Source organism: Stappia albiluteola (assembly GCF_014050225.1).
Taxonomy (GTDB): domain Bacteria; phylum Pseudomonadota; class Alphaproteobacteria; order Rhizobiales; family Stappiaceae; genus Hongsoonwoonella; species Hongsoonwoonella albiluteola.
In genome coordinates this window covers 1-229338 of the sequence record NZ_JACFXV010000064.1, presented here as the reverse complement: position 1 = coordinate 229338, position 229338 = coordinate 1, and the positions used below count along the sequence as shown (strand labels likewise).

Sequence of the window (229338 nt, the reverse complement as noted above, 5' to 3'; positions counted from 1 at the left end):
GACCTCGTGCGCCGCCTTCGCCTTGTGACTTGGACTGCGCGCTCAAATCGGATGACCTGCCAGTAGCTTCGGCGTTTCGCCGGTCAGGCCCGCGGCCTGGCGGATGAAAAAGCGCTTCAGGCCGGGCAGGCGGTCCACTAGCCCCAGGCCGACGTCGCGCACAGCGCGAACCGCATCGATGTCATTGGAGAACAGCCGGTTCAGCACATCCGTCACAACGCCCATGCGGAACGTGTCGAAGCGTCGCCAGCGCTCGTAGCGTTCCAGCACGTCGAGCGCGCCGATATCCTGACCCAGGCGGCGCGCCTCGATCAGCACCTGCGCCAGTGCCGCCACGTCCTTGAAGCCGAGATTGAGGCCCTGGCCCGAGATCGGATGGATGCCGTGCGCCGCATCGCCGGCCAGCGCCACACGGGGGCGCACGAAGGAGCGGGCGAGCGTCAGGCCCAGCGGATAGGCATGGCGGGGACCGGCGAGCTCCAGGCGGCCGAGATGGCGGCCAAAGCGGCGCTCGAGTTCCAGTTCGAAGGTGAAATCGTCGCCGGCGACGAGCTTTTCCGCCTCCGTCCGGCTTTCGGACCACACGAGCGACGAACGGTTGCCGGTCAGCGGGAGGATGGCGAAAGGGCCGGAAGGCAGGAAATGCTCCTCGGCGCGGCCATGATGCGGCCGCTCATGCGCGACCGTGGTCACGATGCCCGCCTGATCGTAGTCCCACCTCACGGTCTGGATGCCGGCAAGCGACCGCAGGCGCGAGCGAACGCCATCGGCGGCGACCAGCAGCTTTGCCCGTCGTTTCGCACCCGACTCCATCCTGACGTCGACGCCCGTTCCGTCCACGTGGAAATCGGCGACCGCATCGGGTGCCAGAAGCTCGACGCCAAGCGCTTCCGCCCGCTTGAGCAGGTTCTCCACCATCACGCCGTTCGGAACCATGTGGGCGAAAGGTTCGCCCGGAGCGACCTCTCCCTCGAAGGTGAGAAACACCGGCCGAACCGCATCACGCAGGCGTGAATCCGTCACAACCATGGATGTGATCGGCTGGGCCTGCGGCACAATCGCATCCCAGACGCCGAGCCGATCGAGCATCCGGCTGGCGGCGGAAATGATGGCGGAGGCGCGCGGATCCTTTACCATAACCTCGCGCGGCCGCAGGTCGACCACCGCGACTTTCAGGGACGGATCGGCCTGCTTCAGCGCCACGGCGAGGCACAGGCCAACATAGCCGCCGCCTCCGATCGCCACATCGAGGCCTTCGTCTTCACCTGGTGTTGCGGCGCGCGCCATTGCGCCCTCCCGTCATCTCGCTGTTTCGCATCCGTTTATAGTGAGGTGGCGCCGTCAATGCCACGCCCTTGACAGGCGCGCGCTGCGCCGCACATCACTGTGGCCAACAAGAACGCAGAAACCGTTGCTCCGCGCCGGCGGGGCCAGAACGACGAAAGGCCCGCCATGTCGGCAGTGGACAGCCTGCTTGAGATCCTCGACCTTGAGGTTCTGGAACACAACCTCTTTCGCGGCATGAGCCCGCAGGTCGGCTGGCAGCGGGTCTTCGGCGGCCAGGTGATCGGTCAGGCGCTGGTGGCCGCCTCGCGCACGGTGGAGGACAGTCGGCCCGTCCATTCCCTGCACGGCTACTTCCTGCGACCCGGCGATCCGTCCGTGCCGATCGTCTACGAGGTGGACCGCATCCGCGACGGCGGCAGCTTCACCACGCGGCGCGTCGTGGCGATCCAGCACGGACAGGCGATCTTCTCCATGTCCGCCTCCTTCCACCAGCGCGAGGAAGGCCTCGATCACCAGATCGACATGGGTGAGGTGCCGATGCCCGAAGATCTGCCGAGCGAGGCGGAGCTGAAGGAGAAATTCCTTGCCGTGGCCCCCGAAAACGTCAAGCGCTACTGGCAGCGCGAACGGCCCGTGGAACTCAAGCCGGTCGATCTCACCCACTATTTCAGCCGGGAAAAGCTGGAGCCGCGGCAGGCCGTCTGGGTAAGGGCGAGCGCCCGGCTCCCCGACGAAGCGCGCATCCACTCCTGCGTGCTGGCCTATGCCTCCGACATGACGCTGCTAGATACCGCGCTTTTCGCTCACGGCACCAGCGTCTTCGATCCGCGCCTGCAGGTGGCGAGCCTAGACCACGCGCTCTGGTTCCACCGCCCCTTCCGCGCCGACGAATGGCTGCTTTATGCCGAGGACAGTCCCTCGGCCTCAGGCGGACGCGGCTTCACCCGCGGCTCGCTCTACACCCGCGAGGGCGTCCTTGTGGCCTCGGTGGCGCAGGAGGGCCTGATCCGGGTCAAGCGCCCGAAGAATGAGGGCTGAAGGCCGGACTCACCTTCATCCGAACTTGCCGGAAAAGCCCCCGATAGCCAGCGGGTTGTCCGTCATCGCCTTCTTGTCGGGCGTATCGGGTGCAAGCCCGCCGGTAAAGGCATCGAACATGCGCCGAACGAAGCCCTCCGGCATATCCCTGGTGATGAAGACGAGCCGCGTGCGGTGATCGTCGTCCGGCCAGGCCGGCAGGGTGGCGGGCGGGTGGAAGACATGCTGCACGCCGTGGATGACGACCGGGCGGTCGGGGTCCTCGGCGATCTGCACCACGCCCTTCACCCGGAGCAGTTTCGGCCCGTGCGCCGACCGGAGAAGATCGACGAACATTTCCAGCCCAGCCGCCGAGATCGGCCGCGAAGTGGCCAGCGTGAAGGCGCGGATGTGATCGTCGTGCCGATTGATGTCGTGGTGATGATGACCGTGATCGTGCCCGTGGTGATGGTGCCCTGAGTGGTGCCCTGAGCGGTGATCGTGGTGGCCGTGACCATGGGCCTCGGCGGTGCGATCGCGATAGGCCTCCTCGTTCAGCCAGCGGCGGACATCGGGGATCTTCGACGCCGGGTCGTAGAGCCCGCTGCCCATCAGCGATGTTGCCGTTGCCTCGCCGCGCGCCGCATCGAGTTTCAGGGCCCCGGGATTGAGCGAGGCGACGCGTTCCCTGAGCGCCGAAAAACCGGCCTCCATCTCGGGGCCGTCGATCAGGTCGGATTTGGTGAAGACGATGCGGTCGGCGACCGCCACCTGCTTTACAGCTTCCTCATGGGCGTCCAGCGTTGCCGCGCCATTGACCGCATCGACCAGCGTGATGACGCCGTCGAGCCTGTAGCGCAGCATCAGGTAGGGATGCAGCATCACCGTGTGGAGCACGGGTGCCGGATCGGCAAGGCCGGTCGTTTCGATGACCACGCGCTTCAACGCGGAAACCCTGCCATTGTCGAGACCGCGCAGCAAGTCTTCCAGCGTCGAGATCAGGTCGCCGCGGATCGTGCAGCACAGGCAGCCGGAGGAGAGTTCCACGATACCCTCGTCCGAGCGCTCCACCAGCAGGTGATCGATGCCGATTTCACCGAACTCGTTGATGATGACGGCGACATCCGCCATCTCGGGATCGCGCAGCAGGCGATTGAGCAGGGTCGTCTTGCCGGACCCCAGAAATCCCGTGAGGATCGTGACGGGGATCGGCGGTTTCGGGCCGCGCGGGGCGTCAGACATATTCGCTCCGGATACTTTGAGCGCCGCTATTGTTGCGGCTTCACGAGGGGGAAGGGCGTCTTCGGCGAGACCGTGCCCCTGAAAATGGAGCCCGGATTGGCTTCGGACTTGCCGGCGGACGAAATCCCCGGATTGGCGATGGCGCCCGGTGGCACAGCAGGCGCCGCGGCAGGAACCGGCGCCAAGACGGACGCGCCCGCCTGCGCCGGCTTCGGCTCGGGCCGGCCGACGTCGGAGCCTGAATCCCGGACGACCTCCTCCAGCTTCGGCAGGACGGGCGAGCCCAGCGCCACGGCGATCGGATCGGCGGCGTTCACGCGCGGGCCGACGATATCGTCCATGATCCTGCCCCAGTCGACCTTGTTGCCCTTCTTCGGCACGTCGATGTCCTCTTCGTCGCCGTCGGAAGTGGAAACATCGATGCCGGGAATGATGCGGCTGCCCTGGCGATCGTGGTTGCCGCCATAGGACAAAAGTCCCGCCAGCGACGGCTTCCTGGGCGCACCGCCGCCATAGCGGGCCACAAGCTCCTCGGCGTCGAGGCGGGGATTGCTCTTGCAATAGCCATCGGGCGGCGGACTGCCCTCGATCTCCGTCAGCGACGTGATCGAACGTCCGCCGCGCTTGCGGAAACCCTTGTCGATAAGTTCCCTGGAGGCGGCGAGCCTTTCGAGGCCCGATCCCGCGCCGAGGATGACCGCCATCACCGTGCGCCCGCCGCGCGTGGCGGAAACGGCGACATTGTAGCCGGAGTTGCAGATATAGCCGGTCTTCAGACCGTTGGCGCCGGGCACCCGCTGGAGATATTCCCGGTTCGCCGACCGCAGCAGCTTCTTGCCGAAGCGAAAGCCGACATGATTGTAATAGTCGCGATATTCGGGAAACTCGCGCCAAAGCGCCATGGAAATGATGCCGAGATCGCGCGCCGAGGAGAGCTGGCGATTGTCCGGCAGGCCGTGCGGATTGACGAAATGCGTCGCCCTCAGGCCCAGCCGCTGCGCCTCGGCGTTCATCTGGTCGATAAAGGCCTGCTCGGTGCCGCCAACGGATTCGGCGACCGCCACCGCGATATCGTTGGCCGACTTGATCAGCATCATCTTCAGCGCGCTTTCCAGCGTCAGCCGCGTGCCGACCTTGAAGCCCATCTTGCTCGGCGGTTCCGCATTGGCGTTCGCGGAGACGGTGACCGCCGAATTCAATGCCATCCGGCCCTCGCGGATCGCCTTGAAGGCGACATAGGCGGTCATCAGCTTGGTGATGGAAGCCGGATACCAGGGCCGGGTGGCATCCTTCTCGTCCAGCACGTCGCCGGTCTGGGCATCGAGAACGATCCAGGCACCGACATCGGCCCTCGATGGCGCTGACGAAACCGTAGCCGCCGTCAAGGCAAGAAATGCCGGTACAATGACGCTCGCGGATCGGCGCGAAAACTGAAACACCTTAAGAAATCGGAACGGCACGCTATCCTCATGGCCTGGACGAACGGCTGCGCACGGATACTGGCAAAAGCCGGCCGGGAGGCGGCACGGCAGAAGCGGGGCGCCCTCCACATTTACCCGATTGCGGGGGTGCGTTGCAAAACCTTCCGCGGCCCGTATCCTCCAATTGCGGTCCCGGGGGATGCCGCGGAACGTATCCGTTTGGCTAAACATACGAAAGAACAAGGCGGCGCATATGGACGCCACAAGGCAGCATTTGCATAATGCGCGGCCTGTGGAAGGGTTGGCGGAGAGGAGCGCCGGCCGCTTCGGACCGCGCCATTTCAGGAACACGTTGGGAGGAAGTGATGTCGGAAGCCGTATATCCAGTTCCGGCTGAAATCGCCGCAAGGGCGCATGTCGATGCCGCCAGGTATCAGGAGATGTACCAGCGTTCCGTGACAGACCCGGAGGGCTTCTGGGGCGAGCATGGCAAGCGCATCGACTGGATCAAGCCCTATGCCAGGGTCAAGAACACCAGCTACGACCCGCACAACGTGGCAATCAAGTGGTTCGAGGACGGCACGCTCAACGTGTCCGCCAATTGCGTCGACCGCCACCTGGCGACAAGGGGCGATCAGGCGGCCATCATCTGGGAAGGCGACGACCCCAACGAGCACAAGGTGATCACCTACAAGGAGCTGCATCGCGAGGTGAACAAGTTCGCCAACGTGCTGCACGCCTGCGGCGTCAAGAAGGGCGACCGGGTCACCATCTACCTGCCGATGATCCCCGAGGCCGCCTATGCCATGCTGGCCTGCGCCCGCGTCGGCGCGGTGCATTCCATCGTCTTCGGCGGCTTTTCTCCCGACAGCCTCGCCCAGCGCGTCGTTGACTGCGAGTCCAAGGTCATTGTCACCGCCGACGAAGGCCTGCGCGGCGGCCGTCGCGTGCCGCTGAAGGCCAATGTCGACAAGGCGATCGAGAAGATCGCCGTCGACAAGGTCATCGTGGTGCAGCGGACGGGCGGCGACGTCGCCATGTCGGACGGCCGCGACGTCTGGTACCACGAGGAAGCCGACCGCGTCTCCGACCATTGCGCTCCGGTGGAGATGAACGCGGAAGACCCGCTCTTCATCCTCTACACCTCGGGCTCGACCGGCAAACCGAAGGGCGTGCTGCACACCTCCGGCGGCTATCTGGTCTATGCCTCGATGACGCATGAATACGTCTTCGACTACCAGCAAGGCGACGTCTACTGGTGCACCGCGGACGTGGGCTGGGTGACCGGGCACTCCTATATCGTCTACGGTCCGCTAGCCAACGGCGCGACGACGCTGATGTTCGAGGGCATTCCGACCTATCCCTCGCCCGCCCGCTTCTGGGAGGTGATCGACAAGCACAAGGTCAACATCTTCTACACCGCGCCGACGGCGATCCGCTCGCTGATGGGTGCCGGCACCGAGCACGTGAAGAAGACCTCGCGCAAGTCGCTGCGGATCCTCGGCTCCGTCGGCGAGCCGATCAACCCGGAAGCCTGGACCTGGTACCACGAGAATGTCGGCGACGGCCGCTGCCCGATCGTCGATACCTGGTGGCAGACGGAGACCGGCGGCATCCTCATCACGCCGCTGCCGGGCGCGACGCCACTGAAGCCGGGCTCGGCAACCCGCCCCTTCTTCGGCGTGCAGCCGGCGCTGGTCGATGCCGAAGGCAAGCTGCTCGAAGGAGCCGCGGAAGGCAATCTGGTGCTGCTCGACAGCTGGCCGGGCCAGATGCGCACGGTCTATGGCGATCATGAGCGGTTCGTGCAGACCTATTTCTCCACCTATCACGGCATGTATTTCACCGGCGACGGCTGCCGGCGCGATGCCGATGGCTACTACTGGATCACCGGCCGCGTCGACGATGTGATCAACGTGTCTGGTCACCGCATGGGCACGGCTGAGGTGGAATCGGCCCTCGTCGCCCATCCCAAGGTCTCGGAAGCGGCCGTGGTCGGCTATCCGCACGATCTCAAGGGCCAGGGCATCTATGTCTATGTGACGCTGATGGCCGGCGAAGCCCCGACCGAGGACCTGAGGAAGGAATTGCGCGACTGGGTGCGCAAGGAAATCGGCCCGATCGCCTCGCCCGATCTCATCCAGTTCGCGCCCGGCCTGCCGAAGACGCGCTCCGGCAAGATCATGCGCCGCATCCTGCGCAAGATCGCCGAGGACAGCTTCGACAATCTCGGCGACACCTCGACGCTCGCGGACCCGGCCGTCATCGACGACCTCATCGAGAACCGCCAGAACAAGCACTGAGTTTTCCGGAGCAAAAAAGGGCGCGTGACCTATGTCACGCGTCCTTTCTTATTGATCGACCAGCGCCTACAGGGACTACAGGGACAGGAAGATCGACTGGATCTTGTTGGCGATGGTCGTGAAGGCGGCGATCAGCTGCGCGGTCGACTGTGCATCGAAGAAGTAGCCGATACCGGACGAACAATATTTCATCGTGTCCTTGGCCTTCTTGCCCGAGGTCGTTTCGTTGAGGTTGAACGCGATCGAGTAGATCTTGATACCCTTCGCTTTCATCCCGTCGCAGAGCGCCTTTGCCCTGGTCGGGCCCGCAATTGCGGAATCGTCGCTTTCGATCGCTTCCGCCCAACAGTCGTATTTCGGGTACGTATAATAACCAGCGGCACTGCCGTACTGATCGCAGGCATTCGTTTTCCAGGAATATGATGTGTTGAAGACACCATCCGTCATCAGGATGGCAAACTTCAGTGTATCGTCGTCTTCATAGCTTGCCGGAGCGCTGCTGCCGGAAAAAAGCGACGACCAATTCGGTGACAGTGTGAACCAGCCCCAATTGATGCCGGTATGGCCGGCCGTATAAGTGGCGACAGCCATGTTGCTCACGATCTGATCGAGCTTGGCGCGATCCTCGGTCAATGGCTGTAGCAAGGTCGATGGGCACTTGCTGCCGCTCTTGCTCTGCTGGGAGCCGCCGCCGAACTCGCCGACATCGTATTTGCCGTCATTGTCGGTCGAATAGTAGGCATCCGTGTATTTGTTCGGGCCATCCCGCTCAGTGACGCAGCCGGACGTGTTTACGTAGTTGTCCGTGATCTTGTTCGCATTTGTGGTGCTCAGACGAACACCCTGCGCGTAGGGCACCAGGGCGATGCGCACCTTGCTTTCGCTCGGTTCCTTGTCGGTGGGAAGCAGAATATTCAGCAGGGAGGTGACTGCGGTCTTCAGGTCGCCGACATAACTCCTCATCGAACCGGAGAGGTCGAGAACCATGGAGACTTCGACGTCAAAGGAAGAGTAAGTGGACTCCGCCAACGTCCCGACCGTCAGGGTTTGAATACCGGCAATGCGGATGAAATAGGTCGGCACATCCGCCGAACCATCGACGACAAGCTTGCCGTTTGCTGGATCGATCTGTACATGCAACTCGCTCAGTTCGACATCCGAGAACCCCAGGCTGGCTATATTCGCATCGAAGTAGTCGGAGACTTCCTTCTCCACCTGCGCCTGGGTCGCAAGGCTCGTCGAAAGCAGGCGGGCACCCGCGAGGGTCGAGGCGTCCAGAGCCCGGCCGATTGCCGATCGCACCGAAATGGCGCGGCCGAAATCGATGGCCGCCCCCGCCGCCATGAACAGAAGTATGATCGTCAATCCCGCAAGAATGGCGATACTGCCGTTTCGATCGCCAACAAGGCGCCTTAGCAGCGAAAGTAGCGTAGACCTGACTTTGGCAGACATGATTTTCAATCCCGAAGATTGATTTACTGTCCGCTATTGTCGCGTCAAAACGATTTTCAGAGAATTAAGTTTGTCACCTTTACTCTAATTCCTTATTTGATAGTTATCATTGTGTTAATTCAACAGTATAAAGTCGCGTATATCAGGGCTCCAGCTCGGTATCCCAATAGAGAAAATCTAGCCAGCTATCATGTAAATAGTTGGGCGGGAACAACCTGCCGTTGTTGTGCAGGTCCTGCACAGTCGGTGCGAAAGGCATCTGCATCGGCCACATGTTGATATCCCGGCAGGACTTGTTGGCCTTGCGCAGATTGCACGGCGAGCAGGCAGTGATGACGTTCTGCCAGGTGGTTTGTCCGCCTTTCGAGCGCGGGATCAGGTGATCGAAGGTCAGGTCGTCGCGTATGCCGCAATACTGGCACTGGAACCTGTCGCGCAGGAAGACGTTGAAACGCGTGAATGCCGGGTGTCTGGAGGGTTTGATGAAGCTTTTCAGGGAAACGACGCTTGGGAGGCGAAATTCAAAGCTGGGACTTCGGACGCAGACGTCATATTCGGCGACAATATTCACCCTGTCGAGGAAGACGGCCTTGACGGCGTCCTGCCACGACCAAAGCGACAGCGGATAGTAGCTCAGCGGCCTGTAATCCGCATTCAGTACCAGGGCAGGATGGGCGCCCGGGGAAACCGCTACGTTCAATGCCAAGCTCCTCATGCCGGTTCGAAGGCCCGATCATGGGATCCACCTTCATGAGTTGCGCGCATATTGTAGAGCGACCATGACAGTCTTGTGAAGCGGTAAGTCATGCGACAATGCATTTGCCGCATGGTTTCACTCCTGGCGAAACCATCAAGCAAGCTATTGTTAATGTTGAATTCTTGAGCTTACCAAGCGACAGGCCGCAAGGTTGCTGTCAAACTGCGTCAGCCTGACGCGCGCGGATCTACCGCGCCGACATGAGGCGACGCGAATCACCGGGCAACGAAAAAAGGGCCGGAACGACACGCGCTCCGGCCCCCTCCTTCCTGGCATGTTTCCGCGTTCAGGCTTTCGGCCACTCGCGAACGTCGACGAAGTGACCCGCGATCGCGGCGGCAGCCGCCATTGCCGGCGACACAAGGTGCGTGCGGCCCTTGAAGCCCTGGCGGCCCTCGAAATTGCGGTTCGAGGTCGATGCGCAGCGTTCGCCGGGCTTCAGCTTGTCGGCATTCATGGCAAGGCACATGGAGCAGCCCGGCTCCCGCCAGTCGAAGCCGGCCGCCCGGAAGATCTTGTCGAGGCCTTCGGCTTCCGCCTGTTCCTTTACAAGGCCGGAGCCCGGTACGACCATGGCGTCGACCCAGTCCGCAACTTTCCGACCCTCGACCATCTTCGCGGCTTCGCGCAGATCCTCGATGCGGCCGTTGGTGCACGAGCCGATGAAGACGCGGTCGAGGCGGATGTCGGTGATCCTGGTGCCCGGCGTCAGGCCCATGTAGTCGAGCGCGCGCCACTTCGAGGCACGCCGGTTTTCATCGCGAATGTCATCCGGGTTCGGCACGACGCCGGTGACAGAAATGACGTCCTCGGGCGACGATCCCCAAGTGACGATCGGCGGCAGGTTCGCCGCATCGAGCTTGATCACCTTGTCGAAATGGGCGCCCTCGTCGGTGTAGAGGCGGCTCCAATAGGCCTTGGCCTTCTCCCAGGCATCGCCTTTCGGCGCCTTCGGCCGCCCTTCGAGATAGGCGAAGGTCTTCTCATCCGGCGCGATCAGGCCGGCGCGCGCGCCGCCTTCGATGGACATGTTGCAGACCGTCATGCGGCCTTCCACGGACAGCGAACGGATCGCCTCGCCGGCATACTCGATCACGTGGCCGGTGCCGCCTGCCGTGCCGATTTCGCCGATGATGGCAAGGATGATGTCCTTGGCGGTCACGCCTTCGGGGAGCTGGCCGTCGACCTGGACCAGCATGTTCTTCGCTTTCTTCTGGATCAGCGTCTGGGTGGCGAGCACATGCTCCACTTCCGACGTGCCAATGCCATGCGCCAGCGCGCCGAATGCCCCGTGGGTCGACGTGTGGCTGTCGCCGCAGACGATCGTCATGCCCGGCAGGGTGAAGCCCTGTTCAGGCCCGACGATATGGACGATGCCCTGGCGGGGGTCGGTCTCGTTGTAATATTCGATACCGAATTCCGCGGCGTTCCTTGCGAGGGTGTCGACCTGCAGCGCACTTTCGGGATCGTCGATCCCGTGGCTGCGGTCGGTCGTCGGCACGTTATGGTCGACGACGGCCAGGGTCCGCGCCGGCTGACGGACGGGGCGGCCCGCGATCCGCAACCCCTCGAAAGCCTGGGGGCTCGTCACTTCATGGACGAGATGGCGGTCGATATAGAGAAGACAGGTACCGTCTTCCTGCGTATCGACGACGTGATCGTCCCAGATCTTGTCGTAAAGGGTCTTCTTCTGGCTCATTTCGGCCCTCCTCAGGCTTTGCCGACCATCTGCGGAAAACTGCGGGTCGGAAAGCCGATGTCTTCGTCAGATATGGAAACGGGCCTGTCGCATCCGCTGCGTGCCGCTTCCGGGAAACAGAGCAAGGCCGGCCTTGGGGGAGGCGCGCCGGCCATGGCGCCGAACCGTTCAACCCTGCAGCATGCCGGTCGCGACGCTCAGCCGGGCATGAAACCTCCAGGGCAGACGCTTGCGGTCCTGCAGCACGACAGGACAGACGCACCATGCGGCGTGAATGCCGGGCGCTATCCTTCCGATATCTGTGCCCTTCGCGGTCATTTGCCTGCCGAACCCGTTTTCAGTCGTCTTTCGCCCCAGCCGCGGGCGGGAGAGGATTCAATGGGCAAAACAGGGTTTCAGGTCAACCCCGCCGGTGTGGCCCGATAGACAAAAGCGGCCCCGGGAACCCGGAGCCGCTTTCAGGAATGACCGTATATGCCAGGCCTTGCGGGCTCGGCTTATTCCGCAGCGGTCTCGGCAGCGGCGGCCGCAGCGTCCTTGGCGGCCTGCTTTTCGGCCTCAGCGGCAGCCTTGGCAGCGGCCAGCTCGACCTTCACTTCCTCGTTCAGGCGGCGTGCGCGCATGTTGCTGGCCTCGACGATACGGGCCGACTTGCCGCGGCGATCGCGGAGGTAATAAAGCTTCGCGCGGCGAACCTTGCCGCGACGAACCACCTCGACGCTCTCAATCTGCGGCGAGAAGATCGGGAACACGCGCTCCACGCCTTCGCCATAGGAGATCTTGCGGACGGTGAAATTCTCGTTGAAGCCTGCGCCGGAGCGGGCAATGCAGACGCCTTCATAGGCCTGCGTACGCGTACGGTTGCCTTCCGTCACCTTGACGTTCACGCGAACCGTGTCGCCCGGCGAGAATTCCGGCATCTTGCGCAGCGATTCGACTTTAGCCATTTCGCCGGCGTTGATCTGATCGATGATGTTCATGGCACTTACCTTCTCGATTTTTCAATCGGTCAGAGCGTCCGCCCGCGATCGAGCCCCGGGGGACGAATTCACCGCTCGTTTATGGCTATTGCCGAATTCCAGGGGACAGGCGTGGGAGACGCACGCAAAAAGCGCACGCGGTCCTTGCCCGAACCCGTTTCGCCGGGCGTGATACATGAACGGCGCTGCTTTGTCATGCACTAATTGGCGAAAAAGTCAGCTTTCGCCTTTGCCCGGCCGGTGGCCGGCCTCATAGAGCGCATAGAGATCGGGGCGCCTTTTGCGCGTGATCCGCTCGGCTTCGGCTCTCCGCCAGGCTGCGACGCGGCCGTGATCGCCCGAGGTCAGTACCTCCGGGATGCCCCGACCCTCGAAATGCTGCGGGCGGGTATATTGCGGATGCTCCAGAAGCCCGGTCTCGAAACTCTCCGCCTCGCCGCTTTCCTGGTTGCCCATTACGCCCGGCAAAAGACGGACCACGGCATCAAGCAGCACCATCGCCCCCAGTTCGCCGCCCGACAGGATATAGTCGCCGATGGACACTTCCGTCAGGCCGCGCGCCTCGATCACCCGCTCGTCGACGCCCTCGAAACGGCCGCAGATGAGCACCGCGCCGGGTCCCTTCGCGAGATCGCGCACAAAAGCCTGCGTCATCGGGCGACCGCGCGGCGACAGAAGGATGCGCGGACGCGCATCGCCTTCACTCGCCGTGCTGTCGATCGCTTCCGCCAGGACGTCCGGGCGCAGCACCATGCCGGCTCCGCCGCCGGCGGGCGTGTCGTCGACCGAGCGATGACGATCATGCGCGAAATCGCGGATCTGCACGCGCTCCAGCGACCAGATGCCTTTTTCCAGCGCGCGGCCGGACAGGCTTGCCGCCAGCGGACCTGGGAACATTTCCGGATAGAGCGTCAAGACGGTCGCGGCAAAGGACATGGCTTCGATCCGGGGCAGGGGGCATGGCAGGCTCGCAATCGGCTGTCACTTTCTGCCGATTTGCATACAACTGATTAACAGATGGAACGCATATTGGATCCGATAAGGCATCGGCGTCCCGGCCGCAAGGCAGAGGTTCGCATCCATGAAACGCGAAGCTGGGCGCAAAATGATGACCGGAAACTTCGACCGCCCGCTGATCCGGCTGCTGCCCTTCTTGTCGCTCGCGATCTATGGCGCGGCATTCGGCCTCGTCTTCAATTCCGGCCTCGCGCACCCTTACGACAAGCTGCAGCACATCGCCTTCTACGGCTTGCTGACGCTGTCGATCCATTCCCTGTTGCGCTGCCGGCTCAGGCTGTCGGCTGCCCTTGCATTCGCCATCGGCGTTGCTGGAGAGGCCCTGCAGGCGCTCACCCCGCATCATCAGGCATCCGTCCTTGACATCGCGGCAAATTCGCTCGGCGTTCTTGTCGTCGCGGCAATGATTGCCCTGATGCGAAGCGAGGAAGAAATGGCAATCGAAGGGGATGGAGCGGACCTGATCGAATTGCCGGCCGCAGCTCAGCTTTCGGCCGTGCCGTCGTCCTCGTCGGCGTCGTCTTCCGCCAGATAGCCGGCGGGAATGACGACCGTCACCTTGCCGGCGTCGAAATCGATTTCGGGAACGAAATCGAGAGTGAATGGCAGGTAGAAGGACTTTGCCCCCTTCGGAGAGATCTCAAGCAGGTCGCTCGCGCCGAAATTCGGCACGGCGATGATCCTGCCGACCGAAGTTCCGTCCGCCTCGCAGGCTTCCATACCGATCAGATCGGTGTGGTAGAACTCGTCCTCGTCGTCCGTCTCGCCCAGCTGATCGCGCGAAATGTAGAGTTCGACGCCGTTCAGCTTCTCGGCTGCCGTCCGATCGGACACGCCCTTCAGGCGAGCAACGACCATGGATTTCTGCAGGCGGGCCGATACGATCTCGTAGCTTGCCGTGCCATCTGCGTTTTGTAGCGGACCGTAGTCGGCAATCGCGAGGGGATCCTCGCTATAGGCCTTGATGCGCACTTCGCCGCGAATGCCGTGCGCCGCGCCGATCCGGCCGATCGCAATCCGTTTGTTCTCTTCCGCCATGAGTCTTCCGGTCGGATCCTGATTGCCTGAACACAAGCGCCCGCCCGACGGAACAAAGCGTCGGACGGGCGCATGTCGATCGCGTGATCGCGCAGATTATTCCGCGCTGGCCTCGGCGGCAGCCGCGGCCGCATCTTCCGCGGCCTGGCGCTTCTCTTCCAGGCGCTGCTTGGCCTTGTCGCCCATCTCGGCCTTCTTCGGGTTGTTCCGCGGAGCGCGCTTCAGGACGCCGGCGGCGTCGAGGAAGCGGAGGACGCGGTCGGTCGGCTGGGCGCCGTTGCTGATCCAGTGCTGGATGCGCTCGACATCGAGCTGCACGCGATTTTCGCTGTCCTTCGGCAGCATCGGATCGTAGCTGCCCAGCTTCTCGATGAAGCGGCCGTCGCGCGGGGAGCGCTCGTCGGCCAGGACAATGCGGTAATAAGGCCGCTTCTTCGCGCCACCGCGAGCGAGACGGATCTTGAGTGCCATTTCGTAGTTCTCCTGTTTGATAGATTTCGCGCTGCCGAGCGATTTCCTTCCGGCCCGATGGTCCACCCGGCCGGAACACGCTTCAGCCGCGAATGGCTTCGTGATGCCGGATCACTTCCTTGACGATGAAATTCAGGAACTTCTCCGCGAAATCCGGATCGAGATTGGCGTCCTGGGCAAGCTTTCGCAGCCGCTCGATCTGCCGTTCCTCCCGTGCCGGATCAGCGGGAGGCAGGTTGTGCGTCGCCTTCAGGACGCCGACGCGCTGGGTGCATTTGAAGCGCTCGGCCAGCATGTGGACGAGGGCCGCGTCGATATTGTCGATCGAACCGCGCAGCTGGCGCAGTTCGACGAGCGCGGGGCTTTCCGAGCCGAGCCTGGTTTCCGCGTCCGTCGTCATTTCTTCTTGCCTTTCCCCATGCCGAGCAGCCCGGGAATATTCGGACCTCCGAGGCCGGGAATGCCCTTCGGCAAGCCGCCGCCGAGGCCTCCGGGCAATCCACCCAGCCCGCCGGGCAGGCCGCCGCCCGGGAGACCGCCGGGAAGCTGGCCGGACTTGGCCATCTGCTCCAGTTCCTCCGGCGAGACCTTCGGCATGCCGCCCATCAGCTTGCCGAACAGGCCCTTGCCCTGACCCATCTGCTTCATCATGTCCGCCATCTGGCGGTGCATCTTCAAAAGCCGGTTCACGGCGGCGACGTCGACGCCGGAGCCTGCTGCGATGCGCTTCTTGCGGCTTGCCTTGAGGATATCGGGCTTGCGCCGCTCCGCCGGCGTCATCGACTGGATGATCGCCACCTGCCGCTTGATGACGCGGTCATCGATGCCGGCGGCATCCATCTGCTTCTTCATCTTGCCGACGCCCGGCATCATTCCCATGATGCCCGACATGCCGCCGAGCTTTTCCATCTGCTTCAGCTGCTCGGCCAGATCCTCGAGATCGAAACTGCCCTTCTTGAGCTTGGCGGCCATCTTGGCCGCCTTTTCGGCGTCGATCTCGCGGGCGGCCTTTTCCACCAGCGAGACGATGTCGCCCATGCCGAGAATGCGGTCGGCGATACGCGACGGGTGGAAATCCTCCAGCGCATCCGCCTTCTCGCCCGTACCGATCAGCTTGATCGGCTTGCCGGTGACGGCGCGCATGGAAAGGGCGGCACCGCCGCGCCCGTCGCCATCCATGCGGGTCAGCACGATGCCGGTGATGCCGACGCGCTCGTCGAAGGCGGTCGCCAGGTTCACGGCGTCCTGACCGGTCAGGGCATCGGCCACCAGCAGGATTTCATGAGGATTGGCCGACTGGCGGATTTCCGCCATTTCCACCATGAGCGGCTCGTCGATATGAGTACGACCGGCCGTATCCAGCACCACCACGTCGAAACCGCCGAGGCGGGCCGCGGTCATAGCCCGGTTGGCGATCTGCACCGGCGACTGCCCAGCGATGATCGGCAGCGTCTCGATCTCGTTCTGCTCGCCGAGAACCTTGAGCTGCTCCTGGGCGGCCGGACGCCGCGTATCGAGCGAGGCCATCAGGACCTTCAGCTTGTCGCGGGTCGCAAGGCGCCGGGCGATCTTCGCGGTCGTCGTCGTCTTGCCCGAACCCTGCAGGCCGACCATCATGATGCAGACGGGGGCCGGCGCGTCGAGGTCGATGGGCTTGGCCTCGGACCCCAGCATCTCGACCAGCTGGTCGTGGACGATCTTGACGACCTGCTGGCCCGGGGTGATCGATTTCAGTACTTCGTGCCCGACGGCACGGTTGCGGACCTTGTCGGTGAAGGAACGCACCACGGGCAGGGCGACATCGGCCTCGATCAGCGCCCTGCGGACCTCGCGCATGGCCTCCGACACGTCAGCTTCCGACAAGGCACCGCGCTTGGTGAGCTTGTCGAGAATGCCGCTCAGGCGATCGGAAAGGCTTTCAAACATAAGGTTCCTTCCAGTTTCCGCTCGTCGGCCAGCCGGGCTGTCCGACCCTCCTCACAGGATACCGCACGGCTCTAAAAAGCCCTGCGCAACGCAGATCGACACCCGAGGGCGCAACGCGCTGTCGAGTGGTAACCTCCGGGCTCACTTTATACCTTCGCGGGGCCCGGTCGGCCGATCACATTCATTCATCCGGCAAGGATTGGGGCGGGTGATAGCCGCCCGATCCCGGAATGTCAAGGAAATGCGCCGATAGTTCAGGTCCGGGAGCCGAAGATCGCCGAACCGACGCGCACATGGGTGGCGCCGAAGCCGATCGCGGTCTCGAAATCGCCGGACATGCCCATGGAGAGGCCCTTCAGGCCGTTGCGCCCGGCGATCTTCTGAAGCAGGGCGAAATGCGGACCGGGCGCTTCGTCGAGCGGGGGGATAGCCATGAGGCCTTCGACCGGGAGACCGAGTTCGTCGCGGCAGAAGGAAATGAAGGCATCCGCTTCCTGCGGCGCGATGCCGGCCTTCTGCGGTTCCTCGCCCGTATTCACCTGGATGAAGAAGCGCAGGTTCCGGCCCTGCTTCTCCGTTTCGGCCTTCAGCGCGCGGGCGATCTTCTCCCGGTCCACCGTATGGATGATGTCGAAGAGTTCGACCGCTTCCTTCGCCTTGTTGGATTGCAGCGGACCGATCAGATGGAGCTCGACGTCTGGAAAGTCCTGGCGCAACTCGGGCCACTTGCGCTGCGCTTCCTGGACCCGGTTCTCGCCGAAGACCCGCTGGCCGGCTTCCAGCACCGGGCGGATATCCTCGCCGTCGAAGGTCTTGGAGACGGCGACAAGGGTGACCGAACCGGGCTCCCGTCCGGTCTCGGCTTCGGCTCCGGCGATCTGACGCCGAATGCGATCGAGACTGTCTGCAGCGCTGCTTTTCATGTCCTGTCTTGTCTCATTCTGTCCTGTTGCGCCCGCTTGCCGGCCGGCCGGACGCTGGAAGGCACGGTCCCCGGTCGAGGTGATGCGACGGCGGAGCCTGAAATGCAAGTCCCGCCGATTTCGGCCGCACGCCACGTTAGCCGCTGTTGTCGGTTGACCGGCGCGCTTATTTCTGGTGACAGTCCCGCCGAAGCTTTCCGCGCGAAAGCGCGATACAGGATCTCAAACGGCGATATCGATGGCGAGCGAACGTTACAATGCCCGCGAGGCGGAAGCCCGCTGGCAGGAAATCTGGGAAGACAAGGGCGTCTTTGTCACGCACAACGAGGACCCGCGCCCGAAATACTACGTGCTCGAGATGTTTCCCTATCCGTCGGGCCGCATTCACATGGGCCACGTGCGCAACTACGCCATGGGCGACGTGGTCGCCCGCTACAAGCGCGCGCAGGGCTTCAACGTGCTGCATCCGATGGGCTGGGACGCCTTCGGCATGCCGGCGGAAAACGCTGCGATGCAGAACAAGGTCCACCCCAAGGACTGGACCTACCAGAACATCGCGACGATGCGCGGCCAGCTCAAGATCATGGGCCTGTCGCTCGACTGGAGCCGGGAATTCGCGACCTGCGACGTCGACTACTATGCCCAGCAGCAGCGGCTGTTCCTGGACTTCCTGGCGGCCGGGCTCGCCTATCGCAAGAAGTCCAAGGTGAACTGGGACCCGGTCGACATGACCGTGCTGGCCAACGAACAGGTGATCGACGGGCGCGGCTGGCGCTCGGGCGCGCTGGTCGAACAGCGGGACCTGACCCAGTGGTTCTTCCGCATCAGCGACTTTTCCGAGGACCTGCTGGAGGCGATCGACACGCTCGACCGCTGGCCGGACAAGGTGCGCCTGATGCAGCGCAACTGGATCGGCCGCTCGGAAGGCCTCAAGGTCTCCTTCGAATTCATCGCGCCGCCGCCGTCCGGCGAAGCCGCGCTCGAGATCTTCACGACCCGGCCCGACACGCTGTTCGGCGCCTCCTTCATGGGCCTGTCGCCCGATCATCCGATCTCCCGGGCGCTCGGCGAGAAGGACCCGAAGCTTGCCGCCTTCATCGAGGAATGCCAGAAGATCGGCACCTCCGCGGAAGCCATCGAGACGGCGGAGAAGAAGGGTTACGACACGGGTCTGCGCGTCCGCCATCCGCTTGATCCGTCTATCGAGCTGCCGGTCTATGTCGCCAACTTCATCCTGATGGGCTACGGCACGGGTGCGATCTTCGCCTGTCCGGCGCATGACCAGCGCGACCTCGACTTCGCCCGCAAATACGGGCTGAAAGTCACGCCGGTCGTGCTGCCCCAGGGCGAGGACCCGGCGACCTTCAACGTCGGCGACGAGGCCTATACCGGCGACGGCACGATCTTCAATTCGGCCTTCATGGACGGCATGAGCGTCGCCGAGGCCAAGGACGCCGTGGCGTCCAGGCTCGAAGCGCAGTCGCTCGGCGGCAAGCCGCAGGCCGAGCGCCAGGTGAACTACCGCCTGCGCGACTGGGGCATCTCCCGCCAGCGCTACTGGGGCTGTCCGATCCCGGTCATCCACTGCCCGACCTGCGACGTGGTGCCGGTGCCGGCGGAAGACCTGCCGGTGCGCCTGCCGGACGATATCGATTTCGACAAGCCTGGCAATCCGCTCGACCGGCACGCGACCTGGAAGCACGTCGCCTGCCCCAAATGCGGCGGGAAGGCGGAGCGCGAAACCGATACGATGGACACCTTCGTCGACTCGTCCTGGTATTTCGCGCGCTTCACCGACCCGAAGAACGCCAATCCGACCGACCGCGAGGCCGCGGATGCCTGGCTGCCGGTCGACCAGTATATCGGCGGCATCGAGCATGCGATCCTGCATCTGCTCTATTCCCGCTTCTTCGCGCGAGCGATGAAGAAGACCGGGCATCTGGGCGTCATCGAGCCGTTCCAGGGCCTGTTCACACAAGGAATGGTGACGCACGAGACCTATCGCGCCGACGGCGGCTGGGTATCGCCGGCGGATGTACGCATCGAGGAGCGGGACGGCGTGCGCCATGCGGTGCTGGTCGCCGACGGATCGCCGGTCACCATCGGCTCCATCGAGAAGATGTCGAAGTCGAAAAAGAACACGGTCGACCCGACGGACATCATCGAGACCTACGGCGCCGATACCGCCCGCTGGTTCATGCTGTCCGACAGCCCGCCGGAGCGCGACGTCGAATGGACCGAGGATGGCGTGCAGGGCGCCTGGCGCTTCATGCAGCGCGTCTGGCGCCTCGTGGGCGAGATCGCCGAGCGCGTGAGCCGGGATGCCGCGCGGCCGAACGATCTCGGCGAGGCGGCGGTCGAGTTGCGCCGTGCCACGCACAAGACGCTGCATGCCCTGTCGAACGACATCGAGCAGCTTGCCTTCAACCGCGCGGTTGCCCGGCTTTACGAGCTTGTGAACACGCTGAGCAAGGCGCTGGCGGCGGGCGACAGGGCCGCAGGCATGGATTTCGCGATCCGCGAGGCGGCCGAATATCTGGTGCGCATGATGGCGCCGATGACGCCGCATCTGGCGGAAAGCTGCTGGTCGGTGCTTGGCCATGAGGACCTGCTCGCCACCGCCGCATGGCCGGCGCTGGAACAGGATCTGCTGGTCGAGGACACAATCACCCTGCCGGTACAGGTGAACGGCAAGAAGCGCGCCGACCTCACCGTGCCACGCGAGGCTTCCAAAGAAGATATCGAAGCGGCTACTCTGGCGCTCGACGCCGTGAGCCGCGCTCTCGACGGCAAGCCTCCGCGCAAGATCATCGTCGTCCCATCGAGGATCGTGAATGTCGTTGTCTGATCAATCGAACCGCAACGGGCCGACGCGCCGCCACGCACTTCTCGCACTTGCCGGCGCCGGGCTGTTGCTCGGCGGCTGCCAGGTGCGGCCGCTCTACGGCACCTGGGGCGCAACCTACAGCGATGCTCCCGTGCAGGGCGAGCTTGCGGCGATCGATATCGCGCTGATCGACACGGTGGACGATTCCGATCTGGAGCGGGTGGGCCAGTTGCTGCGCAACGAACTGCTGTTCGGCTTCCGCCGTGGCGGGGAGGGGGACGCGCCCCGCTACCGGCTGCGGGTGATCCTCGACCGCAAGCGGTCCGAAGTCGGCGTGGAGCGGCTTTCCGACGTGCCGGCCTCCTATACGTTGACGATGAACGCCTCCTTCGTGCTTTCCGACTATGCGACGGACAAGACCCTTCTGACGGGCCGGTCGTTCGCCTCGGCCAGCTACGACTTCTCCAGCCAGCGCTTCGCCAACCTGCGCGCCGAACGCGACGCGGAAGACCGCGCAGCGAAGGTCATCGCCGGCGACGTGCAGACCCGCATCGCCGGTTTCCTGGCGGAACAGCAGGGGTAGGCAAACCGGCGGACGGCCCATGGTTGCGATCAAGCCCGCGGAGATCGACCGCTTCCTGGCCCGCCCTGGCGAGACGTTCAATCTCATCCTGATCTACGGGCCCGACACCGGGCTCGTGTCCGAACGCGCGCAGGCCGTCGTCGCCAGCGTCAGCGAAGGCAACGCGGATCCCTTCTCGCTGGTCAAGCTTGATGCGGCCGACGTCGCCGCCGATCCGTCCCGACTGATCGACGAGGCGCTGACCATTCCGCTTTTCGGCGGGCGGCGGACGATCTGGGTCCGTGACAGCGGCGGCAAGAACCTGATGCCGGCGGTGACGCCGATCCTCAAGGAAGAAGGCGAAACCGGCCTCGTCGTGCTGGAGGCGGGCGACCTCAAGAAATCCAGCCCCTTGCGCAAGGGCGCCGAAACCGGCCGGCGGGCGGCCGCGATCCCCTGCTATACCGACGGCGCGCGTGAACTCGACCGGTTGATCGACGAGGAAGCCCGGCTGGCGGGGCTTGCCGTCAGCCGCGAAGCGCGGCAGGCGCTGCACGAACTCCTGGGCGCGGACCGCATGGCGAGCCGGGGCGAACTCCGCAAGCTCTGCCTCTACGCCCATGGCCGCGAGCGGATCGACACCAAGGACATCACCGCGATCATGGGCGACGCTTCGGCCTTCGCGCTCGACGAACTGATCGACGCGGTGGCCGTCGGGGACCTGAAGACCGTCGACCACGGGCTGGAGCGGCTTTCCGCCTCCGGCCAGCGGGCCGACATGATCGCGTCCATGGCATTGCGCCAGTTCCAGATGCTGCACCGGCTTCGGGCCGCGCATGAAAAGGGCGCACCGGCTTCCCAGGTGGTGGAGCGGGCCTCGCCGCCAATCTTCTTCCGCCGCAAGGAGATCGTCACCCGGCAGATCATGCTGTGGTCGATCGTCGATCTCGACAAGGCCCTCGACCTGATCGCCGACACGGTGCGCGAGGCGCGGCTCAACAACGCCCATCTCGGCGAGGCGATCGTCTCGGACTGCTTCCTGAAGCTTGCAAGGGTGGCGCGATCACGCGCGGAGCGGCGTTAGTTAGCCGGCTAATGAAAATGTCATTTGGGTAAACCTCGCCCGACGCACGGGTGTCATCCCCGCGCAGGCGGGGAACCAGTAAACACATGCACCTGCGGTCAAATCTCCAGCACCGGCGATTACTGGATGCCCGGTCGAGCCGGGCATGACAGGGCTCGTGGGTAGATTTGTGCAAGCATGACGGAGTAGACGGCTGCCCCTTTGCCCCACCCCCTCGGTTCGTCATACGCGGGCTCGACCCGCGTATCCAGCTAGCGCCAGCACATTTCGCTGCCCCCATTGGATCGCCGGATCCGGGCCCGGCGAAGACAAGGGGAAAGGTTGTTGGTCCACTCGGCTTCGCCTCGCTTGCGCCGGACAACGCCAGAAAATGGGGCTTACTGCTGGATGCCCAGAAGTTTGCAGAGCTGATCGAGCTGTTCCAGCGAGGCGTATTTGATCTTCAATTCGCCCGCGCCCTTGGCCGGCTTATGAGCGATCGCCACCTTGAGGCCGAGGCCGTCCGTCAGGCGCTTCTCCAGTGCCTTGGTGTCGGCGTCCTTTTCCGGCCTCAGCGTCTTCGCCTTGCCGCGCTGCTTTGCAAGCGCATCGGGGTCCTGCGCGAGCCGCTCCGCATCGCGGACGTTCAGTCCCTTCTCGACGATGATCTCGGCAAGCGCCGCCGGATCCTCGGCGGTGATCAGGGCTCGGGCATGGCCTGCGGTGAGCAGGCCTTCGGCGAGATAGTCCTTTACCGCATTCGGCAGCTTCAGCAGGCGAAGCGTGTTGGCGACATGGCTGCGGCTCTTGCCGATGACCTTGGCCAACTCGTTCTGGCTGTAGGAGAATTCCGCCACGAGCTGGTCGTAGCCGAGCGCCTCCTCGATCGGATTGAGATCGGCCCGCTGCACGTTCTCGATAATCGCGAGCTCGAGCGCTTCCTGATCCGTGACATCGCGCACGACGATCGGCACTTCGTGCAGGCCGGCCTTTTGCGCGGCGCGCCAGCGGCGTTCGCCGGCTATGATCTCATAGGCATCGCGGCGGCCGCTGACCGGGCGCACAAGAATCGGCTGGACGATGCCGCGCTCGCGGACGGAGTCGGTCAGGTCCGACAATTCGCGCTCGCGGAAGTTCTTGCGCGGATTGCGCGGATTGGCGGTGAGAAACTCGATAGGCACCTTGCGGGTATCGCGCGGCGTCTTCGGCTCGGACGGTGGTTCGGTGCCGACTTCGCCGATCAATGCGGCAAGCCCGCGTCCCAAACGTTTCCGGCCACCGCTTTCGTTTTCCGCCATCATGCTGTCCACTTCCCGAATGACCGAAGCCGCCCGAGCCTCAGGCCGCGACCGTGCGCAGGTTCCGTTCCCGCTGGATGATCTCCGACGCCAGGCGCAGGTAGGCCTGGCTGCCGGAGCATTTCAGATCGTAAAGCAGCGCCGGCTTGCCATAGGACGGCGCCTCCGACACACGCACATTGCGCGGGATCACCGTCTCGTAGACCGCGTCACCCATCGTTTCGCGCACATCCTCCACCACCTGGTTGGAGAGATTGTTTCGGCTGTCAAACATTGTCAGCACAATACCGTGGATGCTGAGTTCCGAGTTCAGCGACGCCTTGACCTGCTCCACTGTGCTCAGCAGCTGGCTGAGGCCTTCCAGCGCGAAGAACTCGCATTGCAGCGGCACGAGAATGGAATGGGCCGCCGACAGGGCATTGATCGTCAACAGGTTCAACGACGGCGGGCAGTCGACCAGCACATAGGTGTAGTCGGCCCGCTTGCTGCGCTCGGCGGCGCGCGCCAGCGCGGCAACCGCATTGCGCAACCGGAAGGCGCGATCCTGCCTGGAGGCGATCTCCAGTTCCAGGCCCAGCAGGTCCATGGTGGACGGCGCCACGGCAAGTCGCGGCACCGCCGTTTCCTGGATCGCCTCTTCCAGCGAGCAGTCGCCGCTCAGCACATCATAGGTGGAGAGATCGCGGTTGCGTCGGTCGATGCCGAGACCCGTGGAAGCGTTGCCCTGCGGATCGAGGTCGATGACCAGCACGCGCTCGCCGATCGCCGCCAGCGCGGTTCCCAGATTGATGGCCGTGGTCGTCTTGCCGACGCCGCCCTTCTGATTGGCCAGGGCCAGAACACGGGGAGAACGAGGAAGAATGCTCATGCAGTTCTAGCCTTTCCCTGTCGGACGACGCGCCTCGATACCGGTGATCACCAGCAGGCGGCTGTCAGGGTCGATCAGACTCTTTCTTTCTACCAGATTGAGCTGCCAATCGGCAGATGCGAGTTCAATCTCCTCGCGGAAATTTTTTCCTTTGTGGAAAATCGCCACAGCACCGGCCTGAACGAACCTGACCGAATAGCCGCAGAGATCCGCAAGCGGCGCCAGCGCCCGGGCCGACAGGGCATCCACCGGCCCCTGCCAGCGGGCGACGACATCCTCGATACGTCCGGCATGGACCTCCGCAGGACAACCCGTCTCGCGGATCACGGTGCGCAGGAAGGACACCTTGCGCTGATTGCTTTCAACGAGGTGCACGCGGCCGGAGCTATCCGCTTTTTCCATTAACAGGATCGCGGTGACAAGGCCGGGGAATCCGGCGCCGCTGCCGAAATCGAGCCAGATGCGGGCGTCCGGCAGGGCGAAATGCACCTGCGCGCTGTCTGCGACATGCCGGCGCCAGATCTCGGACAGTGTCGACGGCGCGACAAGGTTCTGCGCCGGTTGCCAGCGCTTCAACAAATCGACGTAAATCGATAGCCGGTCGATTGTTTCACGTGAAACCTGAAACACCGCATGAAGCGCCTCGGGACCATCCGTCGTATTCGCAAGCGGCTTTCTGGAAGGGGGCTGCTTTCCTTTCAACGGTGATCAGCCTTCCTGCGCGGCGAGGCGCGGACGGTCGCCCTCGCCTTGTTTCCGGCGCGCATGCGCAAGCAGCAGGGTCAGCGCCGCCGGCGTCATGCCCTCGATGCGTGACGCCTGCCCGACCGTTTCGGGACGGATTCGAGCGAGCTTCTCCCTCAACTCATTCGACAGGCCGCTGATCGCATCGAAATCGACAGAGGCCGGAAGCTGTAGTTCCTCGTCACGCTTCAACGCCTCGATATCGGCGGCCTGACGGCGAAGATAAACCACATAAAGGGCATCGATCGCCACCTGCTCGGCGATCTTCGGGTCGAGCGAGCCAATCTCCTGCGGCCAGATCGCCTTCAGTTTCTCCAGGTCGATATCCGGATAGGACAGGATGTCGAAAGCACTGCGCTTCACGCCGTCCTGGCTGAGGTTCAGCGCGGCTTCCCTTGCTTTGGCCGGTGTGACGATCAGGCCCTTGAGGCGATCAGTGGCCGCGGCAAGCTCCGCCTGCTTCGCCTCGAAGGCGTCCGCGCGCTGCGGACCGACGCAGCCGAGCGCAATCCCGATTGGCGTCAGGCGCTGGTCGGCATTGTCGGCGCGCAGCGACAGGCGGTATTCGGCGCGCGAGGTGAACATGCGATAGGGTTCGCTGACGCCCCGGGTCACCAGATCGTCCACCATGACGCCGATATAGGCCTCGGATCGGCTGAAGGTCACGCCCTCCTCGCCACCGGCGTGGCGGGCCGCGTTCAGGCCGGCAAGCAGGCCCTGGGCACCCGCCTCCTCGTAGCCCGTCGTGCCGTTGATCTGTCCAGCCAGGAACAGGCCCGAGACTTGCTTCGTCTCAAGCGTTGGCCGCAGGTCGCGCGGGTCGATATGGTCGTATTCGATCGCATAGCCGGGACGGAAGACGGCGACATTCTCCAGGCCCGGGATCGAACGCAGGAATGCTTCCTGCACCTCTTCCGGCAAGGAGGTCGAAATACCGTTCGGATAGACGGTGGGATCGTCGAGGCCCTCGGGCTCAAGAAAGATCTGATGGCCCTCGCGGTCGCCGAAGCGCACGACCTTGTCCTCGATGGACGGGCAATAACGCGGGCCACGTCCGACGATTTCGCCGGAATACATGGCCGAACGGTGAAGATTGTCGCGAATGATGCGATGGGTTTCGTCGGTGGTACGCGTGATGTGGCAGGCGACCTGCGGTACGGCCACCCGCTCGCTCAGCGTCGAGAACAATTCCGGCTCCGAATCGCCCGGCTGCTCTTCCAGAATATCCCAGTTGATGGTGCGGCCATCAAGGCGTGCCGGCGTGCCGGTCTTCAAGCGGCCGAGCCGGAAACCTGCGGAAAGCAACGACTCCGCCAGCGCAACCGCCGGCGGCTCATCCGCGCGCCCGGCCGGAATCTGCCTGTCGCCGAGGTGGATGACACCGCGCAGGAACGTACCGGTGGTCAGCGCGACCGCGCCGCAGGAAATGTCCGTGCCATCGGCGAGCGTTACGCCTGCGACTCGATTGTCTTGCATGCGCAGGCCCGCCGCTTCGCCCTCGACAACAGTGAGGTTCGCCGTCTCGCGGATCGCCGCCTGCATCGCATGGCGATAGAGCTTGCGGTCTATTTGTGCGCGGGGCCCACGCACGGCCGGGCCCTTGCGCCGATTGAGCAGGCGGAATTGGATGCCGGCCTGATCCGCCACCCGTCCCATCAACCCGTCAAGGGCATCGATCTCGCGGACCAGATGGCCTTTGCCGAGACCGCCGATAGCCGGATTGCAAGACATGGCACCGATCGTATCGGAGCGATGGGTGACAAGAGCCGTGCGCGCGCCAAGGCGTGCCGCGGCCGCCGCCGCCTCGCAGCCGGCATGCCCACCGCCAATCACCACCACATCGAAATGCATCTTCATCAAACGGACTGTCCATCGTTCGAGCCCGCCAAAATCGGGCGAATTCGTTGCTATCCCTATAGTTCGAAGCGCCCGAAACGGCAACAAATGTGCGGGCCGCTTTTCCTTGAATGGCCTTCAAGGAATCCCGAGTCGCGACAATTTCCAATCCGGAATTTGTTTCGAGTCAGAACCGATCTATGGAATCCGGCGTTTCACGTGAAACAGGTCGTTTATTTACCGATACAAAATTCGCCGAAAATCACGTCCAACAGATCTTCAACCCCGATCAACCCGGTGATCCGCCCCATATGATCGGCGGCGCGGCGCAGTTCTTCCGCCCGCATCTCCAACGGCGCTCCCTCCCCCTCCAATGCCTGGAGCAAGGCATGCCGGCACGCTTTCAGCCCCTGTCGATGGCGATCGCGGGTCGCGAGAACATCTTCTCCCGTCGGGACCATTTCGGCGACGAATCCAGCCAGGGCAATCAACAACCCGTCAATGGTTCGGGGGTCCTGCATCGATATGGAGATCTCATCCGCATCGAGTTGGTCTGCATCCGCCCCCAGATCCGACTTCGAACGCAGCTTCCACACCGGTGCGCCCGTGTCCGCAACAATCTGCTCGCGCCCTTTGGGATCGTCAGCCGCACGCAGCCACAGCACAAGATCAGCGGCCTCGACCCTCTGCCTGGCCCTGCGGATACCTTCCGCCTCCACGCGGCCGGCATCTTCCCGGATGCCGGCAGTATCGACCAGGGTGACCGGATAGCCACCGAGATCCAGATGCACCTCGATCACGTCGCGTGTCGTTCCCGCCTCCTCGGTGACGATCGCGACGTCGCGGCGCGACAGCGCATTCAACAAGCTGGATTTGCCTGCATTCGGCCGCCCCATCAACACGACCTGGACACCGTCCCGCAGCCGTTCCGCGGCCACGGATCGCTCGAGATGCCGCTCGATCTCGCCGGCAAGCCCGGCAACCTTCGCCCAGACCTGATCGGAAATCGATCCCGGAACATCCTCTTCGTCCGCAAAGTCGAGTTCCGCCTCGATCATCGCCCGTGCCCAGATGATATCCTTGCGCCAGCGTCCATAAAGCTCGCTCAAGGCGCCATCGGCCTGGCGGAGCGCCTGACGGCGCTGTGCCTCGGTTTCCGCGCCAATCAGATCCGCAAGGCCCTCCACCTCAACCAGATCCAGCCTGCCGTTCCGATACGCACGCCTGGTGAATTCGCCGGGCTCCGCCGGTCTCAGTCCGGGCATCGCGCCAAGGCAGTCAAGCACCGCCGCCACGACCGCTCGACCACCATGACAATGGAGTTCGGCGATATCCTCTCCCGTAAAACTGCCCGGACCCGGCAGCCAAAGCACGAGCGCATGGTCGAGAGGCTCACCGGTCTTAGGGTCTGCCAGCCGGCTGAAACTTGCATGCCTTTCCACAGGCAGGTGCCCGGCCATGCATTTCAGCACGTCCGATGCGCGCACGCCCGATATGCGGATGACCGCGATGCCTGCGGGAAGTTTGCCGCTGGACAAGGCATATATCGTATCGTCCGAATTCATGATCCCGCTGCTATCCCCAGTATTATTCAACGCAATCCAAGGCTTTCAAACAGTATGACTGCGGATTTCCGCACAGCTTGTCCACCGGCCGCTTCAGCCTGAATTGATCGTCGGCAAGCTGACGAAACTTGCTTGCAGGGGCTTATGCCTTATCTCCCCCGCTGTCGCGGATCAATCATCGAACGACAGGACACATGGTGAACGACAATCGTCTTTCCGAAAGCACAAGCCCCTATCTCCTCCAGCACAAGGACAATCCCGTCGACTGGCGGCCCTGGGGCCCGGAAGCGCTGGCCGAAGCGAAGGCCAGCGACAAGCCGATCCTGCTTTCGGTCGGATACGCCGCCTGTCACTGGTGCCACGTCATGGCCCATGAGAGTTTCGAGGACGAAGACGTGGCGGGCGTGATGAACCGCCTCTTCGTCAACATCAAGGTCGACCGGGAGGAAAGGCCCGATATCGACCAGATCTACATGACCGCCCTGCATGCCCTGGGAGAACAGGGAGGCTGGCCGCTGACGATGTTCCTCACCCCCGACGGCGAGCCCTTCTGGGGCGGCACCTATTTCCCGAAGCAGGCGCGATGGGGCCGGCCAAGCTTCATCGACGTGATGGAGGCCGTGTCAAAGGCCTATCGTTCGGATCGTGACCGAATCGACGTCAACCGGACCAGCCTGATGGCCGCCCTGCGCCAGCCTCAGGCCCGCGCCGGAGAGGCGAATGCCGACCTGGTCCGGCTCGCCGGCGAGAAACTGCTGAGCCTGACCGATCCCGTGAACGGCGGCATGCGCGGAGCGCCAAAGTTTCCGCAGGCCTCGGTCATGGAGCTGATTTGGCGGACCGGCCTGCGGACCGGCTCCGATTCATTTGCCGACGCCGCCCTGAAAGCCCTGACCGGTATGAGCCTCGGCGGCATCTACGATCATATCGGCGGCGGGCTTTGCCGCTATTCGGTCGACGATCGATGGCTCGTCCCGCATTTCGAAAAGATGCTCTACGACAATGCACAGTACCTTTCGCAGCTGACCCTGGCTTACGGGAAAACGAAAAACCCGTTGTTCCTGATCCGAATCGAAGAAACCGCCGACTGGCTGCTAAGGGAAATGCGGGCCGAGGGCAGCGCTTTCACCAGCAGTTTCGATGCCGATTCGGAGGGCGAAGAGGGTCTCTTCTACATCTGGACACCGCAGCAGATCGTTGCCGTCCTGGGCGAGGACGCCGGCAACAGGTTCAATCAACTGTACGACATAACCCCTGCCGGCAATTTCGAGGGGCGCAACATCCCCAATCTGCTTCAGCGCCAGGACGCGGCGGTCTCCATCATCGACGAGACGAAGCAGGCCCGCGCGGCTCTCTACGATGCCCGCTCAGCACGCGTTCCGCCGCAGCGCGACGACAAGGTACTGGCCGACTGGAATGGCCTGGCGATAGCAGCACTTGCTTCAGCGGCGGAGGCTGTTTCACGTGAATCGTGGCGCCGTGCTGCACTTGAAGCCTATCGCTTCATCATGACGACGATGGCCGACGAGCGTGGCCGGCTCGCCCATTCCTGTCGGGACGGTCGATATGTCCGCCCGGGCTTTGCCTCCGACTACGCCTGCATGATGCATGCGGCAGCGGCACTGGCGGAAACGAGCCGCGACGACGAACAGCGTGAGGGCTTCCTCAAGGATGCCGCACGACTGCTCTCGGTTCTTGAAGCGGACTACGCCAACCCCGCCGGCGGCTATTTCCTGACCTCGGAAGAGGCCGAGGATGTCATCGTGCGGCTGTGCAGCGCCGCCGACGAGTCCGTGCCCAACTACCACGGCGTTCTCGTGGGCGCGCTGTCGAAGCTCTGGCATATGACCGGGAATGACAGCTACCGCCAGAAAGCGGATGATGTCCTGAACGCCTTCGCGGAGACGATCCCACAGAACATCTTCGCGACCGCGAGCCTGCTCGGCGCCTTCGACACCCGACTGTCCGGTCAGCTCGCCGTCGTCATCGCGCCCGGCGGAACCGATCCCTCTCCCTTGCTGCAAGCCCTGGCGCAGCTGGCGGACCCCGCCATCGTCCGGTACGTGACACAAACGAATAACGCATTGCCCGCAAGCCATCCCGCCCATGGCAAGACGGCGATCGATGGCCGTCCGACCCTCTATCTCTGCCGGGAGGGCGCCTGCTCGCTGCCGATAACCGATCCTTCCGCAATCGGCGAAAGCTGAGCGGAGTTGATTCACGTGAAACAAAAAGGGCGCCGGCAGGAATGCCAGCGCCCTTTCAATGTCGATAGCCTGACCGGTCAGGTATTCATGGAATCGAAGAAGTCGTCGTTGCTCTTCGTCTGCCGCAGCTTGTCGAGCAGGAACTCGATCGCATCCACGGTTCCCATCGGATTGAGGATGCGGCGAAGCACGAAGGTCTTCTTGAGTCGATCCGGCGCGACCAGCAGTTCCTCCTTGCGCGTGCCGGAGCGCTGGATATCGATGGCCGGGAAGACGCGCTTGTCGGAAATCTTGCGGTCCAGGATGATTTCCGAGTTACCCGTGCCCTTGAATTCTTCAAAGATGACTTCGTCCATGCGGCTGCCGGTATCGATCAGGGCGGTGGCGATGATCGTCAGCGAGCCGCCCTCCTCGATGTTGCGGGCCGCACCGAAGAAGCGCTTCGGACGCTGCAGCGCATTGGCGTCGACGCCACCGGTCAGCACCTTGCCCGAAGACGGCACCACGGTGTTATAGGCGCGGCCGAGGCGCGTGATGGAGTCCAGCAGGATCACCACGTCGCGGCCATGCTCGACCAGGCGCTTCGCCTTCTCGATCACCATCTCGGCCACCTGCACGTGACGCGCGGCGGGCTCGTCGAAGGTGGAAGAGATCACCTCGCCGTTCACCGTACGCTGCATGTCGGTGACTTCCTCCGGCCGCTCGTCGATCAGAAGAACGATCAGATAGCATTCGGGATGGTTGGTGGTGATGGATTTGGCGATGTTCTGCAGGAACACCGTCTTGCCGGTGCGCGGCGGCGCGGTGATCAGGCCGCGCTGCCCCTTGCCGAGGGGCGCGACAAGATCGATCACCCGGGAGGAAAGGTCCTTGCCGTTCGGATTCTCGACTTCCATCTTGAAGCGCTCGTCGGGATAGAGCGGCGTCAGGTTGTCGAAATGCACCTTGTGGCGCGCCTTCTCCGGATCCTCGAAATTGATCGAGTTCACCTTGAGCAGGGCGAAATAACGCTCGCCCTCCTTGGGGCTGCGGATATGACCCTCGACCGTATCGCCAGTCCGCAAAGAAAAGCGGCGGATCTGCGAGGGTGAGACATAGATATCGTCCGGGCCGGGAAGGTAATTTGCATCGGGCGAACGCAAGAACCCGAAGCCGTCCTGAAGAACTTCCACCACACCTTCGCCGATGATATCTACATCCTGTGCGGCCAAACGCTTCAGGATGGCGAACATCAGCTCCTGCTTGCGCATGGTGCTGGCGTTTTCTACCTCGTTTTCTTCAGCGAATGCCAGAAGTTCGGTAGGTGTCTTGTCCTTAAGATCTGAGAGTTTCAGCTCTTTGATTGCCAAGGCGGTGTCTTCTTTTCTTGGTAGGGGATGCGCCATCTGGAAACGCCGGCGAGCGTTGGAAATGGCGGAGAGGAAGGCGGGAGAATTTGCGGATCTTCAATCTCCGGCGTTTACCGGCGATCTGGCTTTCCGGCAAGCCGGAATATACCATGTCCACATACTGAGAGAATTAGTCGCACACTAACTGCTTCGTCGCCGTTCAGCAAGTGCCTTCATAAATGGAAATGATCGACGGATATAAGCCTCCCACGAGTATAGCCTTTCGTTATCTTTCAAAAGGTTAAACGATCGCCCGGCTAAAACGGTTTTCCGATGACAAGTATGACAATTGCGATCATGAGGACTGTCGGCACTTCATTGATCACCCGGTAATATTTCGCGGTGCGGATGTTGGTGTCGCTTTCGAACGACCGCACGCAGCGCGCCAGATGGCCATGAAAGCCCGACAGAACGATGACGGCAAGCATCTTGGCGTGAAACCAGCCGGACGTCAGGAAGCCGCCGAGATAGGCGATCGCAAGCCCCAGGATCCAGGTCGCGATCATCGCCGGATTCATGATCGCCTTCAGCAGGCGGCGCTCCATGATCTTGAAGGTTTCGGACCGCTCCGAACCCGGGACGCTGTCGGCGTGATAGACGAAGAGACGCGGAAGGTAGAAGAGGCCGGCCATCCAGGCGATGATCGCCATGACGTGGAACGACTTCAGCCAGAGATAAAGATCCATCGTTTCCCCGTCATGCCCTGGCGCGTACGCGGTCGATCATCCGCTTCACGTTTTCCGGATCGACCTCGGGCGTCACCCCGTGGCCGAGATTGAAGATCAGCGGTCCGTCGCCGAGCGCGTCGAGCACCTGGTCGACGCCTTCGTCGAGTGCCGCACCGCCCGCAACAAGGCGCATCGGATCCAGATTGCCCTGCACCGGCACGATTTTCTGGATCTCGCGGGCAAGCCCGACAGGCACAGTCCAGTCGAGACCGACGGCATCGACGCCGGTTCCGGCGATATAGTCCTTCAGGCGGGCGGCGGAATTCTTCGGGAAGCCGATCACCTTCGCATCCGGCACCCGCGCCTTCACCCCGGCAACGATCCGCGCGGTCGGCTCGATCGACCAGCGGCGGAAGCCTTCCTCGTCCAGAACGCCGGCCCAGGTGTCGAAGATCTGCACCGCCTCGGCGCCGGCATCGAGCTGGCGGCAAAGATAATCGATGGACGCCGTCACCAGCGCATCGATGAATGCCTGCATCAATTCAGGATCGCGATAGGCGCCCACCCGCGCGGCAACCTGATCCGGGGTGGTGTGGCCGGCCACCGAGTAACAGGCGACCGTCCACGGGGCTCCGCAGAAGCCCAGGAGGGATGTTTCCTGCGGAAGCTCCTGGCGCAGACGGCGAAGCGTCTCGATGACGGGCGCCAGATGCTCCTTCGTCCTTGCCTGATCGAGCTTTGCAACGAGATCGTGTGTCAGGGGCTCGAGCACCGGACCTCGTCCCTCCTCGAAGCGAACGGGATATCCGAGCGCGTCCGGTACGACGAAGATATCTGAGAAGAGGATTGCCGCATCGAAGCCGTAGCGGCGGATCGGCTGAAGCGTGACTTCGACCGCAAGTTCCGTTTCGTAGCAAAACTGCAGGAAATCGGGCTTCAGCGCGCGTGTTGCGCGGTATTCGGGGAGATAGCGCCCTGCCTGCCGCATCATCCAGATCGGAGGCGGCCACAGTCTTTCGCCATTCAGGACGCGGGTGATCGAGCGGGTCTGGGTGGCAGACATGGAGAGCCTGTTCTCCCAATTAAAAAAGACAAGAATCCTTTTATAGGGATTTTTGTTTTTTATTGAGGGCGGATTGCCGGGATTATCGGTTGTCCTTCCCCGTCTACATGATCTTTCACATGTGAGAAAGAGCGCATGGCTGAGCAGCGACGTCGCAGGCGCTATTTGGGACGGTCATGGAATCCCATTTTGAATCAGTCGCTTCCCAATTCGTTAACCTTTCATTAACTTTTAAGTCCACCGGTGACAGTCTGGGGATATCGAATGACAAGGGCCATTCTCCACACAGACCGGATTCGTTTCGCCCGAGTCTCGCCGCAAACTCCGCCCTGTTGATCATTTTGGGCCTATGGGCATGAATATCCCGGACGCGGTGCGAATGGCCCGCTTTATCCAGTCGTGCCCACGCACGTCCACAGGGCCTGAGGACAACAATTTGGGAAAAGTGCGTAACTTCTTTCACTTACACATGGTTTCGGATTCGACCGGCGAAACCCTGATGACCGTCTCGCGTGCGGCAACCGCGCAATATGAGAATGTCCAGGCTATCGAGCATGTCTATCCGCTGGTGCGTTCGGTCAAGCAGCTGGACCGGGCGATCGCCGAAATCGAGGGGGCGCCAGGGATCGTGCTCTACACGCTGGTCGATCCGGAAATCGCCCATCGCCTGGAGCGGGCGTGCCGGGAACTGACCGTTCCCTGCGTGAACATCCTCGATCCGGTCTTCAAGGTGTTCCAGTCTTATCTGAACGTGACGCTGACGGGCCGGATCGGCGGACAACACGCGCTCGACGCCGATTATTTCAGTCGTATCGAAGCGCTGAACTTCACCATGCTGCATGACGATGGCCAGATACCGGGCGATCTCAACGAGGCGGATGTCGTGCTGATCGGCGTCAGCCGCACGTCGAAGACGCCGACATGCATCTATCTGGCGAACCGGGGTATCAAGGCGGCCAATATCCCGATGGTTCCAGGTATCGCCCTGCCCTTTCAGCTGGACGAGATCCGTCATCCGCTAGTGGTCGGGCTTGTCGCGTCAGCCGAACGCATTCAGCATATCCGGCAGAACCGGGTGCTTGGCATCAATCCGGTCGGCCGGTTGAACGAGGACTATATCGACCGCAAGATGATCGCCCAGGAAGTGGCGCTGACGCGGAAACTATGTGCCGAGCGCGGTTGGCCCTTGATCGACGTGACGCGCCGTTCCATTGAAGAGACGGCGGCCGAAATCATGGGGCTGCTGCGCGAACACAGGGCGGAAGCCATGTCCGGGCAAACGCTTTAGGGCCAAAATTCTGGGCATATCCTGCAACGAAAATCAGGACGAAAGACAATGACGGAGCTTGTGCTGGCGAGCGGCAGCCGTATCCGCGCGGACCTTCTTCGCAATGCGGGGCTGGATATCAGGGTCGTGCCGTCGACGCTGGATGAGCGGGCGGTCGAGGCCCCGTTGCTGGAAAGCGGCGCGGAGCCGGCCGATATCGCGACGATCCTGGCGGATGCCAAGGCGACGGATGTCAGCGGGAATAATCCGGGCGTGCTGGTGATCGGCGCGGACCAGGTGCTCGATATCGACGGCGAGCGCTTGACCAAGGCAGACGATATGGAAGGCGCGCGGCGGCAGTTGCTGAAGCTTGCTGGCAGGCAGCATGCGCTGCATTCGGCGGTCGCTCTTATTCGCGACGGCCAGACGGTCTGGAACACCGTTTCCACCGCCTATCTGACGATGCGGCCGTTCTCGCCGGAATTCGTCGGCCGCTATCTGGCGAAAATCGGCGATTCAGCACTTTCCAGCGTCGGCTGTTACCAGCTCGAGGGCGTTGGCGTGCAGCTGTTCGAGAAGATCGAGGGCGATTATTTCACCATCCTTGGACTGCCGCTCCTGCCGCTGCTTGGCGAGTTGCGCCGTCTGGGCGAGATCGACGCATGATGCGGAAAGTCGCGATCACCGGCTGGCCGGTTTCCCATTCGCGTTCGCCGATGATCCACGGATACTGGCTGAAATCGCTTGGCGTCGAGGGCGTCTACGACCGGCAGGCGGTTGCGCCCGAGGATGCGGATCTTTTCTACAGGGACTTCGCCTCCAGCGGCCTCGTCGGCTGTAATGTCACGGTGCCGCACAAGGAGACGGCGTTGCGGGCCTGTGAAACGCTGGACGATGCGGCCAGGGCTATCGGGGCGGTCAACACTCTTTGGCTCGACGGCGCCGGCAGACTGCACGGGGCGAATACGGATGCGGCCGGATTTCTCGGAAGCCTCGACCAGTCCGCCCCCGGTTGGGACGAGAAGCCCGGCGCCGCGGTCGTGCTCGGTGCCGGCGGTGCGGCGCGGGCGATTGTCTGGGGACTTCTCCAAAGAGGCTTCAAGCCTGTTCATATCGTTAATCGGACCTTTGAAAAGGCAGAGAAACTCGCCTCTTATTTCGGATCCGACTCGATTGCTCAAAAGTGGGAAGACCTTGGTGATTTACTGGGGAAAGCCGATATCCTCGTAAATACGACCTCGCTTGGCATGGAAGGTCAGCCGGCGCTGGACATCGACCTGTCGCCGCTTCCCGATACGGCCGTGGTAATGGATGCGGTTTATGTGCCGCTTGAAACCGGCCTGTTGAAGCAGGCAAGGGCGCGGGGCAACCGGACGGTCGACGGCCTTGGCATGTTGTTGCACCAGGCGGTGCCGGGCTTCGAGAAATGGTTCGGCGTGCGGCCGGACGTGACGCCCGAACTCAGGGCGCTCGTCGTCGCGGATCTCGAGAAGAAGTCATGATCGTCCTCGGCCTCACCGGTTCGATCGGCATGGGCAAATCGACCACGGCGCAGATGTTCGCGGAGGCCGGCGTGGCGACCTACGATGCCGACAGGGCGGTGCACCGGCTTTACAACGGCCGGGCCGCTCCGCTGATCGAGGCGGCCTTTCCAGGCACGACGGTGGACGGCAAGGTCGACAGGAAGCTTCTGGGCGATCGGGTGGTCGGTGATGCGAAAGCGATGACCCGCCTGGAGGAGATCGTCCATCCACTGGTGCGCGACGAAGAAAACCGCTTTCTCGACGCAGCGAAAGCTTCGGGTTGCCGCGTGGCCGTGCTCGATATCCCGCTTTTGTTCGAAACCGGCGGAGACGGGCGCGTGCGGGCTACTGTCGTCGTGACGGCCGATGCGGATATCCAGCGGCAGCGGGTGCTGGCGAGAGGCGGCATGACCGCCGGGCGGTTCGAGGCGATCCTGGCCAAGCAGATGGCGGATGCCGAAAAGCGCCGCCGCGCGCATTTCCTTGTCGACACCGGGCACGGCATGGAATCCGCGCGACGGAGCGTGGCGGCAATCCTGCGTGCCGTTCAGTCGATGGGATAAGGGCACTTGCCCAGATTTACGGGGAAATCCGCGGATTTCTGCGGTTTCGCCGACCGTATTGTCCTAAGATTGCGAAGGTTTGCGGCAATTCGGATGGTGGCATGCTGAGGGAAATCGCGTTCGATACGGAAACCACCGGGCTCGATCCGAAAAACGGCGACCGGCTGGTGGAGATCGGCGGTGTCGAGCTGATCAACCACGTGCCGAGCGGGCGCTCCTACCACGTCTATATCAATCCCGAACGCGACATGCCGATCGAGGCGTTCAACGTGCACGGGCTATCTGCGGAATTTCTGTCGGACAAGCCGAAATTCGCCGATATCGCCGGCGAGTTCCTGGATTTCGTCGCCGACGCCGTGCTGGTGATCCACAATGCCAGCTTCGACATGGGCTTTATTAACATGGAGCTCGGACGGGTGGGCATTCCGGCGATCCCGCCGACGCAGGTTCTGGATACGTTGGCGCTGGCGCGGCGCAAGCATCCGGGCGGGTCGGCGTCGCTGGATGCGTTGTGCTCGCGCTACGGGATCGACAATTCGCGGCGCACAAGGCACGGCGCTCTCCTCGATGCCGAACTGCTGGCAGAAGTCTATATCGAGCTCATCGGCGGCAAGCAGGCGGGCCTCGCGCTGATGCCGGAAGATATGGCGGCCGCCGCGGCGCAGACATTCGGCAGTGGCGAGAGACGGGCCGCGCGCGCTCGGCCGCAGGCTCTGCCGCCGCGCCTGAGCCAGACGGAAAGCTCGGCCCATGAAGCCTTCATCGGCGGGATGGGAGAGGCGTCGCTTTGGACCCGCTATCTCGAAAAATAGGTCGAGAAATATTCCTGCTGCTGATGCAGCCGGAGGAAGGCGCCTTCTTCCGCGAGCTTTTGCGCCCTCATGTGCCGGAAGCGGAATTCCGCCTGGCCGGCAGCGCCGCCGAGCTTTCCGCCGTCATGCGGGGCGGCCCCGCCTCCCGCCTGATTTCCTTCTGCAGCCCGGTGATCGTGCCGCCGTCGATCCTCAGGCAATTGCCGGGGCGCGCCTATAATTTCCATCCCGGCCCGCCGGAGCGGCGCGGCTATCGCCCGGCTGCCTTCGCGGCGCGCGAGAAGGCGAGGGATTTCGGCGTGACGCTGCATGAGATGGCGGCCGAGGTGGACAGCGGGCCGATCGTCGAGGCAAGCCGTTTCGAACTCGAAGACGATCTTCGGGAAGAGCAGATCAGCATCGAGGCCTACCGGCATCTCGTGACGCTGGCTCGTCGCCATGCGCCGCGGCTTGCCGATATTTCCCGGCCGTTGCAGCCTTCGGGCGATGCATGGAGCGGCCCGATTCGGCGGAAGCGGGATCTCGGCCGCTAGAGCATATCCCGCCAAATCTGAATCGGATTTGGCAACAAGGATATGCTCAAAGCATTGATCCTGGAGCGATTTCTTGTCACGAAAGCGATCCCGCTTTCGTGGAAAGCGCTCTAGCTCAGAGCATCGACGGCAGGACGCGATCCGGCGGACGGTGGCCGTCCATGAAGGTCTTGATGTTGATGATGACCTTCTCGCCCATGTCAATGCGGCCTTCGATCGTGGCCGAGCCCATATGCGGCAGCAGCACCACCCTGTCCGACTTGACCAGCTTGGGATTGACCGCGGGCTCATGCTCGAACACGTCGAGGCCGGCGCCGGCAAGCTCGCCGCTTTCCAGCTGGCGGATCAGGGCGTTCTCGTCGATGACCTCGCCGCGGGCGGTGTTGATGATATAGGCGGCCTGCTTCAGCAGCTTGAGGCGGCGGGCGGACAGAAGGTGATAGGTCGCCGGCGTGTGCGGGCAGTGGATCGACACCACGTCCATGCGGGCGAGCATCTGGTCGAGGCTCTCCCAGTAGGTCGCTTCGAGGCCGTCCTCGATCGAGGCCGGAAGGCGGCGGCGGTTGTGGTAGTGGATCGACATGCCGAAGGCCTTGGCGCGCCGGGCGACGGCCTGGCCGATGCGGCCCATGCCGACGATGCCGAGGCGTTTGCCCCAGATGCGGTGCCCGAGCATCCATGTCGGCGACCAGCCCTTCCAATCGCCGTGTTCCATCACCTTGATGCCCTCGGCCATGCGGCGGGCGACGCCGAGGATCAGGGCCATGGTCATGTCGGCGGTGTCTTCGGTCAGCACGCCCGGCGTGTTGGTGACCGTGATGCCGCGATTGTTGGCGGTGACGACGTCGATATTGTCGACGCCATTGCCGAAATTGGCGACCAGCTTGAGATTGGGGCCCGCCTGCGACAGTACCGCGGAATCGATCCGGTCCGTGACCGTGGGGACGATGACATCCGCCGTTTTGACCGCTTCGACCAGTTCCGCCTGGCTCATCGGCCGGTCGGCCTCGTTAAGCCGCGTCTCGAACAGCTCCCGCATCCGCGTTTCCACAACGACGGGAAGCTTGCGTGTCACGACGACGAGGGGCTTCTTTTTCGGCATGCTTGTCCGCCTTGCGCACGGGGTTGAGGGCCCATTAACCCTGACGGTTCACCATGGTCGCGGATCATGGTCGGTGATCCGGCCATCTCTTCCCTTCTCCTTAGCAGAAGAGCGGCTCATTACAAGGGATGGGATGTGAGGGACAGCATGCACCGTTGCCGCAGTTAAGTGAACTTGAGCCTTGGTCGAGGCCTGATTTCGTGCCAAATGCCAGATGGATGCGCAAAAGGAATGGAAATGTTGAAAGCGATGCGGCGGAATGAAAATTCGGGAGGGCCGGGCTTCAGGCCGGCCCGGGCGGTTGCAGCCGTGTTCCTTGCCCTCGCCGCTTTCTGCCTGCAGCCGGCGCTCGCCCAGACCACGCGCACCGGCTCCAGCGGCCTGCCGGTGCCGCGGTTCGTCAGCCTCAAGTCGGACCGCGTGAATGTGCGCAAGGGTCCGACCCAGGAACACGAGGTGGCCTGGACTTTCGTGCGGGCCGGCCTGCCGGTCGAGATCGTGCAGGAATTCGACACCTGGCGGCGCATTCGCGATTGGGAAGGTGGAGAAGGATGGGTGTTCCACTCCCTGCTGTCGGGCAAGAGAACGGGCCTCGTGACGCCCTGGGAGAGCGAAGCGCGGACTCCCTTGCGGGCCTCCGCGGATTCGGATGGCAGGATCGTCGCGGAACTTTCACCCAATGTGCTGGTCGACGTGGAAAAATGCGACGGCGGCTGGTGCCGGGTTTCTGGGCCGGGTTTCAACGGCTGGGTCGACCAGACGCGGCTCTTCGGCATCTATCCCGACGAGAAGATAGAATAGGAAACGCGCCCGGCGGGTTCGCGCGGGCGCGTTTGCGATCTGACGATCCGGACCGTTTCGGCTTAGTCGCCCGAAACGGCTTCCTGGCTTTTCAGCGCATCGAGGCGTGGCATCGAAACGATGCTGTAGCCGCTGTCGACGAAATGCACCTCGCCGGTTACGCCTGCCGACAGGTCCGACAGCAGATAGAGCGCCGAACCTCCCACTTCGTCGATTGTCACGGTGCGGCCGAGCGGCGAATGCTGCTGCTGGAACTTGAACATCAGCCGGGCATCGGAAACGCCCGAACCGGCAAGGGTACGCACCGGGCCGGCGGATATCGCGTTCACGCGGATGCCCTGCAGGCCATAGTCCATGGCGAGGTAGCGCACGGAGGATTCGAGCGCGGCCTTGGCAACGCCCATGACGTTGTAATTCGGCATGACGCGCGTCGAACCGCCATAGGTCAGCGTCAGGACCGAGCCGCCGTTCGGCATCATTTCGGCCGCCCGCTTCGTCACCTCGGTGAAGGAGAAACAGGAGATCACCATGGTGCGGGAGAAATTCTCCCGGCTGGTGTCGGCATAGCGGCCGCGCAGTTCGTTCTTGTCGGAAAAGCCGATGGCATGGACGAGGAAATCCATGCTGCCCCATTCCGCCTTGAGGGCGTCGAACACGGCGTCTACCGAGGCGATGTCCTCCACGTCGCAAGGAAGCATCAGCCTGCTCCCGACGCTTTCCGCCAGGGGCTTCACGCGCCGGGCGAAGGCGTCACCCTGATAGGTGAAAGCCAGTTCCGCACCCTGCCCGGCGAGCGCCTTGGCGATGCCCCATGCGATCGAATGATCGTTGGCAACGCCCATCACAAGACCACGCTTGCCTTCCATAAGCCCGGCCATAGGTTACTCCCGCTAGTAATCTGGAAAATCGAATGACCGGACGCTTACGCCTGATAGCGGCGGAAGACGAGCGAGGCGTTGGTCCCGCCGAAGCCGAAGCCGTTCGACAGGACGCAGTTGAGGCCGGCATTGTCGACGCGCTCGCGCACGATCGGCATGTCGGCAAAGGCGGGGTCGATTTCCTCGATATGGGCTGAAGGCGCGATGAAATCGCCCTGCATCATCAGGATCGAATAGATCGCCTCATGCACGCCGGCCGCGCCGAGCGAATGGCCGGACAGCGCCTTGGTGGCGGAGATGCTCGGCACGTTGTCGCCGAAGACCGCGCGGATCGCCTCGATCTCCCTGGCGTCGCCCACCGGCGTGGAGGTCGCGTGCGGATTGATGTAGTCGATCGGCTCGCGGACATTGGCGAGCGCGAGCCTCATGCAGCGCTCCGCCCCCTCGCCGGAAGGAGCGACCATGTCGTAGCCGTCCGACGTCGCGCCATAACCGATGATCTCGGCATAGATCCTGGCGCCGCGCGCCTTGGCGTGCTCCAGTTCCTCCAGCACCAGCACGCCGGCACCGCCGGCGATGACGAAGCCGTCGCGGTTCTTGTCATAGGGACGCGAGGCGGTGGCCGGCGTGTCGTTGTACTTGGACGACATCGCGCCCATCGCATCGAAGAGGTTGGAGAGCGTCCAGTCGAGTTCCTCGCCGCCGCCGGCGAAGACGATGTCCTGCTTGCCCCACTGGATCAGCTCGGCCGCGTTGCCGATGCAGATGTTGGTGGTCGCGCAGGCCGCCGAGATCGAATAGTTGACGCCGTGGATCTTGAAGGGCGTGGCAAGCGTCGCCGAATTGGTCGAGCTCATCGCCTTGGGCACGGCCGTCGGGCCGATGCGCTTCGGTCCCTTCTCGCGGGTGATGTCGGCGGCTTCCACGATGGCGCGTGTCGACGGGCCGCCGGACCCCATGATGATGCCCGTGCGCTCGTTGGTGATGTCGCCGTCCTCAAGGCCGGAATCGGAGATCGCCTGCTGCATGGCGATGTAGTTCCAGGCGGCGCCCGCCCCCATGAAACGGGTGGTGCGGCGGTCGAGAACCTCGAACGGGTCTACGGTCGGCGCGCCATGGACGCGGCATCGAAAGCCAAGGTTTTCGTAGTCGTTCGCCTTGACGATGCCGGATTTGCCTTCGCGAAGGCTCGCCATCACCTCCTGGGTCGTGCCGCCGATCGACGAAACGATGCCCATGCCGGTTACCACTACCCGCCTCATCGCGGTCTCCCATTCCTTGCCGGAGATGCCCTTCCGTGCGGGGCGCCTGCCGGTAACTGCTGAAAACGTAAGCTGAGATCCTTCAGCGCGATCAGGCGTCTTCCATGCGGAAGAGGCCGACCCTGAGGTCCTTCGCCTGATAGATAGTCTCGCCATCGGCCTTCAGCCAGCCGTCGGCGATGCCAAGCACGAGGCGGCCGGTCCGCACGCGCTTGATATCGACACCGTATTCCACCAGCTTGGTGGACGGCGTGACCATCTTGGAGAACTTGATCTCGCCCGTGGAAATGGCGCGGCCGCGGCCGCGTTCGCCGAGCCAGCCGAGGAAGAAGCCGGTCATCTGCCACAGCGCGTCGAGACCGAGACAGCCCGGCATGACGGGATCGCCCTGGAAATGACAGGGGAAGAACCAGAGGTCTTCCTTGATATCGAGCTCGGCGCGGACGAGACCCTTGTCGAATTCACCGCCCGTGTCGGAAATCTGGGTGATGCGGTCGAACATCAGCATGGGAGGAAGCGGCAATTGCGCATTGCCGGGCCCGAACAGTTCCCCGCGCCCGCATTTCAGCAGGTCTTCGTAATCGTAGCTCGATTGCCGCTCTAGCATCCCTGTCCCGCAGTTCGTGTTGTCCGGCTTCCGACGCAGACTGTTCGGCACAGGGTGTCCCGATCGTCCGCGCGCGAACCGTTTATCTCGTTCAAACCGGGACTTCCTAACACAGCGGTACTGTCTCCGAAAGCCCGTCAGCCACCCCATTTAGGGCATGTTCAGGCCAATTCAGCGGGCTTTTTCGCAACAGGGAGACGAAATCGGGCGTCGGCATCGCCAGATCGGATCGGCATGCGGATGCGGTGCCCGGCCAGGCATGGACAATCTGGCGCATCGACCGATGGCCGGCGAAACTTGCGCCGCGCCGCCGATCGTGGCAAAACGCTGGAAAACCGGCATTTCCTGTGCGGCAACGCTCAGTGGAATGCGAGAATGGCGGCGTCGAACGACGCTTGCTTGCGATTGATCTTGGTTCAGGAATGACTACCTGAACCGGAAGGCGTATCTTTCGACGGCGTGACGGCGCCGCTGCGACAGACGGATCGGAATGCGTATTTGGCGATGATGGCACACGAGCATCACACGGTCGAATTCACGGATATCGCCGGCATGCTGCGCGATGCGGGCCTGCGCCCGACGCGGCAGCGCATGGCCCTGGCCGAACTGCTGTTCTCCAGGGGCAACCGGCATATATCGGCCGAGCTGCTGCACGAGGAAGCGGTCGCCGTGAACGTACCGGTGTCCCTTGCGACCGTCTACAACACGCTGCACCAGTTCACCGAGGCCGGGCTGTTGCGCGAAGTCGCGGTGGAAGGCACCAAGACCTATTTCGATACCAATACCGACGACCATCACCACTTCTTCATCGAGGGTGAAAACCGCCTCGTCGATATTCCCGGCGAAGGCGTATCGCTTGCCGCCATGCCGAGAGCACCGGAAGGCATGGAAGTGGTCCGGGTGGAGGTTGTCGTCCGCGTCCGGCCAAAGACGTAGGCAACGCGAGCCTACTGCCGGTCCTCCGGAAACCTGATTTCGTAAATCCGCAGCGTCTCGGCGTTTTCGCCGAGCGTGACCGTGCCGTTCTGCCGGAATCCCAGGCCGAGGAGCAAACGGTGCGGGACGGCATTGTCCGGGTTGGTGATTGCGAGTACGCGCGGCAGGCGGAACCTGCTCCTGCCGATTTCGAGGACCGCCCTGGCCGCCTCCAGCGCATAGCCCTGGCCGCGATAGGCGGGCAGGAAGGCATAGCCGATATCGGGAGCGTCCAGCCCCTCGCGGCGAACGAGTCCGCTCACGCCGATTGTCGCGCCAGTCGCGTTTTCCTCGACAAGCCAGAGGCCGAAGCCGTGTTCGGCATATCCGGCACGGTAGCGCGTGGCGATATAGGAAGCGGCGTCCGCGATGCTGTGGATGTTGCGATCGCCGATGAAACGCAGGTAGTCGGGATCGTTCAGCAGGGCGAACATGAAGGCTGCGTCCGCGTCGGTCGCCTCGCGCAAAGAGAGGCGTTCGGTCTCCGCAACGACGCCGTTTCCGCTCATGATTTCGCCGCGACGCGGGCGGCGACCTGCAGGGCGACTTCCGGCACGGCGTCATAGGGAACGCGCTCGTCCGCCTTGCACAGGTCGTAGATGATGCAGCGGTGGCATTCCGGCTTGCGCGCCTTGCAGACATAGCGGCCGTGCAGGATCAGCCAGTGATGGGCGTGCAGGCGGAACTCGTCCGGCACGATGCGCTCCATCGCCTTTTCCACTTCCAGCGGCGTCTTGCCCGGCGCGATGCCGAGGCGGTTGCCGAGGCGGAAGAGGTGAGTGTCGACGGCGATCGTCGGTTCCCCGAACGCGATGTTGAGCACCACATTCGCCGTCTTGCGGCCGACGCCCGGCAATTTCTCCAGCGCTTCGCGGTCGCGCGGCACCTCGCCGCCATGCTCCTCGATCAATTGCTGTGACAGCGCGATGACGTTCTTCGCCTTGTTCTTGTAGAGCCCGATTGTGCGGATTTCCTCGCGCACCTTGTCCTCGCCGAGCGCCAGCATCTTTTCCGGCGTGTCCGCGATCTGGAACAGGTGGCGGGTCGCCTTGTTGACGCCGACATCAGTCGCCTGCGCCGACAGCACGACGGCGACCAGCAGGGTGAAGGCGTTGGTGTGGTCGAGCTCGCCCTTCGGCTCCGGATCCACCTCGTGGAAGCGGGCGAAGATCTCGTGGATCTCTTCCTTCGAATAGCGCGGCGCGGCCTTCCGTTTCGTCTTTTTCGCGGTCGGCGCCTTCGCCTTGGCCGGTTTGGCTTTTGCGGCACGTGGTGCTGGCGCGGTTTCCGCAGTCGCTTCGAGTTTACGTGTTTTCACGGATTTTCCGTTTCCCCTGAGCATCCCTCATCTATACTTAGGCCGTATGAGCGACGGCAATCCGAAAACAGATGGCGGCAATTCAAGCGCGTGCGAGGCGGAGTCCGAGCGCCCGTTCTTTTCTGCGCTGCTGACGCCATACCGATCGCTCGGCGCGCGCGGCTTCATGGTTCTGATGCTGGTGATCGGCGGCACCTGCTTCGTATCCGGCCTCGTCTTCATGGCGATCGGCGCCTGGCCCGTCGTCGGCTTCCTCGGCCTCGACGTGCTGCTGGTGTGGTTCGCCTTCCGCTGGAACTACCGCACGGGCCGGGCCTACGAGCAGGTCAGCGTTTCCCTGTCCGAGATTGTCATCCGCAAGGTCAGCCATTACGGCGAATTGCAGGAGTTCCGCTTCAATCCCGTCTGGGTCCGCCTTGCCATCGCCCGCGAAGAGGATGAAGGGGTTACCCGGATCACCCTCTTTTGCCGGGGCAAGGGCGTGCCGATCGGCGGCTTCCTCAATCCCGAGGACAGGACGAGCTTTGCCGGCGCGCTGCAGGCTGCCCTGGTGACGGCGAAATCCGGTCGCCTGCCCGCCGTCTAGCCTTCCCGTTTCATTGTGAGGCGTTGCTGCTTCAGCGCGTAAAGGGCGTCGAGCGCCTCGCGCGGCGTCATGTCGTCGGGATTGATCCCGTCGAGCGCTTCGCCTAGCAGGTCATCCAGGGGCGCGGCAGGCGCCGCGACCGGCGCGGCGGGGCGGGCGGCGAAGAGCGGCAGGTCGTCGATCAGCGACTGGGCCGGTGTCCTGCGGTCCTGCTCCTCAAGCTGGGTGAGAACCGCCCGCGCCCGTTCCACGACGGCCGCCGGCAGGCCGGCCAGCTTGGCGACCTGGATGCCATAGGAGCGGTCGGCCGCACCGTGTACGATCTCGTGCAGGAATATGACATCGCCCTGCCACTCCTTGACCTTTACTGTTGCATTGACCAACCGCGGAAGGCGCGCCGATAGCGCGGTCAGCTCGTGATAATGGGTGGCGAACAGGCCGCGCGAGCGATTGACCTGGTGCAGGTGTTCGATCGCCGCCCAGGCGATGGACAACCCGTCGAACGTGGCCGTGCCGCGACCGATCTCGTCCAGGATCACCAGCGAGCGCGGCCCGGCCTGGTTGAGGATCGCCGCCGTTTCCACCATCTCGACCATGAAGGTCGAGCGGCCGCGCGCCAGGTCGTCCGCCGCGCCGACGCGGGAGAACAGGCGGTCGACGACGCCGATATGGGCCGATCGGGCCGGCACGAACGAGCCGGCCTGCGCGAGCACGGCGATCAGGGCGTTCTGCCGCAGGAAGGTCGATTTGCCGGCCATGTTGGGACCGGTGATCAGCCAGATTCGGCCGGCCTGTTCGGCCTTTTCTCCCGCTTCCGGGCCGAGATCCGCATCGTTGGCGACGAATGGGTCGCCGCCCTGCCTGCGCAAGGCCTGCTCCACCACCGGGTGGCGACCGCCTTCGATGGAGAAGGCCAGGCTTTCGTCGACCTTCGGCCGGCTGTATCCCTCGGATTCGGCAAGCGTTGCCAGTGCATTGGCCACGTCGAGGGCGGCGAGCGCATCGGCGGCCTGCTTGATCGCGTCGCCCGCCGCGATGACCTCGCCGGCGAGACGGTCGAAGATCTCGAGTTCGAGCGCAAGCGCCCGTTCGCCCGCGCTGGCGATGCGCGCTTCGAGCTCGCCAAGCGCCGTGGTGGTGAAACGCATGGCGCCAGCCATGGTCTGGCGATGAATGAAGCGGCCGGGATCCTCGGTTAGGGCGGTCGCCTGCGCCGTCGGGGTCTCGATGAACCAGCCGAGCACGTTGTTGTGCTTGATCTTCAGCGAGCGCAGGCCGAGTTCCTCGGAGAGGTCCGACTGCATGCGCGCGATCACCCGGCGGCTGTCGTCGCGCAGCCGACGCAATTCGTCGAGTTCCTCAAGATAGCCCTCGGCGACAAAGCCGCCGTCGCGCTTCAGCAACGGCAGTTCCAGGTCAAGCGCGCGGGCCAGCTCCTGGCCAAGCGTATAGGGTGCGCGAAGCAGGCGTTCGCTGGCGTCCTCGATTTCGCCGGGAAGATTGTCGTGCTGACCCAGATGGCGGGCAATGGCGCGCGCCGTCGAAATTCCCTCCGACAAGGCGGCGAGATCGCGCGGGCCGCCGCGATTGAGCGCGAGGCGCGACAGGGCGCGGGCCATGTCGGGTGCCGCCTTCAGATATTCGCGCAGCCGTTCGCGCAGGAAGGTTTCGCCAAGGAAGAAGTCCACGGCGTCGAGCCGGCGCTGGATTTCCGGAACGTCGGTCAGCGGGCCGGCGAGGCGCGAGGCGAAAAGGCGGGAGCCGGCACCGGTCACCGTGCGGTCGATGGCGGAAAGCAAAGAGCCCGACCTGTCGCCGGACAGCGTGCGCATCAGTTCCAGATTGGCCCGTGTCGCGGGATCGATGAGCATGCGACTGGCGCCGCCCTCGCGCATGGGCGGGTCGAGCGGCGGGCGCTCGCCCATCTGCGTCTTTTCGACATAGGCAAGCGCGCCCGCGGCGGCCGACAGTTCGGCGCGCGAGAAAGTGCCGAAGCCGTCGAGCGTCTTCACACCGAAATAGCGGGACAGCCTGTCGCCGGCGGTCGACCCGTCGAACAGGGCGCGTGGCACCGGCGACAGAGAGGCGGGGAGTTCCTCGATCATCCGCCGGAACGCAGGATCGTCCAGCAGGTGATCGGCCACGACCAGCTCGCGCGGATCGATGCGGGCAAGGTCGGCGGCAAGCGTTGCCGCATCGCTCTCGCCGACACGAAAGGCGCCGGTCGAGATGTCGATCCAGGCAAGGCCATAGGCGGCCCCATCGTCTAGCGAGCCACCGCGGGCCCGCGTCAGCGCCAGCAGGAAGTTGGACTGGCCCGCTTCCAGCAGGCGTTCCTCGGTGAGCGTGCCGGGGGTGACGAGGCGGATGACATCGCGGCGGACGACGGATTTCGAGCCGCGCTTCTTGGCCTCGGCCGGATCCTCGACCTGTTCGCAGACCGCGACGCGATGGCCGAGACCAATCAGCTTCTGCAGGTAATCGTCGGCGGCGTGGACAGGCACGCCGCACATCGGGATATCCTCGCCCAGATGCTTGCCACGCTTGGTCAGCGTGATGCCAAGCGCGCGCGAGGCGATCTCCGCGTCCTCGAAGAAAAGCTCGTAGAAATCGCCCATGCGATAGAAGAGCAGGCTGCCCGGATTGGCGCCCTTGATCTCCAGAAACTGGGCCATCATCGGCGTCACGCGGGCGTCTGCCGGATCCGGACTGCTGCTTGCGGGCGAGGATGGGCTGCCGCCGGCCATGGCTGCGGGCTGATCCTGATCGAGATTGTGCATGGGATCGACCCTAGCAAAACCCTCTCGTTTTTTCATGAGTGCTTCGCCCTCAAGTCAGCTTGAGCGCTTTATTTTCCGGGGATAAGGTGCCTTCCCCCCTCCGGTTCCATGGAACGCGGAAGAAGGGCGAAGCATGACAGGGAGACAGGAATGCCGGCGACGGACAAGACGGGCAAGAGCGGGGTCAGCTTCACCGAGCAGGAAGCCTTGCAGTTTCACCAGCAGGGGCGGCCGGGCAAGCTGGAAATTTCCCCGACCAAGCCGATGGCCACGCAGCGCGACCTGTCGCTGGCCTATTCGCCGGGCGTCGCCGTTCCCGTGAAGGCGATCGCCGAGGACCCGAGCCGTGCCTTCGACTACACCACGCGCGGCAATCTCGTCGCGGTCATCTCCAATGGCACGGCAATCCTCGGTCTCGGCAATCTGGGCGCGCTCGCCTCCAAGCCGGTGATGGAAGGCAAGGCGGTGCTGTTCAAGCGTTTCGCCGACGTCGATTCCATCGATCTTGAGGTGGATACGCAGGACGTTGACGCCTTCATCAATTCCGTGCGCTATCTCGGCCCCTCCTTCGGCGGCATCAATCTGGAAGACATCAAGGCGCCAGACTGCTTCATCATCGAAAGCCGGTTGCGCGAGCTCATGGACATTCCCGTCTTCCATGACGACCAGCACGGCACAGCCATCATCGCCGCGGCGGGCATGATCAATGCGCTGCACCTGACGGGCCGTGACATGAAGACGACGAAGGTCGTCTGCAACGGCGCGGGCGCGGCCGGCATCGCCTGTATCGAGCTGGTCAAGGCGATGGGCATTCCGCATGAAAACGTCATCCTCTGCGACACCAAGGGCGTGATCTACAAAGGCCGCGAAGAGGGCATGAACCAGTGGAAATCCGCCCATGCGGTGGAGACCAGCGCCCGCTCGCTCTACGATGCGCTGAAGGGCGCGGACGTCTTCCTCGGGGTGTCGGTGAAGGGCGCGCTGACGGAGGACATGGTGCGCGCGATGGCGCCGAACCCGATCATCTTCGCCATGGCCAACCCGGACCCGGAGATCACGCCGGAGGAAGTGGCGGCGATCCGTGAGGACGCCATCGTGGCGACAGGGCGTTCGGACTATCCGAACCAGGTCAACAACGTGCTCGGTTTCCCCTATATCTTCCGCGGCGCGCTCGACGTTCACGCGACGACGATCAACGACGCGATGAAGGTGGCCTGCGCCCAGGCGCTGGCTCTGCTGGCGCGCGAGGAAGTGCCGGACGAGGTGGCTGCGGCCTATCGCGGCAACCGGCCGAAATTCGGCCCGGACTACATTATTCCCGTGCCGTTCGATCCACGCCTCATCCACACCGTGCCGCCGGCGGTGGCGCAGGCCGCCATGGAATCCGGCGTCGCGCGCAAGCCGATCGTCGACATGGCCACCTACAGGAACCAGCTTTCGGCGCGCCGCGATCCGGTGGCCGGCACGCTGCAGCGCATTTTTTCCAAAGTGCGCCAGCAGCCCAAGCGCGTGGTCTTCGCCGAAGGCGAGGAAGAGCCGATGATCCGTGCGGCGGCGAGCTACGTGTCGCAGGGCCTCGGCCAGGCGATCCTGATCGGTCGCGAGGACGAGATCCGCGAGGCCGCAGGTACCGCCGGCGTCGATCTCAACCGTCCGGGCATCAGCATCCTGAACGCCCGCCTGTCGACCAAGAACCAAGACTATGCCGAGTTCCTCTATGGCCGGCTGCAGCGGCGTGGCTATCTCTTCCGCGACTGCCAGCGGCTGGTGAACAATGACCGCAACTACTGGGGCGCGATCATGGTGGCGCGCGGCGATGCGGATGCCATGGTCACCGGCATCACCCGCAACTACTCGGTCGTGCTGGATACGGTGCACAACTGTATCGACACCAAGCCGGGCCATCGGGTGATCGGCGTGTCTCTGGCGCTGTCGCGCGGGCGTACGGTGCTTGTCGCCGACACGGCGGTGATCGACATGCCGACTTCGGAAGAACTGGCCGATATCGCGGAAGAAGCGGCGCATGTCGCCCGCCGCCTTGGCTACGAGCCGCGGGTGGCGATGCTGGCCTATTCCACCTTCGGGCATCCGTCGGGCGAGCGTTCGGAGCGGGTTCGCGAGGCGGTCAAGATCCTCGACCGCCGCCGCGTCGACTTCGAATATGACGGCGAGATGGGAGCCGATATCGCGCTCAACATGGACAAGATGGCCGCCTATCCCTTCTGCCGGCTCAGCGGACCGGCCAACGTGCTGGTCATGCCGGCGTTCCACTCGGCCTCGATTTCCACCAAGATGCTGCAGGAACTCGGCGGCTCGACGGTGATCGGCCCGCTGCTCGTCGGCCTCGACAAGCCGGTGCAGATCGTGCCGATGGGCGCGAAGGACAGCGACATCGTCAATATGGCGGCGATCGCCGCCTACAATGTGACGTGAGCATCGCGCGCTGTCTCAACGGTCGCCGGAGGACATCCGGCGACCCATATAGATCGCATCCCGGCAGTCGGGTGCTCCATGGAATGTCTTTCGGATCATGACCAGGCCACTTATCAAGATCTGCGGGCTGTCGACGCCGCAAACGCTCGACGCGGCGCTCGATGCCGGGGCGGCGATGATCGGCCTCGTCTTTTTCGCGAAAAGCCCGCGCAATGTGCCGCTGGACCAGGCGGCGCGGCTGGCGGACCGGGCACGGGGCAAGGCGGAGATCGCGGCGCTGACGGTGGATGCGGATGACGGGCTGATCGCCGATATCATGCGTGAGGTGCGCCCCGACTGGCTGCAGCTGCATGGTTCCGAGACCCCGGAACGCTGCGCCGAATTGAAGGCGCGGCATGGGGTGAAGGTCATGAAGGCGCTGGGCGTCTCGCAAGCTACCGACGTCGAGAAGGCGGCCGGGTACGCGGGTGTCGTGGACAAGCTTCTGTTCGACGCCAAGCCGCCGAAGGATGCGGTCCTGCCGGGCGGCAACGGCGTTGCCTTCGACTGGACTTTGCTGAGAGGCCTTGACCTCGGGGTTCCGGTCATGCTTTCGGGGGGGCTCAATCCGCAGACGGTGGCCGAGGCGCTCCGCATATCGGGCGTGAACGAGGTCGATGTCTCTTCCGGGGTGGAGCGGGAGCGCGGCGTCAAGGACGAAACGCTGATCCGCGCCTTCATCGCCGAGGCGGAGCGCGCCGGAGAGGAAACGAGATAATGACGATGAAGCCCAATACTTTCCGCGCCGGACCGGATGAGCGTGGCCACTTCGGCATCTTCGGCGGCCGCTATGTCGCCGAAACGCTGATGCCGCTGATCCTCGACCTCGAGCAGGCCTACAAGGACGCCAAGGCCGATCCGGCCTATCAGGCCGAGATCGACGACCTCAACGCCCATTATACCGGCCGTCCCTCGCCGCTCTATTTCGCCGAGCGACTGACGGCGGAGTTGGGCGGGGCGAAGATCTATTTCAAGCGCGACGAGCTGAACCACACCGGCAGCCACAAGATCAACAACTGCCTCGGCCAGATCCTGCTGGCCAAGCGCATGGGCAAGACGCGCATCATCGCCGAGACGGGCGCCGGCCAGCACGGCGTGGCGACGGCAACGGTCTGCGCGCGCTTCGGCCTTCCCTGCGTCGTCTACATGGGCAAGACGGACGTGGAGCGACAGAAGCCCAACGTCTTCCGCATGAAGCTTCTCGGCGCGGAGATCGTGCCGGTGACGGCGGGCGCCGGCACGCTGAAGGACGCGATGAACGAGGCGCTGCGCGACTGGGTGACCAATGTCGACAGCACCTACTACCTGATCGGCACGGCCGCCGGCCCGCACCCCTATCCGGAGATGGTGCGCGACTTCCAGGCGGTGATCGGCAAGGAAGTGAAAGAGCAGATGCTCGCCGCCGAAGGCCGTCTGCCCGACGCGCTGGTGGCGGCGGTCGGCGGCGGATCGAACGCGATCGGCCTGTTCCACCCCTTCCTCGACGATCCGTCGGTGAGGATCTACGGCGTGGAAGCCGGCGGGCGCGGCCTTGAAGGCAACGAACATTGCGCCTCGCTCAACGCCGGCAAGCCCGGCGTGCTGCATGGCAACCGCACCTACCTGCTGCAGGACGACGACGGCCAGATCCTGGAAGGTCATTCGATCTCGGCCGGTCTCGACTATCCCGGCATCGGACCCGAACATTCCTGGCTGAAGGAAACCGGCCGGGTTGACTACGTCCCGGCGACCGATGACGAGGCGCTTGCCGCTTTCCAGCTTCTGACCAAGGTGGAAGGCATCATTCCGGCGCTGGAGCCGGCGCATGCGCTCGCCCATGTCATCAAGCTGGCGCCGACAATGGACAAGGACCAGATCATCGTCATGAACCTGTGCGGCCGCGGCGACAAGGACGTCTTCACCGTCGGCAAGATGCTGGGCTTCGATCTCTGAAGCCGGCGGCATTCGACAGGTACGGGACCAAGTTCAAGAGGATTTCACCAGCATGCCGGATTCCAGGATCGATCGCCGCTTCGCGGCCGTGAAGGCGGCCGGGCGACCGGCACTCGTCACCTTCATCACCGCCGGCGATCCGGATCTCGAAACGTCGCAGGCAATCCTCGATGCGCTGCCGGGCGCGGGCGCCGACGTGATCGAGATCGGCATGCCGTTCTCCGATCCGATGGCGGAGGGCGTGCCGATCCAGCTGGCCACGCAGCGCGCCCTGAAGGGCGGCCAGACCATGGCGAAGACGCTTTCCATGGTACGCAGGTTCCGGGAAAGGGACGCCGATACGCCGATCGTGCTGATGGGCTACTACAACCCGATCTATGTGCGCGATCCCAAGGCTTTCGTGAAGGAGGCGAAGGATGCGGGCGTCGACGGCCTGATCGTGGTGGACATCCCGCCGGAGGCCGACGACGAGCTGTGCATTCCGGCGCTGGAGGGGGGGCTCAACTTCATTCGCCTTGCCACGCCGACCACCGACGACAAGCGGCTGCCGGCCGTTCTCGCCAATACATCGGGCTTCGTCTATTATGTGTCGATCACCGGGATCACCGGCTCGGCTTCGCCCGACGCGGGCAAGGTGTCCGCAGCCGTTTCGCGGATCAAGCGCCATACCGATCTGCCCGTGGCGGTGGGCTTCGGCGTGAAGACCGGAGACCAGGCGGCGGAAATCGGCAGGAGCGCCGATGGCGTGGTGGTGGGGTCCGTGCTGGTTGAGGCGATCAGGGCGAGCCTCGACGCGCACGGCAGGGCGACCGGCGGGACGGTCGGTGCGGTGACGGACCTGGTCAGGGAAATCGCTTCGGGTGTGGCTCGGGCGAAGCGGGGCTGACGAGCCCCCTTTGCATCTGCTAGAACGCTTCTGATTTCGAAATCAACGGACGGACCAAGCCTTGAACTGGATCAACAACGTCGTTCGGCCGAAGATCCGCAGCTTCCTCGTGAAGCGCGACACTCCGGACAATCTCTGGATCAAGTGCCCCGAGACGGGCGAGATGGTGTTCCATCGCGACCTGGAGGCCAACCAGTGGGTTGTCCCGAATTCCGGCCATCACATGCGCATGCCCTCGCGCAGGCGCCTGGAGCATTTCTTCGACGGCGGGACCTTCGATACGGTGCCGACGCCGGAAGTCGCGGTCGATCCGCTGAAATTCCGTGACGAAAAGCGCTATATCGACCGCCTGAAGGATGCCCGCAGCAAGACCAACCTGGAAGACGCCGTGCTTGTCGCGCGCGGCCGGCTGAAGGGTGCGCCGATCACCGTGGCGATCCAGGATTTCGCCTTCATGGGCGGGTCGCTGGGCATGGCGGCGGGCGAAGCCGTGCTGAAGGGCATGGAAACCGCCGTTGCCGACAAGACGCCGTTCGTGCTGTTTGCCGCCTCGGGCGGCGCCCGCATGCAGGAAGGCATCCTGTCGCTGATGCAGATGCCGCGCACGACGGTGGGCGTCCAGATGCTGCGCGAAGCGAAGCTGCCCTATATCGTGGTGCTGACCAACCCGACCACCGGCGGCGTCACCGCCTCCTACGCGATGCTGGGCGACGTGCACATCGCCGAGCCGGGAGCTCTGATCGGCTTCGCCGGACCGCGCGTCATCGAGCAGACCATCCGCGAGAAGCTTCCCGAGCGCTTCCAGACGGCCGAATACCTGCTGGAGCACGGCATGGTCGACATGGTCGTCCATCGTCATCAGCTTGGCGAAACCATCGCCCGCCTCTGCGGCATCCTGCTGAAGCGCAACGTCGATGTGCCGAGCGTGGAGGAAATGCAGCACGAGCCCGCGCCGCGCGTCGACGAAGACCTGATCGAGGCGCCCAAGGCGGCCGAATAACCGGCCCGCTCTCCCAGGATCGTAGCCGGCTGGAAACGCCATGGATCAGGTGACGGCAATCCTCGACCGGCTGCTTGCGCTGCATCCGCGCGAGATAGACCTGTCTCTCGGCCGTATCGAGCGGCTGCTGGCGGCGCTGGGCAATCCGGAACGCCGCCTGCCCCCGGTGATCCATGTCACCGGCACGAACGGCAAGGGATCGACCACGGCGACGATGCGCGCGATCCTCGAGGCCTCCGGCGCCCGCGTGCATGTCTATACGTCGCCGCATCTCGTCACCTTCAACGAGCGCATCCGTCTCGCAGGGCGTATCGTCGACGATGCACGGCTGATCGATGCGCTCGACCGGTGCGAGCGGGCGAACGGCGCGGAAGAAATCACCTTCTTCGAAATCACGACGGCCGCCGCCTTCCTGCTCTTCGCCGAGGAGCCCGCCGACTATCTGCTGCTTGAGGTAGGGCTCGGCGGCAGGCTCGACGCGACCAATGTGATCGACAAGCCCCTGGTCAGCGTCATCACACCGCTGTCGATGGATCACGAGCGCTATCTCGGCGCCTCGCTCGCCGAAATCGCGGAGGAAAAGGCGGGGATCATCAAGCGCGGCGTGCCGGTGGTCACGGCCGCCCAGGACGATGTCGCGTTCGACGTCATCATGCGCACCGCGGCCCGTCTGGGCGCGCCGCTGACGGTCTTCGGGCAGGACTTCACGGCCTATGAGGAGCACGGGCGGCTGGTCTTCCAGCATGAGACCGGCCTGCTTGACCTGCCAAGGCCTCATCTCGCCGGCCATCACCAGACTGTAAACGCAGGACTTGCCATCGCGGCACTGGCGGCGGCTTCATGCCTTCCCGCCATCGAAGCCGTCGAAAGAGGCCTTGCAACGGTCGACTGGCCGGCGCGGCTGCAGCTTCTCACGCACGGGCCGCTCGTTGACGACTGTCCTGTGGGCGCGGAAGTCTGGCTCGACGGCGGCCACAATCCCGGCGCGGGCGTTGCGATTGCCGCTTTCATGGGGGAGCAGGAAGAACGCAGCCCGCGCCCCCTCTATCTCGTCTGCGGCATGCTGAAGACGAAGGATCCGGTCGGTTTCTTCCGGCCGTTCCATGGCCTCGCGCGGCATGTGGCCTGCGTGCCGCTGACGACGAGCAATGCGGGACGCGATCCCTTCGATCTGGCGGATTGCGCGCGGGCGGCTTCGCTGGAAGCGACGCCTTTCGAGAGCCTCGATGGCGCGCTGGCCGATATCCGCGCCTGTTCGCAAAAGGATGGCGAGGCGCCGCGTATTCTCATCTGCGGTTCGCTCTATCTCGCCGGAGAGATCCTGGCGCGCAACGGCATGGCGCCGAAATAGATCGTCGAAACTGCTAGGGCCAATCGACATTCGGGATTTGGCGTGCGGTATGAGCAAAAATTGCACAGATTTAGGAGCGAAACCGCAGGAAGGAGCGGCCCCTTTCAAGGTTTCGCGACGCCAAGATGGGTGATTTTGCCATATCCCTTCGGGACGCGGCGGATTTCGGCCCTGAATGCGTTGAAGAGCCCTTGTGGTGGCCTGCACCACGGCGGCCTCTTCGCCTGTTCAGAGCCGAAATCCGGCACGCGCCGCACCCGAAACCTGAATGTCGATTGGCCCTAGAGCTTGCGCAGCGCCACTTCCTCGATGGCGTGACTTGCCCCCTTGGTCAGGATCAGGTCCGCGCGCGGGCGCGTCGGCAGGATATTGTCGTGCAGGTTGACCAGGTTGATGTGGGTCCACAGATCCTCGCCGATCCGCAGCGCTTCCCCATCCTCGATCAGCGAATAGCGATGGAAATAGGAGCCGGGATCGCGGAAGGCGGTCTCCCGCAACCGCATGAAGCGCGCCATGTACCAGTCGTGCAGCACCGCCTCGTCGGCATCGATATAGATCGAGAAGTCGAAGAAATCCGACACGAAGGGGACCGCCTTGGCATCCTTCGGCAGGTTGGAGGTCTGCAGCACGTTGAGCCCCTCCAGGATCAGGATATCGGGGCGATCGACTGTGACATGCTGGCCCGGCATCACGTCGTAGTAGAAATGCGAGTAGACGGGTGCCTTGACGTTCCGCTTGCCTGCCTTGATGTCGGACAGGAACTTGAGCAGGGCCGGCCGGTCGTAGCTTTCCGGAAAGCCCTTGCGGCGCATCAGGCCCTGCGTTTCCAGCACCGAATTGGGATGCAGGAAGCCGTCGGTCGTCACCAGGTCGACCTTGGGGCTCGCCGGCCAGCGGGCCAGCAACGCCTGCAGCAGACGCGCCGTGGTCGATTTTCCGACCGCGACCGAGCCGGCAATGCCGATGACGAAGGGATTCTTGCGGTCGTTCTTGCCCAGGAAGCGGCTGGTCGCCGCGTGCAGGCCGAGCGTTGCCTCCACATAGAAGGACAGCAGGCGCGACAGCGGCAGGTAGATCGATTCAACCTGTGCCAGCGAAACGGGATCGTTGAGGCTCTGCAACCTCTTCACGTCCGCCGCCGTCAGGGTCATCGGCGTGTCGGCGCGCAGGCGGCTCCATTCGGCCTCGCTGAAGGTGCGATAAGGCGACAGATCCAGCTCCGCGCTTGCGCCAAGCGTCTTGTCCATGCTGCCAAGGCTCCAGAAACGGCCTGCAGGCAAAGCCTATTGCGCTGGCCGTGATGCCTTCTCCTCCAGGCCCGTCCGGCCTGTCCGGCTTTCCAGTTCCGCCATGACCTCGCCGAGCGACAGGTCCGTGGCGCGCAGGAGCACGAGAAGGTGGTAGAGCAGGTCCGCCGCCTCGCCCTTCAACTCCTGCCTGTCGCCCTTGACCGCGGCGATGGCGGCTTCGACCGCCTCTTCGCCGACCTTCTGGGCAATCTTCGCGACGCCTTTGTCCATCAGCTTGCGCGTATAGGACATGGCGTCGTCGCTTGCCGCGCGCCGGGCGATAATGCGGTCGAGATCGGTAAGTGTGAACTCGGTCATTGGTCTGATATCCCCGGCTCGACCGTCGCTACGCGTCGAGCCGCATCGCGATGCCGGCGGCGGCCATGTGTTCTTTGGCCTCGTGGATCGTGTAGGTGCCGAAGTGGAAGATCGAGGCGGCGAGAACCGCCGTGGCATGTCCGTCGCGAATGCCTTCCACCATGTGCTCCAGCGCGCCGACGCCCCCCGAGGCGATAACCGGTACGGGCACGGCATCGGCGATCGCTCGCGTCAGGGCGATATTATAGCCTGCCTTGGTACCGTCGCGATCCATGGAGGTGACAAGCAGCTCGCCGGCGCCCAGCTCGACGACCTTCCTGGCGAATTCCACCGCGTCAATACCGGTGGCGTTGCGGCCGCCATGAGTGAATATCTCGAAGCGCTCCGGCTCGCCCGCCGCGTTAACCTGCTTGGCGTCGATGGAGACGACAATGCATTGCGAGCCGAATTTCTTGGCCGCGTGGCGGACGAAATCAGGCTCCTTCACCGCCGCGGTGTTGATGGAAACCTTGTCGGCGCCGGCGATCAGCAGTCGGCGGATATCCTCCACGCTGCGGACGCCGCCCCCCACGGTCAGCGGCATGAAGCAGGCCTCGGCCGTCCGTCGCACCACGTCGAAGATCGTGTCGCGTCCCTCGTGGCTTGCCGTGATGTCGAGGAAGCAGAGCTCGTCGGCGCCGGCCGCGTCATAGGCCTTGGCGGCCTCCACCGGGTCGCCGGCATCCACCAGGTCGACGAAGTTCACACCCTTCACCACCCGGCCGTCCTTGACGTCCAGACATGGAATGACGCGGGCCTTCAAGGTCACGGCTGTTCCTCTCGCTGATTGGCGGCAGCTTTAAACATTCGGCGTCTATTAGCAAAAAAGTTTTTGCCGTGCAGCGAATTCGGCCGAAGCGTCGACGGAATATCAGCTTTCGACTACCTCGATCTCCCTCGGACAGAAGATCGCATGGAGGCTTTCCAGCACGGCATGCGCCTCCGGCGAGGCGAGGCGATAATAGATTGTCTGGCCGTCGCGCCTTGTGGCGACAAGCCCTTTCGCCCGCAGTTTCGCCAGATGCTGGGAAAGCGCGGATTGGCTCAGGCCCACGCGCTCTGCGAGTTCGCCCACCGGAACTTCCCTGTCGAGCAGCTGGCAAAGGACGAGCAGACGCTTTGCATTGGCCATGCTCGTCAGCAACCCCGCAGCCATTTCCGCTTTATTTTCGAGTTCATGAATATTCATGTTTGATAAATTAGCACATTCGCATATATTGTCGAAAATGAATTTTGCGGATCCTGTCGTAAAATGCGGCGGGTCCCTACGGACGGAGGCTCCCATGACGGAGTTCACACCCCTTCTCTCCGCTCTTGGCGGAGTGATGATCGGCCTGGCGGCGGTGCTGCTGATGGCCTTCAACGGGCGCATTGCCGGCATCAGCGGCATCCTGGGCGGCCTGCTGCCGCCTTCGCCCGCATCCGATCGCGCCTGGCGCGTCGCCTTTCTGGCCGGAATGGTCGCGGCGCCACTGGCCTATGCGGTCTTCTCCGGCGGCATGCCGGAAATCCAGGTGCCGATGAGCATGCCGCTGCTCGCCGTCGGTGGCCTCATCGTCGGCTCCGGCCTTGCCTACAGCTCCGGCTGCACCTCCGGTCACGGCGTGTGCGGCATCGCCCGGCTGTCGCCGCGCTCCATCGTGGCCACGCTGACCTTCATGGCGACGACCGCCGTCACGGTCTTCATCGTGCGTCACGTCTTCGGCGCATAAGGAGGCAGGATCATGTTGCGCATTTTCACCGTTTTCGCGATCGGCCTGCTGTTCGGCCTCGGCATCATCGTATCGGGTATGGCAAATCCGGCGAAGGTGCTGAATTTCTTCGATGTAGCCGGCACGTGGGATCCCAGTCTCGCATTCGTGATGGGCGGCGCGCTGGCTGTGACGGCTATCGGCTACCGGTTCGTCTTCCGTATGCCGCATCCCTTCCAGGCTAATGCGTTCGCCTTGCCGGCGATCAAGGCGATCGACCTGCGTCTGGTCGGCGGAGCGGCGGTTTTCGGCGTCGGCTGGGGCCTTTCCGGCTTCTGTCCGGGTGGCGTGATCCCGGCGCTCGGCATCGGGCGGACGGAGCCCGCCATCTTCGTCGCGGCCCTTGTCGTGGGCATGATGGCGGCTAAGGCTTTCGATGCGTCACGCTCGGCGGCCCGCCATTCGGCACTTGAACGTCATGACGCCTTGCCGGAAAATTGAGCCGCAGGAGGACGCCATGTCCGCAACGACCTATCCCATCGACATGTCGAGGAAACCTGAAGTCACGGCTTTCTTCGACGCCCCGACCAACACGATCTCCTATGTCGTGAAGGATCCGGACTCCAATGCCTGCGCCGTCGTCGACAGCGTGATGGACATCGACTACGCCGCCGGCCGCATCAGCCATGAATCCGCCGACCGGGTCATCGATTTCATCCGCCAGCGGGGCCTGAAGCTGGAGTGGCTGATCGAGACCCACGTCCATGCCGATCATCTTTCGGGCGCGCCCTATATCCAGGACAAGCTTGGCGGCAGGCTCGGCATCGGCGACAAGATCACGGTGGTGCAGGAAACCTTCGGCAAGATCTTCAACGAAGGCACCGAGTTCCAGCGCGACGGATCGCAGTTCGACCGGCTGTTCAGGGACGGCGATACCTACACTATCGGCGGACTGACCTGCTTTGCCATGCACACGCCCGGCCATACCCCGGCCTGCATGACCCATGTGATCGGCGACGCGGCCTTTGTCGGCGATACGCTTTTCATGCCTGACGGCGGCACGGCGCGGGCGGATTTCCCGGGCGGCGACGCACGCGAGCTCTATCGCTCGATCAAGAAGGTGCTGGCGCTTCCAAGCGAAATGCGGCTCTTCATGTGCCATGACTACGGTCCGAACGGCCGCGATATTCGCTGGGAAACGACGGTTGCCGAAGAGCGGGACAACAACATCCACGTCCGCGACGGTGTGAGCGAGGACGAGTTCGTGCGCATGCGCACCGAGCGCGACGCGACGCTCGCCATGCCTCGCCTCATCATTCCCTCCATTCAAGTCAATATGCGCGCCGGCCACCTGCCGCCCAAGGACGACAGCGGCAAAACCTACCTGAAGGTTCCCGTCAACAGCCTCTGATTGCTATCGCGGCGCGCGTCGTGGAAAATGGCGGTGGCCGGCTCGACCGGCCACCGCAATGACCTTCCCCGGCCGCCGGTGCGAAAACCGGGCGGACGCCAAGCTCACGGATTGCCCCACATGGATATCAGACGCCTTACCGCCACCCTTTCCGTCGCGCCCCAGGTCCAGGCGGAAGATATGGCGGAACTCGCCGCGCTCGGCTTCAAGACGGTCATCTGCAACAGGCCGGACGGCGAGGACGCCGGGCAGCCTTCGGCCGATGCGGTCAGGGATGCGGCGCTGGCAGCGGGCCTTGCCTATCATCATCAGCCGGTGATTTCGGGCGGCGTGACCGAGGATGACGGCGTCGCTTTCGGTGAGCTGATGAGCCAGGTGGAAAAGCCCGTACTCGCCTATTGCCGGACAGGCACGCGCTGCACCGCGCTCTGGGCGATCTCTCAGGCCGAAAGCCAGCCGGCGCAGGACATTCTCGATACCGCCCTTGAGGCCGGATATCAGCTCGAGGGCCTGAGGCCTCTCCTCCAACGCAGGGCCGGGCGGTAAGTTCGCTCGAACATATCGATGTTGAAGCGTTACCTGCCGATCCTCGAGTGGGGTCGCGCCTATGATCGCGACGATGCCGTCAATGACCTGATGGCGGCGGTGATCGTCACGATCATGCTGATCCCGCAGTCGCTGGCCTACGCGCTGCTGGCCGGCCTGCCGCCGGAAATCGGTCTCTACGCTTCCATTCTTCCGCTTGCCGCCTATGCGCTTTTCGGCACCAGCCGGGCACTTGCCGTCGGTCCGGTGGCCGTCGTCTCGCTGATGACGGCCTCTGCCGTCGGCGAGCTTGCCGCGCAGGGCAGCGCCGAATATCTCGGCGCGGCGATAGCGCTGGCCTTTTTGTCCGGCCTCATGCTGGCCGTCATGGGGCTGCTCAGGCTGGGCTTTCTCGCCAACCTGCTCAGCCATCCGGTGATTTCCGGCTTCATCACAGCAAGCGGCATCATCATCGCGGCCAGCCAGCTCAAGCATATCCTCGGCGTGAAGTCGGGCGGCCACAATCTCCTGCAGATCCTTGGCGGTCTTCTGGAAAATGTCGCCAATATCAACTGGGTAACGATGGCGATCGGCGTTCCCGTCACCCTGTTCCTTTTCTGGGTGCGCAAGGGCCTGAAGCCTTTCCTGATCGCCCGGGGGGTGCGCCCGCGGCTGGCCGATATCGCCGCGAAGACCGGGCCCGTGGTCGCCGTCGCGGCAACAACGGCCCTTGCCGCCGGGCTGGCCTTGCAGGCCTATGGCGTGAAGCTCGTCGGCTCGATCCCGGGCGGATTGCCGGCGCCCACCCTGCCGCCCCTCGATCCCGAGCTCTGGACCAAGCTTGCGATCCCCGCACTGCTGATTTCCGTGGTCGGCTTCGTGGAATCCGTTTCCGTCGCCCAGACCCTCGCGGCCAAGAAGCGGCAGCGGATCGTGCCGGACCAGGAGCTGATCGGCCTCGGCGCCGCCAATATGGCCTCGGCGATTTCCGGCGGCTATCCGGTGACGGGCGGTTTCGCGCGCTCCGTCGTCAATTTCGATGCCGGCGCGGCGACGCCGGCTGCCGGCGCCTTCACTGCTATCGGCATCGCGCTCGCAACGCTGTTCCTGACGCCGTTCCTCGCCAGCCTGCCGGAGGCAACCCTTGCGGCGACGATCATCGTCGCCGTGCTGTCGCTGGTCGATCTCGGCGCCATCCGCCGGGTCTGGGCCTATTCGAAGAGCGATTTCGCGGCGATGGCCGCCACCATCCTGCTGACGCTCTCCCTTGGCGTGGAGGCTGGCATCGTCGCCGGCGTGGCCCTTTCGGTAGCGCTCTATCTCTACCGCACCTCGCGCCCGCACATGGCGGTGGTCGGCATCGTTCCGGGCACGGAGCATTTCCGCAATATCCATCGCCACCAGGTGGTTACCGGCCGCAAGGTGCTGACCATCCGGGTGGACGAAAGCCTCTTCTTCGCCAACAGCCGCTATCTGGAGGACCGGATCTACGAGATGGTCGCCGCGCGGCCCGAACTGAAGCATGTCGTCTTGATGTGCACGGCGGTCAACGAGATCGACGCCTCCGCCTTCGAGAGCCTGGAGGAGATCAATCGCAGGCTCGGCGATTCCGGCGTCTCGTTCCATCTTTCGGAAGTAAAGGGGCCGGTGATGGACCGGCTGGAGCGAACCGATTTCCTGCACCACCTGACCGGGCGCGTGTTCCTCACCCAGTATGACGCCTTTTGCGCGCTCGATCCCGATACGGCGCATATCTCCGAGGCGCGCACGCCGAAAAAGCGCGCAGCGGGCGGCTTCTGGCACGGGCCGGAAATCTGACTGTTATTGCACCGCAAAAAGAAAATCTTTGACAAAGTGCGCCTTCTCCCGCAAAAGGATCGCGCACGGTGCCCGACTCATTGCAGCGTGACTGGCCCTCTCTCCGGACGAATGTCCGCGACGGGCCGGGCTTTCCGGGCGCCATCCCATCAAAGTTTCATGCAGGTCCCCTTCACGCGGGATCTGGTTCGACCGGTGAGCGCCGCAATTCCCGTTGCGCGCGAGAACCCGGCAATAACCGTTTGCGGTCCGTAGCGGCCGCTTCCCTTGAAAGAGATATCTTGACCGATTTCACATCCCTCGGCCTTGCCAGGCCGATCCTCCTTGCGCTTTCCGAGGCCGACTACGGCGAACCGACGCCGATCCAGGCCCAGGCGATCCCGCTGGTGCTGGAAGGCCGCGACCTGCTCGGCATCGCCCAGACAGGTACCGGCAAGACGGCCGCCTTCTCCCTGCCGATGATCGACAGGCTGATCGCCAGCAACGTCCGTCCGAGCCCGCGTGGCGTGCGCGGCCTGGTATTGGCCCCAACGCGCGAACTGGCCGACCAGATCGCCAAGAACGTACGCAAATATTCCTCCAAGGCCCGCTTCAACGTGAATGTCGTGATCGGCGGCGTGCCGATCACCCGCCAGATGCGCATGCTCAGTCGTGGTCTCGATATCCTCGTCGCCACTCCGGGCCGTCTGCTCGATCTCTACGACCGGCAGGCCGTTCATTTCGACGATCTCGAATTCTTCGTGCTCGACGAAGCAGACCAGATGATGGATCTCGGCTTCATCCACGCGCTGAAGCGGATCGCCGCCCTGCTGCCGGAGGACCGGCAGTCGCTGTTCTTCTCCGCGACGATGCCGAAAACGATCGCCGAGCTTGCCGGCCAGTTCCTGAAGGATCCGGCCGAGGTTGCGGTGACGCCTGTCGCCTCCACCGTCGAGCGCGTGTCGCAGGCCGTCGCGCATGTGGCGCCGGGCCGCAAGCCGTCGGTCCTCGGCAAGATCCTCAACGCAGAGGACGTCACCCGGGCCATCGTCTTTACCCGCACCAAGCGTGGTGCGGACAAAGTGGCGCGCGGGCTTGAGGAAGCGGGCATCGGGGCCGCGGCCATTCACGGCAACAAGAGCCAGAGCCAGCGGCAGAAGACGCTGGCCGGCTTTTCGAACGGCCGCCTCAAGGTTCTGGTGGCGACCGATATCGCCGCACGTGGCATCGATGTCGGCGGCGTCAGCCATGTGGTGAATTACGAAATGCCGGATGTGGCGGAGACCTATGTCCACCGCATCGGGCGCACGGCGCGCGCCGGGGCCGACGGTATCGCCATTTCCCTCGTCAGCGCCGATGAGCGGCATCTGCTGCGCGCGGTCGAACGGCTGACGAAGCAGCAGGTGGCGATCCTGCCCGGCCATGAACCCCAACCGGGCGAGGAACGCGAGGAGCAGCGTCGTCCCGGCGGTCGTGGCGGTGCGGGCCAGCGCCAGCAAAAGGGTCCGGCCGGGCGCGGCGGTGCCGCTGCCGCACGTCCGCACAAGGGGAACGGCCAGAGGCCGCGCAAGCCCGATGGCGAGGGACGTTCCTTCGGCGAGCGCGCTGAAGGCGGCCAGGGCGGCCCGAAGCGCTTCTCGGCGGGCGCGAACGAGGGCAGGTCCCGCAAGAGTGCTTCGTCCGGCCAGTCCCAGAGGCATTCGCGCGGCGAAAACCGCTAACCGCCAGGCCCGGTCGCCATTCGGGGCCGGGCGGCAGGTATCCGGACGAACAAAAGCCCGGCGGAGAGGCAATCTCCGCCGGGCTTTCTTTTTTGAATAGTCTCGCGTGTCGGTCAGGCAGCTTCGTCGTAATGCGCCCGGATACTGCCGAGGAACTGGCTGACAGTCTGGCGAAGGCGCGCCGCATTGTTCTGCAACTGGCCAGCAGAGCTATCGACCGTCTCGGAAGCCGTATGCGTGTCCTGGGCGGCGGCCGAGACGATCGAGATATTTTCCGTCACGGCCTGCGTGCCGCGCGAGGCTTCGTTCACGTTGCGGGCGATCTCGCCTGTGGCCGCTCCCTGCTCTTCCACGGCTGCTGCGATGGCCGAGGCGATCTCGTTCATCTTAAGGATCGTGTCGGTGACCGAGGAGATTGCGCCGGCCGCATCCGTCGTCTGGTTCTGGATCTCGGCGATCTGCCCGGCGATCTCTTCCGTCGCCTTGGAGGTCTGGTTGGCGAGTTCCTTCACTTCGGCCGCCACGACTGCGAAGCCCTTGCCCGATTCACCGGCGCGGGCTGCCTCGATGGTGGCGTTCAGCGCCAGCAGATTGGTCTGCTCGGCAATAGCCTGGATCAGGGTCACCACTTCGCCAATGCGTCCGGCGGCCTCCGAAAGCCGCTTCATCCTGTCGTTGGTACGGCCCGCTTCGGCGGCGGCCTGCGAAGCGATCTCGCTCGACGACTGAACCTGGCGGCCGATTTCCGATACCGAGACGGAAAGCTCCTCGGCGGCCGCGGCGACGCTGCGGACGTTCTGCGAGGCTTCCTCGGCCGCGGCCGAACCGGCGACACTCTGCTCGGTCGTCTTTTCGGCGCCGGAGGTCAGATTGGACGCGGCGGACTTCAGTTCCGCGGCCGACTGGCCGACGATATCGACAAGCCCCGTCACTTCGCGGTCGAATGCGGCGCACAAGTCCTGAATGTCCTTTGCGCGCTGGGTGGTTGCTTCCTGTCGCTTGTGGTCGCGCGTCAGCAGATCCTTGTGCGCCTTCGCATTGGCGACGAACACGTTCAGGGCGTCGGCCATGCGGCCGATCTCGTCCTTGCGGTCCAGGGCGATGATCTCGACGTCGTCCTTGCCTTCGGCCAGTGCCAGCATGGAATCGGTCAGCCTGGTCAGCGGGCGGGTGATGCTGCGGATCGAGGCCAGGGCGATGATGCCGGCGACCAGCGCGCCGCCGAGGCCGACGAGCAGGATGCGCAGCGCCTCGCTCCAGAAAGCCGCGTCGATATCGTCCACGTAGGCGCCCGTGCCGATCATCCAGCCCCAGGGGTCGAAGCTGGCGCCCCAGCCGTATTTCGGCTGCGGGACGTCGCTGCCGGCCTTCGGCCACTGGAAATGGACCGAACCGCCGCCGGCCTTCGCCGCCGCGATCAGTTCGCGGATGAACATGACGCCATTCGGATCCTTGGCGTCCAGCATGTTCTTCCCGAAGAGCTGTGCCTTCTCGTGTATGACGTTCACGCCGTCATAAGTGAAGCCGAAGATATAGTCGTTGTTGCCGAAGCGGATGGCGTTGATGGCATCGCGCGCCGCCGTCTGGGCTGCCTCGCGCGTCATGGCGCCTTTCTGTTCGAGCTCGTTGAAGTGCCTGGCGATGCTGACGGCGGATTCGGCCACCGATTTGACGCCGAGAATGCGCTCCTCGAGCATGGCGTTCCTGAGTGAGCTCAGGGCCATCGCGCCGATGATGAGCGACAGGACGAAAAGTACGACCACCGGTATGGTGATCTTTGCGGAAAGGGGCAGACGGGACAGTGTCATGGAGGCCTTCCGTGGTCCAGAGGCAGCAAGAACCGCGACCAGCCCAATCCCTTGGGCTGGCTGGCGTCTCTCCTCGATCCTTGATCGAGGTTCGAAATCGGTTCGCGGAGAGGTCTCCCCAGTGATATTTCTTCGATTGTAAACTTAGCGTTATCAGAATTCGAATTGTTGAATGCGTTTTCACGAAATGGTGCGTTGCAGCGAAATCTGGCGCGACACAGGGCACAGCGAGGGAAGCTTCGGCGTCCAGGCTGTATTTTGCTACGCGATACCGGCTACCCGGGGGGCGAATTCGGCAGATCAATAGGCCCGGCACTTTTTCGGGTAGGTGCCCGGGCGATCCCAGGTGGCAAATTCCCCGCGCCCGGTCAGCGAATAGGAGCGCAGGCGATAAAAAAAGCTTGGTCCCGGACGAACCTGCCGGAGGCTGACAGGCCGCAGGCCGATCTCGCGCACGACCGCCAGGCCGCGGGCGTTGTCGAAAGTGACGTCGATTTCCGTGCCGCCCTCGCAGCCGTAGGTGACATCGATGAACGCTCTTTCGACGCCGTAATCCGGCTGCGTTTCCCAGGTCGGCGGAGCTGCGGGCGGCGCCTGCCGCGGGCTTCCGGTGATGGTAACGGTGCGCGACGACGAGCGCGGCAGATAGACGCCGAGGCATTCGCCCTGCGTCGTCGAAATCAGCCAGGGATGGTCCAGCACCGTCGGCTGGCGCAGTTCGCCGCCCGGCGGAATGTCCGTCTGGAATCGGCGATTGCCGTTATAGTCGATCCAGTTGACGATGACGGTGCCGCGATAATTGTTGCGGAACACCAGCGTCGCGGGGCGGTCGCTTGGTACGGAGCGGATATAGCCTTCGTCGGCGCAGCTCGGGCCGCCCGCGGGTTCGGAAGGAGCGAAGCCCGGCGTCGCCGGCGCTTCGACGATGCGCTGGGGCGGCTGGCAGAAGGCGAGGAAGCGGCGGACCGCCTGCGCGCTGCCTTTCAGCGACACAGCGTAGCGGGGCGAACCGGCAATGGAAACCGTCACGATCTCGCCCCGAATGAGGTCTTCCCAGATCGGATCCGTGATCGGCAGGCTGATCGTCGGATAGGACTTGCCGTCCGTATCCGGCTCCGATCCCTTTGCGCGATAGTCGCGGTCGGCATCGCGGGCATTCAGCGAAACGTCGATCGATGCACCTTCCCTGAGAGCGTCGACAGTCTCGACAAGCGTGATCGTCGCCTCGCTGCTGCCAATGCCGCAGCTTGCCGTGAAGCCGTCACTGCCATCCTGCGGCAGGGCATAGGTCAGGCTGGCGCGTTTGGCGGATGGATCGTCGCGAACAGTCCATGTGCCCCCTTCGATAAATTCCGGGGTGCCGGAGGGAGGCGTATCCGAAGCCGTAGCGTCGGGGCTTGCGTTATCTTCGGCATCGTCCGTTGCCGCAGAGACGGCCGGAGCGCCGCTTTCCTGCTGTCCAGGCCGGCGAGGCTGGCGGCGCGCCTCGGCGCCGATCGGCGGAGCGCTCGGCGTCGCCCCGGAAGGCACCGCCTGGCGAACGGCCGGCCGCTCCGGCGAGCCTGTGGCGGGCCTTGCGGCATCGACCGCGACATAGACCTTGTTGTCGCCGCAGATATCCTCGGACCGCTCGATGATGCGGCCGTCCTCCAGCACGAGCTTCATCTTGCGGCGGCAGGCGATTTCGCCGCCGGCGGACGGGTCGCCCTCCACTTCGATGAAGGTGGTGCCGGTTTCGCTGCGGGTGATCTTCTGCCGCTTGCCGTCGAGATGGACCTCGCGCACCTTCGAGCCGTCATCGATCTCGATCATGACGATCCTGCGCTGGATGCGGGTCGCCTCGCCGACGGCAACGTCGATCTGGTAGTTCGCCGCACAAAGGTCGAGGCTCCGCTTGATCTCCCGTCCGTCGGAGAGGCGGAAGGTCAGGTCCTGGCGGCAGACGAAGGCCTGATCGGCCTTGCCGATCTCGATGAAGACGCGGTCGCCGCTTCGTCCGGCCTCCTTCAGACGTATGCCGCCGGCGCTCACCGCCTCGATCTCGACTTCCGGCTTGTCGGTGCCGATCGAAAGCAGCCTCGTCTCGGCTTGCACCCCGTGACTGGCAAGGAAAAGCGCGAGGGCCGAAAAGGCGATCAGGCGAAGCATGCGCCGGGCCGTTCCGGTAAGCGATGAGGCGTTCATTCTGCGGTCCATGTCAGCGGCACGGGTGCCAATGCGATATCTTCCAGATGGTATCGTCGCAATTTCGGCTGGAATGTGAAAGGGCTCGCAAAACGGGTGGCGGGCGGTCGGGCGCGAGATTATTTTCAGATCCAATCGAGAAAACTGGTGAAACGGTCATGATCCCTGCAACGACCCTTGAAGTGGCCCGTAAGCACAGCAGGCTGCCGGCGGATATGGAAGATGCCTCGGGCGACTATGAAGTCGTACGCCGGACACTGCAATTCATCACCGAGACGTGGCGGGACCAGCCGGGCCTTGAGGAAATCGCGCGCCATTCCGGATTGCAGCCGATCCAGCTGCAGCGGGTGTTCTCGCGCTGGGCCGGCATTACGCCGAAGCAGTTCCTGCAGGCGCTCACCCTCGACCATGCGCGTGCGCTGCTGAAGGATGCGGCGAGCGTGCTGGATACGACCTACGAGGTCGGGCTTTCGGGGCCGGGCCGGCTGCACGATCTTTTTGTCACCCACGAGGCGATGACGCCCGGCGTCTACCGCGCGCGCGGCGACGGCGTGATGATGAAATACGGCTTTCATCCCTCGCCTTTCGGGCAGGTGCTGGTGATGGCGACCGAGCACGGGCTGGCGGGTCTGGCCTTCGCCGATCCGGGCGAGGAAGCGGCGGCGCTCGAGGACATGACCTCGCGCTGGCCGAAGGCGGTCTACGAGGAGGACCTGGCGTCAACCGGGCCTTATGTGCGCCGTATCTTCGACCGCAACGAATGGTCCTCCGACCAGCCGCTGAAGATCGTCTTCATCGGCACGGATTTCGAGATTCGGGTCTGGGAAACGCTGCTGCGCATCCCGATGGGCAAGGCGACCACCTATTCGGAAATCGCCGCCAGACTTGGCAAGCCCTCCGCCGCGCGCGCGGTCGGTACCGCCGTTGGCAAGAATCCGATCTCCTTCGTCGTGCCGTGCCATCGGGTGATCGGCCGCTCGGGCTCCTTGTGCGGCTATCATTGGGGGCTGACGCGCAAGCGCGCCATTCTCGGCTGGGAGGCGGGCGTGACGGGCGCGATCGCCGCGGAGTGAAGGTGAGTGGCTGAAACGCAGGCCGAAGGGCCATTGGCCATAGCCGCCGGGCGTTCCGGCCTGACGAGCCGTTACAGGGCCGCATCCGGCTCCGACGTGCTGGCCGTCGTCTATTCGCAGGCCCGCGTCCCGGACGGAAAATTCGGTCTGGAGCGGCTTTTTGCCATCACCCGCCATGCCTGCCTCTTCCTCAACGCGCCCGATGCGAGCTGGTATCGCGGTTTCGAGGCGGAAATCGACGAGCGCCTCGACAAGGCGGTTGCAGCGAGCCGGCCGGCGCGGATTATCCATTACGGTTCCTCGAAGGGGGCCTATGGTGCGCTTCTCACGGGGCTTCGGCGGGGCGACGGCGAGATCCTGGCCTTCGGGCCAGAATTCGAGCTCGGACTGCCGGGCAGCCGCAGCGCGGAAGCCGGTGTCGCGTCGGTCGGCGGAGTAGAGCTGCTTCACGGGATCGAAAGCTTCGACGGGCCGCTGCGGATTGTCTTCGGCGCCTTCGATCCTTTCGATGCTGCTGGTGCGGCGGCGATCATGCGCCTCGCCAACAGGCCGGCGGGATTGCGCGTCTCCCTGCTGTCGTCCTCGCATGCAAGCCACGATCATCTCTACAGCCTCAACATCATCCGCAAGGTGATCGCCCGTTTCGACCGCGATCTTGATGCAGAATGCCGCAAGCGCGGGCTGGCGGCGGCGTTCGATGTCGACGAGCTTGCGGCCTTCGCCGGAGCGGGACTGCGCCATTATCGCGGCGAGGCGGTCGATCCGGCCGCGCTTGAAGGGCTGGCGGAGAGGAATCCGGGCGCTGCGCTGCTGCTTGCCGACGTTCTTGCCGGGCGTGGCGAGATTTTGCGGGCGCTCGATCGCCTCGCACGGTTGCAGAAGAGGATCGACGGCGACCCGGCGCTCGCCCGCCTGCCGAAGCGTTGGCGGAAGACGGTCTGGTTCAAGCGGCTGGCGCTGACTTACCGCTCGGGACCCGACACGGCTGCCGAGGCACTGGCGAACGAGGCCGTCGATCGCTTCCCTGAGGACTTGCGCTGGCGGTCCCGGCAGGAGGTTGAAGCGGCGGCATTCGCATCGGGTGGCGGAGAGGAGCCTGCCTGAGCGACGTAGGTTGTGGCGCATGACCTCTCCTTTCGTCTTGCCGGGCTTTCATCCGACCTTGAAAATGCCGCTCAAGGCCCTGCGCGCGCTGCGAAAATGGCATTCTTGCAGCTCGAAATCGGGCAATTTTGTGCAAATCGAGCCAAAGCCCTCGCGGGAACGAAATTCTCCGGACGAGATTCTCTCAGTCTTTTCAGGCGCCTATTCCGGATTATCGAGGCTATTTCAACGCTTCACAGTGTCGCCTCTTTTGGCGAGATATTGCGAATTGGCTGAATTAACTTCTTGGGAGGGCGAGTAAATCCAGCCGGATGGTTCACCAAACCTGGATTTACATCGATGATTACCAGACTGACGATCGCCGGCCTCGCCCTCGTGCTGGCTTCCATCGCTCCGGCTTCCGCGAAGACCGAATGCGGCAAGGCCTCCTGGTATGCGCTCGGCGGACGCACCGCCAGCGGCGTGATCCACAATCCCGAAGCCATGACGGCGGCGCATCGCACCCTGCCCTTCGGCACGCAGGTAAAGGTGGAGAACCTCGCCAACGGCCGCGAGGTGGTGGTGAAGATCGTCGATCGCGGCCCCTTCGTGCGCGGCCGGGTGATCGACCTTTCGAGGGGCGCGGCCCGCGAGCTCGGCTTCATCAGCAAGGGCGTGACCAAGGTGCGCGTGACGCGCGTAGCCGACGCGTCCCCGACGGGCGGCAACAGCTGTCAGTAAGGCTTGGCGGCCTGTCATATCTTCAATTGCAGCGCCGCCTGTATTCGTAGCGGCCTGTCGCCGGATTGCGGACCGGCGCCAGCGTGCAATCCGTCTTGTTCTGCCGGTTCAGCTTGTCGAGGCGCTCCTTCACGGGATTGCGCGGCGGCCGGCGCGGATTGAACGTGTCTTCCCGATAGAGCGGATCCGGTCTCACCAGCGGATCCGGCCGCTTCGGCGGTGGTGGGGGTGTGATGACGTTTCGCGGCGGCTCCTGCGCCACCGTCAGGCAGGCTTCCGGAGGGCAGGTCGGTGCGGAAAGTCCCGGCTTATCGCAATAGGGCTGTGCCACGGACCCGACACAGCGGCAGCCGCAGCTTGCGGCAGGGGCCGTAGCCGGAACCAGGGCGCAGAAGCCGAACGCCAGCGCCGACGCAATCAGGGTGTCCCGGGCATGGCGGCAATTCATGGCTGCCTCGCGCTTCTTCCTGTTGCCCCGCCATTTCCGGCCTCCTCGGCCAGCCAGTCGCGAAAGGCGGCGACCACGGGGCGGATGGTCCGGTTTTCCGGATATACGAAATGATAGGCCGAAGGCAGGCTGAGGGAAGTGTCGAAGAGCTGCACCAGCCGGCCGCTCGCCAGCTCCTCGGCAACGAAGAAGCGCGGCACCAGCGCCACGCCGAGATTGTTGGCGGCTGCCTGCGAGATCATTCCGAACTGTTCGAAACGCGGGCCCTGGAAGGCGGTGTTGCTGTCGACGCCGGCAGCCTCGAACCATTGCTTCCAGGCGAGTGGCCGCGTCGACTGGTGCAGCCGGACGACCCCGTTCAGGTCGGCTGGCATGCGCAGTCCATGATGGTCGCGATAGGCCGGCGTCGCCACGGCGATCACCTCCTCGGCGAAGAGCGGCTCGCAGATGCCGCCCGCCCAGACCGGCTCGCCATAGTGGATCGCCGCGTCGAAGGGTTCCCGGGCAAAATCGAAGGGCCTGAGGCGCACCGCAAGGTTGAAGCTTGCCTGCGGATAACGGCGGTGGAAGGATGCAAGGCGCGGCGCTAGCCACTTCGTGCCGAATGTCGGCAATGTGGCGAGGTTCAGCACGTCCGCACTGCCGCCGAAGGACATGACCTGGCGGGTGGCGTCGGTCAGGTGCTCGATCGCCTCGCGTACGTCGTGCAGGTAGAGCCTGCCGGCGTCGGTCAGCACGATGCGCTGGCGCACCCGTTTGAAAAGCTCGACGCCGAGGCGCTCCTCGAGTTGGCGAACCTGCTTGGAAACGGCGCCTTGTGTCAGGTGAAGCTCTTCCGCCGCGCGGGTGAAGCTGCCGTGGCGGGCGGCGCATTCGAAGGCCAGCAGATTGTCAGCGTGGGGGACGAAACCGCGTCGCAAGTTTTATTCCATTCGTTCATGATCTCAAGAGAACATATCACTTTGCCCGACCATCGCCAGCGGGGACACTCCGCGGCGGAAAAATCAACCGGCCAGATGCCCGCCCATGCCGGACCATCTGACGCAGGAACGTCTCAGGAGAAACGCCATGAGCCAGCCGACCATTCCGAGCCTGATCGGCGAGACCGACCAGATCCTTGCCCGGCTCGGCGTCGAGAAAAAGCGCTACCAGAACGGCACGCTTGCCGCCCGCTCGCCGATCACCGGCGAGATGCTGGCTGAGGTCGTCGAGGCAAGTGCCGCCGATGCCGCGGACATGATCGGCCGCGCGCAGGCTGCATTCCAGCAGTGGCGCAGCCTGCCGGCGCCCCGCCGTGGCGAACTGGTGCGCCTCTTCGGCGAGGAGCTGCGGGCGCACAAGGACGATCTCGGCCGCCTCGTTTCCATCGAGGCCGGCAAGATCACCTCCGAGGGCCTCGGCGAAGTGCAGGAAATGATCGACATCTGCGATTTCGCCGTCGGCCTGTCGCGCCAGCTCTATGGCCTAACCATCGCTTCGGAGCGTCCCGGCCACCGGATGATGGAGACGTGGCATCCGCTCGGCGTCTGCGGCGTCATCTCCGCCTTCAATTTCCCCGTCGCGGTGTTTTCCTGGAACGCGGCCATTGCCCTCGTCTGCGGCGACAGCGTGGTGTGGAAGCCCTCGGAAAAGACGCCGCTGACCGCGCTGGGCGTCGAGGCGCTCTATCGTCGTGCGGCGGAGCGTTTCGGCAAGGACGCGCCGGCGGATCTCCTGATGGTGCTGCAGGGCGGACGCGAGCTTGGCGAGGTGCTGGTCGACGATCCGCGCGTGCCGGTGGTTTCCGCCACCGGCTCCACCCGCATGGGCCGCGCCGTCGGGCCGCGCCTTGCCAAGCGCTTCGCCCGGGCGATCCTGGAGCTTGGCGGCAACAACGCCGCGATCGTCTGCCCCTCGGCCAACCTGGACCTCACCTTGCGCGGCGTCGCTTTCGCGGCGATCGGCACGGCCGGCCAGCGCTGCACGACATTGCGCCGTCTCTTCGTGCATGACAGCGTCTACGATGCGCTGCTGCCGCGCCTGAAGGCCGCCTATCAGTCGGTAAAGGTCGGCAATCCGCTGGAGGACGGCACGCTGGTTGGTCCGCTGATCGACAAGGCAGCCTTCGACAACATGCAGCGGGCGCTGGAAGCGGCAATCGCCGAGGGCGGCAAGGTGACCGGCGGCAACCGCTTCACGGTGCCGGGCCGCGATGAGGCCTATTACGTCCATCCGGCGCTGGTCGAGATGCCGGCCCAGTGCGGCCCGGTGTCGGAAGAGACCTTCGCGCCGATCCTCTACGTGATGCGTTACAACGAGCTTTCGGAAGCGATTGCGCTGCAGAATGACGTCGGCGCGGGCCTGTCGTCCTCCATCTTCACCAACGATCTGGGCGAGGCGGAAACGTTCCTCTCCGTTGCCGGGTCCGACTGCGGTATCGCCAATGTCAATATCGGCCCGTCGGGCGCGGAAATCGGCGGCGCATTCGGCGGCGAGAAGGAGACGGGCGGCGGCCGCGAGGCGGGGTCCGATGCCTGGAAGGCCTATATGCGCCGCGCCACCAACACCATCAACTATTCCGGCGCGCTGCCGCTGGCGCAGGGCGTCAAGTTCGACGTCGCCTGAGGAGGAAGAGCATCATGAGCAAGACCCATGTCGATCCGACCGGCGGCGGAAGCTTTGCCTGGGAAGACCCGTTCCTGCTGCGCGAGCAGCTGAACGAGGACGAGATTCTCATCATGGAGACGGCGCGCGCCTATGCGCAGGAAAAGCTGCAACCGCGCATCCTGGAAGCCTATGCCCATGAAAAGACCGATCGCGAGATCTTCAACGAGATGGGCGAGCTTGGCCTGCTTGGCGTCACCATGCCGGAGGATTATGGCTGCGCGGGTGCCTCCTACGTGTCCTACGGCCTCGTGGCGCGCGAGATCGAGCGCGTCGATTCCGGCTACCGCTCGATGAATTCGGTGCAGTCTTCGCTGGTGATGTTCCCGATCTATGCCTACGGCTCGGAGGAGCAGCGGCGCAAGTACCTGCCGAAGCTTGCCTCCGGCGAACATGTCGGCTGTTTCGGCCTGACGGAGCCCGATGCCGGCTCCGACCCGGCCGGCATGCGCACCCGCGCGGAAAAGATCGACGGCGGCTACCGCCTCAAGGGCGCCAAGATGTGGATCTCGAACGCGCCGATCGCCGATGTCTTCGTCGTCTGGGCGAAGTCGGAGGCCCATGACGGGGCGATCCGAGGCTTCGTGCTGGAAAAGGGCATGAAGGGCCTGTCGGCGCCGAAGATCGGCGGCAAGCTCTCCCTTCGCGCGTCAGTGACGGGCGAGATCGTGATGGACAATGTGGAAGTGGGCGAGGACGCGCTGCTTCCCAACGTCGCCGGACTAAAGGGCCCGTTCGGCTGCCTCAACCGGGCACGCTACGGCATTTCCTGGGGCGCGCTGGGCGCGGCCGAGGATTGCTGGCACCGTGCCCGCAACTACGGTCTGGAGCGCAAGCAGTTCGGTCGCCCGCTGGCCCAGACCCAGCTTTTCCAGAAGAAGCTTGCTGACATGCAGACTGAGATCACGCTCGGCCTGCAGGCTTCGCTTCGTGTCGGGCGTCTGCTCGACGAGGGCAGGGCCGCGCCGGAGATGATCTCGATCGTCAAGCGCAACAATTGCGGCAAGGCGCTCGATATCGCGCGGCAGGCGCGCGACATGCATGGCGGCAACGGCATCCAGGAAGAATATCACGTCATGCGCCACGCGCAGAACCTGGAGACGGTCAACACCTACGAGGGCACGCACGACATCCATGCGCTGATCCTCGGCCGGGCGCAGACCGGCCTGCAGGCGTTTTTCTGATTGAAACGTCTGACGACCTTCCCGTGAGGCCTGCAAAGAGAGCGCGATGAGCATCGAAACGGTGGATGTGGCGATCGTCGGCGGCGCGGTGATGGGCTCGTCCATCGCCTGCCACCTTGCCATGGCGGAGGATTTCACGGGTTCCGTGCTGGTGATCGAGAAGGACCCATCCTACCAGCGCTGCGCCTCGGCGCTCTCGGCGGCCTCCATCCGCCAGCAGTTTAGCGACCCGACAAATATCGCCATCTCGCTCTACGGCATCGAGTTCCTCCGCGAGATCGGTGCGAGGCTCGCCGTCGGTGACGAGCGGCCGGCGATCGACCTGCACGAAGGCGGCTATCTCTTTCTCGCCACGCCCGACAGGCGGTCGATCCTGGAGGAAAACCACGCGCTGCAGACGCGGATGGGCGCCGATATCCTGTTCCTGGAGCCGAAGGAGCTCAAGGAACGGTTTCCCTGGCTCAATGTCGAGGATATCGCCGCCGGCTGCTTCGGGCGCACGGGCGAAGGCTGGTTCGACGGCTACGGGCTGATGCAGGCCTTTCGCCGCAAGGCGCGATCGCTCGGCGTGCCCTATCTCGCCGGCGAGGTGGCGAAGGCCGAGAGGGCGGGCGAGGGCTTCCTGCTGACGCTCGCCGATGGCTCGAAAATCTCCTGCGGCACCCTCGTCGACGCCGCCGGCGCCAGTGGCGCCACGCGGCTGGCCGCAAGTCTTGGCGTCGAGATCCCCGTCCGGTCGAGGAAGCGGATGATCTTCACCTTCGATTGCCGGGAAAGGGTCGACGGCTGCCCGCTGCTGATCGATCCGACCGGCGCCTATGTCCGCCCGGAGGGCAAGGGCTTCCTGTGCGGTTCCGCGCCCGATGCCGAACGCGATCCGGACGCGGAGGATTTCGAGGTCGAGCACGATTTCTTCCTCGAGATGGTCTGGCCGGTGCTGGCCGGACGCATTCCCGCCTTCGAGGCGATCAAGCCGGGTGCTGCCTGGGCAGGCCACTACGATATGAATCTCTTCGACCACAACGCTCTTTTGGGCGGCGTGGAGGGCGTGCCGGGCTTCCTGCTTTGCTGCGGCTTTTCCGGCCACGGCTTGCAGCAGTCTCCGGCGGTCGGCCGAGGCATCGCCGAACTGATCGCGCATGGACGCTACACGACGCTGGACCTTTCGGCGCTATCCTTCTCACGGATTGCCGAGGGTCGGGCGATGGTCGAGCGCAACGTCGTGTGATGTGACTTGCGGTCGGCTCCGCCAGGTCACACACTCCCCGCCGCTTTCGAAACTTCGCAGAGACAGATCATGACGCTCGCCAAAGGCCATGCCTTCCTGATGATCCCCGGCCCGACCAACGTGCCCGACGAGGTGCTGCGCGCCATGCACCGGCCGGCGGTCGATATCTATGACGGGCCGCTGCTCGACATCACGGCAAGCTGCCTTGCCGACCTGAAGAAGGTTTTCCGCACAACCGGCGAGACCTTCATTTATGCCTCCAACGGCCATGGTGGCTGGGAGGCGGCGCTTACCAACACGCTGTCGCGCGGCGACAAGGTGCTGGTGCTCGATTGCGGCCTGTTCGCCCGAGCCTGGGGCGAGATGGCGAAGAAGATCGGCCTCGAGGTGGAGATCCTGCCCGGCAGCTGGCGGCAGGCGGTCGATCCGCAAGCGCTGCAGTCGCGTCTGGCGGCTGACCGGGCGCATGAGATCAAGGCGGTGATGACCGTGCAGGTCGACACCGCGTCTGGCGTTGCCAATGACGTCGAGGCGCTGGGTCAGGCGATCAGGGCGACCGGCCATCCCGCGCTCTTCATGGCTGATACGATCGCCTCGCTCGGCTGCATGCCCTTCGAGATGGACGCCTGGGGCGTCGACGTGGCGTTGACCGGCGCACAGAAGGGGCTGATGACGCCGCCGGGCCTCGCCTTCGTCGCGGCGAACGAACGGGCGCTGGCCGCGCATCAAACGGCGAACCTGAAGACGCTCTACTGGGACTGGACCTTCCGCCAGGGGTCGGAGCACTATCAGAAATATTGCGGCACGCCGCCGGAGCACCTGCTCTACGCATTCCGACAGGCGCTCGACATGCTTTTCGAGGAAGGGCTTGAGGCCGCCCATCTGCGGCATCGGCTGCTGGCCGGGGCCACCCGGGCGGCGGTCGCCCGCTGGGCGGAGGGCGGCGCGCTGGAATTCAACGTGTTGAAGGACGAGGAGCGCTCGAATTCGGTCACCGTGGCACTGACACCTGGTATCGACGCAAAGGTGCTGAAGTCCTTCTGTGAGAAGACCTGCGGCGTGACGATCGGCGGCACGATCGGCGAGATCGGCGGCAGCGGCATCCGCATCGGCCATATGGGCCACGTCAACGCACCGATGGTGATCGGGGCGCTGGGCGCCATCGAAATGGGCCTGTCCGTGCTCGGCGTGAAGCACGGCAAGGGCGGCGTGCAGGCCGCGACGGACTATCTCACTGCGGCCCTGTCGCGCTAAGCTGGCCGCCCGCGCCCCGGATTTGGGGCCTGCTCAGAGCGCAGAGGCGATCTCCGCGACGATGCGCTCGGCGGCAGCGCGGGGATCGGGTGCCTTCACCACAGGACGGGCGACGACGATATAGTCGGCCCCGGCCCTGATCGCCTCCGCCGGCGTCATGACGCGCTTCTGGTCGCCCGCCGCCTCGCCGGCAGGCCGCACGCCCGGCGTCACCAGCGCCATTTCGCCGCCAAGCAGCGGGCGAAGGCTTGTCGCCTCGTGCGGCGAGGCGACAATGCCGCCCATGCCGGCCGCGCGCGCGTCGAGCGCCCGCGCCCGCACCAGATCCTCCAGGGAACCCGTGTAACCGGCGGCCTCGATGTCGCCCTGGTCCATGGAGGTCAGCACGGTCACGCCGAGCAGGCAGAGCGGCGTAGCCGCCTCCCGCAGCGCGCCGACGGCCGCCCGCATTGCCTTCGGATAAGCGTGGATGGTGACGAAGGTCATGCCCATCTTCGCGATATTGGCGACGGCGCTGGCGATCGTGTTGTCGATATCGAGCAACTTCACGTCCAGGAAGATCTTGTGGCCCTGCCGCGCCAGCTCCTCGGCAAAGGAAAGTCCGCCGGCGAATTGCAGCTGCATGCCGATCTTGTAGACGCCGACCGTATCCCGGGTTTCGGCGACGATGGCGCGCGCCTCCTCCACGGTTGGCACGTCGAGGCCGACGATCAGGCGATCCCTGGCGGTCTGCGGCTTGAAGGAGGTGGGCATCGGCGACGGTCTCCCCGGTCTGGTCGTGGTGGCGCGGGCCGGATCCCGGGACCAGGATGGATCCGGCCCGGCAACGTCCCGTATCGACTATTTCATTGCAGCTATTTCATTGCGTGGGGCAGCCTGTTACAACGCCTCGCGCTCGGCAATGGTACGATGCGGATAGACGACTCTGCGAGGATGGGCAATGCGCTCTGCGACGATCACGCGCAAGACCAAGGAAACCGATGTCTCCGTCACCGTCTCTCTCGACGGCAGCGGCGGCTTCGATATCTCGACCGGGATCGGTTTTCTCGACCATATGCTGGAGCAATTGTCCCGCCATTCGCTGATCGACATGACGATCCGCGCCAAGGGCGACACGCATATCGATTTTCACCACACGGCCGAGGACGTGGGCATCGCGCTCGGCCAGGCGCTGAAGACCGCGCTCGGCGACATGACCGGCGTGACCCGTTATGCCGACTGCCACCTGGCCATGGACGAAGCGCTGACGCGTGCGGCGGTCGACATTTCCGGCCGGCCGTTCCTGGTCTGGCAGGTCGAGTTTCCGCGCGACAAGGTGGGCGATTTCGACACGGAGCTCTTCGAAGAGTTCTTCCGCGCATTCGCCATGAATGCCGGCATAACGCTGCATGTCGCCAATCTCTACGGCTCGAACAGCCATCATATCGCCGAGACCTGCTTCAAGGCGGTGGCGCGCAGCCTGCGCACGGCGATCGAGCCGGACCCGCGCCAGGCGGGCCGCATCCCTTCGACAAAGGGTCAACTCGGAGGGTGAGGCGATGACAATCTTTGCCGCGCTGATCCCGCCGGAGGCCAATCCCTCCCGGCTGTCGATCAGGGACGCCGACCGGACGGTGTTCATCAAGGACGGCTTTTCCTGGCCGGCGCTGTTGCTGCCGATCATCTGGCTGCTGTGGCACCGGCTGTGGCTGGTGCTGCTCGGCTATCTGGCAGCGGCGGTGGCGCTGGAGGCGATCACCATGACGCTTGGCGGCCCGTGGGCGGCGATTTCCGGCCTGGCCTTCTCCTTCCTCTTTGCGCTGGAAGCCAACAACCTGCGCCGCTGGACGCTGGAGAAGCGCGGCTGGACCTTCGCCGCTGCCATAGCGGGCGCCGACAAGGACGAGGCCGAGGCCCGGTTCTTCAGCGCCCATGCCGCTTCGCTGCCCGCCAAGGGCAGCCCGCCTGCCCCCCAGCCGGGACAGACACGCCCTGGCGGCCCGGTGCCGCGGATCGGAACGGAAAGCGTGGTCGGCCTGACACTCGGCCGCGAGGGAGCATGAGATGAGCGTTGCGATCATCGATTACGGCTCGGGCAACCTGCACTCCGCCGCCAAGGCCTTCGAGCGGGCGGCGCGCGAGCATGGATTGGCGCCCGACATCCGCGTGACGAGCGATGCCGACACTGTCGCCCGCGCAGAACGGATCGTGCTTCCCGGAGTCGGCGCCTTCGCCGACTGCAAGCGCGGCCTTGCCGCCGTCGACGGCATGATCGATGCTCTCAACGAGGCGGTGATCGGCAAGGGCCGTCCGTTTCTCGGCATCTGCGTCGGCATGCAGTTGATGGCAAGCCGCGGTCTGGAGTTCGAAACGTCGGAAGGGCTCGGCTGGATCGCCGGCGACGTGGTCGAGATCAGGCCGTCCGATGCTACCCTGAAGATCCCGCACATGGGTTGGAACACGATCGACGTGAAACAGCCGCATCCGCTACTTGCCGGCATTGAGACGGGTCCGCAGGGATTGCACGCCTATTTCGTGCATTCCTATCACCTCGCCGCGGCAAATCTCGGGCAGGTGATTGCAACGACCGACTATGGCGGCGCGATCACCGCCATGGTCGGCCGCGACAACATGGCCGGTACCCAGTTCCACCCGGAAAAGAGCCAGCGGCTGGGCCTGAAGCTCATCTCCAATTTCCTTAGCTGGGCGCCCTAGGTCCACATCTTGGGCACAGCCGCCAGAAAGCAGCATCCATGATCCTTTTTCCCGCCATCGACCTGAAAGACGGGCAGTGCGTGCGCCTGAAGCTGGGCGACATGAACCAGGCGACGGTCTTCAACGACGATCCCGCAGCCCAGGCGCGCGCTTTCGAGAACCAGGGCTTCGAATGGCTGCATGTGGTCGATCTCGACGGTGCCTTTGCCGGTGAAAGCCGCAACGGCGCCGCCGTGGAAGCGATCCTGAAGGCGACGAGGAATCCGGTGCAGCTTGGCGGCGGCATCCGCACGCTCGCCCATATCGAGGCGTGGCTTTCGCGCGGCCTCAGCCGCGTGATCCTCGGCACGGTGGCGGTGCGCGATCCGGATCTGGTGCGCGAAGCCTGCCGGACATTCGAGGGGCGGGTTGCCGTCGGCATCGACGCGCGCGGCGGCAAGGTGGCGGTGGAAGGCTGGGCGGAGACCTCCGAGCTGACGGCCGTCGACCTCGCGAAGCGCTTCGAGGATGCAGGCGTTGCCGCGATCATCTACACCGACATCGACCGCGACGGCGTGCTGAAGGGGATCAACTGGGAGGCGACGCTGGAGCTGGCGCGCGCCGTCACCATACCTGTGATCGCGTCCGGCGGGCTTGCCTCCATGGCCGACGTGGAACGGATGCTTGAACCCGATTGCGCGATCCTGGAAGGCGCCATCTCCGGGCGGGCGCTCTATGACGGGCGGCTGAATCCGGCCGAAGCGATCGCCGCCATCAAGGCCGCGGAGCGCCGGCCAGCACAACGGTAAGGCCACCGTCGCGCGCCTTTACCTGCGCGTCGTCCAGCCCGAGCAGCGGATTTTCCCTCGGCGCCGGCAGATCCTGGTCGGTACGCACCGTAGAAAGCTCGTTCAGGGGATAGCTGACGCGTTCGTGGACGAGGGAACCTGCATAAAGCGGAATCGCGTAGCCGTTTCCATCCAGCCGATAGGCCGTGGGCCAGACGCGCAGCACCCAGCGCCCGCCGCGCTTCGGATTGTCGCCCTTGTCCTCTCGTATGAGAACGAGCGACGGAGCGCGGCCGTTATGGGTGCGCGGCAGGGTCGGCAGATCCTCGGCCGGTGTCTGGCCGACGAGAAATCCGGTGAGGGTGGCTAGCGACCAGCTCGGCGCCCTTTCGAAGCCGAGCGGCGCCATCGAGGTTTCCAGCGTGCCCAGATCGCCGGCCCATTGCAGCACGAGAGGCTCTTCCGTTTCTCCGTCGAGCTCGATGCGGCGTGCGGGGACGTTCTGCCAGCCGCTGTCGCGCCAATTCGCCGGCGTCATGGCGATCGCCTGCGGCAGGTGTGGTGCATAATTGGCCTCTGCTGCGTCGAAACCGCGCCTGATGTGGAAGCTCCCTGCAAGCGCGATGGTGCAGCAGACGATCGCCGCCAGCCACCAGCGGCCGATCTTCTCGTTGTGGATCGAGCCGAAGATGAAGGCGAAGGCAGAGACCATGGCCGTACCGAAAATCAGGCCGCCGATGACGTCCGAGGTCCAGTGCGCTCCGAGATAGATACGCGAGAAGGCAATGGCGAGAATGTAGACGATGCCGACGGAAAAGATCCCGGCCTTGGTGAGCGGCGAGCGGTCGTGGGCGACCAGCACCGCCGCGATGCCGATCAGCACCGTGTTGATGGTCGCATGCCCGCTCGGGAAGCTGAAGGCGTCGGCGCCTTCGTAGAGCTCGATAGGCCGCGAGCGGTGGAAGACGAGCTTGAACAGCGGCACGAAAAGGGCGGCGCCCGCCATGGCGATCAGGAAGCCGACGCCGCGCCGCCATGCCCCGCGCAGGAAGAGATAGCCGACGATGGCCGCGGCGACGATGGTGATCACCACCCCGTCGCCCAGCATGGTGAGGAAGACCATGATCTGGTCGCCGAGCGGCGAGCGCAGGGTAAGGAACAGGTTGCGGATCGCGGTATCGGCACGCTCCAGCGCGTTGCCCGGCGTGATCGCGGCGGCAATCGCGCCGAAAGCCGGGATGGTCACCAGCAGCAGGAAGGCGGAGACCAGCATGCCGGTGGAGCGCGGGTGATCGGGATTGAAGGCTTCCGCCGCCCATTGCGAGGCCCGGTCGGGGCGACGCGCGAGATAGGTGACCAGCGCCGCCCGGCTTCCGGAAAACAGCGGGATGACGATCAGGATCAGCCAGCGCCCGACGATGACCGACAGGAAGAGGATGGCGACCAGCACGCCGAGCACGGCGGCAAGCCGTCCCGAGACCTCGCCGATGGCGGAAAAGGCCGTGCCGGCGATGAAGCCTGGGCCGAGATGGGCGACTGTCCAGAAGAATGCCGAGGTGACGTTGATGAAGGTGAAGCGCCAGACGTTCATGCCGACCATGCCGGCAATGCCGGCCACCATGGCCTTCACGCCCGGTACGAAACGGCCGATGAAGACGCTCTTGCCGCCGTGCCGGAGGAAGAAGTCCTCGCCGCGCTCCACGAGGCTGAGATAGCGATTGAAGGGCCAGACGGTCTTCAGCTGCCCCTTGTAGATGTGGCCGATCCAGTAGGAAATCGCGTCGCCGGCGATGGCTCCGAGCATCGTCCAGACGAAAATCGGCATCGGCTCCAGCTTGCCGAGGCCGACAAGCGTGCCGGCGCCGACCAGCACCACCGTGGACGGAACCACGAGGCCGATCAGGAACAACGCCTCGCCCATCGCGATCATGAAGACCACGAAATTGGCCAGCGTCGGGTTATCGCCGATGAAGGTGACGAGCTGGTTGAGTAGGTCGGTCACGGGGCCTTGCTGGTGTCTCGACTATGCGGGCCCTGGCGGACCTCGACTGGCAGACATGTACGTTCTCGGGAAGCCTTCGCCAATCCCGAAATCACCGGATGCCGCGTCAGATGGCGCTTGCAGGCGCCGCACCGCCTTTGTCAGACTGTTTGCGGGGACGTGGCACCGGGCATTCGAACGGTGCATTGCCGGCCCCGCCCGGAGGAAATGCGCCATGTTTCAGTCCGCCGAAATCGAGCAGAAGCTGTCGAAGGAGGATTTCAGGGCGATCGAGCCCGGACTGCGCACCGAGCTGCTGAAATTCCAGCAGGAGATGACCGAGAAGAAGACCTTTTCCGTGCTCCTGGTGGTGGCGGGCGTCGACGGGGCCGGCAAGAACAAGGCGATTGCCCGGCTGCAGGAATGGATGGACCCGCGCCACATCGTCTGCAACGCCTATGACGATCCGACGGAGGACGAGCGGCTGCGCCCGCCCTTCTGGCGTTATTGGCGCGACCTGCCCGAAAAGGGCGAGATCTCCGTCGTCGTCGGTTCCTGGTACCAGGAACCGATGCGCATGCGGGTGCTGGGCGCCTGCTCGAAGGCGGAATTCGAGGACCGTCTTTTCCGCATCAACCAGTTCGAGGAGATGCTGTTCAACGAGAACGTGCTGATCCTCAAGTTCTGGTTCGTGCTGCCGGGGGACGAGCAGCGCAAGCGCCTGAAGCAGCTTGCCAAGAAAAGCCGCCGGGTGCGCCACATCCTGGAAGAGTGGACGCAGATGATGGACGCCGAGGGCGCGCGCGAGACGGTGGAGCAGGTGGCCCAGCGTACGTCGACCGCCGAGGCGCCCTGGTACGTCATTCCCTCGCTCGATCCCGAGTATCGCGATGTCGCATTTGCGGATGTGGTTCGCGCGGCGATGAAGCTCAGGCTGGAACGCGGCGAACCGGACTCGATATCCGCACCTGCCGTGATAGGCGGTGTCAGGCGCAAGACGGCCCTCGACGCGATCGACTTGACCGTGCGTCTCGAAAAGGACGAATACGAAGAGGAACTCGATCACTGGCAGGCCGAGTTGGCCGCCCTCACCGACAAGAAAGGGTTTCGCGACCTGTCGCTGGTCGCCGCCTTCGAGGGCAACGATGCCGCGGGCAAGGGCGGAGCGATCCGCCGGGTGACGGCCGCGCTCGATCCGCGCATCTTTCGCGTCCATCCGATTGCAGCCCCCAGCGACGAGGAAAAGGCGCGGCCCTATCTGTGGCGCTTCTGGCGGCGCATCCCGCGACGGGGCCATATCGCGATCTTCGACCGCTCCTGGTACGGCCGGGTTCTCGTGGAGCGGGTGGAGGGGTTTTGCAGCGAAGCGGACTGGATGCGCGCCTATAACGAGATCAATGCCTTCGAGCAGGAACTCACGGACGCCGGCATCGTGGTCGCGAAATTCTGGCTGGCGATCAGCGAGGATGAGCAGCTTGCCCGTTTCAAGGCGCGCGAGGAAACCGCCTACAAGCAGTACAAGATCACCGACGAGGACTGGCGCAACCGGCTGAAATGGGACGCCTACGCGGAAGCCGCGGGCGACATGGTGGACCGCACCTCGACTTCCGCCGCCCCGTGGCGGCTCGTCGCGTCGCAGGACAAGCTTTTCGCCCGCATCGATGTGCTGAAGACGATCTGCAAGCGGCTAAAGGCGGCGCTGTGAGGGGGCTTAGCCGGGCCTTTCGGTAAATCCCCGGCGGAAGGCGCTCGGAGAACGGCCCGCTGCCGAGGCGAAGACGCGAGAGAAATAGGCGGGATCAGAGAAGCCGAGCCGATAGGCGATGTCGGCAACGCCCATCTGCGTATAGGCCAGCAGGCGGCGTGCCTCGAGCATCTGCCGGTCGCGCAGCATGGCGCCGGCCGAGCGCCCATACCGGCTGCGGCACAGCCGCGTGAGATGGGAGAGGGTGACGCCGAGGGCGTCGGCAAAGGCGGAGATGCGATGCTCCGAGGCGAAGCGCTCCTCGACCAGGGCACGGAAGCGGACGAGAAGTGCGGCGCTCCTGCCGGGCTCGCCGGTTTCCAGGCCTCCTTTGCCACCGATGACCTGACGCGCGCACCATGTCGCCAGCAAGCCGATATGGGCCTTGAGCGCCGCCACGCGGTAGGGGCGCTGCATGCGATGTTCGGCAAAGAGCTCATCGAGCATCGCGGGCGGCTCGACGACGTCATTGACGAGCGCGACACGGCGAAGGCGGTCGGCCGGGTCGACCTCCGCGCGCAGCGGTTCGAAAAGATCGACGGGAACGGTGATCACCGCGCCCTCGGTTGCGGGCAGGAAACGGAAGCCGTGCGCAATGCCGGCCGGCATGTTGAGGAGCGTCGGCGCTTCCATATGAAAGCTCGTTTCATCCAAGTAGACAGTGCCGCCTCCACGAGAGATCCAGAAGAGCTGATGCAGGGCGTGGTGGCGATGGACCGCGATGCGCCAACGCCTTGGTCCGCTTCTGTCGGCGATCGCCTCGACATGCAGCGCATCCGGAAAGCCGGTGCCGGCCGGCTCGCCGTACAGCGCGTAGTCGGGAACGGTGACGGATGCGCGATTCATCCAGGAAATGATCCGATAGCTCCATTCCGTTGTAAAGGCCGATGCCTATTCTGCCGATAGAGGAAACGAAGGGCGGTCTTGCACGCCCCGGTCCGTCGGGAGGATGAATGCGCACCCAGGTCGCCATTATCGGGGGCGGGCCGTCCGGCCTGCTACTGTCCCAGCTGCTGCATCTGAAGGGCATAGAGACGGTGGTGCTGGAAAGGCGCAGCCGGGACTACGTGCTTGGCCGCATCCGGGCCGGGGTCCTGGAACAGGGCATGGTCGACCTGCTGCGGGAGGCGCAGGTGGCAGGACGCATGGACCGTGAAGGCCTCGTCCACCATGGCTTCGACATTGCCTATGACGGTCGGTTGCATCATGTCGATCTCGATGGCCTGACCGGCGGCAAGACCGTGATGATCTACGGCCAGACGGAGGTGACGCAGGATCTCTATGCCGCCCGCGACGCAATGGGCGGTATCGTCATCCACGAAGCCGAAAACGTCGCCCTGCACGACGTGAAATCCGATGCTCCCTTCGTGACCTACGAGAAGGATGGGGAAACCCACCGTATCGACTGCGAGTTCATTGCCGGCTGCGACGGCTTTCACGGCGTCTCGCGGAAATCCATTCCCGAGGATGTGCTGAGGGAGTTCGAACTGGTCTATCCTTTCGGCTGGCTGGGCCTGCTGGCCGACGTGCCGCCGATTTCCGACGAACTCATCTACGCCAATCACGAGCGCGGCTTCGCGCTCTGCTCGATGCGTTCAAAAACGCGCAGCCGCTATTACCTGCAATGTTCGCTGGCGGAACGGGTGGAGGAATGGCCGGATGACCGGTTCTGGGAGGAACTGCGCCTGCGGCTGCCCGAAAGCGCCCTGCCCGGCCTCACCACCGGCCCGTCGATCGAAAAGAGTATTGCCCCGCTCAGAAGTTTCGTCGCCGAGCCGATGCGCTACGGCAGGCTGTTTCTGGCGGGAGATGCGGCCCATATTGTGCCGCCGACCGGCGCCAAGGGCCTGAATCTCGCGGCATCCGACATCCACTATCTGTCCGCCGGCCTGATCGGATACTACCGCGCGGGCGATCAGCAGGGGCTGACGGACTATTCCCGCAAGGCGCTGGCTCGTGTCTGGAAGGCGGAGCGCTTTTCCTGGGCAATGACCAACCTGTTGCATGCCTTTCCCGAGAAAGGCGCTTTCGGCGACCGCATCCAGCGCGCCGAGCTCGATTATCTGTTTTCCTCGCGAGCCGCCACGACGTCGCTGGCGGAGAACTATGTGGGACTGGAGTATTAGGGGCTGCTCAATCGGGAGGTTATTTGAGCAAAAGCGCAAGATCTCCTGACTGAATTTAAGATCTAAGGTGGCTGGCCATTGATACGGTAGGGGAAATACTTTTATCAGAGCCAGGAGATCGGGAACCTTCTGGACAATTCAATCGCAAGGCATTATTTGTGTAATTGTGCACAAATTCACATTTTGGGGTTCCCATGCCCGCTTCCGATACCGCATACCTGTCTGCACGAGTTCCCGCTTCGCTCCGCAATCGGCTCAAATCCATTGCGGCACGGCGCGGGCAGAAGATGCAGGATCTGCTCAATCAGATCGTAGAAGATTACGTCGAACGCGAAGACAAGGCCGCTCCAAGCGCAAACGAAATCATTCGACGGCTGCAGGATCATCGGGATGTGCTCACCCGAATGGGCGTGCGACACTTATTCCTGTTTGGATCGGTTGCTCGTGGCGACGCTCGTCCGGACAGTGATATCGACCTCGCCTATGACCTAATTCCCGCCCGGAAACATTCTCTTTTCGCATTGGGAGAAATCGAGCAGGAAATTCAGGGCATTCTCGGCCCATCCAACAAAATTGACATGGCTTCCCGCAAGGACCTTTTCGGCCACGTCCGGGAATCCGCGCTCGCCGATGAAATCCGGATTTTCTGATGCCGCGCAGTCCGCTTCATCGTCTCCGGGATGTCAGGCAGGCGATCCTGGATATGCGGGAATTCGTGGATGGCATCGATCAGGCGGCGTTTCTGGCAACGCCGGACAATGATCGCAAGACATTCAAAGCCGTTTCGGCATCGCTCCTGGAGATCGGAGAAGCCGTAAAGGCGTTACCGGAGGAAGTTACCGAAAGGCATAACGGGATCCCATGGCGAGCGATTGCCGGTATGCGAGATCACGTCGCGCATGAGTATTTCAAAATCGATGTTGAATTGATCTGGAACACCATCGAAAATGGCGAGCTCGATTTACTATTGGAAGTCATTGAGGTGGAAATCGAAAGATTGCACGCGGAAGGAATATCGGGTCAAAATAGTTGAACCGGTGATATGCCGTACCAAGTCTACAAAAGTAACTCCGCGACTTGCTCAAGCAACCCGTCCGTCATTTTCGCCGCCGCATCCACCGCGTCGGCCTTGCCGCGCAGGCCGTCCCAGTCGATGGGCGCCTTCGAGAGCTTGCCGATTTCATCGAAGAGGTGATGGCCGCTCTGCCGCACTTCCTCCGCCGCTTTCTTGACGAGCGCCTGGGCGTCGGCGCGCGACATGTGAGCCATCAGCGCGAAGGAGGCGGCCTCGGCAAGCATCAGGCCGTTGGATGCCTCGATGCTGGCCCGCATGCGTGCGATATCGGGCTCAAGACCATTGACCAGTTCCTCGGCGCGGCAAAGGGCGGCACCGGTCGCAACGGCCATTTGCGGCAGGGTCAACCATTCGCCCATCCAGCCAATGCCGTCGCGCTCCTCCACCTGGATGCCGGTCGCGGCAAAGGCGGACAGCAGGCCGGCATTCAGGCGGGCAAGGGCGACGATCGCCTCGGCCTTCACCGCGTTCTTCTTCTGCGGCATGGTGGAAGAACCGCCGGCTTCGGCGAGCATGACCTCGCCGATCTCCGTACGGGTGGAAATCATCGCATCGGCACCAAGTTTGCCGAGCGCGTTGCCGATGCCGGTAAGCAGAGTCGCGGCATCGAGAAGCGCGCGGCGCCCCGTCATCCAGGGGGCGGAGGGGGATAGCCCCAGCTCCGCCGCGAGACGGGCGGTCAGTTCGCGCTGGCGGTCGCCGGTCACGCCCATGGCCGCCAGATCGCCGGAGGCGCCGCCGAGCTGGAGCGGAAGGCCTTCGGCCGAAATCCGCCGCAAGTTCCGAAGTTCGAGCGCAAGATCGCGGGCGTTGCCGGCCATGCGAAGGCCGAAGCTTATCGGCGTCGCCATCTGGCCGCGGGTCCGCGCCGCCATCGGTGTTGCGCGGTGGGTCTCCGCCAGCTCGACCAGCCTTGCAATGACGGTTGCAAGCCGCCCGTCGAACAGCGCAAGGAGGGCTTTCAATCGCAGCATCAGGGAGCTGTCGACGACGTCCTGCGACGTGGCGCCGAAATGCACGAAGTCGGCACCCTTGGCGCCCGCGATACGGCGCAGGCACGCAACGAGACCCGGCACCGGCACACCCGCCGATGCCGTTTCGCGGGCGATCTCCTTCGGCGAAACCGTCACGGAGGCTAGGGTGCGGTCGATCACCGCCGCCGCCTCGCCCGGTATGATCCCCTGCGCGCCCTGAACGCGGGCCAGCGCCCGCTCGAATTCGACCATAGCCGCGATTTCCGCCTCGTCGCAGAAAAGCGCCAATGCCTCGGCATCACCGAAGAGGCCGCCGAAGAGCACGGAATCGAGCGGGGTCAACGGCATGGTTCAGGCTACCTCGGGCAGGGAAAGCAGGCGGCGGGCCTCGGCGACGGTGGCAGGATGGCGGCCGTAGGCCGGACACAGGGCAGCGACCTGCTCGACGAGAGCGGCGTTGGACGGCGCGAGCGTTTCCCGGTCGAGGCGGATGTTATCCTCAAGACCGGTGCGGCAATGGCCGCCAAGCTCCAGCGCCCAGCGGGCGACCTCGATCTGGCCGCGGCCGATGCCGGCGGCGGTCCAGGTGGCCGCCGGCGCCAGGCGTTTCAGCTCGGACACCATGAACTCCAGCGCCCGCCGCTCCACCGGCATGGCATTCTTCACCCCGAAGACGAACTGCGCATGCAGCGGCTTCTTCAGCCGGCCGTCCTCGCTCATGGTGATCGCCTGGTAGAGCATCGACAGGTCGAAGACCTCGATCTCCGGCTTCACGCCGTATTCCAGCATCTTGCCCGCCAGTTCGTCGACAAGCTGCGGCGGGTTCTCGTAAACGCGGGTGGGAAAGTTGCAGGAGCCGGTGGAAAGGGAGGCCATGTCCGGCTTCAGGTACAGCATGCCGCCGCGCTCGGACCCCACGCCCGAACGTCCGCCGGTTGAGAACTGCACGATCATGCCGGGACAGGCCTCGCGCACGCCTTCAAGGAAGGCCCTGAAGCGGGCGGGATCGGATGTCGGGCTCTCGTCCTCGTTGCGCACATGGACATGCACGAGCGTTGCGCCCGCCTCGAAGGCCTGTCGCGTCGAGGCGACCTGCTCCTCGATGGTGATGGGAACCGCCGGATTGTCCTTCTTCCTCGGCAGGGAGCCGGTGATGGCAACAGTGATGATGCAGGGTTCGCTCATGATGCTCTCAAACGTCGAAGAAAACGGTCTCGTTCTCGCCCTGAAGGTGAATGTCGAACCGGTAGTCGGCCTCGCCGTCCGACGCCTTGACTGCCGTCAGGGAGGCGCGTCCGGAAGGCGACACCCGGCGCAGGTCGGGATCGGCGTCGATCTGCGCCCGGTTTTCCGGGAAATAGAGCCTGGTCGCGAGATGAAGGTTGATGCCGCGCGCGAAGATCAGGATCGCGATATAGGGCGCGGTGCCGGCTTTGAGCGGTCCGGGCCTTGCTGTCCGGAAACGGTAGACGCCCGTCCTGAAATCGGACGTGGTGCGGCCGAAAAGGCCGTTCCTGCCGACGCGACCGTCCGGATCGGCGCCCCAGAACTCGATCATCGCGTCGCGCACCGGCTCGCCGGCGCCGTCATAGACGATGCCTTCCACCGTCACGGCACCGGTGCCTTCGAAGGCCACGGGCCCGGGCTGGTTCGGCAGCGCCGGGCGGCCGATCGACTGCGGCGCGGTGCCGATATGGACGTAGGGGCCAGCGGTCTGGGACGGGGTTTCCTTCAGCCGTCCGTCGAAAGGTCCGTCGCTCATCACGCGCCCTCCTCCCGGTTCTCGAAATAGGTCTGGCGGCGGCCGCGCAGCACGATGTCGAAGCGATAGGCCAGGCAATCGAACGGCATCTGGTTCTTGAAGTCGAGCCTCGCGACCAGCCGCTCGACGATTGCCGGATCGGGAATGGTGTTGACGATCGGGCAAAGCGGGATCAGCGGATCGCCCTCGAAATAGAGCTGGGTTATCAGGCGCTGGGCAAAGGCTTCGCCGAAGATCGACAGGTGGATATGGGCCGGACGCCAGTCCGAGCCGTTGTTCGGCCAGGGATAGGGGCCCGGCTTGATGGTGCGGAAGACGTAGGTTCCGTCCGCGCCGCTGATCGTGCGGCCGCAGCCCGAGAAGTTCGGATCGAGCGGCGCGAGATAGGTGTCGTTGCTGTGCGCATAGCGGCCGCCGGCATTGGCCTGCCAGACCTCGATCAGCGCATTGGGAACGGGACGCGCGTTTTCGTCGAGAACGCGGCCATGGACGATAATGCGCTCGCCAAGTGCCTCGCCGCCGGCCGATGCATTGCGGATCAGGTCGTTGTCGAGCGGCCCGAGCATGTCGTGGCCGAAGGCCGGGCCGGTCCAGTCGAGCTCCGCCTGTTCGGGCGAGACGAGAGGACGGAACGGCGCGCGCAAGACCGAGCTCTTGTAGTTCGGCGTAAGGGCCGGCGGATGCTGGTTGCGCTCCCGGCGATAGAAGGGATGCACGGTCAAGGCTTCATCCTCCCTTGTTTTCGGACCTTGCCGATGTCTCGAAGACGCTCTTGGCGATGCGCAGCGCGCTGTTGGCCGCCGGCACGCCGGCATAGATCGCCACGTGAAGAAGCGCCTCGCGCACGTCCTCCGGCGTTGCCCCCGTATTGGCGGTCGCCCTGCAATGCATCGCCAGCTCCTCCTCGTGGCCGAGGGCGGCAAGCAGGGCGATGGTGATCAGCGAGCGCTCGCGTTTCGTCAGCGTTTCGCGCGACCAGACCGAGCCCCAGGCACCTTCCGTGATCAGGGTCTGGAACGGCTCGTCGAATTCGGTCTTCGCAGCCTCGGCCCGGTCGACGTGAGCATCGCCCAGAACGGACCGGCGCGTTTTCATCCCCCGCTCGAACATCGTTTCGCTCATGCGCCATGCTCCTTGAAAAAGCCGGTGATCGCGGCGGCCACCGCATCGGGAGACTCCACGCAAGGCAGATGGCCCGCCCCCTCGATCTCCAGATAGCGGGCGCCGGGCACCAGTTCGGCTGCCGCCTTTACCAGTTCGGGCGGCGTGGAACCATCCTCGGAGCCGCAGATGAAGAGAACCGGCAGGTCGAGCCGGCGCGCCCTGTCGGTCAGGTCCGCGTCGCGGATCGCGGCGCAAAGATCGAGATAGCCTTCGACCGGCGTGCGCGTGAGCATCGACCGCCACACGGCGAGTTCCGCCGGCCGGCTTGCGCGGAAGGCGGCGGAGAACCAGCGCTCCATGACCGGCTCCGCGACCGCCTCGATGCCTCCGGCGCGGATTGCATCCATGCGGGCGGTCCACATTTCCGCAGTGCCGATTTTCGGCGCGGTATCCATGAGGCAGAGGGCCGCAACGCGATCAGGGCGGGCGGACGCAAGGGCCTGCGCGATCATGCCGCCGACCGAAAGGCCGGCGACATAGGCCTTGTCGGCCTCGACGTGATCGAGAATCGCCAGCAGATCCGCCGCGTGATCGCCGATCGAGGCCCGCTCCGCATGCCCGGACAGGCCATGCCCGGCCGTGTCGTAGCGCAGGATCCGCCAATTGGCCGGAAGCCGGTCGACGATCCCGTCGAAGACGCGCAAATCCGTGCCGAGCGAATTCGAGAAGGCCAGGAGCGGCCCCTTTTCCTCCGCCCTGTCGAGGCGGAAGTGAATGGCACGCCCGTTCACGTTCAATGCCTGCACATCGCTCTCCCCGGGCTCTCCCTTCGACCGTTCGCAGCGCCTCCGCGCATGGTCCTCCGGCCATTTTTCCTATCCTGGCTTCAGAATGCTCCTTGCAAATAGTAATGTAAAATGAGATTTAGCCGGCGATGCATAACATATGGGAATGATCGATGCTGTTCGACGCCCGCATCAAGCTGCGCCACCTTCAGGCCTTTCTGGAAGTGGCCCGGCGAAAGAGCCTGACAGAAGCGGCAACCGCCCTCAACATCACGCAGCCCGCCGTCTCCAAGACGTTGAAGGAACTGGAGGAGATACTGGGGGTCAGCCTGATGGACCGCAGTCGCGCCGGTGTCTTTCTGTCGCCGGCAGGCGATATCTTCCTGCATTATGCAAGCATGAGCGTCGCGGCCCTGCAACAGGGCCTCGACGGCATCGAGCAGGCGCGAATGGGCTCCGACCGCCTGTTGAACGTGGGGGCGCTGCCGAGCGTGGCCGCAAGCATCATTCCGAGCGCCGTTTCGCGCTATCTGGAAAAGCGGCTCGGCGGCACGCTGAATATCGTGACGGGCCCGAACGGCCACCTGCTCGATCAGCTCAGGGTCGGCGCGCTTGACGTGGTGGTCGGGCGTCTCGGCCAGCCCGAGGCGATGCAGGGCCTCACCTTCTCGCAACTCTATTCCGAACAGGTGCGTATCGTCGTCCGCCCCGGCCACCCCCTGCTGCGGGAGCCCGATATCGCGCGGCTGCCGGAATTCACCGTGCTGTGCCCGAACCGGCAGGCGGCGATCCGCCCGCTTGTGGAACGGCTGATGGTGGCGAACGGCATCGGCAACCTGCCCCGGCGGATCGAGACGGTCTCCAACGCTTTCGGTCGTGCCTTCACCCGTCAGACCGATGCGGTCTGGATCATCTCCCATGGCGTCGTGGCAGGAGATCTGAGGGAAAGAATGCTGGTCGACCTCAAGATCGACACCCGGATCACCCTCGGCCCCGTCGGCATTTCGGCACGCGCCGAGGAGCCGCAGACACCGGACCTGATGCTGTTCATTTCTTCACTGCGTGAAGCCGTTTCGCAATCCGGCGGTGAAAAGGCGGCGGACGTACAATGACCGCGATGGCCGGCAAAACTTTTACCAAGCGTTTACCCTATTGATAATTTGAATTTTTTGAGGAATTCGAGCCCGCTCGATTAGGGAATACTTAGCCTCGTTTCGCCTAAGGTTGCACCTAAGCCGATTGCCGGGTGAGCAATGAATTCGCCCGGGCATCCAATAGTCTTGTGTGGGCCCGGCTGCCCAAAACCGTGGTGCGTCAATGGATCTTGGCACAATCATCGGCGTCATTGCCGGCTTCGCCGTCGTGCTGGTCGCAATTTTCATCGGCGGCGATATCGCGCAATTCACCGATGTCCCCTCCGTCCTGATCGTTTGCGGCGGCGCCACGGCCGCGACGCTGGTGCGCTTTCCCCTTTCGGGCGTGATCAGCGCGCTCTCGACGGGATCGAAAGTCGCCTTCACCTACAAGAAGACCGACCCGCGCGACCTTATCGAGGAAATCACGCGCCTCGCCGATATCGTGCGCAAGTCCGGTCCGCTGGGGCTCGAGAACATCGCGGTCTCCGATCCGAACCTCGCCAAGGGTATCCAGTATATTGCCGACGGCTACGACCCGGAATTCATCCGCGATTCCATGGAGCGTGAGCGGGACCTTTATCTCGAGCGCCTGCAGGTCGGCCGCAAGGTATTCAAGGCGCTGGGCGATTCCGCGCCCGCTTTCGGCATGATCGGCACGCTTGTCGGCCTGGTGCAGATGCTCGCGACCATGGACGATCCTTCCACGATCGGCCCGTCCATGGCGATCGCCCTGCTGACCACGCTCTATGGCGCGCTCATCGCCAACGTCGTCTGCCTGCCGATCGTCGACAAGCTCGACAGCAAGTTCGAAATGGAAGAGGTCAACCAAACGCTCGTCATCGACGGCGTGCAGCAGATCCGCGAAAACAAGAGCCCGGCGCTGATCCGCGACATGCTGATCGCCTACATGCCGGAAAAGGCGCGCGCCGATTTCCAGGAAGCGGCCTGACGCAGGCCCGATCGACAACGTAGCTCCCGAAGGGCTCCAGGCAAGGACGGCACCATGGCGAAGAAGGCACAACAAGGAGGAGCGCCGGAGTGGCTGGTCACCTTCGCCGACCTGATGTCGCTGCTCGTCTGCTTCTTCGTGCTGATCATCTCCTTCTCCATCCAGGACAAGCAGAAGCTGCAGGTCGTGGCCGGCTCCATGCGCGAAGCCTTCGGCGTGAAGGAAAATTCCAAGCGCACCGGCATCATCGAGATCGAGGGCATTCCGGTCCGCGAATACATCAAGGACATTTCGCAGGTGCCGGTGGAGCTCGATTCCGACTTCGCCAAGGAGCGCCACGAAAAGAAGCGTCAGCAGGGGCCGGAAGCCAACACGCATAATACGGCGGAAGCGGAAATCGAGGTGCCGCGCCAATTCGCCACCGCCGCCGCCTCCCTACGTCAGGCCTGGCAGGAAATGCCGGAAATCACCGAGATCTCGAATAACATCATCCTGGAAGAAACCGAGGACGGGCTGAACATCCTGCTGGTAGACCAGGACGGCCGGTCGATGTTTCCGGAAGGCTCCAAGTATCCCTACGAGCTGACACGCAGGCTGATTGCCAAGATGGCGCCGGTGCTGGCGAAAATGCCGAACAGGATCCAGATCACCGGCCACACGACGACGGGATCGAATTCGGTCGACTCCAGCTATACGAGCTGGGAGCTTTCCGCCGACCGGGCGAATGCCGCGCGCCAGATCCTCGCCGAATACGGCATTCCGGCCGACCGTTTCTTTGCCGTCGTCGGCAAGGCCGATACCGAGCCGCTTTTCCCGAACGATCCGTTCCTGGCCTCGAACCGCAGGATCGGCATCCTTTTGATGGCGGAAGCCCCGCCGCTGCCGCCCGGGCATAATCCCTGACGATGCTGCTCAGTCCGTCGCCGGCTCGACGATCAGCTGGGCGCCTTGCACGGCATTGACCCGGATACGGGTACCTCCCGGACAATCCGGACCGGCGATCCGCCAGACGGTATCGTCGACCTTCAGCCTGCCAATGCCCTGTACGATCGGCTCGTCGAGCACGAAGACGCGTCCGACATAGCGGCTGCCGCGCCGATTGAGCGACGGATCGCCCTCATCGGCGCTTTCCTTGCGCAGCAGCGAGCGGCCGGCAAAGACGCTGGCAAGCGAGAGTAACAGGAACAGGATCAGTTCCAGCTGCCAGGAAAGATCGACGAACAGCGCCACCGAGCCGACCAGGATCGCGGCGATGCCGAACCACAGGAAGAAGGTGCCGGGCGCCAGCACCTCCAGGCCGAGCAACAGGAGCCCGAACACCCACCACGACCAGGGGCCGAGTTCCTGGATCAGCCTTTCGACAAGGCTCATGCCCCGCCTCCGTTCTGTTCCGGCTCGCGGCGGGCAGCACCGGCGGAAGGAACGGCGCCCGAGGGGCGGCGGCGGGCAGCCATGGCCTCCGGAAAGCTTTCGCGGGCGATTTCGGCGATGCCCGCCAGGGAGCCGAGAATGGAAGTCGCCTCCAGCGGCAACAGCATCAGCTTCTGGTTGGGCGAACTGGCGAAGCTGCCCAGGGCCTCGACATATTTGTTGGCCACGAAATAATTGATGGCCTGCACGTCGCCGGCGGCGATCGCTTCGCTCACCATGCGGGTGGCTTTCGCTTCCGCCTCGGCTTCACGCTCACGGGCTTCCGCGTCGCGGAAAGCAGCCTCGCGGCGGCCTTCGGCCTCCAGGATCAATGCCTGCTTCTGGCCTTCCGCCTTCAGCACCTCCGACTGGCGCTTGCCTTCGGCTTCCAGCACCGCGGCGCGCTTGTCGCGCTCCGCCTTCATCTGCCGGGCCATGGAATCGACCAGGTCGCGCGGCGGGTTGATGTCCTTGATCTCGATGCGGGTGATCTTGACGCCCCAGGCCTCCGCCGCCGCGTCCACCACGCGCAGCAGCCTGGCATTGATCTCGTCGCGGTTCGACAGCAACTCGTCGAGATCCATGGAGCCCATGACGGAACGGATGTTGGTCATGGTGAGATTGAGGATGGCGTTTTCGAGCCCCAGCACCTCATAGGCGGCGCGGGCGGCATCGAGGATCTGGTAGAAGGTCACGCCGTCGGCGGTCACCGTGGCGTTGTCGCGGGTGATGACTTCCTGCGAGGGAACGTCGAGCACCTGCTCCATCACGTTGATCTTGTGGCCGATCCTGTCGATGAAGGGAACGATGAAATTCAGGCCCGGATAGAGCGTCTTGCGATAGCGGCCGAAGCGCTCGACCGTATAGTTCGTGCCTTGCGGTACCGTCTTGACGCCCGCGATGACGATGATGACCACAAGGGCGAGCAGGACGAGAACGACGACGTCGAACCCGAAAATCTCAGCTGGCATGCACCAATCTCCCGATTGCCGACCGGTTCGGCCGAATCGGGAGTATGGGCAGAAACAAATGCGCTTACCAGTCCGTGACCGGAGGTAGGCTTAAAGCCAGCCTGACAGCTCCCGCCGTACCGCCGCCTCGATCACGTCCATGCCGCCGACGCTGTCGTTCAGACAGGGAATGTGGACGAAGCGCTCGCCGCCGGCATGCTCGAAGATCTCCTTCGCCTCGCCGGCGATTTCCTCGAGCGTTTCCAGGCAATCCGACGCGAAACCCGGATTGATGACGGCAATTTTCTTCGTTCCGGCCTTCGCAAGCGCCTCGACGGTCTTGTCGGTATAGGGCTGCAGCCATTCCTCGGGACCGAAGCGCGACTGGAAGGTTACGATGAGCCTGTCCTTGCTCCAGCCGAGACGCTCGCGCAGCAGCCGCGTCGTCTTCTGGCAGTGGCAGTAGTAGGGGTCGCCCTTGTCGAAATAGCTCTTCGGAATGCCGTGATAGGAGGCGATCACCACTTCCGGCTCGAAATCGATCTCGGCGAGCTTCGCTTCGACGGAGGCAGCCAGCGCGTCGATATAGGCGGGATCGTCGTGATAGGGCGGCACGGTGCGCAAGGCCGGCTGCCAGCGCATCCGCATCAAGGTCCGGAAGGCCTCGTCGTTGACGGTTGCGGTCGTCGAGGCGGCATATTGCGGATAGAGCGGGAAGACGAGGATGCGCTCGCATCCCTCCTCCTGCAGACGGGTGAGCCGCGAAGCAATCGACGGCTTGCCGTAGCGCATCGCCCAATCGACCAGCACGTCTTCACCCAGATCCGAAAGACGCTCCCCCAGAAGATCCGACTGGCTGCGGGTGATGGTGCGCAGCGGCGATTCATCGCGCTCCCGGTTCCAGATCTCATCGTAGGCGCGGCCGGATTTCTTCGGTCGCGTATTGAGCACGATGCCGTAGAGGATCGGATACCACAGCGCCTTCGGCCACTCGATCACCCGCTTGTCGGTGAGGAATTCCTCCAGATAGCGCCGCATCGGCCAGTAGCCGGTACCGTCCGGCGTGCCGAGGTTGACGAGGAGCACTCCGACACGTCCCGCCTTGACCGGCCTGTGGTCCTTTGGCAGGCGAACAGAACGCATGTCCTTGCGGCGCGAGGGTGCCTCGGCAGTCTTTTCCATCAGATCCATACTTCCAGCCGTATCGAGTTGCCGCTTTATGGGGGCTTACGGCGTCATTAGATAGATCGGATTTGCCGCCGCTCCAATTGCGGTTGCGGCACTTAGCCGCGCTGCCTCGCCGGATCGTCGTCGTCCCGCAGACGTTCGAGCTCCGCCATCCGCGCGCGGCTGCGCTCCAGATCCGCGTTGGTCGCGCCGGCGATCAGGGTTTCGGCGATCACCATCAAAGCGGTCATGGAGTCCCAGGGCGAAGGCACGGAAACCCTGGCCGGCAGTACATGGGTCGCGACATTGGCAATCGGCGAAAGCCAGCTGTCGGTGACGAGCACGATCGCCACGCCGCGCTCGGCGGCCGCCTGGGCGAGACGGATGACGTCGCCCTGGTAGCGGCGGATGTCGAAGATGACCAGCACGTCGCGCCGTTTCATGTCGATCAGAAGGTCGCGCCAATTGCCCTCCTGTCCGGCCACGTGGACGACCTTGCCGCGCACGATCCGCAAATGCGAGGCCATGTAGCGGGCAAGCGTATCGGTGAAGCGGCCGCCAAGCAGATAGACCGAGCGGCGGTCGTCGGCGAGCAGCGCCGTTGCGGCCCGGATCTCGGCGACCGGCAGGTGCTGGAAGGTCTCGCGGATATTGTCGATCGCCGCGGACCACACCTCGCCGGCGGCATTTGCCGGCGCCTCGCCGCTTGGCGTGCGCGACAGGGGCGAGCGAAGCTGGTCTTCCAGTTCGTCGCGCAGCCGCTTCTGGAACTCCGCATAGGTGGCGAAACCGAGCCGACCGGCAAACCGCAGGATCGAGGGCGACGAAACACGGGCGGAACGGGCGAATTCGGCGACCGTTCCCAGGCCGAGCACGGGATAGTTGGCAAGAAGGGCAAGGGCGGCGCGGCGCTCGCTGGCGGTGAAACCGTCAAGCCGGTCGCGAATGTCCTCGGCAAGCGATTGGGCCATGGAGCGGCGTTTCCCCTTGAATTCACGAGCTGTCTCCATCCTTGCGGGGAGCGCAGCATTGCGGCCGTCCGGCAGATGCGATTTGCCATTTGACTTGAGCCGATCGATTGTATCAAATCATACAGGCTTTCCGTTTCTCCGCAAATCTGTACCAAAAATAACAAGGCGGGAAATCGCCGGCGGATTGGCGGGAAGAGGGGAATTTCAGCGAGGCGGCGGATGCGGCAGGCGCAGGCGGGCGAAGGGCGGATGCAGGACACGGTGGTCGTTGCCAACCGCGGCGGCAAGGGTGCCTGCGTGCTGCTTTGCGACCACGCCTCCAACCGGATGCCGCCGAAATTCGGAACGCTGGGGCTCGGCGCGGAGGAACTCGTCGCCCATATCGCCTGGGATCCCGGCGCCCTTGGCGTTGCGCGGCATCTCTCCAGCCTTCTCGATGCGCCGCTCGTCCATCCGACGGTTTCGCGGCTGGTGATCGACTGCAACCGCAGGGAAGATGCCGGCGATCTGATACCGGAAATCAGCGAGCGGACGGCAATTCCGGGCAATGCGGCCTTGTCGGAGGCGGAACGCGAAGAGCGGCTTGATCTCGTCCATCGGCCATTCCATCGCGCCATCGAGGCGCTGGTGGACGAGCGGCTTGCACGCGGCGCGCCGACTTTCCTCGTCTCCGTCCATACCTTCACGCCGGTATACAAGGACGTGCCGAGGCGATGGCAGATCGGCATCCTCTCCAATGTGGACCGCCGGCTGGCCGGGCGGCTGATCGGTGAACTTTCCCATGAGGAAGGGCTTTGCGTCGGCGACAACGAGCCCTACGCTCCCAGGGACGGCGTCTACTACACGCTGGCGCGCCATGGCGAGGGGCGGGGACTGGCGACGGCCATGCTTGAAATTCGCAATGACGAGGTGGCGACGGCCGAGGCCGAACGCGCCTGGGCCGAGCGCCTGTATCCGGTGCTCGCCCGGTTTGGAGACGCATTGAGATGATAAAATACCGGCGGCGAAGCCGGTAAGGAAGCACATGAATGGGCCTGGTCGCGCGCAACAAGAACAAATCACCGCGCGGCGCCGAAGGTCCGGTCGGAGGCAGGCAGCCGGAGGGGCAGCTGGAATGACGAAGGACGAGCCCTACGACGAGATGGGCGCAGCAGAACGCGCAGGATTTGCCGGCATGCCAGCCGTCATCGGCAAGTATGTGCGCATCGTGGATGCGGTGAACCGGGTCGTCGGCCGGTTCACGATGTATCTGATCTTCGTGATGATCGGCATTCTGATGTATTCGGCGATCATGCGCGGCGCGCTCGACTACGGTTTCGTCAGCATGTCGCCGCTGTGGACGCTGGAAATGGCGCAGTTCGTCATGACGGCCTATTACATGCTGGGCGGCGGCTGGTCGATCCAGGATGACGGGCACGTGCGCATGGATCTCGCCTATTCGCGCTGGTCACCGAAGCGCAAGGCCATTGTCGACTGCTTCACCGTCTTCTTCCTGATCGTCTATCTCGGCGTGATGCTCTATGGCGGCCTGTCCAGCACCAGCTACGCCCTGCAATACGGCGAAACCAGCTACTCGTCCTGGGCGCCCTACATGGCGCCGATCAAGATCATCATGTGCATCGGCATCCTGCTGATGCTTCTTCAGGCGGTCGCCCAACTGTTCAAGGACATCGCGATCGTGCGAGGGGAGTCTCTCGCGTGAGCTACGAACTGATCGCAATCCTGATGTTCGCCGGCATGATGGCGCTGCTTCTGACCGGGCAGCGGGTGTTCGGCGCCATCGGTTTCATCGCGGCGGTCTTCGCCCTGCTCCTGTGGGGAACCGGCGGCGGCGAAATCCCCTTCTCGGCGGCGATGAAGCTGATGAAATGGTACGCGCTGCTGACGCTGCCGCTCTTCATCTACATGGGCTACATGCTGTCGGAATCGGGCATCGCCGACGACCTCTACAAGATGTTCCATGTCTGGTTCGGCCCGGTGCGGGGCGGACTTGCCATCGGCACCATCCTGCTGATGGTGGTGATCTCGGCGATGAACGGCCTTTCGGTCGCCGGCATGGCGATCGGCGCGACGATCGCGCTGCCCGAGCTGCTTCGCCGCAACTACGACAAGGTGATGGTGACGGGCGTCATCCAGGCCGGCTCGTCGCTTGGCATCCTGGTGCCGCCGTCAGTGGTTCTGGTGCTTTACGCGATGATCGCGCGCCAGCCGGTCGGCCAGCTCTGGCTTGCCGGCGTCTTCCCCGGCCTGATGATGGCCGGCATGTTCATCGCCTATATCGCCATCCGCTGCTGGCTGCAGCCGTCGCTGGGGCCGACGCTCACGCGCGAGGAACGCGACGTGCCCATGGCCGAGAAGCTGAAGCTGCTTTCGGCCGGCATCCTGCCTTTCCTCATCTTCCTGTCGATGACCGGCCTGTTCGTCGCCGGCAAGACCAGCCTTGTGGAAAGCTCGGCGATCGGCGCGATCGGAGCCACGGTTGCCGCGATCGTTCGCCGCAAGCTGACCTTGAAGGTGATGCGGGACACGATCCACAAGACGCTCTCCGTCTCCTGCATGTTCATGTGGATCATCGTCGCGGCGCTCGGCTTCGGCGCGGTTTTCGACGGGCTGGGCGCGGTGAAGGCGATCGAGCGCTTCTTCGTGCAGGATCTGGGCCTGACGCCCTGGGAGATCCTGATCCTGATGCAGATCTCCTATCTCGTCATGGGCATGTTCCTGGACGATACGGCGATGCTGGTCATCGTGGCGCCGCTCTACGTGCCGCTGGTCAAGGCGCTCGGTTTCGACCTCATCTGGTACGGCGTGCTCTACACGATCACCTGCCAGATCGCCTATATGACGCCCCCCTTCGGCTACAACCTGTTCCTCATGCGGGCGATGGCCCCACCCGAGATCTCCATCCACGACATCTACAAATCCATCGTGCCTTTCGTACTGGTGATGATGTTCGCGCTCGCGGTCGTCATGGCCTTCCCCGAAATCGCACTATGGCTGCCGCACCACTTTTACATCAGAGGGTAAGTGCCGGACCGATAACAAACAGGCCGCAATAAAAGGATCTGCCGGCAAATCACCGAGAGAGGAGAAGAGCAATGCAGAACAGACGCGACTTCATCACCAAGGCCGGCCTTGCCACGGCCGCAGCCGGTACGACGGCGCTGGCGGCGCCTTACGTGCGTGCGCAGTCTCCGATCACCTGGCGCCTGCAGACCTATGCCGGTCCGGCGCTTGGCGAGCACGTGATCAAGCCGGCAATCGATGCCTTCAACAAGGCGGCCAATGGCGAGATGACCATCGAGCTCTACTATGCCGACCAGCTGGTGCCGACAGGCGAGCTCTTCCGCGCCATGCAGAACGGCACGATCGACGCGGTGCAGTCGGACGACGATTCCATGGCCGCTCCGGTCGATGTGCGCGTCTTCGGCGGCTACTTCCCCTTCGCCACCCGCTATTCGCTCGACGTCCAGGCGCTCTTCTACAAATACGGCCTGAAGGAGATCTGGGAAGAAGCCTATGGCGAGGTCGACAACGTCACCTGGCTGTCGGCTGGCTCCTGGGATCCCTGCCACTTCAACACGAAGGACCCGATCCGCAGCCTCGACGACCTGAAGGGTAAGCGGGTCTTCACCTTCCCGACCGCCGGCAAGTTCCTGTCGCGGTTCGGCGTGGTGCCGGTGACGCTGCCCTGGGAAGACGTGGAAGTCGCGGTGCAGACCGGCGAACTCGACGGCATCGCCTGGTCGGGCATCACCGAGGACTACACCGTCGGCTGGGCCGACGTGACCAAGTACTTCCTCACCAACAACATCTGCGGCGCCTGGGTCGGTTCCTTCTTCGCCAATACGGAGCGGTGGAACGCGGTGCCGCCGCATCTGCAGGAACTGTTCCGCCTGACGATGGACAGCTCGCACTACTATCGCCTGCACTGGTACTGGGCGGGCGAGGCGAACCTGCGCGTCACCGGCGGCAAGATGGAGCTGACCACGATCCCCGACGAGCAGTGGGCAACCGTCGAGGCGGAAGCGGAGAAATTCTGGGACGAGGTCGCCACGACCAGCCCGCGTGCCGGTCGCGTCGTCCAGATCCTGCGCGACTATCGCGAGACCATGCGCAAGGCAGGGCCTCCCTACCGCTACAGCTGATCGGCTTCGGCCTGTCGCACCAAAACCACCACCCCGGGAAACACATTCCCGGGGTGTCTCGGTAAAAGACCAACCTTCATCGAAACGGCAATCCAGATGGCAGGCAAATTGACATTCGAGGAATTGAAGCAGGCTGTCGCCGAGGGCACGATCGACACGGTCATCGCCGCCCTGGTCGACATGCAGGGACGCCTGATGGGCAAGCGCTTCCACGCGCAGTATTTCGTGGAGAGCGCTTACGAAGAGACCCATAGCTGCAACTACCTGCTGGCCACCGATCTGGAGATGAACACGGTGGAGGGCTACCGCGCGACGAGCTGGCAGGCGGGCTATGGCGACTATGTCCTGAAGCCCGACCTTTCCACGCTCCGCCGCATTCCGTGGCTGGACGGCACGGCGCTGGTCATCTGCGACGTGCAGGACCACCACACCCATGCGGACGTGCCGCATTCGCCGCGCGCCGTGCTGAAACGGCAGATCGCGCGGCTCGAAGCCATGGGCATGAAGCCCTTCATGGCGAGCGAGCTCGAATTCTTCCTGTTCCGCGAAAGCTTCGAGGAGGCGCAGGCCAAGGGCTATCGCGGCCTTTCGCCGATCAGCGCCTATAACGAGGACTACCACATCTTCCAGACCACCAAGGAGGAGGATGTGATGCGGGCGATCCGCAACGGCCTGCAGGGCGCGGACATCCCGGTCGAGAACTCCAAGGGCGAGGCGGATGCCGGCCAGGAGGAGATCAACGTGCGCTATGCCGAGGCGCTCGTCATGGCCGACCGGCACGCGATCATGAAGAACGCCTGCAAGGAAATCGCCTGGTCGAAGGGGCGCGCGGTCAGCTTCATGGCGAAATGGAACTTCGCCAATGCCGGCAGCTCGTCCCATATCCACCAGTCGCTCTGGTCGACGGACGGCAAGCCGCTGTTCCACGACCCGGAAGCCGAGCACGGCATGTCGAAGCTGATGCGGCACTATCTCGCAGGCCTGCTTGCGCATGCGCGCGAGACGACGCTGTTCCTCGCGCCCTATATCAACTCCTACAAGCGCTTTCAGGCCGGAACCTTCGCGCCGACCAAGGCGATCTGGAGCCTCGACAACCGCACAGCCGGTTACCGGGTCTGCGGTGGCGACACCAAGGCGGTGCGCGTGGAATGCCGGATCGGCGGCGCCGATCTCAATCCGCATCTGGCCATGGCGGCGCTGCTTGCGGCCGGCATCGACGGTATCGAGAAGGAAATGGAACTCGAACCCGCCTTCGTCGGCGATGCCTATCACGGCGAAGGCGTGCGGGAGATCCCCGGCACCTTGCGCGAGGCGACGGCGGTGGCCAGCGAATCCGCCTTCCTCCGGTCGGCCTTCGGCGACGAGGTGATCGAGCATTATGTCCATGCGGCGAACTGGGAGCAGTTCGAGTATGACAGGCGCGTCACGGACTGGGAGGTTGCCCGCGGTTTCGAGAGAAGCTAAGCCGGCGAAATTTCAACGATGCATGAGGCGCGGGACAAGGAACCGGCGCCGAGGAAGAACGTAAGGCAGGATCGCATCATGAGCGAAACAGTGAAGATCATCTCGCCGGTGGACGGTTCGGTCTATGCCGAGCGGCCGCTGGCAAGCCAGGCGGAGCTGGACAGGGTCGTGGCCACCGCCAAACGCGCGCAGGCCGACTGGGCGCGCCGCCCGATCGCCGAACGCAACCGCTTCGCCCTCGCCGCCCTCGAGGCGCTTGTGGCGATGAACGACGAGATCGTGCCCGAACTCGCCTGGCAGATGGGCCGTCCGGTGCGCTATGGCGGCGAGATGGGCGGCGTGCAGGAGCGCACGCGCTACATGGTCGAAATCGCCGAAAGCGCGCTGGCGCCCGAGCGTTATACCGACAAGCCGGGCTTCACCCGTTACGTGAAGAAGGACCCGGTTGGCGTCGTGCTGGTGGTGGCTCCGTGGAATTATCCGTTCCTGACCGCCGTCAACACGATCATGCCGGCGCTGATCGCCGGCAATTCCGTGATCCTGAAACATGCCGCGCAAACGCTGCTGGTCGGCGAACGCTTCGCCAAGGCCTTTCAGGCGGCGGGCCTGCCGGACGGCGTGTTCCAGAACGTGGTGCTCAGCCACGCCCAGACCGAAGCCCTGCTTGGTTCGGGCGCGATCGACCATGTGAATTTCACCGGTTCGGTGGCCGGCGGCCGGGCGATCGAGCGCGCGGCGGCGGGCACCTTCGCCTCGCTCGGTCTGGAGCTCGGCGGCAAGGACCCGGCCTATGTGCGGGCCGACGCCGACATGCAGCATGCCATCGCCAATCTCGTCGACGGCGCCTTCTACAACACCGGCCAGTGCTGCTGCGGCATCGAGCGCATCTATGTGCATGAAAGCCGTTTCGACGAATTCGTCGAAGGCTTCGTCGACCTGACGAAGCAGTATGTGCTCGGCAATCCGCTCGACCAGGCGACCACGCTCGGGCCGATGGCGCAGGTGCGCTTCGCCGACTGGGTGCGCGAGCAGACGGCGGAAGCCCTGCGCAAGGGCGCGAAGGCGCTGATCGATACCTCGGCCTTCGCCATGGACAAGCCGGGCACCGCCTATCTCGCACCGCAGGTCCTCATCGACGTCAACCACCAGATGTCGGTGATGCGCGAGGAAAGCTTCGGCCCGGTCGTCGGCATCATGAAGGTGCGCTCGGACGAGGAAGCCGTGCCCTTGATGAACGACAGCCCCTATGGCCTCACCGCCTCGATCTGGACCAGGGACGAGGACGCGGCGATCGCGATCGGCGACCAGGTCGAGACCGGTACCGTCTTCATGAACCGCTGCGACTATCTCGATCCGGCGCTGGTGTGGACCGGCGTCAAGGAAACCGGACGCGGCGCGGCACTGTCGCGCCAGGGCTTCGACACGCTGACGCGGCCGAAATCCTACCACCTGCGCGTCGCCATCTGACCGCGCTTACAACGATCCCGGTAGGGCCCGGTGGCCCTGCCGACCTTCCCGCAAATCTTCGGAACCTCTCGCGATGACTTCCCCATCCGCAAACTGGAACTACCCGACCTCCGTGCGTTTCGGCGCCGGCCGCATCAAGGAACTCGGCAAGGTCACGGCCAATGCCGGCATGAAGCGGCCGCTTCTGGTCACCGACCCGGGCCTTGCCAAGCTGCCGATGGTGGCGCAGGCGCTCGACATCTGCCGCGAAGCCGGGCTGGAGCCGGGCCTGTTCAGCGACGTCAAGCCGAACCCGGTCGGGTCGAATATCGAGGCGGGCGTCGCCGCCTATCGGGCCGGCAACCATGACGGCGTCATCGCCTTCGGCGGCGGCTCGGGACTGGACGCCGGCAAGGTGATTGCCTTCATGTCCGGCCAGAAGCGGCCGATCTGGGACTTCGAGGATGTCGGCGACTGGTGGACCCGCGCGGATCCGGATGGCATTGCGCCCATCATTGCCGTGCCGACGACCGCCGGAACCGGTTCGGAAGTGGGTCGCGCGGGCGTCGTCACGAACGAGGCAACCCACACCAAGAAGGTCATCTTCCATCCGAAGATGATGCCGGCAACCGTGATCTGCGATCCGGAACTGACGGTCGGCATGCCGCGCTATTTCACCGTCGGCACCGGAATGGACGCGCTGGCGCACTGCCTGGAGGCCTACTCCTCCACCTTCTATCACCCGATGGGCGACGGCATTGCGGTCGAAGGCATGCGGCTCGTCTTCGAGAACCTGCGCAAGGCGGTGGAGACGCCCGGCGATCTGGTCGCGCGCGGCAACATGATGTCGGCCGCCGCCATGGGCGCGGTCGCCTTCCAGAAGGGACTGGGGGCGATCCACTCGCTGTCGCATCCGGTCGGCGCGCTCTACGACACCCATCACGGCATGACCAATGCGGTGTTCATGCCCTACGTGCTGGTGGTCAACCGCAAGGCGATCGAGGCCAAGATCACCCGCCTTGCCGGCTATCTCGGCATCGCCGGCGGCTTCGACGGTTTCCTCGATGCGGTGTTGAAGCTGCGTGCCGATCTCGACGTCCCGCACACGCTGGCCGGCCTCAATGTCGGCGGCGAGAAGCGCGACCTCATTGCGGAAATGGCGATCGTCGATCCGACCGCGGGCGGCAATCCGATCGAACTGACGCTGGACGGCGCGAAGGAAATCTTCGACCGGGCGATGGAAGGCCGCCTCTGAGCGGTCTTTCGGCCTAGGGAAATACAGAAAGGCCGCGCCTGTACCGGCGCGGCTTTCCTATGCCGAAGTCTGAAAGACGCAGCCACGAAATCGGCGCGCACTGCGGTTCCCGTCCGATAAAGCGATTGAAAACGAGCCAAGAGCCAATCAGTGAGCACCATTGTTTTCCTGGCCGTTCTTGCGGCGGCGCTGCTTCACGCCACCTGGAACGCCATTGTCAAGAACGGGGTCGATAAACGCACGAGCATGGGCGCGGTCGTACTCGGCCATGTTCCCTTTGCGGCGCTGGCCCTTCCTTTCGTGCCTTGGCCCGCTCCGGAAAGCCTTCCCTACCTGATGACGGGGATCCTGCTGCACGTGGGGTATCAGCTGTTTTTGATGCAATCCTACCGGAAGGGGGATCTGACCCAAGTCTACCCCATTGCCCGGGGGTCGGCGCCGCTGATCGTCGCGTTATTCTCTGTGCTTGTTCTCGGCGTTCGCCTCGAGCCCATGGAACTCCTGGCAATTGCGATCATCGGTGCGGGCATCATCAGCCTTTCACTGGTTCGCCGCGCCGATGGCCAGCGGAACGCAAATGCCGCCGTGCTTGCACTCGTCACCGGAATGTTTATCGCGTCCTATTCGCTTGTCGACGGTCTGGGCGCGAGGCTTGCCGGCACCTCGCTGGGTTTTTATAGCTGGCTGGCAATCGGAAACGGCGCTGTAATGCTCGCTTTCCTTGGCATCACTTCGCCGCGGACGCTTTCGCTCATCCCGACGAAAGGGAAAGCTGTGTTTGTCATCGGCGGCGGCGCCTCCTTTGCCGCCTATGCCCTAGTGACATGGGCCTTCACGCAGGCGCCGATTGCGCTCGTTACAGCGCTGCGCGAGACATCTATCGTCTTTGCGCTGCTGATCGGCGTGTTTTTCCTCAAGGAGCGCCTGGATCTGGGAAAAGTGTTGTCGACCATGACGACGCTGCTGGGTGCCGCCGTCCTTCGATACTCCAAACAATAGGCGTCAGGATGCGGATACTTGCATTTTCCGACCTCCATCGCGATCAGGCGGCGGCCCGGTCAATCATCGAGGCGAGCAAGGAAGCGGATGTGCTGATCGGCTGCGGGGATTTTGCGACGCGGGGCGAAGGCGCGGTCGAGACGCTGAGAATTTTACGCGAGAGCGTAGTGCCTGTCGTCCTTGTTCACGGGAACCATGACGATCCCGATGAGATCGCTCGCTTCTGCTCGGATTGGAGCGATGGGCACTATTTGCATGGCTCAAGCTTTACATTGAGCGGCGTTCCGTTTTTCGGTCTTGGCGGGGAAATTCCGTCTCGAAACGAGCACGCCTGGAATGCTGCCGAATCCGAGGAGAGAGCGGGCATCATACTGTCCGACCTCCCCGCCGGAGCGGTGCTCGTAACGCATACGCCACCGCACGGGACAGCGGACCTTCAAAGAGACGGAACGCACGAGGGCAGTGAGGCGATCAGGGCTGCAATTCTTGCCCGCACGCCCCGTATCTGCCTATGCGGCCATATACACAATAGTTGGGGTACGTCGGGCACGATCGACGAAACGCGCGTCTTCAATCTGGGACCGACGATCAACTGGTTCGATATCTGACGAGCCGCAATGACGATAAGCCGGTATCGCGACGACGTTGCCGCGATGCGATCCATTTCGTTGTTTCCCGAGGCCCTGCACCGGCGCTACTCGGCCGGAGCCGAATGGACGCCGTTTGCTTCAGCCTCGACTTCTTCCATATCGCGTTTCCGGTCGGCGTGGCCGAGGATCATGTAGAACATCGGCACGACGAACAGCGTGAAGAGCGTGCCGACCGACATGCCGGAGGCAATCACCAGGCCGATGGAATAGCGTGCCGCGGCGCCCGCCCCTTCCGCCAGGATCAGCGGCACGACGCCGAGTACCATGGCGCCCGTCGTCATCAGGATCGGGCGAAGCCGCTCGCGTGCCGCCTCGACGATCGCCGCGCGCTTGTCGAGGCCGTGATGCTCGCGCTGGGCATTGGCGAATTCCACCATCAGGATGCCGTGCTTCGTGATCAGCCCGACAAGGGTGATCAGGCCCACCTGCGTGTAGATGTTCAGCGTGCCGAGGCCGAGATTGAGCGGCACGATGGCGCCGAAGATCGATAGCGGTACCGACATCATGATGATGAAGGGATCCCGGAAGCTTTCAAACTGGGCGGCGAGCACCAGATAGATCACGAGAACGGCCAGCGCGAAGACGATGAGGATCGTCGAGCCCTGCTTGATCTCCAGCCGCGACTGGCCGGCATAGTCCTCGAAAAAGCCGGCCGGCATTTCGGCGCGCGCGATGTCCTGCAGCGTCTTCAGCCCCTCGCCCGAGGTAACGGTGGGAAGCGGCAGGGCGGAAAGCGTCGCCGAGTTCAGCTGGTTGAACTGCTCGACGGCGGCGGCAGCCGCATTGGCGTCGATCTTCAGCACGGCCGAAAGCGGGACCATCTCGCCATTGGCGGAGCGGACATAGAAATAGTCGAGCCGCTCCGGGTTGATGCGGAAAGCCTTGTCGACCTGAGGAATGATCTTGTAGGAGCGGCTTTCCCGGTCGAACTTGGAAATCTCCGCTTCGCCCAGCAGGATGTTCAGCGTCTGGCCGATGCTGGAGATCGGCACGCCGAGCGTTGCGGCGCGGTCGCGGTCGATGAGCACGCGCACGCGCGGGCTGTCATAGGACAGCGAGTTCTGGACGATGATGAACTTGCCCGACTGCATGGCCTTCTGGCGGATGCGTTCGGCCACTTCATAGGCCTGCTCGGCGGAGCCGGTCGTCTGCAGGACGAACTGGATCGGCAGGCCCCCACCGGCGCCCGGCAGGGAGGGCGGCGAGAACACGAAGGCCTGAACGCCCGCCGACTGCTGCAGTCGCGGCTGGATCATCGCCTGGATCTGCTTCTGGCTTTCCTCGCGCTCGTCCCAGGGCTTCAGCGCCCAGATGGCGAAGGCCGAGTTGGTCGAGCCGGTGCCGACGATCTGGAAGCGGGCATCGACGCCCGGCACGCCATCGGTCAGGGCATAGAACTGGTCGGTATAGAGCTTGGTGTAGTTGGAGGTCGCATATTGCGGCGCCGTCACCATGGCGAAGAGCGCGCCCTGATCCTCTTCCGGCGCAAGCTCGGTCTTGGTTTTCATGAAGAGGAAGCCGGTGGTGCCGAGCAGGGCCACGACGATCAGCAGCGTCGCCCATTTGAAATTGAGCGAGCCGTCGAGACGGCGGCCATACCAGCCGGCAAGGCCGGTAAAGACGCGGTCGACGAAATGCTGGAAACGGCCGGGCTTGCTGGCGAGCAGCCGAGCCGCCATCATCGGCGACAGCGTCAGCGCGACGAAGCCGGAAATGATCACCGCGCCGGCAAGCGTGAAGGCGAATTCGCGAAACAGCGACCCGGTGAGGCCCTGCGCGAAACCGATCGGTGCATAGACGGCGGCAAGCGTGATCGTCATGGCGATGACGGGTCCGAAGATCTCCTTCATGCCGGTGATCGCCGCCTGCATCGGCTTCATGCCGTCCTCGAGGTGCCGGTGGATGTTCTCCACCACGACGATGGCATCGTCCACGACAAGGCCGATCGCCAGCACCATGGCAAGCAATGTCAGCGTGTTCAGCGAATAGTCGAGCCCCCACAGGAAGAAGCAGACGCCGATCAGCGACAGCGGAATCGTGACGATCGGCACCAGCACGGCGCGGAACGAGCCGAGGAAGAGCAGGATCACCGCGATGACGATGACGACCGCCTCGCCGATGGTCTTGAACACCTCCTTGATCGAAGCGCTGATGAACTTCGTGCTGTCATAGACGACGTTGATCGCCATGCCCTCGGGCAGGTTCGCCGACAGGCGGGCAAGCTCCGCCCTGACACCGGCCGCGGTATCGAGCGGATTGGCGGACGGTGTCGGCTGGATGCCGATGAAGACGCCTTGCTGGCCGTTGAAGGAAACGCGCGTATCCGTGTTCTCGCTGCCGAGCTCCACCCGCGCGACATCGCGCAAGCGGACGATCTCGTCGCCTTCCGAGCGCAGCGGCAGTTCTCCGAAGGCTTCCGGCGTCTGCAGCGTGGTCTGCATCTCGATCTTGTAGGCGACGAATTCGTTCTCCGTCTTGCCGGGCGCGGAGAGGAAGTTCGCGTTGGTGACGGCCGTCTGGATGTCGGTTGCCGTGACGCCACGCGCGGCGAGCTTGATCGGATCGATCCAGATGCGCATGGCGAAGGTCTGGCTGCCGAGCACCTGCGCGTCGGCGACGCCTTCGACCGTGGACATCTGCGGCTGGATGACGCGGGTGATGAACTCGGTCATCTGCTGCGGCGACATCACGTCGGAAAGCACGGAAAGATACATCAGCGCGAAGGACCTGCCGGTGCCTTTCTGGATGACCGGGTCCTCGGATTCACGCGGCAACTGGCCGCGTACCTGCTGGACCTTGGCGATCACCTCCGTCAGCGCCGAGTCCGGGTCGGAATTGAGGCGCATGTTGACCGTCACGGTCGACAGGCCGAGCGTGCTTTTCGACGTCACGTAGTCGACGCCCTCGGCGGTTGCCACCGCCTTGGCGATCGGCGTGGTGATGAAGCCCTGGATCAGGTCGGCGCTTGCCCCGGGATAGACCGTGGAGACGGTGATCACCGTTTCCTCGATCTCCGGATACTGGCGGATCGACATGTTGAGGATGCCCTGGAAGCCCAGCAGCAGGATCAACAGGCTGACGACGGTCGACAGTACCGGCCGGCGGATGAAGGTTTCGGAGAAATTCACGATGCGCCTCCCGCGACGCGGGCTTCCGGTTCCGGATTGATCGTGTTGTCGATCTTCACCGGGCTGCCGATGGTCAGCTTGTTCTGGCCTGCGGTGACGACGATGTCGCCGGGCTTCAGTCCGTCGGTCACCTCGATGCGGCCGAGGTAGCGCCGTCCCGTCTTGACGAAGACCTGGCGCGCGACGAGCTTCTTCTCCGCTTTCGGTTCGTCCGGCGCTTTGCCGGCGGCCGCGGCATCGCTGCCGGGCTCCGGGGGTGCCGCCGCATCGGCGGTATCCTCGCGCACCGCATAGACATAGGCGCCGTACAGGCTCATCACGACGGCGGTCTGCGGCAGGGCGATGATGTCTTCCTCGACCGGCAGTTCGATGCGCACGGCCGCGAATTGCCCCGGCCGCAGCGCCAGGTCGGTGTTTTCCACCTCCGCCTGCACCGCGACGAGGCGGGAGGCCGGATCGGCCTTGGGGTCGATACCGATGATGCGGCCGGTATGGGCCAGATGCTCCGCGTCCAGCCCGACGCGTATGTCCTGGCCCAGTTGAAGCGACCTGACCTGGCCCTCGGCGACGTTGAAATCGACCTTCATCGTGTCGAGATCCTGCAGGGTCGCGATGATCGAACCCTCGGCGAGATATTCGCCGAGATCGATGCGCGGAATGCCGATCGTGCCGGAGAAGGGCGCGTAGATCTGCTTGAGCGCGATCTGCGCCTTCACCCTTTCGTATTGCGATATGGACGCATCGAGCGCGGCCTTGGCATTGTCGAGAACGGATGTCGAGCTGACGCCCCGCCCTTCGAGCTTCTTGGCGCGTTCCAGCGCCTGGCGGTCGCGCTCCAGATTGGCTTCCACCGCGATCAGGTCGGCTTTCTCCAGTTCGTCGTCGAGCTGGACGAGAAGCGCTCCCTGCTCGACGCGATCGTTGGCCTTGAACCTGATCTCCTTCACGGTGCCCGAGGCGCGCGCCGCCACGTCGACGCCCTGGCGCGCGACGATGGTGCCGATGGCCTCGATGCCCGGCTGCCAGGTCTGCGTCTTCACCGTGAGCGTGGAGACGGTCACCGTGGGCCGCGGCATAGTCGCGAAGAACTGGCCGATTGCCTTGTCGCGAATGACATTGAAGCCGATCAGGCCGCCGCAAAGAGCGATGACCACGACAACGAGAAGGAAGGCGAGAATTCGCTTCAGCATGGAAGTACTCGTGAATTGCGAGGCATGGATTGCGCCCTTCGCAAGCAGGGAAGGGGCACAAGTCCGCTTTGTGTTATCTATTAGGGCGCGTTCGCCGAAAAACATTCGGAAAGGGCGGTGGGAGGCCGCGCGTAGCCGAATGACAAGTTGCCAGCAAAAACGCTACGGGATCCGATAGTCATTCTTACGAAGCTTGTTTCTTTACCGTCCAGACGGTAAAGTCAACTCCAAACTCGCTCCAAGCAATAAGAAGCCGAAGGGCCCGTGACGCAAAAAGCTCGAATTCAAACGAAATCGGATCGCCGTTCGCTCACGCGCGAGAAAATCATCGATGCGGCAATCGAGGTGGTCGCCGAACAGGGCGCAAGGCGCTTTTCGCTCGACGCGGTCGCCGACCGGGCCGGCGTTTCGAAAGGCGGCCTCCTCTACAATTTCCCTTCGAAATCCGACCTGATGAAGGCGATGGTCGCCCGCCATGTCGACGGTTTCTCCGCGCAGCTTGAACAGACGCTTGCCGTGTTGCAGGGCGATGGCCGGCCGAACGCCTTCGCGCGGGCCTATCTTTCGACCTTTCGCGACCACATCTGCCAGAAGGGGCGTCCGCCGGCGGGTTTCCTGGCCGCCATTGCGGAGGAGCCGGGCCTGCTCGATCCGGTCAGGGAGAAGAACGCCGCTTATCTCGCCGAGATACGGTCAACATCGGAAAACGCGAATCTCGCGATGATGGGCTTTCTCGCCGTGGAAGGCATTCGCCACATGCGGCTGTTCGATACGAGCCCGCTGGAGCTCGAGGAGCTTTTGACGGTGGTCGATGGACTGCTTGCAAGACTGGCGGAAGACGCGCGGGCAGGTTAGGGCCAGGGGCCGGCTCACCAGGGGCGGCGCGAACGCCTCAATCTGCCGGAGTAACCGGAAAAGTCACCCTTACAAGCAGGCCACCGCTCCGGCTTTCAAGAAGCTCAAGTCTTGCAGACATCAAGGCGGCGATCTCCTCGACGATCGAGAGCCCGAGCCCCGCACCCTGCGGTCCCTCGGGATCGAGCCTGGCGAAGCGACCAAGGGCTGCCGCCCGTTTCTCCGGCGCAATGCCGGGTCCATTGTCTTCCACCTCAAGCCGCGCGCGGCCTTGGAAACGTGAAATGCGGACGGTTGCCTGACGTCCATGGCCGGCATAGGCGATCGCATTTTCGATGAGATTGCGGAGCAATTCCTCCACAAGCATGCGATTGCCGACGATCTTGACGTCCCCGGTCCCGGGCGCGTCGAAACCAAGGTCCAGTCCGGCGCGCGCGGCTTTCGGCTCCAGGTCGGCCGTGACCGCCTGGGCCGTCGCCACCAGATCGAAAGCAATTGGTGCCGCACGGTCGATCGCCGCCTCGTCGATACGCGCGAGGAGCAGGAGCTGGGCCAGGGTTCGTTCGCTCTGCAGCACCGCCGTGTCGGCGCGCTCGAGGGCGTCGGAAGCGCCATTGGCATCGGTGCTGCGCCTTGCGAGTTCGATCTGGGTGCGGATCACCGCAAGGGGCGTGCGAAGCTGGTGCGAGGCATTGCCCGTGAAATGCTTCAACGCATTCAAGGCGGTTTCCAGTCGCGCCATGAAGCTGTTGATCGCGTCGACGAGCCGCTCCACCTCGCGAGGCGCACGGTGGTGGATCGGGCGCAGGTCGTCGGTGCTGCGGCGCGCGATTGCTTCCTCCAGGCGGGCGAGCGGCCGCAGCGCGCGGCGAACGCCGAAAAGAACCGCAACCGCCGCGATGACGATCAGCAGGCCCTGGCGGGCGGCGGAGCGCAAGAGAATGTCGCGCGCAAGCGCCCGGCGTGCGGTGGTCGTCTCGGCAATGGCGAGACGATAGGGAATCGACTGTTCGCCGGAGGATGCGGCACCGCTCAAGACGGCCAGCCGGATCGGCTCTCCGCGAAAATCGGCGTCGTGGAAGTCCGGCACGTTGGCAATCGCCGACAGGGCACTCTCGGCGGAGGCGTCGGGATCGGGCGGTGGTACGGGAAGCTGGCGATAGCCGGTGACGAACAGGCCGTTCGGCCCCTCGACGCGATAGAAGACCCGATCTTCCGAAGCGCTGGTCAGCATCTCCAGCGCCACATAAGGCACGTCGACCTCAAGGAGCCCGTCCCGGGTCACCGCGACACGCTCCGCAATGGCAAGCGCGGAGCCGGCAAGCACGCGATCGAAGACCGCATTCGCCGTCTGGCGTGCCTCGCGATAGGTATCCAGAAGCGCAAGCCCGGCAAGCACGCTGAGCGGCACCAGCAGCCAGGCAAGAAGGCGCGCGGTGAGAGACTGGAGGCGCGGCACGGGTCAGCCAGCCTCGAGGCAATAGCCGAGACCGCGGGCGGTCCGGATGCGAAGCCCGTGCGGCTCCAGCCTCTTGCGCAGGCGGGAGACGTATTGCTCCACCGCATTGTCGCTGATCTCGGCATCGAATTCGGTCAGCGTTTCCGCGATCTGCGCCTTGGAGACAACACGGTCGGCGCGGCTGATCAGGATCTGCAATACGCCGAGTTCGCGGGCCGGCAGGTCCAGCGGCATGCCATCGAGCATCGCCTGGCGGCTTGCGAGATCGAAGGCGAGCGCGCCGCATTCGAGCCGGGCCCGGCGGTTGCCGAGGCGACGGCGCAGCAGAGCGCGGATCCGCGCCTCGACTTCGGCGACCTCGAAGGGTTTGGTCAGGTAATCGTCCGCTCCCTTGTCGAGCCCTTTCACACGCTCATCGAGCGCCCCCCGGGCGGTCAGCACCAGCACGGCGGTGTCCAGGGCGCGGGCGCGGACCTCGGACAGGATCTCGAGCCCGTCGATATCCGGCAGCGACAGGTCCAGAATGACGAGGTCGAAAGAGTGGGTCGCAATCGCCGCGAGCGCGCTTTCGCCGTCATGGACAGCATCGACCACATAGCCGCCGGCCCGCAACATGGTGCTGAGCCCCTCGGCGAGCGCGCGGTTGTCTTCGACGATGAGAAGGCGCAAGCGTCATTCCTCCCGGCCGGCGCGACCGGCTGTTTTCCGGCAAGATTAGGCGCGAAGGCGGGGCTTGTGAAGGAGCATCGGCGACCGTCATAATCGCCGGATGAACGCTCTCAGGTTTTCCGTTGCCGTCCTCCTACTCTGGCTCGTGGCTCAATCCGTTTCGCATTTTCCGGCTCGGGCCGCCGAAACGGTGCGCGTGCTGCCGCCGCTCAGGGAACAAACCAATCCGCGCGTCCTTCGCATCTACTCCTCGCTCGATGCCGATCTGGCCGAGCCGCTGATTCGTGCCTTTCACGCGGCCAATCCGGCCATCGGACTGGAATATTCGGAGCTGCAGACGCAGGACATCTATGCCCGCGTGCTGGAGGAAACGGACCGGGGCGAGGATACGGCGGATATCGCCTTTTCCTCGGCCATGGACCTGCAGGTGAAGCTTGCCAACGACGGCTATGCGCAACCGCTGGAACTTTCCGCGGCCGGCGCCATGCCCACCTGGGCGCAATGGCGAAGCACGGTTTTCGGCGTCACCTTCGAGCCGGCGGTGATCATCTTCAACAAGACCGCCTTCGGGGGACGCCCGCCGCCGCAGACCCGCTCGGAACTCGCGGATTTCCTGAAGAACAACGAGAAGGAGCTCTATGGCCGGGTCGGGACCTACGACGTGGAGCGGGCCGGGCTCGGCCTCTTCTTCCTGGCGCGCGACGGCGAGCACAACCGGTCGATCTGGTCGCTTTTCAATGCATTGGGAGCGGCGGGCGTAAAGCTCTATTCCAATTCGTCGGCGATCGTCGAGCGGGTTGCGGACGGTCGTTTCGCGCTGGGCTACAACATCCTCGGCTCCTATGCGGCGGCCTGGGCAAGGCACACCGCCGATCTCGGCATCGTCTTTCCCAAGGACTATACCGTCGTCATGACACGCACCGCGCTGGTTCCGCGCAATGCCGCCTCTCCGGACCTCGGCGCCGCCTTCCTCGATTTCCTGCTGTCGAAACAGGGCCAGCAACTGCTGGCGGAGAAGGTCGGCCTGCCGGCGCTGCATCCCGAGGTCAAGGGCGAGAACACCGCCTCGCACATGCAGGAAGTCTATGGCGCAAGGCTGCGCCCGGTGCCCGTCGGCCCCGCGCTGGTCGTCTATCTCGACCAGGTGAAGCGGCAGCGGCTCATCGAGCGGTGGAACGAGGCACTCAGGGTGCAGTGAAACAAAAAGGGCGCCGGCCGAGGCAGGCGCCCTTCACGTTCTCAATCGAAAGCCGCGATTTTACAGCTTGTCCGTGACGTCATGCGTCCAGGCGCCGGTCGGCTCCTTGGTGATGACCGGATCGGAACCGCCGCCGAGCAGGGTCTGGACGGTGCGCTCGTAATCTGCCGGGTCGAGCGTGCCGTTGGAGCCTTCCGTCAGCTTGTTGATCTCGCCGACCATGCGGATCTGGTGCTTTTCGGTCTGGGCGCCGGTCGCGTCGTTCTCCAGCACGATCTCGGCCGCTTCTTCCGGATGCTCGCGGGCGTAATCCCAGCCCTTCATGGTCGCGCGGACGAAACGGGCCATCTTGTCGACGAAGGCCGGATCCTTGAGGTTCTCCTCCAGCACGTAGAGGCCGTCCTCCAGCGTGGCGACACCCTGATCCTCGTATTTGAAGACCACGAGCTCCTCGGCCGGGATGCCGGCATCGATGACCTGCCAGAATTCGTTGTAGGTCATTGTCGAGATGCAGTCGGCCTGCTTCTGCAGCAGCGGATCGACATTGAAGCCCTGCTTCAGCACCGTCACGCCCTCGGCGCTGCCGTCGGTCGGGATGCCGAGCTTGCTCATCCAGGCGAGGAACGGATATTCATTGCCGAAGAACCAGACGCCAAGCGTGCGCCCCTTGAGGTCTTCCGGCTTGGTGATGCCGGTTTCCTTCCGGCAGGTCAGCATCATGCCGGACTTCTTGAAGGGCTGGGCGATATTGACCAGCGGCACGCCCTTTTCGCGCGAGGCAAGCGCCGAAGGCATCCAGTCGATGATGACGTCGGCACCGCCGCCGGCGATCACCTGCGGGGGAGCGATATCCGGGCCGCCCGGCTTGATCGTGACGTCGAGATTCTCTTCCTCGTAGAAGCCCTTGTCCTTGGCGACGTAGTAACCGGCGAACTGGCCTTGGGTAACCCACTTGAGCTGCAACGTCACACTGTCCGCCGCATGCGCGGTGCCAAGCCCGAAGGCGAGCGCCGCGGCGGCGAATACCAACTTCTTCATGTCCCAACTCCCTCTGGTTTGGGCAGCCGCCGGCCTTATCCCCGGACGGACGGATGCCAGAAGGTGAACACCCGCTCCAAGAGCGTCACCAAGCCGTAGAAGGCGGAGCCGGCCAGGGCCGCAACGGCTATCTCCGCCCAGACCATGTCGACATTCAGCCGGCCGACCTCGGTCGATATTCTGAAGCCCATGCCGACGATTGGCGTGCCGAAAAATTCCGCAACGATGGCGCCGATCAGGGCCAGCGTGGAATTTATCTTCAAAGCGTTGAAGATAAAAGGCAAAGCCATCGGCAGGCGCATTTTCACCAGCGTCTGCCAGTAGTTGGCCGCATAGGTGCGCATCAGGTCGTGCTGGATGCGGTCGGCGCTGGCAAGGCCTGTCACCGTATTCACCAGCATCGGGAAGAAGGTCATGATGATGACGACGGCGGCCTTCGACGGCCAGTCGAAGCCGAACCACATGACCATGATCGGCGCGATGCCGATGATCGGCAGCGCAGAGACGAGATTGCCGATCGGCAGCAGCCCGCGACGCAGGAAATCCACCTTGTCGACCAGGATGGCGGTTACGAAGCCGGCGCCGCAACCGATCGCGTAGCCGATCAGCACCGCTTTCAGGAAGGTCTGGCGGAAGTCGGCCCACAGCGTCGGAATGGAGGAGGCGAAGCGCAGGCCGATATCGGACGGAGCGGGCAGCAGGATTTTCGGAACGCCGAAGCCGGTGACCAGCAGTTCCCACAGGACCAGCACCCAGACGCCGAACAGCAGCGGGATGGCGAGGCCGATCGCCCGCTTCGCCGCGCGGTCCGTCACGTCCCATGCGGAAAGACGTTCGACGAAGAGCCAGGACGACAGCCACAGGGCAACGACAAGCGCCCAGAAGCCGCCTTTGACCGTGCCTGGATAGGCGGCGACGAAGCGCAGCAGCAGGATCGCCGTGACGCCGGATACCGCCAGCAGCATCAGATCGAGCAGACGTCCGCCCTGGACGCCGAAGCCGATCAGCAGGCCGATGCCGGCGAGCAGCGCGGCGCCGAGCAGGAGCTGCGACATGCCGGCGACGACGGGACCGTCGGCATGCGAGGCAAGCGGCAGGGCAAACAGGGCCGCAATCGTAATCGCATAGGCGAGGAAGCGCTGCGTACCGGCGACGCCCCGGGCGGAAAGCGTAAGGGATGCGCTCGTCATCGGGCCATCCCCATGCGGCGAAGCACGACTCGTTCGGCGATGCTGACGATCGTAACGAGAGAGGCGGCAAGCACGGCGGCCACGATCAGCGCGGACCAGATCTGCACCGTCTGGCCGTAGTAGGAGCCGGAAAGCAGGCGGGCGCCAAGGCCGGCGACGGCGCCGGTCGGCAACTCTCCGACGATGGCGCCGACGAGGCTGGCTGCGACCGCGACCTTCATCGAGGCGAAGAGATAAGGCATGGCGGAGGGCAGGCGCAGCATCAACAGGGTCTGAAAGCCGCTCGCGCTATAGGTCTTCATCAGGTCGAGCTGGATGATTTCCGGCGAGCGCAGTCCCTTCACCATGCCCACGGTGACCGGGAAGAAGGAAAGATAGGTGGAGATCAGCGCCTTCGGCCACAGGCCGGTGACGTTGATCGCGTTCAGCACCACGATGATCATCGGCGCGATCGCGAGGATCGGAATGGTCTGCGAGGAAATCACCCAGGGCATCAGGCTCTTGTCGAGCACGCGGCTGTGCACGACGAGAATGGCGAGGCCGATGCCAAGCGCGGTGCCAAGGACGAAGCCGAGCAGCGTGGAGGAGAGCGTGATGCCGGAATGGTAGATCAGCGAACGCTTGGAGGTGATCGCCTTTTCAGCCGTCGTCGCCCAGATTTCCGCCGCCACCTGATGGGGAGCCGGCAGGACGGGGCGCTCCTGCGCATAGGTCGCGACGACGAATTCGGCAAGCGTGACGTCCGTCTGGCCGGCGCGCTGGAAGGCGTCACGCTGCGCCGGGGCGTTGAGCAGCGCGGCGGCGATATACCAGACGGCGACAATGACGGCGACGACGACGATGACGGGCCCGGTCGTGCCGCTCATCAGCCGGCTGAAGGGGCTGTCGACTTTTCCCATCGGGGAAGAATAGGCAGCGTCAGTCACTGGCTCACCCCCTTTAGTCCCAGTTTATCGCGTATTGCAGAAGCGACGCTCTCGGCTTCGGCCTCATCGAGGCCAACCCCTAGCCGAACGGTTTTCGAACCGTAGTCAAATGCAACGGCCTCGCTTTTCCCGATGATGGGAATATCAAGATGCCCGCGGCGGCCGCCCGCAAATTGCGTGATCGCGCGAACATTCGATACATTGAGGGGATTGTAGTAACGTCTTTTAGACAGGAGCGGTAAATTCAAATATCTAATAATTGCCTGTGATTTTATAATAATAAATTCTTTCCCAAACAACATCCACGTTACCGTAAAAAAAACCAAAAGCCAGCCTATGGCCCACCCGCCAAGCCAAAATATCGTAAAATAACGGCCGACACTCTCCTCTATACTTCCGTTGATTAGTCTCGTAAGCGCCGAGAAGCCTCCGATGGTCCACGCCCCCAACCAGAAGATTAGAAATGGCAAGGCGAAAAGGTGCCTCCTCGCCTTCACCACAATCTCCGTGGACGCAGGATTTCGCATAATCATAATACGGTTCGAATTCGTTGACTCGTATCTCAATTAGCTGTCCTCGTAAGAGTGCCCCGCACGAAGGCCTTCGCGCACCCGGTGCGCGATCTTGAGGAATTCCGGCGTTTCGCGGATATCGAGCGTGCGGTCCCGGGGCAGGTCGCTCTCGATGACGTCGTAGATGCGGCCAGGACGGGGGAAAAGGACCACGATCTTGGTCGACAGGAACACCGCTTCCGGGATCGAGTGGGTGACGAAGACGACCGTCTTGTCGGTCTTGGCCCACAGTTTCAGCAGCTGCTCATTCAGATGATCGCGCACGATCTCGTCCAGCGCGCCGAAGGGCTCGTCCATCAGCAGAAGATGGGGCTCCACCGCGAGCGCCCGCGCGATCGACGCGCGCTGTTGCATGCCACCCGAAAGCTGCCAGGGATACTTGCGCTCGAAACCGCCCAGATTGACGAGATCGAGATTGCGGGCGATGCGTTCTTTCCGCTCCGACGCCGACAGTCCCATGATCTCCAGCGGCAGGGCCACGTTGTCGGCAATCGTGCGCCAGGGATAGAGCGCGGACGACTGGAACACGTAGCCATAGGCGCGGGCGAGCCTTGCCTCCTCGGGCGTCACGCCGTTGACGGTAATCTCGCCGCCGGTCGGCTTCTCCAGATCGGCAATGACGCGCAACAACGTGGTCTTGCCGCAGCCGGACGGGCCGATGAAGGAGACGAACTCGCCTTCGCGAATGTCGAGATCGACATTGGACAGCGCATGGACGGGACCGTCATTCGTCTCGAAGGTCAGGGAAAGCCCGCGGATGTCGATAACGGATCGAGCCTTCTGCGGGCCCTGCTCGTTCAGCATCCCATTCTCCATTTGTGCTGCCTGGCTGGTCGTTAACGGCATATTGTCGGTCTCTTTTACAGGCGCAAGGCAAAATCCCGCCGTGTCCACGGGTGAGCACGGCGAGAACGCGGGGGATCAGACCCCCGTCGCGGGAATGCCGCTACGCTCCACCCTGCGGGGCGCGGTCAGTTCCTTCCACCTCGACAGGGCGCGGTTGACGGCCTGGAAGGGTTCGCGGGCGACGAACTCGCCATGGCCGGGTTCCGCCTTCACGGTGGATTCCTCGATCGCCACCTTGCCGCGGGTCAGCGTGAAGCGCGGCAGACCCTTCACCTTGATGCCCTCAAAGACGTTGTATTCGATGACGGATTGCTGGGCCTTGGCGGAGATCGTCTTTTCGCGCTCCGGATCCCAGACGACGATATCGGCATCGGCGCCTTCGACGATCGCGCCCTTCCTCGGATACATGTTGAGGATCTTGGCGATGTTGGTGGAGGTGACGGCCACGAACTCGTTCATCGTCAGCCGGCCGGTATTGACGCCGCGCGTCCACAGCACCGGCATGCGATCTTCCAGCCCGCCCGTGCCGTTCGGGATCTTCGTGAAGTCGCCGACGCCGAAGCGTTTCTGATCGATCGTAAAGGAGCAGTGGTCCGTCGCCACGACCTGCAGCGAGCCTGCCTGCAGCCCGGCCCAGAGCGAATCCTGATGCAGCTTGTTGCGGAAGGGCGGCGACATGACGCGCTGTGCTGCGTGGTCCCAGTCGGCGTTCTGGTATTCGCTTTCGTCCAGCACCAGATGCTGGATCAGCGGCTCGCCATAGACCCGCATGCCCTTCTGGCGCGCCCGGCGGATCGCCTCATGCGCCTGTTCGCAGGAGGTGTGCACGATGTAGAGCGGCACGTTGGCCATGTCGGCGATCATGATGGCACGGTTCGCCGCCTCGCCTTCCACTTCCGGCGGGCGCGAATAGGCATGGGCCTCGGGGCCATTGTTGCCTTCCGCGAGCAGGCGCTGCTGCAGGCTTGCGACGACATCGCCGTTTTCGGCATGGACGAGCGGCAGGGCGCCAAGGGCCGAGCAACGCTGGAAGGACGAGAACATCTCGTCGTCGTCCACCATCAGCGCGCCCTTGTAGGCCATGAAATGCTTGAAGGTGTTGATGCCGCGGTCGACGACCTCAGCCATTTCGTTGAACACCTGCTCGCCCCACCAGGTGATCGCCATGTGGTAGGAATAGTCGGAGCAGGCGAGCGAGGATTTCTGCTGCCAGATGGCGAGCGCCTCAAGCAGCGACTGTTCGGGCGCCGGCAGGATGAAATCGACCACCATCGTCGTGCCGCCGGACAGGCCGGCGCGGGTGCCGCTTTCGAAATTGTCCGCCGAATGCGTGCCCATGAAGGGCATTTCAAGATGCACATGCGGATCGATGCCGCCCGGCATGACGTAGCAGCCGGTCGCGTCCAGCACCTCGTCGGCGGAAAGGTTCTGCCCGATCTGGACGATCTTGCCACCATCGATCTTCACATCGGCCTTCCAGGTGCGGTCGGCGGTGACGATGGTTCCGTTCTTGATGACTTTGGTGGGCATTGCCTTGTTCCTTCCCCCGTTTTCCAAATTCATTCAGGTCCGCCGCCGCGATCCTTGCGAACTCGTCGTCGCCGATGCTCTCCGATCCCGGATCTCGCTTGCGCTCGTCCGGGATGACGAAAGCGAAGGCTGTGCACATGTCAGCCGGCAGGCGACACTCTTTCCTTCGTCATCCCGGCCGCAGGCGAAGCCGGAGAGCCGGGACCGGAGAGCCGCTGCGCCTACATATTCAAACTGTCATACAGATCCGACCACTGCGGGTTCATCTTCTCGATCAGCTCGAACTTCCATTGCCGGCGCCAGCGCTTGATCTGCTTCTCCCTGCGAATACCGTCGCCGATCTCGTCGTGCTGCTCATACCAAACCAGTGATTTCACCCCGTATCTGCTCGTGAAGCCCGGGATCAGTCCATTGCGATGCTCGTATGTTCGCCGGGAAAGATCGGTGGTGATGCCTGTGTAAAGGGTCTCGTACGGCCGCGAAGCCAGAATGTAGACCCAGGCCGCCATCGCCCCTTCGCTCCGCTCACCCCGCGATTTCCGCCGCCTCCAGCACCGCGTGCAGCAACACGTCGGCGCCGGCGGTCGCCCATTCCTTGGTGATTTCCTCATCCTCGTTGTGCGACAGGCCATCCACGCAGGGGCACATGATCATCGCCGTCGGCGCCACGCGGTTGATCCAGCAGGCGTCGTGGCCGGCACCCGAAACGATGTCGCGGTTGGAATAGCCAAGTTTCTCCGCCGCCCGCCGCACTGCGCCCACGCAGCCGGGATCGAAGGTGACGGGGTCGAAATGGCCGACCTGCTCCACCTCGGCCGTAATCTGCATGGCGTCGGCGATCGTCTCGATACCTTCGCGGATGCGGGCATCCATTTCGTCCAACACCGCCTTGTCGGGCGAGCGGATGTCGATGGTGAAAACCGCCTTGCCGGGGATGATGTTGCGGGAGTTCGGATAGACTTCCACATGGCCGATCGCGCCGACCGCGTCCGGCTGATAGTCCATCGCCACCTCGTGCACGAGTTCGGTGACGCGGGCCATGCCAAGCCCGGCATTGCGGCGCTTCGGCATCGGCGTCGAACCCGTGTGGCTTTCCTTGCCCGTCAGCGTCACCTGCAGCCATTTCAGGCCCTGGCCATGGGTGACGACGCCGATGTCGATATCCTCGTCCTCCAGGATCGGCCCCTGCTCGATATGAAGCTCGAACATCGCATGGATCTTGCGGGCGCCGACTTCCTCATCACCCATGAAGCCGATGCGCTTCAGCTCCTCGCCGACGGTTTTTCCCTCCGCGTCGGTGCGCGAATAGGCCCAATCGAGCGTGTGCACGCCGGCAAAGACGCCGGAAGCAAGCATAGCCGGCGCAAAGCGCGTGCCTTCCTCGTTCGTCCAGTTGACGACGACGATCGGATGCTTCGTCTTGATATCGCGGGAATTGAGGGTGCGGATCACCTCCAGCCCGCCGAGGACACCGAGAACACCGTCATATTTGCCGCCCGTCGGCTGGGTATCGAGATGCGAGCCCATATAGACCGGGTCGGCATTCGGATCCGTGCCTTCGCGATAGGCGAACATCGATCCCATCTTGTCGACGCCGAGCGAAAGGCCTTCCGCCTCGCACCATTTGCGAAACAGCGCGCGGCCTTCGGCATCGGCATCGGTCAGCGTCTGGCGGTTGTTGCCGCCGCGAACGCCGGGACCGATCTTCGCCATTTCCATGAGGCTGTCCCAGAGGCGGTCGCCGTCGATCCTGAGATTGTCGGAAGGGGCGGTCATCTTTTTTCTCCTGTGGGCAGTCTCATGGAATTTTCGTGGTCCCTTCCCCGGTCAGAGGGTGGGGAACGTGTAGACGGCGCCGTCCTTGATGCCGGCCGGCCAGCGCGTGGTCACCGTCTTCAGCCTGGTGTTGAAGCGCACGCCCTCCGGCCCGTAGATCGAGTGGTCGCCGAAAAGCGACCGCTTCCAGCCACCGAAGGAGAAATAGGCGACGGGCACCGGGATCGGCACGTTGATGCCGACCATGCCGACCTCGATCCGGTCGGCGAAGGCGCGCGCCGCATCGCCGTCGCGGGTGAAGATCGCGGTGCCGTTGCCGTATTCATGGGCATTGATCAGGTCGAGCGCCTCGTCGTAATTGCCGGCGCGGACGACGGAAAGGACCGGTCCGAAAATCTCCTCCCGGTAGATCGTCATGTCCTTCTTCACGCGGTCGAACAGCGTGCCGCCGACGAAATAGCCGTCCTCGTAGCCCTGCAGGGAAAAGCCGCGGCCGTCGACGACAAGGTCCGCGCCTTCCTTGACCCCCTGATCGATGTAGCCGAGCACCTTCTGCTGATGCGCGCGGGTGATCAGCGGGCCCATTTCGGCATCGCCGTCCGTCGAGGGGCCGATCTTCAGCGACTGCACCCGGGGGGCCAGCGTCTCGACCAGCCGGTTGCCGGTTTCCTCGCCGATCGGCACTGCCACCGAGATGGCCATGCAACGCTCGCCGGCGGAACCGTAGCCCGCGCCCATCAGCGCGTCGGCGACCTGGTTCATGTCGGCATCCGGCATGACGATCATGTGGTTCTTGGCGCCGCCGAGCGCCTGCACGCGTTTGCCGTGCGCCGTGCCGGTCGAATAGACGTATTCGGCGATCGGCGTGGAACCGACGAAGGAAATCGCCTTGACGTCCGGATGGGTGAGCAGCGTATCGACCGCTTCCTTGTCGCCGTGGACGACATTGAGCACGCCTTCGGGGAAGCCTGCCTCCATGAAGAGGTCGTAGACGACCATCGCGGCGGAGGGATCCCGCTCGGAGGGCTTGAGGATGAAGGTGTTGCCGCAGGCGACCGACACCGGATACATCCACAGGGGCACCATGGCCGGGAAGTTGAACGGCGTGATGCCGGCAACGACGCCGAGTGGCTGGCGGTCGGAATAGCTGTCGATCGCCGGCCCGACATTGCGGGCGAACTCGCCCTTCAGCAGATGCGGGATGCCGCAGGCGAACTCCACCACTTCCAGGCCGCGCTGCACCTCGCCAAGCGCATCGTCATGCGTCTTGCCATGTTCGGCGGAGATCGCCCGGGCGACCTTGTCGGCATTGGCCGACAGCAACTCCTTGAAGCGGAACATCAGCCGCGCGCGCTTCAGCGGCGGGGTATCGCGCCACGCCGGGAACGCGGCTTTCGCAACCGCGATCGCCTGTTCCACCTCGCTGCGCGACGACAGACCCAGAATGCCCGACTGTTCGCCGGTCGCCGGATTGTAGACCGGCACAGTCCGGCCCGAGCGGCTTTCGACTCGCGCGCCGCCGATTGCGTTCATGATCACTTGCATTGCCGAATTCCTCCCCGGATCAATCCAGGCCCTGAAGGACGTCGCGCAGCGTCGTCACAAGCTGGTCGATCTGGTGCTTCTCGATGATGAGCGGCGGGGACATGGCAATGATGTCGCCGGTCGTGCGGATCAGGATCCCGGCGTCATAGGCCTTCAGGAAGGCCGAAAAGGCGCGCTTGGTCGGTTCCCCGGCGATCGGTTCGAGCTCGATGGCGCCGATCAGGCCGATATTGCGCACGTCGATGACATGCCTGGCGTCCCTCAGCGAATGAAGGGCATCTTCCCAGTAGCCGGCGAGTTCCGCGCCACGGGTCAGAAGGCCTTCCTCCTCGTAGGTGTCGAGCGTGCCCAGGCCTGCGGCGCAGGCGACCGGATGACCGGAATAGGTGTAGCCGTGGAAGAACTCGATCAGGTGCTCCGGACCGGTCATGAAGGCTTCGTGGATCTGGCTGGTGCAGAACACCGCGCCCATCGGGATCACGCCGTTGGTGATGCCCTTGGCGGTGGTCACGAGGTCGGGCGTGACGCCGAAATGGTCGACGGCGAACGGAGAGCCGAGGCGGCCGAAACCGGTGATCACCTCGTCGAAGATCAGCAGGATGCCGTGCTGGTCGCAGATCGCCCGCAGCCGTTCCAGATAGCCCTTCGGCGGGATCAGCACGCCGGTGGAGCCGGCGACCGGCTCGACGATGACGGCGGCGATGGTCGACGGATCGTGCAGCTGGACGAGGCGGATGAGATCCTCGGCATATTCGGCGCCGTTTTCCGGCTGTCCGCGCGACCAGGCATTGCGGGAAAGGTCGTGCGTGTGGCGGATGTGATCGACGCCCGCCAATAGCGGACCGAACATCTTGCGGTTGGCGACGATGCCGCCAACGGAAATGCCGCCGAAATTCACGCCGTGATAGCCGCGTTCGCGGCCGATCAGGCGCGTGCGGGCACCCTCGCCGCGCACGCGATGATAGGCGATCGCCATCTTCAGCGCCGTCTCCACCGACTCCGAGCCGGAATTCGTGAAGAAGACGTGGTCGATGGGCGACGGCATCAGCGCCGTCAGGCGCGCCGCGAGTTCGAAGGCGTGCGGATGGCCCATCTGGAAGGCGGGCGCGTAATCGAGTTCGGCGATCTGCCGCTGCACGGCCTCGGTAATCTTCGGCCGGCCGTGGCCGGCGTTGCAGCACCAAAGACCTGCGGTGCCGTCCAGCACCTGCCGACCGTCCGCTGTCGTGTAGTGCATGTCCTTGGCGCCGACGAAAAGGCGCGGGTTCTTCTTGAACTGCCGGTTTGCGGTGAACGGCATCCAGAAGGCTTCGAGATTGTTTGTGGCAAGCGCCGAATGCGACATGTTTCCTCCAGCCGCCCTCCCAAAAGGGCGGAATCGCAATCAAGAACAGGCTGCCCGCTCAGGGCAGTGCGTGCAGCCGCCTCCGGGCCGGGGGGCCGCGATCCGCGTCACTCTTGCCGGCGGGTCAGTGCGATGACAAGCGGTTCGATCCGCCCGAAGGTGTCATCCCCCAACCTTCTTTCCGGCCGGTATCCCGGTGCCGCTTCGTCTTGCGTGGGCAGCATCCGGAGAAATCTGAAAGGTGATGGCGGGTCTTGTTCCATCCGGACCGACCCGCTCGATATTGCTCCCGTAGCGGTCAGAGTGTAAAACCTGACCAAACGGTCAAGTCGAGCCTAGGAAGCCTTGACCAAACGGTCAAGATCATTTTCGCCGCTTCGCGCTTAAAATTCGATCACGAGATGCCGCCGAAAAAGAGCCAGAAAACGACGATGCGCGCGGAAAAGGAAAGCGCGATCCTGCAGGCTGCGGAGGCGGTCTTCGCCGACTATGGCTACAAGGGCGCCACCACCGGAATGATTGCCGAACTGGCCGGCATCCCCAAGGCCAATCTGCATTATTATTTCCCGACGAAGGAAGCGCTCTATCGCCGGGTCGTTGAGCATATCTTCAACATCTGGCTCGATGCGGCCAACTCCTTCGACGAAAGCGACGATCCGGTCGAGGCACTGAGCGCCTATATCTCGAAGAAGATGGATATTTCCCGCGACCACCCGATGGGGTCGAAAGTGTGGGCGAACGAGATCCTGCATCGCGCGCCGGTCATCCAGGACTATCTGGAAACGACGTTGCGCGACTGGACGGCAAGCCGCATCGCCGTCATCAACCGCTGGATCGCCGAGGGGCGGATCGCGCCGGTCGATCCCCAGTATCTTCTCTACATGATCTGGGCGACCACCCAGCACTACGCGGATTTCAACCACCAGATCGATACGCTAAATGGCGGCGAACCGCTGAGCGATGCACAGTTCGACCGCGCCAAGCAGACCGTCATCGGCATCATTCTGGCCGGCATCGGCGCAAGCCCTGCAATTGCGCGAAAGGAAGCGGCCGAATGAACACGGGTTTCGACAGCGGGCAGTCGGAGGCGACACGGGGCAACGGCCCGGCAACGAAGATCCAGGAAAAGAACCGCGCCAAGATCCTCGATGCGGCGTTCCGGGAATTCGCCGCCTTCGGCTATCGCGGCGCCCGGATCGAACAGATCGCGGCGGCTGCCGGCATGTCGAAATCGAACCTGCTCTATTATTTCGGCTCCAAGAAAGCGATCTACAAAGCCGTTCTGGCAGATCTTCTCGATACGTGGCTCGCACCGCTCAGGACGCTCGATCCCGCAGGCGACCCGCGTGAGGAGCTTTCCGCCTATATCAACCAGAAGATCGAGCTGTCCGCCCGCTATCCGGAAGCCTCGAAGCTGTTTGCCAATGAGGTGATGCAGGGGGCGCCGATGATCGGCGACGTCCTGGCGGGCCCCCTCAAGGCGCTTGTCGACGAGAAGGCGGAAGTCATCCGCCAATGGACGGCGGAGGGCCGTTTGCAGGCCGTCGATCCCTATCACCTCATCTTCACCATCTGGGCAACGACCCAGCACTACGCCGATTTCGCCACCCAGATCCGCGCGCTCACCGGCCATGGCATCGACGAGGCGGGTTTCAGGCAGGAAGCCGAGCGCAGCGTCGCCGGCATTATCCTGAACGGTGTCCTGGGGCGGGAATAGCCCGCGAACTTGCGCCGATTGATCTTCTGCATTCTCCGCCTATCATGACGTTATTCCGTTGCGTCAATTTGCGGAGCCTGTCATGCGTCGAATCCTCTGTGCCGTAACTTTGATGGTTTTGTGGATTTCGCCCACCCTGGCCGCAAGCTGCGGCAATTCGGCCAAAGGCTTCGAAAGCTGGCTCGCTGAATTCAAGCGCAGCGCGGTCGCACAGGGGATTTCTCCGCGCACCGTATCCGCCGCCCTCGATGGCGTACGCTATGACAGCAAGGTCGTGCGTCTCGATCGTTCTCAGAAGTCCTTCAAGCTCAGCTTCGACGAGTTCCGCAAGCGCCGCGCGCCGCAGGGAACGATCAATGCCGGCCGAAGGCAGCTTTCCGCGAACCAGCGTTTGCTGGCTCGCGTCGAGAAGACCTACGGGGTTGCGCCGGAGGTAATCGTCGCGATCTGGGGACTCGAGACCGGGTTCGGCGGCTTTTCCGGCAATATGTCGGTCTTCCGCTCGCTGGCGACGCTGGCCTATGACTGCCGCCGTTCCGGCTTCTTCACCACCGAATTGCTGCATGCATTGCTGATCGTCGATCGCGGCGACATGAGCGTTTCGGCGATGCGGGGCGCATGGGCGGGCGAACTCGGCCAGACCCAGTTCCTTGCCTCCAATTACGTGCGCTTCGCCGTGGACTTCGACGGCGACGGGCGCCGCGATCTCATCCGGTCGCGCGCCGATGTATTCGCTTCGACGGCAAATTACCTGCGCCGCAAGGGCTGGCAGCCGGGAGGCGACTGGTCTCCCGGCACGCATAATTACGGCGTGCTGAGGGAGTGGAACCGCGCCGAGGTCTATCGCCAGACCATCGCCTATTTCGCCACCGAGATCCGGCGATAGGCGAGGTCTATGCCGGAACCTTTTTCGGAGACCATTGCAGCAGGAAAGTCGCTGCGGCCGTGATGGCGACGCCTGTCACCACCGTCTGGCTCGGCAAGGGGCCTCCGATCAGCGTCTTTTCGATCACCACGAAGGCAGGCAGCAGATATGTGTAGGCCATCACCTGGCCGGAAGGCAGGCGAACGCTTGCATACTTGGCCAGGTAGAAGGTCAGCGCCGTGGGAAAGACGGCGAGATAGACGATGCCGGCATAGGTGGAAGGCGGGACGGCCGACCATTCCACCTGGACGATCACCGGCAACCCGACGATGAAAAGCACCATGGTGCCGCCCATCAGCACCCAAAGCGTGAACAGCGACAGCGGCTCCGTTCCGTGAAACTTGCGCACGAAGGGCGAGTAGGCGGCGAACGCCACACAACCGCAAAGGAAGAGCCGTTCGCCGAAACCGAGGGACAAATTGGCAAGCGCCGCGAGATTGTCGCCGTAGAGAACCACGATTGCCCCGCAACCCGCTATGGCCAGGCACAGAAGCTGGCGACGGCTCAAGGTCTGGCGCAGCAGGAGCCAGGCGAAAGCGGCCGTCATTGCCGGAATGAGGGCGAAGAGCGCGCCGGTATTGATCGCGCTGGTGAAGCGCAGCGCCTCGAACATTGCGATGAAGTAGAAGGCAAGCAGGCTGCCGACGAAGCTCGCCTTCAGGCCCTGTTTGAGGTTCGGTCGCGCCCATTTGCGATTTGCCGCTACAACCGCAGCCAGGACCAGCGTGGCAATCAGGAACCGCAGGAATGTCAGCGCAATCGGGTCGAGGGTCGCGGTAATCGCCTCGCCGACGGGAAACGTCGTGGAAATCACCAGGATGAAGAGCAACATCGCGAGATGCGCGCGAAGTCCGTCGCCGGACTGCCGATCTGCGCGGACCTGCCTTTGGCGGAGTGCATCGGGATCGGCGTGCCGGCTCATTGCATCTCCCATGACCTGCGAAAAGGCTTGAACTGCAAAAGCGGAAGCCCGACTACCTCCCGGCCTCCAGTCCCGCAAATGACGAAATCCTGAGCGCTCTAGCATGCGCCTGTTTGCCGGCGCCAGCGCAGAAGTGGCAGAAGCGGCAGCTGACGCTGCCGCCTCAAATGGTTGACCTTAATGAAAATTTAGCAGGCTTTATTCCGCCGCTTCCATGACGCGGTTGGGATTGTTGGGATGGGTCGTCCAGTCGGCGAACTTTCGCTCGATCGGCTTCTTCGTGCGCGGATCCACACCGTCCGTCATTTCCACCATGGTGATGCAATTCTCCACCGGGCAGACGCTGACACAGAGATTGCAGCCGACGCATTCCTCGTCGATGACCTCGAAATGCCGCTGGCCATCCACCATCGCGGTGATCGCCTGATGGGAGGTGTCCTCGCAGGCGATATGGCAGCGGCCGCACTTGATGCAAAGATCCTGGTCGATCTTCGCCTTGGTGATGTAGTTGAGATTGAGGTGCTGCCAGTCGGAGCAGTTCGGCACTGCCTGGCCGACGAAATCGGAGACCGACGTGTGGCCCTTGCTCTCCATCCAGTCCTTCAGGCCGTCGATCATGTCCTGCACGACCTTGAAACCGTAGGTCATCGCGGCGGTGCAGACCTGAACGTTGCCGGCGCCCAGCGCCATGAATTCCGCTGCATCGCGCCAGGTCGTCACGCCGCCGATGCCGGAGATCGGCAGGCCACGGGTTGCCGGATCGCGGGCGATTTCGGCGACCATGTTCAGCGCGATCGGCTTGACCGCCGGGCCGCAATAGCCGCCATGGGCGCCCTTGCCGTCGATCGTCGGGTTGGGGGCCATCAGGTCAAGATCGACGCTGACGATCGAGTTGATCGTATTGATGAGGGAGACGGCGTCGGCGCCGCCTGCCTTCGCCGCCTGGGCGGGCTTGCGGATATCGGTGATGTTCGGCGTCAGCTTGACGATCACCGGCATGCGCGTGTGCTGCTTGCACCAGCGGGTGACCATCTCGATGTATTCCGGCACCTGGCCCACGGCCGAGCCCATGCCGCGTTCCGACATGCCGTGCGGACAGCCGAAATTGAGCTCCACGCCATCGGCTTCGGTGTCCTCCACCCTTTTGAGGATGTCGATCCAGTTCTTCTCCTCGCAGGGCACCATCAGGGAGACGACCAGGGCGCGGTCGCGCCATTCGCGTTTCACCTGCTTGATTTCCTGGAGATTGACCTCCAGCGGCCGGTCGGTGATCAGCTCGATATTGTTGAAGCCGATGAGCTGGCGGTCCTTGCCGTGCACGGCGCCGTAGCGCGGGCCGTTGACATTGACCACGGCCGGGTCCTCGCCAAGCGTCTTCCAGACGACGCCGCCCCAGCCCGCCTTGAAGGCGCGCACGACGTTATAGGCCTTGTCGGTCGGCGGCGCGGAAGCGAGCCAGAAGGGATTGGGCGATTTGATGCCTACGAATTCTGTCGAAAGGTCGGTCATGTCTGTCCCCCTCGGGTTACGGGGAAAATGGAATTCAAGCGGTCAGCGCCGCATGGATCGAGCGGGCCGCGAGCTTGCCGTCCTCCACCGAGGCCACGGTCAGGTCCTCGCCGCCGGCAACACAGTCGCCGCCTGCCCAGACGCCGGACAGCGACGTCTTGCGGTCGGCGTCCACGCGAATGCGCCCGCCCTCCAGCGCAAGCGGCTCCGAACCGCCATTGACGGGATCGGCGATGAAGGTCTGGCCGATGGCCTTGAAGACCTGGTCCGCCGCAAAGGTCACCGTCTCGCCGGTGCCGGAGAGCCGCCCGGAACTGTCGAGCGTCATTCGCTCCGCCTCTACCGCACTTACATTGCCGCCTTCGCCGACAATGCGCTTCGGCGCCAGCCAGTCACGGATCACCACGCCTTCGATCTGGGCCAGCTCCTGCTCGTAGCGGCTGGCCTTCATCGCATCCTGCCCGCGGCGATAGAGGATCGTGACCTCGTCGGCGCCGAGTTTCTTCGTCTGCACGGCGATGTCGATCGCCGTCATGCCGCCGCCGATTACGACGACGCGCCGCCCCACCGGAAGAACGGATAGATCCTTCGCCTGGCGCAGTTGCGCGATATAGGAGACTGCGTCGAGGACGCCGTTCAGGTCTTCGCCTTCGGCGGCAAGCGCATTGACGCCGGAAAGTCCCATGGCAAGGAAAACGGCGTCATGACCGGCGCGCAGGTCAGAAAGCGTGAAATCGCGGCCGAGTGCCTTGCCCGTTTCCACCTTGATGCCGCCGACGGATAGCAGGAACTCCACCTCCCGCTGGGCGAAGTCGTTGACCGACTTGTAGGCGGCAATGCCGTATTCGTTGAGGCCTCCGAGCTTCGGTCGCGCCTCGTAGATCGTGACGTCATGACCGTCGAGGGCGAGCGCATGGGCGCAGGCAAGCCCCGCCGGCCCGCCGCCAACGATGGCGACGCGCTTGCCGGTTTCGGGCGCGCGCCTGAAATGCGTGCCCGAGATCGATGCCATGTAGGTATCGGTGGCGTGGCGCTGCAGCAGGCCGATGCTGACCGGCTTGTCCTCCGCCACGTTGCGCACGCAGGCTTCCTCGCACAGCGTCTCGGTCGGGCAGACGCGGGCACACATCCCGCCAAGGATATTTTCCGCAAAGATGGTCTTGGCTGCTCCCACCGGATTGCCGGTGGAGATCTGGCGGATGAATTGCGGAATGTCGATCGATGTGGGACAGGCTATCGTGCAAGGGGCGTCGTAGCAGAAATAGCAGCGGTCAGCCTCCACCGCCGCCTCGTGCGGGTCGAGCGGCGGATGAATGTCATCGAAATTCTGCAGATAGTCGTCCGACGTCAGGCGCCCCGCACGGATATCGGGCGCCGAAAGCGTGTCGGCCATTCTGAGACCTCCAGGTCGATCCGGGGCGCACGCTCCTATTGACGAAGCAACGGCGCGAAGCCCGGGCTATGTTCCTCTCTGCGGCCTCGCGGATCGTCCGGTCAGCCGAATTCTGGTGGTTCAGCGGGAGCACCTCGTTGCTCGGGCGTCTCTTCCGCTTCGTACATTGGGCCAAGTTTTGACCAAATAGTCAAATTTTTTCGACGCCAGTCCGCCTGCGCGAAACTGCGAGACACCGGAGCGCCAACGACCGCGTCCAATCATTGTAAAAATATACAGTTACCTACAGGAAATCGTGGAGTTTATGTCGATCATAAATACATAAAGCAATATTGATCACGCAAATATCCATATTATGGGATGTAAAAACTGTCAATATCTACGTTTAATTACTTATTAATTCTTGGTCTACAAAATTTTCCTTTAAGTTATTTGGAGGAACTGATTATGTTGCCAGGTTCTTTCCGCCCATTCATCCGAGCAAAACGACTTAGCAGCGATCAAAGCGGTGTCGCTGCCATCGAATTCGCGATCGTCATGCCGATCTTCCTTATCGTCCTGTTCGGCATCATCGCGTTTGGCATCTATTTCATCGCCGCCCAGTCCATCCAGCATGCGGTCAACGAAGCCGCCCGCGCATCCGTTGCAGGCATCACGCCTGCCGAAAGGGATCAGCTCGCCAGGCGGAAGCTCGACGAGGTCATGGAATCACTGCCCCTCGTCAGAGCCGACGCCATGTCGGTATCGACCAGCGAAGCGGGAGGCAATCCTCCCTCGTTCGAGGTCGACATCAACTACGATGCGAGCCATCTCGGCCTGCCGACCGTCGCCCATATCATCGGTCTCGACCTGCACATGATCGAGCGCCGCGCGACCGTACAATACGGGGGGTTTTGATCATGACCTTCCTGAAAATGGCGGCCGCCAGGTTTCGTCGGGACGACAGGGGGGCCATTGCGATCCAGGCAGCGCTCCTGCTTCTTGTTGTGGTCCTGATCTTCGCCCTGGTCGCCGAAACGGCCCTCATCTACTTGCAGCAACGGCGGGCTCAGGGCGCAACGGATGTGGCAGCCCTTCTCGCGGCCCGCCAGATCGACCAGCCCGAGCGCGCGGCGCGCGGCGCACTTGCGCAAAACGGATTTGAAAATCCGCTCAGCCTCGAAGTCGTCACCGGCCACTATACGCTCGATTCCGCAGCAAATCCCCTTGAGCGCTTCGAACGCGGCGCAACCCCGGCCAATGCCGTCTTCGTGCGGCAGTCGAGCCGGCCCTGGCTGGTCTTTCTTCCGAAATTGGTCGGTGACGGCGACTACCGCATATCCTCGGAGGCAATCGCCACCACATCCGGTCTGGTTGCCTATTCGATCGGCAGCCGGCTCGCCGCGGTACGAGGCGGCATCCTGAACAGCCTGCTTTCCGGCCTGACCGGCGGCAATATCGAGCTGACGGCGGTGGACTACAACAGCCTCGCCTCGGCCACCGTCGACCTTGGCGATCTTCTCGGCGGCGTCGCGGCCCAGGCCGATGTCGGCGGCAATACCTATCAGGACGTGCTGGAAGCCGAACTGGATTTTGCCGATGTTCTGGACGTGGCGGCAGATGTCACGCAGTCGAGCCCGGGCGCCGCGGTCCTGCGTGAGGTCGGCCGCAATCTGGCCGGTTCGCACCAGATCAACCTGTCATCCCTGATCGACATCGGCCCTCTGGCCTATGAGGAGATCGGCTCAGAGCTGAAACCGGCACCCAAGGGCACGTTGCTCGACCTCGTGGTGAACAGCGCGGAACTCTTCAATGCCGGGCATGCCGTCGATCTCGACCTCGACGCCAATATCGCCGGCCTCGCCTCGCTGCGCGCGGTGCTGGTACTTGGCGAGGCGGAACAGTCCTCCGGCTGGATCAAGGTCGGTTACCAGGATTCCCGCCTTTCCACCTCCCAACTCCGGCTTTTCCTCGAGCTTCGTGTCGGCGGCGCCGCGCCCCTTACGGGACTTTCGATCCGCCTGCCGGTCTATCTCGATCTTGCCTCCGGGCATGCGCGGATCGCGGATATTTCCTGCGACTATGCCAACGGCGCCTCCAATCGGGTCGTTGTCCGCGCAAGGCCGGGCCTGGTCAGCCTGCGGATCGCCGACCTCGATGCCGACGACCTGCCCCGCTTCGGCGACGGCGTGCCGTATCGCGACGCGAAGATCATCGATACGCCCCTGGTGAAGGTCACCGGTCAGGCCTACACGGAAGCCGCCAATCCGCGCGCGGAGAGGATCGTCTTCCGGCAACGCGACATCGACGAGGCCCGCGTGAAGACCATCGGCACGACGAGCGCCGTGGAAAGCATGCTCAGCACGCTATTTGCCAACCTCGACCTCGATGTCAGGCTGCTGGGCCTGCCGCTGCTCAATCCGACCCTCGTCCGCAACAGCGTCACCCAGACGTTGACCCAGCTGGCCAACCCCGTCGACGGTGTCCTGTTTGCCCTGCTGGATGCGGCCGGCATCAAGCTTGGCGAGCTTGACGTGAGGGTTTCGGGCCTGCGCTGCGACGGCTCCGTGCTCGTGCAGTAGAAGATTGGCGGGCGAGGCGTTTCAATGCGCCTCGTCCCAGTTTGCGGCAGCCCGGGCATCGACCTGGAGCGGTACGGCGAGATCGACGGCAGGCTCCGCCGCCTTCTCCATCACTTCCCGCACGACCGGGATCGTCCGGTCGACTTCCGCCTCGGGCACTTCGAAGATCAGTTCGTCATGCACCTGCAGCAGCATCCTGGCCGAGAGTTTCGCCCGCTCCAGCCGGTCTTCCATGCGGATCATCGCCCGGCGGATGATATCGGCGGCGGAACCCTGGATCGGCGCATTGATCGCCGCGCGCTCATAGAAGGAGCGCAGGTTCGGATTTGAGGTATTCACCTCCGGATAGTGCGCCTTGCGGCCGAAAATCGTCTGCACGTAGCCATGCTCGTGCACGAATTTCTTGGTTGCGTCCATATAGTCGCGGATACCGGGAAAGCGCTCGAAATAGGTCTTGATATAGTCCGACGCCTCGCCGCGCGAGATGCCGAGCTGGGCCGCGAGGCCGAAGGCGGATATGCCATAGATGATGCCGAAATTGATGGCCTTCGCCCGCCGGCGAACCATCGGATCCATGTCCTTCACCGGCACGCCGAACATCTCGCTCGCCGTCATCGCGTGGATATCCAGCCCGTCCTCGAAGGCTTTCCGGAGCTGCGGGATGTCGGCCATGTGGGCAAGGACCCGCAACTCGATCTGGCTGTAATCGGCGGAAACGAGCTTGTGGCCCTTCTCCGCGACGAAAGCCTTGCGGATCTTACGGCCTTCCTCGGTGCGGACCGGGATGTTCTGCAGGTTCGGCTCCGAGGAGGAGAGCCTGCCCGTGGTCGTGGAGGCGAGCGAATAGGACGTATGCACACGCCCGGTTTGCGGATTGAGATAGCCCGGCAGCGCATCGGAATAGGTCGATTTCAGCTTTGAAAGCTGCCGCCAGTCGACAATGCGAGCCGGCAGTTCATGACCTTCGGCGGCCAGATCGTCGAGGACGGAGGCGCTGGTCGACCAGGCGCCGGTCTTGGTTTTCTTGCCGCCCGGCAGGCCCATCTCGCCGAAGAGGATGTCGCCGAGCTGCTTGGGGCTGCCGATATTGAACGGCTTGCCCGCGAGCTCGTGGATTTCGGCCTCGAGCCGCGCCATTCCCTGCGCGAACTCGCCCGACAGGCGCGACAGCATCTGCCGGTCGATCGAGATGCCGCGCTGTTCCATGCGGGCGAGCACAGGCACCAGTGGACGCTCCAATACCTCATAGACCGCCGCCATGTGTTCGGCCGCAAGCCGTGGCTTCAGCACCCGCCAGAGCCTGAGCGTGACATCGGCGTCTTCCGCCGCATAGGCGGTCGCCTTGTCGATCGTCACCTTGTCGAAGGTGATCATCGACTTGCCGGAGCCGGCGACCTCCTTGAAGGGGATCGGCGTATGGCCAAGCCACCGCTCGGACAATTCGTCCATGCCGTTGCCGCCCTTGCCGGCATCGAGCGTGTAGGAGAGCAGCATCGTGTCGTCATAAGGCGCGACATCGATGCCGTAGCGATGGAAGACCAGCCAGTCGTATTTCAGGTTCTGCGCGATCTTGAGGACGGAACGGTCCTCCAGCATCGGCTTCAGCGCATCGAGAGCGTCCTTCAGCGGGATCTGGCCTTCGACAAGACCGCCGCCGCCGAGCAGGTCGCCTTCGCCATCCACATGGCCAAGCGGGATATAGCAGGCCTTGCCGGGTGCCGTGGCCAGCGAGATGCCGACGAGGTCCGCCTGCATGGCATCCAGCGACGTCGTCTCGGTGTCGACCGCCACATGGCCTGTCTCGAAGGCATCCTCGATCCAGGCGCGAAGACGCTCCATGTCGCGAACGGTCTCGTAAGCCGAATTGTCGACCTTCGCGGCCCTTGCCGCTTCCGCCCGCGCCGCGGCGAGATCGGCCGCGGTCCATTCTCCCGCGGAAGCCGGATCGGCCGCCAGGCTGGCCTTGTTGGGCTCTGCCGGCGGATCGGCAGGATCGGAGGCCGGCGCACCCTCCATGATGCGGCCCTTGCCGTCCGGCTCGTGCCAGCCGCGAACGACCAGTTCGGCGGGCTCGATGGCCGAGATTTCCGCCCCCGTCGCCTCGGCGACGCGGCGGGTCAGCGTGTTGAACTCCATCGCCTTCAGGAAGGCGATCGCCCTCGGGCCGTTCATGTCCTCGACGGCGAGGGCGGCCACGGGCAACTCCACCGGCACGTCGCATTTCAGCGTCACGAGCTGTTTCGAGATGCGGGCCTGTTCGGCGAATTCGATCAGGTTCTCGCGCCGCTTCGGCTGCTTGATGGAGGACGCATTGGCCAGCAGCGTTTCCAGGTCGCCAAACTCGTTGATGAGCTGCGCCGCCGTCTTCAGTCCGATGCCGGGAACTCCGGGGACGTTGTCGACGGAATCTCCGGCAAGCGACTGGACCTCGATCACCTTGTCCGGTCCGACGCCGAATTTCTCGTACACTTCCGGCTCGCCGATGATCTTGTTCTTCATCGTGTCGATCATGCCGACATGCGGCCCGACAAGCTGCATCAGGTCCTTGTCGCCGGAAGCGATCGTCACCCGCGCGCCGGCCTTCGCCGCCTGGGTCGCGTAGGTGGCGATGATGTCGTCGGCCTCGAAGCCCTCCTGCTCGATGCAATGCACCGAAAAGGCGCGGGTCGCGTCGCGGATCAGGCCGAATTGCGGGATCAGGTCCTGTGGCGGTTCCGGGCGCTGGGCCTTGTATTCGTTGTAGATCTCGTTGCGGAACGTCTTGGCCGAATGATCGAAGATGACCGCCATGTGGGTCGGCTCGTCGCCGGGTTCCGGCGTGAGGCCTTCCTGGAGGAGCTTCCACAGCATGTTGCAGAAAATTTGTACTGCTCCAGTAGGCAGCCCATCAGATTTGCGCTTCTGGTATTTCGCATCCATCGTGGATGCTTGAAAGTAAGCGCGGAAGATGAAGGTGGAGCCATCGACCAGGATCAGGTGGTCGCCGGCCTTGAGCGATGCGGCTTCTTGGTTCTTCGACATGGCCGCGACGATGCCCGCGAAACCGCCGCAGATCAACCGGCTATTCCGCGCGCGGGCAATTGCTCTGAGGATGGCCCGGAAAGGACCGCCTTACTCCGCCGCCTGCGGTACCGCGGCGCCGGGCCGCCTGCCGTCGATGAAGGCCCAGTGCGGCCGCCGGAACAGGAAATAGCCGAGGCCGACCTTTCTGATCGCCCACCACAGGAGGAGAGGGCCGATGACGCCGGCCGCGGTCACGAGCACCGAAATCGTGCCGATATCCGTGATGATGCCAAGCTTCAGCAGCACGATGCGCGAAACGGCCATCGGGAAGAAGAAGGCGAGATAGACGACGATCGAGTTTTCGCCGCAATAGCGCAGCGGGGCCGAGAGGCCGATCTCCGTCAGCATCGAGGCGAGCACGATGACGGCGAAGGCGCCGATCGCGCCCAGGAACAGGCTGACGAAGGGCAGGTCCGCGTCGCCCTGGAAGACGAGCGTGCCGTTGGCGACGGCCCAGACGACAAGCCCGAAGCCGGCGGCGGCAAGGTTCGTGCGCGCCCAGGCCGCGAGAGCGAAGGCGTTCGGCGCAAAGACATAGCCGGAGTAGAAGAAGACGAAGCGTGCGCAGAATTCGTCGACGACCAGCCAGCCGGTCTCGATCGGGGCGATCTGCAGGCCGGCGGCTACAGCCAGCATGAGCGGCCAGGGAATTTGGAGGCTGCGGGCCGCCTTGGCGACGATGAACATCACCGGCAGCAGGTAGATGAACCACAGCGTGCCGAAGGGCTGCACGAAGCTCCAGGCATATTCGGCCGCAACGCCGCCCCAGCCCATTTCCTCGGCGAAAAGCGGCGCCTTGACCGCAAACTGGATCGTCACCCACAGCGCATAGAAATAGGCGAAGTGCACGACCTTGCGGTCGAGGTAGAGCCGCCAGTCGCGGTCGATCACATTGGCGAGGAACAGGCCCGAGATCAGGAAGAAATCCGGCATGCGGAACGGTTTGGCGAAGGCGACGAGATAATGCATCCAGCCTTCGCCGCCGGCGGCTTCCCCGACGCCGAGCGTCGAATGCATCATCACCACGAAGATGATGCAGAAACCCTTTGCCGTGTCGACCCAGTCGACGCGTGTCGATTTTGCCGTCATGCCGCTGCCCGGATTTATCGCCGAAAATCGCGCGCATCTTGCAGGAGCAGGTGTGGAAGCGACGTTAACGCAACGGACGAAAGCGTCGGCTACCCGTCACCTTTGCGTGAGATCGGCGTTCTATCGCTTCCAGCGCTCGCCGATCGGCTGGCGGCCCTTCCGGCCCCGGAATGGCTGGACGAGCATGCGGTCGAGCCAGAGATCGCGGCGCGTGCGGAACTGGTCGATACCGATCGTCATGCCCTCATGGCCCGCGCGCGGCTGGGGACGATAGGTGCCGAGAAGCCTGTCCCACCAGGGAAGATTGAAGCCGAAATTGCTGTTCGTCTCGTCGACGTCCCAGGAATGGTGCACCCGATGCATGTCGGGCGTCACCAATACCAGCCGGAGCCAGCGGTCCAGCCATGCCGGCAGGCGCAGGTTGCTGTGATTGAACATCGATGTGGCATTGAGGAGTATCTCGAAGACAAGAACGGCGGCCGCCGGAGGGCCGAGACTGGCCACCACCGCAAGCTTCAGCGCCATCGACAGCAGGATCTCGCCCGGATGGAAGCGCAGGCCCGTCGTCACGTCGAACTCGAGGTCGGCGTGATGCATCCGGTGCAGGCGCCAGAGCGCGGGCACGGCGTGAAACATCACATGCTGGAGATAGATGGCCAGGTCGAGCAGCAGCAGCGACAGCACGAAGGCGAGGGCCGCCGGGATTGCGACCACATTGAACAGACCGAAGCCCTGCCGTTCGGCGACGATGGCAACGCCGACCGCCAGCACCGGAAAGGCGAGGCGCACAAGAAGTGTGTCGAGCACCACGATGGACAGGTTGTTCGTCCAGCGCAGCAGGCGAGGGATTTCCCTTCGCCGGCGCGGCAGGATGGCTTCGAGCAGCGCCAGCACGGCGAGAACCCCGAGGAATGCCACCAGCCTCGCCATGGCTTCGTTTTCGAGAAGAAAGTCTCCCATTGCCGTCTTGCGCCCCCTGAAACGGCCTTGTTCAACGATCCTGCTGATCCCGCCAGGGACTCAGGCGAGCGCGTTTCCCGGACGGACGATCGGCTTCGTCGTCCGGGTTCGTGCGGGACCAGTCGCCTTCATCGAGATCGACGACGTCCTTCTCGGGGCGGCGCACCCCGCCGCCGCCGACTACCGTAATGTCCGCGCGTTCGACAATCGCCTTCCCGATCATGCTGCGGACGGCGGGTATGAAAAGAAGCAGGCCCACCGCATCCGTCACGAAGCCCGGGATCAGCAGGAGAATGCCCGCGACGACCATCAGCGCGCCATGCACGAGATCGTCTGCCGGCACGCGGCCGGCCTCCATTTCGTTGCGGATGCGCATGAGAAGCGAAATGCCCTGCACACGCAGCATGATCGTCCCGGCCACCGCGGTTGCGACGGTCAGCAGGATCGTCGGAAGCGCGCCGATCTCCGAGCCCACGGCGACGAACACGTAGATTTCAATGAGCGGCAGGCCGATCAGCGCCGCGAGGATCAGAAGTCCGATGGGCATGGTTCCAGTCCGTTGGAGTTGCCGGCCGGCAGGCAGTAACGCCTGCCGCATGGGCGTTCATAGGGCGAGATAGGACTGCTTGCGCCGGAATGCGAGGATTTTCCTCACATGTGTCCGTATTTGCGGCAGCCGCTCCTGCAAATAAATCTGGATGCCGGTGCCATGCGCCTTACATAAGCAGGGATGACAAGCACGGCCCTGGGCCAATCGCCATTCGGGCTTTTCCGGTTCACGGCTCTTCAGGCCGTTTCCCGGAGGTGCGGCGATTGCGCCGGGCAAGAAAACGCTCTAGACCCAATCGTGGCAGGACGGGCTCGTTCATCGCTGGCAATGGAACCAGGACAAGGGACGCCGTTCGGGGGAGAGAGATCCGCGGGATCGGCATAATCTCCGCTTTACCTTGCCCGGATCCCGCCAGGATATTGTTGTTGAGCGAATTCCTGTCGATCAGGGAAACTGGCTGATCGGGAAGAGCTTGTGCGAAAACCATGGCCGGACGCGACATGAGCGACATTTTTGACGTCTACAACATCATCTTCCTGGTCCTGGCGGTCGTTATCTTCCTGAGATTGCGCAGCGTTCTGGGCAAGCGCACGGGGAACGAGCGCCCGCCCTACGATCCCTATTCCGCACCCAAGAGCAGCAACGGCACCGGGGACGGCGCGCGCAATGGCGGCGACAACGTGATCCCCCTGCCAGGCCAGGGCGAACCGCAGGACTTGGAGCCGGAGACCAGCTCGCCGACCGCGACACTGGACAAGATGGCGCCGAAAGGCTCCGCGCTGAACGAGGCGCTGCGCCAGATCCTCTCCGTGGACCGCGAATTCGAGCCAGGCCACTTCCTGCAGGGAGCCAAGGCGGCCTACGAGATGATCGTGACGGCCTTCGCGCAGGGCGACCGCAAGTCACTGCGCAATCTTCTGTCGAAGGAAGTCCATGACGGTTTCGTCTCGGCGATCTCCGACCGCGAGTCTCGGCAGGAAAGCGTCGATTTCACTTTCGTCGGGATCGAGAAGGCGGAAATCGTGGAAGCCGCGCTCAAGGGATCGGTCGCCCAGGTCACCGTCCGCTTCCAGAGCGAACTGATCTCCGCCACCCGCAACAAGGACGGCAATGTCGTCGAAGGCGACCCCGGCAAGGTCAGCGACGTCACGGATATCTGGACCTTCGCCCGCGATACCACGTCGCGCGATCCGAACTGGAAGCTGGTGGCGACCGAATCCGTCGAATGAGCCATGTGTTGCGGGCAGGTCGGATGCTGGCATCGGCGCTGGCGCCGATCGTCATGCTCTTGATGCCCGCGCTTTCCTTACTCCAAGATGCGGCGATGGCGGCGGGTATTCGAACCGAACAGGTGGAGTTTGCCGATCTGGCCGGCTGGGAGGGCGACGATCACGCGGCCGCTCTCGCCGCGTTCGTGCGTCATTGCGCACGGGACGACGACGTGCCTGCAAAGACCGGACGGATCGGCGTCGACGGCGCTCTGCTGCTCGACCTTTGCCGCACGGCGCGCGCCGTGCGGCCGGACGGAGCGCGCGCCTTCTTCGAGGCGAATTTCCAGCCGCTGCGCATCGGGGAACCGGGCTTCCTGACAGCCTATTTCGAACCGGAACTCGCAGGCTCGCGAAAGCGGACCGATCGTTTCAGGGTGCCGCTGCTGTCGAAACCCGGCGACCTGGTAAGGATCGATGACGAGAACAGGCCGGCAGGGCTGCCCGCGGAATTCGCCTTTGGCCGCCTGATGCCGGACGGCCGGATCGTCGAACACCCGGATCGCGGGGCGATCATGGACGGAGCGCTGGACGGGCGCGATCTGGAGTTGGTCTGGCTGGAAGACCCGGTCGATGCCTTCTATGTCCACGTGCAGGGATCCGCACGCATCCGCCTGACCGATGGCACGGCAATGCGCGTCGCCTATGCGGCAAAAACCGGCCACTCCTATTTCCCGATCGGGCGGGTGATGATCGAGCGCGGACTTGCCGAACCAGGCACGGTGACGATGGAGGTGCTGCGGAATTGGCTGGCCGCGAATCCTGGAGAAATCGACAGCGTCCTGCGCCGCAATCGATCCAATATCTTCTTTCGCGAAGTCACTGACGCCGATCCGGATGCCGGACCGGTCGGGGCGGCGGGCATTCAGCTTTCCGCCGGCCGCAGCCTCGCAGTCGACAGGATGTTGCACACTTTCGGCACGCCCGTTTTCGTCGAAGGCGAGTTGCCGGCTGGAAACGGGGGCGGGACCAAGCCTTTCGCGCGTTTGATGATCGCGCAGGATACCGGTTCGGCCATCGTGGGCGCGGCGCGCGGCGATCTCTTCATCGGTTCGGGGGCGGAGGCAGGCGCGATCGCAGGCGACATCCAGCACAAGGGCCGTTTCACCCTGCTTGTCCCGCGATCTGCTGCCGGAGTGCGTCCGTGACGCCGAAGACGCGGCGCGGCCGCACGCTGTCGCCGGAAGAACGCGCACTATGGGAACAGGTGGCAGCCTCCACCAAGCCCCTGCACAAAAGGAAGATCCAGCCTGCGGAAGTCTCCGCTTCCGCCCTGCCCGCTCCCGCGCAAGACCAGCCCGCAGCAGCGCTGCCGCAATCGGCAACCGCGATGCGGGCGCCGAAGTCGAAGGAGCCTCGCCTGCCGTCGCTGGCGCCGATCGAGAAGCGGCATCTGCAAAGGCTTGCGCGGGGCACCGGCACGATCGACGCGCGGATCGACCTGCACGGCCTTACCCAGGCGGAAGCGCATGTCCGCCTGGGCGGCTTCCTGCGCATGGCGCAGGCAAGAGACCATCGCCTCGTGCTGGTGATCACCGGGAAGGGCGGTTTCGAGGAAGGCTTTTCGCCGCAAGGGCGCGGCATCCTGCGCCGGGTTGTGCCGCAGTGGCTGGCCCTGCCGGAATTTCGCGCGCTCGTCGTAGGATTCGAGGAAGCCCATCGTGGCCATGGCGGCGCCGGGGCGCTCTATGTCAGGATCCGCCGCAAAAAGGGGAAGGACGCCCCATGACGCCGTTTGGCGCGAAGCTCAGGGAACTGCGCAAGAAGCGCGGCATCACGCTGAAGGAAATGGCGGCAGGGCTTGGCGTTTCCAGCGCCTATCTCTCCGCGCTGGAGCACGGCAAGCGCGGCCGGCCTACCTGGTACATGGTCCAGCGCATCATCGCCTATTTCAACGTGATCTGGGACGAAGCCGAGGAATTGCAGCGGCTTGCCGAAATGTCCGATCCGCGCGTGACCATCGATACGTCGGGCCTGACGCCCGAGGCCACGGAATTTTCCAACATGCTGGCGAACAAGATCGGCGGCCTGTCGAAACAGTCCCTCGACCACCTGCTGCACCATTTGCGCCTTGTCGCGGCGCGTGACGGCATATGATATGAGGCAGCGGAAGCGACAAGGCCCTGCGTAGCATCCGCGCGGGCAATGGTGGAAGGCGAAGGCACAGTGGAAGGCAGCTTGACCAAGACCGCGAACGGGCTCGCGGAGCTGATCGACCGGCAGGCCTTGCAAAGCAAGCTCAGGGCCTTCGCCGAGGAGGCCGGTGGTCGTGGCGGCGACCTCAAGGTCCGTGCCAGGGTGCTTAGTGCCCTGAAGGCGGCCATGAAGGATGCCCGTTCGAAGGTCGAAAAGCTTCTGTTCGAGGACGGCAGCGGGACCGCGTGCGCGAGCCGGCTAAGCGACGTTCAGGACGAGCTCATCCGCGCCATTCATGAATTTGCGGTCGAGTTTGTCTACAAGGCGGAGAATCCGTCCTCGGCCGAAAGGCTGTCGATCGTCGCCGTGGGCGGCTACGGCCGCGGCACGCTGGCGCCGGGTTCGGATATCGACCTCTTGTTCCTGCTACCCTACAAACAGACGCCCTGGGGCGAGCAAGTGGTGGAATATATCCTCTACATGCTCTGGGACCTGGGGCTGAAAGTCGGTCACGCGACGCGAAATATCGATGAATGCGTGCGCCTGTCGCGCACCGACATGACGATCCGAACCGCGATCCTGGAAGCGCGCTTCATCTGGGGAGACGAAGAGCTCTACAGCGAATTGGTGCGGCGTTTCGACCACGAGGTCGCGGCCTCCACCGGGGCGGAATTCATTGCCGCCAAGCTTGCCGAGCGCGACGAACGGCATCGCCGACAGGGTGCATCCCGCTATCTGGTCGAGCCGAATATCAAGGAAGGCAAGGGCGGGCTGCGCGACCTCAACACCCTGTTCTGGATCTCGAAATATTTTTACCGGGTGCGCTCCGGCTCGGGCCTCGTCAAGGCGGGCGTCTTTTCGCGGGCGGAATACAACCGCTTCCGCAAGTGCGAAGATTTCCTGTGGGCGGTGCGCTGCCACATGCATTTCCTGACCGGTAGGCCGGAGGAACGACTTTCCTTCGACATCCAGCGCGAGATCGCGATCCGTCTCGGCTACACGCAGCATCCGGGCATGAAGGATGTCGAGCGCTTCATGAAGCACTACTTCCTCGTCGCCAAGGATGTGGGCGACCTGACGCGCATCTTCTGCGCCGCACTGGAAAACCAGCATGTCAAGCATGCGCCGGGCCTGTCGCGCTTCTTCACCCGACTGACGAAAAGCGGACGCGTGAACCAGAAGCACATCAAGGGCGCGCCGGACTTCATGCTGGAAAACGAGCGCATCACCGTCGCTCATGAGGACGTATTCGAAAAGGATCCGGTCAACCTGATCCGCATCTTCGCGCTGGCCGACCGGGAGAACGTCTCCTTCCATCCCGAGGTGCTGAAGCTGATCCGCCGTTCGCTGAAGCTGATCAATGCGGCCGTGCGGGAGGACGCGGAGGCCAATCGGCTCTTCCTGCAGATCCTGACTTCCCGCAACGATCCGGAGACGGTGCTGCGGCGGATGAACGAGACCGGCGTGCTCGGCCGCTTCATTCCCGACTTCGACAAGGTCGTGGCGATGATGCAATTCAACATGTACCACCACTTCACGGTGGATGAGCATCTGATCCACGCGGTCGGCATCATGGCGGCGATCGACCGGGGCGAGGCCGGCGAGGACCATCCCCTTTCCACCGATCTCATCAAGACGATCCAGAACCGCAAGCTGCTCTATGTGGCGATCTTCCTGCACGACATCGCCAAGGGGCGGCCGGAAGATCACAGCATTGCCGGCGCCCGCATCGCCCGCAGGCTCTGCCCGCGACTGGGCCTGACCGCGAGCGAGACGGACACCGTCGCCTGGCTCATCGAATATCATCTGGAAATGAGCACAGTCGCCCAGTCGCGCGACCTCAGCGACCGCAAGACGATCGAGGATTTCGCCCGCATCGTGCAGAGCATGGAGCGGCTGAAGATGCTGCTGATCCTGACGGTCGCGGACATTCGCGCCGTCGGGCCCGGCGTCTTCAACGGCTGGAAGGGCCAGCTTCTCAGGACGCTCTACTACGAGACAGAACCGCTCCTGACCGGCGGCCACAGCCAGGTCTCGCGCGACCAGCGCGTCGAGGCGGCGAAGCAGGAACTTGCCGAAGCGCTCGGCCAGTGGAGCGACAGGGAACGCACAGCCTATCTGGAGCGCCACTACCCCTCCTACTGGCTGCGCGTGCCGCTGGAGCGCAAGGTGGCGGATGCGGAAATGATCCGTGCCGCCGACAAGGCCAGGGAGCGCTTCGCCGCGCGCGTCGCCACCCATGCCTTCGAGGCGGTGACGGAGATCACGGTGCTGGCGCCGGACCATCCGCGCCTGCTGTCGACCATCGCCGGCGCCTGTTTCGTGGCCGGCGCCAATATCGTCGATGCCCAGATCGATACGACGACGGACGGTTTCGCGTTGGACACGATCTTCATCTCGCGGGAACTGCCCGACGATTCCGACGAGTTTCGCCGCGGCAACCGGATCGGCGAACTGATCGAAAAGGCATTGCGCGGTGAGGAGGTGATGCCGGAAACGGTGGCGCGCAAGGCCGCCGCCAAAGGCAGGATGAAGGCCTTTCGCATCGAGGCGGAGGTGCTCGTCAACAATTCCTGGTCGAACCGCTACACGGTCCTGGAAATCACCGGGCTCGACCGGCCCGGCCTGCTGTTCGACCTGACGCGGGCGATCTCGGACCTGAACCTGAACATCGCCTCCGCCCATGTCGCAACCTTCGGCGAGCGCGTCGTCGACGTTTTCTACGTCACCGACCTCACGGGACAGAAAATCGCCAATATCGGTCGTCAGGAAGCGATCAGGCAAAGGCTGGTACAGGCGGTCGACGGAGAGGAAGCGGCGCCGCCACCGGCAAAGCGCGCGCGCCGGACCGCGCTGACATGAGATACTCCCGCATTCCGAGCACCCGCGAGCGACCATGAGCCTGCTGAAGAATTTCGCGACCGTCGGCGGCGCGACCATGACAAGTCGCCTGCTCGGTTTCCTGCGGGACGTGATGATCGCCGCCTTCGTGGGCGCGGGCCCGGTGGCGGATGCGTTTTTTGTGGCCTTCCGTCTGCCGAACCTGTTCCGCCGGCTGTTCGCGGAAGGCGCATTCAACTCCGCTTTTGTTCCGCTGTTCGCCCGCGCGGTCGAGGAAAAGGGCGAAACTGGCGCCCGCCAGTTTGCCGGCGAAATTCTCGCCGCCCTGTTCTGGACGCTGGTGATCATCACCGCGATTGCCGAGATCGCCATGCCGGCGCTCGTGCTGGTCCTGGCGCCGGGCTTCCTGGAAGATCCGCAGAAATTCGACCTTGCGGTCCTCCTGTCGCGGATCACCTTCCCTTATCTGCTTTGCATGTCACTGGTTGCGTTCCTCTCCGGCATTCTGAACACTTTCCGCCGCTTCGCCGCTGCCGCGCTGGCGCCGGTGGTGCTCAATGTGGTGATGATCGGCGTGCTTGCCCTGATCGGCGCGCTCGACATGGTTCCGGGCACGGCGCTTGGTGCGGTGATGGCGTCGGGCGTGGCGCTTGCCGGTGTCGCGCAGCTTGCCCTGCTCTTCTTCGCGGTTCGTCATCTCGGCTTCTCGGTGCCGCTCTATCGCCCCCGCCTGACGCAGGGCGTGCGCCGGCTTTGGTGGCTCGGCGTTCCCGGCGTGGTGGCCGGCGGCGTCACCCAGATCAATATCGCCGTGGGCACCATCATCGCTTCGGCGCAGGCCGGCGCCGTCTCCTATCTCTATTACGCCGACCGGATCTACCAACTGCCGCTCGGCGTCGTCGGCATCGCCATCGGCGTGGTGCTGCTGCCTGACCTTGCCCGCCAGCTTCGCTCGGGCCGCGAGGACGTCGCCCTCCATACCCAGAACCGGGCCATGGAGTTCGCGCTGGCGCTGACCCTGCCGGCCACGGTGGCGCTTATCGTCGTGCCCACTGAGATCGTGTCGGTGCTGTTCCAGCGCGGCGCCTTCTCGACCGCCGACGGCGAGGCGACGACCGCCGCCTTGCTCGCCTATGCGATCGGCTTGCCGGCCTTCGTGCTGAACAAGGTCTTCTCGCCGGGCTTCTTTGCGCGCGAGGATACCAAGACGCCCATGTGGTTTGCGGGCGCCGGTATGGTGGTCAACGTCGCCGGCGCACTGGCGCTGGCCCCTTTCCTCGCCCATGTCGGCATCGCGCTCGCGACCTCGCTCGCAGGCTGGGTGAACACGCTGCTCCTCGGCTTCACCCTGTGGCGGCGCGGGCATTTCAGGCTTGATGCCGGTGCAGCGAAAAGGCTGCCGCTGCTGTGCCTCGCCAGCGTGCTGATGGGCTTCGTGCTTTATGGCGGCGCGCTGTCTCTGGCATCGCTCCTCGCCGCCCCTTCCCTGCTGACACGCTTTTCCGCCCTCGCCCTGCTGGTTCTTGTCGGCATGGCGGCCTTCGCCGTCTTCGTGCAGCTGACCGGCGTGGTCGACCTCAAGGGCTATCTCGGCCGCGCCCTCAGGCGGAAACCTCCCAGCGTGACCTGATCGCTACAGAAAACCGGACAATCCGGAACCTCCTCGACGAGGCCACTTGCACGGGCAGGGTCTCTTCGCCATAAGTCGCGCAAATTCAACGACCATCCCATGGGTCCATACTAGGGGAACAAGAATGAAGGGCTTTGAGCCTCGGGTCTTTTCCGGCGTCCAGCCGACCGGCAACCTGCATCTCGGCAACTATCTCGGCGCCATCTCCCGCTTCGTGCCGCTGCAGGACGAAATGCCGTCGATCTATTGCGTTGTCGACCTGCATGCCGTCACCGTCTGGCAGGAACCGGCGGAACTGACGCGCGCCACCCGCGAAGTGACGGCCGCCTATCTCGCAGCCGGCATCGACCCGAAGAAGGCGATCATCTTCAACCAGTCGCAGGTGAAGGAGCACGCGGAGCTCGCCTGGATCTTCAACTGCATCGCCCGCATGGGCTGGCTGAACCGCATGACGCAATTCAAGGAAAAGGCCGGCAAGAACCGCGAGAACGCCTCCGTCGGTCTCTTCGCCTATCCGAACCTGATGGCCGCCGACATTCTCGCCTACCGCGCCACCCATGTGCCGGTCGGCGACGACCAGAAGCAGCATCTGGAGCTGACCCGCGACATTGCACAGAAGTTCAACAACGACTTCGTCGAGCGCATCAGGGAACTCGGCCTCGGCATTCCCAATCCTGAACCGACGCCGGAAAGCCCGGACGAGCTCTATTTCCCCATCACCGAGCCGATGATCGCAGGCCCCGCGACGCGCATCATGTCGCTGCGCGACGGCACGAAGAAGATGTCGAAGTCGGACCCCTCCGACCTGTCGCGGATCAACCTGACCGACGACGCCGAGGCGATCTCGCGCAAGGTGCGCAAGGCCAAGACCGATCCTGAAGCGCTGCCAAGCGAGGTAATGGGCCTGGAGGGCCGTCCCGAGGCGGACAACCTTGTCGGTATCTACGCGGCGCTGTCGGGCCGGACGAAAGCCGAAGTGCTGGCCGAATATGGCGGCCAGCAGTTTTCCGTCTTCAAGCCGGCGCTGAGCGATCTCGCCGTCGAACGGCTGGCGCCGATCGCCGACAACATGCGCCGGCTGATCGCCGATCCCGGCCATATCGACGCGGTGCTGCGCGACGGTGCGGAGCGGGCCGCGGCAATTGCCGCCCCGGTGCTGCACGACGTGCGCCGGATCATGGGCTTCCTCGAAGCCCGCTGGGGCTGAACAGGCATCAGATACTGCCCGCCTTCTCGATGACGAGGATGCGGGCCTCGCCAATGGGCCTGGCGACGTGCTCGTCGCCGGGTTCCGCATGGCAGATGTCGCCGGCGCCAAGGCGCTCGACACGTTCCCCGCCACCTTCGCGGTAGTGCATGTCGACGGCGCCATCGAGGACGAGGAAGACCTCGGCCCCGTCATTGACGTGCCAGATATAGGGCTCGTTCGTCCAGTGGAGGCGAACGCTCGCACCCTCGATGCTGGCGATGTCGAGCGCGCCCCAGGCGCGGTCCGCCTTGAAATTCCTTGTTCCCAGATGAAACTGCATGGTGTGGCCGCTCTTCCTGCGTGGTTCCCTTGCCGGACAAACTAGGAAAGAGGCGGCACTCGCGCAGCCGGCAGGATGACCGGATCTGCCGGCCATTTTCCGGCAAGGGATTTCAGGGAGAGAGGCCGTGAAGGCACCCGATCAGATCGACCGGCAAATTCTGGCACTGCTGAAGCAGGACGGCCGCATGCCGCTGAAGACGATCGCCGGCCGTGTCGGCCTCGCCCGCTCGTCGGTGCAGGAGCGTATCGCCCGCCTCGAGGCAAGCGGCGTCATCCGCCGCTACACGATCGAGGAGGACGGGCAGGCAGCCGGGCGCGTGGCAGCCTATCTGTGGATCAGGACGGAAAGCGCGATTTGCGAGCGGGTTGCGCCGAAACTGCTGGAACTGCCCGAAATCCTTGCCTGTCGCTCGATCGCGGGCGAGCTCGACATGGTTGCGCATGTCGAGGCGGAAGACCCGCAGCGGATCGCCGAAATCCGGGCGATGGTCGCCTGCCTGGAGGGGGTGACGAGCGTGGAAACACACCTCGTGCTGCGGGACTGGCCGAAGACGCGATGATGACGGCGGCGGGCCGGTGACCCGCCGCCCTTTCGCGATTTACTCCAGCCCTTCGAACAGGGCCGTGGAGAGATAGCGCTCGGCGAAGGAGGGGATGATGACGACGATCGTCTTGCCTTCCATCCCGGGTCTTGCGCCGACCTTCACGGCAGCCATCAGCGCCGCGCCCGAGGAAATGCCGACCGGCAGGCCTTCGAGGCGGGCGACATCGCGGGCCATCAGGAAGGCTTCATCATTGGAGATCGTCTGCACCTCGTCATAGACCGAGGTGTCGAGGACACCGGGGACGAAGCCGGCGCCGATCCCCTGGATCTTGTGGGGGCCAGGATTTCCGCCGGACAGGACCGGGCTGTCGGTCGGCTCCACGGCGACGACATGCAGGTCCGGCTTGCGGGCCTTGAGAACCTGCGAAACGCCGGTGATCGTACCGCCGGTGCCGATGCCGGAGACGAAGACGTCGACCTTGCCGTCGGTGTCGTTCCAGATCTCTTCGGCCGTCGTCTCGCGGTGGATCTGCGGATTAGCGGGATTCTCGAACTGCTGCGGCATGATGGCGCCGGGAATGGAGGCGATCAGTTCCTCGGCGCGGGCGATCGCGCCCTTCATGCCCTTCGGACCTTCGGTCAGCTCAAGCTCGGCGCCGAGCAGCTTCAGCATCTTGCGCCGCTCGATCGACATGGTTTCCGGCATCACGAGGATGAGCCGGTAGCCCTTGGCGGCGGCGACGAAGGCAAGGGCGATGCCGGTATTGCCGGAAGTCGGCTCCACCAGCACGGTCTCGCCCGGCCTGATGCGGCCGTCCCGCTCCATCGCTTCGATCATCGAGACGCCGATACGGTCCTTGACGCTGGCGATCGGGTTGAAGAATTCGAGCTTGGCGAGGATGTTCGCCTTGACGCCCCTTTCTGCAGCCAGCTTGTCGAGGCGGACCAGCGGAGTGTCGCCGATTGTGTCGACGATGGACGAATAGATACGGCCGCGGCCGGGTTTGCGCTCGCTCATGCGGTTTCCGTCTCCTCTTGCAACGCATTTCCTGCCGCTCGGCGAACTCCCGCGCGGCGGTGCGTTTTTCGTGACTTTTCCTGTCGCATCCTGTCGCATGTCGTCTCCGCCGGCCCAAAATGCGGCCAGATGGGACGACCGCGACGGACGCGCACGCCGGAGCCCCAGACGTTATCCCGACAGGTGCGCAAAGGCGAGATATCCGCACGCCTATTCACGGGGTCGGCTGGCAAGTTATCCCCGCGGCCGGCCCTTGCCGCGGAATGCCGTTCCCGTATCGCCCGTCAGCCAGCCGTGACCGGCGTGGTTTCCAGCCCGATCAGGGCGGCAAGGGCATGCATGTCGTCGAAGAGTTCGGCCCCGGCCGCACGCATCGCCTCGCGGTCGGAATCCGGATTGCCGACATAGCCGAGCACCCGCATGCCGGCCGCCTTCGCCGCAAGCACGCCCGGCACGCTGTCCTCGATGACGAGGCAGCGCTCCGGTGCCTTGCCCATGCCGGAAGCGGCGTAGAGGAAGATATCCGGCGCCGGCTTGCCGCGCTCGCAATCCTGCGCGGAGAAGAGGACGTCCTCGAAATGCGGCAGCAGGCCGGCCTTGCCGAGCGTCAGGCGCATCTTGGCGTATTTGCCGCTGGAGCCGACGCAATAGGGAATGCCGGCCGCCTTCAGGGTTGCGACCGCCCGTTCGATGCCGGGGATCGGATCGACGCCCCTTTCGAAGGCCTCGATATCCCGGGCGCGGACAGAGTCGGCCCAGTCTTCGGGAAGGGCGCTGCCGAGCATCTCCTCGACCATCGCCTGGACGGCTTCCATGGTGCGGCCCATGAAGCGGCGTTGGCATTCATGATGATCCATCGGCAGGCCGAGGCCGGTCAGGATTTCGGCAAGCACCTTGTTGGCGAGGGTTTCGGTATCGACGAGGACGCCGTCGCAATCGAAGATGACGAGATCGGGCCGCATGGGATCCTGTGTGCTGAAGATTTCGGGAAAACGCGCCGCTCAGCCAAGGCCGGTGGAGCCGAAGCCGCCGGCGCCGCGCGCGGTCTCGTCGAGATCGGCGACTTCGACGAAGGCGACACGGGTGACGGGAGCGACGACCATCTGGGCGATGCGGGTCCCGCGCTGGATCTCGAAGGGTTCCTCGCCGAGGTTGACAAGGATGACCTTGATCTCGCCGCGATAATCGGCATCCACCGTGCCCGGCGTGTTGAGGACGGTCACGCCGTGCTTTGCGGCAAGCCCCGAGCGCGGACGGACCTGCGCTTCCATGTCGAAGGGAAGGGCAATCGCGATGCCCGTCGGGACCAGCACCCGCTTGCCAGGCTCAAGCACGATCGCCCCGTCGATTGCCGCACACAGGTCGACGCCGGCCGCATGCTCGCTCTGGTAGGACGGCAGCGGCAGATCCTTGCCGTGGTCAAGCCGGCGCAGCAACACTGTCACGGACATCCACAATCCTCCTGCATGCGAAAACCGTTGGTCGGGAAAGCCGTGTCATCTCGCGCCGGGATTGGCAAGCCCTGTCTGGTTGCGACGCGGATCGCCGTCATGCGGCAGGAAGCGGTAGTCAGGGGTGCAAAATAATACTTACGTAACGTCATACAAATGTGCATTCATCGATGTTCCAGGCCCGCAAGGAGGCCTGGCCGCAAGGAACAGGAGGAATGGCATGAGACGAACAACACGTATCCTCGCCGCGTTTTCCGTTGCAGCAGGTCTTGGCGTTGGCGCCGCATCCGCAGAGACGATCGGCTTCGCCGAAGCAATCAAGATCCTGGGCGCCAGCTGTGGTGCGGATATCGAGAAATACTGCAAGAACGTCAATCTCGGCGGCGGCCGCATCCAGCAGTGCCTGGTTGAGAACGAAGCCAAGGTTTCGGCGCAGTGCAAGACGGATTACGCCGGCGTCTTTGCGCTGCTCCAGCAGCGCTTTGCCGCCCAGGCGGCGGTCGAGAAGGTCTGCAACCGGGACACGCAGCAATATTGCAAGCTCACCAAGCCCGGCAAGGGCAACATCCTCAAGTGCCTATTGAAGGCTGAGCCGTCGGTCAGCGCCAAGTGCAACCAGGCGATCACAGACGCAGGCTACCGCTGAGTCGACAAGACAATTTTGGAGGATAAAGCCATGAAATTTGCCCTTTACGCAGCAATCTTTGCCGTCTCATTGTCGCACGGTGCCGCGCTTGCTCAGAACAAGCTGTCGCGCAACGAGATCGTCAACAGCCTGCAGGGTGCCGAGGTGCAGGCGACCATCCATGCGGATGACCTGCGGGCGCAGGCGCTTCAGAACATCAAGCAGTACCCGGGCGAAAATGCCAAGGAATCGATCCCGTTGTCCGCGCAGCTTGCAAAACTGCGCCAGTTCAATGTCGAGATCGATTTCGACTTCGATTCCGACCGCATCCGGCCGCAGTCCTACGAGACGATCGGGCTGATCGCCGACGCGCTGCACACACCTTACCTCTGGGGCCAGAAGTTTTTCGTCGTCGGCCATACCGACGCCAAGGGCAAGCGCGAATACAACCTCGAACTCTCCAGGAAACGCGCCGAGGCGGTCCGCGAGGCGCTGGTGACCACCTTCCGCGTGCCGCCCGAATATCTGGAGGCGGTGGGGCTCGGCGAGGAGGACCTGCGCGACAAGGCCGACCCGGACAGTGCGGTCAACCGCAGGGTCCAGATCATCAATGTCGGCTTTTGACCGAACGTCGCACGCGAGCCTTAGCGTCCGTTCAACGGGTAACCTCAGGCCCGCATAATGCGACGGAAACCGATGTGGGCGGGGAGGGTATTCTAGGCACGCCGTGGGATGCGGCCGAATCTTCAGCATTGCAATTGCACGGCTATTGCAATGCTGAAATTCCTGATGTTTAGCGTGGAAGTTGATTTGATTTTGCGTAAATGTTGTGATGCTTTGCCGCAACATCAGAAGATGCATTATGGACAGGTTTGTATTTGCCGATGAAGCGGGTTGCTTCACTTTCAAGAGAAAAGAGGGAGCCAGTCGCTACTTCCTGCTTTGCACGCTAACGATGGAGGCCTGCAATTTCTCCAATGCTCTGCTGGCGCTTCGCCGCAGGCTGATTGCCAACGGTGAAGCGGAGCGCGACAAGTTGCATGCAACGAGCGATCAGCAAGCGACCCGAGATGAGGTCTTCGAAATACTGGCAACGGAAAATTTCCGAATTGATTGCACGGTCCTAGAGAAATCCAAAGCCGCTCCGGAAACCCGCGAACGTGATTTCATATTCTATCGCCATGCTTGGCTTCAGCACTTGCGAGATGCGGCCGGGAATATTTTTGAGGGCGACGCACAAGTTTTAATTACGGCAGCGAGTCTCGGTTCAAAGCGAACTAAAGCCGCCTTCAAGGCGTCCGTGAACGAGTCTGTGCAGCAATTGGCAACAAGAGACCGTTGGACCGTTTCCTTCATTGATTCTGCAAAAGAGCCAGCTCTTTGGGCGGCTGACTATTGTGCCTGGGCGATCCAGAGGAAGTGGGAAAGAGATGATTTGCGATCCTATGATCTGATCGTTGGCAGGATCGGGAGCGAAAGGGATGTTTGGAGGTCGGAGTCAACGCATTATTATTAAAATAAAAATGACGCGTCCCGCACTCGCAGCTATCCGTTCCCGGAGGTGCCCAGGGGCACTTTCGCTGCGCAAGGGCCGCGCCAACGAAACCCTAGCTCAACTCTGACTCCGGTGCAATAAATATTGACTCTTTCTGCAAATTATGCCGCGTAAAAAGACTCACTCGCCGCTATCGGCCAATTTCGCCGCGATGACGGCGACCAGCCGCTCGGCGACGTCTTCCTTCGACAGGGTCGGCCAGTCCTCCACGCCGTCGCGCGAAACGAGGCGGACGGTGTTGGCATCGCCGCCCATGACGCCGGTTTCGGGCGATACGTCATTGGCGACGATGAAGTCGGCGCCCTTGCGTTGCAGCTTGGCGCGCGCATTGTCGATGAGGTTCTGCGTCTCGGCTGCGAAGCCGACGACGAGACAGGGCCTGCCTTCGGCGAGAGTGCCGACGGTGGCCAGGATATCCGGATTTTCGGCGAGCGAGAGGGCCGGCGGCTTGCCGCTGCCGTCCTTCTTGATCTTCTGGCCGCTGCCGGAGGCGACGCGCCAGTCGGCGACAGCAGCCGCCATGATCGCCACGTCGGCGGGAAGAGCGGCTTCGACGGCCTGCAGCATCTCGCGCGCCGTCTCGACGCGCAGGACCCTGACGCCGGCCGGGTCGGGGATCGTGACCGGACCGGAAACAAGGGTGACACGGGCGCCGGCCCTCGCGGCAGCCGCAGCAATGGCATGGCCCTGCTTGCCGGACGAGCGGTTGGCGATATAGCGCACCGGATCGATCGGCTCGTGGGTCGGGCCGGAGGTGATCAGCACCGATTTGCCGGCGAGCGGGCCGGAAGCGACCGAAAGCCGCCGCTCGATCGCCGCCACGATCTCCAGCGGCTCGGCCATACGGCCCTCGCCCGCCTCGCCCGCTTCCGCCATTGCGCCGCTATTGGGACCGACGAAGGCGACGCCGTCACCGGCAAGCTGAGCCACGTTGCGCCTCGTGGCGGGATGCTGCCACATGGCCGGGTTCATCGCGGGCGCGACAAGGACGGGTACCTTCGCCGCAAGCAGGATGGTGGAGGCGAGGTCGTTCGCAAGCCCGTTGGCCATCTTCGCCAGCAGGTCCGCGGTGGCGGGCGCGGCGACGATGAGATCCGCCTCGCGCGCCAGGCGGATATGGCCGACGTCGTGCTCGTCCTCGCGGTCGAACAGGTCGGTGAAAACACGGTCGGCGGTGAGTGCGCCTACGGAAAGCGGCGTTATGAACTGGCAGGCCGCCGGCGTCATCACGGCGCGGACCGTGGCGCCGCGCTCGCGCAGCCGCCGGATCAACTCCAGCGACTTGTAGGCGGCGATGCCGCCGCCGATCACCAGAAGGATGCGACGGCCCGCGATCATCAGCTTGCCGATCCGAAGGAGCGTGGCGCGGGATCGACCGCCCGGGCGCCGGTGCCGGTGACCTCGTAGACGGCGAGGCCGCGCTGGTTGAGTCCGTTCGGCAGGAAGCGGAACACGCCGTCGATGCCAAGGAAGCCGTCGCGGTTGGTCAGCACCCGGTCGGTGAAGCGGCTGGGACCGGCGGAGCGCACGAGGCCGGCGGCAAGGATCGTCGCGTCATAGGCCAGTGTCGCGTTGCGCGGCGGCCGGGAGCCGAAGTTCTGCTGATAGCGGTCGGCAAAAGCCTGGAAGCCGCTGGCGTCGGGCCCCGGATACCAGGCGCCGGCGAGCAGGCCGGTGTTCTGCACTTCCGGCGAATCCCACTGGCCGCTGCCGATCATCTTGACCTGCGACAGGTGGGCGCCGCTCTGCATGACCTGGGCGACGAAGCCCGGCACGCTGCCGCCGGCGGGCACGTAGAGCGTGTCGATATTGCCGGCCTGGGCAGCGATCGCCTGCGCCTTGGCGCGCAGGTCGTCGGCGTCGTTCGGCTTGTAGCGCTCGATGGTGATGATGCGCGCGCCAAGCTTGCCGACTTCCTGGCGGAACACGGCCTCGACCACCGCGCCATAAGCGTCTTCCGGCAGGAGGGCGGCGAAGGAACGACGGCCCTGCGAACCGGCGAAGCTGACGATGCGCTCCACGTCCGTCTGCGGCAGGAAGCTCAGCAGGTAGACGCCGCGCGAGGCGACCGAGCTGTCGCTGGAAAAGGCGACGACGGGAATGCCGCTCGAACGGGCGACCGAGCCGGCACCGCCGACAGCCGGCGCGAAGACCGGGCCGATGATGAGTTCCGCGCCGTCGGCGATGGCATCCTGCGCGGCGGTGCGCGCGCCTTCCGACGTGCCGCCGGTATCCTTGACCAGGATCTGGATGTCGGCGCCCTGGAAATCGCTGAGCGCGAGCTGGGCCGCGTTGCGGAAGACCTGGCCGACGGAGGTGGCCGGCGGCTGCGCGCCGGGGCTGTTGGGCAGGCCAGGTGCGCCGCCGCCCGACGACATGGGCAGGAGCAGGCCAACGCGCACCGTGCCGGTGCCGATCGTGTCGGCGGTAACGGGCGGGGTGCCGGCATTCGGGTCGCTGGGATAGCCCTGGAATTCACCGAGCGTTGAGCCGGAGCAGCCCGCGAGCAGGCCTGCCGCACCCACCGCGGCAGCCATGGCGACGGCGCGGGTGCGGACGGCGATCCGGGAAACGAGACGCTGCAAGACCGACCTCCTGAACCTCGACCGGCAGGCTATCCCGCTGGCCGGAAATCGAAATCGTTGACCTTTATTGACCACCCTGCCCGTCGAAGCGCCTTGCATTGACGGGGGATTTGCTGACGGTTTACAGCATTGTGACCGATTCCGAAACCATTGCGCGAGGGCGGCACATGACCGGCGATGCCGAGAACGCGGACACACCGGACAATCCGCCGCCGGAAGGCGCGCGCCGTTTCGTCATCGGTGCCCATGCCTACGAGGCGCCGCGCCCGGAAAGCGCGCTCTACATCGTCTCCACGCCGATCGGCAATCTCGGCGACATCACGGTGCGGGCGCTGGAGGTGCTGGCGGCCGCCGATCTCGTCGCCTGCGAGGATACCAGGGTAACGGCGACCCTGATGCAGCGTTTCGCGCTGAGGGCGCAGCTTCTGCCCTATCACGAGCACAATGCCGAGCGGCAGCGGCCAAGACTGCTGGCGGCGCTCGACGAAGGCAAGGTGGTGGCGCTGGTCAGCGACGCAGGCACGCCGCTGGTCTCCGATCCCGGTTACCGGCTGGTCGCGGAGGTGATCGAGGCGGGACACCGCATCATTCCCGTGCCGGGGGCGAGCGCCCTGCTGGCCGCGCTCGTCGGCGCGGGCCTGCCGAGCGACACGGTGCTTTTCGCCGGTTTCCTGCCGCAGAAGGGCGGTGCACGCGCCAGGCGCCTCGCGGAACTCGCCGACGTGCCGGCAACGCTCGTCTTCTACGAAAGCCCGCACCGGCTGGCGGCTTCGCTGGAAACGATGGCGGATGTGCTGGGCGCGGAGCGGCGCGCGGCGGTGGCGCGCGAACTGACCAAGCGCTTCGAAACCTTCGAGCGCGGCAGCCTGTCGCATCTGCGCGACTTCTATGCCGGGGAAACGGTGAAGGGCGAGATCGTGGTGGTCGTTGCCCCGCCTGCGCCGCGCGCCGAGGCCGACAGCGAGGATGCGGACGCGCTGCTGGCCGAGGCCCTGACCACCATGAAGCCGGCGGCGGCCGCCAAGCAGGTTTCACGGCAAACGGGCCTCGACCGCAAGGTGCTCTACGCGAAGGCCCTTGCCATGAAAGGCGGCGGAGACACCTGAGCCGATGGCGAAACGAGGCAGGGACGCACGGGAGAAAGCCTATCGCGCCGGCCTCGTCGCCGAAGGGCTCGCCGCCTTCTGGCTGCGGCTGAAGGGCTGGCGGGTGCTTGCCCGCCGCTACCGCGCGCCGGGCGGCGAGATCGATATCATCGCCCGCCGCAAGGACGTGATCGCCTTCGTCGAGGTGAAGGCGAGGCGCGACTTCGATGCGGCGCTGCTGGCCATCTCGCCGGCGAACCAGCGTCGGATCGCGGCCGCCTCCCGCAGCTGGCTTGCGGCGAATCCGAAAGCCGCCGGCCGCACCTACCGCTTCGACGCGGTGCTGATTTCGCCACGCCGGCTGCCGCGTCATGTCGAGAACGCCTTCGAGGCGGGCGGCGGGAGTTTTTTGCCGTGACGGATATCAGCAACCTCTATGACAGGTATGCCGCCGAATTCGACCGGCTGCGAAGCCGTGCCTTGTTCGAGGAGCGCTATCTGCGGTGCCTGGTCGAAGGGCTGGACGCACGTGCCGGCATACTCGACCTCGGCTGCGGCACCGGGGAGCCGATCGCGCGGTATTTCGCAAACCGCGGCTTCGCTATCACCGGCGTCGATTCGGCTCCCGCCATGATTGCACTTTGCCGGCACCGTTTTCCGGGCCATACCTGGGTGGAGGCCGACATGCGGAGCCTCGACCTTGGCCGCCGCTTCGAGGCGATCATTGCCTGGGACAGTTTCTTTCACCTGCCGCACGACGAACAACGGCTCATGTTCGCGGTCTTTTCCGGACATGTGGCGACGGGAGGCCGCCTGCTCTTCACCAGCGGTCCGGATTATGGCGAGGCGATCGGCGAATTTTTCGGCCACCCACTGTATCACGCAAGTCTGTCGCCGCAGGAATATGAAGCGCTTCTCGCCGATGCCGGATTTTCGGTCACGCTGCACCGGGTGGAGGATCCCGATTGCGGTGGCCATACGGTGTGGCTTGCTTTCAAGCAGTAAGGCGCCCCCGCGGCCATCACGGCTGGACAAAGCGCCGGGCGGCTTTCATATCTGGGGCAACTCGAAAACGAAGCGCGCGCGAGGCTCCGTCTCGCCCCGTCGCGCCCATCCATTGCGGAGCATGCCATGCCGCTGAAGGTTGCGGTCCAGATGGACCATATTTCCTCGATCAACATTGCCGGCGACAGCGCCTTCGCGCTGATGCTGGAAGCGCAAAGGCGCGGCCATGCGCTCTATCACTATACGCCCGACCGGCTTGCCCTGACCGGCGACACGGTGACGGCGACCGTCGAACCCGTCGAGGTTCGCGACGAGGCGGGCAATCACTTCTCGCTCGGCGAAGGCCGGCATGCCGACCTTGCCGAAATGGACGTGATCCTGATGCGCCAGGATCCGCCCTTCGACATGGCCTATGTGGCAGCCACCCACATGCTGGAGAAGATCCACCCGAAGACGCTGGTGGTGAACGACCCGGCCCATGTGCGCAACGCGCCGGAAAAGCTCTTCGTCACCAATTTCGCCGACCTGATGCCGCCGACGCTGATCACCCGCGACAAGGCGGCGATCGATGCCTTCCGCGCCGAGCATGGCGACATCGTCATGAAGCCGCTGTTCGGCCACGGCGGGGCCGCGGTGTTCCGTGTCACCCGCGATGACCTCAACTACGGCTCGCTCTACGATTTCTTCGCCGTTACCTTCCGCGAGCCCTGGGTGATCCAGCGCTTCCTGCCCAACGTCTCCAAGGGCGACAAGCGCATTCTGCTGGTGGATGGCGAATTCGCGGGCGCGGTGAACCGGGTGCCGGCGGAGGGCGACCTGCGCTCCAACATGGTGCGCGGCGGCGCGGCGACAGAAGCCGAACTCACCGAACGCGAGCGGGAGATCTGCGCGCGCCTCGGGCCCGCATTGCGCGAACGCGGGCTGATCCTCGTCGGCATCGACGTCATCGACGGTTACCTGACGGAGATCAACGTCACCGCGCCGACGGGCATCCGCGCCGTCAAGCGCCTCGGCGGCCCGGATATCGCGGCGAAGGTGTGGGACGTGGTCGAGGCGAAGCGGCGCGGCTGACGCAGCGGATTCCGCAGCGTCTTTGTTCTCTCTTCGTTCTTGATATAAATCAAAGGTTGCATTATGCTCGTCCGCGATTGATGCGGGAGCTGGGCAGTCATGGTGTCGCGCGTGACGACCGTCGCCTTCCAGGGGATCGAGGCGGTGCCGGTCGATGTGCAGGTTCAGATCGGGCCGGGGCAGGTCGCCTTCACCATCGTCGGCCTGCCCGACAAGGCGGTGGGCGAAAGCCGGGAACGGGTGCGCGCGGCGCTGATCGCCTCGGGCCTTTCGCTTCCGGCCAAGCGCGTGACGGTCAATCTCGCGCCGGCCGACCTGCCGAAGGAGGGTTCGCATTACGACCTGCCGATCGCGCTCGCCCTGATGGCGGCGATGGGGGCCGTGCCCGGCGAGGCGCTGCAAGACTATGTCGTGCTCGGCGAACTGGCGCTCGACGGCACGCTCGCCCCGGTTGCAGGCGTGTTGCCGGCGGCAATGGGCGCCAACGGCATCGGCAAGGGGCTGATCTGCCCGCAGGTCTGCGGTCCGGAAGCTGCCTGGGCGGATCGCGAGATGGATATCCTGGCGCCGCTGTCGCTGATCCAGCTCGCCAACCATTTCAAGGGGACGCAGGTTCTCTCCCGCCCGCAGCCCAAGCTTGGCAGCGCGGGCGGCCTGCTGCCGGACCTGGCCGAGGTTCGCGGGCAGGAAAGCGCCAAGCGGGCGCTGGAAATCGCGGCAGCCGGCGGCCACAACCTCCTGATGATCGGTCCGCCGGGAGCCGGCAAGTCGATGCTCGCCTCCCGCCTGCCGTCGATCCTGCCGCCGCTGTCGCCGCGCGAACTGCTGGAGGTTTCGATGATCGCCTCGGTGGCGGGCGAACTGGCGGACGGGCGGCTTTCCGACCGCAGGCCGTTTCGCGCGCCGCATCATTCCGCTTCCATGGCCGCCCTTGTCGGCGGCGGCATCAGGGCGCGGCCCGGCGAGGTGTCGCTGGCCCATAACGGCGTGCTGTTCCTCGACGAATTGCCGGAATTTCAGCCGCAGGTGCTCGACAGTCTGCGCCAGCCGCTGGAGACCGGCGAGACCTTCATCGCCCGTGCCAACCACCGCGTCAGCTACCCCTCGCGCATCCAGCTGGTCGCGGCAATGAACCCCTGCCGCTGCGGCCATGCGGGCGAGCCCGGCCACCAGTGCCGGCGCGGCGAGCGCTGCGCCGCCGACTACCAGGCGCGGATCTCCGGGCCGCTGCTCGATCGCATCGATATCCGCATCGAGGTTGCGGCGGTCACCGCAGCCGACCTGATTCGCCCGGCGGTGGCGGAGACATCGGAAGCGGTCGCGGCCCGTGTGGCGACTGCCCGTGACATCCAGCGCCGGCGCTTCGAGCAGTTGGGTGCCTCCGCACGAACCAATGCGGCGGCCGGAGCAAGGCTGATCGAGGAGATCGCGAGGCCGGACCGCGAGGGCGAGGCGTTGCTGCAACAGGCCGCCGAGACGCTGGCGCTCTCGGCGCGGGGCTATCACCGGGTGCTGAAAGTGGCGCGTACGCTGGCCGATCTCGACGGGCTGGAACAGGTGGGCCGGCTGCACCTGGCCGAGGCGCTGAGCTATCGCGGCGCCGCCTCGCTGCGGGTTGCTGCCTGAGTGTTACGAAGAGGGACGTGGTTTCACGGATTGCTGCAAGGGTTTTTCAAGGTCTGCAACGGAAAATGCCGATCTTGCGTCTGGTGAAAGGGTATTGCGTTGGCCAGCACGAACGATCACGGCGGAGATGGTCCGGGCAGGGCTGCGCGGGCGGGAGGCAAGGCGAGGCCTTCGATCGCGCTGCCGGGCTTCGAGACGATCAGCCAGATCCTTGCGACCGCCGGCGCGCTGGCGGGTTTCGCCTTCGCGTTGTGGCTACTTGGCGGGACGCCCTACGGCCCGGTGCTGGCGGTTGCGGTCAGTTTTCTATCCGGAGCGCTGGCCGCCTGGCGCCTTTCCTCCGGCGAACAGGCCGATGTGTCCGGCCAGGTTCGGGCTCTGGACAAGGAGGTGCAGGACCTGCGCGAGGAGCGCGAGGGCCTGGAAGACCAACTCTGGGAAATGAAGGAATCCGACGAGCGCCACCGCAGCGTGCTCGATGCGCTGGGCGACGTCATCATCCGCCGTTGCAAGCGCGGCAATGTCACCTATGTCAATGACGCGGCGGCACGGATCTTTCCACAGCACCTGCAGCCGGAGATCGGCAAGCCCCTGCTGCTGGAGACGAACGGAAGCGGCGGGGAGACGGAAACCGGCGCGCCCGACTTCGACGATGTGCTGCTGGAAACCGTTGCCGGTCCGCGCTGGTTCTCGCGCATCGACATTCCGGTGCGCGATCCGGCCGACGGCGAGCCCCTTATCCAGACAATCCTGCGGGACGTGACCGAACGGCGCGCGGCCGAGGAGGAACTCGTCTCCGCCCGCAACCTGGCCGAGGAGGCCAACACGGCCAAGAGCCGGTTCCTCGCAACCGTCAGCCACGAGATCCGCACGCCGCTGAACGGCATTCTGGGCATGACCGGCTTGCTGCGCGACACGCGGCTGACGCCCGAACAGAAGAGCTATGTCGAGGCCGTGGTCGGCTCGGGCGAGACCCTGTTGCGGCTGATCGACGAGGTACTGGAATTCTCCAAGGTCGAAGCCGGCCGCGTCGCGCTGTCTCCGGTTGCCGTCGACCTGACCGGCCTTGTGGAGGGCGTGGTTGAGCTGCTGAGCCCGCGGGCGCGCGGTAAGGGTGTCGAAATCGCCTGTTTCATCGGTCCGGACGTGCCGCGCGAGATCACGGTGGATGCGGCGAGGCTGCGGCAGGTGCTGTTCAATCTCGCCGGCAACGGACTGAAATTCACCGAGGAAGGCGGGGTGACGATCGAGGTGACGATGGCGTCGCAGGAGGCGGATAGAGGCGCGTCCTCCCGGGCCATGGAGATCTCCGTCCGCGACACAGGCATCGGCTTCACCGAGGAGGAGGCGGAGCGGCTGTTCGGCGAATTCGAGCAGATCGACCATGGGCCGGCGCGGCGCTACGGCGGCACCGGGCTCGGCCTGGCAATTTCGCAGCGCCTTGTCGAGCTGATGGGCGGTACGATCACCGCAGAAGGAGCGCCTGGCGAGGGCGCGACCTTCCGGGTGCAGCTTCCCGTCGACGCCGGGAATGAAGCCGAAGCGCCGCCGGCTTTCGCCGGGCGCAAGCTGGCCATCGTTTCCACCAGCAGGATCGAGGCTCCCCTGCTCAGGCGCAGGTTGGCGGTAAGCGGCGCCAATTCCTGCCTGCTGAGCCCTGGCGCGGCGGAGATGGAAGGTCGCCTCGCCGATACCGAACTCGTGATCCTCGATCACGATAGCGTGCCAGATGCCGGTGCATGGCTGGCGGCAGCCCGCATTGCGGGTTTTAGTGCGCCGGCCGCCGTCATGCTGTCGCCGACCGACCGCGACCGCCTGCCGCGTCTCAGGGAAGCCGGATTTGACGCCTATCTGGTGAAGCCCGTGCGCGGGGCCTCACTGGCCCATGTGGCGGCGGGCCTGCTTGATCCCGACTGCCGGGCGAGCTTCTGGACCGGCGGCAACACGGTGCTGGAGGAGGAGGCTTCGCCGCAGGCATCCTTCTCGCGCCCCCTTCGCATTCTTGTGGCGGAGGACAACGACATCAACCGTCTGCTGACCGAGGCGCTGCTGCGCAAATTCGGCCACGAGCCGACAATGGCGCCCGATGGAGAAAGCGCTCTGGACCTGGCGCGGGACGGCTCGTTCGACGTCATCCTGATGGACCTGCACATGCCGGGAACGGACGGCATGACGGCGATCCGCCGCTACCGCGCGCACGAGAGCGAGCGCGGCTGGGACCCAGCGCCCGTCTTCGCCGTTACGGCGGACGTGATGCCGGAGGCTCATGCGGCGGCGCGCGAGGCAGGGGCGGACGATATCGTCACCAAGCCGATCGACCCGGAAATCCTGAAGCGCCTGCTGGAGCAAGCCAGACAGATAGCCGGCTAACTATTGGTCCGCCAGCGGCGATGGGCGACGCATTGCGTCTCTTCCCTCGCGCAGCCTCCTCTGTCGCATTGTCATCGAATCGTCGGAAAACTATGGTCTATCGCGAAGGCGACCGCATGTGATTTGCGCCGGCTCATCAAGGCGATTCGCAATGCCTGCCGGCGATCGTCGTCGCAGTGCCGCTCCGCCGGCGCCGAAAGGGCAATACGGGGGCTCCGTTGCCTGATATAATAATCATAAGCCGGCCTGTTCGGCACCAAATGACCGGGGGATGAAACGTGAAGGCCATGACGCGTACGGGACTGTTGTCGCCTCGCACCCTGGTCCGCAAGTTCATGCCTTCCGGAACAACTGGTCTTGGCGGCGCCGGCTGGATCAAGACCCATCGCCCGAAGGCCTTCGGCAAGGCGGTTGCGCCGCTGGGGCGCATCGGCTCGCTGGAAGCGCGGCTCGCCCGCAACGTCCGCGAAGTGCGCAAGGCGCAGGAGTTGCGCTACACCGTCTTCTACGAGGAAATGTCGGCGATTGCCGATGCGGAAACGCAGGCGCTGCGGCGCGATTTCGACCCCTTCGACGCGATCTGCGACCACCTGCTTGTGGTCGATCACGATGTGGTCGAACGCTCCAAACCCTTCCAGCGCAAGAAGCCGCAGGTGGTCGGCACCTATCGGCTGCTGCGGCAGGAAGTAGCCGAGCGGCACGGCGGCTTCTACTCGACCGGTGAATACGACCTGCAGCCCGTGATCGACAGCCACCCGAACCTGCGGTTTCTCGAACTCGGCCGCTCCTGCGTGCTGAAGCCCTACCGCAACAAGCGAACGGTCGAGCTGCTGTGGCAGGGCATCTGGGCCTATGTGCTGATGAACCGAATCGATGTGATGATCGGCTGCGCCTCGATCGAGGGCACCGATCCCGACCGCCTCGCCTCGCAGCTTTCCTTCCTGCATCACCATGCGCGCGCGCCGGAAGACTGGCGGGTAAGCGCAGTCGAGGACCGCTATGTGGAGATGAACCGGCTGCCCAGGGAGGCCGTCGACCAACGTCAGGCGCTGCGGGAACTGCCGCCGCTGATCAAGGGCTATCTGCGGCTTGGCGCCTATATCGGCGACGGGGCGGTAATCGACCACCAGTTCGGCACCACCGACGTGTTGATCGTCCTGCCGGTCTCGGCGCTGAACGAGCGCTACGTCAATTATTATGGCGGCGATGGTGGCCGGGCCGCTTCGTGATCAGGGCTGCGGCCCGTCATATCCCTCGACAATGATGAGATCGCCCTCGGAGGCGTCGAGCCGCAGGGCCATCGCCTTCGCGTATTCCGGCGATCGATAGCAGTCGAGCGCGGCCTGGTAGCTCGGGAATTCGATGACGACGTTGCGGCCGCGCGCCGTGCCTTCCATAGCCTCGAAGGCGCCCGCGCGTACGAGGAAGCGGGCGCCGTATTTGGCGAAGGCCTCGGCATTCGCCGCGACATAGGCCTTGTAGGCCTCAAGATCGTGCACATCGACACGGGCGATCCAGTATCCCTTCGCCATTTCCATCCTCCCATGCACCTTGCTGCGGCGCCGATTTGCTTAACGGGCGCTTAAGGCTGCGCAGTTAATCTGACTAGCATGGCGTCCGGCAAATTTCCTGCCGCGACATCTTTATGCCATGGGAGCATGAGTATCCGGGTGCGATGACTGGGCGTCCACCGAAAAGGCAACGCATCGAGCCGCGATTCCACGATGGGGAATCGGGTAGCCTCGACATGCGCCTGACGGCGGAGGACCGGCCGGCGGCAGGCCAGCGACCGAACGCTCCGCGGAAGGCGAAGCCCGCGAACCGGCAGAATGCGTCCTCCGGGTCTCGCTCCGGACCGGCGCGCAGGAAGTCCGCGAAGTCCAGGAGGGGCAAGGGCGGGCGCAAGCGGCGCGGCGGCAACTCCCGCCTCCTGCGGTTCGTGAAGCGCGGTGCCTATTGGAGTGCCGTCCTCGGCATCTGGGGTATCGTCGTCGTGGCCGGCGTGCTGGGTTACTATGCCGCGCATCTGCCGCCGACCTCTGAATGGGCGGTGCCGAAAAGGCCGCCGAACATAAGGATCGTTTCGGCTTCGGGACACCTGATCGCCAATCGCGGCGACACGGGCGGCGAAGCCGTGAGGCTGGAGCAACTGCCGCATTACCTGCCCGAAGCGGTGATGGCGATCGAGGATCGGCGCTTCCGCTCGCATTTCGGCATCGATCCGATCGGCCTGGCGCGCGCCGTCTTCGTCAATGCAAGCTCCGGGCGGCTGGTGCAGGGCGGCTCGACGCTGACCCAGCAGCTTGCCAAGAACCTGTTTCTGGAGCCGGACCGCACCTTCAGCCGCAAGATGCAGGAAGTGGTGCTGTCGCTTTGGCTGGAGCAGAAATTCTCCAAGGACGAAATCCTGGAGATGTATCTGAACCGCGTCTACCTGGGCGCGGGCGCCTATGGCGTCGATGCGGCCGCACGACGCTATTTCGGCAAGTCGGCCCGGCTGGTGACGTTGAACGAGGCGGCGATCCTCGCCGGCCTGCTGAAGGCGCCGTCGCGCTACGCGCCGACCAACAATCCGAAGCTTTCCGAGGAGCGCGCCCAGACCGTGCTCCTTGCCATGCATGACGCGGGCTATATCGACGACGACCAGGTCAAGGTGGCGCTGGCCGAAACGGCGACGATCGTCGCCAACCGGCAGACGTCGAGCGAAAATTACGTCGCCGACTGGGTAATGGAGCTTCTGCCGGGCTATGTCGGCTCGATCGACACAGATGTCATTGTCGACACCACAATCGACCTCGACCTACAGCACGCCGCCGAGCGCAGCCTGCGCACCGCGTTGGCGAGCGAAGGCGGCAAGCTCGCCGTAAGCCAGGGCGCTGTCGTGACGCTCGACGGATCGGGCGCGGTCAAGGCGCTGATCGGCGGCGCCAACTATGCGCGCAGCCAGTACAACCGCGCGATCCATGCCAGGCGCCAGCCCGGTTCAGCCTTCAAGCCCTTCGTGTATCTGGCGGCGGTCGAGCAGGGCCTGACGCCGGAGACGATCCGCGTCGACGAGCCGGTGCGCATCGGCAACTGGGCGCCGCAGAACTACACGCGCAAATATCGCGGCCCCGTCACGCTGACGGAAGCGCTGAGCCTATCGCTCAACACGGTCGCCGCCCGACTTGCCCAGGAGGTGGGCCCCGCGCGGGTGATCGATACCGCCCAGCGGCTGGGCATCTCGTCTCCGTTGCAGAAGAATGCCTCGATCGCCCTTGGAACGTCGGAAGTTACGCCGCTCGAGATCGCGGCTGCCTTCGTGCCTTTCTCGAACGGCGGCTACGGCGTGGTGCCGCATGTGATCCGCTCGATCCGCACGATGAAGGGCAAGCTGCTTTATTCGCGCAAGGGCGACGGGCCGGGCCGGGTGATCGATCCCTATTCGCTTGGCGCGATGAACCGGATGATGGCCGAAACGCTCTCGACCGGCACCGGTCGGGCAGCGGAGCTGGAGGGAAGGCCTGCTGCCGGCAAGACCGGCACCAGCCAGGATTTCCGCGATGGCTGGTTCATCGGCTACACGGGCCAGCTGACGACGGCGGTGTGGATCGGCAATGACGACAACAGCCCGACCAAGCGGGCGACGGGCGGCTCCCTGCCGGCGAGAATCTGGAAGGATGTAATGGTGGCCGGCCATGACGGCCTGCCGGTCTCGGCCTTGCCAGGCATCTACGAAGCGCCGGTTCAGGTGGCCGAACCCGCGGGCAGCGGCCTGGTACCGCCCGGCCGCATCGGCGACGATCCGGGCCGGCCCATCCTTCCCGAACCCGGCAAGGGGCGTGGCCCGCTCAACCTGCTGCAGCGGATCTTCGGCGGCTGATTCCGATCAGCCGTAGGCGTGCAGGCGCGCGCCATGTTCCTTCAGCCACTGCCGCGCGTCTTCGGTCTGCGGGGCAAGCCGGCGGCAAAGCGTCCAGAAGCGCGGGCCGTGGTTCATTTCCATCAGATGCGCGACCTCGTGGGCGGCGACATAGTCGAGAACCGACGGCGGAGCGAGCACCAGCCGCCATGAAAAGGACAGCCGGCCGTTGGCGGCGCAGGATCCCCAGCGGCTGCGGGTGTCGCGAATGGTGATGGCGGAGGGCTTGCGCGGGATATTTGCGGCATGGCGGGCTACGGCGGCCTCAAGGTCGTGCCGTGCCTCCTTTTTCAGCCAGTCGGTGAGCTTGCGCGGCAGATGCACGGCATCGCCCGGCACGCGCAATTCCCAGCCGTCCACGCAATCGGTCCGTTCGACGAGGCCGCGCAGCTTGCCCGAGAGGCGAATGCGATGATCGAGGCCGCGAAAGGGGATGCTGGCGCCATCCGCGAAATCGACCGGCGCCTGGCGTTCCGACAGGCGCGCGGCCAGCCATCCATGCTGGCGCCTTGCGAAATCGAGGGCTGTTTCGAGTGAGCCGCCAGCCGGCACGGTGAGCACCGCCTCGCGCTCGTCGGCGGGCACCCGCAACAGGTAGCGTTTGGCGCGCGCATTGCGCCGCAAGTGGATCTTGCGCGTCTCGCCGGCAATCTCGATCAGCACATGATCCGGCAGGGGTGCGGGCTTGCGGCGCAGGAGGAAGGCCGCCACGCTCAGCCCTCCGCCAGGTCGGCGAAGCTTTTCGGAGCGTCGCCGGAGAGCGGGTTCTTCGGCGACCAGGCGTAGCGGATCGTCTCCATCTTCATCGTGCGCGCGTCGAAGAGGAGCAGCCGGCCGACCAGCCCCTCGCCGAAGCCCGCGATCTCCTTCAGCGCTTCCATCGCCTGCAGCGAGCCGACGACGCCGGTCAGCGCGCCAAGCACTCCGGCCTCGGCGCAGGTCGGCAGCAGCCCTTCCGGCGGGCGCTGGGGGAAGAGGCAGCGATATGTGGGGTTGGGTTTGCCGTTCGCGCCGGTCTCATAGGGTTTCAGCAGCGTCAGCGAGCCGTCGAACTGGCCGACGGCGCCCGTCACCAGTGGCTTCCTGGCAAAGAAACAGGCATCGGAAGCGAGATAACGGGTGGCGAAATTGTCCGAGCCGTCAATCACCAGGTCGTAGCGGGAAACGAGCGACAGGGCGTTTTCGGCCGAAAAGCGCGTGGCGTGCGGCTCCACCCTGACATGCGGATTGAGGCGGGCAATCGCGCTTGCCGCGCTCGCCACCTTCGGTTCCCCCAGCGCGTCGGTGTCGTGGATGACCTGGCGCTGCAGGTTGGAGAGCGACACGGTATCATCGTCGACGATGCCGAGCGTGCCGACGCCGGCGGCAGCGAGATATTGCAGCACCGGGGCGCCGAGGCCGCCAGCGCCGATCACCAGCACCCGCGCCGCCTTGAGCTTCTGCTGGCCGGGGCCGCCGACGTCGCGCAGGACGATGTGACGGGCATAGCGTTCCAGTTCGGCCGGTTCGAGCGTCATTCTGCCTAGCTTGCGTCTTCTTGAGCATCAGCCGATCAGGCGGCTGACGAGCCTTGCTGTGTAATCGACCATCGGAATGATTCGCGCATAGTTTAACCGCGTCGGGCCGATAACGCCGAGCACGCCGATGATGCGCTGCTCGCTGTCGCGGTAGGGCGAAACGATCAGCGATGAGCCGGAGAGCGAGAACAGGTTGTTTTCGCTGCCGATGAAGATACGCACACCGTCGCCGTCTTCCGCCAGGCCAAGCAGATGGATGAGGTCGCGCTTGCTCTCCAGGTCGTCGAAGAGCAGCCGGATGCGTTCCAGATCCTCCGCGGCGGCCAGATCGGCCAGAAGGTTCGAACGGCCGCGCACGATCAGCGTACCCTGCGTGTCGCTGGAACCGGCCCAGACGGCAACGCCCTCCTCCACCACCTTCGCCGTCAGCCGGTCGAGCTCGGCCTGGTTCTCGCGCAGCTGGCGCTCCAGTTCGGCGCGCGCTTCGGCGAGGGTGCGGTTGCGGATGAGGCTGGTGAGGAAGTTGGAGGCTTCCACAAGCGCCGAATTCGGCAGGCCGGTGGGCAGGTCTACGATGCGATTTTCCACCGAACCGTCTTCCGCGACCAGCACGACGAGGGCCTTCAGCGGCTCGATGCGCACGAATTCGACATGGCGCAGGCGCGGATTGGTCTTGTGCGTCAGCACCACGCCGGCACCCCGCGACAGGCCGGACAACATCTGACTCGCCTCCGTCAGGATATGTTCGGTGGTGCGGGAATTGCGCGAGGCCTTGACCTGGATGTCGATCGCCTCGCGTTCCTCGCGGCTGAGGTCGCCGACTTCCAGCAGCGCGTCGACGAAGAAGCGCAGGCCGGTTTCCGTCGGCAGGCGGCCGGCGGAGGTGTGTGGCGAATAGAGCAGGCCCAGATGCTCCAGATCCGCCATGACGTTGCGGATCGAGGCGGGCGAAAGCTGCAGCGGCAGGACGCGCGACAGGTTGCGCGACCCCACCGGTTCACCGGTCGTGAGGTACGTTTCGACGATCGAGCGGAAGATCTCGCGCGAACGCTGGTCGAGATTGCTCAGGCTGACGGAAGGAGCGCTCATGCTCACGGGTCTGTCTCATCCTAACCGCGAAAGCTGCTTCCAGCCGGAAGCATCTATAGATATAGGGCCGGTTTTCCGTTTTTTGGCAAGCGACCCTTTGACCTCGATCCGGCGACGGCGGTACAAGGCGGAACGCAGGCAGCCAAGGGCTGCCGGCGAAGGCTTCAGGCGTTATCCGGGAAAGGGACTTCATGCGACCGTCAAAACGCGCCGCCGACGAATTGCGCGCCGTCACGCTCGAGCGTGGCGTTTCCAAGCATGCCGAGGGGTCGTGCCTGGTGAAATTCGGCGACACGCATGTCCTTTGCACGGCCAGCCTGGAAGAGCGGGTGCCGCCCTGGCTGCGCGGCCAGAACCGGGGCTGGGTGACGGCGGAATATGGCATGCTGCCGCGCTCGACGGGCGATCGCATGCGCCGCGAGGCCTCTGCCGGCAAGCAATCCGGCCGCACGCTGGAGATCCAGCGCCTGATCGGCCGTTCGCTGCGCGCGGTCGTCGACCTGAAGGCGCTGGGCGAAAAGCAGATCACTGTCGACTGCGACGTCATCCAGGCGGATGGCGGCACGCGCACGGCGGCGATCACAGGTTCCTGGGTGGCGTTGCACGACTGCCTTGCCTGGATGAAGGCGCGCGACATGTTCGCCGGCGAGGTCCTGCTCGACCACGTGGCGGCCGTATCCTGCGGCATCCATGAAGGCGAAGCAGTGCTCGACCTCGACTATGCCGAGGATTCCGCCGCTGAAACCGACGCCAATTTCGTCATCACCGGCAAGGGCGGCATCGTCGAGATCCAGGCGACGGCTGAAGGCGTTCCCTTTTCCGAGGACGAGTTCCAGTCGCTGCTCGGTCTCGCAAGGCAGGGGGTCGCCAGGCTGATCGACCTGCAGAAAATGTCGATCCTTTGACAGGGGCCGGCATGGAGACGGGGGCGATGGGCGATCGCAGACTGGAGCCGGGCCGGCTGGTCGTCGCCAGCCACAATCCGGGCAAGCTCGCCGAAATCCGCGACCTGCTGGCACCGCACGGCTTCGAGGTCGTCTCGGCCGGCGAGGTCGGCCTGCCGGAGCCCGAGGAGACCGGCGACACGTTCGAGGCCAATTCCGAGCTGAAGGCGGTTGCCGCCGCGACGGCTTCCGGCTCGCCGGCGCTTGCCGACGACAGCGGCTTCTGCGTCGAAGCGCTCGGCGGCGCGCCGGGGCTCTATTCGGCGCGCTGGGCGGGACCGGACAAGGACTTCGCCATGGCCATGCGCACGGTGGAGGAAAAGCTGCAGGCGGAGGGCGCCGTTACTCCGCAGCAGCGGAAATCCTCCTTCGTCGCCGTGCTCTGCCTTGCCTGGCCGGACGGCACGGTTCGCCATTTCCGGGGCGAGGTCGAAGGCTGCTGCGTGTGGCCGCCGCGCGGGGCGAACGGTTTCGGTTACGATCCGATGTTTGCGCCGGAAGGCGAGGCGCGCACCTTCGGCGAGATGTCGGCGGCGGAAAAGAAATCGCTGTCGCACCGCGCCCGCGCTTTCGCGAAATTCAAGGCCGCGCTTCTTGGATAAGCGCGCGCCGCATCTGGAAAAGACGATGACCCAGCAGCCGGACGGCGGCTTTGGAATCTATGTGCACTGGCCGTTCTGCGCGGCCAAGTGCCCCTATTGCGACTTCAACAGCCACGTACGCCATCAGGCCGTCGACCAGGCGCGCTTCGCGGCCGCCTTCGAACGCGAGCTTGCCCACTACGCGGACCTCACCAGGGGCAAGGTCGTGCAGTCGATCTTCCTCGGCGGCGGCACGCCTTCGCTGATGGAGCCGGCAACGGTCGGCCGCGTGCTCGACGCGATCGCGAAGCTTTGGCCGGCGGCCAACGACGTGGAAGTGACGCTCGAGGCCAACCCCTCCAGCGTCGAGGCGCATCGCTTCCAGGGTTATCGCACGGCCGGCGTCAACCGGGTTTCGCTCGGCGTGCAGGCGCTCAACGACCGCGATCTGAAGTTCCTCGGCCGCCTGCATGACGTGGCGCAGGCGCGCGAGGCGATCGAGATCGCGCGCCGCACCTTCCCGCGCCTCTCGTTCGACCTGATCTATGCCCGTCCCGGACAGACGGTGGAGGCGTGGAGCGAGGAGCTCAACGCGGCGATCGACATGGCCGCCGATCACCTGTCGCTCTATCAACTGACGATCGAGCAGGGCACGCCCTTCTACGCGCTGCAGCAGGCCGGCAAGCTTTCTGTGCCTGACATGGATCTGGCTGCCGATCTCTATCTCGCCACGCAGGAGATTTCGGCGGGACGCGGCCTGCCGGCCTACGAAGTGTCGAATCATGCCGCCGAAGGAGCGGAATGCAGACACAACCTCGTCTACTGGCGTTACGGCGACTATGTCGGCGTCGGGCCGGGCGCCCACGGCCGCATCTCCGTCGGCTTCAGCAAGCGCGCGACAGCGGCCGAACGGCACCCGGAGACCTGGCTTGCCCAGGTTGAAAGCCACGGCCACGGCCGGATCGAGGACTTGGCTCTCTCGGAAGAGGAGCAGGGCGACGAGTTCCTGCTGATGGGGCTTCGCCTAGTCGAAGGCGTGGATCTCACCCGCTTCGAGCGTCTCGCAGGCCGCAGGATCGATCCCTTTCGTCTCGATCAGCTCATCGAGCACGGGATGGTGGAGGAACTTGGTGGGGGCCGGGTGCGGGCGACCCCGGACGGCTTTCTGGTGCTGGATGCCGTGGTGGCCGACCTGGCTGCCTGAAGGTGCATACGACGCGGTGCGATGCCGGCGCCGCGGTGCACTTGTATGACCAATGTGAGGCTTCCGGGTCACAGGGCGCTTAATTCCGCGCGGGGATACGGTTTTGCCCGAATCATATTGTGTGATGAATCAGTTTACTTCTGGACGCCTCGGTTTTTGCGTCGCAGTATCGAAAAAGTGATGAGGCAGCGAAGTTCCTGAGCCGAAAAGCCGTTCTTCACAGCACGGTTATGGGACGACAGTAGATATTGTTAAAGCGTGCAGCCTCATCCTATTCTGTTGCGATGCAAAAGCGCCGCTGAACGGCAGGCGCGCCAAGTCATCGCAAGATGAGAGGTCGGATCACGTGCCCTATTACCATCTCTACGAGCTCAACCATGCGGCCATGAGCCCGATGAGAGCGGCGGCGGACATGACGCGGCTCTATTTCCAGAATCCGCTGAATCCGCTCTCGCACACCACCTACGGCCGGTCCGTCGCTGCGGCCTGCGAATTGCTGGAACGCACGACGCGGCGTTACGGCAAGCCGGAATTCGGCCTGAAGGAAACGTCGGTCGGCGGCATGAGGGTTCCCGTTCGCGAGCAGGTTGTCTGGCAGCGGCCGTTCTGCAACCTGCTGCATTTCGAGCGGCTGATCGGCGACGGCGCCAGCCGTGCCCGCCGGCGCGACGATCCGAAACTCCTGATCGTGGCACCGATGTCGGGCCACTATGCCACATTGCTGCGTGGCACGGTCGAGACCTTCCTGCCGCGCGCCGACATCTACATCACCGACTGGATCGACGCCCGTATGGTGCCGATCTCCGAAGGCGGCTTCGATCTCGACGACTATATCGACTACATCATCTCGATGCTGCATTTCCTGGGGCCGGACACTCATGTGATGGCCGTCTGCCAGCCTTCGGTGCCGGTTCTGGCCGCCGTGGCGCTGATGGAAGCGCGCAACGATCCCTATTCGCCTGCCACCATGACGCTGATGGGCGGGCCGATCGACACACGCATCAACCCGACCGCCGTCAACGACCTGGCCCAGTCACGCGGCATAGACTGGTTCGAGCGCAACGTCATCATGCAGGTTCCCTTCCCGCATGCGGGATTCATGCGCGATGTCTATCCGGGCTTCCTGCAGCTGTCGGGCTTCATGTCGATGAACATGGACCGGCACATGATCGCTCATCGCGACTTCTTCCAGCACCTGGTCGAGGGCGACGGCGACAGCGCTGAAAAGCACCGCGAATTCTACGACGAATATCTCGCGGTGATGGACCTTGCGGCCGAGTTCTACCTGCAGACGGTCAAGACGGTGTTCATCGAGCACGCCCTCCCGGAGGGAAAGATGATGCATCGCAGCGGCCCGATCGACTGCCATGCCATCCGCAACACCGCGCTGATGACGGTCGAAGGCGAGAAGGACGACATCACCGGTCGCGGCCAGACGAAGGCGGCGCATGCGTTGTGCACCGGCCTCAGCGCCGAAAGGAAGGTGCATTACGAGCAGCCGTCGGTCGGCCATTACGGCGTGTTCAACGGTTCGCGTTTCCGTTCGGAAATCGCGCCGCGGATCATGGATTTCATCCTCTCCAACCGCTACCGCGGCACCGAGGTGCGGTCGTTCCCCGGCAATGGCGCCGCAAAGCCCAACGGCAGGGTGAACGGCGCGATGGACAGCGTGGAACAGGCCTCCTTGCAGCCGAGCGATCCTCTGTCGGCGATCCTGCTCGCCCGCCCGCAGGGCGTGGCCGACGACCTGAAGAAGATATCCGGCGTCGGTCCCAAGCTGGAGACAGTGCTCAACGAGGCCGGCATCTTCCATTTCTGGCAGATCGCCCAGCTCAACGACGCGCAAATCTCCGCGCTTGACGACCGTCTCGACTTTCGCGGCCGCATTGCCCGCGACAAATGGATCGATCAGGCACGCAATCTTTCGGAGCAGGTCGATTCTTGACCATGGCGCGGCGCAGCATCGCTTTACGCTGCGCAAACCTTGAAATCGTCGGCATCCGCGACCACCTGCGTTAAGTAGTTGACGTTTGGGAAGGGATGCAAAGGACGCGACGATGACAAGTTGTTCTGCGATCAAGCCCGGCTGGAGCCCGATGACCATCGGTCTGATGGTGTTGGGTTTCATCGTCTTTTGGCCGCTCGGCCTCGCGATGCTTGCCTATATCCTGTGGGGAGACCGTTTTCACGCCATGGCGCGCGACGCGCGTGACCAATGGGATGCAAGCCCTCTCGGCAATGCGGCGAGACAGGGGCCGGCGCATTGGCGCCGCACCGGGAACGCTGCCTTCGACGATTATCGCGAGCGGGAACTGAAGCGGCTCGAGGAAGAGCGCGCCCGCCTTGACGAAATGCGGGCCGAATTCGACGAATTCCTGCGCGAGCTGCGCCGAGCGCGCGATCAGGAGGAATTCGACCGCTTCATGGCCAGCCGGGGCCGCAAGCCATCGGAGGCCTGACCCGACCGTAACCCGGGTAACATGAAAAAGGCCGCGGTCCCGGGAGACCGCGGCCTTTTCGTTTGTTCATGCCGAAGTGCGGCTCAGTTGACCTGGCCCTGACCCGGCTGGGCGGCGGCCTGCGCCTGCGCGTTGGCAAGGTTCTGCCGATAGAGTGCGGCGAAGTCGATCGGGTCGAGCATCAGAGGCGGGAAGCCGCCGTTGCGGGTCGCATCGGCCAGGATATTGCGCGCGAAGGGAAACAGCATGCGCGGGCATTCGATAAGCACGAAGGGGTGCAGATGCTCCTGCGGCACGCCTGTGACGCGCATCAGGCCGGCATAGACCAGCTCCACGGCGAACAGCGTCGTATTGTCGTTGGAGGCAGTGGCGCTCAGCGACAACACCACCTCGAACTGGCTGTCGTTATAGGGGGTCGCGTTGACGTTCACGTTCACGTCGAGCTTCGGCTGGCCCTGCGGCTGGAGCGAATGCGGCGCATTCGGGTTTTCGAACGACAGGTCCTTGATGTACTGGGCGAGGATCTTCATCCCCGGCGCTTCGTTTGCCTGCCCCGCGCTGCCGGCGGCGGCAGCGTCATTGGTATCGGTCATAGTCAATCGTCCCGTCTGCGGTGAATTTCCAGAATAGATCGGCAAGCTTCGGCGCGCGGTCGAAGGCCCGTGGCTGGCTACCATGGGCGGCGGCTAGCACACAAGTCTTGAATGGCCGGCCGGCTCTCGCCCTGCCGGCTGCCGACGGCTATTGTGTGCGCACTGTCGCATCTTGCCGGCAAAGCCGCAACACAACCCGCCGCTGGACATCCCATGCTTGAAACCATCGACGACGACCTGAGACTGCCGCACCGGCGCCTGAAGCTCGATACCCTGGTGCGGTTGCGCTGGCTTGCGGTCGCCGGCCAGACGGTGGCGCTGCTCGTCGTGCATTTCGGTCTCGGCTATCCCGTCCGCCTCGGTTTCTGCTTCGCGCTGGTGGCGTTGTCTGGCTGGCTCAATATCGTGCTGAAGATCCTCTCGCCCGAAACCCGCCGGCTTTCGGAGCGCATGGCCGCGGTGCAACTCGGCTACGATCTGTTCCAGATGGGGGGGCTCCTGTATCTCACGGGCGGGCTCGGCAATCCGTTCGCCTTCCTGCTGCTTGCCCCGGTGATGATCTCCGCCACCGGCCTGTCGGCCCACAAGACGATCCTGCTCGGGCTCCTGGCTGCCGGCATTGCCAGTGTGGTGGCGGTCGTTCACCTGCCGCTGCCCTGGCCGGTAGGGGAGACGTTCTTCCTGCCCCCGGTCTATGCCTTCGGCGTGTGGACCGCGCTGGTCTGCTCGCTCGCCTTCATGGCTGCCTATGCCTTCCGCGTTGCCGAGGAAGCGCGCCAGCTTGCCGATGCGCTTGCGGCCAGCGAACTGGTGCTTGCGCGCGAGCAGCATCTCAACGCGCTGGACGGGCTTGCGGCCGCCGCGGCCCATGAACTCGGCACGCCGCTTGCCACCATCTTCCTGACGGCCAAGGAACTCGCCAGCGAGATTGCGGACGGCGATCCGCTTGCCGAAGACGTGGCGCTGATCCGCTCGCAGGCCGAGCGCTGCCGGGAGATCCTCGCCAAGCTGACTTCGCTGTCCGACCGGGACGACCGGCATTTCCACCGCATGCCGCTGTCGCAGCTTGTCGAGGAGGTGGTGGCACCGAGCCGCGATTTCGGTATCGCCGTGAAGGTGGACATGAAGGGCGAGGGGCCGGAGCCCGTCGGCATCCGCAACCCCGCGATCCACTACGGGCTCGGCAACCTTCTGGAAAATGCGGTCGATTTCGCCGAAAGCACCGTGGAGGTGAAGGGTCGCTGGGACACGGGTTCGGTGCGCGTCGTGATCGCCGACGATGGGCCGGGATTTGCCGCGGACGTGCTGGCGAAGCTCGGAGAGCCCTATGTGACGGCGCGCGGCCGGCTGCGCGACATCCGCAGCGACGAGGCCGAGCGCGCCGGCGGACTGGGCCTCGGCTTCTTCATCGCCAAGACGCTGCTGGAGCGGACCGGCGCCAAGCTTCTCATCGATAACCGGCGCGCGCCTGACAAGGGCGCCATCGTTACCGTCTCCTGGCCACGCGCGGCCATGGACGCTGCCGGCCTCGATGAGGAAGGGGCGGGCAAATTGGCGCAGGCCGAGCCGAAAGCAGGGTCTTTGCAGGGCAGCGCGGCAGACCTATAACGCTTTTAGAATGTCTCCAACCTGGCCGCCGGCGCGAGCGGCCGCCGAAATCTCAGGAAGGATCGCGGGAAGCCCATGACCAATCCGCAAAGCCCCGAAGAAGGTGCGCAGGATCTGAGGCTGCTGATCGTCGATGACGATCACGCCTTTCAGCAGCGGCTGGCGCGGGCCATGGAAAAGCGGGGGTTCGAAACCGATACGGCCGGAAGTGTCCGGGAGGCGATAGAGAAAGTGCGGAGCGCACCGCCGGCCTACGCGGTGGTCGACATGCGTCTTGAGGACGGCAGCGGCCTGGACGTGATCGAGGCGCTTCGCGAAAGGCGTCCGGATGCCAAGGCCATCATCCTGACCGGCTACGGCAATATCGCGACCGCGGTTACGGCGGTGAAACTCGGCGCCATCGACTATCTCGCCAAACCGGCCGATGCCGACGACATCTACGCGGCACTCACGCGCGATGGCGGCGAAAGGGCACCCTTGCCGGAAAATCCGATGTCCGCCGACAGGGTCCGCTGGGAGCATATCCAGCGCATCTACGAATTGTGCGACCGCAATGTCTCGGAGACGGCGCGCCGCCTCAACATGCACCGCCGCACCCTGCAGCGCATCCTCGCCAAGCGCGCGCCGAGATAACGGCTGTCTGATCAATACCCCGAAAGGTCGGCCCTGCCGTCCGGATCGAGTGCATCGTGCAGGCGGTGGGCGGCGGCCTGGGCGAAGCGCAACGTGACGGCCTTTCGCCTCGCGCCGGCCAGGCGATGCTCCGGCGCCTCACGTAAAATCTCGGCAAAATAGCCATCGGACAGGATCAGCCCGGCTTCCTGCGGAAAGACCTCCTGTGGCACGCCGGCATGGCTTGCGAAGAAGAAGCGGTCGCAGAAATCCCTGTAATCCGGCCATTTATGGTCGGAGCGGAAGTCGGCAAGGGAGGATTTCACCTCGATGATCCAAAGATCCCCCTTGGGCCCGAGGGCGGCGAGATCCGCCCGACGCCCGGAGGCGAGCGTCAGTTCGCCCACGCTGGCAAAGCCCATCTGGCGCAGCAGTCGCGCGGTCCCGCGCCAGACCATCTGCGCGGTCAGCGACTGACGCCCGTCGGCGAGCGGATCCTCCAGCCTGATGCGGTTCACGGTCATGGCGTACCTTCCTGCGCAGGCATTGTTCTTGTTTCGTTCGTGAAACGCAAGAGATTTGGCCGGCTATCGATTTCAGAGACCCGACCGGCGTTCCGCCGACCTGGCGTTGCGGGCGACCAGTTCGCCGACGCCCGGCATCAGGCCCACCGGATCGGAGACGAAGCCGGTATGGCCGCGCTTGCGCAGCTCCTTGGCGACGTCGATCTCCGCATGGCCACCATTGGCGGCAAAAAAGCGGATCACCGCCGCGTCCTTCTCGATCGCGCCAAGCTTCTCCTCGAAGAGCGGTTCTTCCTCCAGGAAGGTGCAGGCCATCTGCGGTCCGCCAAGGGCGCGACGCAGCGACTTGGCGAAGGAAAGCGTCGCGCCGCGCGGCCGCGCTCCCACCGCCGATCCATGCGACACCACGACGATCGGCGGCAATGCGCCGGGCCCGAGCGCCCTGCGAAGCGCATGGGCGGCAATCGAGGCAAGGCCCGGCATCAGGCCGAGCGGGGAAAGCATGCGCACCGGCTGCCTCAACCCGGCAAGGCGTTTGGGCAGGGCATCGCGGACGAAATAGCCGTCGGACAGGAAATGCGGATAGACGGTGACGTCGCGGTCCGGCCCGATGTCGCGAACGACCGCCTCGACGTCGGGCCTGCCGTTCAACACTGCCGTGCGGACATCCAGCTCCGGCAGGCGGCCGCCGATGCGGCTGGCAAGCGCCACGATGCCGTCGTTGGCGCCAGGAAAATCGCCCGCGCCATGCGCCACAAGCAGAAGAACGGGCCTTTGATCGGCCGGGTCCACGTTGGAGTTGGCGTGGGCCGGTTGCTTGGAATGGGGCGAATGGGCTTGCTGCATCGGGTCGGCCAGTCCTTTCTCCGCTCATTGCGCCTCATGGACGACGGTGCCGGTTGCCTGCGCGATCCCCCGGTGGACCAGGGGTGCGAGATCCTCGGGCAGGGGCAGCGCAAGGGCCGCCTCATGCGCCTTTTCCGACATTTTCACCCACGTCCTGGCAACGATGCCGACAATCTTGTCGGCTTCGTGGTCCCTGGCGAAGGAAGCGAAATAAAACTGCATGAAGACGAGACAGGCGACATCTTCCAGCAGTTGCACGTCCGGATCGCGCTTCAGGTTCTCCTTGCGCACGATCGACGCCACGCGCTCCGCCTCCTCGGACGTATATCCATTGGCGGTCATGATTCCGGCGATGCGCTCGGCGTGGCGGCGCTTCTGCTCGTTGCGCCAGCGGTGATAGCCGGGCTTGTCCATGGGGTAGGCCGAGCGGGGCAGGCGGAAGCGCTCCAGATGCTGGGCGCGCACGGCGATCCGCACCAGTTCGTTCGCGTCCGGCGCGAAGCGGTCGAGCCAGCCGGACATGCGCTCGCCGTAGACCTGTTCGGCCGGCCGCGCTTCTCCGTCCACCTCGATCAGGTTCGGATCGGCGCCGTTCGCCGCGTCGATTTCGGAATGGACCTTCGTCAGCCGCTCGCTCATGCCGCCCCCGCTTTTTCTTCGGCGGCAGTAGTCTAGCCGCAAGCGCGGACCGATTTCAGTATTTTTCGCCGCTACGCCCCGGCAAGGGGATCGGCGCCGAACAGCGCCAGATGCAGGCCACCCAGCAGCATCAGGACGGCAGCGATGCCGGCGGCAGCGGCAACGGCATCCCAGACCGAAAAGAGCTGCCAGAAGCGCTTGGCCCGCCGGGCCCTGCCGATATTGGACAAGAGAGCGGCTACATGGTCGGCCCCGAGCCGGCCGGCGATCCTGCGGTTGACGACCTTCATGCCGAAGGCGGCAAAGAGGGTCATGGCGCCGAACAGGATCACGAGCACGACGTCGCCGTTGATCAACAGATGACCGAGGCCCCAGAGCACGAAGCCGATCATCACCGGATGGCGGCACCAGGCGATCAGGCCGGGCCGGGCGACGTTGAAGGCGGCCGGATTGAGCGAGACGGACAGCGGATTGGGCCGCACGAGGCCGTAGACAGCCAGGAACACGCCAAGGCCGGCAAGGGTCAGCGCGGGATGCCACGCCCAGGCGGGCTGTCCCCAAAGCTCCACATAAGGCGCGTTGAGCGCAGCAACGATGACCCAGGCGAGAAGACCAATCGACAGCAGGCTGTAGGCGGCGAGATAGAGCCTGAGCCCCAGCGCATCGACAAGGGCGGCGCGCAGCGGGCGAATGGCCGAGAGGGAATGGGCGATGAGGAAGACGGCAATGGCGATGAGGAACGAAGTCATGACCGCCTTGCCTCAGCCGCTTGCGGTTTCGATCAGCCGGTCGAGGAAGGCCTCGCAGGCGTCGAGTTGGCTCACCGCCACGAATTCGTCGGGCTTGTGCGCCTGGACGATCGAGCCGGGGCCGATGACGATGGTCGGAATCGCGGCCATCGACTGGAACAGGCCGCCTTCCGTGCCATAGGCGACGCGGGAATGGTCGTTGTGCCCGGCAAGGCGTTTGGCAAGGCGCGTTACCTCGGCGTCGCCGGCAGTGTCGAGGCCCGGGAAATTGGAGATCCATTCGAAGGCAATGCTGGCTTCCGGCGCCCTGGCTTTCATTTCGGTCTCCAGCCCTGCCGCGTAATCCTTGATCTCGGCGACCAGCGCGTCGGCATCCTCGTTCGGCAGCACGCGGAACTCGAAGGCAAATTCGCAGCGTTCCGGCACGATATTCAGCGCTGTGCCGCCGGCAATCGTACCCGTATGGCCGGTAGAGAAGGGAACGTCATATTGTTCGTCGCGCGCCCCCCGTTCCAGCCGGTCGGACATCTCCTTGATCCTGACGATCATTCGTGCGGCGTAGTCGATGGCGTTGACGCCTTCGGGCGCGAGCGACGAATGGCAGGCGCGTCCGGTCACGATCGCCCTGAGCGACCGTTTCGCCTTGTGGCCGGTGACCACCTGCATCTCGGTCGGCTCGCCGACGAAACAGGCTTCGGGAACCGGCAAGGTCTCCGTCATCTTCTCGATGAGCGTCGGCACGCCCTTGCAGCCCACTTCCTCGTCATAGGAAAAGGCGATGTGGAAGGGCTTCTTCAGAGGCGCGGCGCGCATGGCGTCCACCCTGGCCAGCACGCAGGCGAGGAAGCCCTTCATGTCGCAGGCGCCACGGCCATAGAGCTTGCCGTCGCGCTGGATAAGGTCGAAGGGATCGTGCGTCCAGGCCTGCCCGTCCACGGGCACCACGTCGGTGTGGCCGGACAGCACGTAGCCCGGCAGGTCGGCCGGTCCGATCGTCGCGAGCAGGTTCGCCTTTTCGCCTGTTTCATCATAAATGCGGGTCGCGGCGACGCCGCGCTCGTGCAGGAAACCCTCGACCCAGGAGATCAATTCCAGGTTCGAATTGCGGCTCGTCGTGTCGAAGCCGACCAGCGCCTTGAGGATGTCCTTTGCGGGAATTGCCATGAAACGGGTCCGGTAAGGGGGCGCGATCTCTCGCAGAAGGAAGTTTGGCGCAGGTTTCCATTCCCGTGCGCATCCGGTCAACCGGCAAGCGGGCCGTTTCAGGGAAATTTACGCGCCGTTCCTGCATATATAAGACAGGCCGGATCCAGTTCGAGAAAGACCGCATGCGCCGCCTGTATGAAGCTTCCGCTTACGACCTTCAGCCCGATCCGCTGAATTTCTGGAACTCGACCGTTCCGCCCGACCGCCTCGATGCACCGCCGCTGGATGGTGACACGCAAGCCGATTTCGCGGTGATCGGCGCTGGCTACACCGGCTTGTCGGCGGCGCTCCGCCTCGCCGAAACGCACGGCGCGTCGGTGGTTGTCGTCGATCGTTCCCGGCCCGGCTGGGGCGCGTCCGGCCGCAATGGCGGCTTCGTCTGCCTCGGCGGCTCCAAGCGGTCCGAAGAGTCGCTGCTGCGCGAATTCGGCGTGGACGAAACCGCGCGTTATCGCGCCTGCCAGCGCGACGCCATCGATCACGTCGCCGCCACGCTCGACCGATTCGGCATCGATGCCGACCGCCATTCGGACGGCGAATGGGAAATCGCGCATACGAAGGGCCATGCCGATGCCCTGCGGCGGCAGGCGGAGGCCGGAAAGCGGAAGGGGAGCGAGGGCGCCCGCTTCTTCGAGCCGGACGAGCTTGCCAGTCTCGGCATCGCGGCGCCCTTCGTGCATGGCGGTTCGCACCTGCCCGCCGGTTTTGCAATCAACCCGCTGAAATACGTGGCCGGTCTGCTGGCGGCCGTCCGCGATGCCGACGCGCGGGTTTACGGTCAGTCGGAAATCACCGGTATCGAACCCATCGGCGACGGCTACCGGCTGCGCAGCGCCACCGGCAGCATCGCGGCGAAGCGGCTGATCGTCGCCACTAACGGCTATGGTGCGGAGGATCTGGTGCCGGGGCTTGCGGGCCGCCTGCTGCCGGCCTTTTCCAATATCCTCGTTACGGAGCCGATGGACGAAGCGACACTCGCTGCCCAGGGCTGGACGCGGCGCGATATGGCCTATGACAGCCGCAACCTGCTGCATTATTTCCGCCTGATGCCGGACGGCCGCTTTTTGTTCGGCATGCGCGGCGGCACGTCGCACGCCCCGGCCGCGGTTGCCGAGATGCGGCAGGCGATCCGCCGCGACTTCGAGGCCATGTTCCCGGCCTGGCGGCAGGTGGAGACGCCCTGGTTCTGGTCCGGGCTCGTCTGCCTCACCCGCTCGCTGACGCAATATCTTGGCAAGGTAGACGGCTGGTCGAATGCCTGGGCTTCGGCCGCCTATCACGGCAATGGCGTTGCCATGGGAAGTCATGCCGGCCGCCTTGTCGCCGATCTTGGTGCAGGCGCGATCGATGAAAGCGACATCCCGGCCGTGATGCGCGGCGGACTTAAGCCGTTTCCGCTTCCCGCCTTGCGGCGGACCTACCTCAAGGCCGCCTATGCCTGGTTCGGTCTGGTTGACCGGTAATTGCCTTCAAGCCCTTTCCGCCTCGGAGGCTTTCTTCGCCGCCAGCGCCTTTTTCAGGAAGACGGTGATCCAGTGCGCGACCTTGCCTGAGTCCTCGCGGTCGTGCACATGGGCCAGCGCCTTGTCGGCGAAATCCTCCGGAAGCACCGTGCCGCGGCGCATCCGGATCAGGTCTTCGCTGAAACCGGCGGAAAATTCCGGGTGGCCCTGAAACGAGACGGCCCAGTCGTCATAGGCGAGCAGCGCGTTCGGGCAGAAATCGGAACTGGCCAGCACTTTGGCGCCTTCCGGCAGCTTGACCACCTGGTCCTGATGGGAAACCTGCAGGGCGAAATCCTCGCCGGCGCCTTCCATCCAGTCGGCCTTTCCCGTCAAGTGCCAGCTGTGCAACCCGACGCCCCAGCCCTTGTCCGACTTCTCCACCTTGCCACCGAGAGCTTCGGCGATGAGCTGGTGGCCGAAGCAGATGCCGACGATCGGGCGGCGCGCCTCATGCGCCTTGCGCACGAATTCCTTCAGTTTCTCGATCCAATCGAAGCCGTCATAGACGCCGAATTTCGAGCCGGTGATCAACCAGGCGTCGCATTCGGAGGGATCGGAAGGGATATCTCCGTCGAGGATCGCATAGGTGCGGAACGTCGCGCCAGTCTCCGCCAGCAGTTCCCGGAACATCGCCGGATAGGGTTCGTATTTGCCGGAAAGCGGGTCGGGCACCCGGCCGGTCTCGAGGATGCCGAGAGTGAAGGAAGCGGTCGACGATGCCGTCATGAAAATCCGTCCGGGTGGCTGTTCCGTGTTGAAATGGTTTTGGCGTTCGCCCGGCCTTCCGTCAAGCGCGGCGATGCCGGTTCGACGGAAGGTGAGAGGGGAAAGGGGCGCCTTTCGTCAATAGAGCAGGCGGATGAGGAACAGGCTGATCGACGGGAAGATCACCAGGATCGTGACGCGCACGAGGTCGCTGGCGATGAAGGGCATGACGCCCTTGAAAGTGTGGCCGAGCGGCACGTTGGTCGCCATGGAATTGATGACGAAGAGGTTCATGCCGACGGGCGGCGTGATCAGCCCGACCTCGACGACGATCAGCACGATGATGCCGAACCAGATCGCGAATTCCTCGAAGGGCAGGCCAAAATCGAGCGCGGAAACAATCGGAAAGAAGATCGGGATGGTCAGCAGGATCATGGAAAGGGAGTCCATTATGCAGCCGAAGACGAGGTAGCACACCAGGATCAGCACCAGCACCAGCCAGGGGCTGAGGCCCAGGCCCGCTACATAGGCGGCCGATTGCTGCGGCAGCTGCGAGAAGGCGAGGAAGGAGTTGAAGACGCTGGCGCCGAGCACGATGAAGAAGATCATGCCGGTGGAGGAGGCCGTCGACAGGATGGAGTCCTTCAGCGCCTTCGCGTCGAGACCGCCATTGAGGAAGGCGACGATGCCGGTGCCCGCCGCCCCCACCGCAGCACCCTCCGTCGGCGTGAAGATGCCGGCATAGATGCCGCCGATCACGACCATGAAGATCACCAGCACCGGCCAGACGGCGACGAGCGCGGTTCGCCGCTCCGCCCAGCTCGCCTTTTCCTGCGAGCCGGCCGAGGCCGGGTTGAAGCGCACATAGAGCGAGACCGTGATCATGTAGCCGAGCGCCGCCAAAATGCCCGGTACGAAGGCGGCCAGGAACAGCTTGGCGATATTCTGCTCCGTCAGGATGGCATAGATGACCAGCACCACCGATGGCGGAATGAGGATGCCGAGGGTGCCGCCGGCGGCCAGGCATGCGGTGGCGAGCGAGCTCGAATAACCGCAGCGTTTCAGTTCCGGCAGGGCCACCTGTCCCATGGTGGCGGCGGTTGCCAGCGACGAGCCGCAGATGGCGCCGAAGCCGCCGCAGGCGGCCACCGCCGCCATGGCGACGCCGCCGCGCCGGTGGCCGACCATGGTTTCGGCGGCGCGAAAGAGCGCGCGCGACATGCCGCCGCGCGTGGCGAACTGGCCCATCAGCAGGAACAGCGGCACGATCGACAGGGAGTAGCTGGAGAAAGTGTCGTAGATGACGGATTTCAGCTGGGCCATGATCGGCACCCAGCTTCCCGTCACCAGCCAAGTGCCGACGATACCCGGCAGGAACATGGCAAGGCCGATCGGAATGCGGATGAAGATCAGGAGAAGGACGACGGGGATCGACCACAGACCGATTTCAAGCGGGCTCACGCTCTCGCCTCGTTGTTATTGGCGCCATTCGACGCTTGGGCAAATTCGCGAATCGAGCGCCAGACGGTGAAGGCGCAGACGAGCGCGAAGAGGATGGCGCCCGCCATTGCGCCCGCATAGCCCCACCAGGCAGGGAACTGCAGGATGAAGGAGGTTTCGCCATAGGCGTATTTGTCGAGCATGCCGAGCGTCAGCCGCCACAACATGACGGCAGCCGCCACGGTCATCAGCAGGTTGGCGAGGATGTCGACGGCGAAATTCACCCGGGCGCTGAAGCGGGCGAGGAAGAGGTCGACCGTCACGTGGCCGCGCTTCAGCTGGCACCACGGCAGGAAAGCGAAGATCGCGAAGGCGGCGCCCATCTCGATCAGCTCGAAGTCGCCCGGTACAGGACCGAGGCCGAAACGGTTGAGGCTGCGCCCGACGATGCTGGCTACCGTCATCGCCGTCATGGCGATCAGCACCGCTCCGCCGGCGAGCGCCAGAACCTGCGCGCTGCGCTCAGCGATCCGCTCGAATAGACGGTACACGATCAGCCTCGCCCGTTTTCCACCCCGACCCGCACTGCCGCCAGTGCCCCTGCGGGCCCGGGTGACGGCTTGCGGGAATTGCGCATTCCGATGCGCTTCAGTCCAGAATGGTGGAAACGGTTGGTAATGTAAAATGAGATATAGCGGCTTTTATATAACCTGGAAGCGGTCGAGAGGGGCTCAGCCGGAGTCCCGGCCGTGCCGGTTGAGGGCAATAACATTGGCCGGGAGGTCGTCCTCGGCGGCGGCGTCGTCGAATGCTTCGCCCTGCGTCTTCAAGGTGTAGACGGCTGTCTCCTGGGAAAGGCCGCGCATCTGGCCGCGCCACACGGCAGCGAGGCCGGCTTCGTCTCCCATCGCGTCGGCGACCGGCTGGCTCATCGCCAGGTGGATGCCGCGTTCGCTGGCGATTTCCTCGATCCTTGCGGCGATGTTCACCGTTGTGCCCATGACGGTGAAGGAGCGCCTGCTGCGGCCGCCGATATGGCCGACCAGTGCTTCGCCGGAATGCAGCGCCACGCGCAGGTCGAGCGTCGCCACGCCCGTGCGGCGGCGCAGTTCCGGCACCATGGCGATGATCCGCCGCGCCGCCTCGACTGCCCGTCTTTCCGGTTCGGCCACGTCGTTCGGCGCGTTCCACACCGCCATGATGGCGTCGCCGATATATTTGTCGATGAAGCCTTCCGACTCGATGATCGCTTCGCCGATGCCGTCGAAGCAGTCGTTGACGACGGCGACGACCTCGTGGTCCGACAGCCGTTCGGCCAGCTTGGTAAAGCCGATGATGTCGATGAAGGCGACGGTGACGGCGCGCTTCTCGCCGCCCAGTCCGGGCAGGCTCTCCTGATCGGCCATCTTCTTGATGACATGCGGCGAAAGATAGTGGGCAAACAGACGCATGAGCTGGCGCTCGCGCCGGGTCAGCAGCCCGATCTTGGCAAGACCGGCGATGACGAGCGCCACCGAACCGGAAGCGGCTGCGGCGACGGAAGGCAGCGCTATGCCAAAGCCGAGGGCCGCCAGTGGCGGCAGGAAACCGGCGGCGACGATGCCGAGCGCGGCAACCGGCAGCAGTGCGGCCTGGGTGGCAAGCCCCGCCGCCGCGCCAGCCGTCGCGAACAAAGCGATCAGCACAAGGACGGCAAGCGGTCCGGCATCGGTCGCGATATCGCCCGTCAGCGGCGCGCCGACGAGATCCGCCAGAACGAAGACGCCGGAAGTCGACGAACCTCTTGGCGCGGCCTGCCCGGCGCAGGGGGCGCCGGATGGGGGTGGCGCCCGGTCGAGGTAGCGGTCGGTGTAGAGATGGGCGTCCTCGTTTGGCATGGTCGAGCCGAAAAGAATGACGCGGTCTTCCGCAAAGTCGCGCAGCGCCATGCGGCCTTCTTCGGTATCGGCGCACTGGATCAGGTCGACGAGCGAGAGATAGGGGATGTCGCTCTGCACCCTGCGGGTGGGCAGGCTGCGATAGGGCGCAACCGCCTTGCCGCCGCCAAGTGCCAGCAGGGCGTCCTGGAAGGAGGGCGAGGCGGCAAGATCGGCGGCCGGCGCATGACGGCGCACGATGCCGTCGCTGTCGGTCAGCACTTCGGTGCTCTTGACGCCGTCGGCGCCGATGGCGGCGGCGATGCGCCGGTGCGGCTCACTCGAATGGGTGCGGGCGACGAAGGCCCTGCCGCGGTTCTGATAGAGGAATTGCAGGAAGCCGCGGTCATAGCCGCGAAGACGCGCCTCACCGGTCTGAGGATCGATGAAATCGTCTGTCGAGAAGGCAAAGACAAAGTCGAAGCCGATACCCTTCGCGCCCGCATCGAGCAGGATATCGCCGGCTTCCGCAAGGGCGCCGGTCATGAAGACGCGCGGAATATGCTTGAGCCGGTCCGATGTCAGCGCCTTCATGTCGAGGCCGACCACGGCGACCGGCTTGCGCACCTGCGCCCGGTCGTTGACCAACGCGGCACGCGCCTGCAGCAGACGGTCGGTGAAGCCGCCCTCGAAGATCGCGCCGATCGACAGATAGCCGGCAGCAATGCCGGCGGCACAGGCGGTCAGCGCGATCAGCAGCTTGCGCTGAAACTGGGCGGCGGACTGCACCGCTGTCACTTCACGAGGATCACCGAGGTTGCCCTGCCGTCTTCCGGATCGTCGAGCGTGAACTTGCGCGTCTCGGCCGGCGTTTCGGCGGAGCCGTCCGCACCTTCCAGCCGCAGTTCCACCTCGCCCTCGCCGTCCAGCGGCATTTCGGTCAGGATCGGATCGTCGATGGCGAAACGCTGCGGCGCGCCGCCGTCGATGGAAACGAAGACGTTGTCGTAGCGCTCGCGCATCGCGCCGTCGAAGCGCAGCAGCACGGAGGCGGCCTTGGACTGGGGCGACGAAGCGCCCGCATCTGCGGTCTCGACCGGCTGCGGATTGCCGCCGGGAGCGGCCTGCGCCGGCGCTGTCGCCGGTCCCGCCGCATCGTTGATCGCCGCCTGGCCGGGCGAATTGGCGAGGCCCGCTCCTCCGGCCGCGGGCAGGCTGCCGGCGTCCGCCTTCTGGATACACTTGCCGGGCCGCAACTCCGACATCTCGCCTTCCGTCACTTCCAGCCCTTCGGGGGTGGCGCTGACCTTGCCGCCGATGACCGCGATCTCCCGGCACTTGCGATAGTCGAGCAGTTCGACACGGATCTCCGTGCCCAATTCCAGCACTTCGCCGTCGGAAAGTTCGGTGAACGGGGCGATCTCCGAACCTTCGGAAACGTCGAGCACCATCGCCACCGGCTCGGCAAAGGCCGCCGCGGACCCAAGCGCAAGGCCGCCCAGAAGCACGGCGGCGCCGAGGGGAAGTGTGGCAAAACGCTTGATGGAAACCGGCATGGTCTCACTCCTTGCTGACGCCATCGATGAAATGAGGCGGCGTCGAATCTTCGAAAACCCTGCGAATTTTCCACCACAGGGCGGTGACCGAATTGCGGCGGAAGCAAGGGATTTCAAGGGTATGAGAGAGGCAGTTCCGTCGCGCCGAAGGCGACCTTCCGCCTCATTTCCTAGAGCGCTTTCCACGAAAGCGGGATCGCTTGCGTGACAAGAAATCGCTACAGGATCAATGCTTTGAGCATATCCTGATCGCCAAATCCGATTCAGATTTGGCGGGATATGCTCTAACGCAATCTCTTAAGCATCGGGGACATTTCCGGCTGGATCGCAGGCTTTTCCTCCTGCAACAATAGCGAGCAGGTGCGTTCGGGGAGCAGGCCATTGGCGGAACTGATAACGATTTTCTACGAGCTTATCGGCTACTGGACCGCGCGCGCTATATTGCCCGTCATCAGCTTCGGCCGGTGGTCGGTCGAACCGCTCGGCGTCACCATGACGGGCTTCAACCATTTCGGCCTGAAACGGCGGCAGGGCGGTGGCCACATCGTGTCGTCGCGGGCCGCCGGGTGGATCGGCTGCTGCGTCTGGCTGGCCGCTCTTGCCGTTTATCTGTTTGTTTTCAAGGTCTGAATCCCAGCGCGGTGCCGGGTGTCGTCTTGCCGGTTGATTGGCTGCAAATATAAAGTTACAAACGTAACTAATTGGCGTCGGATCGAGGAGGAACGCTCATGACGCTCCGCTACATGCCGGGTTTCGGCAATGATTTCGAGACGGAATCCTTGCCCGGTGCCCTGCCGCAAGGCCAGAATTCGCCGCAGCGCTGCGCCTATGGGCTCTATGCCGAGCAGCTGTCGGGCTCGCCCTTCACTGCGCCGCGCGGCACCAACGAGCGCTCCTGGCTCTATCGCATCCGCCCGTCGGTCCGTCACACCGGCCGCTTCCAGCCGGTCTCCAACGATCACTGGAAGACGGCGCCCAATATCGCAGACCACGAGATGGCGCTGGGCCAGTTGCGCTGGAACCCGCTTCCCCTGCCGAACCGACCAACCGATTTCATCGCCGGCATGCGCACCATGACGACGGCGGGCGATGTCCACACCCAGGTTGGCATGGCCGCCCACGCCTACGTGCTGAACGAGGCGATGGTCGACGACTATTTCTTCAATGCCGATGGCGAACTGCTCGTGGTGCCGCAGCAGGGCGGACTGCGCGTCCATACCGAAATGGGCGTGATGGACGTGACGCCGGCGGAAATCTGCGTGCTGCCGCGTGGAATGATCTTCAAGGTCGAGCCGCTGGAAGAGACCTCGCGCGGCTATGTCTGCGAGAATTACGGCGCCAAATTCACCCTGCCGGATCGCGGTCCGATCGGCGCCAACTGCCTTGCCAATCCGCGCGACTTCAAGACGCCGGTCGCCTGGTACGAGGAGAAGGAAACCCCTTGCCGGCTGACGGTAAAGTGGTGCGGCCGTTTCTATGTGACGGAGATCGGCCATTCGCCGCTCGACGTGGTGGCCTGGCACGGTAATTACGCGCCCTACAAGTACGACCTTCGCACCTATTCGCCGGTCGGCGCGATCCTGTTCGACCACCCGGATCCGTCGATCTTCACCGTGCTGACGGCGCCGTCGGGCGAGGCGGGCACGGCCAATATCGACTTCGTCATTTTCCCCGAGCGCTGGATGGTGGCCGAGCACACCTTCCGTCCGCCCTGGTACCACCGCAACATCATGTCGGAGTTCATGGGCCTGATCTACGGCCAGTACGACGCCAAGGAGGAAGGCTTCGTGCCGGGCGGCATGAGCCTGCACAACATGATGCTGCCGCACGGGCCGGACACCATGGGCTTTGAAAAGGCGTCGGGTGCCGAGCTCCAGCCGATGAAGCTCACCGGCACCATGGCCTTCATGTTCGAGACCCGCTTCCCGCAGCACCTCACCCGTTTCGCCGCCGAGCTTGACACGCTCCAGGACAACTATCTCGATTGCTGGACCGGCCTGAAGAAACGCTTCAACGGCACGCCCGAAGGAAACTGGGATTAGGGACTGAAGATGAAGCTTGCGACCCTCAACAACGGTACCCGAGACGGCCTGCTCGTCGTCGTCTCGCAAGACCTCACCCGCTGTACGGAAGCCGCCCGCATCGCGCCGACCCTGCAGGCGGCGCTCGACGACTGGGCGACCGTTGCGCCAAAACTGGAAGTGCTCTGCGAGAGTCTTGCGCACGATGCGGTGCCTTCCTTGCGCTTCCATGAGCACCTGGCGCTCTCTCCGCTGCCGCGCGCCTATCAATGGGCGGACGGCTCGGCCTATGTGAACCATGTCGAGCTGGTGCGCCGTGCGCGCGGCGCGGAAATGCCGGCGAGCTTCTGGAGCGATCCGCTGATCTACCAGGGCGGCTCGGACAGCTTCCTCGCCCCCCGCGCACCGATCCGCATGGCCGACGAGGCCTGGGGTATCGACATGGAGGGCGAGATCGCCGTCATCGTCGACGACGTGCCGATGGGGGCGAGCGTGGAGGAAGCCGCCGCCGCGATCCGCCTCGTCATGCTGGTCAATGACGTCAGCCTGCGCGGCCTGATCCCGGCGGAACTCGGCAAGGGCTTCGGCTTCTTCCAGTCCAAGCCCTCCTCGGCCTTCTCGCCGGTTGCGGTGACGCCGGACGAACTGGGCGAGGCGTGGGACGGCGGCAAGGTGCATCTGCCCCTTTGCGTCGATCTCAACGGCCAGCCCTTCGGGCGGGCGGAAGCCGGCGTCGACATGACCTTCGACTTCCCGACGCTGATCGCCCATGCCGCCAAGACCCGCCCGCTTTGCGCCGGTTCCGTCATCGGGTCCGGCACCGTCTCCAACAAGCTGGACGGCGGTCCCGGCAAGCCGGTCGACCAGGGCGGCGTCGGCTATTCCTGCATCGCCGAGATCCGCATGATCGAGACCATCGAGACGGGCGGGCCGAAGACGCCCTTCCTGCGCTTCGGCGACACGGTCAGGATCGAGATGCGCGATAAGGCCGGCCATTCCATTTTCGGCGCCATCGAGCAGACGGTCGAGCGCCACGAACACTGAATCTCGCAAGGAGCAGAGCAATGGCGAAAGCCTTCGCGTCCCAGGGCGACATGGCGGAGAAGAAAATCTCCTTCACCGAGATCGGTCGCGATCTGTGGGCCTTCACCGCCGAGGGCGACCCCAATACCGGCGTCATCATCGGCGACGACTGCGTGATGGTCGTCGATGCGCAGGCAACCCCGCGGCTGGCGCACAAGGTGGTGGAGAAGATCCGTAACGTCACCGACAAGCCGATCCGGTATGTCGTCTTGTCGCATTACCACGCCGTGCGCGTGCTGGGCGCTTCCGCCTATGGCGCCGAACAGATCATCGCCTCGGAAAAATGCCGGGCGATGGTGCATGAGCGCGGCCAGGAGGACTGGGATTCGGAATTCGCCCGCTTCCCGCGCCTGTTCCAGGGGCATGAATCGATCCCCGGCCTCACCTGGCCGACGATGACCTTCGCCACGAAGATGACGCTCTACCTCGGCAATCGCCGGGTCGACCTCATGCATCTCGGCCGGGCGCATACGGCCGGCGATATTGTCGCCTGGGTGCCGGACGAGGGTGTCATGTTCACCGGCGACATCGTCGAATACCACTCGGCCTGCTATTGCGGCGACGGCCATTTCGCCGACTGGGGCAGGACGCTCGACGCCATCAAGGCCTTCGATCCGCGTGCCATCGCGCCGGGGCGGGGCGATGCGCTGGTCGGTCGCGAGATGGTTTCCGCGGCCATCGAAAGCACACGCGACTTCGTCGCCTCCACCTATCGCCCGGCGGCGGCCGTCGCCGCCCGCGGCGGTTCGCTGAAGGAAGCCTTCGCGGCCGTGCGGGCCGATTGCGACCCGAAATTCGGTTCCTTCGCCATTTACGAGCACTGCCTGCCCTTCAATGTCGCGCGCGCTTATGACGAGGCACTCGGCATGGATACGCCGCGCATCTGGACCGCCGAGCGCGACAAGGAGATGTGGGAAGCGCTGCAGGGTTAGGCCCCGGTGAAAGGCAAGTGATTAGCCGTCGAAGAAACGGTGCCGGGAGGAACGATGACACGGATATTCGAGACGCCGCTCTATCCCTATCGGCGGTCGGCGGATCAGGACAGTTCGGAGCCGGCGCATCATGGCGTGGTGGTGATCGGCGCCGGTCCCATCGGGCTTGCGGCGGCGATCGATCTGGCGCTGCAGGACGTGCCCGTGGTCGTGCTGGACGAAAACGACAAGGTGAGCTGGGGTTCGCGCGCCATCTGCTTTGCGAAGCGGCCGCTCGAGATCCTCGACCGGCTTGGCTGCGGCGACGAGATGGTGGAGAAGGGCGTCGTCTGGAACCTCGGCAAGGTCTACTTCGGCGACCGCAAGGTCTATGAATTCAACCTGTTGCCGGAGGAGGACCACAAGCGGCCGGCCTTCATCAATCTCCAGCAGTATTATTTCGAGAAATTTCTCGTCGACCGGGTGCTGGACCTCCAGGCGGCCGGCAAGCCGATCGAATTGCGTGGGCGGAACACCGTCACCGCGCTCGATGCCGGCGAAAACGGCGTGCGCCTTACCGTCGACACGCCGGACGGGCCCTATTCCATCGATGCCGGCTGGGTGATTGCCTGCGACGGCGCGGGTTCCCCGGTGCGCTCGATGATGGGCCTCGATTTCGTCGGCCGGGTGTTCGAGGACAATTTCCTGATCGCCGATGTCCGGATGGAAGCGCGGTTCCCCACCGAACGCTGGTTCTGGTTCGATCCGCCCTTCAACAAGGGGCAGTCGGCCCTGCTGCACAAGCAGCCCGACAATGTCTGGCGCATCGATCTCCAGCTTGGCTGGGATATCGACAAGGAGAAGGAAAAGCGCCCGGAAAACGTCATTCCCCGCCTCAAGGCGATGCTGGGCGACGATGCGAATTTCGAGCTGGAATGGGTGTCGATCTACACCTTCCAGTGCCGGCGCATGGAGAAGTTCCGCCATGGCCGGGTGATCTTTGCCGGCGACAGCGCGCATCAGGTGTCGCCATTCGGCGCGCGCGGCGCCAATTCCGGCCTGCAGGACACCGACAATCTGGTCTGGAAGCTGAAACTCGTGATCGACGACAAGGCGCCGGAGAGCCTGCTCGACAGCTATGACGACGAGCGCATCCTCGCCGCCGACGAGAATATCCTGAATTCCACCCGTTCCACCGACTTCATCACGCCGAAATCCGAGCAAAGCCGCGTCTTCCGCGATGCGGTGCTCGATCTTGCAGGGCATTTCGAATTCGCCCGGCCGATCGTCAATTCCGGGCGCCTGTCGGTGCCGGCGATCTATGACGGCTCGCCGCTGAACGGGCCGGACGTGGCAGTGATGCCGGCTCGCTCGCGCCCCGGGGCGCCCTGTGCGGATGCGCCGATTGCCGATGGCTGGCTGCTGTCACATCTCGGAAACGGTTTCCGCCTGCTGACGATCGACGCGGATGCGCCCGACCATATCGAGATCGACGGCATCGGGATCGACCGCCTCGCGCTGTCGGCGCGGGACGGGCGGGCGCCCGCCCTCTCCGAGCGCTATCTCGGCGAGGCCCGCAGCGCCGTCTATCTCATCCGGCCGGACCAGCATGTGGCGGCCCGCTGGACCGCCTATCACGAGGAAAACCTGCGCCTTGCCCTGAGGAAGGCGACGGGTCGGGCCAGACAAGAGCCAGATCAAGAGGATGACGAGCGATGAGCGAGTTGCAGCTCAAGGCCAATCTTTCCCGGCCGGACGATTTCTACGCAGCCCTGCTTGCCGCCCATGAGGGGCTTTCCAAGGCGGAGAGCGATGCGCTGAACGCCCGGTTGATCCTGATCCTCGCCAATCACATCGGCGATCAGTCCGTGCTGAAACAGGCGCTTTCGGCCGCGCTCGCAGCCAGGCACCCGGCTGGCGGAAACACCTGAGCCGGCTTCATATCGTTCAGGAAAGGACGAGCCCCATGAAGATCGAGAAGATCCATCACGTCGCCTATCGCTGCAAGGACGCGAAGGAAACGGTCGACTGGTACACGAAGAACCTCAACATGGATTTCATCCTGGCGATTGCCGAGGATCGCGTGCCGTCGACCCATGAGCCCGACCCCTACATGCACATCTTCCTCGATGCGGGCGACGGCAACGTACTTGCCTTCTTCGAACTGCCGACCAAGCCGGCAATGGGCCGCGATCCCAATACGCCGGTCTGGGTCCAGCACATCGCCTTCAAGGTGAAGGACCGCGAGACGCTGCTGGCCTTCAAGGAAAGGCTGGAGGCCAACGGCATCGAGGTGCTCGGCGTCACCGACCATTCGATCTTCCATTCCATCTACTTCTTCGATCCCAACGGCCATCGCATCGAACTGGCCTGCCCGGACCCGAAGGAGGAGGCGATGCTGGCAAAGCTCGACGCAGTGAAGTGGGACATGCTGGAGGAATGGTCGCGGACCAAGCGCGCGCCGAAACACGCCGCATGGATGCACGAGAAGGAACTATCCGGCCTTTGACCGGCATGCGGACGCGCGGGACCTCAGGGGAGATGCGGCGTGGCGGAAGCGGTTCTTTATGACTACTGGCGTTCCTCGGCCGCGTACCGGGTGCGGATCGCGCTCAACCTGCTCGGCATCGCCTACGACGCGGCGCCGGTCAACCTGTTGAAGGGCGAGCACAAGGCGCCGCCCAATCTTGGGCGCAACCCGCAAGGTCTTGTGCCGACGCTTGAAATAGACGGGTTGACGCTTACCCAGTCGCTTGCCGTCATCGAATACCTGAACGAGACCCGCGCCGGCTCCGGTCTGCTGCCGGACGACGCGGCGGGCCGCCATCGCGTGCGCGCTCTGTCCTATGCGATTGCCATGGAGATCCATCCCGTCTGCAACATGTCGGTGGCCGGCCATGTCATGAAACTTGCCGGCGGCGACGAGAGCGTGCGCGTGGAGTGGATGCGGAAATTCATCGGCGAGGGGCTGCGGGCCTTCGAGGCGATGCTGGACGCGCCGCAGACCGGCACCTTCTGCCATGGCGATACGCCCACCATGGCCGATCTCTGCCTCGTGCCGCAGCTCTACAATGCCGAGCGATGGGGCGCCGACATTTCCGCCTGCTCGCGGCTAAGGAGCATTGGCGACCGCTGCGCCGCGATCGACGCCTTCGCCGCCGCCCATCCGGATCGGGTCGGTCCGCCGCCGGATTGAGCGAAAGGCCTATCCTGCCTCGAGACGAGTTAGAAACCAGCGGATCAATCGGTCCCAGACCATGTCCTTTTCAGCCGAATCCTCCACCCCATGGTCGAGGTTCGGGTTGTCGTTGACCTCGATGACGACGACATTGTCGCCGATCTGCTTCAGGTCGACGCCATAGAGCCCGTTGCCGATCAAACGCGCGGCCCTCACGGCCGTCTCCACGACGGACGGCGGCGCTTCCAGCAGCGAACAGGACCTGAAGTGGCCTTCCTCGGCCGCCTTGCCCTTCTCGTGCCGGACGATCTGCCAGTGCTTCTTCGCCATGAGGTACTGGCAGGCAAAGAGCGGCTTGCCGTCGAGCACGCCGATCCGCCAGTCGAAGCTGGTGGGGCAGAATTCCTGCGCCAGCAGCACGTCGGACTCCTCGAAAAGCTCCTTCATCTTGGCCGCAAGCATCTCCGGGCCATCGACCTTGAAGACGCCGCGCGAGAAGGAGCCGTCCGGGATTTTCAGCACGATCGGCCAGCCGAGCTTCTCGCCAAGCCCATCGGCGTCCTTCATGGTGGAAAGGATCGCGGTTTTCGGCGTCGGCACGCCATGGCTCTCCAGCAGCTCGGCGAGATAGACCTTGTTGGTGCAGCGGATCATCGACACCGGATCGTCAATGACCGGCATGCCCTCGAAGACGGCGCGCCGCGCGAAGCGGTAGGTGTGATTGTCGATCGAGGTTGTCTCGCGGATGAACAGCGCGTCGAACTGGGCGAGCTTCTCCAGATCCCCCTTGCCGATCGGCACCACTTCCACGCCGTGGCGCAGCGCCACCTTGGCGAGGTATTTCAGCGAGGCCTGCGAGGAAGGCGGCAGCGGATCCTTCGGGTCGTTGAGGACGGCGAGCGCGTATTTCAGCGGCACGCGCTGCTTGGGCGCCCGCCACGAGCGTCGCGTGTAGGTCTCCAGCGCCCTGGCCAGCAGCGCCCGGCCGTCCCCGTCGAGATCGGTGACGGGAAGCGGCCGGATCCTGTCGATATTACGCCAGTCGCCGGCCTTGACCGTGACTTCCAGGATCGGCACGCGGAACCAGTCGAACAGCAGCCTTGCAAATGGTTCATAGGCCGCATCGGCCGCCTGGCCGAGGCAGACGATCAGCTTGAAACCCGTTGCCGGCGCATGGGCCATCCGGGCAAGCGTCTTGTTGAGGCGGTCTTCCAGCTCCGGCAGGGCCGGCTGATAGAGCGCCTTCCTGGAGAGCTCCGTCATCGTCTCCACGCCCGGGACCACCCGGTGGCCGCGCGCCTCCGCCAAGAGCGAGGCGTAGTAGCCGCCGCCCTGATAGGCATAGGAGCGGGAGAGATTGAGGATCGTCGGATGGGCGCCGGCAAAGAGCTTCGGCCGCGTGATGTATTCACGCACCGTCATCACCTTGTGCGGCGTTTCGGAGTTCGGGAGATCCTTGGGATTGTCGACGAGAATGACCCAGGTCGCCATCAATCGGGGTCCTTGCTGATCAGGATTTGCGCCTTGACGCCCTGCGTTCCCCAGCGCGCCATGCGCTCGAAGGCGTCGAAAGGAATGGGAAGATGCGCGGCATCCGTCGCGCTTTCGGAAATGGCGTCCGGCTTCACCGGCTTGGTTCCCGTGGCGACCTCCGGTTCCAGCCACGGATCGTGGACGATCACGTGGCGGTCGTCCGCGCCATGCACCAGGATCCAGTGCGGCTCCTTCTTGCGATACATGCCGTAGCCGGAAATCAGCACGATCGACAAGGTGCCGGCTCTGGCCCGCTGGCCAAGCTCCCGGCCCGAAAGCGGCTCACCGGCGACCGGGATGCCCATCGCGGCGGCCTCCTTGCGGAAATCCTCCTGCACCAGCCGCATGACGCGGCGCTTTTCCTCGTCGCGCACGGAAGCGAGAAAGAAGAAATCGTCATGGCTGACCCGGATTTCGACATGGAGCCCGCGCCTGCGCGCGGCAACCGCCAGGCCGAAAGGCTCGCAGCCGCCGAGGCCGGAGGCGAGATAGATCGTCGTCGCCTCGCGCCACAACCTCAGTTCCGACAATTCGTCGCGGGCTTCTTCCTTCCCGAAAGCGCCAAGCGCCATGCGCAGGCAGGCGGGACCGCAGGTGAAGTCGGTCGTCTGGGGAAAGAAGGGAACGGCATTCGTCACCGGATGGCCGCCATGCAGGCGCTTTTCCATCCTTAGCGCAGCCTCGCCGTCCTCATAATAGTGCTCGATACGGCCGATCCGCTTGTAGCCCGCCCGGTCGTAGATGTGGCGTGCGGCCTCGTTGTCCTCCCGCACTTCCAGGCGCAGGAACAGCCGGTCGTGATCGTAGGCCGCCTGCTCGGCCGCCCTGAGCAGGGAGAGGCCAAGGCCCCTGCCCTGGAATTCGGGCGCGACGGCGATGGAATAGAGGCGCGCAAGCGCGGTCTTGGCGCGAAAGAGCACCAGGGCGTATCCGGCCAGGCCGCCTCCCATGTCGGCGACGATCACGACCGCCGTCGGGCTCTTCAAAAACTGGCGGAAGTTGCGCCTGGAGATCCGGTCCGAGGAAAAGAGCCGGTTCTCAAGTGCGACAAGGGCTTCGAGATCGCCGGCACCGGCGGGGCGCAATACGGGTGCGGTATCGGATGCGGGCGTGCCGGCCGCAATTTCCGGCATGCCCTTGCGGGACGGATTGTCCACCTTGGCCTTCGTCCATGAAGGGGCTGCACCTCACCCGGACCTTCCGGAAGCGCGCCCTTATCGCGCGAGATATAGGACTTTGCCGGCTGCGCCGCAAAGGAATTCGCGAAGGCGGATTTCCCTGCGGCAGTTTTCGATGCCGGCTGTTTCCGGCCGGCCGGCTTCCGGGCTACCGTCAGTCGGCAAAGCATGCTAGGTCGTTTCGGCTTTGTGCCGGCCACTCGGGCTGGCGATTGTCCCCGCGAACCCGCCCAAGGTCGGGAGGCCTATCCTTGAACGTCAACAGCCCGGACATCCAGATGACCGAAAAACCCTCGAAATTCACGATGCTGCGCAGCCTTCTGACCGGCCCCGGCACGAATTTCATCATGGAGGCCCATAACGGCCTTTCGGCGAAGATCGTCGAGGAAGCCGGTTTCGACGGCATCTGGGCCTCGGGCCTGTCGATTTCGGCCGCGCTCGGGGTGCGCGACAACAACGAGCTTTCCTGGACGCAGGTGCTGGACGTGCTTGAATTCATGTCCGACGCGACCTCGATTCCCATTCTGGTCGACGGCGACACCGGCTACGGCAATTTCAACAATTTCCGGCGGCTGGTGAAGAAGCTCTGCCAGCGCCAGATTGCCGGCGTTTGCATCGAGGACAAGGTCTTCCCGAAGACGAATTCGTTCCTCGGCGACGGCCAGCAGCTTACCGAGATCGAGGAGTTCTGCGGCAAGATCAAGGCCGGCAAGGACAACCAGGAACACGACGACTTCTCCATCGTCGCCCGTATCGAGGCGCTGATCGCCGGGCGCGGCATGGACGAGGCGTTGCGTCGCGCCGAGGCCTATGCGGATGCCGGCGCCGATGCGATCGTGATCCATTCCAAGAAGGCCGATCCGGACGAGATCCTGACCTTCTGCCGGTTGTGGGATCATCGCGTTCCGGTCGTGCTGATTCCGACCAAGTATTATCGCACCCCGACGGACACGCTGCGGGAAGCGGGTGCCTCGCTGATCATCTGGGCGAACCACAACCTGCGCTCCTCCATCCAGGCGATGCGAGCGACGTCGGCGCGCCTGAAGCAGCACGAGACATTGATCGATGTCGAAAGCGAAGTGGCGCCGCTCAACGACGTCTTCTCCCTGGCCGATGCCGGCGAGCTGGAGGAGGCGGAAACCCGCTATCTTTCCGGTCAGGCGCGCCCGAATGCCGTGGTGCTTGCAGCGACCCGGGGCGACGATCTGGGCGACCTGACCGCCGACCAGCCGAAATGCATGCTGAACGTGCGCGGCGAGGCGATCCTCGGCCGCCAGCTGCGCGCCCTGTCGCGGATCGGCGCCTCGGAACCCTTCGTGGTCGCCGGCTACCGGGCCGAGGCAATCGACCTGCCCGGCATCAACAAGGTCGTCAACGCCGACTACGAACGCACGGGCGAGGCGGCCTCCCTCTATGCCGCCCGCCAGGCGCTGAACGGCGACTGCATCATCTCCTATGGCGACGTGGTCTACCGCCCGTTCTTCCTCAACCTGCTGATGGAGCGCCAGGAGGATTTCGTTATCCTCGTCGATCCGAACTGGATGGAAAAGCGCGAGACGCGCAATGCCGAAAGCCGTGACCTGGTGAAGCTCAGCGCCGGCGACGCAGGCGAACTGCATGCCGACGCGGAGCCCCTGCTGGTCGATATCGGTCCAGGTGTCGCGGATGCCGACGGCGAGTGGGTCGGCCTGCTGCGCACCTCGGCCAACGGCGCGCGTCGCCTGAAGGCGGAACTCGAGCGCATGCGCGAGGACGGTTCCCTCGACAGGGCGGAACTCGGCACCGTGCTGAAGCGGCTGATGGCGCGCGGCGAGGAAATCGTCGCCCTGACCGTCTCCGGCAACTGGATGAACATCAACGACCTGCTCGATCTCGCGCAGGCCAGAAACGCCATGTGATCCTCCAATGATCGAGGCCGAAGACTTCATCGACGAGGCGGCGCGGAGCGGTCTCGACTTCTTCTGCGGCGTGCCCTGCAGTTTCCTGACACCGCTGATGAATGCGGTGATCACCTCGCCGGCGACCCGCTATGTGGGCGCGACCAGCGAGGGCGAGGCGGTGGCGATCGCCGCCGGCGCCTGGCTCGCCGGCCGCAAGACGGCGGTGATGTTCCAGAATTCGGGCCTCGGCAATGCGGTCAACCCGCTGACTTCGCTGAATTTTCCCTTCCGAATCCCGACGCTGGTGATCACCACCTGGCGCGGCGAGCCCGGTCTTGCCGACGAGCCGCAGCACGAACTCATGGGCCAGATCACGGCCGAGCTTCTCGCCACCATGCGTATCCCGCATGACGCCTTCCCGGCGGAAAAGGCGGAAATCGGGTCAAAGCTCGAAGCCGCCGGCCGCCACATGGGCGAGGCGGAGGCGCCTTACGCTTTCATTCTCGCCAAGGGGTCGGTCGCGTCCTCGAAACTCGACCAGCCGCCCTTGCCGGTACGGCCCAGGGCTGTGGCGAAGGGTACGTTCACGGGTGGCGAAGCACCGCGCCGCATCGAGGTGATCGAGCGTATCACCGCCCGCCTGCCGCAAGGCGCCGGCGTTATCGCGACGACCGGCTTTTGCGGGCGCGAACTCTATACGGCCGGCGATCATGAGAGGAACCTCTATGTCGTGGGCTCGATGGGCGGAGCGAGCGCCATCGGCCTGGGTGCTGCACTCAACAGCGACCGCGAGATCATCGTACTCGACGGCGACGGCGCGGCGCTGATGAAGCTGGGAAATCTGGCGACAATCGGCGCGGAAGCGCCCGCCAACCTGACCCACATCATCCTCGATAACGGCATGCATGAATCGACCGGCGGCCAGATGACGGTCTCCGCCGGGGTCGATTTCGCGGCAATCGCCAGCGCCACCGGCTATGCCCATGCCGCACGCCTCGACCGCCTCGAGGATCTCGATGCCGCTCTTGACGAGGCTTTTACGGTGAAGGGACCGCGCCTCCTGCATGTGCGGGTATCGCCGAGCAAGGTCGAGAAGCTCGGCCGTCCGAAGGTCTCGCCTGCCGACGTCGCCCGCCGTTTCCGCACCTATCTGACAGGACCGAAATGAGCGCCGAAGAGCCCATCCTCCTGACGCCCGGACCTCTGACGACCTCGATGCGGGTGAAGCAGGCGATGCTGCGCGACTGGGGCTCGCGCGACGAGGCCTTCGTTGCGCTGAACAGGCACGTGATTGGCCAGATCGCAAGGATTGCCGGCTGCGACGAGAGCTATGCCGTCGTGCCGCTCCAGGGCAGCGGCACCTATGCGGTGGAGGCGATGATTGCCACGCTCGCGCCGACCGACGGCCGCACGCTGGTGCTCGCCAACGGCTCCTACGGACGCCGCATCGTGGAAATCTGCCGCCGGCTCGGCCGCAATCACGACGTCTACGAAGTCCCCGAGGACGAGACGCACGACATGGCCGAGCTTGGCCGCCGTCTCGCGGAAGATCCGGGGATCAGGGCGGTTGCCGCCGTCCATTGCGAGACGACGTCCGGCCTGCTCAACCCGCTTCAGGCCATCTCCGACGTCGTGGTGAAGGCCGGGCGGGCGCTCCTCGTCGATTCCATGAGCGGCTTCGGCGCGCTGCCGGTCGATGCCGGGCAATTGAGGTTCGCCGCGCTGGCGGCTTCGGCCAACAAGTGCCTGCAGGGCGCGCCGGGCGTGGCTTTCGTGATCTGCCGGAAGGCCGATCTTGCGACGTCGAAGGGACGCTCGCCGTCGCTCGTCCTCGATCTTGAGGATCAGCACCGGCAGATGACGACGGACGGTCAGTGGCGCTACACGCCGCCCACCCATGTCATCGCAGCCCTTGGCGCCGCCATCGACGAGCTTGTCGAGGAAGGCGGATCTGAGGCGAGGCTTCGCCGCTACACGGCCAATTGCGACACGCTGATTACAGGCATGCAGGAACTGGGTTTCAGGCCGGTTCTGCCGCGCGAGCGCCAGGCGCCGGTGATCGTGTCCTTCTTCGAGCCGCAGGATGCGTGGTTCGACTTCACGACCTTCTACGACCTGCTGCGGCAACGGGGCTTTGCGATCTATGCCGGCAAGATGAAGCAGGGCGGGACGTTCCGGATCGGCACCATTGGCGCCATCGATCCGCAGACGATTGCCGCCTTCCTGGTGGCGGCGGGCGACGTCGTGTCGGAGATGCGCAGGGGACATTAGGGCTCAAGCCCAACATGTCGTAGCGTAAGCCTCTCAGTGATACGAAATGTGTACGCAAAAGCCCGTCCGCACGGCTGCTTTCGCTCGACATTGCGCGGCGGGTCGTTTATCGGGAAAACGAACAGGGGTGCGGTCACGCTGCAGGCGTGAAGCAACTTTCGGGTGTGTCCTGTGCGACAAGCTTCAGGTCCGCGCGGCGAGCGCGCTCCAGCGCGCGCCGGCAGGTGCTTGTTGTCGCTAACGACACACGCAGTCAAATGCGTGATCCAGCCAAACCTTCCGTATCGGCAAGTCAAGCCGCTGAATTCCAAGAAGAACTCTGTACCGGCGCGTTGCTTCAATCGTTTGACACGGACATCGCCGTCCGAAAGATTGGCCGAGCCGCGGGGAGAAATGCATGAAGCCTGATCGGCCAAGTTTTTCGGCTGTGTCCGAGCGTCGATTCCGTCTGGCCGGCAAGGCGATTATCGAGCAGCACAACCCCTATTTTGTGCCGGTCGACGCGCAAAAGGACCTGTGCGAGCGCAATGCCGTTCCCTATGTCAGCTTCGCGCATTACGACTACCTGGGCCTGAGCCGGCACCCGCAGATCATTGCCGGAGCATCCGCGGCGCTGCACATGCTGGGCAGCAGCGTCGGCGCCTCGCGCCTCGTCGGCGGCGAGCGTTCGGCCCATCGCGCTTTCGAGAACGACCTGGCGGATTTCCTGGGCGTCGGCGGCGCGATGACGCTGGTCAGCGGCTATCTCGCCAATGTCACGCTGATCAATCACCTGATGGGGCCGCGCGATCTCGTCCTGATCGACGAACTTGCGCACAACTCGATCTTCGTCGGCGCGAAGAGCGGGCGCTACGACTACGTGACATTCGCGCATAACGATCTCGACGACCTGGAGGCCAAGCTTGGCGAGCTGCGGGCGTCATATCGCCATGTACTCGTGGTCGTCGAAGGGCTCTATTCCATGGACGGCGACATTCCCGACCTGCCGCGCCTGGTGGAGCTCAAGGAAGCGCACGATGCCTGGCTGCTTCTCGACGAAGCCCATTCCTACGGCGTGCTGGGAGCCACGGGGCGGGGTATCTGCGAGCATTTCGACATCGATCCGAAACGGGTCGAACTTACCGTCGGCACGCTGTCGAAATCCTTCGTGTCTTCCGGCGGGTTCATTTGCGCGGAAGGCGGCGTGGTCGACTGGCTGCGCTTCACGCTGCCAGGCTTCGTCTACAGCGTCGGCCTTGCGCCCGCGACCCTGGGCTCCGCGCATGCGGCACTCACCTATCTGCGCAATCACCCCGAACGGGTGCTGGAGCTGCATGAAAAGTCGGCCTATTTCCTCAACCGGTCGCGGGCCGCCGGATTGAATACCGGCGACGCGCTCGGTTACGGCGTCGTGCCGCTTCTTTTCGACACGCCGCAGCAAACCATGCTGGTTTCGCAGGCTCTTATGGAAGCCGGCGTCTACGCGCCGCCGATCGTCCAGATCGGCGTGCCGAAGGATCAGCCGCGCATTCGCTTCTTCATTTCCGCCGAACACAGCTTCGAGGAGATCGACCGGACCATTTCTATCGTTGCGGAAACCGCCGCAGCCGCTGTAGACAGTCATCCGACCGTCGCGGTTGCCGCGGCCGGTCACTGAACGAGGCCAGAGAATCGCGAAGAGGGTGCCGATGCCTTGTGGCAGCACGATCTTCACTTCCTTGATGAACGCGGGCGGGGGAAAATCGTTTCGCCCGCCGACGTTCGCGCCGGGCAGCCTGATTGCCGCAGCACTGCTGGCAATATCGCTTGCGGCAGCCGATCCGGCGGCAGCCGCGGGCGTGCGGGCGCTGCCTTCCACGGTCGAGGTTCATGGCACCCTGCCGACGGTTCGCCCGGAATATCCCGTACCGAACGATCCCGACCAGCTGTTCTTCCTGCAGCGTTCCACCAATTCCAACACCGTCGTCTACAAGGCGCGTTTCCTGCCGGACGGCCGCCTGGATCCGGCCAGGCCGATCGAGGCCTATTGGCGGCGCTTCAATACGAGCGGCGAGAAAAAGGCGCTTGGCTTCCTGGAAAACCGCTTCGCCTTCGGCGTCCGGACCCAGCCTGTCCCGGGACAAGACGCTTACGAGGTCCGGTTCGTCGCCTTCCCGGACCGCAAGGCTCTGCTTGTCCAGCAGGAGCCCGGGAAAGCGACCATCACCTTCAAGGCCGGACAGCGCGAACTCGCTCTTGCCTATGGCTATGTGGATGTCGACCAGAGCGGCGTTATCGACGAGGTCGTGCAGGTTCGCGTTTTCGGCCACGACAAGGCCACCGGCCAGCCGGTGAGCGAGATTGTGCCGGTATCCGGCGGCAAAATCGGTCTTGGCGGCGGATAGACCTTGCGTCGGGCGGCCAAGGCTGTATGCCACCTATGCCGGATCGGAATGTGCGGCCGGTCGGGCTCCTGAACGCCTCAAGGGCGAAGCGATCAAGCGGAAGGTTTCGATAGCGCGATGACATCCCTCAAGAACAAGCCGATCCGTACGGCAATCGTCGGCGTGGGCAACTGCGCAAGCTCCCTCGTCCAGGGTATTGCCTACTGCCGGGCCATGGGCGACGACGCCGTCGGCGTGACCTTTCCCGTCCTTGGCGGCTACAGGCCGCAGGATGTCGAGATCGTCGCCGCCTTCGACGTGGACCAGCGCAAGGTCGGCCGACCGCTTGGCGAGGCGGTCTTCGCCGCTCCGAACTGCACCGAACGGTTCTATACCGAGCTTTCCGCCGAAACCGTGCCAGTGCTGCGCGGCCCCGACCTCGACGGCGTGTCCGCCTTCATGCGCAACCAGGCGCCGGATCGCAGCTTCGTCGTCTCGCAGGCTCCGGCCCTGACCAAGGCGGAGATCGTTGCCGCCCTGAAGGCCGCCGAAGCGGAAGTCGTCATCAACTTCCTGCCCGTCGGCTCCTACGACGCGGTTGCCTTCTACGCCGAATGCGCGCTGGAGGCAGGTTGCGCGCTGGTGAACGGCATCCCGGTCTTCATCGCCTCGGATGCGGCCTGGGGCGAGCGCTTCCGCGCCGCCGGCCTGCCGGTGCTGGGCGACGATTTCAAGGCGCAGTTCGGCGCCACGATCACGCACCGCACCCTTGCCCGCCTCGCCGACATGCGCGGCGTCAAGATCGACCGAACCTACCAGCTCAATGTCGGCGGCAATACCGACTTCCTGAACATGATGGACATGGACAGGCTGGTGATGAAGCGGGAATCGAAGACCGAAGCGGTCCAGACGTCGATGGACACGCGTCTCGACGATAACGAGATCCGCATCGGCCCGTCGGACTACGTGCCCTGGCTGAACGACCGCAAGGTGGCCTATATCCGCCTTGAGGGCCGCCTGCTGGGCGGTGCGCGCACCTCAGTGGAGATGCGGCTGGAGGTGGAGGATTCCCCCAATGCGGCCGCCATGGCGCTCACCGCAATCCGCGCCGCCCGCATCGCGCGCGAGAAGGGCCTTTCCGGCCCGATCGAGGATGCGAGCGCCTTCATCTTCAAGCATCCGCCGGTCCAGTATGACGACGCGGACGGCTACACGCGCCTCCTCGCCTTCGCCGGCATGAGCGAGGACGCTCTCTGAGCATGGCGCGATCCGGCGGCAGGAGCAAAGGCGCTGCTTTCATCACCGGCGGTTCCAGCGGCATCGGCCTTGCCCTTGCCGAAAGGCTCGCCGGCGAGGGCCATGACCTCGCGCTCTTCGCCCGTCGTCTCGAAATGCTGGAAGAGGCGAGAGCCGACCTTCTCGCCCGGTTTCCCGATCGCCGCGTCCTGGTCTTTGCGGTCGATGTCGCAAACGAGGGAAGCTGCGCGGCCGCCGTGCAGGCGGCGAGCGGTGCGCTCGGCGCGCCGGAATGGGCGATCGCCAATGCCGGCATCGCCCGCCCCGGACTGTTTTTGCAGCAGCCGGCCTCCGATCATCTGGACCAGATGGCGACCAACTATTTCGGCGCCCTGCATTTCGCGCGCGCCTGCGCGCCGCTGATGCGGGCTGCCGGAGGCGGCAGGCTCGTCTTCGTCTCATCGGGGGCGGCGTTCTTCGGCATTCACGGCTACTCCGCCTATGCGCCGTCGAAATTCGCCCTGCGCGGACTTGCCGAAGTGCTCAGGGTGGAATTGCAGCCGCATGGCATCTCGGTGACGCTGGCCTATCCGCCCGATACCGACACGCCCCAGCTTGTGGCGGAGGGAAAGACCAAGCCCGCCGCGACCAAGGCGATTACCGCGGGCGGCGGGCTCTGGCAGCCGCGAGCGGTTGCCGATCATATCGTCGGCAAGGCCAAGAAAGGCCGGTTTACCGCGGCGCCGGGCTTCCAGATGGCGCTGCTTGCCTTCGCACACAGCCTGCTCGCGCCAGCGCTGCGGCGCTATCAGGCGGCGATTGTCAGAAAGCATCCCGGCTGATGGCGCTGGATACTTGGCCGATCCTGAACGCGTTGGCCATCGGCCTGGCGGCGGGCATCGCGATCCTGGCCGCGCTGAGCATCATTCCGAGAACGGCCGCCATTGCCCGCTCGCTCTGGGTGACGTTGCTCACCGAGGTGGTGATCCTGGCGGGGGCCGCAGTCCCCTTTCTGGTCGGCGGCCTGTGGCTGAAGGCCTTCCTGGTGCTGCTGTCCGCCCGTGTCGGCTACGAATGCGCGGCCGTGACCGTGAAACGGTTGCCCTCCGTCCCAGTGGGCAGGGCCGGGCATATCCCGCTCGCCGTGGCGGGGATATCCGCCGCGCTGAGCGTTGCGGCAATGGTCGTCCCGGTTGGTTATTCCGTCGCCTTCGCGTCCGCATTCGTCCTGCTGGCCGGAGTGTTGCTTGTCTCGCGGCCGCGATCGCGCCATGCGCCGGTCGTCGAGGCGCTGATCTTTCCGGGCAGCCTGCTGTTCGCCTTCGTCTCCGTGGCGAGCGACGCGGCGCTTGCGCCGGTGCTGCTTCTCGCCTTCCTGCTGGTCGAGACCTATGACAGCTACGCGCTGCTGGGCGGCAAGGTCTGGGGACGCAGCAAGGCCTTCCCGAATCTCAGCCCGAACAAGACGATCGAGGGGCTGGCCTTCGGGGCAGGCGCGCTGGCGCTCACCACCGTCATCGCCGGCTACCTGCTGCTTGGCATGCCGCCGCTGAAGGCGCTGATGGTGGCGGCCGTCGTCGCCGTCTTCTCTGTGGCGGGCGATCTCGCCGCCTCGAGGCTGAAGCGGGCGGCCGGCGTAAAGGACTATCCGGCGGTGCTGCCCCGGCAGGGCGGGCTGTTCGATATCGTCGATGCCTGGCTGATGACCGGGCCGGCGCTCGCTGTCCTGGCCTTGCTCGGCGGGTTCTAAAGCGCTTCCAGCGCGAGCCGGGCAAGCCAGAGCAGCAGGATCGCTTGTGCGGCGGCGCCCGCATCGTCGAGCATGATGCCGAAGCCGCCCTTCACCCTGTCCTGCAGATAGCGGACCGGCCAGGGCTTGACGATGTCGAAGAAACGGAAGGCGAGGAAGCCGGCGAGCCACCACAAGGGGTCGAGCGGCAGGGTGGCGCAGGTCACAGCGGCGCCGAAAGTCTCGTCTATGACGACGATCTGGGGATCTTCCTCACCCGTTTCGCGGGCGACGCCCGCCGACGCCCAGGTGCCGATGACAAAGACACCCGCATAGACGGCTATCTGGACCGCAAGTGGCGCAAAGCCGACCGCATAGGCAAGCGGCAGGCCGACGACGGCGCCCACGGTGCCGGGCCAGACGGGGGAACGGCCGGCGCCGCCGGACAGACCAATGGCGAAGGCAAGCCTTGAGGGAAAGCGGGTCATCTGCGATTTCGCGGGCTTTCAACGGAGGTTGCGAGCGGGTATCAGTAATCGATGCAGGCTGAAAGACAAACCGCTTTGCTGAACATCAGGCTAATCCTTTCCGGCGTGACATGCCGCGGCCGCCGGCCGCCGCGAACCCGGATGGCGGCGCGATGAGGTCGCAGCGAACCGTCACCGTCTCGCTGGTCGGCAATGCCCTGAAGCAGATCCTCGCGGTGCTGCTGCTGGTGGAAGCCGTGTTTCTCGCCGAAAGCCTCACCGGCCTGCTGGAGCAGGTGCTGCGCAACGGCGGCAAGCTGATCCACGTCGGCTATGCGCTCGGTCTGACGGTTCCCGAAATCTTCGACTTCGCGCTGCCGCTCGCCATCGTTATCGGCCTCTACATTACGCTCTTTTCGGCCCGCGAGGATCGCGAGATCGTGGTGCTTTCGGCTGCCGGCGTCTCCTGGAGCTACATCCCGAAAGTGGCGGTGACGGTCGGTATCGTCGGCTTTTGCGCCAGCCTTGCCGTTTCCGGCTATTTCAATCCCTGGATGGCTTTCGCGAAACGGGCGCTGCTGTTCGACCTGAAGGCGCAGTACATCTTCCAGGCGATCGCCGAGCCCGGCCGGGAAGATGCGATCCAGACGATCCAGGGCAGGACGTTCATCTCGCTGAACAGCGAGAAGGACGGCGAAATCCAGCGCCGCCTCTTCATTCACCAGCCCGGCGAGCCGGTTGGCTGGCGGGTGACACAGGCCGAGGGCTGGGGGCTGAACGGCCCGGACGAAGACGGCCGCTACAGCGTGGCGCTCGGCCAGGTGCGAGCCTACGACTTCCGCGAACAGGCGATATCCGGCGATGCGCTGCTGAGCGAAGGCAAGGGGCCGAACCTGCGCACGCTGCCGGGAACCCTTGCGCCGACCGTTCCGGCCCTGCCGCTGATGCGCATCAACGAAGTGTCGCTGCCCGTTCGGCTCGACAACATTCTGCAGATGATCCCGCGCCGGCTCGTTTCTGCGGAATGGACCTTCTCCGACGTGATCGGAGCCGGCGAGGCGCTGCTGGAGGCCGCGCCGGAAGCGGTACGCCGCCGGGCGGGCGAGATCCTGGCGCGGGCGCTGCTTTGCCTCTTCGCGCCGCTGCTGGCGGTGGCGGCGGTGATCCTGTCGCGCGGCGGCGCGAGCCGCTTCTTCGCGTTGCCGGGTGCCTGCGCCGTGCTGCTGACCATCGACACGGCGTCGCGGGCGATGCTCGGCCAGATCGCCGAAGGCGGGCTCGGGTTGCTGTTCGCTGCTGCCGGGGCCCTGAGCCTCGGCCTTTGCGCGCTGTTGCTGCTGTTTGCCTTCGCCCGCAACGAGCGGCTGGTCATTCCGGCGGGACAGCGGGCATGAGCATGGCTTTCTATCCCGTTCGAAGCGAGCGCAGGAGCCTCGCCGCGCGCCTTCTGACGATTACCGGCATTGCCGGACGGCGGGCGCTCAGGCTTTACCTCTCGGCGGCCGGGCTTGTGATGATGCTCTTTCTCGTGACCGCCTGGTCGATCGATCTTGCCAAGAATTTCGACGAGGTGGCGGAAGTCGCGGCGGCCAGCGACAGCGCGATGGCCCTGGTGCTGACCGAGTACCTGTTCTATCGCGGTGTCGATATCGTGACCCGCCTGCTGCCGGTCGCCTGCTTCATCGGCCTGTTCGTCGCCGAATTCTGGCGGCTCAATCGCCTCGAGAGCACGATCCTCGCCGCTGCCGGCCGTTCGCCGCTGCAGACCCTGACCGTGGTCGCGGTTTTCGGCCTGATCGTCGGCGCGTTGCAGCTGGGGCTGGAACAGACCTGGCGTCCCTCCGCCGTCTTCGCCCAGGTCGATCTCGGTGCCGGCTCCTATGCCAAGCGCTTCAAGCGGGGTCTGACGGGGGGAGCGCGCTGGTTCGTGGTCGGCAGCGACGTCCTGAAGGCGCGCGTGAAATCCGACGACGAGCCGGAGCTGGAGGATGTCGAGCTCTATCGCGGCGCCACCGACGGCAGCCTGAAGGACGTCATCATCGCGAGGCGGGCGGTGCCGACCGGCATTCCCGATATCTGGCAGCTGAGCGATGTCGCCCATTGGGGACCGCTGCCGCAGGAAAAGGGCGAGGAGCGTAGCGGATCGAGCCCGTTCTATCTGCTGTCCCACTACAAGTCGCTGGAACTTCGGCTCCAGTTGCTGCCGGTGCAACTGACTTATTACGGGGTGCCGGCCTTCTACCTGCCGTCCGATGCGCTGACGGGGATCGACGCCGCCCGCTATGCAGTGAAGAAGGCCGAGATCGAGTCGGCGCAGGCCCGGCGCGTGGCGGCGGCCTTCCTGCCCGGTTCCTTCGCCCTGCTCGGCGCAAGCCTCGCCCCGATCGCGGGCGCCGGCCGCGTCCGATCGCTGCGCAAGATCCTGCTGCTCGTCATGTGCGGCTATGTTGCGCTGGTGACGCTGAAGGTGTTCTGGGCGCTCGGCGAACTGGGCACCGTGCCGGCGACCGTGGCGGCCTGGACCGCGATCGTCGCGGCCCTTGGCGGGACGGCGCTTGCGGTGCTGCGCCAGATGCGCCCCGCTGCCTGAAGCCCCACGGAAATCAGTCGGCCTTTCGTGCCGCGACGATGGCCGGGTAGACCTTCTCCGCGGCACGGGCGAACATTCGTTCGTCGTCCACCTCGGCCCAGGCGAGGTCGTCGATACGCTTGCAGGTGATTTCGGTCCGGCGCGCGGCGGCGACGAGCCCGTCCTCGTAGTCGGCTAGCGCGCGCTCGCCGATGAGGGACGGCGCGGCCTGCTTCACCAGCGAAACGGCTTCCGCCGACAGCGCCGTGATGCCGACGAGCTCGCCGTAGTGGCGGTCCGGCCAGCGGTCGGCCTGTTTCGACATGTCGCGCAGGCGGAACTCGCCGTCGCGCGATGCGGGATCCGCCCAGACATAGACCTCGTCGCCCGCTCCCGTCGGCCCCGAAAGGACCAGGGTGGAGCGATCGGCGTCGCGGTCGATGACGTCGAGTGCGCGGGGCTCGTAGACGAGATCCGATTCCAGCACGACGCAGGGGCCATCGAGACCGTCGAGCCCGACCATCAGGCTGTGCAGGCTGCCGCGCTCGACATAGTCCGGGTTGTGGCAGAGGCGGACGTTCCCGGCCCAGCCCTGTGCCGCCTCGCCGTATTTTTCCGCCAGATGGCCGGTGACGACGCGGATGCGGCTGACGCCGCGCTGTCGAAGGTTGGCGATCGATTCCTCGACGAAGCTGCGCTCGCCGAAGCGAAGCAGGCCCTTGGGCGAGAACTCGCCGCGCTGGCCCATGCGGACGCCGCGGCCCGCGGCGAGGATAATGGCAGTAAAATCGAGCATTGCTTCGCCGGATTGTGATAAGCCGTCGAGGTATAGGTCACGAACGAGGGGTGCGGCAAGCAGCATGGAAAGCAGGGCAGGCGGCGCGCGGGCAAAACCGACGCTCGGCACCATTGTCAGGGAATATCGCCACAACAAGCTTGCCGAGGAAATGCGGGGCAACTGGGCCAATGTGCTGCTGCACCGGCTGCCGAGCTTCGCCCTTGTCTGGAGCTGCGCGCGACTTGGCATTACGCCGATCGCCGTGTCGCTGGCTTCCATCGTCGTGGCGCTGGCAATGCCCGCAATGGCCCTGGTCCTTCCCGTCTGGCCGGCCGCCATCGCCGTCTGCGCGGCGGGTTTCCTGTTCCAGGTGCTTGACTGCACCGACGGCGCGCTGGCCCGCACCACGGGCCAGGTTAGCGCCATTGGCGGCACGCTCGATTTCCTCATCGACATGGTGCAATGGGGCCTGCTCTACCTTGCTATCGGCATTCTCGCCGACCGCTATCTCGGGACCGGCGGGTTCTGGTCGGCGCTCGCCATCCTGGCCGGCTGGATGCGGCTCTATGCCCGCATGGCCCGCGACGCGATGACGCCCGTACCGGATGGAGAAAAACGCTTCGCCACGGTTTTCCCCCGCGAGCCCGGCGAGGCGATCGTCGCCGTCATTGCCGGATTGTCCGGCCTCATCCCCTTTCTGGCACTGGTCACGCCCGATCCTGTGCTCGCGCGGGCGGCCGTGATCTTCCTGGTGGTCTATTCGGTGCTCGACCTCGGCGACACGGCGATCGGCATCGCGTCGGCCTGGCGCAAGGGACGCGGAAAGGCGCGATGAAGATCGTCGAAGTCTGCCCCTACGACATGGCCCGCCATGGCGGGGTGCAGAACCATATCCTCGATCTGGCGGCCTGGCTGACGCGCCACGGCCACGAGGTGCGCATCATCGCGCCGCCTCCGCTGAAGGGCGCGGATGTGCCCGGCGTCACCCATGTCGGGCGCTCGAAGCTGATCGGAGTGCTGGGCACGGTGACGGAAATCTCCTATCTGCCGGGCGGCGAGAAGCGCGCGCTTGCCGAAGAGCTCAACGCCTGGGGTGCGGATGTCTTGCACATGCACACGCCCTGGACGCCGCTGCTGGCCTGGCAGGTCTGGCGTGCGGCCAGGCTTCCCTCGGTCGCGACGTTCCACGCAACCCTGCCCGAAAGCGCGCAAAGGGGCCTTTCCGGTTTCGCCTATGGCGCGGCCGGACGCTATTTCCTGAAGCGGCTTGAAGCGGCCGTCGTGCCATCCGTCTCGCCGCTGGCCCATCTGATTCCGCCCCAGGGTGTGGCAGGGCCGCGCATCCTGCCGCCGACGATCGACCTGAGCGACTGGAGGCGGGCGGCGCTTGCAGGCGACAAGCCGACGGATCCGCAAGCACCACATGTGGTGTTCCTCGGCCGGCTGGAGGACAGGAAAGGCGTCGGCGTGCTGCTTGAGGCCTGGAAGGCGGTCGCGGCATGTCTGCCGCGGGCGCGGCTGACCATCGCTGGCAGCGGGCCCCAGCAAAATCTCGTCGACAGCGCCCTGGCGGCGGATTCCGGCAGATCGATCACCCATCTGCCCGCACCGGATCGCGATGCGGCGCGAAAGCTCGTCGCCGAAGCCGATCTTTTCGCGGCCCCTGCACCCTATGGCGAAAGCTTCGGCCTCGTGCTGATCGAGGCGATGGCGGCAGGTACGGTGCCGGTTGCCGCCGCCAATACCGGATATCGCACGGTGTTGGAAGGGGGCGGCGAGAAACTGATGGTGCCGCCGGGCAATGCCGGAGCGCTGGCGGAGAGGATCCTCGAATTGGCCGCGTCTCCCGGCCTCCTGCGCGAGGCTCGGAACTGGGGCATGGAACGGGCGGCGCGCTTCGACGTGGAGGCCGTGGGTCCGCGATACGTGGAGCTTTTCGAGGAAGTCAGGCAGGCTTCTCGAAGGGCGAAGGGTGCGGGAACCAGCGGTTCAGCGTCTTTCGCATGAAGCGGACGACGGCCGGGTTCGGCCTGTGGCCGAAACTGTCGTTCAGCGTGATCGTCTGCGGGCGGCGCCAGTCGAGCATCTTCATCTGCGCCCAGGTCCAGGGAAGGAAATTCTCGATCGACGCATAGCCTTCCATTTTCGCGCTTTGGGCGCGGCTTGCGGCGACGCCCTTACCGGTCGCCATCAGGTAATGCGGATAAAGGTATTCGCCGGGCACGTTGCCGTTGGCGCGAAAGCGCGAGGCGCGGGTCGCCGAAAATTCGCCGGCAAAGCGATCGATCATCGCCTGGAAGTCCGGGGTGTCGATCAACCTCGGTCCGTGGATGATGTAGGCGTGGCGGGCGAGGCCGAAATCGCGCGTCAACGCGGCATTCGCCGTTGCCAGCGCCAGATTCCAGGGGCTTGCCTTCGCCGGGTCGAGTTCGGCATGGACGGCGGTCCGCTTCGCCCGGGTGAAGACCAGCGGCCTGCCGTCCTCCGCAAGAAACGCATCGAGCGACAACGCAGCGGGGATCAGCATGTCGTCTTCCAGATAGAGGAAACGCTCCGAGAGGCCGGGCAGCCTGTGCAGATGGCTGACGATGGCGAAGGAATTGAAGGTCGGCAGGATTTCCGGCGCCATGATCTCGTCGTGATGGACGACCCGGATGCGCGGATGATCCGTGTCGAGCCAGGCGGGAACCTGCGGACGGCAGGTCAGCAGGTAGATGTTGCGCACGAAAGGCGCATTGGCCGCCAGCGAGCGCAGGCTGTATTTCAGGAGTTCGAGATTGTCGCGCGTGCGGTTCGGATTGGTGTCGCGCCTGTCGCCGGCATATTGGCGCAGCATCTCGCCATAGCCGGGAAAGGTATCGTCGACCCAGGTATAGACAACATCGATTGTCGCTTGCCTGCTCATCCCCGGCTTCGTCCCCGTTGATCCCGCGCGGTTTTCTCAGGGCGGGAGCGCGAAGGCAAGCCCCAACGGCCGCAAGGTCCGACACGGTTGCCAAGGACGGGAAGCGGCACTATTCCTGAGCCTGAAAACGGGCGTTCAGGGCCCGGCAGGGGGTAGGATTGCCAGTTCATTCCGGCACGTCGTCAGCCGATATCTTGATCTCGGCCGATTTCGGCACGTCCGGCGTCAAGGTCGGCGCCGTCGATCAGAACTTCCAGGTGCTGGCAAAGGCGGTCGCGCCCTATCCTTTGTCGCTGCCGGCCCGCGACCAGGCGGAGCAGAACCCGCAGGACTGGTGGGATGCGCTCGCCGTCGCGATCCGCCAGCTTTCCGACGCGGTGGAGAACCTTTCCGAACGGACGGCCGCCCTTGTTTTCTGCGCGCAGATGTGCGGCGTCCTGCCCGTCGATGAGGCCGGCGAGCCGCTGCGGCCCTGCCTGATCTGGCTCGACAAGCGGTCGGCCTCCCTGTCGCGCAGCCTGGTGGGCGGATTTCCGTCCTTGTACGGCTATCAGCTTTTCAAGCTGGCAAACTGGCTGCGGCTGGCGAACGGCGCGCCATCCAGGAACGGCATGGACCCCACGGGCAAGATGCTGTGGCTGAAGCAGTACGAACCCGACGTCTTCGACAGAAGCCACAAGCTCCTCGACGTCAAGGACTGGCTGATTCACCGCGCCACCGGCGATTTCTGCATGACCGCGGACAGCGCCAACCTGACCTGGCTGATGGACACGCGCCGCGGCCGCGAGGGCTGGTCGAGCGCGCTTGCCGACCGGGTAGGCCTGCCGCTCGACAAGCTGCCGGCGATCGTCGAAGGCAGCAGCGTGGTCGGGACGCTAACGCGGAAAGCGGCGGCGGACCTCGGGCTTCGGCCCGGATTGCCGGTAGTGGGCGGCGGGGGCGACGCAACCGCAACGGCCGTGGGCTCCGGCGCGGTGGACGACGGCGCGCTGCATATCTATGCCGGCACCAGCAGCTGGGTCAGCGGCTTCTTCTCCCGCCGCATCATCGACGTCGGCAGTTCGTTCGCCACGATCACCAGCAGCATCGGCTACCGTCCGCTGCTGATCGCGACGCAGGAAGCGGCCGGCACCGCCTTCGGCTGGCTGGCGGACCTGCTGGGCTGCGGGAACACCGCCGCGCGGGAGGGCCTGCTGCGCGAGGTCTTTGCCGAACCCGGCATGGCGCAACCTTCCGACCCCTTTTTCACGCCCTGGCTCGCCGGCGAGCGCGTGCCGGTCGACGACAACCGCCTGCGGGCGAGTTTCTACGGCCTGTCCATCCAGCATGACCGCAAGGCAATTGCCCGCTCGGTGGCCGAAGGCGTCGCTTTCAATACGCGCTGGGCCTATTCCAAGGTGATGAAAGTGAAGGCGGCGAAAGCCGACGGGGCCATTCCGCTGGTCGGCGGCGTGGCGCAGAACGCCTATTTCGCCCAAATGCTGGCCGATGCGCTGAACCGTCCGGTCGTCGTCGGCGAACCGCGCTGTTCCGGCGTGCTCGGCGCGGCAGCCATGGCATCCGCCGCCCTTGGCTGGCATGGCGATACCTGGTCGGCGGCGCGCGCCATCGGCAACCGCATGACGGCCTTCTACGAGCCGGAAGCGCGCCGTGTCGCCGAACTCGACGAGCGATACCGGCAGCTCGAGCGCGTCAGAAGCAAGCTCGTCGACCTGTACCGGTCGACGGGCAACGGCGCCTGAGCCCGCATGCCAATCCATCCAGCCCTGCAGGTCTTGCCATGATCGACGGATTGTTCAAACGCCATATCGACCCGCTCTGGGAAAAGGCGGCCGCCCCGCTGATCCGCCTGCAGATGACGCCGAACCAGGTGACGGCGACCGGGCTTGCCCTCGTCGCGCTGGCCGCGGGAGCCTATCTCCTGCATCGCTCCAGCCTCGTGCTCGGCCTGACGCTTGCCGTCGCCTTCGCCTTCGACGCGCTGGACGGAGCGGTGGCCCGCCAGCGTGACATGCGCTCGAAGGCCGGCGGGTATTTCGACGCCATGGTCGACCGCTATCAGGAACTGGTGGTACTGGCGGCGATCGCCCATGTGGCGGGGCTGTGGCCGGCCGCCTTTTTCGCCTTCGCCGGCGGCGTGCTGACGAGCTATGCCAAGGCGCGCACGGCGGTCGAGATCAAGATCGACAACGACGCCTGGCCCGATCTCTTCGAGCGGCTGGAGCGCATCATCTTCCTGTGTGCGCTGCTGATCGTCGACGGTATGGCCGCAGCTGCCGGCCTCGGTTCTTCCTACATCCTGGCAACCGGGTTGGCGATCTACGCATTGCTGGCGAATTTCACCGCGATCCAGCGTACCCGCCGCGCCTTCCACATGCTGAAGGCGCCGACCGACGGCGGAAAGTGACGTCAGGCCTTGCGAGGTCGGCCGAGGGCGCGGATGACGTCCAGGTAGTAGGTGGCAAAGACGGCAAGGCAGAGCGAGATCAGCGCCGGCTCCAGCAGGACATAGGCCCGATAGACCAGCCTGTTGCCGGCGGGCAGATCGACGCCCTTCAGCAGGAACAGACCCAGATAGGCTGCTGCCACCAGCAAACTCGCTGCCGCAAGCGGCGCCCGCAGGCGGCTGACGCGCGGGTCGATCACCTTTCTTGAGGTCACCTCGCCGGGCGGCAGCGGATGTCGCGCCAGGCGGAAGCACATCCAAGCGATCAGGGCCATGACCACCGCCTGGCCGATGAAGAAGGTGTAGCTGCCGAGCATGTGCTCGCGATGATGGTTCGGGAAGGTATAGTGGCTAAGCATCACCATCCCGACGGCAGTCGCGGCCAGGGAGATGGCGAGAAGCACCGTGCCCCGGCGGATCGCAGCCCCCGCGGCGGGGTCGACCTCGTGCAGCCTGCCGCCGCTGCGCCAGTAAAGCCGGCAGACCGGAATGAAGGCCGGGATCAGCATGACGGCGCTCAGGGTGATCCAGAAGGCGAAGGGCTTGCCGATCAGCGGATCGGAAATAGCGCGGCTGATCGTCGGCGGCTTGATGGCCGCGATATCCGGGAAGCGCTCGATATATTCCGCGCGTGCCCGGTAGATCCAGAAATTCACCACCACGATGATGAAGGTCATCGGCGCGATCAGCAGAAGGGTCAGGAGCTTCGACAGGGCCGGCCTCGCAAGTCGAGTCAAGGAGTAGCGCGGGTGACGCGGCATTTCTTAGTGCATCGGGCGGTCCGGTCAAGACCTGCCGGCCAAGCCTTGACTGCCGGTCAGGTTTTGAAGGCGTGGAACCGCCTGATCCAGTAGTTGGAATAGAGTTTATCGGGAAGCGGGCCGTCGAACCAGTCCGCGAAGTCTTCTTTCCAGCGGGCGAGGCGTTCGGGCGACACCTGCGACCAGTCGTCGACGATCGCCACCGGCAGGCCCTCGTACATGGGGTCGAGACTGGTCGTCTTGACGATTGGAACGGAGCGCAGGATCAGCGCCTCCCACGTGCGGTGGCAGTCGATGCTGTTGCCGCGCGGCGAGGCCTCGAAGGAGACCTCCCTGTGGCGCAGCCAGACCTGGTTGCGCGGCGCCTGCCGCGGCTCCCACAGGATGATGTCGCCCTTCGTCATCAGCGCGTCCCGCGCCTCCTGCCGCGCCAGATGCCGCTTCATGGCATGGGGGTGGCGCAGGAACGTATCCATGTTGAGATGGAAATTGCAGTAGACGCGCAGAGGCTTTTCCCGGAACGGCGGGATCTCCTCGCGGATCGCCTTCATGGTCAGCTGCTGGTTGCCGGAGCGGGAGGGAAGCCCCATGTCCCTGCTCTGGTTGGGGCTCGCCGGATCGAGCTTGTGATAGTTGAGGCCGAGCGGCAGCAGCGTGATGAAGCCCGTGTCGGCCCACTCAGGCGCCAGCTCGAAATTCTCCATGAACCAGTGGATCACCTTGCCCGAATTGCGGATCTTTTCCGCGTCGAAACCGGCGGTGGAGTTGTTCTCCCGGGCGCTGACGAGCACGAAGCGCCCCTCCATCCGCTCGAGGATCTCGCCGATGAAGCGCGGCATGTGCATGGTGTTCACGAAAACCACCGTGCCGTCGGCGATCGGCCGGAAGAACTCCGCCGGCGGATCCTCCTCGAACTCGTCCCAGATGAGGTCGCAGCCGTCACGCATGACCGTGGAGGAGACATACATATCCCGCTCTTCCGCGTCCTCCTGTTCGCTGGAGAAGGAATAGACGCGCGCCCGGTTGCGCCAGGTCGGATCGATGGCGCGCATCACCGCCTTGCGCAACGGATAGTAGCGGTAGCCGATGACGAGACCGACCGCGACCGCGATCGCCGCAGCGGCGGGAAGAAACAGCCAGTTCATTCAGGATCGCCTTTTCGCAGGCTGCCCTGCCGCGGCACCGGGTCGCAGACAGGATCGATGCTCCGGAGGCCGGAGAAGCGTCATGAACCGCCGACCATCGCCCCGGCAGGCTGCGCCAGCCGCATGGCGCCCCGCGCCGGCCGGGTATCTGCGACGATGCGCCCGGCATCCATCTTGATCAGCCGGTCGCATTTGTCGAAGCAGTGCTCGTCGTGGGTGACCGCGATCACCAGATGGCCGGCCCTCGCCATCTGCGGCACCAGAATGTCGTAGAAGAACGCGCGCCGCGCCGGATCCTGATCGGCGGCGAACTCGTCCAGCACCACGATCGGGCGCTTTTCAGCCAGCGCGATCGCCAGCGCCAGCCGCCGCTTCTGGCCGGTGGACAGCGACAGGGTGGAGAAGCGGTCGCCTGCGATCGACACGCGATGGGCAAGGTCGAGCTCGTCGATATGCAGGTCGAGCGCCGCGCATTCCTCCTCGCTCATGCCGTAGAGCTTGGAAAAGAGATGGAACTCGCTGAAGACCGCGCTGAACAGGCTGCGGTAATGGCCAAGCGAGGCCTCGTTCACCGGCTCGCCGTCGACGAGGATCTCGCCGCTATCGGGCCGGCGCAAGCCGGTGAGCACCGAGAGGAACGTCGACTTGCCCGCGCCGTTGCCGCCGGTGATGAAGACGACCTCGCCCGGGGTCAGCGTGAGATCGATCGGCCCGGCGACGAAGGTGTCGCCGGCCGCATCCCCGCCCGGAACATGGCTGGAAAGCCGCGTCGTCACGCCCTTGAGCTCGATGCGCCCGAAAGTGGGACGGTCCGGCAGCAGCCTGTCGGCGCCGGCTTCCGCATCCGCGGCGAGGTCGCGCTCCAATTGGTCGATCAGGTGCTTGGAGACGGCCGCCCGCGAGAAGGCGGACAGGTTGCCCAGCACCGTCTCGATCGGCCCGTAGGTCATCAGCACCACCGTCAGGATCTGCAGCACGGTAGCCGTGTCGGCCCCGGCGACGATCGGCAGGCCGACCACGACGGCGGTCAAAAGCCCCATCATCGCCCCTTGCGCCAGGACCTGGCCGAGGCTGTAGAAACGCTCGGCGGAGATAGTCAGCGCGCGGTTCTCGCGGGTGATGTTTTCGATATCGGCCTGCAGGGCTTGCTTGCGGGCGCCGCGCAGCCGCAGCTCCTTGTAGCCGCGCAGGACGTCGTTCACCCGGTCGAAATAGAGCCATTCCGCCCGCGAGGCGCGCTCCGCCGTCGCCTGGGCCGGACGCTGGGCAAGGATGTAGCCGGAGCCGCCGACCATCACCGCGATCAGCACGGCGATGCCGCTCGGCCAGGACAGGTAGAAGAGATAGGGCGCGCAGACGACGAGCAGCAGCGCCGCCTCGATCGACTGGATCATGTTGACCGACGCGCGCGAGACCTTATTCACCTCCTGCGTAACGATCGAATAGACCTTGCCCTGGTCGTGCCGGGCAAGGAACGACGCGTTGGCATTCAGCAGCTGGCGGCTGAAGCTCGCGCGCATGCGGTTTTTCATCGCCTCGACCAGGCGGAAGCTGCGGATGCGGGCGAGATGCGAGAAATACAGCGTGGAGACGATGCAGATGCCGAGCAGCACCACATAGCTTGTCGAGATCACGCCGCTGGCCGCCAGGTTGTTGATGGCGAACACCATGCCCGCCCGCGTCATGCTGGCCAGGATCGCGAAGGCCAGCACGGGGCTGCGCGCAAGGCCTCCTTCCTTCAGCAGGAAGGAACAGAGAATGAGAATGCTCTTCGTGGGGGAACTTCGTTTCGGCAACTGGCTCACCGCGCACCTCCGCGGCAGGCGCATGCGGCGATCGACATCGAAGCGGGTCCGGGCGGGATCTCTACCGGGCTGATTGTCCAGACTGGATCTCGCATGGGCTCCTGCAGGTGACGGTTCATGACACGCGGCGCCGGCCGGCGCACCGCCCATGCGGGAGACCACAGCATTGCGCACCGTCCCCGCGTCGGACTTTCCTCAACTTCTAGGACCTTCGCCCGCACCGGGCAAGGCGGAGACGGGCTTTTGCGGGCGACTGGGCGAAACTAGAGCTGGACTGTGTGCCGGCGAACACGGTTTTTGCGACAAAACCGCCTTTCCCCAGCCCGCGACAAAGCGATTGCCGAAAGCGGGCTAATCGGTTATCCCTGCCCCCATTGCGACCTCTCGTCGCCGAAAGCACCCGTAGCTCAGCTGGATAGAGCGCTGCCCTCCGAAGGCAGAGGTCACAGGTTCGAATCCTGTCGGGTGCGCCAAGCTTTCCTGCAAAGTCCCCGCAAGTATCTCTAATCATTGGCCTAATCTAGGTCGCGGCAATCGTTCGCGCCTAAGGGTAGACCAAATGGTAGACCAAAAGTGCGTCAACACGTTCCGAAAGAGGGGCGTCTATTATTTCTCAAAGCGCGTTCCAAAGGATGTCGAGAAGCACTACGCCACCCCGCGAATTGTATTTTCGCTAGGCACTCGATCCGCTCGAGTGGCTCGCAGCCGTGTTCGGTCAACGCTTACGCATCTTGAAGAGTTCTGGGTCGCGCTGAGGCTTTCCGAAGGCGCCTATCAGGGAAGCCAAATTGGCCGCCCTCACCATAAAAAGGCGCAGGTTCGGATGCCGACGCTAAGGGAGGCCTTGAGTTACTATTTGAAGATGAAAGGCAACGGCAGAGGAAAGGTATTTGAGAATACATCGGCTCGATCTATAAATTATGCTATAAATATTATCGGAAATAATAGAATAGATCAATATAAAAGAGATGAAATCTTAAAATATAGAGACGCTTTGACAAATAGGGGGTTATCAAACTCAAGCGTGAGACGCGTATTCGCTTCATTTAGGTCTATATTTCGGTTTGTAGCATCAGAGAATGGACTTGATACTACACCAATATTCGCCGGAATTTTTCTTGGAACTGCCGAGTCAGTTAAAAAACGGAAACCTATTCCTGATCACGGATTGAAGAGAGTTCAAACCGAATGTAGACGAGTTGACGATGATATCCGACACCTCATCGCGCTGGTCTCAGATACTGGCTTGCGTTTGGCGGAAGCCATTGGGCTTGTAAAAGATGACGTTATTCTCGATCAAGCGCATCCTCATCTCATCGTTCGTCCACATCCGTGGCGCAGATTGAAGACACCTAGCAGCGAACGCGTTGTACCACTTGTAGGAGCCGCGCTTTGGGCCGTAACGCGGGCTATGGAAACTGATGGCCGTTTCTTGTTTAAACGCTACTGCGACGAGGCAGCTTGCAAGGCGTCGCATGCGAGCAACTCTCTCAATAAATGGCTCTCAAACCACGTCGCCGACGGGGCAGTCATGCATTCGTTTCGCCACTCACTCCGGGATAGGCTGCGCGCGGTTGAATGTCCTGCGGAAATTGTCGACGAAATAGGCGGTTGGTCCAGCAACAACGTCGGGCGATCTTATGGAGATGGCTACCCCATATCGGTGAAAGCGTCATGGATGGCAAAGATTGCACAAATTCAATTTTGAGAATTTGGATCGCACCTTAACGGATGTTCGTCAGGCGTTAACTGTCGACCCTCTATGAGGATCTGCGCCCTTATTGACAAAAGCAACTCCGAACCGCCAAGCAGAACCGCCTATTAAATCGCCTGACCTATCGATCTGCGCAGCATAGTTTAATTGGCCGTTTATACGGTTCCTGTCTGTTTCACGCTTGCGGTCGTTGCAACTGAAATGTCGAAATGCGCGAACTCGACTAGCGGTAACTTTCGATTTTAGATCGCGTCACCTTCACATGTGACAAGCCGACCGAGTCCAGAAAGGCGCGCATCCAGTTGATGTTGGACCTGTGCTTTGGTCCAAGGATTACCTCTTGGATCGCCTGTCGTGCCGGATCAGCCATTAGGCAGGGAATGAAGGGGCGCACCGATATACTATCAGCAAAATAATCGATTTCCTCCAAAGGCACCCGGTGCCGATAGCGCAGTAGTCGCCACTCCTTTTCTTCATGAAACGACTGAGGCTTGGTTCCGTAGACGCGAAAGTGCAGCGGCGCGAGAACTTTCATCAATCGAGACATAAGATCAGCAGCGTCCTCTCGTTGGCCTCGGAAAAGGCTTTGGAGGTTTTTCTGTCGATCGGCCAACGCACTAAGTACGTACTCCCTCGTCTTGCCGTCATTTAGCCTCACGAATTCGCCATACTTGAAAAACTTGCCCTTCACCTCTTCCGCGAACGGGGCAAGTGTTTGCCGAAGTCCTTCTTCGCCATATTCGACCTTTATCAATTCGAAGAACTGCGCTCCAAAATTAACCGGACCAAAGTCCCTCGTTAAGGTCTCTGGATCAAATCCGATGGCAATTCCGGTTCCATCGCGCGCATATGCGCGCCATTGGCTTAGCAAGTCCCCTTTCTCAGAAAGACAGAGTGCGAAGCCCTCTGTGGATTCCGGATAGCCATCTACGATGACGGATACCACCTCCACTACGCCTCTCGGCAGTCCGGTTGCGGTCAGTAGCTGAGCAAATACTCGGCCCAGAACGCGTCCTTCGAGGCTATCGTTTGCCGCTGAAAGTGCAGAAAGGCGAAACACACGCGACTGCAGGATGGCAAAGGCAGTTTGCGTGGCACAGTAATGGTATAGATATTGCCCCGACTTCATGAGGCCTCCAAAAAATTATCTTGCAATGTCATGATGCTAGGCACGTTACTAATCTCGGGCAACGTTCGTTGACGCCCCTCTTTCGGAACGTGTTGACGCACTTTTGGTCTACCATTTGGTCTACCCTTAGGCGCGAACGATTGCCGCGACCTAGATTAGGCCAAT

The 229338-nt window shown here is 64.3% G+C and carries 213 protein-coding genes, 1 tRNA gene and 1 pseudogene (1 of these 215 only partly in view); 114 read left to right on the top strand and 101 right to left on the bottom strand.

Annotated elements, in window-relative coordinates; genetic code table 11:
• Positions 1-46, bottom strand: the 5' portion of a protein-coding gene (locus tag H2509_RS17585; protein WP_182167727.1) for an SDR family oxidoreductase. The gene continues 866 nt to the left of window position 1, outside the view; the window shows 46 of its 912 coding nt (coding positions 1-46); it begins with the start codon at positions 44-46; its stop codon lies off the left edge, out of view.
• Positions 43-1287 carry a ubiquinone biosynthesis hydroxylase gene (locus H2509_RS17580; RefSeq protein WP_182167725.1) on the bottom strand — a complete coding sequence of 415 codons (1245 nt, stop codon included), beginning with the start codon at positions 1285-1287 and terminating at the stop codon, positions 43-45. Before H2509_RS17580 ends, H2509_RS17585 begins: the two co-directional genes overlap by 4 nt.
• Before the next feature lie 165 nt (positions 1288-1452).
• Here H2509_RS17580 and tesB point away from each other — a divergent pair, with 165 nt between their 5' ends.
• Positions 1453-2325: an acyl-CoA thioesterase II gene (gene tesB, locus H2509_RS17575; RefSeq protein ID WP_182167723.1), complete on the top strand. Its 873-nt coding sequence runs from the start codon at positions 1453-1455 to the stop codon at positions 2323-2325.
• A gap of 15 nt (positions 2326-2340) precedes the next feature.
• On the opposite strand, the gene H2509_RS17570 is transcribed toward tesB, so the two are convergent.
• Together H2509_RS17570 and H2509_RS17565 are read right to left on the bottom strand one after the other, a co-directional pair.
• The gene (locus H2509_RS17570; protein ID WP_182167722.1) at positions 2341-3546 is read right to left on the bottom strand and encodes a CobW family GTP-binding protein; all 1206 of its coding nucleotides are present in this window, start codon (positions 3544-3546) and stop codon (positions 2341-2343) included.
• A gap of 26 nt (positions 3547-3572) precedes the next feature.
• Positions 3573-4931 (bottom strand): D-alanyl-D-alanine carboxypeptidase family protein, encoded by a 1359-nt coding sequence (locus H2509_RS17565; RefSeq protein WP_209002029.1) that lies wholly within the window; start codon positions 4929-4931, stop codon positions 3573-3575.
• Between the two features lie 401 nt (positions 4932-5332).
• Between H2509_RS17565 and acs the strand changes: the two genes are divergently transcribed.
• Positions 5333-7270 (top strand): acetate--CoA ligase, encoded by a 1938-nt coding sequence (acs, locus tag H2509_RS17560; protein WP_182167719.1) that lies wholly within the window; start codon positions 5333-5335, stop codon positions 7268-7270.
• Positions 7271-7345: 75 nt separating this feature from the next.
• Here the strand turns inward: acs and H2509_RS17555 are convergent, their stop codons facing one another.
• The 5 genes from H2509_RS17555 to trmD all read right to left on the bottom strand — a co-directional run bounded on the left by H2509_RS17555 (position 7346) and on the right by trmD (position 13094).
• Positions 7346-8722 (bottom strand): TadE/TadG family type IV pilus assembly protein, encoded by a 1377-nt coding sequence (locus tag H2509_RS17555; protein ID WP_182167714.1) that lies wholly within the window; start codon positions 8720-8722, stop codon positions 7346-7348.
• Between the two features lie 142 nt (positions 8723-8864).
• Positions 8865-9422, bottom strand: coding sequence for an HNH endonuclease (locus H2509_RS17550; protein ID WP_182167712.1), 558 nt, complete (start codon positions 9420-9422; stop codon positions 8865-8867).
• A 343-nt stretch (positions 9423-9765) separates the two neighbouring features.
• Entirely contained in the window at positions 9766-11178 is a 1413-nt protein-coding gene (leuC, locus tag H2509_RS17545; protein WP_182167710.1) for a 3-isopropylmalate dehydratase large subunit, read from the bottom strand.
• A gap of 497 nt (positions 11179-11675) precedes the next feature.
• Positions 11676-12158: a 50S ribosomal protein L19 gene (rplS, locus tag H2509_RS17540; protein WP_182167708.1), complete on the bottom strand. Its 483-nt coding sequence runs from the start codon at positions 12156-12158 to the stop codon at positions 11676-11678.
• Between the two features lie 216 nt (positions 12159-12374).
• Positions 12375-13094: a tRNA (guanosine(37)-N1)-methyltransferase TrmD gene (trmD, locus tag H2509_RS17535; RefSeq protein ID WP_182167705.1), complete on the bottom strand. Its 720-nt coding sequence runs from the start codon at positions 13092-13094 to the stop codon at positions 12375-12377.
• Between the two features lie 145 nt (positions 13095-13239).
• Here trmD and H2509_RS17530 point away from each other — a divergent pair, with 145 nt between their 5' ends.
• Complete coding sequence (locus tag H2509_RS17530; RefSeq protein ID WP_182167703.1) at positions 13240-13710, top strand: antibiotic resistance protein VanZ; 471 nt, start codon at positions 13240-13242, stop codon at positions 13708-13710.
• On the opposite strand, the gene rimM is transcribed toward H2509_RS17530, so the two are convergent.
• From rimM to H2509_RS17505, 5 genes are all read right to left on the bottom strand, one after another.
• Positions 13659-14213 (bottom strand): ribosome maturation factor RimM, encoded by a 555-nt coding sequence (rimM, locus tag H2509_RS17525; RefSeq protein WP_182167701.1) that lies wholly within the window; start codon positions 14211-14213, stop codon positions 13659-13661. The genes H2509_RS17530 and rimM overlap by 52 nt on opposite strands.
• 96 nt (positions 14214-14309) lie before the next feature.
• A complete protein-coding gene (gene rpsP / locus H2509_RS17520; protein ID WP_182167699.1) occupies positions 14310-14684 on the bottom strand; it encodes a 30S ribosomal protein S16 in 375 nt (124 codons plus the stop codon).
• 82 nt (positions 14685-14766) lie between these two features.
• Positions 14767-15084: a chorismate mutase gene (locus tag H2509_RS17515; protein ID WP_182167697.1), complete on the bottom strand. Its 318-nt coding sequence runs from the start codon at positions 15082-15084 to the stop codon at positions 14767-14769.
• Entirely contained in the window at positions 15081-16610 is a 1530-nt protein-coding gene (gene ffh, locus H2509_RS17510; protein ID WP_182167695.1) for a signal recognition particle protein, read from the bottom strand. Before ffh ends, H2509_RS17515 begins: the two co-directional genes overlap by 4 nt.
• 254 nt (positions 16611-16864) lie before the next feature.
• On the bottom strand, positions 16865-17533 hold the full coding sequence (locus tag H2509_RS17505) for a YggS family pyridoxal phosphate-dependent enzyme (protein ID WP_182167693.1): 669 nt from the start codon (positions 17531-17533) through the stop codon (positions 16865-16867).
• A 238-nt stretch (positions 17534-17771) separates the two neighbouring features.
• Here H2509_RS17505 and leuS point away from each other — a divergent pair, with 238 nt between their 5' ends.
• Genes leuS through holA form a run of 3 tightly spaced genes read left to right on the top strand, consistent with a single transcriptional unit; the run spans position 17772 to position 22006 of the window.
• Positions 17772-20381 (top strand): leucine--tRNA ligase, encoded by a 2610-nt coding sequence (leuS, locus tag H2509_RS17500; protein WP_182167691.1) that lies wholly within the window; start codon positions 17772-17774, stop codon positions 20379-20381.
• A complete protein-coding gene (gene lptE, locus H2509_RS17495) occupies positions 20368-20943 on the top strand; it encodes an LPS assembly lipoprotein LptE (RefSeq protein WP_182167689.1) in 576 nt (191 codons plus the stop codon). The genes leuS and lptE overlap by 14 nt, the downstream gene beginning before the upstream one ends.
• A 19-nt stretch (positions 20944-20962) precedes the next feature.
• Positions 20963-22006: a DNA polymerase III subunit delta gene (holA, locus tag H2509_RS17490; RefSeq protein WP_182167686.1), complete on the top strand. Its 1044-nt coding sequence runs from the start codon at positions 20963-20965 to the stop codon at positions 22004-22006.
• A gap of 377 nt (positions 22007-22383) precedes the next feature.
• On the opposite strand, the gene H2509_RS17485 is transcribed toward holA, so the two are convergent.
• The 5 genes from H2509_RS17485 to mnmE form a co-directional block, all read right to left on the bottom strand.
• Positions 22384-23283 carry a ParB/RepB/Spo0J family partition protein gene (locus H2509_RS17485; RefSeq protein WP_182167815.1) on the bottom strand — a complete coding sequence of 300 codons (900 nt, stop codon included), beginning with the start codon at positions 23281-23283 and terminating at the stop codon, positions 22384-22386.
• A 40-nt stretch (positions 23284-23323) separates the two neighbouring features.
• Positions 23324-24151: a ParA family protein gene (locus tag H2509_RS17480; RefSeq protein WP_182167684.1), complete on the bottom strand. Its 828-nt coding sequence runs from the start codon at positions 24149-24151 to the stop codon at positions 23324-23326.
• A 6-nt stretch (positions 24152-24157) separates the two neighbouring features.
• Complete coding sequence (rsmG, locus tag H2509_RS17475; RefSeq protein ID WP_209002028.1) at positions 24158-24853, bottom strand: 16S rRNA (guanine(527)-N(7))-methyltransferase RsmG; 696 nt, start codon at positions 24851-24853, stop codon at positions 24158-24160.
• A 6-nt stretch (positions 24854-24859) separates the two neighbouring features.
• A complete protein-coding gene (gene mnmG, locus H2509_RS17470) occupies positions 24860-26752 on the bottom strand; it encodes a tRNA uridine-5-carboxymethylaminomethyl(34) synthesis enzyme MnmG (protein ID WP_182167682.1) in 1893 nt (630 codons plus the stop codon).
• A 212-nt stretch (positions 26753-26964) separates the two neighbouring features.
• Entirely contained in the window at positions 26965-28296 is a 1332-nt protein-coding gene (gene mnmE, locus H2509_RS17465; protein ID WP_182167680.1) for a tRNA uridine-5-carboxymethylaminomethyl(34) synthesis GTPase MnmE, read from the bottom strand.
• 194 nt (positions 28297-28490) lie between these two features.
• On the opposite strand from mnmE, the gene H2509_RS17460 reads away from it, so the two are divergent.
• Positions 28491-30503 (top strand): thioredoxin domain-containing protein, encoded by a 2013-nt coding sequence (locus H2509_RS17460; protein ID WP_182167678.1) that lies wholly within the window; start codon positions 28491-28493, stop codon positions 30501-30503.
• A gap of 77 nt (positions 30504-30580) precedes the next feature.
• On the opposite strand, the gene rho is transcribed toward H2509_RS17460, so the two are convergent.
• The 3 genes from rho to hemE all read right to left on the bottom strand — a co-directional run bounded on the left by rho (position 30581) and on the right by hemE (position 33622).
• Positions 30581-31846, bottom strand: coding sequence for a transcription termination factor Rho (gene rho / locus H2509_RS17455; RefSeq protein ID WP_182167813.1), 1266 nt, complete (start codon positions 31844-31846; stop codon positions 30581-30583).
• 302 nt (positions 31847-32148) lie between these two features.
• Entirely contained in the window at positions 32149-32577 is a 429-nt protein-coding gene (hemJ, locus tag H2509_RS17450; protein WP_182167676.1) for a protoporphyrinogen oxidase HemJ, read from the bottom strand.
• Positions 32578-32587: 10 nt separating this feature from the next.
• Entirely contained in the window at positions 32588-33622 is a 1035-nt protein-coding gene (gene hemE, locus H2509_RS17445; protein ID WP_182167674.1) for a uroporphyrinogen decarboxylase, read from the bottom strand.
• Between the two features lie 436 nt (positions 33623-34058).
• Between hemE and H2509_RS17440 the strand changes: the two genes are divergently transcribed.
• From H2509_RS17440 to H2509_RS17415, 6 genes are all read left to right on the top strand, one after another.
• Positions 34059-34910, top strand: a complete 852-nt coding sequence (locus tag H2509_RS17440) for a pyruvate, water dikinase regulatory protein (protein ID WP_209002026.1) — start codon at positions 34059-34061, stop codon at positions 34908-34910.
• A gap of 48 nt (positions 34911-34958) precedes the next feature.
• Positions 34959-35555 (top strand): Maf-like protein, encoded by a 597-nt coding sequence (locus H2509_RS17435; RefSeq protein WP_182167669.1) that lies wholly within the window; start codon positions 34959-34961, stop codon positions 35553-35555.
• Positions 35555-36391, top strand: a complete 837-nt coding sequence (locus tag H2509_RS17430; protein WP_213085673.1) for a shikimate dehydrogenase — start codon at positions 35555-35557, stop codon at positions 36389-36391. The genes H2509_RS17435 and H2509_RS17430 overlap by 1 nt, the downstream gene beginning before the upstream one ends.
• Positions 36388-36975, top strand: coding sequence for a dephospho-CoA kinase (coaE, locus tag H2509_RS17425; RefSeq protein WP_182167666.1), 588 nt, complete (start codon positions 36388-36390; stop codon positions 36973-36975). Before H2509_RS17430 ends, coaE begins: the two co-directional genes overlap by 4 nt.
• Positions 36976-37079: 104 nt before the next feature.
• On the top strand, positions 37080-37787 hold the full coding sequence (gene dnaQ, locus H2509_RS17420) for a DNA polymerase III subunit epsilon (RefSeq protein WP_182167812.1): 708 nt from the start codon (positions 37080-37082) through the stop codon (positions 37785-37787).
• A 23-nt stretch (positions 37788-37810) separates the two neighbouring features.
• A complete protein-coding gene (locus H2509_RS17415) occupies positions 37811-38320 on the top strand; it encodes a formyltransferase family protein (protein ID WP_182167664.1) in 510 nt (169 codons plus the stop codon).
• A 115-nt stretch (positions 38321-38435) separates the two neighbouring features.
• Here H2509_RS17415 and H2509_RS17410 read toward each other — a convergent pair whose 3' ends face one another.
• Positions 38436-39422, bottom strand: a complete 987-nt coding sequence (locus tag H2509_RS17410) for a 2-hydroxyacid dehydrogenase (protein ID WP_182167662.1) — start codon at positions 39420-39422, stop codon at positions 38436-38438.
• 249 nt (positions 39423-39671) lie between these two features.
• Here H2509_RS17410 and H2509_RS17405 point away from each other — a divergent pair, with 249 nt between their 5' ends.
• Positions 39672-40223: an SH3 domain-containing protein gene (locus H2509_RS17405; protein ID WP_182167660.1), complete on the top strand. Its 552-nt coding sequence runs from the start codon at positions 39672-39674 to the stop codon at positions 40221-40223.
• 62 nt (positions 40224-40285) lie between these two features.
• Here H2509_RS17405 and fabI read toward each other — a convergent pair whose 3' ends face one another.
• The 3 genes from fabI to fabA form a co-directional block, all read right to left on the bottom strand.
• Positions 40286-41101: an enoyl-ACP reductase FabI gene (gene fabI / locus H2509_RS17400; protein WP_182167658.1), complete on the bottom strand. Its 816-nt coding sequence runs from the start codon at positions 41099-41101 to the stop codon at positions 40286-40288.
• A gap of 44 nt (positions 41102-41145) precedes the next feature.
• Positions 41146-42363 carry a beta-ketoacyl-ACP synthase I gene (gene fabB, locus H2509_RS17395; RefSeq protein ID WP_182167657.1) on the bottom strand — a complete coding sequence of 406 codons (1218 nt, stop codon included), beginning with the start codon at positions 42361-42363 and terminating at the stop codon, positions 41146-41148.
• A 91-nt stretch (positions 42364-42454) separates the two neighbouring features.
• Positions 42455-42970: a 3-hydroxyacyl-[acyl-carrier-protein] dehydratase FabA gene (fabA, locus tag H2509_RS17390; protein ID WP_182167656.1), complete on the bottom strand. Its 516-nt coding sequence runs from the start codon at positions 42968-42970 to the stop codon at positions 42455-42457.
• 504 nt (positions 42971-43474) lie between these two features.
• Here fabA and irrA point away from each other — a divergent pair.
• Positions 43475-43906 (top strand): iron response transcriptional regulator IrrA, encoded by a 432-nt coding sequence (irrA, locus tag H2509_RS17385; RefSeq protein ID WP_328805116.1) that lies wholly within the window; start codon positions 43475-43477, stop codon positions 43904-43906.
• 11 nt (positions 43907-43917) lie between these two features.
• Here the strand turns inward: irrA and H2509_RS17380 are convergent, their stop codons facing one another.
• Both H2509_RS17380 and nth read right to left on the bottom strand, forming a co-directional pair.
• A complete protein-coding gene (locus H2509_RS17380) occupies positions 43918-44454 on the bottom strand; it encodes a GNAT family N-acetyltransferase (protein WP_182167655.1) in 537 nt (178 codons plus the stop codon).
• Positions 44451-45287 carry an endonuclease III gene (gene nth / locus H2509_RS17375; protein ID WP_182167654.1) on the bottom strand — a complete coding sequence of 279 codons (837 nt, stop codon included), beginning with the start codon at positions 45285-45287 and terminating at the stop codon, positions 44451-44453. The genes H2509_RS17380 and nth overlap by 4 nt, the downstream gene beginning before the upstream one ends.
• Before the next feature lie 22 nt (positions 45288-45309).
• Here nth and H2509_RS17370 point away from each other — a divergent pair, with 22 nt between their 5' ends.
• Positions 45310-45849 (top strand): DUF2244 domain-containing protein, encoded by a 540-nt coding sequence (locus tag H2509_RS17370; protein WP_182167653.1) that lies wholly within the window; start codon positions 45310-45312, stop codon positions 45847-45849.
• Here the strand turns inward: H2509_RS17370 and mutS are convergent.
• The gene (gene mutS / locus H2509_RS17365) at positions 45846-48596 is read right to left on the bottom strand and encodes a DNA mismatch repair protein MutS (protein WP_408022689.1); all 2751 of its coding nucleotides are present in this window, start codon (positions 48594-48596) and stop codon (positions 45846-45848) included. The two genes, H2509_RS17370 and mutS, sit on opposite strands and share 4 nt — an antisense overlap.
• A 183-nt stretch (positions 48597-48779) precedes the next feature.
• On the opposite strand from mutS, the gene H2509_RS17360 reads away from it, so the two are divergent.
• The 6 genes from H2509_RS17360 to H2509_RS17335 all read left to right on the top strand — a co-directional run bounded on the left by H2509_RS17360 (position 48780) and on the right by H2509_RS17335 (position 56270).
• The gene (locus H2509_RS17360; RefSeq protein ID WP_182167651.1) at positions 48780-51062 is read left to right on the top strand and encodes an NADP-dependent malic enzyme; all 2283 of its coding nucleotides are present in this window, start codon (positions 48780-48782) and stop codon (positions 51060-51062) included.
• Positions 51063-51159: 97 nt separating this feature from the next.
• Positions 51160-51819: a phosphoribosylanthranilate isomerase gene (locus tag H2509_RS17355; protein WP_182167649.1), complete on the top strand. Its 660-nt coding sequence runs from the start codon at positions 51160-51162 to the stop codon at positions 51817-51819.
• Positions 51819-53033 (top strand): tryptophan synthase subunit beta, encoded by a 1215-nt coding sequence (trpB, locus tag H2509_RS17350; protein ID WP_182167646.1) that lies wholly within the window; start codon positions 51819-51821, stop codon positions 53031-53033. Before H2509_RS17355 ends, trpB begins: the two co-directional genes overlap by 1 nt.
• A 52-nt stretch (positions 53034-53085) precedes the next feature.
• Entirely contained in the window at positions 53086-53919 is an 834-nt protein-coding gene (gene trpA / locus H2509_RS17345; RefSeq protein ID WP_182167644.1) for a tryptophan synthase subunit alpha, read from the top strand.
• Positions 53920-53980: 61 nt separating this feature from the next.
• The gene (gene accD, locus H2509_RS17340; RefSeq protein WP_182167642.1) at positions 53981-54919 is read left to right on the top strand and encodes an acetyl-CoA carboxylase, carboxyltransferase subunit beta; all 939 of its coding nucleotides are present in this window, start codon (positions 53981-53983) and stop codon (positions 54917-54919) included.
• Positions 54920-54959: 40 nt separating this feature from the next.
• Positions 54960-56270, top strand: a complete 1311-nt coding sequence (locus H2509_RS17335) for a bifunctional folylpolyglutamate synthase/dihydrofolate synthase (protein ID WP_182167640.1) — start codon at positions 54960-54962, stop codon at positions 56268-56270.
• Between the two features lie 281 nt (positions 56271-56551).
• Here H2509_RS17335 and coaA read toward each other — a convergent pair whose 3' ends face one another.
• The 4 genes from coaA to H2509_RS17315 form a co-directional block, all read right to left on the bottom strand.
• Positions 56552-57517: a type I pantothenate kinase gene (gene coaA, locus H2509_RS17330; RefSeq protein WP_182167637.1), complete on the bottom strand. Its 966-nt coding sequence runs from the start codon at positions 57515-57517 to the stop codon at positions 56552-56554.
• Positions 57518-57553: 36 nt separating this feature from the next.
• The gene (locus H2509_RS17325) at positions 57554-57877 is read right to left on the bottom strand and encodes a phosphoribosyl-ATP diphosphatase (RefSeq protein ID WP_182167635.1); all 324 of its coding nucleotides are present in this window, start codon (positions 57875-57877) and stop codon (positions 57554-57556) included.
• A gap of 28 nt (positions 57878-57905) precedes the next feature.
• Entirely contained in the window at positions 57906-58685 is a 780-nt protein-coding gene (hisF, locus tag H2509_RS17320) for an imidazole glycerol phosphate synthase subunit HisF (protein ID WP_182167633.1), read from the bottom strand.
• 102 nt (positions 58686-58787) lie between these two features.
• Complete coding sequence (locus tag H2509_RS17315; RefSeq protein ID WP_235975058.1) at positions 58788-59072, bottom strand: ArsR/SmtB family transcription factor; 285 nt, start codon at positions 59070-59072, stop codon at positions 58788-58790.
• Positions 59073-59199: 127 nt separating this feature from the next.
• Here H2509_RS17315 and H2509_RS17310 point away from each other — a divergent pair, with 127 nt between their 5' ends.
• The 6 genes from H2509_RS17310 (at position 59200) to H2509_RS17285 (ending at position 65061) form a co-directional block, all read left to right on the top strand.
• On the top strand, positions 59200-59628 hold the full coding sequence (locus H2509_RS17310; protein WP_182167629.1) for a YeeE/YedE family protein: 429 nt from the start codon (positions 59200-59202) through the stop codon (positions 59626-59628).
• A gap of 15 nt (positions 59629-59643) precedes the next feature.
• Complete coding sequence (locus H2509_RS17305) at positions 59644-60108, top strand: YeeE/YedE family protein (protein WP_182167809.1); 465 nt, start codon at positions 59644-59646, stop codon at positions 60106-60108.
• Between the two features lie 16 nt (positions 60109-60124).
• Complete coding sequence (locus H2509_RS17300; protein ID WP_182167627.1) at positions 60125-61018, top strand: MBL fold metallo-hydrolase; 894 nt, start codon at positions 60125-60127, stop codon at positions 61016-61018.
• A 120-nt stretch (positions 61019-61138) separates the two neighbouring features.
• Positions 61139-61564: a TIGR01244 family sulfur transferase gene (locus H2509_RS17295; protein WP_182167625.1), complete on the top strand. Its 426-nt coding sequence runs from the start codon at positions 61139-61141 to the stop codon at positions 61562-61564.
• Between the two features lie 18 nt (positions 61565-61582).
• Entirely contained in the window at positions 61583-63361 is a 1779-nt protein-coding gene (locus tag H2509_RS17290) for a SulP family inorganic anion transporter (RefSeq protein ID WP_209002024.1), read from the top strand.
• 281 nt (positions 63362-63642) lie between these two features.
• Complete coding sequence (locus H2509_RS17285) at positions 63643-65061, top strand: DEAD/DEAH box helicase (RefSeq protein ID WP_182167623.1); 1419 nt, start codon at positions 63643-63645, stop codon at positions 65059-65061.
• Between the two features lie 113 nt (positions 65062-65174).
• Here the strand turns inward: H2509_RS17285 and H2509_RS17280 are convergent, their stop codons facing one another.
• Together H2509_RS17280 and H2509_RS17275 are read right to left on the bottom strand one after the other, a co-directional pair.
• Positions 65175-66869: a methyl-accepting chemotaxis protein gene (locus H2509_RS17280; protein ID WP_182167621.1), complete on the bottom strand. Its 1695-nt coding sequence runs from the start codon at positions 66867-66869 to the stop codon at positions 65175-65177.
• Positions 66870-67169: 300 nt separating this feature from the next.
• Positions 67170-69053 (bottom strand): VHL beta domain-containing protein, encoded by a 1884-nt coding sequence (locus tag H2509_RS17275; protein WP_182167619.1) that lies wholly within the window; start codon positions 69051-69053, stop codon positions 67170-67172.
• A gap of 158 nt (positions 69054-69211) precedes the next feature.
• Here H2509_RS17275 and H2509_RS17270 point away from each other — a divergent pair, with 158 nt between their 5' ends.
• The 3 genes from H2509_RS17270 (at position 69212) to H2509_RS17260 (ending at position 71950) form a co-directional block, all read left to right on the top strand.
• Complete coding sequence (locus tag H2509_RS17270; RefSeq protein ID WP_182167617.1) at positions 69212-70126, top strand: methylated-DNA--[protein]-cysteine S-methyltransferase; 915 nt, start codon at positions 69212-69214, stop codon at positions 70124-70126.
• Positions 70127-70132: 6 nt separating this feature from the next.
• Positions 70133-71230 carry a hypothetical protein gene (locus tag H2509_RS17265; RefSeq protein WP_182167615.1) on the top strand — a complete coding sequence of 366 codons (1098 nt, stop codon included), beginning with the start codon at positions 70133-70135 and terminating at the stop codon, positions 71228-71230.
• Between the two features lie 339 nt (positions 71231-71569).
• On the top strand, positions 71570-71950 hold the full coding sequence (locus tag H2509_RS17260; protein ID WP_182167612.1) for a septal ring lytic transglycosylase RlpA family protein: 381 nt from the start codon (positions 71570-71572) through the stop codon (positions 71948-71950).
• Between the two features lie 22 nt (positions 71951-71972).
• Here the strand turns inward: H2509_RS17260 and H2509_RS17255 are convergent, their stop codons facing one another.
• Together H2509_RS17255 and H2509_RS17250 are read right to left on the bottom strand one after the other, a co-directional pair.
• Positions 71973-72398, bottom strand: a complete 426-nt coding sequence (locus H2509_RS17255; RefSeq protein ID WP_182167610.1) for a hypothetical protein — start codon at positions 72396-72398, stop codon at positions 71973-71975.
• A complete protein-coding gene (locus tag H2509_RS17250) occupies positions 72395-73318 on the bottom strand; it encodes a LysR substrate-binding domain-containing protein (protein WP_182167608.1) in 924 nt (307 codons plus the stop codon). The genes H2509_RS17255 and H2509_RS17250 overlap by 4 nt, the downstream gene beginning before the upstream one ends.
• 148 nt (positions 73319-73466) lie before the next feature.
• Here H2509_RS17250 and amaB point away from each other — a divergent pair, with 148 nt between their 5' ends.
• From amaB to H2509_RS17230, 4 genes are all read left to right on the top strand, one after another.
• Positions 73467-75002 carry an L-piperidine-6-carboxylate dehydrogenase gene (amaB, locus tag H2509_RS17245; protein ID WP_182167606.1) on the top strand — a complete coding sequence of 512 codons (1536 nt, stop codon included), beginning with the start codon at positions 73467-73469 and terminating at the stop codon, positions 75000-75002.
• A 14-nt stretch (positions 75003-75016) separates the two neighbouring features.
• A complete protein-coding gene (locus H2509_RS17240; protein ID WP_182167604.1) occupies positions 75017-76225 on the top strand; it encodes an acyl-CoA dehydrogenase in 1209 nt (402 codons plus the stop codon).
• Between the two features lie 46 nt (positions 76226-76271).
• Positions 76272-77453, top strand: a complete 1182-nt coding sequence (locus H2509_RS17235) for an NAD(P)/FAD-dependent oxidoreductase (protein WP_182167602.1) — start codon at positions 76272-76274, stop codon at positions 77451-77453.
• Positions 77454-77522: 69 nt separating this feature from the next.
• Positions 77523-78707 (top strand): pyridoxal-phosphate-dependent aminotransferase family protein, encoded by a 1185-nt coding sequence (locus tag H2509_RS17230; RefSeq protein ID WP_182167600.1) that lies wholly within the window; start codon positions 77523-77525, stop codon positions 78705-78707.
• A 33-nt stretch (positions 78708-78740) separates the two neighbouring features.
• Here H2509_RS17230 and pyrF read toward each other — a convergent pair whose 3' ends face one another.
• Positions 78741-79460, bottom strand: a complete 720-nt coding sequence (gene pyrF, locus H2509_RS17225; RefSeq protein WP_182167597.1) for an orotidine-5'-phosphate decarboxylase — start codon at positions 79458-79460, stop codon at positions 78741-78743.
• 187 nt (positions 79461-79647) lie between these two features.
• Between pyrF and hisB the strand changes: the two genes are divergently transcribed.
• From hisB to hisA, 4 genes are read left to right on the top strand one after another with little or no spacing between them, the layout of a single operon-like run.
• The gene (gene hisB / locus H2509_RS17220; protein ID WP_182167595.1) at positions 79648-80241 is read left to right on the top strand and encodes an imidazoleglycerol-phosphate dehydratase HisB; all 594 of its coding nucleotides are present in this window, start codon (positions 79648-79650) and stop codon (positions 80239-80241) included.
• 4 nt (positions 80242-80245) lie between these two features.
• On the top strand, positions 80246-80749 hold the full coding sequence (locus H2509_RS17215) for a DUF2628 domain-containing protein (RefSeq protein ID WP_182167593.1): 504 nt from the start codon (positions 80246-80248) through the stop codon (positions 80747-80749).
• Between the two features lies 1 nt (position 80750).
• Positions 80751-81401: an imidazole glycerol phosphate synthase subunit HisH gene (hisH, locus tag H2509_RS17210; RefSeq protein WP_182167591.1), complete on the top strand. Its 651-nt coding sequence runs from the start codon at positions 80751-80753 to the stop codon at positions 81399-81401.
• 38 nt (positions 81402-81439) lie between these two features.
• Positions 81440-82189: a 1-(5-phosphoribosyl)-5-[(5-phosphoribosylamino)methylideneamino]imidazole-4-carboxamide isomerase gene (hisA, locus tag H2509_RS17205; RefSeq protein ID WP_182167589.1), complete on the top strand. Its 750-nt coding sequence runs from the start codon at positions 81440-81442 to the stop codon at positions 82187-82189.
• Here the strand turns inward: hisA and H2509_RS17200 are convergent.
• Positions 82155-84170, bottom strand: coding sequence for a bifunctional DedA family/phosphatase PAP2 family protein (locus H2509_RS17200; protein WP_182167587.1), 2016 nt, complete (start codon positions 84168-84170; stop codon positions 82155-82157). The genes hisA and H2509_RS17200 overlap by 35 nt on opposite strands.
• A gap of 214 nt (positions 84171-84384) precedes the next feature.
• Between H2509_RS17200 and pap the strand changes: the two genes are divergently transcribed.
• The gene (gene pap, locus H2509_RS17195) at positions 84385-85854 is read left to right on the top strand and encodes a polyphosphate:AMP phosphotransferase (protein ID WP_182167585.1); all 1470 of its coding nucleotides are present in this window, start codon (positions 84385-84387) and stop codon (positions 85852-85854) included.
• Between the two features lie 6 nt (positions 85855-85860).
• Here pap and H2509_RS17190 read toward each other — a convergent pair whose 3' ends face one another.
• A complete protein-coding gene (locus tag H2509_RS17190; protein WP_182167583.1) occupies positions 85861-86739 on the bottom strand; it encodes a helix-turn-helix domain-containing protein in 879 nt (292 codons plus the stop codon).
• A 107-nt stretch (positions 86740-86846) separates the two neighbouring features.
• Between H2509_RS17190 and pobA the strand changes: the two genes are divergently transcribed.
• The 3 genes from pobA to H2509_RS17175 all read left to right on the top strand — a co-directional run bounded on the left by pobA (position 86847) and on the right by H2509_RS17175 (position 89052).
• Positions 86847-88019, top strand: a complete 1173-nt coding sequence (pobA, locus tag H2509_RS17185; protein ID WP_182167581.1) for a 4-hydroxybenzoate 3-monooxygenase — start codon at positions 86847-86849, stop codon at positions 88017-88019.
• A 194-nt stretch (positions 88020-88213) separates the two neighbouring features.
• Entirely contained in the window at positions 88214-88669 is a 456-nt protein-coding gene (locus H2509_RS17180; RefSeq protein WP_182167579.1) for a nucleotidyltransferase domain-containing protein, read from the top strand.
• Positions 88669-89052, top strand: coding sequence for a HepT-like ribonuclease domain-containing protein (locus H2509_RS17175; protein ID WP_182167577.1), 384 nt, complete (start codon positions 88669-88671; stop codon positions 89050-89052). Before H2509_RS17180 ends, H2509_RS17175 begins: the two co-directional genes overlap by 1 nt.
• A 23-nt stretch (positions 89053-89075) precedes the next feature.
• Here the strand turns inward: H2509_RS17175 and H2509_RS17170 are convergent, their stop codons facing one another.
• The 6 genes from H2509_RS17170 to pcaD are packed head-to-tail and all read right to left on the bottom strand — an operon-like array spanning position 89076 to position 93740.
• Entirely contained in the window at positions 89076-90416 is a 1341-nt protein-coding gene (locus H2509_RS17170; RefSeq protein WP_182167575.1) for a lyase family protein, read from the bottom strand.
• Positions 90417-90419: 3 nt separating this feature from the next.
• Positions 90420-91253: a BKACE family enzyme gene (locus H2509_RS17165; protein WP_182167573.1), complete on the bottom strand. Its 834-nt coding sequence runs from the start codon at positions 91251-91253 to the stop codon at positions 90420-90422.
• A gap of 7 nt (positions 91254-91260) precedes the next feature.
• A complete protein-coding gene (gene pcaG, locus H2509_RS17160; RefSeq protein WP_182167572.1) occupies positions 91261-91830 on the bottom strand; it encodes a protocatechuate 3,4-dioxygenase subunit alpha in 570 nt (189 codons plus the stop codon).
• Positions 91830-92552, bottom strand: coding sequence for a protocatechuate 3,4-dioxygenase subunit beta (pcaH, locus tag H2509_RS17155; RefSeq protein WP_235975055.1), 723 nt, complete (start codon positions 92550-92552; stop codon positions 91830-91832). Before pcaH ends, pcaG begins: the two co-directional genes overlap by 1 nt.
• Positions 92553-92556: 4 nt before the next feature.
• The gene (gene pcaC, locus H2509_RS17150; protein ID WP_182167568.1) at positions 92557-92952 is read right to left on the bottom strand and encodes a 4-carboxymuconolactone decarboxylase; all 396 of its coding nucleotides are present in this window, start codon (positions 92950-92952) and stop codon (positions 92557-92559) included.
• The gene (gene pcaD, locus H2509_RS17145; protein WP_182167566.1) at positions 92949-93740 is read right to left on the bottom strand and encodes a 3-oxoadipate enol-lactonase; all 792 of its coding nucleotides are present in this window, start codon (positions 93738-93740) and stop codon (positions 92949-92951) included. The genes pcaC and pcaD overlap by 4 nt, the downstream gene beginning before the upstream one ends.
• Before the next feature lie 152 nt (positions 93741-93892).
• Between pcaD and pcaQ the strand changes: the two genes are divergently transcribed.
• From pcaQ to H2509_RS17130, 3 genes are all read left to right on the top strand, one after another.
• Complete coding sequence (gene pcaQ / locus H2509_RS17140; RefSeq protein WP_182167564.1) at positions 93893-94831, top strand: pca operon transcription factor PcaQ; 939 nt, start codon at positions 93893-93895, stop codon at positions 94829-94831.
• Between the two features lie 205 nt (positions 94832-95036).
• Positions 95037-95804 carry a motility protein A gene (locus tag H2509_RS17135; RefSeq protein WP_182167562.1) on the top strand — a complete coding sequence of 256 codons (768 nt, stop codon included), beginning with the start codon at positions 95037-95039 and terminating at the stop codon, positions 95802-95804.
• A 54-nt stretch (positions 95805-95858) separates the two neighbouring features.
• Positions 95859-96707: a flagellar motor protein MotB gene (locus H2509_RS17130; protein ID WP_182167560.1), complete on the top strand. Its 849-nt coding sequence runs from the start codon at positions 95859-95861 to the stop codon at positions 96705-96707.
• Between the two features lie 9 nt (positions 96708-96716).
• Here H2509_RS17130 and H2509_RS17125 read toward each other — a convergent pair whose 3' ends face one another.
• The 4 genes from H2509_RS17125 to H2509_RS17110 all read right to left on the bottom strand — a co-directional run bounded on the left by H2509_RS17125 (position 96717) and on the right by H2509_RS17110 (position 100302).
• A complete protein-coding gene (locus H2509_RS17125; protein ID WP_182167558.1) occupies positions 96717-97175 on the bottom strand; it encodes an NfeD family protein in 459 nt (152 codons plus the stop codon).
• Positions 97172-98185, bottom strand: a complete 1014-nt coding sequence (locus H2509_RS17120; RefSeq protein WP_182167556.1) for an SPFH domain-containing protein — start codon at positions 98183-98185, stop codon at positions 97172-97174. The genes H2509_RS17125 and H2509_RS17120 overlap by 4 nt, the downstream gene beginning before the upstream one ends.
• Before the next feature lie 90 nt (positions 98186-98275).
• Positions 98276-99346 (bottom strand): ferrochelatase, encoded by a 1071-nt coding sequence (hemH, locus tag H2509_RS17115; RefSeq protein WP_408022688.1) that lies wholly within the window; start codon positions 99344-99346, stop codon positions 98276-98278.
• Between the two features lie 101 nt (positions 99347-99447).
• Positions 99448-100302 carry a MurR/RpiR family transcriptional regulator gene (locus H2509_RS17110; protein ID WP_182167552.1) on the bottom strand — a complete coding sequence of 285 codons (855 nt, stop codon included), beginning with the start codon at positions 100300-100302 and terminating at the stop codon, positions 99448-99450.
• 219 nt (positions 100303-100521) lie between these two features.
• Between H2509_RS17110 and H2509_RS17105 the strand changes: the two genes are divergently transcribed.
• The 9 genes from H2509_RS17105 (at position 100522) to H2509_RS17065 (ending at position 110219) form a co-directional block, all read left to right on the top strand.
• Positions 100522-101292 carry an N-formylglutamate amidohydrolase gene (locus H2509_RS17105; RefSeq protein WP_182167550.1) on the top strand — a complete coding sequence of 257 codons (771 nt, stop codon included), beginning with the start codon at positions 100522-100524 and terminating at the stop codon, positions 101290-101292.
• A 124-nt stretch (positions 101293-101416) separates the two neighbouring features.
• Positions 101417-102004 carry a TRAP transporter small permease subunit gene (locus H2509_RS17100; RefSeq protein ID WP_328805110.1) on the top strand — a complete coding sequence of 196 codons (588 nt, stop codon included), beginning with the start codon at positions 101417-101419 and terminating at the stop codon, positions 102002-102004.
• Positions 102001-103326, top strand: coding sequence for a TRAP transporter large permease (locus tag H2509_RS17095; protein WP_182167548.1), 1326 nt, complete (start codon positions 102001-102003; stop codon positions 103324-103326). Before H2509_RS17100 ends, H2509_RS17095 begins: the two co-directional genes overlap by 4 nt.
• Before the next feature lie 71 nt (positions 103327-103397).
• Positions 103398-104447, top strand: coding sequence for a TRAP transporter substrate-binding protein (locus H2509_RS17090; RefSeq protein WP_182167546.1), 1050 nt, complete (start codon positions 103398-103400; stop codon positions 104445-104447).
• Positions 104448-104543: 96 nt separating this feature from the next.
• Positions 104544-105911: a glutamine synthetase family protein gene (locus tag H2509_RS17085; protein ID WP_182167544.1), complete on the top strand. Its 1368-nt coding sequence runs from the start codon at positions 104544-104546 to the stop codon at positions 105909-105911.
• A 78-nt stretch (positions 105912-105989) separates the two neighbouring features.
• Positions 105990-107378, top strand: a complete 1389-nt coding sequence (locus H2509_RS17080) for an aldehyde dehydrogenase family protein (RefSeq protein ID WP_182167542.1) — start codon at positions 105990-105992, stop codon at positions 107376-107378.
• A 73-nt stretch (positions 107379-107451) separates the two neighbouring features.
• Positions 107452-108612, top strand: coding sequence for an iron-containing alcohol dehydrogenase (locus tag H2509_RS17075; protein WP_182167540.1), 1161 nt, complete (start codon positions 107452-107454; stop codon positions 108610-108612).
• 150 nt (positions 108613-108762) lie between these two features.
• Positions 108763-109611 carry an EamA family transporter gene (locus H2509_RS17070; protein ID WP_182167538.1) on the top strand — a complete coding sequence of 283 codons (849 nt, stop codon included), beginning with the start codon at positions 108763-108765 and terminating at the stop codon, positions 109609-109611.
• Between the two features lie 8 nt (positions 109612-109619).
• Positions 109620-110219: a metallophosphoesterase family protein gene (locus H2509_RS17065; RefSeq protein ID WP_182167536.1), complete on the top strand. Its 600-nt coding sequence runs from the start codon at positions 109620-109622 to the stop codon at positions 110217-110219.
• An 86-nt stretch (positions 110220-110305) separates the two neighbouring features.
• Here the strand turns inward: H2509_RS17065 and H2509_RS17060 are convergent, their stop codons facing one another.
• Together H2509_RS17060 and H2509_RS17055 are read right to left on the bottom strand one after the other, a co-directional pair.
• A complete protein-coding gene (locus H2509_RS17060) occupies positions 110306-113389 on the bottom strand; it encodes an efflux RND transporter permease subunit (protein WP_182167534.1) in 3084 nt (1027 codons plus the stop codon).
• A complete protein-coding gene (locus tag H2509_RS17055; protein ID WP_182167532.1) occupies positions 113386-114579 on the bottom strand; it encodes an efflux RND transporter periplasmic adaptor subunit in 1194 nt (397 codons plus the stop codon). Before H2509_RS17055 ends, H2509_RS17060 begins: the two co-directional genes overlap by 4 nt.
• Positions 114580-114843: 264 nt before the next feature.
• Here H2509_RS17055 and H2509_RS17050 point away from each other — a divergent pair, with 264 nt between their 5' ends.
• Positions 114844-115434: a TetR/AcrR family transcriptional regulator gene (locus H2509_RS17050; RefSeq protein WP_182167531.1), complete on the top strand. Its 591-nt coding sequence runs from the start codon at positions 114844-114846 to the stop codon at positions 115432-115434.
• Between the two features lie 37 nt (positions 115435-115471).
• On the opposite strand, the gene H2509_RS17045 is transcribed toward H2509_RS17050, so the two are convergent.
• Entirely contained in the window at positions 115472-116893 is a 1422-nt protein-coding gene (locus tag H2509_RS17045; RefSeq protein ID WP_182167529.1) for a sensor histidine kinase, read from the bottom strand.
• A gap of 3 nt (positions 116894-116896) precedes the next feature.
• Complete coding sequence (locus H2509_RS17040; RefSeq protein WP_182167527.1) at positions 116897-117562, bottom strand: response regulator transcription factor; 666 nt, start codon at positions 117560-117562, stop codon at positions 116897-116899.
• Positions 117563-117662: 100 nt separating this feature from the next.
• Between H2509_RS17040 and H2509_RS17035 the strand changes: the two genes are divergently transcribed.
• Positions 117663-118760, top strand: a complete 1098-nt coding sequence (locus tag H2509_RS17035) for an ABC transporter substrate-binding protein (RefSeq protein WP_209002023.1) — start codon at positions 117663-117665, stop codon at positions 118758-118760.
• A gap of 60 nt (positions 118761-118820) precedes the next feature.
• Here H2509_RS17035 and H2509_RS17030 read toward each other — a convergent pair whose 3' ends face one another.
• The 10 genes from H2509_RS17030 to H2509_RS16985 form a co-directional block, all read right to left on the bottom strand.
• Positions 118821-119798 carry an ABC transporter substrate-binding protein gene (locus H2509_RS17030; protein WP_182167525.1) on the bottom strand — a complete coding sequence of 326 codons (978 nt, stop codon included), beginning with the start codon at positions 119796-119798 and terminating at the stop codon, positions 118821-118823.
• A gap of 35 nt (positions 119799-119833) precedes the next feature.
• Positions 119834-120988 (bottom strand): ABC transporter permease, encoded by a 1155-nt coding sequence (locus tag H2509_RS17025; RefSeq protein WP_182167523.1) that lies wholly within the window; start codon positions 120986-120988, stop codon positions 119834-119836.
• Positions 120985-121887, bottom strand: a complete 903-nt coding sequence (locus H2509_RS17020) for an ABC transporter permease (RefSeq protein ID WP_182167805.1) — start codon at positions 121885-121887, stop codon at positions 120985-120987. Before H2509_RS17020 ends, H2509_RS17025 begins: the two co-directional genes overlap by 4 nt.
• A gap of 23 nt (positions 121888-121910) precedes the next feature.
• Positions 121911-122411, bottom strand: a complete 501-nt coding sequence (locus H2509_RS17015) for a hypothetical protein (RefSeq protein WP_182167521.1) — start codon at positions 122409-122411, stop codon at positions 121911-121913.
• A gap of 69 nt (positions 122412-122480) precedes the next feature.
• A complete protein-coding gene (locus H2509_RS17010; RefSeq protein ID WP_235975053.1) occupies positions 122481-123290 on the bottom strand; it encodes an ABC transporter ATP-binding protein in 810 nt (269 codons plus the stop codon).
• 117 nt (positions 123291-123407) lie between these two features.
• Positions 123408-124862, bottom strand: a complete 1455-nt coding sequence (gene hydA, locus H2509_RS17005; RefSeq protein WP_182167517.1) for a dihydropyrimidinase — start codon at positions 124860-124862, stop codon at positions 123408-123410.
• Between the two features lie 221 nt (positions 124863-125083).
• Positions 125084-125371, bottom strand: a complete 288-nt coding sequence (locus H2509_RS17000; protein WP_182167515.1) for a GIY-YIG nuclease family protein — start codon at positions 125369-125371, stop codon at positions 125084-125086.
• Between the two features lie 16 nt (positions 125372-125387).
• Positions 125388-126638, bottom strand: coding sequence for a Zn-dependent hydrolase (locus tag H2509_RS16995; protein WP_182167513.1), 1251 nt, complete (start codon positions 126636-126638; stop codon positions 125388-125390).
• A gap of 51 nt (positions 126639-126689) precedes the next feature.
• A complete protein-coding gene (locus H2509_RS16990; RefSeq protein WP_182167511.1) occupies positions 126690-128183 on the bottom strand; it encodes a CoA-acylating methylmalonate-semialdehyde dehydrogenase in 1494 nt (497 codons plus the stop codon).
• A 19-nt stretch (positions 128184-128202) separates the two neighbouring features.
• Positions 128203-129528: an aspartate aminotransferase family protein gene (locus H2509_RS16985; RefSeq protein ID WP_182167509.1), complete on the bottom strand. Its 1326-nt coding sequence runs from the start codon at positions 129526-129528 to the stop codon at positions 128203-128205.
• Between the two features lie 431 nt (positions 129529-129959).
• On the opposite strand from H2509_RS16985, the gene H2509_RS16980 reads away from it, so the two are divergent.
• The 3 genes from H2509_RS16980 (at position 129960) to H2509_RS16970 (ending at position 132131) form a co-directional block, all read left to right on the top strand.
• The gene (locus H2509_RS16980; RefSeq protein ID WP_235975051.1) at positions 129960-130586 is read left to right on the top strand and encodes a TetR/AcrR family transcriptional regulator; all 627 of its coding nucleotides are present in this window, start codon (positions 129960-129962) and stop codon (positions 130584-130586) included.
• The gene (locus tag H2509_RS16975; protein WP_182167505.1) at positions 130583-131245 is read left to right on the top strand and encodes a TetR family transcriptional regulator C-terminal domain-containing protein; all 663 of its coding nucleotides are present in this window, start codon (positions 130583-130585) and stop codon (positions 131243-131245) included. Before H2509_RS16980 ends, H2509_RS16975 begins: the two co-directional genes overlap by 4 nt.
• An 82-nt stretch (positions 131246-131327) precedes the next feature.
• Positions 131328-132131 carry a lytic murein transglycosylase gene (locus tag H2509_RS16970; protein WP_182167503.1) on the top strand — a complete coding sequence of 268 codons (804 nt, stop codon included), beginning with the start codon at positions 131328-131330 and terminating at the stop codon, positions 132129-132131.
• Positions 132132-132138: 7 nt separating this feature from the next.
• On the opposite strand, the gene H2509_RS16965 is transcribed toward H2509_RS16970, so the two are convergent.
• The 3 genes from H2509_RS16965 to H2509_RS16955 all read right to left on the bottom strand — a co-directional run bounded on the left by H2509_RS16965 (position 132139) and on the right by H2509_RS16955 (position 135994).
• Positions 132139-133092 carry a DMT family transporter gene (locus H2509_RS16965; RefSeq protein ID WP_182167501.1) on the bottom strand — a complete coding sequence of 318 codons (954 nt, stop codon included), beginning with the start codon at positions 133090-133092 and terminating at the stop codon, positions 132139-132141.
• A 198-nt stretch (positions 133093-133290) separates the two neighbouring features.
• Positions 133291-134601: an NAD-dependent dihydropyrimidine dehydrogenase subunit PreA gene (gene preA, locus H2509_RS16960; protein ID WP_182167499.1), complete on the bottom strand. Its 1311-nt coding sequence runs from the start codon at positions 134599-134601 to the stop codon at positions 133291-133293.
• 34 nt (positions 134602-134635) lie between these two features.
• On the bottom strand, positions 134636-135994 hold the full coding sequence (locus H2509_RS16955; RefSeq protein ID WP_182167497.1) for an NAD(P)-dependent oxidoreductase: 1359 nt from the start codon (positions 135992-135994) through the stop codon (positions 134636-134638).
• 447 nt (positions 135995-136441) lie between these two features.
• Here H2509_RS16955 and H2509_RS16950 point away from each other — a divergent pair, with 447 nt between their 5' ends.
• Together H2509_RS16950 and H2509_RS16945 are read left to right on the top strand one after the other, a co-directional pair.
• Entirely contained in the window at positions 136442-136891 is a 450-nt protein-coding gene (locus H2509_RS16950) for a TadE/TadG family type IV pilus assembly protein (RefSeq protein WP_268926043.1), read from the top strand.
• 2 nt (positions 136892-136893) lie between these two features.
• A complete protein-coding gene (locus H2509_RS16945) occupies positions 136894-138555 on the top strand; it encodes a TadG family pilus assembly protein (RefSeq protein ID WP_182167493.1) in 1662 nt (553 codons plus the stop codon).
• Positions 138556-138576: 21 nt separating this feature from the next.
• Here H2509_RS16945 and polA read toward each other — a convergent pair whose 3' ends face one another.
• The 4 genes from polA to H2509_RS16925 all read right to left on the bottom strand — a co-directional run bounded on the left by polA (position 138577) and on the right by H2509_RS16925 (position 144214).
• Positions 138577-141576: a DNA polymerase I gene (polA, locus tag H2509_RS16940; protein ID WP_182167491.1), complete on the bottom strand. Its 3000-nt coding sequence runs from the start codon at positions 141574-141576 to the stop codon at positions 138577-138579.
• Between the two features lie 90 nt (positions 141577-141666).
• Entirely contained in the window at positions 141667-142707 is a 1041-nt protein-coding gene (locus H2509_RS16935) for an acyltransferase family protein (RefSeq protein ID WP_182167490.1), read from the bottom strand.
• Positions 142708-142827: 120 nt separating this feature from the next.
• The gene (locus H2509_RS16930; protein WP_182167489.1) at positions 142828-143667 is read right to left on the bottom strand and encodes a sterol desaturase family protein; all 840 of its coding nucleotides are present in this window, start codon (positions 143665-143667) and stop codon (positions 142828-142830) included.
• Between the two features lie 31 nt (positions 143668-143698).
• Positions 143699-144214 carry an FxsA family protein gene (locus H2509_RS16925; protein ID WP_182167488.1) on the bottom strand — a complete coding sequence of 172 codons (516 nt, stop codon included), beginning with the start codon at positions 144212-144214 and terminating at the stop codon, positions 143699-143701.
• A 503-nt stretch (positions 144215-144717) separates the two neighbouring features.
• On the opposite strand from H2509_RS16925, the gene H2509_RS16920 reads away from it, so the two are divergent.
• The 7 genes from H2509_RS16920 (at position 144718) to trpS (ending at position 153299) form a co-directional block, all read left to right on the top strand.
• A complete protein-coding gene (locus H2509_RS16920; protein WP_182167487.1) occupies positions 144718-145446 on the top strand; it encodes a Tim44/TimA family putative adaptor protein in 729 nt (242 codons plus the stop codon).
• Between the two features lie 95 nt (positions 145447-145541).
• Positions 145542-146633 carry a murein transglycosylase A gene (gene mltA / locus H2509_RS16915; RefSeq protein ID WP_182167804.1) on the top strand — a complete coding sequence of 364 codons (1092 nt, stop codon included), beginning with the start codon at positions 145542-145544 and terminating at the stop codon, positions 146631-146633.
• Complete coding sequence (locus H2509_RS16910; protein ID WP_182167486.1) at positions 146630-147214, top strand: Smr/MutS family protein; 585 nt, start codon at positions 146630-146632, stop codon at positions 147212-147214. The genes mltA and H2509_RS16910 overlap by 4 nt, the downstream gene beginning before the upstream one ends.
• Positions 147211-147582, top strand: coding sequence for a helix-turn-helix domain-containing protein (locus H2509_RS16905; RefSeq protein ID WP_182167484.1), 372 nt, complete (start codon positions 147211-147213; stop codon positions 147580-147582). The genes H2509_RS16910 and H2509_RS16905 overlap by 4 nt, the downstream gene beginning before the upstream one ends.
• A gap of 81 nt (positions 147583-147663) precedes the next feature.
• Positions 147664-150483, top strand: coding sequence for a [protein-PII] uridylyltransferase (locus tag H2509_RS16900; RefSeq protein WP_235975049.1), 2820 nt, complete (start codon positions 147664-147666; stop codon positions 150481-150483).
• A 34-nt stretch (positions 150484-150517) separates the two neighbouring features.
• Entirely contained in the window at positions 150518-152092 is a 1575-nt protein-coding gene (gene murJ, locus H2509_RS16895) for a murein biosynthesis integral membrane protein MurJ (RefSeq protein WP_182167480.1), read from the top strand.
• A 124-nt stretch (positions 152093-152216) separates the two neighbouring features.
• A complete protein-coding gene (trpS, locus tag H2509_RS16890) occupies positions 152217-153299 on the top strand; it encodes a tryptophan--tRNA ligase (protein ID WP_182167478.1) in 1083 nt (360 codons plus the stop codon).
• A 7-nt stretch (positions 153300-153306) separates the two neighbouring features.
• Here trpS and H2509_RS16885 read toward each other — a convergent pair whose 3' ends face one another.
• Positions 153307-153621 carry a cupin domain-containing protein gene (locus tag H2509_RS16885; protein WP_182167476.1) on the bottom strand — a complete coding sequence of 105 codons (315 nt, stop codon included), beginning with the start codon at positions 153619-153621 and terminating at the stop codon, positions 153307-153309.
• Between the two features lie 127 nt (positions 153622-153748).
• Between H2509_RS16885 and H2509_RS16880 the strand changes: the two genes are divergently transcribed.
• Positions 153749-154183, top strand: a complete 435-nt coding sequence (locus H2509_RS16880; RefSeq protein ID WP_182167474.1) for an Lrp/AsnC family transcriptional regulator — start codon at positions 153749-153751, stop codon at positions 154181-154183.
• Positions 154184-154222: 39 nt separating this feature from the next.
• On the opposite strand, the gene cysK is transcribed toward H2509_RS16880, so the two are convergent.
• The 3 genes from cysK to dut all read right to left on the bottom strand — a co-directional run bounded on the left by cysK (position 154223) and on the right by dut (position 156636).
• A complete protein-coding gene (gene cysK / locus H2509_RS16875; protein WP_182167472.1) occupies positions 154223-155185 on the bottom strand; it encodes a cysteine synthase A in 963 nt (320 codons plus the stop codon).
• A 284-nt stretch (positions 155186-155469) separates the two neighbouring features.
• A complete protein-coding gene (locus H2509_RS16870; RefSeq protein ID WP_182167470.1) occupies positions 155470-156147 on the bottom strand; it encodes an HAD family hydrolase in 678 nt (225 codons plus the stop codon).
• A gap of 39 nt (positions 156148-156186) precedes the next feature.
• Positions 156187-156636 (bottom strand): dUTP diphosphatase, encoded by a 450-nt coding sequence (gene dut, locus H2509_RS16865; protein ID WP_182167468.1) that lies wholly within the window; start codon positions 156634-156636, stop codon positions 156187-156189.
• Positions 156637-156856: 220 nt separating this feature from the next.
• Between dut and H2509_RS16860 the strand changes: the two genes are divergently transcribed.
• From H2509_RS16860 to H2509_RS16850, 3 genes are all read left to right on the top strand, one after another.
• A complete protein-coding gene (locus H2509_RS16860) occupies positions 156857-157282 on the top strand; it encodes a cysteine rich repeat-containing protein (RefSeq protein WP_182167466.1) in 426 nt (141 codons plus the stop codon).
• 30 nt (positions 157283-157312) lie between these two features.
• On the top strand, positions 157313-157885 hold the full coding sequence (locus H2509_RS16855) for an OmpA family protein (protein ID WP_182167464.1): 573 nt from the start codon (positions 157313-157315) through the stop codon (positions 157883-157885).
• 238 nt (positions 157886-158123) lie between these two features.
• Positions 158124-158777, top strand: a complete 654-nt coding sequence (locus tag H2509_RS16850) for a DUF3800 domain-containing protein (RefSeq protein ID WP_182167462.1) — start codon at positions 158124-158126, stop codon at positions 158775-158777.
• A 159-nt stretch (positions 158778-158936) separates the two neighbouring features.
• On the opposite strand, the gene coaBC is transcribed toward H2509_RS16850, so the two are convergent.
• Complete coding sequence (gene coaBC, locus H2509_RS16845; protein ID WP_408022687.1) at positions 158937-160154, bottom strand: bifunctional phosphopantothenoylcysteine decarboxylase/phosphopantothenate--cysteine ligase CoaBC; 1218 nt, start codon at positions 160152-160154, stop codon at positions 158937-158939.
• Positions 160154-161401, bottom strand: a complete 1248-nt coding sequence (locus H2509_RS16840) for a penicillin-binding protein activator (RefSeq protein ID WP_235975047.1) — start codon at positions 161399-161401, stop codon at positions 160154-160156. Before H2509_RS16840 ends, coaBC begins: the two co-directional genes overlap by 1 nt.
• A gap of 167 nt (positions 161402-161568) precedes the next feature.
• On the opposite strand from H2509_RS16840, the gene rsmI reads away from it, so the two are divergent.
• The 7 genes from rsmI to H2509_RS16805 all read left to right on the top strand — a co-directional run bounded on the left by rsmI (position 161569) and on the right by H2509_RS16805 (position 169787).
• Complete coding sequence (rsmI, locus tag H2509_RS16835) at positions 161569-162507, top strand: 16S rRNA (cytidine(1402)-2'-O)-methyltransferase (RefSeq protein ID WP_182167460.1); 939 nt, start codon at positions 161569-161571, stop codon at positions 162505-162507.
• Between the two features lie 4 nt (positions 162508-162511).
• Positions 162512-162904: a YraN family protein gene (locus tag H2509_RS16830; protein ID WP_182167458.1), complete on the top strand. Its 393-nt coding sequence runs from the start codon at positions 162512-162514 to the stop codon at positions 162902-162904.
• Positions 162901-163491 carry a class I SAM-dependent DNA methyltransferase gene (locus H2509_RS16825; RefSeq protein ID WP_182167456.1) on the top strand — a complete coding sequence of 197 codons (591 nt, stop codon included), beginning with the start codon at positions 162901-162903 and terminating at the stop codon, positions 163489-163491. The genes H2509_RS16830 and H2509_RS16825 overlap by 4 nt, the downstream gene beginning before the upstream one ends.
• A gap of 126 nt (positions 163492-163617) precedes the next feature.
• Positions 163618-164562, top strand: coding sequence for a glutathione synthase (gshB, locus tag H2509_RS16820; protein WP_182167454.1), 945 nt, complete (start codon positions 163618-163620; stop codon positions 164560-164562).
• A 99-nt stretch (positions 164563-164661) separates the two neighbouring features.
• Positions 164662-166188, top strand: a complete 1527-nt coding sequence (locus H2509_RS16815) for a YifB family Mg chelatase-like AAA ATPase (protein WP_182167452.1) — start codon at positions 164662-164664, stop codon at positions 166186-166188.
• Positions 166189-166287: 99 nt separating this feature from the next.
• On the top strand, positions 166288-168558 hold the full coding sequence (locus H2509_RS16810) for a PAS domain-containing hybrid sensor histidine kinase/response regulator (protein ID WP_182167450.1): 2271 nt from the start codon (positions 166288-166290) through the stop codon (positions 168556-168558).
• Between the two features lie 287 nt (positions 168559-168845).
• The gene (locus H2509_RS16805) at positions 168846-169787 is read left to right on the top strand and encodes a GNAT family N-acetyltransferase (protein ID WP_182167448.1); all 942 of its coding nucleotides are present in this window, start codon (positions 168846-168848) and stop codon (positions 169785-169787) included.
• Here H2509_RS16805 and H2509_RS16800 read toward each other — a convergent pair whose 3' ends face one another.
• Positions 169788-170090, bottom strand: coding sequence for a DUF1330 domain-containing protein (locus tag H2509_RS16800; protein ID WP_182167446.1), 303 nt, complete (start codon positions 170088-170090; stop codon positions 169788-169790).
• A 215-nt stretch (positions 170091-170305) separates the two neighbouring features.
• Between H2509_RS16800 and H2509_RS16795 the strand changes: the two genes are divergently transcribed.
• Positions 170306-172420, top strand: a complete 2115-nt coding sequence (locus H2509_RS16795) for a transglycosylase domain-containing protein (protein WP_209002022.1) — start codon at positions 170306-170308, stop codon at positions 172418-172420.
• 6 nt (positions 172421-172426) lie between these two features.
• Here the strand turns inward: H2509_RS16795 and H2509_RS16790 are convergent, their stop codons facing one another.
• Genes H2509_RS16790 through hrcA form a run of 3 tightly spaced genes read right to left on the bottom strand, consistent with a single transcriptional unit; the run spans position 172427 to position 175065 of the window.
• Entirely contained in the window at positions 172427-173170 is a 744-nt protein-coding gene (locus H2509_RS16790) for a M48 family metallopeptidase (RefSeq protein WP_182167442.1), read from the bottom strand.
• Between the two features lie 2 nt (positions 173171-173172).
• The gene (locus H2509_RS16785; RefSeq protein WP_182167440.1) at positions 173173-173976 is read right to left on the bottom strand and encodes a molybdopterin-synthase adenylyltransferase MoeB; all 804 of its coding nucleotides are present in this window, start codon (positions 173974-173976) and stop codon (positions 173173-173175) included.
• A 27-nt stretch (positions 173977-174003) separates the two neighbouring features.
• Entirely contained in the window at positions 174004-175065 is a 1062-nt protein-coding gene (gene hrcA / locus H2509_RS16780; RefSeq protein WP_182167438.1) for a heat-inducible transcriptional repressor HrcA, read from the bottom strand.
• Positions 175066-175256: 191 nt separating this feature from the next.
• Here hrcA and rph point away from each other — a divergent pair, with 191 nt between their 5' ends.
• From rph to H2509_RS16755, 5 genes are all read left to right on the top strand, one after another.
• The gene (gene rph, locus H2509_RS16775; RefSeq protein ID WP_182167436.1) at positions 175257-175970 is read left to right on the top strand and encodes a ribonuclease PH; all 714 of its coding nucleotides are present in this window, start codon (positions 175257-175259) and stop codon (positions 175968-175970) included.
• A gap of 26 nt (positions 175971-175996) precedes the next feature.
• Entirely contained in the window at positions 175997-176611 is a 615-nt protein-coding gene (gene rdgB, locus H2509_RS16770; RefSeq protein WP_182167434.1) for an RdgB/HAM1 family non-canonical purine NTP pyrophosphatase, read from the top strand.
• 25 nt (positions 176612-176636) lie between these two features.
• Positions 176637-177794: a radical SAM family heme chaperone HemW gene (gene hemW, locus H2509_RS16765; protein ID WP_182167432.1), complete on the top strand. Its 1158-nt coding sequence runs from the start codon at positions 176637-176639 to the stop codon at positions 177792-177794.
• 385 nt (positions 177795-178179) lie between these two features.
• Entirely contained in the window at positions 178180-179739 is a 1560-nt protein-coding gene (gene phaZ / locus H2509_RS16760; protein ID WP_209002033.1) for a polyhydroxyalkanoate depolymerase, read from the top strand.
• Positions 179740-179851: 112 nt separating this feature from the next.
• Positions 179852-180253 (top strand): DUF2852 domain-containing protein, encoded by a 402-nt coding sequence (locus tag H2509_RS16755; RefSeq protein ID WP_182167428.1) that lies wholly within the window; start codon positions 179852-179854, stop codon positions 180251-180253.
• An 83-nt stretch (positions 180254-180336) separates the two neighbouring features.
• Here H2509_RS16755 and secB read toward each other — a convergent pair whose 3' ends face one another.
• Positions 180337-180846, bottom strand: coding sequence for a protein-export chaperone SecB (gene secB / locus H2509_RS16750; protein ID WP_182167426.1), 510 nt, complete (start codon positions 180844-180846; stop codon positions 180337-180339).
• A gap of 213 nt (positions 180847-181059) precedes the next feature.
• Here secB and H2509_RS16745 point away from each other — a divergent pair, with 213 nt between their 5' ends.
• The gene (locus H2509_RS16745) at positions 181060-182454 is read left to right on the top strand and encodes an ActS/PrrB/RegB family redox-sensitive histidine kinase (protein WP_182167424.1); all 1395 of its coding nucleotides are present in this window, start codon (positions 181060-181062) and stop codon (positions 182452-182454) included.
• 75 nt (positions 182455-182529) lie between these two features.
• Entirely contained in the window at positions 182530-183087 is a 558-nt protein-coding gene (locus H2509_RS16740; protein WP_182167415.1) for an ActR/PrrA/RegA family redox response regulator transcription factor, read from the top strand.
• A gap of 11 nt (positions 183088-183098) precedes the next feature.
• On the opposite strand, the gene H2509_RS16735 is transcribed toward H2509_RS16740, so the two are convergent.
• The 5 genes from H2509_RS16735 to argE form a co-directional block, all read right to left on the bottom strand.
• Positions 183099-183590, bottom strand: coding sequence for an MmcB family DNA repair protein (locus H2509_RS16735; RefSeq protein ID WP_182167407.1), 492 nt, complete (start codon positions 183588-183590; stop codon positions 183099-183101).
• 72 nt (positions 183591-183662) lie between these two features.
• Positions 183663-184436 carry a sirohydrochlorin chelatase gene (locus H2509_RS16730; protein ID WP_182167405.1) on the bottom strand — a complete coding sequence of 258 codons (774 nt, stop codon included), beginning with the start codon at positions 184434-184436 and terminating at the stop codon, positions 183663-183665.
• 24 nt (positions 184437-184460) lie between these two features.
• A complete protein-coding gene (locus H2509_RS16725) occupies positions 184461-185075 on the bottom strand; it encodes a DUF4202 domain-containing protein (protein WP_182167403.1) in 615 nt (204 codons plus the stop codon).
• A 71-nt stretch (positions 185076-185146) separates the two neighbouring features.
• Positions 185147-185824 carry an NnrU family protein gene (locus tag H2509_RS16720; protein WP_182167401.1) on the bottom strand — a complete coding sequence of 226 codons (678 nt, stop codon included), beginning with the start codon at positions 185822-185824 and terminating at the stop codon, positions 185147-185149.
• 12 nt (positions 185825-185836) lie between these two features.
• Positions 185837-186988, bottom strand: a complete 1152-nt coding sequence (gene argE / locus H2509_RS16715; protein ID WP_182167399.1) for an acetylornithine deacetylase — start codon at positions 186986-186988, stop codon at positions 185837-185839.
• A 164-nt stretch (positions 186989-187152) separates the two neighbouring features.
• Here argE and H2509_RS16710 point away from each other — a divergent pair, with 164 nt between their 5' ends.
• Complete coding sequence (locus H2509_RS16710) at positions 187153-188493, top strand: NAD(P)/FAD-dependent oxidoreductase (RefSeq protein WP_182167397.1); 1341 nt, start codon at positions 187153-187155, stop codon at positions 188491-188493.
• A 6-nt stretch (positions 188494-188499) separates the two neighbouring features.
• On the opposite strand, the gene H2509_RS16705 is transcribed toward H2509_RS16710, so the two are convergent.
• The 5 genes from H2509_RS16705 to H2509_RS16685 form a co-directional block, all read right to left on the bottom strand.
• Positions 188500-189261, bottom strand: coding sequence for a glutamine amidotransferase-related protein (locus tag H2509_RS16705; RefSeq protein ID WP_182167395.1), 762 nt, complete (start codon positions 189259-189261; stop codon positions 188500-188502).
• Between the two features lie 117 nt (positions 189262-189378).
• Positions 189379-190701 carry a TRAP transporter large permease gene (locus H2509_RS16700; RefSeq protein ID WP_182167393.1) on the bottom strand — a complete coding sequence of 441 codons (1323 nt, stop codon included), beginning with the start codon at positions 190699-190701 and terminating at the stop codon, positions 189379-189381.
• Complete coding sequence (locus H2509_RS16695; protein ID WP_328805106.1) at positions 190698-191231, bottom strand: TRAP transporter small permease; 534 nt, start codon at positions 191229-191231, stop codon at positions 190698-190700. The genes H2509_RS16700 and H2509_RS16695 overlap by 4 nt, the downstream gene beginning before the upstream one ends.
• 180 nt (positions 191232-191411) lie before the next feature.
• Positions 191412-193334 carry an adenylate/guanylate cyclase domain-containing protein gene (locus H2509_RS16690; RefSeq protein WP_182167391.1) on the bottom strand — a complete coding sequence of 641 codons (1923 nt, stop codon included), beginning with the start codon at positions 193332-193334 and terminating at the stop codon, positions 191412-191414.
• Positions 193331-194092: a hypothetical protein gene (locus tag H2509_RS16685; protein WP_182167389.1), complete on the bottom strand. Its 762-nt coding sequence runs from the start codon at positions 194090-194092 to the stop codon at positions 193331-193333. Before H2509_RS16685 ends, H2509_RS16690 begins: the two co-directional genes overlap by 4 nt.
• Before the next feature lie 381 nt (positions 194093-194473).
• On the opposite strand from H2509_RS16685, the gene H2509_RS16680 reads away from it, so the two are divergent.
• The 8 genes from H2509_RS16680 (at position 194474) to maiA (ending at position 201303) form a co-directional block, all read left to right on the top strand.
• Complete coding sequence (locus tag H2509_RS16680; protein WP_182167386.1) at positions 194474-194722, top strand: hypothetical protein; 249 nt, start codon at positions 194474-194476, stop codon at positions 194720-194722.
• A gap of 98 nt (positions 194723-194820) precedes the next feature.
• Positions 194821-196134 carry a homogentisate 1,2-dioxygenase gene (hmgA, locus tag H2509_RS16675; RefSeq protein WP_182167384.1) on the top strand — a complete coding sequence of 438 codons (1314 nt, stop codon included), beginning with the start codon at positions 194821-194823 and terminating at the stop codon, positions 196132-196134.
• A 9-nt stretch (positions 196135-196143) separates the two neighbouring features.
• Positions 196144-197157, top strand: coding sequence for a fumarylacetoacetate hydrolase family protein (locus H2509_RS16670; RefSeq protein ID WP_182167382.1), 1014 nt, complete (start codon positions 196144-196146; stop codon positions 197155-197157).
• Positions 197158-197177: 20 nt separating this feature from the next.
• Positions 197178-198128, top strand: coding sequence for an MBL fold metallo-hydrolase (locus H2509_RS16665; RefSeq protein WP_182167380.1), 951 nt, complete (start codon positions 197178-197180; stop codon positions 198126-198128).
• 54 nt (positions 198129-198182) lie between these two features.
• Positions 198183-199826 carry an FAD-dependent oxidoreductase gene (locus H2509_RS16660; protein ID WP_182167378.1) on the top strand — a complete coding sequence of 548 codons (1644 nt, stop codon included), beginning with the start codon at positions 198183-198185 and terminating at the stop codon, positions 199824-199826.
• Entirely contained in the window at positions 199823-200038 is a 216-nt protein-coding gene (locus tag H2509_RS16655) for a DUF2783 domain-containing protein (protein ID WP_182167376.1), read from the top strand. Before H2509_RS16660 ends, H2509_RS16655 begins: the two co-directional genes overlap by 4 nt.
• A gap of 35 nt (positions 200039-200073) precedes the next feature.
• Positions 200074-200616, top strand: coding sequence for a VOC family protein (locus H2509_RS16650; protein ID WP_182167374.1), 543 nt, complete (start codon positions 200074-200076; stop codon positions 200614-200616).
• 39 nt (positions 200617-200655) lie between these two features.
• Positions 200656-201303 carry a maleylacetoacetate isomerase gene (gene maiA / locus H2509_RS16645; protein WP_182167372.1) on the top strand — a complete coding sequence of 216 codons (648 nt, stop codon included), beginning with the start codon at positions 200656-200658 and terminating at the stop codon, positions 201301-201303.
• Between the two features lie 9 nt (positions 201304-201312).
• Here maiA and H2509_RS16640 read toward each other — a convergent pair whose 3' ends face one another.
• Positions 201313-202776: a RimK family protein gene (locus H2509_RS16640; protein WP_182167370.1), complete on the bottom strand. Its 1464-nt coding sequence runs from the start codon at positions 202774-202776 to the stop codon at positions 201313-201315.
• Positions 202776-203975: a peptidase C39 family protein gene (locus H2509_RS16635; RefSeq protein ID WP_328805105.1), complete on the bottom strand. Its 1200-nt coding sequence runs from the start codon at positions 203973-203975 to the stop codon at positions 202776-202778. Before H2509_RS16635 ends, H2509_RS16640 begins: the two co-directional genes overlap by 1 nt.
• Before the next feature lie 272 nt (positions 203976-204247).
• Here H2509_RS16635 and aepX point away from each other — a divergent pair, with 272 nt between their 5' ends.
• From aepX to H2509_RS16595, 8 genes are all read left to right on the top strand, one after another.
• Complete coding sequence (aepX, locus tag H2509_RS16630) at positions 204248-205894, top strand: phosphoenolpyruvate mutase (RefSeq protein WP_209002021.1); 1647 nt, start codon at positions 204248-204250, stop codon at positions 205892-205894.
• A gap of 7 nt (positions 205895-205901) precedes the next feature.
• Positions 205902-207044 (top strand): phosphonopyruvate decarboxylase, encoded by a 1143-nt coding sequence (aepY, locus tag H2509_RS16625; protein ID WP_182167368.1) that lies wholly within the window; start codon positions 205902-205904, stop codon positions 207042-207044.
• Positions 207041-208147 (top strand): 2-aminoethylphosphonate--pyruvate transaminase, encoded by a 1107-nt coding sequence (locus H2509_RS16620; protein WP_182167360.1) that lies wholly within the window; start codon positions 207041-207043, stop codon positions 208145-208147. Before aepY ends, H2509_RS16620 begins: the two co-directional genes overlap by 4 nt.
• A 397-nt stretch (positions 208148-208544) precedes the next feature.
• Positions 208545-209783, top strand: a complete 1239-nt coding sequence (locus H2509_RS16615) for an aminotransferase class I/II-fold pyridoxal phosphate-dependent enzyme (protein WP_182167358.1) — start codon at positions 208545-208547, stop codon at positions 209781-209783.
• Positions 209784-209814: 31 nt separating this feature from the next.
• On the top strand, positions 209815-210510 hold the full coding sequence (locus H2509_RS16610; protein WP_182167356.1) for a DUF4833 domain-containing protein: 696 nt from the start codon (positions 209815-209817) through the stop codon (positions 210508-210510).
• A 117-nt stretch (positions 210511-210627) separates the two neighbouring features.
• Positions 210628-211746 (top strand): inositol-3-phosphate synthase, encoded by a 1119-nt coding sequence (locus H2509_RS16605; protein ID WP_182167354.1) that lies wholly within the window; start codon positions 210628-210630, stop codon positions 211744-211746.
• 2 nt (positions 211747-211748) lie between these two features.
• Positions 211749-212567: an SDR family oxidoreductase gene (locus tag H2509_RS16600; protein ID WP_182167352.1), complete on the top strand. Its 819-nt coding sequence runs from the start codon at positions 211749-211751 to the stop codon at positions 212565-212567.
• Positions 212567-213475, top strand: a complete 909-nt coding sequence (locus H2509_RS16595) for a phosphatidate cytidylyltransferase (protein WP_182167350.1) — start codon at positions 212567-212569, stop codon at positions 213473-213475. Before H2509_RS16600 ends, H2509_RS16595 begins: the two co-directional genes overlap by 1 nt.
• Here H2509_RS16595 and H2509_RS16590 read toward each other — a convergent pair.
• A complete protein-coding gene (locus tag H2509_RS16590) occupies positions 213472-213942 on the bottom strand; it encodes a phosphatidylglycerophosphatase A family protein (protein WP_182167348.1) in 471 nt (156 codons plus the stop codon). The two genes, H2509_RS16595 and H2509_RS16590, sit on opposite strands and share 4 nt — an antisense overlap.
• A 152-nt stretch (positions 213943-214094) precedes the next feature.
• Here H2509_RS16590 and H2509_RS16585 point away from each other — a divergent pair, with 152 nt between their 5' ends.
• Together H2509_RS16585 and H2509_RS16580 are read left to right on the top strand one after the other, a co-directional pair.
• A complete protein-coding gene (locus H2509_RS16585; RefSeq protein WP_182167346.1) occupies positions 214095-215315 on the top strand; it encodes an LptF/LptG family permease in 1221 nt (406 codons plus the stop codon).
• Positions 215312-216511: an LptF/LptG family permease gene (locus H2509_RS16580; protein WP_182167344.1), complete on the top strand. Its 1200-nt coding sequence runs from the start codon at positions 215312-215314 to the stop codon at positions 216509-216511. Before H2509_RS16585 ends, H2509_RS16580 begins: the two co-directional genes overlap by 4 nt.
• A 13-nt stretch (positions 216512-216524) precedes the next feature.
• On the opposite strand, the gene H2509_RS16575 is transcribed toward H2509_RS16580, so the two are convergent.
• On the bottom strand, positions 216525-217286 hold the full coding sequence (locus H2509_RS16575) for a phosphocholine cytidylyltransferase family protein (protein ID WP_182167342.1): 762 nt from the start codon (positions 217284-217286) through the stop codon (positions 216525-216527).
• A gap of 64 nt (positions 217287-217350) precedes the next feature.
• Between H2509_RS16575 and H2509_RS16570 the strand changes: the two genes are divergently transcribed.
• A complete protein-coding gene (locus H2509_RS16570) occupies positions 217351-218103 on the top strand; it encodes a CDP-alcohol phosphatidyltransferase family protein (protein WP_182167340.1) in 753 nt (250 codons plus the stop codon).
• Positions 218100-219275, top strand: a complete 1176-nt coding sequence (locus H2509_RS16565) for a glycosyltransferase family 4 protein (RefSeq protein WP_182167338.1) — start codon at positions 218100-218102, stop codon at positions 219273-219275. Before H2509_RS16570 ends, H2509_RS16565 begins: the two co-directional genes overlap by 4 nt.
• Here H2509_RS16565 and H2509_RS16560 read toward each other — a convergent pair.
• A complete protein-coding gene (locus H2509_RS16560; protein WP_182167336.1) occupies positions 219214-220173 on the bottom strand; it encodes a stealth conserved region 3 domain-containing protein in 960 nt (319 codons plus the stop codon). The two genes, H2509_RS16565 and H2509_RS16560, sit on opposite strands and share 62 nt — an antisense overlap.
• 158 nt (positions 220174-220331) lie before the next feature.
• Between H2509_RS16560 and H2509_RS16555 the strand changes: the two genes are divergently transcribed.
• The gene (locus H2509_RS16555) at positions 220332-221915 is read left to right on the top strand and encodes a xylulokinase (protein ID WP_182167334.1); all 1584 of its coding nucleotides are present in this window, start codon (positions 220332-220334) and stop codon (positions 221913-221915) included.
• A gap of 38 nt (positions 221916-221953) precedes the next feature.
• On the top strand, positions 221954-222580 hold the full coding sequence (locus tag H2509_RS16550) for a CDP-alcohol phosphatidyltransferase family protein (protein WP_182167332.1): 627 nt from the start codon (positions 221954-221956) through the stop codon (positions 222578-222580).
• Between the two features lie 2 nt (positions 222581-222582).
• Here the strand turns inward: H2509_RS16550 and H2509_RS16545 are convergent, their stop codons facing one another.
• From H2509_RS16545 to H2509_RS16535, 3 genes are all read right to left on the bottom strand, one after another.
• Positions 222583-223356, bottom strand: a complete 774-nt coding sequence (locus H2509_RS16545; protein WP_182167330.1) for a hypothetical protein — start codon at positions 223354-223356, stop codon at positions 222583-222585.
• 80 nt (positions 223357-223436) lie between these two features.
• Positions 223437-224525 carry a hypothetical protein gene (locus H2509_RS16540; RefSeq protein WP_182167328.1) on the bottom strand — a complete coding sequence of 363 codons (1089 nt, stop codon included), beginning with the start codon at positions 224523-224525 and terminating at the stop codon, positions 223437-223439.
• A gap of 80 nt (positions 224526-224605) precedes the next feature.
• Entirely contained in the window at positions 224606-226330 is a 1725-nt protein-coding gene (locus H2509_RS16535) for a cyclic peptide export ABC transporter (RefSeq protein ID WP_182167326.1), read from the bottom strand.
• Between the two features lie 396 nt (positions 226331-226726).
• On the opposite strand from H2509_RS16535, the gene H2509_RS16530 reads away from it, so the two are divergent.
• The 3 genes and pseudogenes from H2509_RS16530 (at position 226727) to H2509_RS16525 (ending at position 228038) form a co-directional block, all read left to right on the top strand.
• Positions 226727-226803 (top strand) — tRNA-Arg (locus H2509_RS16530).
• 86 nt (positions 226804-226889) lie between these two features.
• Positions 226890-227075: pseudogene (locus tag H2509_RS21280) on the top strand (DUF6538 domain-containing protein); the annotation flags it as partial.
• 99 nt (positions 227076-227174) lie between these two features.
• Positions 227175-228038: a site-specific integrase gene (locus H2509_RS16525; protein ID WP_182167324.1), complete on the top strand. Its 864-nt coding sequence runs from the start codon at positions 227175-227177 to the stop codon at positions 228036-228038.
• A 229-nt stretch (positions 228039-228267) separates the two neighbouring features.
• On the opposite strand, the gene H2509_RS16520 is transcribed toward H2509_RS16525, so the two are convergent.
• A complete protein-coding gene (locus H2509_RS16520; protein WP_182167322.1) occupies positions 228268-229173 on the bottom strand; it encodes a DUF2971 domain-containing protein in 906 nt (301 codons plus the stop codon).
• Positions 229174-229338 lie beyond the last annotated feature (165 nt).

Coding starts and splice junctions, on each gene's coding strand:
- H2509_RS16705 (WP_182167395.1), bottom strand. CDS start 189,261: ATGACGGCATCGTCGACCGCTTCCTTCACTCTCGGCATCCTCGAGACC.
- H2509_RS16550 (WP_182167332.1), top strand. CDS start 221,954: ATGATCGACGGATTGTTCAAACGCCATATCGACCCGCTCTGGGAAAAG.
- leuS (WP_182167691.1), top strand. CDS start 17,772: ATGGCGAGCGAACGTTACAATGCCCGCGAGGCGGAAGCCCGCTGGCAG.
- H2509_RS16850 (WP_182167462.1), top strand. CDS start 158,124: ATGGACAGGTTTGTATTTGCCGATGAAGCGGGTTGCTTCACTTTCAAG.
- H2509_RS17135 (WP_182167562.1), top strand. CDS start 95,037: ATGGATCTTGGCACAATCATCGGCGTCATTGCCGGCTTCGCCGTCGTG.
- H2509_RS17355 (WP_182167649.1), top strand. CDS start 51,160: ATGACCAGGCCACTTATCAAGATCTGCGGGCTGTCGACGCCGCAAACG.
- H2509_RS17555 (WP_182167714.1), bottom strand. CDS start 8,722: ATGTCTGCCAAAGTCAGGTCTACGCTACTTTCGCTGCTAAGGCGCCTT.
- H2509_RS16710 (WP_182167397.1), top strand. CDS start 187,153: ATGCGCCGCCTGTATGAAGCTTCCGCTTACGACCTTCAGCCCGATCCG.
- H2509_RS16725 (WP_182167403.1), bottom strand. CDS start 185,075: ATGAGCGAGCGGCTGACGAAGGTCCATTCCGAAATCGACGCGGCGAAC.
- H2509_RS17370 (WP_182167653.1), top strand. CDS start 45,310: ATGAGCGACGGCAATCCGAAAACAGATGGCGGCAATTCAAGCGCGTGC.
- H2509_RS17235 (WP_182167602.1), top strand. CDS start 76,272: ATGAGCATCGAAACGGTGGATGTGGCGATCGTCGGCGGCGCGGTGATG.
- H2509_RS16860 (WP_182167466.1), top strand. CDS start 156,857: ATGAGACGAACAACACGTATCCTCGCCGCGTTTTCCGTTGCAGCAGGT.
- H2509_RS16855 (WP_182167464.1), top strand. CDS start 157,313: ATGAAATTTGCCCTTTACGCAGCAATCTTTGCCGTCTCATTGTCGCAC.
- H2509_RS16885 (WP_182167476.1), bottom strand. CDS start 153,621: ATGCAGTTTCATCTGGGAACAAGGAATTTCAAGGCGGACCGCGCCTGG.
- H2509_RS17360 (WP_182167651.1), top strand. CDS start 48,780: ATGCCGGCGACGGACAAGACGGGCAAGAGCGGGGTCAGCTTCACCGAG.
- H2509_RS16540 (WP_182167328.1), bottom strand. CDS start 224,525: ATGAACTGGCTGTTTCTTCCCGCCGCTGCGGCGATCGCGGTCGCGGTC.
- H2509_RS17260 (WP_182167612.1), top strand. CDS start 71,570: ATGATTACCAGACTGACGATCGCCGGCCTCGCCCTCGTGCTGGCTTCC.
- H2509_RS17310 (WP_182167629.1), top strand. CDS start 59,200: ATGACGGAGTTCACACCCCTTCTCTCCGCTCTTGGCGGAGTGATGATC.
- H2509_RS17125 (WP_182167558.1), bottom strand. CDS start 97,175: ATGAGCCTTGTCGAAAGGCTGATCCAGGAACTCGGCCCCTGGTCGTGG.
- H2509_RS17030 (WP_182167525.1), bottom strand. CDS start 119,798: ATGAAGAAGTTGGTATTCGCCGCCGCGGCGCTCGCCTTCGGGCTTGGC.
- fabB (WP_182167657.1), bottom strand. CDS start 42,363: ATGAGGCGGGTAGTGGTAACCGGCATGGGCATCGTTTCGTCGATCGGC.
- H2509_RS16650 (WP_182167374.1), top strand. CDS start 200,074: ATGAAGATCGAGAAGATCCATCACGTCGCCTATCGCTGCAAGGACGCG.
- H2509_RS17405 (WP_182167660.1), top strand. CDS start 39,672: ATGCGGCGGAATGAAAATTCGGGAGGGCCGGGCTTCAGGCCGGCCCGG.
- H2509_RS17275 (WP_182167619.1), bottom strand. CDS start 69,053: ATGAACGCCTCATCGCTTACCGGAACGGCCCGGCGCATGCTTCGCCTG.
- H2509_RS16925 (WP_182167488.1), bottom strand. CDS start 144,214: ATGCCCATCGGACTTCTGATCCTCGCGGCGCTGATCGGCCTGCCGCTC.
- rph (WP_182167436.1), top strand. CDS start 175,257: ATGCGACCGTCAAAACGCGCCGCCGACGAATTGCGCGCCGTCACGCTC.
- ffh (WP_182167695.1), bottom strand. CDS start 16,610: ATGTTTGAAAGCCTTTCCGATCGCCTGAGCGGCATTCTCGACAAGCTC.
- H2509_RS17175 (WP_182167577.1), top strand. CDS start 88,669: ATGCCGCGCAGTCCGCTTCATCGTCTCCGGGATGTCAGGCAGGCGATC.
- H2509_RS16980 (WP_235975051.1), top strand. CDS start 129,960: ATGCGCGCGGAAAAGGAAAGCGCGATCCTGCAGGCTGCGGAGGCGGTC.
- H2509_RS16975 (WP_182167505.1), top strand. CDS start 130,583: ATGAACACGGGTTTCGACAGCGGGCAGTCGGAGGCGACACGGGGCAAC.
- H2509_RS17295 (WP_182167625.1), top strand. CDS start 61,139: ATGGATATCAGACGCCTTACCGCCACCCTTTCCGTCGCGCCCCAGGTC.
- pcaQ (WP_182167564.1), top strand. CDS start 93,893: ATGCTGTTCGACGCCCGCATCAAGCTGCGCCACCTTCAGGCCTTTCTG.
- leuC (WP_182167710.1), bottom strand. CDS start 11,178: ATGAGCCAGAAGAAGACCCTTTACGACAAGATCTGGGACGATCACGTC.
- hemE (WP_182167674.1), bottom strand. CDS start 33,622: ATGTCTGCCACCCAGACCCGCTCGATCACCCGCGTCCTGAATGGCGAA.
- H2509_RS17190 (WP_182167583.1), bottom strand. CDS start 86,739: ATGAATCGCGCATCCGTCACCGTTCCCGACTACGCGCTGTACGGCGAG.
- H2509_RS16795 (WP_209002022.1), top strand. CDS start 170,306: ATGCGCCTGACGGCGGAGGACCGGCCGGCGGCAGGCCAGCGACCGAAC.
- trpA (WP_182167644.1), top strand. CDS start 53,086: ATGCCGGATTCCAGGATCGATCGCCGCTTCGCGGCCGTGAAGGCGGCC.
- H2509_RS16665 (WP_182167380.1), top strand. CDS start 197,178: ATGGCGAAAGCCTTCGCGTCCCAGGGCGACATGGCGGAGAAGAAAATC.
- H2509_RS17430 (WP_213085673.1), top strand. CDS start 35,555: ATGCGGAAAGTCGCGATCACCGGCTGGCCGGTTTCCCATTCGCGTTCG.
- trpS (WP_182167478.1), top strand. CDS start 152,217: ATGAAGGGCTTTGAGCCTCGGGTCTTTTCCGGCGTCCAGCCGACCGGC.
- cysK (WP_182167472.1), bottom strand. CDS start 155,185: ATGAGCGAGCGCAAACCCGGCCGCGGCCGTATCTATTCGTCCATCGTC.
- H2509_RS16870 (WP_182167470.1), bottom strand. CDS start 156,147: ATGCGGCCCGATCTCGTCATCTTCGATTGCGACGGCGTCCTCGTCGAT.
- H2509_RS17270 (WP_182167617.1), top strand. CDS start 69,212: ATGATCCCTGCAACGACCCTTGAAGTGGCCCGTAAGCACAGCAGGCTG.
- H2509_RS16610 (WP_182167356.1), top strand. CDS start 209,815: ATGCCTTGTGGCAGCACGATCTTCACTTCCTTGATGAACGCGGGCGGG.
- H2509_RS17515 (WP_182167697.1), bottom strand. CDS start 15,084: ATGACGACGGACGCGGAAACCAGGCTCGGCTCGGAAAGCCCCGCGCTC.
- hisA (WP_182167589.1), top strand. CDS start 81,440: ATGATCCTTTTTCCCGCCATCGACCTGAAAGACGGGCAGTGCGTGCGC.
- H2509_RS16995 (WP_182167513.1), bottom strand. CDS start 126,638: ATGACCGCCCCTTCCGACAATCTCAGGATCGACGGCGACCGCCTCTGG.
- H2509_RS16520 (WP_182167322.1), bottom strand. CDS start 229,173: ATGAAGTCGGGGCAATATCTATACCATTACTGTGCCACGCAAACTGCC.
- rpsP (WP_182167699.1), bottom strand. CDS start 14,684: ATGGCACTCAAGATCCGTCTCGCTCGCGGTGGCGCGAAGAAGCGGCCT.
- H2509_RS16945 (WP_182167493.1), top strand. CDS start 136,894: ATGACCTTCCTGAAAATGGCGGCCGCCAGGTTTCGTCGGGACGACAGG.
- pcaG (WP_182167572.1), bottom strand. CDS start 91,830: ATGAGCGACGGACCTTTCGACGGACGGCTGAAGGAAACCCCGTCCCAG.
- H2509_RS16615 (WP_182167358.1), top strand. CDS start 208,545: ATGAAGCCTGATCGGCCAAGTTTTTCGGCTGTGTCCGAGCGTCGATTC.
- H2509_RS17435 (WP_182167669.1), top strand. CDS start 34,959: ATGACGGAGCTTGTGCTGGCGAGCGGCAGCCGTATCCGCGCGGACCTT.
- H2509_RS17410 (WP_182167662.1), bottom strand. CDS start 39,422: ATGCCGAAAAAGAAGCCCCTCGTCGTCGTGACACGCAAGCTTCCCGTC.
- H2509_RS17105 (WP_182167550.1), top strand. CDS start 100,522: ATGCGGCAGGCGCAGGCGGGCGAAGGGCGGATGCAGGACACGGTGGTC.
- nth (WP_182167654.1), bottom strand. CDS start 45,287: ATGCTCAGGGGAAACGGAAAATCCGTGAAAACACGTAAACTCGAAGCG.
- H2509_RS16745 (WP_182167424.1), top strand. CDS start 181,060: ATGCTTGAAACCATCGACGACGACCTGAGACTGCCGCACCGGCGCCTG.
- H2509_RS16970 (WP_182167503.1), top strand. CDS start 131,328: ATGCGTCGAATCCTCTGTGCCGTAACTTTGATGGTTTTGTGGATTTCG.
- aepY (WP_182167368.1), top strand. CDS start 205,902: ATGATCGAGGCCGAAGACTTCATCGACGAGGCGGCGCGGAGCGGTCTC.
- H2509_RS17300 (WP_182167627.1), top strand. CDS start 60,125: ATGTCCGCAACGACCTATCCCATCGACATGTCGAGGAAACCTGAAGTC.
- H2509_RS16950 (WP_268926043.1), top strand. CDS start 136,442: ATGTTGCCAGGTTCTTTCCGCCCATTCATCCGAGCAAAACGACTTAGC.
- H2509_RS16930 (WP_182167489.1), bottom strand. CDS start 143,667: ATGGGAGACTTTCTTCTCGAAAACGAAGCCATGGCGAGGCTGGTGGCA.
- H2509_RS16595 (WP_182167350.1), top strand. CDS start 212,567: ATGGCGCTGGATACTTGGCCGATCCTGAACGCGTTGGCCATCGGCCTG.
- H2509_RS17110 (WP_182167552.1), bottom strand. CDS start 100,302: ATGGCCCAATCGCTTGCCGAGGACATTCGCGACCGGCTTGACGGTTTC.
- coaBC (WP_408022687.1), bottom strand. CDS start 160,154: ATGATCGCGGGCCGTCGCATCCTTCTGGTGATCGGCGGCGGCATCGCC.
- irrA (WP_328805116.1), top strand. CDS start 43,475: ATGATGGCACACGAGCATCACACGGTCGAATTCACGGATATCGCCGGC.
- H2509_RS16935 (WP_182167490.1), bottom strand. CDS start 142,707: ATGACGGCAAAATCGACACGCGTCGACTGGGTCGACACGGCAAAGGGT.
- H2509_RS17035 (WP_209002023.1), top strand. CDS start 117,663: ATGAACGCTCTCAGGTTTTCCGTTGCCGTCCTCCTACTCTGGCTCGTG.
- H2509_RS17180 (WP_182167579.1), top strand. CDS start 88,214: ATGCCCGCTTCCGATACCGCATACCTGTCTGCACGAGTTCCCGCTTCG.
- H2509_RS16570 (WP_182167340.1), top strand. CDS start 217,351: ATGGAAAGCAGGGCAGGCGGCGCGCGGGCAAAACCGACGCTCGGCACC.
- H2509_RS16660 (WP_182167378.1), top strand. CDS start 198,183: ATGACACGGATATTCGAGACGCCGCTCTATCCCTATCGGCGGTCGGCG.
- H2509_RS17505 (WP_182167693.1), bottom strand. CDS start 17,533: ATGAAAAGCAGCGCTGCAGACAGTCTCGATCGCATTCGGCGTCAGATC.
- H2509_RS16730 (WP_182167405.1), bottom strand. CDS start 184,436: ATGCAGCAAGCCCATTCGCCCCATTCCAAGCAACCGGCCCACGCCAAC.
- H2509_RS16805 (WP_182167448.1), top strand. CDS start 168,846: ATGACGCGTACGGGACTGTTGTCGCCTCGCACCCTGGTCCGCAAGTTC.
- H2509_RS17100 (WP_328805110.1), top strand. CDS start 101,417: ATGACGAAGGACGAGCCCTACGACGAGATGGGCGCAGCAGAACGCGCA.
- H2509_RS16830 (WP_182167458.1), top strand. CDS start 162,512: ATGGCGAAACGAGGCAGGGACGCACGGGAGAAAGCCTATCGCGCCGGC.
- H2509_RS16670 (WP_182167382.1), top strand. CDS start 196,144: ATGAAGCTTGCGACCCTCAACAACGGTACCCGAGACGGCCTGCTCGTC.
- hrcA (WP_182167438.1), bottom strand. CDS start 175,065: ATGAGCGCTCCTTCCGTCAGCCTGAGCAATCTCGACCAGCGTTCGCGC.
- rimM (WP_182167701.1), bottom strand. CDS start 14,213: ATGGCGGAAGAGAACAAACGGATTGCGATCGGCCGGATCGGCGCGGCG.
- H2509_RS16560 (WP_182167336.1), bottom strand. CDS start 220,173: ATGAGCAGGCAAGCGACAATCGATGTTGTCTATACCTGGGTCGACGAT.
- H2509_RS17255 (WP_182167610.1), bottom strand. CDS start 72,398: ATGAATTGCCGCCATGCCCGGGACACCCTGATTGCGTCGGCGCTGGCG.
- H2509_RS17025 (WP_182167523.1), bottom strand. CDS start 120,988: ATGACGAGCGCATCCCTTACGCTTTCCGCCCGGGGCGTCGCCGGTACG.
- H2509_RS16905 (WP_182167484.1), top strand. CDS start 147,211: ATGACGCCGTTTGGCGCGAAGCTCAGGGAACTGCGCAAGAAGCGCGGC.
- hisB (WP_182167595.1), top strand. CDS start 79,648: ATGCGCTCTGCGACGATCACGCGCAAGACCAAGGAAACCGATGTCTCC.
- H2509_RS16640 (WP_182167370.1), bottom strand. CDS start 202,776: ATGGCGACCTGGGTCATTCTCGTCGACAATCCCAAGGATCTCCCGAAC.
- H2509_RS17170 (WP_182167575.1), bottom strand. CDS start 90,416: ATGCCGTTGACCCCGCTCGATTCCGTGCTCTTCGGCGGCCTCTTCGGT.
- H2509_RS16605 (WP_182167354.1), top strand. CDS start 210,628: ATGACATCCCTCAAGAACAAGCCGATCCGTACGGCAATCGTCGGCGTG.
- H2509_RS17065 (WP_182167536.1), top strand. CDS start 109,620: ATGCGGATACTTGCATTTTCCGACCTCCATCGCGATCAGGCGGCGGCC.
- H2509_RS16985 (WP_182167509.1), bottom strand. CDS start 129,528: ATGTCGCATTCGGCGCTTGCCACAAACAATCTCGAAGCCTTCTGGATG.
- amaB (WP_182167606.1), top strand. CDS start 73,467: ATGAGCCAGCCGACCATTCCGAGCCTGATCGGCGAGACCGACCAGATC.
- H2509_RS17010 (WP_235975053.1), bottom strand. CDS start 123,290: ATGCTGAACGAGCAGGGCCCGCAGAAGGCTCGATCCGTTATCGACATC.
- tesB (WP_182167723.1), top strand. CDS start 1,453: ATGTCGGCAGTGGACAGCCTGCTTGAGATCCTCGACCTTGAGGTTCTG.
- H2509_RS16585 (WP_182167346.1), top strand. CDS start 214,095: ATGAGGTCGCAGCGAACCGTCACCGTCTCGCTGGTCGGCAATGCCCTG.
- preA (WP_182167499.1), bottom strand. CDS start 134,601: ATGACCGACCTTTCGACAGAATTCGTAGGCATCAAATCGCCCAATCCC.
- fabA (WP_182167656.1), bottom strand. CDS start 42,970: ATGCTAGAGCGGCAATCGAGCTACGATTACGAAGACCTGCTGAAATGC.
- H2509_RS17090 (WP_182167546.1), top strand. CDS start 103,398: ATGCAGAACAGACGCGACTTCATCACCAAGGCCGGCCTTGCCACGGCC.
- rplS (WP_182167708.1), bottom strand. CDS start 12,158: ATGAACATCATCGATCAGATCAACGCCGGCGAAATGGCTAAAGTCGAA.
- mutS (WP_408022689.1), bottom strand. CDS start 48,596: ATGGCCGGCGGCAGCCCATCCTCGCCCGCAAGCAGCAGTCCGGATCCG.
- pyrF (WP_182167597.1), bottom strand. CDS start 79,460: ATGCCCACCTCCTTCAAGCCGCAGACCGCCAGGGATCGCCTGATCGTC.
- H2509_RS16600 (WP_182167352.1), top strand. CDS start 211,749: ATGGCGCGATCCGGCGGCAGGAGCAAAGGCGCTGCTTTCATCACCGGC.
- H2509_RS16575 (WP_182167342.1), bottom strand. CDS start 217,286: ATGCTCGATTTTACTGCCATTATCCTCGCCGCGGGCCGCGGCGTCCGC.
- hisH (WP_182167591.1), top strand. CDS start 80,751: ATGAGCGTTGCGATCATCGATTACGGCTCGGGCAACCTGCACTCCGCC.
- H2509_RS16720 (WP_182167401.1), bottom strand. CDS start 185,824: ATGACTTCGTTCCTCATCGCCATTGCCGTCTTCCTCATCGCCCATTCC.
- H2509_RS16990 (WP_182167511.1), bottom strand. CDS start 128,183: ATGCAAGTGATCATGAACGCAATCGGCGGCGCGCGAGTCGAAAGCCGC.
- hydA (WP_182167517.1), bottom strand. CDS start 124,862: ATGCCCACCAAAGTCATCAAGAACGGAACCATCGTCACCGCCGACCGC.
- H2509_RS17120 (WP_182167556.1), bottom strand. CDS start 98,185: ATGCCAGCTGAGATTTTCGGGTTCGACGTCGTCGTTCTCGTCCTGCTC.
- H2509_RS17480 (WP_182167684.1), bottom strand. CDS start 24,151: ATGAGCATTCTTCCTCGTTCTCCCCGTGTTCTGGCCCTGGCCAATCAG.
- H2509_RS17055 (WP_182167532.1), bottom strand. CDS start 114,579: ATGCTGAAGCGAATTCTCGCCTTCCTTCTCGTTGTCGTGGTCATCGCT.
- hemH (WP_408022688.1), bottom strand. CDS start 99,346: ATGGAAAAGACTGCCGAGGCACCCTCGCGCCGCAAGGACATGCGTTCT.
- murJ (WP_182167480.1), top strand. CDS start 150,518: ATGAGCCTGCTGAAGAATTTCGCGACCGTCGGCGGCGCGACCATGACA.
- H2509_RS16580 (WP_182167344.1), top strand. CDS start 215,312: ATGAGCATGGCTTTCTATCCCGTTCGAAGCGAGCGCAGGAGCCTCGCC.
- H2509_RS17530 (WP_182167703.1), top strand. CDS start 13,240: ATGAAACGCGAAGCTGGGCGCAAAATGATGACCGGAAACTTCGACCGC.
- H2509_RS16920 (WP_182167487.1), top strand. CDS start 144,718: ATGAGCGACATTTTTGACGTCTACAACATCATCTTCCTGGTCCTGGCG.
- holA (WP_182167686.1), top strand. CDS start 20,963: ATGGTTGCGATCAAGCCCGCGGAGATCGACCGCTTCCTGGCCCGCCCT.
- rsmI (WP_182167460.1), top strand. CDS start 161,569: ATGACCGGCGATGCCGAGAACGCGGACACACCGGACAATCCGCCGCCG.
- H2509_RS17230 (WP_182167600.1), top strand. CDS start 77,523: ATGACGCTCGCCAAAGGCCATGCCTTCCTGATGATCCCCGGCCCGACC.
- fabI (WP_182167658.1), bottom strand. CDS start 41,101: ATGGCCGGGCTTATGGAAGGCAAGCGTGGTCTTGTGATGGGCGTTGCC.
- mltA (WP_182167804.1), top strand. CDS start 145,542: ATGGCGGCGGGTATTCGAACCGAACAGGTGGAGTTTGCCGATCTGGCC.
- H2509_RS17165 (WP_182167573.1), bottom strand. CDS start 91,253: ATGAGCGAACCCTGCATCATCACTGTTGCCATCACCGGCTCCCTGCCG.
- lptE (WP_182167689.1), top strand. CDS start 20,368: ATGTCGTTGTCTGATCAATCGAACCGCAACGGGCCGACGCGCCGCCAC.
- H2509_RS17325 (WP_182167635.1), bottom strand. CDS start 57,877: ATGACCGAGTTCACACTTACCGATCTCGACCGCATTATCGCCCGGCGC.
- H2509_RS17460 (WP_182167678.1), top strand. CDS start 28,491: ATGGTGAACGACAATCGTCTTTCCGAAAGCACAAGCCCCTATCTCCTC.
- H2509_RS16620 (WP_182167360.1), top strand. CDS start 207,041: ATGAGCGCCGAAGAGCCCATCCTCCTGACGCCCGGACCTCTGACGACC.
- H2509_RS16740 (WP_182167415.1), top strand. CDS start 182,530: ATGACCAATCCGCAAAGCCCCGAAGAAGGTGCGCAGGATCTGAGGCTG.
- H2509_RS16785 (WP_182167440.1), bottom strand. CDS start 173,976: ATGACGCTCGAACCGGCCGAACTGGAACGCTATGCCCGTCACATCGTC.
- hemJ (WP_182167676.1), bottom strand. CDS start 32,577: ATGGATCTTTATCTCTGGCTGAAGTCGTTCCACGTCATGGCGATCATC.
- H2509_RS16965 (WP_182167501.1), bottom strand. CDS start 133,092: ATGAGCCGGCACGCCGATCCCGATGCACTCCGCCAAAGGCAGGTCCGC.
- pcaC (WP_182167568.1), bottom strand. CDS start 92,952: ATGAGCGAAACGATGTTCGAGCGGGGGATGAAAACGCGCCGGTCCGTT.
- H2509_RS16590 (WP_182167348.1), bottom strand. CDS start 213,942: ATGACCCGCTTTCCCTCAAGGCTTGCCTTCGCCATTGGTCTGTCCGGC.
- trmD (WP_182167705.1), bottom strand. CDS start 13,094: ATGTCCTTTGCCGCGACCGTCTTGACGCTCTATCCGGAAATGTTCCCA.
- H2509_RS17485 (WP_182167815.1), bottom strand. CDS start 23,283: ATGGCGGAAAACGAAAGCGGTGGCCGGAAACGTTTGGGACGCGGGCTT.
- H2509_RS17085 (WP_182167544.1), top strand. CDS start 104,544: ATGGCAGGCAAATTGACATTCGAGGAATTGAAGCAGGCTGTCGCCGAG.
- H2509_RS17415 (WP_182167664.1), top strand. CDS start 37,811: ATGCAGCCGGAGGAAGGCGCCTTCTTCCGCGAGCTTTTGCGCCCTCAT.
- H2509_RS17215 (WP_182167593.1), top strand. CDS start 80,246: ATGACAATCTTTGCCGCGCTGATCCCGCCGGAGGCCAATCCCTCCCGG.
- polA (WP_182167491.1), bottom strand. CDS start 141,576: ATGTCGAAGAACCAAGAAGCCGCATCGCTCAAGGCCGGCGACCACCTG.
- H2509_RS16655 (WP_182167376.1), top strand. CDS start 199,823: ATGAGCGAGTTGCAGCTCAAGGCCAATCTTTCCCGGCCGGACGATTTC.
- H2509_RS16955 (WP_182167497.1), bottom strand. CDS start 135,994: ATGGCCGACACGCTTTCGGCGCCCGATATCCGTGCGGGGCGCCTGACG.
- H2509_RS16565 (WP_182167338.1), top strand. CDS start 218,100: ATGAAGATCGTCGAAGTCTGCCCCTACGACATGGCCCGCCATGGCGGG.
- H2509_RS17075 (WP_182167540.1), top strand. CDS start 107,452: ATGACTTCCCCATCCGCAAACTGGAACTACCCGACCTCCGTGCGTTTC.
- acs (WP_182167719.1), top strand. CDS start 5,333: ATGTCGGAAGCCGTATATCCAGTTCCGGCTGAAATCGCCGCAAGGGCG.
- H2509_RS17280 (WP_182167621.1), bottom strand. CDS start 66,869: ATGACACTGTCCCGTCTGCCCCTTTCCGCAAAGATCACCATACCGGTG.
- hmgA (WP_182167384.1), top strand. CDS start 194,821: ATGACGCTCCGCTACATGCCGGGTTTCGGCAATGATTTCGAGACGGAA.
- coaA (WP_182167637.1), bottom strand. CDS start 57,517: ATGGACAAGACGCTTGGCGCAAGCGCGGAGCTGGATCTGTCGCCTTAT.
- H2509_RS17580 (WP_182167725.1), bottom strand. CDS start 1,287: ATGGCGCGCGCCGCAACACCAGGTGAAGACGAAGGCCTCGATGTGGCG.
- coaE (WP_182167666.1), top strand. CDS start 36,388: ATGATCGTCCTCGGCCTCACCGGTTCGATCGGCATGGGCAAATCGACC.
- H2509_RS16755 (WP_182167428.1), top strand. CDS start 179,852: ATGACAAGTTGTTCTGCGATCAAGCCCGGCTGGAGCCCGATGACCATC.
- pobA (WP_182167581.1), top strand. CDS start 86,847: ATGCGCACCCAGGTCGCCATTATCGGGGGCGGGCCGTCCGGCCTGCTA.
- mnmE (WP_182167680.1), bottom strand. CDS start 28,296: ATGAATTCGGACGATACGATATATGCCTTGTCCAGCGGCAAACTTCCC.
- H2509_RS17080 (WP_182167542.1), top strand. CDS start 105,990: ATGAGCGAAACAGTGAAGATCATCTCGCCGGTGGACGGTTCGGTCTAT.
- argE (WP_182167399.1), bottom strand. CDS start 186,988: ATGGCAATTCCCGCAAAGGACATCCTCAAGGCGCTGGTCGGCTTCGAC.
- phaZ (WP_209002033.1), top strand. CDS start 178,180: ATGAGCCCGATGAGAGCGGCGGCGGACATGACGCGGCTCTATTTCCAG.
- pap (WP_182167585.1), top strand. CDS start 84,385: ATGTTTCAGTCCGCCGAAATCGAGCAGAAGCTGTCGAAGGAGGATTTC.
- H2509_RS17380 (WP_182167655.1), bottom strand. CDS start 44,454: ATGAGCGGAAACGGCGTCGTTGCGGAGACCGAACGCCTCTCTTTGCGC.
- rdgB (WP_182167434.1), top strand. CDS start 175,997: ATGGGCGATCGCAGACTGGAGCCGGGCCGGCTGGTCGTCGCCAGCCAC.
- secB (WP_182167426.1), bottom strand. CDS start 180,846: ATGACCGATACCAATGACGCTGCCGCCGCCGGCAGCGCGGGGCAGGCA.
- trpB (WP_182167646.1), top strand. CDS start 51,819: ATGACGATGAAGCCCAATACTTTCCGCGCCGGACCGGATGAGCGTGGC.
- gshB (WP_182167454.1), top strand. CDS start 163,618: ATGCCGCTGAAGGTTGCGGTCCAGATGGACCATATTTCCTCGATCAAC.
- hemW (WP_182167432.1), top strand. CDS start 176,637: ATGACCCAGCAGCCGGACGGCGGCTTTGGAATCTATGTGCACTGGCCG.
- H2509_RS16800 (WP_182167446.1), bottom strand. CDS start 170,090: ATGGCGAAGGGATACTGGATCGCCCGTGTCGATGTGCACGATCTTGAG.
- H2509_RS17290 (WP_209002024.1), top strand. CDS start 61,583: ATGTTGAAGCGTTACCTGCCGATCCTCGAGTGGGGTCGCGCCTATGAT.
- H2509_RS17240 (WP_182167604.1), top strand. CDS start 75,017: ATGAGCAAGACCCATGTCGATCCGACCGGCGGCGGAAGCTTTGCCTGG.
- H2509_RS16735 (WP_182167407.1), bottom strand. CDS start 183,590: ATGACCGTGAACCGCATCAGGCTGGAGGATCCGCTCGCCGACGGGCGT.
- H2509_RS17315 (WP_235975058.1), bottom strand. CDS start 59,072: ATGGCTGCGGGGTTGCTGACGAGCATGGCCAATGCAAAGCGTCTGCTC.
- H2509_RS17000 (WP_182167515.1), bottom strand. CDS start 125,371: ATGGCGGCCTGGGTCTACATTCTGGCTTCGCGGCCGTACGAGACCCTT.
- H2509_RS17335 (WP_182167640.1), top strand. CDS start 54,960: ATGGATCAGGTGACGGCAATCCTCGACCGGCTGCTTGCGCTGCATCCG.
- H2509_RS17130 (WP_182167560.1), top strand. CDS start 95,859: ATGGCGAAGAAGGCACAACAAGGAGGAGCGCCGGAGTGGCTGGTCACC.
- mnmG (WP_182167682.1), bottom strand. CDS start 26,752: ATGAAGATGCATTTCGATGTGGTGGTGATTGGCGGTGGGCATGCCGGC.
- dut (WP_182167468.1), bottom strand. CDS start 156,636: ATGTCCGTGACAGTGTTGCTGCGCCGGCTTGACCACGGCAAGGATCTG.
- H2509_RS16815 (WP_182167452.1), top strand. CDS start 164,662: ATGGTGTCGCGCGTGACGACCGTCGCCTTCCAGGGGATCGAGGCGGTG.
- H2509_RS17570 (WP_182167722.1), bottom strand. CDS start 3,546: ATGTCTGACGCCCCGCGCGGCCCGAAACCGCCGATCCCCGTCACGATC.
- H2509_RS16685 (WP_182167389.1), bottom strand. CDS start 194,092: ATGCCGGTTTCCATCAAGCGTTTTGCCACACTTCCCCTCGGCGCCGCC.
- H2509_RS17020 (WP_182167805.1), bottom strand. CDS start 121,887: ATGGGAAAAGTCGACAGCCCCTTCAGCCGGCTGATGAGCGGCACGACC.